The organism is Nocardia crassostreae, from assembly GCF_001613405.1.
Lineage (GTDB): Bacteria > Actinomycetota > Actinomycetes > Mycobacteriales > Mycobacteriaceae > Nocardia > Nocardia crassostreae.
In genome coordinates, this window is record NZ_BDCH01000012.1 from 1 (window position 1) to 226,921 (window position 226,921).

Annotated in this window: 221 protein-coding genes, 1 tRNA gene, 8 pseudogenes and 1 riboswitch (1 of these 231 cut by a window edge); of the genes and pseudogenes, 118 read left to right on the plus strand and 112 right to left on the minus strand. The window is 67.7% G+C overall.

Annotation, left to right across the window (positions count from 1 at the left end; translation table 11 throughout):
• Positions 1–4: 4 nt before the first annotated feature.
• From NC4_RS06730 to NC4_RS06745, 4 genes are all read right to left on the minus strand, one after another.
• Positions 5–400 carry a RidA family protein gene (locus NC4_RS06730; protein ID WP_067533926.1) on the minus strand — a complete coding sequence of 132 codons (396 nt, stop codon included), beginning with the start codon at positions 398–400 and terminating at the stop codon, positions 5–7.
• Between the two features lie 109 nt (positions 401–509).
• A complete protein-coding gene (locus tag NC4_RS06735; protein ID WP_067533929.1) occupies positions 510–1,673 on the minus strand; it encodes an MFS transporter in 1,164 nt (387 codons plus the stop codon).
• Between the two features lie 222 nt (positions 1,674–1,895).
• The gene (locus NC4_RS06740; RefSeq protein WP_245721529.1) at positions 1,896–2,369 is read right to left on the minus strand and encodes a pyridoxamine 5'-phosphate oxidase family protein; all 474 of its coding nucleotides are present in this window, start codon (positions 2,367–2,369) and stop codon (positions 1,896–1,898) included.
• An 84-nt stretch (positions 2,370–2,453) separates the two neighbouring features.
• Positions 2,454–2,957: a MarR family winged helix-turn-helix transcriptional regulator gene (locus NC4_RS06745; RefSeq protein ID WP_245721530.1), complete on the minus strand. Its 504-nt coding sequence runs from the start codon at positions 2,955–2,957 to the stop codon at positions 2,454–2,456.
• 67 nt (positions 2,958–3,024) lie between these two features.
• On the opposite strand from NC4_RS06745, the gene NC4_RS06750 reads away from it, so the two are divergent.
• Together NC4_RS06750 and NC4_RS06755 are read left to right on the plus strand one after the other, a co-directional pair.
• Positions 3,025–3,702 carry a hypothetical protein gene (locus NC4_RS06750; protein WP_245721531.1) on the plus strand — a complete coding sequence of 226 codons (678 nt, stop codon included), beginning with the start codon at positions 3,025–3,027 and terminating at the stop codon, positions 3,700–3,702.
• Positions 3,703–3,727: 25 nt separating this feature from the next.
• On the plus strand, positions 3,728–4,540 hold the full coding sequence (locus NC4_RS06755; protein ID WP_067533931.1) for an SGNH/GDSL hydrolase family protein: 813 nt from the start codon (positions 3,728–3,730) through the stop codon (positions 4,538–4,540).
• On the opposite strand, the gene NC4_RS06760 is transcribed toward NC4_RS06755, so the two are convergent.
• The 3 genes from NC4_RS06760 to NC4_RS06770 form a co-directional block, all read right to left on the minus strand.
• The gene (locus tag NC4_RS06760) at positions 4,498–5,727 is read right to left on the minus strand and encodes a cytochrome P450 family protein (RefSeq protein ID WP_067533934.1); all 1,230 of its coding nucleotides are present in this window, start codon (positions 5,725–5,727) and stop codon (positions 4,498–4,500) included. The genes NC4_RS06755 and NC4_RS06760 overlap by 43 nt on opposite strands.
• Complete coding sequence (locus NC4_RS06765; protein WP_157554346.1) at positions 5,724–6,182, minus strand: SRPBCC family protein; 459 nt, start codon at positions 6,180–6,182, stop codon at positions 5,724–5,726. The genes NC4_RS06760 and NC4_RS06765 overlap by 4 nt, the downstream gene beginning before the upstream one ends.
• 61 nt (positions 6,183–6,243) lie before the next feature.
• Entirely contained in the window at positions 6,244–6,753 is a 510-nt protein-coding gene (locus NC4_RS06770; protein WP_218020927.1) for an FKBP-type peptidyl-prolyl cis-trans isomerase, read from the minus strand.
• Between the two features lie 142 nt (positions 6,754–6,895).
• On the opposite strand from NC4_RS06770, the gene NC4_RS06775 reads away from it, so the two are divergent.
• Positions 6,896–8,500 carry an FAD-binding protein gene (locus NC4_RS06775; protein WP_067533940.1) on the plus strand — a complete coding sequence of 535 codons (1,605 nt, stop codon included), beginning with the start codon at positions 6,896–6,898 and terminating at the stop codon, positions 8,498–8,500.
• Between the two features lie 80 nt (positions 8,501–8,580).
• Here the strand turns inward: NC4_RS06775 and NC4_RS06780 are convergent, their stop codons facing one another.
• On the minus strand, positions 8,581–14,046 hold the full coding sequence (locus tag NC4_RS06780) for an ATP-binding protein (protein WP_067533942.1): 5,466 nt from the start codon (positions 14,044–14,046) through the stop codon (positions 8,581–8,583).
• 197 nt (positions 14,047–14,243) lie between these two features.
• Here NC4_RS06780 and NC4_RS06785 point away from each other — a divergent pair, with 197 nt between their 5' ends.
• Both NC4_RS06785 and NC4_RS06790 read left to right on the plus strand, forming a co-directional pair.
• Entirely contained in the window at positions 14,244–16,340 is a 2,097-nt protein-coding gene (locus NC4_RS06785; RefSeq protein WP_067533945.1) for a phosphocholine-specific phospholipase C, read from the plus strand.
• A 71-nt stretch (positions 16,341–16,411) separates the two neighbouring features.
• The gene (locus tag NC4_RS06790; protein ID WP_174566836.1) at positions 16,412–17,275 is read left to right on the plus strand and encodes a sterol desaturase family protein; all 864 of its coding nucleotides are present in this window, start codon (positions 16,412–16,414) and stop codon (positions 17,273–17,275) included.
• Here NC4_RS06790 and NC4_RS06795 read toward each other — a convergent pair.
• From NC4_RS06795 to NC4_RS06820, 7 genes are all read right to left on the minus strand, one after another.
• Positions 17,253–18,413: an RNA polymerase sigma factor gene (locus tag NC4_RS06795; protein WP_067533949.1), complete on the minus strand. Its 1,161-nt coding sequence runs from the start codon at positions 18,411–18,413 to the stop codon at positions 17,253–17,255. The two genes, NC4_RS06790 and NC4_RS06795, sit on opposite strands and share 23 nt — an antisense overlap.
• Complete coding sequence (locus NC4_RS06800) at positions 18,413–18,820, minus strand: YciI family protein (protein WP_067533952.1); 408 nt, start codon at positions 18,818–18,820, stop codon at positions 18,413–18,415. The genes NC4_RS06795 and NC4_RS06800 overlap by 1 nt, the downstream gene beginning before the upstream one ends.
• Before the next feature lie 101 nt (positions 18,821–18,921).
• On the minus strand, positions 18,922–19,758 hold the full coding sequence (locus NC4_RS06805; protein ID WP_067533955.1) for a hypothetical protein: 837 nt from the start codon (positions 19,756–19,758) through the stop codon (positions 18,922–18,924).
• Complete coding sequence (locus tag NC4_RS06810) at positions 19,758–20,870, minus strand: AAA family ATPase (protein ID WP_218020929.1); 1,113 nt, start codon at positions 20,868–20,870, stop codon at positions 19,758–19,760. Before NC4_RS06810 ends, NC4_RS06805 begins: the two co-directional genes overlap by 1 nt.
• On the minus strand, positions 20,846–21,328 hold the full coding sequence (locus tag NC4_RS41470; RefSeq protein WP_218020931.1) for a hypothetical protein: 483 nt from the start codon (positions 21,326–21,328) through the stop codon (positions 20,846–20,848). Before NC4_RS41470 ends, NC4_RS06810 begins: the two co-directional genes overlap by 25 nt.
• A 103-nt stretch (positions 21,329–21,431) precedes the next feature.
• The gene (locus NC4_RS06815; RefSeq protein ID WP_067533958.1) at positions 21,432–21,869 is read right to left on the minus strand and encodes a hypothetical protein; all 438 of its coding nucleotides are present in this window, start codon (positions 21,867–21,869) and stop codon (positions 21,432–21,434) included.
• A gap of 104 nt (positions 21,870–21,973) precedes the next feature.
• A complete protein-coding gene (locus tag NC4_RS06820; protein ID WP_067533961.1) occupies positions 21,974–22,846 on the minus strand; it encodes an RNA polymerase sigma-70 factor in 873 nt (290 codons plus the stop codon).
• Positions 22,847–22,980: 134 nt separating this feature from the next.
• Between NC4_RS06820 and NC4_RS06825 the strand changes: the two genes are divergently transcribed.
• Both NC4_RS06825 and NC4_RS06830 read left to right on the plus strand, forming a co-directional pair.
• Complete coding sequence (locus NC4_RS06825; RefSeq protein WP_067533964.1) at positions 22,981–23,466, plus strand: carboxymuconolactone decarboxylase family protein; 486 nt, start codon at positions 22,981–22,983, stop codon at positions 23,464–23,466.
• A gap of 202 nt (positions 23,467–23,668) precedes the next feature.
• On the plus strand, positions 23,669–24,691 hold the full coding sequence (locus NC4_RS06830) for an alpha/beta hydrolase (RefSeq protein ID WP_067533967.1): 1,023 nt from the start codon (positions 23,669–23,671) through the stop codon (positions 24,689–24,691).
• A gap of 62 nt (positions 24,692–24,753) precedes the next feature.
• Here NC4_RS06830 and NC4_RS06835 read toward each other — a convergent pair whose 3' ends face one another.
• From NC4_RS06835 to NC4_RS06845, 3 genes are all read right to left on the minus strand, one after another.
• Positions 24,754–25,131 (minus strand): VOC family protein, encoded by a 378-nt coding sequence (locus tag NC4_RS06835; RefSeq protein ID WP_067533971.1) that lies wholly within the window; start codon positions 25,129–25,131, stop codon positions 24,754–24,756.
• A gap of 85 nt (positions 25,132–25,216) precedes the next feature.
• Positions 25,217–25,918: a helix-turn-helix transcriptional regulator gene (locus NC4_RS06840; RefSeq protein WP_067533975.1), complete on the minus strand. Its 702-nt coding sequence runs from the start codon at positions 25,916–25,918 to the stop codon at positions 25,217–25,219.
• Positions 25,919–25,950: 32 nt separating this feature from the next.
• On the minus strand, positions 25,951–26,613 hold the full coding sequence (locus NC4_RS06845; RefSeq protein ID WP_245721532.1) for a GntR family transcriptional regulator: 663 nt from the start codon (positions 26,611–26,613) through the stop codon (positions 25,951–25,953).
• Positions 26,614–26,799: 186 nt separating this feature from the next.
• Here NC4_RS06845 and NC4_RS06850 point away from each other — a divergent pair, with 186 nt between their 5' ends.
• The 7 genes from NC4_RS06850 to NC4_RS06880 all read left to right on the plus strand — a co-directional run bounded on the left by NC4_RS06850 (position 26,800) and on the right by NC4_RS06880 (position 34,748).
• Positions 26,800–27,711, plus strand: a complete 912-nt coding sequence (locus tag NC4_RS06850; protein WP_067533982.1) for a dihydrodipicolinate synthase family protein — start codon at positions 26,800–26,802, stop codon at positions 27,709–27,711.
• Between the two features lie 61 nt (positions 27,712–27,772).
• Positions 27,773–29,248, plus strand: a complete 1,476-nt coding sequence (locus tag NC4_RS06855; protein WP_067535844.1) for an aldehyde dehydrogenase (NADP(+)) — start codon at positions 27,773–27,775, stop codon at positions 29,246–29,248.
• Between the two features lie 35 nt (positions 29,249–29,283).
• Positions 29,284–30,492, plus strand: coding sequence for an NAD(P)/FAD-dependent oxidoreductase (locus tag NC4_RS06860; protein WP_245721533.1), 1,209 nt, complete (start codon positions 29,284–29,286; stop codon positions 30,490–30,492).
• Complete coding sequence (locus NC4_RS06865) at positions 30,489–30,803, plus strand: (2Fe-2S)-binding protein (protein ID WP_067533985.1); 315 nt, start codon at positions 30,489–30,491, stop codon at positions 30,801–30,803. The genes NC4_RS06860 and NC4_RS06865 overlap by 4 nt, the downstream gene beginning before the upstream one ends.
• A complete protein-coding gene (locus NC4_RS06870) occupies positions 30,800–32,236 on the plus strand; it encodes an FAD-dependent oxidoreductase (RefSeq protein WP_067533988.1) in 1,437 nt (478 codons plus the stop codon). The genes NC4_RS06865 and NC4_RS06870 overlap by 4 nt, the downstream gene beginning before the upstream one ends.
• The gene (locus NC4_RS06875; RefSeq protein WP_067533991.1) at positions 32,236–33,237 is read left to right on the plus strand and encodes a proline racemase family protein; all 1,002 of its coding nucleotides are present in this window, start codon (positions 32,236–32,238) and stop codon (positions 33,235–33,237) included. The genes NC4_RS06870 and NC4_RS06875 overlap by 1 nt, the downstream gene beginning before the upstream one ends.
• A gap of 131 nt (positions 33,238–33,368) precedes the next feature.
• Positions 33,369–34,748 carry an amino acid permease gene (locus NC4_RS06880; RefSeq protein WP_245721534.1) on the plus strand — a complete coding sequence of 460 codons (1,380 nt, stop codon included), beginning with the start codon at positions 33,369–33,371 and terminating at the stop codon, positions 34,746–34,748.
• A 57-nt stretch (positions 34,749–34,805) separates the two neighbouring features.
• Here the strand turns inward: NC4_RS06880 and NC4_RS06885 are convergent, their stop codons facing one another.
• The 4 genes from NC4_RS06885 to NC4_RS06900 all read right to left on the minus strand — a co-directional run bounded on the left by NC4_RS06885 (position 34,806) and on the right by NC4_RS06900 (position 38,904).
• A complete protein-coding gene (locus tag NC4_RS06885; RefSeq protein ID WP_067533997.1) occupies positions 34,806–35,621 on the minus strand; it encodes an alpha/beta fold hydrolase in 816 nt (271 codons plus the stop codon).
• Positions 35,621–37,066, minus strand: a complete 1,446-nt coding sequence (locus NC4_RS06890) for an NAD(P)/FAD-dependent oxidoreductase (protein ID WP_067534000.1) — start codon at positions 37,064–37,066, stop codon at positions 35,621–35,623. The genes NC4_RS06885 and NC4_RS06890 overlap by 1 nt, the downstream gene beginning before the upstream one ends.
• A gap of 167 nt (positions 37,067–37,233) precedes the next feature.
• Positions 37,234–38,028 carry an alpha/beta fold hydrolase gene (locus NC4_RS06895; protein WP_067535848.1) on the minus strand — a complete coding sequence of 265 codons (795 nt, stop codon included), beginning with the start codon at positions 38,026–38,028 and terminating at the stop codon, positions 37,234–37,236.
• A 51-nt stretch (positions 38,029–38,079) separates the two neighbouring features.
• On the minus strand, positions 38,080–38,904 hold the full coding sequence (locus NC4_RS06900; RefSeq protein WP_067535851.1) for an alpha/beta fold hydrolase: 825 nt from the start codon (positions 38,902–38,904) through the stop codon (positions 38,080–38,082).
• A gap of 150 nt (positions 38,905–39,054) precedes the next feature.
• Here NC4_RS06900 and NC4_RS06905 point away from each other — a divergent pair, with 150 nt between their 5' ends.
• Positions 39,055–41,844, plus strand: coding sequence for an AAA family ATPase (locus NC4_RS06905; RefSeq protein WP_157554348.1), 2,790 nt, complete (start codon positions 39,055–39,057; stop codon positions 41,842–41,844).
• A 12-nt stretch (positions 41,845–41,856) separates the two neighbouring features.
• Here NC4_RS06905 and NC4_RS06910 read toward each other — a convergent pair whose 3' ends face one another.
• Entirely contained in the window at positions 41,857–42,468 is a 612-nt protein-coding gene (locus NC4_RS06910) for a hypothetical protein (RefSeq protein WP_067535859.1), read from the minus strand.
• A 215-nt stretch (positions 42,469–42,683) separates the two neighbouring features.
• On the opposite strand from NC4_RS06910, the gene NC4_RS06915 reads away from it, so the two are divergent.
• Together NC4_RS06915 and NC4_RS06920 are read left to right on the plus strand one after the other, a co-directional pair.
• Positions 42,684–43,487: an AfsR/SARP family transcriptional regulator gene (locus NC4_RS06915; RefSeq protein ID WP_169814738.1), complete on the plus strand. Its 804-nt coding sequence runs from the start codon at positions 42,684–42,686 to the stop codon at positions 43,485–43,487.
• Positions 43,484–45,511 carry an ATP-binding protein gene (locus tag NC4_RS06920; RefSeq protein ID WP_084528636.1) on the plus strand — a complete coding sequence of 676 codons (2,028 nt, stop codon included), beginning with the start codon at positions 43,484–43,486 and terminating at the stop codon, positions 45,509–45,511. Before NC4_RS06915 ends, NC4_RS06920 begins: the two co-directional genes overlap by 4 nt.
• 44 nt (positions 45,512–45,555) lie before the next feature.
• Here the strand turns inward: NC4_RS06920 and NC4_RS06925 are convergent, their stop codons facing one another.
• The 3 genes from NC4_RS06925 to NC4_RS06935 form a co-directional block, all read right to left on the minus strand.
• Complete coding sequence (locus NC4_RS06925) at positions 45,556–45,753, minus strand: hypothetical protein (protein ID WP_067534006.1); 198 nt, start codon at positions 45,751–45,753, stop codon at positions 45,556–45,558.
• 118 nt (positions 45,754–45,871) lie between these two features.
• Complete coding sequence (locus NC4_RS06930) at positions 45,872–47,113, minus strand: extracellular catalytic domain type 2 short-chain-length polyhydroxyalkanoate depolymerase (protein WP_169814739.1); 1,242 nt, start codon at positions 47,111–47,113, stop codon at positions 45,872–45,874.
• A gap of 285 nt (positions 47,114–47,398) precedes the next feature.
• Entirely contained in the window at positions 47,399–48,523 is a 1,125-nt protein-coding gene (locus NC4_RS06935) for an alpha/beta hydrolase family protein (RefSeq protein WP_218020935.1), read from the minus strand.
• A gap of 257 nt (positions 48,524–48,780) precedes the next feature.
• Here NC4_RS06935 and NC4_RS06940 point away from each other — a divergent pair, with 257 nt between their 5' ends.
• The 7 genes from NC4_RS06940 to NC4_RS06970 all read left to right on the plus strand — a co-directional run bounded on the left by NC4_RS06940 (position 48,781) and on the right by NC4_RS06970 (position 56,498).
• Positions 48,781–50,799, plus strand: coding sequence for a helix-turn-helix domain-containing protein (locus NC4_RS06940; RefSeq protein ID WP_218020942.1), 2,019 nt, complete (start codon positions 48,781–48,783; stop codon positions 50,797–50,799).
• Between the two features lies 1 nt (position 50,800).
• Complete coding sequence (locus NC4_RS06945) at positions 50,801–51,709, plus strand: acyl-CoA desaturase (RefSeq protein ID WP_084528641.1); 909 nt, start codon at positions 50,801–50,803, stop codon at positions 51,707–51,709.
• Positions 51,710–51,741: 32 nt separating this feature from the next.
• Complete coding sequence (locus NC4_RS06950; RefSeq protein ID WP_067534012.1) at positions 51,742–52,002, plus strand: acyl carrier protein; 261 nt, start codon at positions 51,742–51,744, stop codon at positions 52,000–52,002.
• Entirely contained in the window at positions 51,999–52,886 is an 888-nt protein-coding gene (locus NC4_RS06955) for an SAM-dependent methyltransferase (RefSeq protein WP_067534015.1), read from the plus strand. The genes NC4_RS06950 and NC4_RS06955 overlap by 4 nt, the downstream gene beginning before the upstream one ends.
• 2 nt (positions 52,887–52,888) lie before the next feature.
• The gene (locus NC4_RS06960) at positions 52,889–54,118 is read left to right on the plus strand and encodes a cytochrome P450 (RefSeq protein ID WP_067534018.1); all 1,230 of its coding nucleotides are present in this window, start codon (positions 52,889–52,891) and stop codon (positions 54,116–54,118) included.
• Positions 54,115–55,881: a fatty acyl-AMP ligase gene (locus NC4_RS06965; protein WP_245721535.1), complete on the plus strand. Its 1,767-nt coding sequence runs from the start codon at positions 54,115–54,117 to the stop codon at positions 55,879–55,881. The genes NC4_RS06960 and NC4_RS06965 overlap by 4 nt, the downstream gene beginning before the upstream one ends.
• Before the next feature lie 65 nt (positions 55,882–55,946).
• The gene (locus tag NC4_RS06970; protein WP_067534021.1) at positions 55,947–56,498 is read left to right on the plus strand and encodes a GyrI-like domain-containing protein; all 552 of its coding nucleotides are present in this window, start codon (positions 55,947–55,949) and stop codon (positions 56,496–56,498) included.
• A gap of 4 nt (positions 56,499–56,502) precedes the next feature.
• Here NC4_RS06970 and NC4_RS06975 read toward each other — a convergent pair whose 3' ends face one another.
• Complete coding sequence (locus tag NC4_RS06975) at positions 56,503–57,075, minus strand: GlcG/HbpS family heme-binding protein (RefSeq protein WP_067534024.1); 573 nt, start codon at positions 57,073–57,075, stop codon at positions 56,503–56,505.
• 167 nt (positions 57,076–57,242) lie between these two features.
• Between NC4_RS06975 and NC4_RS06980 the strand changes: the two genes are divergently transcribed.
• The 6 genes and pseudogenes from NC4_RS06980 to NC4_RS07005 all read left to right on the plus strand — a co-directional run bounded on the left by NC4_RS06980 (position 57,243) and on the right by NC4_RS07005 (position 61,775).
• Positions 57,243–58,403 (plus strand): sensor histidine kinase, encoded by a 1,161-nt coding sequence (locus tag NC4_RS06980; protein ID WP_067534027.1) that lies wholly within the window; start codon positions 57,243–57,245, stop codon positions 58,401–58,403.
• A pseudogene (locus NC4_RS06985) lies at positions 58,400–59,040 on the plus strand (response regulator). The gene NC4_RS06980 and the pseudogene NC4_RS06985 overlap by 4 nt, the downstream one beginning before the upstream one ends.
• A gap of 40 nt (positions 59,041–59,080) precedes the next feature.
• Positions 59,081–59,818, plus strand: a complete 738-nt coding sequence (gene aat / locus NC4_RS06990) for a leucyl/phenylalanyl-tRNA--protein transferase (protein ID WP_245721536.1) — start codon at positions 59,081–59,083, stop codon at positions 59,816–59,818.
• Positions 59,819–60,050: 232 nt separating this feature from the next.
• On the plus strand, positions 60,051–60,422 hold the full coding sequence (locus NC4_RS06995) for a hypothetical protein (RefSeq protein ID WP_245721537.1): 372 nt from the start codon (positions 60,051–60,053) through the stop codon (positions 60,420–60,422).
• Positions 60,403–60,942 (plus strand): DUF6879 family protein, encoded by a 540-nt coding sequence (locus tag NC4_RS07000; RefSeq protein WP_067535869.1) that lies wholly within the window; start codon positions 60,403–60,405, stop codon positions 60,940–60,942. Before NC4_RS06995 ends, NC4_RS07000 begins: the two co-directional genes overlap by 20 nt.
• Positions 60,939–61,775 (plus strand): helix-turn-helix domain-containing protein, encoded by an 837-nt coding sequence (locus NC4_RS07005; RefSeq protein WP_067534030.1) that lies wholly within the window; start codon positions 60,939–60,941, stop codon positions 61,773–61,775. Before NC4_RS07000 ends, NC4_RS07005 begins: the two co-directional genes overlap by 4 nt.
• A gap of 112 nt (positions 61,776–61,887) precedes the next feature.
• Here NC4_RS07005 and NC4_RS07010 read toward each other — a convergent pair whose 3' ends face one another.
• Positions 61,888–62,406: a TrmH family RNA methyltransferase gene (locus tag NC4_RS07010; protein WP_067534033.1), complete on the minus strand. Its 519-nt coding sequence runs from the start codon at positions 62,404–62,406 to the stop codon at positions 61,888–61,890.
• Between the two features lie 358 nt (positions 62,407–62,764).
• Here NC4_RS07010 and NC4_RS07015 point away from each other — a divergent pair, with 358 nt between their 5' ends.
• Both NC4_RS07015 and NC4_RS40950 read left to right on the plus strand, forming a co-directional pair.
• A complete protein-coding gene (locus NC4_RS07015; protein WP_067535874.1) occupies positions 62,765–63,496 on the plus strand; it encodes a dienelactone hydrolase family protein in 732 nt (243 codons plus the stop codon).
• A gap of 167 nt (positions 63,497–63,663) precedes the next feature.
• Positions 63,664–63,828, plus strand: coding sequence for a hypothetical protein (locus NC4_RS40950; protein ID WP_169814740.1), 165 nt, complete (start codon positions 63,664–63,666; stop codon positions 63,826–63,828).
• Here NC4_RS40950 and NC4_RS07020 read toward each other — a convergent pair.
• Positions 63,825–64,853 carry a DUF6745 domain-containing protein gene (locus NC4_RS07020; RefSeq protein WP_067534036.1) on the minus strand — a complete coding sequence of 343 codons (1,029 nt, stop codon included), beginning with the start codon at positions 64,851–64,853 and terminating at the stop codon, positions 63,825–63,827. The two genes, NC4_RS40950 and NC4_RS07020, sit on opposite strands and share 4 nt — an antisense overlap.
• Before the next feature lie 42 nt (positions 64,854–64,895).
• Complete coding sequence (locus NC4_RS07025) at positions 64,896–65,222, minus strand: DUF8820 family protein (protein WP_067534039.1); 327 nt, start codon at positions 65,220–65,222, stop codon at positions 64,896–64,898.
• Between the two features lie 152 nt (positions 65,223–65,374).
• Between NC4_RS07025 and NC4_RS07030 the strand changes: the two genes are divergently transcribed.
• The 5 genes from NC4_RS07030 (at position 65,375) to NC4_RS40955 (ending at position 70,502) form a co-directional block, all read left to right on the plus strand.
• Positions 65,375–66,337, plus strand: a complete 963-nt coding sequence (locus tag NC4_RS07030; protein ID WP_067534041.1) for an STM4015 family protein — start codon at positions 65,375–65,377, stop codon at positions 66,335–66,337.
• Between the two features lie 6 nt (positions 66,338–66,343).
• Complete coding sequence (locus NC4_RS07035; RefSeq protein ID WP_067534044.1) at positions 66,344–67,483, plus strand: STM4014 family protein; 1,140 nt, start codon at positions 66,344–66,346, stop codon at positions 67,481–67,483.
• On the plus strand, positions 67,470–68,288 hold the full coding sequence (locus tag NC4_RS07040; RefSeq protein WP_245721538.1) for an STM4013/SEN3800 family hydrolase: 819 nt from the start codon (positions 67,470–67,472) through the stop codon (positions 68,286–68,288). The genes NC4_RS07035 and NC4_RS07040 overlap by 14 nt, the downstream gene beginning before the upstream one ends.
• A gap of 495 nt (positions 68,289–68,783) precedes the next feature.
• Positions 68,784–69,626, plus strand: a complete 843-nt coding sequence (locus NC4_RS42235; protein ID WP_245721539.1) for a hypothetical protein — start codon at positions 68,784–68,786, stop codon at positions 69,624–69,626.
• Between the two features lie 3 nt (positions 69,627–69,629).
• Complete coding sequence (locus NC4_RS40955) at positions 69,630–70,502, plus strand: STM4011 family radical SAM protein (RefSeq protein WP_084528647.1); 873 nt, start codon at positions 69,630–69,632, stop codon at positions 70,500–70,502.
• A gap of 698 nt (positions 70,503–71,200) precedes the next feature.
• Here NC4_RS40955 and NC4_RS07055 read toward each other — a convergent pair.
• Positions 71,201–71,983 carry an SDR family NAD(P)-dependent oxidoreductase gene (locus NC4_RS07055; RefSeq protein ID WP_067534055.1) on the minus strand — a complete coding sequence of 261 codons (783 nt, stop codon included), beginning with the start codon at positions 71,981–71,983 and terminating at the stop codon, positions 71,201–71,203.
• 29 nt (positions 71,984–72,012) lie between these two features.
• Entirely contained in the window at positions 72,013–72,624 is a 612-nt protein-coding gene (locus NC4_RS07060; protein WP_067534056.1) for a TetR/AcrR family transcriptional regulator, read from the minus strand.
• 126 nt (positions 72,625–72,750) lie between these two features.
• Here NC4_RS07060 and NC4_RS07065 point away from each other — a divergent pair, with 126 nt between their 5' ends.
• Complete coding sequence (locus NC4_RS07065; RefSeq protein WP_067534058.1) at positions 72,751–73,674, plus strand: esterase/lipase family protein; 924 nt, start codon at positions 72,751–72,753, stop codon at positions 73,672–73,674.
• Between the two features lie 105 nt (positions 73,675–73,779).
• Here the strand turns inward: NC4_RS07065 and NC4_RS07070 are convergent, their stop codons facing one another.
• Both NC4_RS07070 and NC4_RS07075 read right to left on the minus strand, forming a co-directional pair.
• The gene (locus tag NC4_RS07070) at positions 73,780–74,259 is read right to left on the minus strand and encodes a hypothetical protein (RefSeq protein WP_067534068.1); all 480 of its coding nucleotides are present in this window, start codon (positions 74,257–74,259) and stop codon (positions 73,780–73,782) included.
• On the minus strand, positions 74,256–75,428 hold the full coding sequence (locus NC4_RS07075) for an NsdA family TPR-like regulatory protein (protein ID WP_067534070.1): 1,173 nt from the start codon (positions 75,426–75,428) through the stop codon (positions 74,256–74,258). Before NC4_RS07075 ends, NC4_RS07070 begins: the two co-directional genes overlap by 4 nt.
• A gap of 250 nt (positions 75,429–75,678) precedes the next feature.
• Between NC4_RS07075 and NC4_RS07080 the strand changes: the two genes are divergently transcribed.
• Positions 75,679–75,990: a hypothetical protein gene (locus tag NC4_RS07080; RefSeq protein ID WP_067534075.1), complete on the plus strand. Its 312-nt coding sequence runs from the start codon at positions 75,679–75,681 to the stop codon at positions 75,988–75,990.
• A 96-nt stretch (positions 75,991–76,086) separates the two neighbouring features.
• A complete protein-coding gene (locus NC4_RS07085; RefSeq protein WP_067534081.1) occupies positions 76,087–76,902 on the plus strand; it encodes a DUF8832 domain-containing protein in 816 nt (271 codons plus the stop codon).
• 45 nt (positions 76,903–76,947) lie between these two features.
• Here the strand turns inward: NC4_RS07085 and NC4_RS07090 are convergent, their stop codons facing one another.
• The 3 genes from NC4_RS07090 to NC4_RS07095 are packed head-to-tail and all read right to left on the minus strand — an operon-like array spanning position 76,948 to position 79,172.
• Complete coding sequence (locus NC4_RS07090) at positions 76,948–77,784, minus strand: ZIP family metal transporter (protein WP_245721540.1); 837 nt, start codon at positions 77,782–77,784, stop codon at positions 76,948–76,950.
• Between the two features lie 27 nt (positions 77,785–77,811).
• Positions 77,812–78,150, minus strand: a complete 339-nt coding sequence (locus tag NC4_RS42240; RefSeq protein ID WP_245721541.1) for a hypothetical protein — start codon at positions 78,148–78,150, stop codon at positions 77,812–77,814.
• Positions 78,147–79,172: a multicopper oxidase domain-containing protein gene (locus NC4_RS07095; RefSeq protein ID WP_067534091.1), complete on the minus strand. Its 1,026-nt coding sequence runs from the start codon at positions 79,170–79,172 to the stop codon at positions 78,147–78,149. The genes NC4_RS42240 and NC4_RS07095 overlap by 4 nt, the downstream gene beginning before the upstream one ends.
• Before the next feature lie 168 nt (positions 79,173–79,340).
• On the opposite strand from NC4_RS07095, the gene NC4_RS07100 reads away from it, so the two are divergent.
• The 4 genes from NC4_RS07100 (at position 79,341) to NC4_RS07115 (ending at position 82,762) form a co-directional block, all read left to right on the plus strand.
• Complete coding sequence (locus tag NC4_RS07100) at positions 79,341–80,483, plus strand: BTAD domain-containing putative transcriptional regulator (protein ID WP_067534095.1); 1,143 nt, start codon at positions 79,341–79,343, stop codon at positions 80,481–80,483.
• A gap of 79 nt (positions 80,484–80,562) precedes the next feature.
• The gene (locus tag NC4_RS07105) at positions 80,563–81,798 is read left to right on the plus strand and encodes a cytochrome P450 (RefSeq protein WP_067534097.1); all 1,236 of its coding nucleotides are present in this window, start codon (positions 80,563–80,565) and stop codon (positions 81,796–81,798) included.
• 80 nt (positions 81,799–81,878) lie between these two features.
• Entirely contained in the window at positions 81,879–82,448 is a 570-nt protein-coding gene (locus NC4_RS07110) for a TetR/AcrR family transcriptional regulator (protein WP_067534099.1), read from the plus strand.
• Between the two features lie 26 nt (positions 82,449–82,474).
• Entirely contained in the window at positions 82,475–82,762 is a 288-nt protein-coding gene (locus tag NC4_RS07115; protein ID WP_245721542.1) for a chorismate mutase, read from the plus strand.
• Between the two features lie 5 nt (positions 82,763–82,767).
• Here the strand turns inward: NC4_RS07115 and NC4_RS07120 are convergent, their stop codons facing one another.
• Positions 82,768–83,628, minus strand: a complete 861-nt coding sequence (locus tag NC4_RS07120; protein ID WP_084528651.1) for an SDR family NAD(P)-dependent oxidoreductase — start codon at positions 83,626–83,628, stop codon at positions 82,768–82,770.
• Between NC4_RS07120 and NC4_RS07125 the strand changes: the two genes are divergently transcribed.
• A complete protein-coding gene (locus NC4_RS07125; RefSeq protein WP_067534102.1) occupies positions 83,622–84,236 on the plus strand; it encodes a TetR/AcrR family transcriptional regulator in 615 nt (204 codons plus the stop codon). The genes NC4_RS07120 and NC4_RS07125 overlap by 7 nt on opposite strands.
• Here the strand turns inward: NC4_RS07125 and NC4_RS07130 are convergent.
• Positions 84,225–85,148: an alpha/beta hydrolase gene (locus NC4_RS07130; protein WP_169814741.1), complete on the minus strand. Its 924-nt coding sequence runs from the start codon at positions 85,146–85,148 to the stop codon at positions 84,225–84,227. The genes NC4_RS07125 and NC4_RS07130 overlap by 12 nt on opposite strands.
• Before the next feature lie 8 nt (positions 85,149–85,156).
• Positions 85,157–86,632: pseudogene (locus tag NC4_RS07135) on the minus strand (flavin-containing monooxygenase).
• Positions 86,633–86,773: 141 nt separating this feature from the next.
• Between NC4_RS07135 and NC4_RS07140 the strand changes: the two are divergent.
• Positions 86,774–87,814: an NAD(P)-dependent alcohol dehydrogenase gene (locus NC4_RS07140; protein WP_067534110.1), complete on the plus strand. Its 1,041-nt coding sequence runs from the start codon at positions 86,774–86,776 to the stop codon at positions 87,812–87,814.
• Between the two features lie 108 nt (positions 87,815–87,922).
• Here the strand turns inward: NC4_RS07140 and NC4_RS07145 are convergent, their stop codons facing one another.
• Both NC4_RS07145 and NC4_RS07150 read right to left on the minus strand, forming a co-directional pair.
• Positions 87,923–88,765 (minus strand): alpha/beta fold hydrolase, encoded by an 843-nt coding sequence (locus tag NC4_RS07145; RefSeq protein ID WP_218020944.1) that lies wholly within the window; start codon positions 88,763–88,765, stop codon positions 87,923–87,925.
• A gap of 20 nt (positions 88,766–88,785) precedes the next feature.
• Positions 88,786–89,658: a hypothetical protein gene (locus NC4_RS07150; RefSeq protein WP_157554352.1), complete on the minus strand. Its 873-nt coding sequence runs from the start codon at positions 89,656–89,658 to the stop codon at positions 88,786–88,788.
• 305 nt (positions 89,659–89,963) lie between these two features.
• On the opposite strand from NC4_RS07150, the gene NC4_RS07155 reads away from it, so the two are divergent.
• Positions 89,964–91,487 carry an APC family permease gene (locus NC4_RS07155; RefSeq protein WP_067534116.1) on the plus strand — a complete coding sequence of 508 codons (1,524 nt, stop codon included), beginning with the start codon at positions 89,964–89,966 and terminating at the stop codon, positions 91,485–91,487.
• 146 nt (positions 91,488–91,633) lie between these two features.
• Positions 91,634–91,918 (plus strand): hypothetical protein, encoded by a 285-nt coding sequence (locus NC4_RS07160; RefSeq protein ID WP_174566843.1) that lies wholly within the window; start codon positions 91,634–91,636, stop codon positions 91,916–91,918.
• A gap of 66 nt (positions 91,919–91,984) precedes the next feature.
• On the opposite strand, the gene NC4_RS07165 is transcribed toward NC4_RS07160, so the two are convergent.
• Both NC4_RS07165 and NC4_RS07170 read right to left on the minus strand, forming a co-directional pair.
• Positions 91,985–92,617 (minus strand): DUF305 domain-containing protein, encoded by a 633-nt coding sequence (locus NC4_RS07165; RefSeq protein WP_067534118.1) that lies wholly within the window; start codon positions 92,615–92,617, stop codon positions 91,985–91,987.
• Between the two features lie 90 nt (positions 92,618–92,707).
• Positions 92,708–93,205, minus strand: coding sequence for a hypothetical protein (locus NC4_RS07170; protein ID WP_067534121.1), 498 nt, complete (start codon positions 93,203–93,205; stop codon positions 92,708–92,710).
• A gap of 92 nt (positions 93,206–93,297) precedes the next feature.
• Between NC4_RS07170 and NC4_RS07175 the strand changes: the two genes are divergently transcribed.
• From NC4_RS07175 to NC4_RS07200, 6 genes and pseudogenes are all read left to right on the plus strand, one after another.
• Complete coding sequence (locus tag NC4_RS07175; RefSeq protein ID WP_067534126.1) at positions 93,298–94,215, plus strand: ribonuclease Z; 918 nt, start codon at positions 93,298–93,300, stop codon at positions 94,213–94,215.
• Positions 94,216–94,235: 20 nt separating this feature from the next.
• A complete protein-coding gene (locus NC4_RS07180; protein ID WP_245721543.1) occupies positions 94,236–95,912 on the plus strand; it encodes a DUF885 domain-containing protein in 1,677 nt (558 codons plus the stop codon).
• 95 nt (positions 95,913–96,007) lie between these two features.
• Positions 96,008–97,411 (plus strand): annotated as a pseudogene (locus tag NC4_RS07185) (MDR family MFS transporter).
• A gap of 53 nt (positions 97,412–97,464) precedes the next feature.
• A complete protein-coding gene (locus tag NC4_RS07190) occupies positions 97,465–98,610 on the plus strand; it encodes a class I SAM-dependent methyltransferase (protein WP_067534132.1) in 1,146 nt (381 codons plus the stop codon).
• A 75-nt stretch (positions 98,611–98,685) separates the two neighbouring features.
• Positions 98,686–99,612, plus strand: coding sequence for an LLM class F420-dependent oxidoreductase (locus NC4_RS07195; protein WP_067535888.1), 927 nt, complete (start codon positions 98,686–98,688; stop codon positions 99,610–99,612).
• A 191-nt stretch (positions 99,613–99,803) separates the two neighbouring features.
• A complete protein-coding gene (locus NC4_RS07200) occupies positions 99,804–100,670 on the plus strand; it encodes a Bax inhibitor-1/YccA family protein (protein WP_067534133.1) in 867 nt (288 codons plus the stop codon).
• A 77-nt stretch (positions 100,671–100,747) separates the two neighbouring features.
• Here the strand turns inward: NC4_RS07200 and NC4_RS07205 are convergent, their stop codons facing one another.
• From NC4_RS07205 to NC4_RS07230, 6 genes and pseudogenes are all read right to left on the minus strand, one after another.
• On the minus strand, positions 100,748–101,110 hold the full coding sequence (locus NC4_RS07205) for a hypothetical protein (protein WP_439957486.1): 363 nt from the start codon (positions 101,108–101,110) through the stop codon (positions 100,748–100,750).
• A gap of 37 nt (positions 101,111–101,147) precedes the next feature.
• On the minus strand, positions 101,148–101,585 hold the full coding sequence (locus NC4_RS07210) for a roadblock/LC7 domain-containing protein (RefSeq protein WP_084528833.1): 438 nt from the start codon (positions 101,583–101,585) through the stop codon (positions 101,148–101,150).
• Positions 101,586–101,638: 53 nt separating this feature from the next.
• Entirely contained in the window at positions 101,639–102,469 is an 831-nt protein-coding gene (locus tag NC4_RS07215; RefSeq protein WP_067534143.1) for a hypothetical protein, read from the minus strand.
• Complete coding sequence (locus NC4_RS07220) at positions 102,459–102,899, minus strand: hypothetical protein (RefSeq protein ID WP_067534145.1); 441 nt, start codon at positions 102,897–102,899, stop codon at positions 102,459–102,461. The genes NC4_RS07215 and NC4_RS07220 overlap by 11 nt, the downstream gene beginning before the upstream one ends.
• Positions 102,900–103,280: 381 nt before the next feature.
• A pseudogene (locus tag NC4_RS07225) lies at positions 103,281–104,499 on the minus strand (acetyl-CoA C-acetyltransferase).
• Between the two features lie 111 nt (positions 104,500–104,610).
• Complete coding sequence (locus NC4_RS07230) at positions 104,611–105,069, minus strand: hypothetical protein (protein ID WP_067534148.1); 459 nt, start codon at positions 105,067–105,069, stop codon at positions 104,611–104,613.
• A gap of 82 nt (positions 105,070–105,151) precedes the next feature.
• Between NC4_RS07230 and NC4_RS07235 the strand changes: the two genes are divergently transcribed.
• Both NC4_RS07235 and NC4_RS07240 read left to right on the plus strand, forming a co-directional pair.
• Positions 105,152–106,543, plus strand: coding sequence for a cystathionine beta-synthase (locus tag NC4_RS07235; protein WP_067534150.1), 1,392 nt, complete (start codon positions 105,152–105,154; stop codon positions 106,541–106,543).
• A gap of 187 nt (positions 106,544–106,730) precedes the next feature.
• Complete coding sequence (locus NC4_RS07240) at positions 106,731–107,864, plus strand: AbrB family transcriptional regulator (protein WP_084528653.1); 1,134 nt, start codon at positions 106,731–106,733, stop codon at positions 107,862–107,864.
• Between the two features lie 95 nt (positions 107,865–107,959).
• On the opposite strand, the gene NC4_RS07245 is transcribed toward NC4_RS07240, so the two are convergent.
• Together NC4_RS07245 and NC4_RS07250 are read right to left on the minus strand one after the other, a co-directional pair.
• Positions 107,960–108,388, minus strand: a complete 429-nt coding sequence (locus NC4_RS07245) for a nuclear transport factor 2 family protein (protein WP_067534153.1) — start codon at positions 108,386–108,388, stop codon at positions 107,960–107,962.
• A gap of 169 nt (positions 108,389–108,557) precedes the next feature.
• The gene (locus NC4_RS07250; RefSeq protein WP_067534158.1) at positions 108,558–110,090 is read right to left on the minus strand and encodes an HD domain-containing phosphohydrolase; all 1,533 of its coding nucleotides are present in this window, start codon (positions 110,088–110,090) and stop codon (positions 108,558–108,560) included.
• A 575-nt stretch (positions 110,091–110,665) separates the two neighbouring features.
• Here NC4_RS07250 and NC4_RS07255 point away from each other — a divergent pair.
• Together NC4_RS07255 and NC4_RS07260 are read left to right on the plus strand one after the other, a co-directional pair.
• Entirely contained in the window at positions 110,666–111,241 is a 576-nt protein-coding gene (locus NC4_RS07255; protein ID WP_067534163.1) for a transglycosylase SLT domain-containing protein, read from the plus strand.
• A gap of 140 nt (positions 111,242–111,381) precedes the next feature.
• A complete protein-coding gene (locus tag NC4_RS07260; RefSeq protein ID WP_084528657.1) occupies positions 111,382–112,404 on the plus strand; it encodes a mechanosensitive ion channel family protein in 1,023 nt (340 codons plus the stop codon).
• A gap of 105 nt (positions 112,405–112,509) precedes the next feature.
• On the opposite strand, the gene NC4_RS07265 is transcribed toward NC4_RS07260, so the two are convergent.
• Positions 112,510–112,854 carry a DUF6401 family natural product biosynthesis protein gene (locus NC4_RS07265; RefSeq protein WP_067534166.1) on the minus strand — a complete coding sequence of 115 codons (345 nt, stop codon included), beginning with the start codon at positions 112,852–112,854 and terminating at the stop codon, positions 112,510–112,512.
• 81 nt (positions 112,855–112,935) lie between these two features.
• On the minus strand, positions 112,936–114,102 hold the full coding sequence (locus NC4_RS07270) for an acyl-CoA dehydrogenase family protein (RefSeq protein WP_067534170.1): 1,167 nt from the start codon (positions 114,100–114,102) through the stop codon (positions 112,936–112,938).
• 127 nt (positions 114,103–114,229) lie between these two features.
• Here NC4_RS07270 and NC4_RS07275 point away from each other — a divergent pair, with 127 nt between their 5' ends.
• Positions 114,230–115,375: a cystathionine gamma-synthase gene (locus tag NC4_RS07275; RefSeq protein ID WP_067534172.1), complete on the plus strand. Its 1,146-nt coding sequence runs from the start codon at positions 114,230–114,232 to the stop codon at positions 115,373–115,375.
• A 308-nt stretch (positions 115,376–115,683) separates the two neighbouring features.
• Here NC4_RS07275 and greA read toward each other — a convergent pair whose 3' ends face one another.
• Together greA and NC4_RS07285 are read right to left on the minus strand one after the other, a co-directional pair.
• The gene (gene greA / locus NC4_RS07280; RefSeq protein ID WP_067534175.1) at positions 115,684–116,178 is read right to left on the minus strand and encodes a transcription elongation factor GreA; all 495 of its coding nucleotides are present in this window, start codon (positions 116,176–116,178) and stop codon (positions 115,684–115,686) included.
• A gap of 247 nt (positions 116,179–116,425) precedes the next feature.
• Entirely contained in the window at positions 116,426–116,842 is a 417-nt protein-coding gene (locus tag NC4_RS07285; RefSeq protein WP_067534177.1) for a DUF4307 domain-containing protein, read from the minus strand.
• Between the two features lie 176 nt (positions 116,843–117,018).
• Here NC4_RS07285 and mca point away from each other — a divergent pair, with 176 nt between their 5' ends.
• Together mca and NC4_RS07295 are read left to right on the plus strand one after the other, a co-directional pair.
• Positions 117,019–117,900, plus strand: a complete 882-nt coding sequence (gene mca, locus NC4_RS07290; RefSeq protein ID WP_067534178.1) for a mycothiol conjugate amidase Mca — start codon at positions 117,019–117,021, stop codon at positions 117,898–117,900.
• A complete protein-coding gene (locus NC4_RS07295; protein ID WP_067534179.1) occupies positions 117,897–118,175 on the plus strand; it encodes a hypothetical protein in 279 nt (92 codons plus the stop codon). Before mca ends, NC4_RS07295 begins: the two co-directional genes overlap by 4 nt.
• Positions 118,176–118,294: 119 nt before the next feature.
• Here the strand turns inward: NC4_RS07295 and NC4_RS07300 are convergent.
• Positions 118,295–118,363, minus strand: a tRNA-Lys gene (locus NC4_RS07300).
• A gap of 89 nt (positions 118,364–118,452) precedes the next feature.
• Here NC4_RS07300 and NC4_RS07305 point away from each other — a divergent pair.
• A complete protein-coding gene (locus NC4_RS07305; RefSeq protein WP_245721544.1) occupies positions 118,453–119,151 on the plus strand; it encodes a class I SAM-dependent methyltransferase in 699 nt (232 codons plus the stop codon).
• A gap of 116 nt (positions 119,152–119,267) precedes the next feature.
• Here the strand turns inward: NC4_RS07305 and NC4_RS07310 are convergent, their stop codons facing one another.
• Positions 119,268–120,890 carry a TROVE domain-containing protein gene (locus NC4_RS07310; RefSeq protein WP_067534181.1) on the minus strand — a complete coding sequence of 541 codons (1,623 nt, stop codon included), beginning with the start codon at positions 120,888–120,890 and terminating at the stop codon, positions 119,268–119,270.
• 413 nt (positions 120,891–121,303) lie between these two features.
• Between NC4_RS07310 and NC4_RS07315 the strand changes: the two genes are divergently transcribed.
• The 3 genes from NC4_RS07315 to NC4_RS07325 are packed head-to-tail and all read left to right on the plus strand — an operon-like array spanning position 121,304 to position 125,446.
• On the plus strand, positions 121,304–123,628 hold the full coding sequence (locus tag NC4_RS07315) for an SMI1/KNR4 family protein (RefSeq protein WP_067534184.1): 2,325 nt from the start codon (positions 121,304–121,306) through the stop codon (positions 123,626–123,628).
• Between the two features lie 60 nt (positions 123,629–123,688).
• Positions 123,689–124,681, plus strand: a complete 993-nt coding sequence (locus tag NC4_RS07320) for a hypothetical protein (protein ID WP_067534187.1) — start codon at positions 123,689–123,691, stop codon at positions 124,679–124,681.
• Positions 124,682–124,726: 45 nt separating this feature from the next.
• On the plus strand, positions 124,727–125,446 hold the full coding sequence (locus tag NC4_RS07325) for a WGR domain-containing protein (RefSeq protein ID WP_067534190.1): 720 nt from the start codon (positions 124,727–124,729) through the stop codon (positions 125,444–125,446).
• Between the two features lie 6 nt (positions 125,447–125,452).
• Here NC4_RS07325 and NC4_RS07330 read toward each other — a convergent pair whose 3' ends face one another.
• Both NC4_RS07330 and NC4_RS07335 read right to left on the minus strand, forming a co-directional pair.
• Positions 125,453–125,920 (minus strand): VOC family protein, encoded by a 468-nt coding sequence (locus tag NC4_RS07330; RefSeq protein WP_067534193.1) that lies wholly within the window; start codon positions 125,918–125,920, stop codon positions 125,453–125,455.
• A gap of 106 nt (positions 125,921–126,026) precedes the next feature.
• Positions 126,027–127,223 (minus strand): Cmx/CmrA family chloramphenicol efflux MFS transporter, encoded by a 1,197-nt coding sequence (locus NC4_RS07335; protein WP_218020951.1) that lies wholly within the window; start codon positions 127,221–127,223, stop codon positions 126,027–126,029.
• 85 nt (positions 127,224–127,308) lie between these two features.
• Here NC4_RS07335 and NC4_RS07340 point away from each other — a divergent pair, with 85 nt between their 5' ends.
• Genes NC4_RS07340 through NC4_RS07350 form a run of 3 tightly spaced genes read left to right on the plus strand, consistent with a single transcriptional unit; the run spans position 127,309 to position 129,888 of the window.
• The gene (locus tag NC4_RS07340) at positions 127,309–127,668 is read left to right on the plus strand and encodes a RidA family protein (RefSeq protein ID WP_067534195.1); all 360 of its coding nucleotides are present in this window, start codon (positions 127,309–127,311) and stop codon (positions 127,666–127,668) included.
• A 56-nt stretch (positions 127,669–127,724) separates the two neighbouring features.
• Entirely contained in the window at positions 127,725–128,309 is a 585-nt protein-coding gene (locus NC4_RS07345) for a TetR/AcrR family transcriptional regulator (RefSeq protein WP_067534202.1), read from the plus strand.
• Positions 128,310–128,319: 10 nt separating this feature from the next.
• Positions 128,320–129,888, plus strand: a complete 1,569-nt coding sequence (locus NC4_RS07350; RefSeq protein WP_067534205.1) for a PucR family transcriptional regulator — start codon at positions 128,320–128,322, stop codon at positions 129,886–129,888.
• Here the strand turns inward: NC4_RS07350 and NC4_RS07355 are convergent.
• The 3 genes from NC4_RS07355 to NC4_RS07365 are packed head-to-tail and all read right to left on the minus strand — an operon-like array spanning position 129,876 to position 132,423.
• The gene (locus NC4_RS07355; protein WP_245721545.1) at positions 129,876–130,766 is read right to left on the minus strand and encodes a polysaccharide deacetylase family protein; all 891 of its coding nucleotides are present in this window, start codon (positions 130,764–130,766) and stop codon (positions 129,876–129,878) included. The genes NC4_RS07350 and NC4_RS07355 overlap by 13 nt on opposite strands.
• Entirely contained in the window at positions 130,742–131,779 is a 1,038-nt protein-coding gene (locus NC4_RS07360; protein ID WP_245721546.1) for an oxidoreductase, read from the minus strand. The genes NC4_RS07355 and NC4_RS07360 overlap by 25 nt, the downstream gene beginning before the upstream one ends.
• Positions 131,776–132,423, minus strand: coding sequence for a DUF1989 domain-containing protein (locus tag NC4_RS07365; protein ID WP_067534209.1), 648 nt, complete (start codon positions 132,421–132,423; stop codon positions 131,776–131,778). Before NC4_RS07365 ends, NC4_RS07360 begins: the two co-directional genes overlap by 4 nt.
• 119 nt (positions 132,424–132,542) lie before the next feature.
• Here NC4_RS07365 and NC4_RS07370 point away from each other — a divergent pair, with 119 nt between their 5' ends.
• On the plus strand, positions 132,543–133,874 hold the full coding sequence (locus NC4_RS07370) for an amidase family protein (RefSeq protein WP_169814742.1): 1,332 nt from the start codon (positions 132,543–132,545) through the stop codon (positions 133,872–133,874).
• Positions 133,875–135,549: 1,675 nt separating this feature from the next.
• Here the strand turns inward: NC4_RS07370 and NC4_RS41475 are convergent.
• Positions 135,550–136,521 (minus strand): ATP-binding protein, encoded by a 972-nt coding sequence (locus tag NC4_RS41475; RefSeq protein WP_218020953.1) that lies wholly within the window; start codon positions 136,519–136,521, stop codon positions 135,550–135,552.
• 122 nt (positions 136,522–136,643) lie between these two features.
• On the opposite strand from NC4_RS41475, the gene NC4_RS07380 reads away from it, so the two are divergent.
• The 4 genes from NC4_RS07380 to NC4_RS07395 all read left to right on the plus strand — a co-directional run bounded on the left by NC4_RS07380 (position 136,644) and on the right by NC4_RS07395 (position 139,506).
• On the plus strand, positions 136,644–137,012 hold the full coding sequence (locus NC4_RS07380) for a VOC family protein (RefSeq protein ID WP_067534215.1): 369 nt from the start codon (positions 136,644–136,646) through the stop codon (positions 137,010–137,012).
• Between the two features lie 32 nt (positions 137,013–137,044).
• Positions 137,045–137,506 (plus strand): iron chaperone, encoded by a 462-nt coding sequence (locus NC4_RS07385; RefSeq protein ID WP_067534218.1) that lies wholly within the window; start codon positions 137,045–137,047, stop codon positions 137,504–137,506.
• Positions 137,507–137,572: 66 nt separating this feature from the next.
• On the plus strand, positions 137,573–138,418 hold the full coding sequence (locus NC4_RS07390) for an AraC family transcriptional regulator (RefSeq protein ID WP_067534221.1): 846 nt from the start codon (positions 137,573–137,575) through the stop codon (positions 138,416–138,418).
• Between the two features lie 71 nt (positions 138,419–138,489).
• Positions 138,490–139,506, plus strand: a complete 1,017-nt coding sequence (locus NC4_RS07395; RefSeq protein ID WP_084528837.1) for an alpha/beta hydrolase — start codon at positions 138,490–138,492, stop codon at positions 139,504–139,506.
• Here the strand turns inward: NC4_RS07395 and NC4_RS07400 are convergent.
• The 3 genes from NC4_RS07400 to NC4_RS07410 form a co-directional block, all read right to left on the minus strand.
• Positions 139,433–139,849 carry a nuclear transport factor 2 family protein gene (locus tag NC4_RS07400; protein ID WP_067534224.1) on the minus strand — a complete coding sequence of 139 codons (417 nt, stop codon included), beginning with the start codon at positions 139,847–139,849 and terminating at the stop codon, positions 139,433–139,435. The genes NC4_RS07395 and NC4_RS07400 overlap by 74 nt on opposite strands.
• A 112-nt stretch (positions 139,850–139,961) precedes the next feature.
• The gene (locus NC4_RS07405) at positions 139,962–140,837 is read right to left on the minus strand and encodes a LysR family transcriptional regulator (protein WP_067534227.1); all 876 of its coding nucleotides are present in this window, start codon (positions 140,835–140,837) and stop codon (positions 139,962–139,964) included.
• Positions 140,834–142,036: an MFS transporter gene (locus NC4_RS07410; RefSeq protein WP_157554354.1), complete on the minus strand. Its 1,203-nt coding sequence runs from the start codon at positions 142,034–142,036 to the stop codon at positions 140,834–140,836. The genes NC4_RS07405 and NC4_RS07410 overlap by 4 nt, the downstream gene beginning before the upstream one ends.
• A 262-nt stretch (positions 142,037–142,298) precedes the next feature.
• On the opposite strand from NC4_RS07410, the gene NC4_RS07415 reads away from it, so the two are divergent.
• From NC4_RS07415 to NC4_RS07430, 4 genes are all read left to right on the plus strand, one after another.
• Positions 142,299–142,718, plus strand: a complete 420-nt coding sequence (locus NC4_RS07415) for an ester cyclase (protein WP_067534233.1) — start codon at positions 142,299–142,301, stop codon at positions 142,716–142,718.
• Positions 142,715–143,314 (plus strand): TetR/AcrR family transcriptional regulator, encoded by a 600-nt coding sequence (locus NC4_RS07420; protein ID WP_067534236.1) that lies wholly within the window; start codon positions 142,715–142,717, stop codon positions 143,312–143,314. Before NC4_RS07415 ends, NC4_RS07420 begins: the two co-directional genes overlap by 4 nt.
• Positions 143,311–144,255: an oxidoreductase gene (locus NC4_RS07425; protein ID WP_067534239.1), complete on the plus strand. Its 945-nt coding sequence runs from the start codon at positions 143,311–143,313 to the stop codon at positions 144,253–144,255. Before NC4_RS07420 ends, NC4_RS07425 begins: the two co-directional genes overlap by 4 nt.
• A 238-nt stretch (positions 144,256–144,493) precedes the next feature.
• A complete protein-coding gene (locus tag NC4_RS07430) occupies positions 144,494–145,369 on the plus strand; it encodes a LysR family transcriptional regulator (RefSeq protein ID WP_067534241.1) in 876 nt (291 codons plus the stop codon).
• Positions 145,370–145,406: 37 nt separating this feature from the next.
• On the opposite strand, the gene NC4_RS07435 is transcribed toward NC4_RS07430, so the two are convergent.
• The 5 genes from NC4_RS07435 to NC4_RS07450 form a co-directional block, all read right to left on the minus strand.
• Entirely contained in the window at positions 145,407–146,345 is a 939-nt protein-coding gene (locus tag NC4_RS07435) for a sigma-70 family RNA polymerase sigma factor (protein ID WP_067534243.1), read from the minus strand.
• A 10-nt stretch (positions 146,346–146,355) separates the two neighbouring features.
• Entirely contained in the window at positions 146,356–146,631 is a 276-nt protein-coding gene (locus NC4_RS42245; protein ID WP_245721547.1) for a hypothetical protein, read from the minus strand.
• A complete protein-coding gene (locus NC4_RS07440; RefSeq protein WP_245721548.1) occupies positions 146,616–147,542 on the minus strand; it encodes an NAD(P)/FAD-dependent oxidoreductase in 927 nt (308 codons plus the stop codon). The genes NC4_RS42245 and NC4_RS07440 overlap by 16 nt, the downstream gene beginning before the upstream one ends.
• Before the next feature lie 134 nt (positions 147,543–147,676).
• A complete protein-coding gene (locus NC4_RS07445; RefSeq protein WP_084528659.1) occupies positions 147,677–148,201 on the minus strand; it encodes an alpha/beta hydrolase in 525 nt (174 codons plus the stop codon).
• Between the two features lie 6 nt (positions 148,202–148,207).
• Complete coding sequence (locus tag NC4_RS07450; protein WP_157554356.1) at positions 148,208–148,468, minus strand: alpha/beta fold hydrolase; 261 nt, start codon at positions 148,466–148,468, stop codon at positions 148,208–148,210.
• 236 nt (positions 148,469–148,704) lie between these two features.
• On the opposite strand from NC4_RS07450, the gene NC4_RS07455 reads away from it, so the two are divergent.
• Together NC4_RS07455 and NC4_RS07460 are read left to right on the plus strand one after the other, a co-directional pair.
• Entirely contained in the window at positions 148,705–149,406 is a 702-nt protein-coding gene (locus NC4_RS07455; RefSeq protein WP_067534249.1) for a DUF8020 domain-containing protein, read from the plus strand.
• A gap of 102 nt (positions 149,407–149,508) precedes the next feature.
• Complete coding sequence (locus NC4_RS07460; protein ID WP_067535897.1) at positions 149,509–150,426, plus strand: alpha/beta hydrolase; 918 nt, start codon at positions 149,509–149,511, stop codon at positions 150,424–150,426.
• Positions 150,427–150,448: 22 nt separating this feature from the next.
• Here the strand turns inward: NC4_RS07460 and NC4_RS07465 are convergent, their stop codons facing one another.
• From NC4_RS07465 to NC4_RS07480, 4 genes are all read right to left on the minus strand, one after another.
• A complete protein-coding gene (locus NC4_RS07465) occupies positions 150,449–151,342 on the minus strand; it encodes an RNA polymerase sigma-70 factor (protein WP_067534252.1) in 894 nt (297 codons plus the stop codon).
• Positions 151,343–151,395: 53 nt separating this feature from the next.
• Positions 151,396–151,779 carry a DoxX family protein gene (locus tag NC4_RS07470; RefSeq protein ID WP_067534254.1) on the minus strand — a complete coding sequence of 128 codons (384 nt, stop codon included), beginning with the start codon at positions 151,777–151,779 and terminating at the stop codon, positions 151,396–151,398.
• A 72-nt stretch (positions 151,780–151,851) separates the two neighbouring features.
• Positions 151,852–152,151 (minus strand): hypothetical protein, encoded by a 300-nt coding sequence (locus NC4_RS07475; RefSeq protein WP_067534257.1) that lies wholly within the window; start codon positions 152,149–152,151, stop codon positions 151,852–151,854.
• Positions 152,152–152,285: 134 nt separating this feature from the next.
• A complete protein-coding gene (locus tag NC4_RS07480) occupies positions 152,286–154,031 on the minus strand; it encodes a sensor histidine kinase (protein ID WP_067534260.1) in 1,746 nt (581 codons plus the stop codon).
• A gap of 79 nt (positions 154,032–154,110) precedes the next feature.
• Between NC4_RS07480 and NC4_RS07485 the strand changes: the two genes are divergently transcribed.
• From NC4_RS07485 to NC4_RS07515, 8 genes and pseudogenes are all read left to right on the plus strand, one after another.
• Entirely contained in the window at positions 154,111–154,716 is a 606-nt protein-coding gene (locus tag NC4_RS07485) for a response regulator transcription factor (RefSeq protein ID WP_067534263.1), read from the plus strand.
• A gap of 173 nt (positions 154,717–154,889) precedes the next feature.
• Positions 154,890–155,237, plus strand: a complete 348-nt coding sequence (locus NC4_RS07490; RefSeq protein ID WP_067534266.1) for a DoxX family protein — start codon at positions 154,890–154,892, stop codon at positions 155,235–155,237.
• A gap of 73 nt (positions 155,238–155,310) precedes the next feature.
• The gene (locus NC4_RS07495) at positions 155,311–156,369 is read left to right on the plus strand and encodes a hypothetical protein (RefSeq protein ID WP_169814744.1); all 1,059 of its coding nucleotides are present in this window, start codon (positions 155,311–155,313) and stop codon (positions 156,367–156,369) included.
• A 162-nt stretch (positions 156,370–156,531) separates the two neighbouring features.
• A complete protein-coding gene (locus tag NC4_RS07500; protein WP_084528660.1) occupies positions 156,532–157,344 on the plus strand; it encodes an SAM-dependent methyltransferase in 813 nt (270 codons plus the stop codon).
• Positions 157,345–157,453: 109 nt separating this feature from the next.
• Positions 157,454–157,939 (plus strand): MTB12 C-terminal domain-containing protein, encoded by a 486-nt coding sequence (locus NC4_RS07505; RefSeq protein WP_067534270.1) that lies wholly within the window; start codon positions 157,454–157,456, stop codon positions 157,937–157,939.
• Positions 157,940–158,023: 84 nt separating this feature from the next.
• Positions 158,024–158,206, plus strand: a pseudogene (locus NC4_RS42250) (ATP-binding cassette domain-containing protein); the annotation flags it as partial.
• A gap of 25 nt (positions 158,207–158,231) precedes the next feature.
• The gene (locus NC4_RS42255; RefSeq protein WP_245721624.1) at positions 158,232–158,576 is read left to right on the plus strand and encodes an ATP-binding cassette domain-containing protein; all 345 of its coding nucleotides are present in this window, start codon (positions 158,232–158,234) and stop codon (positions 158,574–158,576) included.
• Positions 158,573–159,412 carry a hypothetical protein gene (locus NC4_RS07515; RefSeq protein ID WP_067534273.1) on the plus strand — a complete coding sequence of 280 codons (840 nt, stop codon included), beginning with the start codon at positions 158,573–158,575 and terminating at the stop codon, positions 159,410–159,412. The genes NC4_RS42255 and NC4_RS07515 overlap by 4 nt, the downstream gene beginning before the upstream one ends.
• On the opposite strand, the gene NC4_RS07520 is transcribed toward NC4_RS07515, so the two are convergent.
• Positions 159,398–160,720, minus strand: a complete 1,323-nt coding sequence (locus tag NC4_RS07520) for a cytochrome P450 (RefSeq protein WP_157554359.1) — start codon at positions 160,718–160,720, stop codon at positions 159,398–159,400. The genes NC4_RS07515 and NC4_RS07520 overlap by 15 nt on opposite strands.
• A gap of 142 nt (positions 160,721–160,862) precedes the next feature.
• Positions 160,863–162,074: a DUF2254 domain-containing protein gene (locus NC4_RS07525; RefSeq protein ID WP_157554361.1), complete on the minus strand. Its 1,212-nt coding sequence runs from the start codon at positions 162,072–162,074 to the stop codon at positions 160,863–160,865.
• A 115-nt stretch (positions 162,075–162,189) separates the two neighbouring features.
• Between NC4_RS07525 and NC4_RS07530 the strand changes: the two genes are divergently transcribed.
• Positions 162,190–162,771 (plus strand): TetR/AcrR family transcriptional regulator, encoded by a 582-nt coding sequence (locus tag NC4_RS07530; RefSeq protein ID WP_084528661.1) that lies wholly within the window; start codon positions 162,190–162,192, stop codon positions 162,769–162,771.
• Positions 162,768–163,349 carry a TetR/AcrR family transcriptional regulator gene (locus NC4_RS07535; RefSeq protein ID WP_067534281.1) on the plus strand — a complete coding sequence of 194 codons (582 nt, stop codon included), beginning with the start codon at positions 162,768–162,770 and terminating at the stop codon, positions 163,347–163,349. Before NC4_RS07530 ends, NC4_RS07535 begins: the two co-directional genes overlap by 4 nt.
• Here NC4_RS07535 and NC4_RS07540 read toward each other — a convergent pair.
• Genes NC4_RS07540 through NC4_RS07550 form a run of 3 tightly spaced genes read right to left on the minus strand, consistent with a single transcriptional unit; the run spans position 163,309 to position 166,327 of the window.
• Positions 163,309–163,701, minus strand: coding sequence for a VOC family protein (locus NC4_RS07540; RefSeq protein ID WP_067534282.1), 393 nt, complete (start codon positions 163,699–163,701; stop codon positions 163,309–163,311). The two genes, NC4_RS07535 and NC4_RS07540, sit on opposite strands and share 41 nt — an antisense overlap.
• On the minus strand, positions 163,698–165,968 hold the full coding sequence (locus tag NC4_RS07545; protein WP_067534283.1) for an ATP-binding cassette domain-containing protein: 2,271 nt from the start codon (positions 165,966–165,968) through the stop codon (positions 163,698–163,700). The genes NC4_RS07540 and NC4_RS07545 overlap by 4 nt, the downstream gene beginning before the upstream one ends.
• A gap of 44 nt (positions 165,969–166,012) precedes the next feature.
• A complete protein-coding gene (locus tag NC4_RS07550; protein WP_067534286.1) occupies positions 166,013–166,327 on the minus strand; it encodes a PNPOx family protein in 315 nt (104 codons plus the stop codon).
• 113 nt (positions 166,328–166,440) lie between these two features.
• On the opposite strand from NC4_RS07550, the gene NC4_RS07555 reads away from it, so the two are divergent.
• Positions 166,441–166,824 (plus strand): VOC family protein, encoded by a 384-nt coding sequence (locus NC4_RS07555; protein WP_067534288.1) that lies wholly within the window; start codon positions 166,441–166,443, stop codon positions 166,822–166,824.
• 144 nt (positions 166,825–166,968) lie between these two features.
• Here NC4_RS07555 and NC4_RS07560 read toward each other — a convergent pair whose 3' ends face one another.
• Complete coding sequence (locus tag NC4_RS07560; protein ID WP_067534291.1) at positions 166,969–167,937, minus strand: Gfo/Idh/MocA family protein; 969 nt, start codon at positions 167,935–167,937, stop codon at positions 166,969–166,971.
• A gap of 143 nt (positions 167,938–168,080) precedes the next feature.
• On the opposite strand from NC4_RS07560, the pseudogene NC4_RS38755 reads away from it, so the two are divergent.
• Positions 168,081–168,245, plus strand: a pseudogene (locus NC4_RS38755) (DUF255 domain-containing protein); the annotation flags it as partial.
• Between the two features lie 838 nt (positions 168,246–169,083).
• On the opposite strand, the gene NC4_RS39995 reads toward NC4_RS38755, so the two are convergent.
• Both NC4_RS39995 and NC4_RS40000 read right to left on the minus strand, forming a co-directional pair.
• Positions 169,084–169,869 carry a hypothetical protein gene (locus NC4_RS39995; protein ID WP_157554363.1) on the minus strand — a complete coding sequence of 262 codons (786 nt, stop codon included), beginning with the start codon at positions 169,867–169,869 and terminating at the stop codon, positions 169,084–169,086.
• Positions 169,851–171,848 carry a hypothetical protein gene (locus NC4_RS40000; protein WP_157554365.1) on the minus strand — a complete coding sequence of 666 codons (1,998 nt, stop codon included), beginning with the start codon at positions 171,846–171,848 and terminating at the stop codon, positions 169,851–169,853. Before NC4_RS40000 ends, NC4_RS39995 begins: the two co-directional genes overlap by 19 nt.
• A gap of 1,395 nt (positions 171,849–173,243) precedes the next feature.
• Between NC4_RS40000 and NC4_RS07575 the strand changes: the two genes are divergently transcribed.
• The gene (locus NC4_RS07575) at positions 173,244–175,337 is read left to right on the plus strand and encodes a thioredoxin domain-containing protein (RefSeq protein WP_084528841.1); all 2,094 of its coding nucleotides are present in this window, start codon (positions 173,244–173,246) and stop codon (positions 175,335–175,337) included.
• Between the two features lie 239 nt (positions 175,338–175,576).
• On the opposite strand, the gene NC4_RS07580 is transcribed toward NC4_RS07575, so the two are convergent.
• The 3 genes from NC4_RS07580 to trhA all read right to left on the minus strand — a co-directional run bounded on the left by NC4_RS07580 (position 175,577) and on the right by trhA (position 178,570).
• Entirely contained in the window at positions 175,577–176,041 is a 465-nt protein-coding gene (locus tag NC4_RS07580) for a hypothetical protein (protein ID WP_157554367.1), read from the minus strand.
• 230 nt (positions 176,042–176,271) lie between these two features.
• Entirely contained in the window at positions 176,272–177,837 is a 1,566-nt protein-coding gene (locus tag NC4_RS07585) for an adenylate/guanylate cyclase domain-containing protein (RefSeq protein ID WP_067534306.1), read from the minus strand.
• 55 nt (positions 177,838–177,892) lie between these two features.
• A complete protein-coding gene (trhA, locus tag NC4_RS07590) occupies positions 177,893–178,570 on the minus strand; it encodes a PAQR family membrane homeostasis protein TrhA (protein WP_305781634.1) in 678 nt (225 codons plus the stop codon).
• Positions 178,571–178,745: 175 nt separating this feature from the next.
• Here trhA and NC4_RS07595 point away from each other — a divergent pair, with 175 nt between their 5' ends.
• Both NC4_RS07595 and NC4_RS07600 read left to right on the plus strand, forming a co-directional pair.
• Positions 178,746–179,531: an isoprenyl transferase gene (locus NC4_RS07595; RefSeq protein ID WP_067535907.1), complete on the plus strand. Its 786-nt coding sequence runs from the start codon at positions 178,746–178,748 to the stop codon at positions 179,529–179,531.
• Positions 179,532–179,618: 87 nt separating this feature from the next.
• Entirely contained in the window at positions 179,619–180,221 is a 603-nt protein-coding gene (locus tag NC4_RS07600; protein WP_067534308.1) for a hypothetical protein, read from the plus strand.
• A 13-nt stretch (positions 180,222–180,234) separates the two neighbouring features.
• Here the strand turns inward: NC4_RS07600 and coaA are convergent, their stop codons facing one another.
• The gene (gene coaA / locus NC4_RS07605; protein ID WP_067534310.1) at positions 180,235–181,167 is read right to left on the minus strand and encodes a type I pantothenate kinase; all 933 of its coding nucleotides are present in this window, start codon (positions 181,165–181,167) and stop codon (positions 180,235–180,237) included.
• A gap of 185 nt (positions 181,168–181,352) precedes the next feature.
• Between coaA and NC4_RS07610 the strand changes: the two genes are divergently transcribed.
• Positions 181,353–182,549 carry a DUF885 domain-containing protein gene (locus NC4_RS07610; protein ID WP_067534312.1) on the plus strand — a complete coding sequence of 399 codons (1,197 nt, stop codon included), beginning with the start codon at positions 181,353–181,355 and terminating at the stop codon, positions 182,547–182,549.
• Positions 182,550–182,891: 342 nt separating this feature from the next.
• Positions 182,892–182,976: riboswitch (ZMP/ZTP riboswitch) on the plus strand.
• A 141-nt stretch (positions 182,977–183,117) separates the two neighbouring features.
• Positions 183,118–184,413: a serine hydroxymethyltransferase gene (gene glyA / locus NC4_RS07615; RefSeq protein ID WP_067535909.1), complete on the plus strand. Its 1,296-nt coding sequence runs from the start codon at positions 183,118–183,120 to the stop codon at positions 184,411–184,413.
• A 113-nt stretch (positions 184,414–184,526) separates the two neighbouring features.
• Here glyA and NC4_RS07620 read toward each other — a convergent pair whose 3' ends face one another.
• Positions 184,527–184,844, minus strand: coding sequence for a glutaredoxin domain-containing protein (locus tag NC4_RS07620; protein ID WP_281186268.1), 318 nt, complete (start codon positions 184,842–184,844; stop codon positions 184,527–184,529).
• A complete protein-coding gene (locus NC4_RS40005) occupies positions 184,845–185,054 on the minus strand; it encodes a hypothetical protein (protein ID WP_157554369.1) in 210 nt (69 codons plus the stop codon).
• On the opposite strand from NC4_RS40005, the gene NC4_RS07625 reads away from it, so the two are divergent.
• Entirely contained in the window at positions 185,053–185,364 is a 312-nt protein-coding gene (locus tag NC4_RS07625; RefSeq protein WP_067534317.1) for a hypothetical protein, read from the plus strand. The genes NC4_RS40005 and NC4_RS07625 overlap by 2 nt on opposite strands.
• 22 nt (positions 185,365–185,386) lie before the next feature.
• Here the strand turns inward: NC4_RS07625 and NC4_RS07630 are convergent, their stop codons facing one another.
• A complete protein-coding gene (locus tag NC4_RS07630; protein ID WP_067534320.1) occupies positions 185,387–185,659 on the minus strand; it encodes a hypothetical protein in 273 nt (90 codons plus the stop codon).
• A 21-nt stretch (positions 185,660–185,680) separates the two neighbouring features.
• Between NC4_RS07630 and NC4_RS07635 the strand changes: the two genes are divergently transcribed.
• From NC4_RS07635 to NC4_RS07650, 4 genes are all read left to right on the plus strand, one after another.
• Positions 185,681–186,067, plus strand: a complete 387-nt coding sequence (locus NC4_RS07635) for a DUF488 domain-containing protein (protein ID WP_067534323.1) — start codon at positions 185,681–185,683, stop codon at positions 186,065–186,067.
• Between the two features lie 348 nt (positions 186,068–186,415).
• Positions 186,416–187,720: an RNA 5'-3' helicase PhoH2 gene (gene phoH2, locus NC4_RS07640; protein WP_439957494.1), complete on the plus strand. Its 1,305-nt coding sequence runs from the start codon at positions 186,416–186,418 to the stop codon at positions 187,718–187,720.
• Between the two features lie 255 nt (positions 187,721–187,975).
• Positions 187,976–188,512, plus strand: a complete 537-nt coding sequence (locus tag NC4_RS07645; RefSeq protein WP_067535913.1) for an LGFP repeat-containing protein — start codon at positions 187,976–187,978, stop codon at positions 188,510–188,512.
• Between the two features lie 145 nt (positions 188,513–188,657).
• Positions 188,658–189,503, plus strand: coding sequence for an acyl-ACP desaturase (locus NC4_RS07650; protein ID WP_067535918.1), 846 nt, complete (start codon positions 188,658–188,660; stop codon positions 189,501–189,503).
• A 153-nt stretch (positions 189,504–189,656) separates the two neighbouring features.
• Here the strand turns inward: NC4_RS07650 and NC4_RS07655 are convergent, their stop codons facing one another.
• A complete protein-coding gene (locus tag NC4_RS07655) occupies positions 189,657–190,079 on the minus strand; it encodes a limonene-1,2-epoxide hydrolase family protein (protein ID WP_067534330.1) in 423 nt (140 codons plus the stop codon).
• A 29-nt stretch (positions 190,080–190,108) separates the two neighbouring features.
• Positions 190,109–190,840 (minus strand): TetR/AcrR family transcriptional regulator, encoded by a 732-nt coding sequence (locus NC4_RS07660; RefSeq protein WP_067534333.1) that lies wholly within the window; start codon positions 190,838–190,840, stop codon positions 190,109–190,111.
• Between the two features lie 99 nt (positions 190,841–190,939).
• On the opposite strand from NC4_RS07660, the gene NC4_RS07665 reads away from it, so the two are divergent.
• Positions 190,940–192,121, plus strand: a complete 1,182-nt coding sequence (locus NC4_RS07665; protein WP_067534336.1) for an FAD-dependent monooxygenase — start codon at positions 190,940–190,942, stop codon at positions 192,119–192,121.
• A 261-nt stretch (positions 192,122–192,382) separates the two neighbouring features.
• Here the strand turns inward: NC4_RS07665 and NC4_RS07670 are convergent, their stop codons facing one another.
• The 5 genes from NC4_RS07670 to glpX all read right to left on the minus strand — a co-directional run bounded on the left by NC4_RS07670 (position 192,383) and on the right by glpX (position 196,948).
• A complete protein-coding gene (locus NC4_RS07670; protein WP_067534339.1) occupies positions 192,383–193,036 on the minus strand; it encodes a hypothetical protein in 654 nt (217 codons plus the stop codon).
• Positions 193,037–193,119: 83 nt separating this feature from the next.
• Positions 193,120–194,529, minus strand: a complete 1,410-nt coding sequence (locus NC4_RS07675; RefSeq protein ID WP_067535921.1) for a class II fumarate hydratase — start codon at positions 194,527–194,529, stop codon at positions 193,120–193,122.
• Between the two features lie 114 nt (positions 194,530–194,643).
• Positions 194,644–194,919, minus strand: a complete 276-nt coding sequence (locus NC4_RS07680) for a TFIIB-type zinc ribbon-containing protein (RefSeq protein WP_067534342.1) — start codon at positions 194,917–194,919, stop codon at positions 194,644–194,646.
• Between the two features lie 39 nt (positions 194,920–194,958).
• Positions 194,959–195,897: a phosphotransferase family protein gene (locus NC4_RS07685; protein WP_067534345.1), complete on the minus strand. Its 939-nt coding sequence runs from the start codon at positions 195,895–195,897 to the stop codon at positions 194,959–194,961.
• Between the two features lie 10 nt (positions 195,898–195,907).
• Positions 195,908–196,948, minus strand: a complete 1,041-nt coding sequence (glpX, locus tag NC4_RS07690; RefSeq protein WP_067534347.1) for a class II fructose-bisphosphatase — start codon at positions 196,946–196,948, stop codon at positions 195,908–195,910.
• A gap of 112 nt (positions 196,949–197,060) precedes the next feature.
• On the opposite strand from glpX, the gene NC4_RS07695 reads away from it, so the two are divergent.
• A complete protein-coding gene (locus NC4_RS07695) occupies positions 197,061–197,627 on the plus strand; it encodes a DUF4245 domain-containing protein (RefSeq protein WP_067534350.1) in 567 nt (188 codons plus the stop codon).
• Positions 197,628–197,656: 29 nt separating this feature from the next.
• Here NC4_RS07695 and NC4_RS07700 read toward each other — a convergent pair whose 3' ends face one another.
• From NC4_RS07700 to NC4_RS07710, 3 genes are all read right to left on the minus strand, one after another.
• Positions 197,657–197,881, minus strand: coding sequence for an exodeoxyribonuclease VII small subunit (locus NC4_RS07700; protein ID WP_067534353.1), 225 nt, complete (start codon positions 197,879–197,881; stop codon positions 197,657–197,659).
• Complete coding sequence (xseA, locus tag NC4_RS07705; protein ID WP_067535922.1) at positions 197,868–199,103, minus strand: exodeoxyribonuclease VII large subunit; 1,236 nt, start codon at positions 199,101–199,103, stop codon at positions 197,868–197,870. The genes NC4_RS07700 and xseA overlap by 14 nt, the downstream gene beginning before the upstream one ends.
• Positions 199,104–199,261: 158 nt before the next feature.
• On the minus strand, positions 199,262–199,945 hold the full coding sequence (locus NC4_RS07710; RefSeq protein ID WP_067534356.1) for a lipid droplet-associated protein: 684 nt from the start codon (positions 199,943–199,945) through the stop codon (positions 199,262–199,264).
• A 114-nt stretch (positions 199,946–200,059) separates the two neighbouring features.
• Between NC4_RS07710 and NC4_RS07715 the strand changes: the two genes are divergently transcribed.
• The gene (locus NC4_RS07715) at positions 200,060–201,061 is read left to right on the plus strand and encodes a 4-hydroxy-3-methylbut-2-enyl diphosphate reductase (RefSeq protein ID WP_067534359.1); all 1,002 of its coding nucleotides are present in this window, start codon (positions 200,060–200,062) and stop codon (positions 201,059–201,061) included.
• 141 nt (positions 201,062–201,202) lie between these two features.
• Here the strand turns inward: NC4_RS07715 and NC4_RS07720 are convergent, their stop codons facing one another.
• Both NC4_RS07720 and NC4_RS07725 read right to left on the minus strand, forming a co-directional pair.
• Complete coding sequence (locus NC4_RS07720; protein ID WP_218020955.1) at positions 201,203–202,192, minus strand: DUF6542 domain-containing protein; 990 nt, start codon at positions 202,190–202,192, stop codon at positions 201,203–201,205.
• A 205-nt stretch (positions 202,193–202,397) separates the two neighbouring features.
• Positions 202,398–203,555: a DNA recombination protein RmuC gene (locus NC4_RS07725; RefSeq protein ID WP_067534363.1), complete on the minus strand. Its 1,158-nt coding sequence runs from the start codon at positions 203,553–203,555 to the stop codon at positions 202,398–202,400.
• A 205-nt stretch (positions 203,556–203,760) separates the two neighbouring features.
• Between NC4_RS07725 and NC4_RS07730 the strand changes: the two genes are divergently transcribed.
• Positions 203,761–204,960, plus strand: a complete 1,200-nt coding sequence (locus NC4_RS07730) for an exonuclease SbcCD subunit D (protein ID WP_067534366.1) — start codon at positions 203,761–203,763, stop codon at positions 204,958–204,960.
• A gap of 88 nt (positions 204,961–205,048) precedes the next feature.
• Positions 205,049–208,381, plus strand: coding sequence for an AAA family ATPase (locus NC4_RS07735; protein ID WP_067534368.1), 3,333 nt, complete (start codon positions 205,049–205,051; stop codon positions 208,379–208,381).
• A 4-nt stretch (positions 208,382–208,385) separates the two neighbouring features.
• Here the strand turns inward: NC4_RS07735 and NC4_RS07740 are convergent, their stop codons facing one another.
• Together NC4_RS07740 and NC4_RS07745 are read right to left on the minus strand one after the other, a co-directional pair.
• The gene (locus NC4_RS07740; protein ID WP_067534371.1) at positions 208,386–208,910 is read right to left on the minus strand and encodes a DinB family protein; all 525 of its coding nucleotides are present in this window, start codon (positions 208,908–208,910) and stop codon (positions 208,386–208,388) included.
• A gap of 70 nt (positions 208,911–208,980) precedes the next feature.
• The gene (locus NC4_RS07745; RefSeq protein ID WP_067534374.1) at positions 208,981–209,907 is read right to left on the minus strand and encodes a YobF C-terminal domain-containing protein; all 927 of its coding nucleotides are present in this window, start codon (positions 209,905–209,907) and stop codon (positions 208,981–208,983) included.
• Positions 209,908–210,059: 152 nt separating this feature from the next.
• Here NC4_RS07745 and NC4_RS07750 point away from each other — a divergent pair, with 152 nt between their 5' ends.
• Both NC4_RS07750 and NC4_RS07755 read left to right on the plus strand, forming a co-directional pair.
• On the plus strand, positions 210,060–210,719 hold the full coding sequence (locus NC4_RS07750) for an SRPBCC family protein (protein ID WP_067534380.1): 660 nt from the start codon (positions 210,060–210,062) through the stop codon (positions 210,717–210,719).
• Positions 210,719–211,126: an ArsR/SmtB family transcription factor gene (locus NC4_RS07755; protein WP_067534382.1), complete on the plus strand. Its 408-nt coding sequence runs from the start codon at positions 210,719–210,721 to the stop codon at positions 211,124–211,126. The genes NC4_RS07750 and NC4_RS07755 overlap by 1 nt, the downstream gene beginning before the upstream one ends.
• A gap of 47 nt (positions 211,127–211,173) precedes the next feature.
• Here the strand turns inward: NC4_RS07755 and NC4_RS07760 are convergent, their stop codons facing one another.
• The 4 genes and pseudogenes from NC4_RS07760 to NC4_RS07775 form a co-directional block, all read right to left on the minus strand.
• The gene (locus tag NC4_RS07760; RefSeq protein ID WP_067535924.1) at positions 211,174–211,680 is read right to left on the minus strand and encodes a methylated-DNA--[protein]-cysteine S-methyltransferase; all 507 of its coding nucleotides are present in this window, start codon (positions 211,678–211,680) and stop codon (positions 211,174–211,176) included.
• 83 nt (positions 211,681–211,763) lie between these two features.
• A pseudogene (locus tag NC4_RS07765) lies at positions 211,764–213,336 on the minus strand (DNA-3-methyladenine glycosylase 2 family protein).
• A 68-nt stretch (positions 213,337–213,404) separates the two neighbouring features.
• Entirely contained in the window at positions 213,405–213,644 is a 240-nt protein-coding gene (locus NC4_RS07770; protein WP_067534384.1) for a YbdD/YjiX family protein, read from the minus strand.
• Positions 213,645–213,658: 14 nt separating this feature from the next.
• The gene (locus NC4_RS07775) at positions 213,659–216,034 is read right to left on the minus strand and encodes a carbon starvation CstA family protein (RefSeq protein WP_067534385.1); all 2,376 of its coding nucleotides are present in this window, start codon (positions 216,032–216,034) and stop codon (positions 213,659–213,661) included.
• A gap of 321 nt (positions 216,035–216,355) precedes the next feature.
• Between NC4_RS07775 and NC4_RS07780 the strand changes: the two are divergent.
• The 10 genes and pseudogenes from NC4_RS07780 (at position 216,356) to NC4_RS07820 (ending at position 225,426) form a co-directional block, all read left to right on the plus strand.
• Positions 216,356–217,662: pseudogene (locus tag NC4_RS07780) on the plus strand (ABC transporter substrate-binding protein).
• Between the two features lie 227 nt (positions 217,663–217,889).
• Entirely contained in the window at positions 217,890–218,741 is an 852-nt protein-coding gene (locus NC4_RS07785; RefSeq protein ID WP_067534386.1) for a carbohydrate ABC transporter permease, read from the plus strand.
• Positions 218,738–219,562, plus strand: a complete 825-nt coding sequence (locus tag NC4_RS07790) for a carbohydrate ABC transporter permease (protein WP_067534391.1) — start codon at positions 218,738–218,740, stop codon at positions 219,560–219,562. Before NC4_RS07785 ends, NC4_RS07790 begins: the two co-directional genes overlap by 4 nt.
• A gap of 7 nt (positions 219,563–219,569) precedes the next feature.
• On the plus strand, positions 219,570–220,112 hold the full coding sequence (locus NC4_RS07795) for an HAD domain-containing protein (RefSeq protein WP_067534393.1): 543 nt from the start codon (positions 219,570–219,572) through the stop codon (positions 220,110–220,112).
• Between the two features lie 64 nt (positions 220,113–220,176).
• Positions 220,177–220,803, plus strand: coding sequence for a TIGR03086 family metal-binding protein (locus NC4_RS07800; protein WP_067534395.1), 627 nt, complete (start codon positions 220,177–220,179; stop codon positions 220,801–220,803).
• An 85-nt stretch (positions 220,804–220,888) separates the two neighbouring features.
• Positions 220,889–222,127 carry an SGNH/GDSL hydrolase family protein gene (locus NC4_RS07805; protein WP_067534398.1) on the plus strand — a complete coding sequence of 413 codons (1,239 nt, stop codon included), beginning with the start codon at positions 220,889–220,891 and terminating at the stop codon, positions 222,125–222,127.
• 112 nt (positions 222,128–222,239) lie between these two features.
• Positions 222,240–222,809, plus strand: coding sequence for a serine/threonine-protein kinase (locus NC4_RS44425; RefSeq protein WP_369690694.1), 570 nt, complete (start codon positions 222,240–222,242; stop codon positions 222,807–222,809).
• 90 nt (positions 222,810–222,899) lie between these two features.
• The gene (locus tag NC4_RS44430; RefSeq protein WP_369690695.1) at positions 222,900–223,760 is read left to right on the plus strand and encodes a serine/threonine-protein kinase; all 861 of its coding nucleotides are present in this window, start codon (positions 222,900–222,902) and stop codon (positions 223,758–223,760) included.
• Positions 223,761–223,806: 46 nt separating this feature from the next.
• Positions 223,807–224,886 carry a redox-regulated ATPase YchF gene (gene ychF, locus NC4_RS07815; protein ID WP_067534401.1) on the plus strand — a complete coding sequence of 360 codons (1,080 nt, stop codon included), beginning with the start codon at positions 223,807–223,809 and terminating at the stop codon, positions 224,884–224,886.
• Positions 224,887–225,027: 141 nt separating this feature from the next.
• Entirely contained in the window at positions 225,028–225,426 is a 399-nt protein-coding gene (locus NC4_RS07820) for an Imm1 family immunity protein (RefSeq protein WP_169814745.1), read from the plus strand.
• Between the two features lie 106 nt (positions 225,427–225,532).
• On the opposite strand, the gene NC4_RS41480 is transcribed toward NC4_RS07820, so the two are convergent.
• The 3 genes from NC4_RS41480 to NC4_RS07830 form a co-directional block, all read right to left on the minus strand.
• Positions 225,533–226,039, minus strand: coding sequence for a hypothetical protein (locus tag NC4_RS41480; RefSeq protein ID WP_218020957.1), 507 nt, complete (start codon positions 226,037–226,039; stop codon positions 225,533–225,535).
• 36 nt (positions 226,040–226,075) lie between these two features.
• Positions 226,076–226,483 carry an ankyrin repeat domain-containing protein gene (locus tag NC4_RS41485; RefSeq protein WP_218020958.1) on the minus strand — a complete coding sequence of 136 codons (408 nt, stop codon included), beginning with the start codon at positions 226,481–226,483 and terminating at the stop codon, positions 226,076–226,078.
• A 141-nt stretch (positions 226,484–226,624) separates the two neighbouring features.
• A protein-coding gene (locus NC4_RS07830) for a DUF5984 family protein (protein WP_369690696.1) crosses the window boundary here: on the minus strand, positions 226,625–226,921 show its 3' end. Its footprint extends 504 nt past the window's final position; the window shows 297 of its 801 coding nt (coding positions 505–801); the start codon falls outside the window, past its right edge; it ends in the stop codon at positions 226,625–226,627.

The window sequence follows — 226,921 nt, forward strand, 5'->3', positions numbered from 1 at the left end:
GGCATCAGTCGACGGCGGTTCCCTCGAGCTCCACCATCTGACCCGGAATCGCCAGCCGCGTCACCCCGAGCATCGTCGTCGTCGGCGCCACCCCGGCCGCACCCAACCGCGCAGCCAGCACCCCATAGTGCTGGAAAAGCAGATCCACATCAGTGGTGTACACATTGAGCCGCACCAGATTGGCGAGCGTCATCCCGGCCTCTTTGAGCACGCCCTCCACATTGTCGATGCTCAGCGCCAACTGCGCCGCCATATCCCCGGCATGCAGCGGCTCACCCTCGGCGCTCATCGCCGTCTGCCCGGAGCAGTACAGCGTCCGAGCCTGCCCGGAAACCAACTCTCCCTGGTTGAACCCCATCTCCACCGACCACGACACCGGGTTGACGGCCGATCGTTCCACTGCCACTTCAGCTCCATTCGATTCGTTCCACCACGGACGCCCAACGGCCGGTTGGCCCCTGCTGTGACGCCGTAGTGACAAGTCTGCCAACAAATCACGACACCCTCTGTCATGTATTCACGATCAATTCGGGCATGTATTTGCGATCAATTCGGGCCGGGGCCAGCAGGACGAGGTTCGCCGCGGTGAAGAGCAGGGCGAGCGCGAAATAGCCGCGGTAGCTGTCGGTTACGGCGTGCAGCAGACTCGCCGTGGCCAGCCCGGCGGCGGCCGCCAGTTGGTGAATCACCCAGGCGGGCGCCAGGGTGCGGCCCATGCGCGCCGGATCCAAGCCGCGCGACAGGATGGCCATGGTCAACGGGATCACGGGGAAGGAAGCCACGCCGAACAGCACCGCCACCGCGATGAGCACCCCGGGCCCCGGTGCGAACACCGCGAGGGCGAGAGCCGCCACACGCACGAGATACAGTCCGCGCAACAGATTCTCGGGCTGGTGACTCCGCATCAGGCGCACCATGAGCGCGGAGGTGAGGCCTGCCGAGAGGGCCGCCAGGGCCACCAGGCGACCGGCTCCCGCGACCGACCAATCGTTCTCGGCGGCGTGCCGGGGCAGCATGAGAATGACGACGTAGAGCGTGGCGGCGTGTAATCCGAAGGACACCAGCACTTTCGATCGGCCCGCGAGCGATTCGCCGCGACCGGGCGCGGCCGCCGTGCGGGGGTAGCCGGGCAGCCACCACCCCAGCGCCGCCGTGGCGAGCAGCCCGGCCGCGCCGAGCACCGCGAAAGCGCCTCGTACACCGAGAGGTTCGAACAACGCTGTCGCCGCCCACGGGGTGATGAGCTGGCCGATATTGATGCCGAGCGCCGCGCGCGCCAGCTGCGGCCCGGACTGATCGCCGTGCAAGCGGCCGATGAGGGTGGTGACGGTCAGCGTCGAGGAGGCCGCGAATCCGAGGCCGCCCAGCAGCATGTAGGCCGCCACGAACTCCCAGGTCCGGGTGACCGTCGACAGCGCCAGATAGCTCGACGAGATCAGCACCAGTCCGCCGATGAGCACGACCTTGGGCCCGAACCGATCCAGGGCTCGCCCGACCGCCGTCTGCGCCAGCCCGGTGACCGTGGTGCCCAGGGCCGCCGCGACGGCGAGCGCGGTGGCGCTCACCCCGTACTCGGCGGCGGTGGGCGCGAAGAACACCCCCATGGTGAAGTTCAGCCCGAACGATACGGTCATGGCGGCCAGTCCCGCCCACGCAATGTTTTCTCGGCGCATGACGCCAACTCCCAACCAGATCAATGGATATGCGCCGACCGACCGCGCGGGGCGGTCGTGTCCGGCGGATTACTGCGCGCGGGTGGTCTCCGCCCGCAGGCGCGCGTTCTCGCCTTCCAGTTCCGCAATGCGGTCGCGCAGGGACTGCACGGCCTTGAGCACCTCTTCGCGCGGATACAGCTCCGGAATGTGCTGGCTGCAATTCCAGTCGAAGGCCTCGACCTAGATGAGGACGGCGCGTTCCAGCCGCGCGCGATAGCTCGGATCGGCGAGGGCGGCAATCAGATCCGGATCATCGGCGGCCTCGACCACGCGGGCGCGGCCGAAGATCTTCAGGCGCGCCTTGGCGGCGTAGTCCATGAGGAAGAGCGAGACCCGGTCGTCGTGATCCAGGTTTCCGCGGCTGATGTACTGCTTGTTGCCAGTGAAGTCGGCGAATCCTAGTGTGCGCGAGTCGATGACCTTGAGGAACCCGCGCGGACCGCCCCGATGCTGAATGTAGGGCCAGCCGGTTTCGCCCACGGTCGCGACGTAGAAGCTGTCCCGTTCGCCGATGAACCAGGCTTCCTGTTCACCGATCCGGTCGGCCGTATCCGGCACCGCCGCCATGCGCTCGTAACTGCGCAGGCTGCCGTGGGTGAGCTGGTGGGCGCGAACACCGTCGGTGAAGGCGATTTGTGCGTAATGCCCGGTCATCTGCCTTCCTCCCTGAATTTTCTAACTGCTGTAGATATGATCAACAGTTAGAAGAGTCGGGCAATTCCCGTCCGGGAGAAGTGATTACCCGGGCAGATCGCGGTAACCGGGGTGGACGCCGGGAGTGAGGTCACCCGCGGCGGCGAGGCGGGTCAGCAAGTCGGCGAATTGCAGGTACTCGGCATCGGTGAGCGGCGCGGTCAGGGCCGCTTCGTGCGCCATGGCGACGGTGGCCAGGCGCGCGAGCAGCCGACCGGCCTCGGGGGTGAGGTGCAGTTCGTGGTTGCGGCGGTCCGCGGCGCTGCGGCGACGTTCGATGAGGCCCTTGCGATCCAGGGGATCGATGAGAGCCACCACGCGGCTGGGCACCACGCCGAGCTCGGCCGCCAGGGCGCGCTGACTGAGACCGGGATTGGCGGCGATCAGGCGCAGGATCCCGGCTTCCGGCGGAGTGAGGCCGATTTCGGCAATGCGCTCGGAAAAACGCTGGGCCGCATGGGTGCCCAGCTGGGCCAGCTGGAATGCCACCGCGCGCATCGGCCGCGACGGCTGCGCTTGCTCGAGATCCCCTTGCTCCGAATCGGCCACGGGGCTATCGTACACAGCAGATAATCGTTCACTATACAGAACGATTCACATATGAGAATGGATTGACATGGCCGTATCAGCCACATCCCGCATCGACCGGCCCGCGACGAGCTTCGAGCCGCCCCTGGGAATCCTGGGAGCCGTCGCCGCCGGACTTTTCGTCGCCGGACTCGCCATCAGCACTGTTCGCGCCGGTGGGAGTCCATTTCCGTCCCCGTTCGGAGAGCCGGGGGAGGCGCTGGACTACTTCCGCGATCAGGGCGCGGCCGTGCGAACCGGGGCGGTGCTGCAGTTCGCGAGCGCCATTCCGCTGGCGCTGTACGTGGCCACGGCGGCGGCCCGATTGCGGCGGTTCGGGGAGGGATTCGCGCCCGCGCTCGCCGCGGTCGGCGGCACGCTCGCCGCCGCCTTCCTGATGCTCTCCGGGGTGGTGAGCTGGGTGCTGACGGTGCCGGAGGTGGTCACCGATCCGGCGCTGGTCCGGGCGCTGCACACCCTGGCCTTCCTGTGCGGCGGGCCCGGGAATGTCATGGCGGCGGGCCTGCTCATCGCCGGTATCGCACTGGGGGCACTGCCCGGGCGGCTCGCACGCTGGCTGATCGCCGCGGGCCTGGTGGTCGCGCTCATCGCACTGTGCACGACCGCGGCGCTCACGTTCACCGCCGCCGCCTTCCTGCTGCCCATCGCCCGATTCGGCGGAATGGCCTGGCTGATCGCCGTCGGCTTCCTGCTGCCTCGCTCGTAATCCCTTGAATGCCAGGAGAAATGCCATGACCACCGAGATGACCGCCAAACTGGTCCGGTTCCAGCGACCCGAACTGTCACTGCCCTATCTGAACGGCATCGACGACGCGCACATCGCGGCATTGTTCGGCCTGAATGTCGACGAATATCGGGCTCTGCGAGCGGATTTCGCCATCCAGGCCCGTGCTGCCGCCGCGGATCTGCTGACCGATCCGGAATTCGCGAGCAAGGTCGACCGGCTGCCCTTCGCGCCCGGTGCGCACGTGGTCGCCATGGGGGAGAGCAGCACCGCCGACCGCCTGTCCTGGTTCGAGATCCTGCGCCACCTGCTCGAACTGCGGCGGCCGCACGATGGCATCCGGCTCACCAATCTGGCGGTGGCGGGAGCCACCACCACCCAGACATTGAAAGGCATTGCCGCCCTGGGCTTTCACCGTCCCGACTGTGTACTGTGCCAAATCGGCGCCAATGACGCGCAACGCCTCGGCGCGGACGGCCCGCGCGTGGTCGGCGCCGCGGAGACCATCCGCAATCTGGGGCTGCTGCACGACGAGGGCGTCCGGCTGAGCGGTGCGCGCTGGGTCTGGCTCACCCCCACCGATGCGGACGAGACGCTGACCGCCGCCTTCCCGCCCTTCCAGTGCGCGGGGATCGGCTGGCGCGCAAAGGATCACGAGGAGACCGCGCAAGCGCTCCGGGATCGCGCGGAACCCGTCGTCGACGCCCTCACCCCCACCCGGCCCAGCGCGGGGCACCGTCTCTACGAGCCGGATGGGGTGCACCTCACCCCGGCGGGTCAGGTGGTGGTCGCCCGCGCCGTCGTCGCCGCGCTGTCCTGACCCACGGTCACGGGAAGCTCTCGCAGACCGTGCTCCCGGAACGACGACCGCCACCGCACCTCACCGCGCGGGATCGCCAACTCGATCGACGGGAACCGATCCAGAACGCTCCGAATGGCAATGCGGGCTTCCAATCTCGCCAGGGGCGCGCCCAGGCAGTAATGGACACCGTGCCCCAGGGCCAGGTGCGGATTCTCCGCCCTGCTCAGGTCGAGGCGCTCCGGATCGGTGAACCGATGCGGATCGCGATTAGCGGAGGCGACACCCAGCAGCACGGTCTCACCGGCGGGGATGTCGACGCCCCCGATCGTGATGTCCTCGAGCGGGAATCGCCGAATGCCGAACTGACTCGGATGCGCGTACCGCAACAGCTCCTCGATCGCCTCATTGCTGACCTCGGCCGAAGACCGCAGCGCCGCAAGCTGATCGGGATTGTCGAGCAGGGCGAGAAGGCCGTTGCCGATCAAGTCGACCGAGTTCTGGTAACCGGCCCAGAAGGTGAGAAAGGCCAGGGATACGAGCTCGTCCTCGGTGAGCCGGTCGCTACCGTCGTCGCGCACGGCGATCAGATCGGACAGAAAATCATCCGAGGGCATGGCCCGCTTGTCCTCGATCAGCTCGAGCAGGAACTTCTCCATTGCGACGACGGCGAGCTTGGCCTCCTGCGGCCGATTCGGATCGGGCGCCAGCAGCGCTTCGGTCCACCCCCGAAACCGCCCGCGATCCGCCTCGGGAATCCCGAGCAGATCACCGATCACCGTCATCGGCAGCGGCGCGGCGAACTCGGCAATCAGATCGACCCGCTCACACCCCGCCATTTTGTCGAGCAGCCGATCGGCCTCCTCCTGAATCCGCCTGCCGAGCCCAGCGATTCGCCCGCGCGTGAACGCATGCGACACCAGCCGCCGCAGCCGCGTGTGATCCGGCGGATCGATATTCAGCAGATTGGCGTCCAACGCGGGCGGCAGCGAAAACCCGACATACCCATCCCGCGCCGCCCGCTTGTCGATCGAAAGCCGCGGATCCGCAAGCCCCTGCCGGACATCCGCCTCCCGGGTGACGAACCACGCGGCCGCACCCCCGGGCAACTCGACCCGCCGTACCGCCCCCTCCTCCCGCAACCTGCGATGCACGGCATGCGGACCGGCAAGGTAGGCATTGTCGAACGGAGCGCTGGACGCCGTCACCGCTGCGGTTCTTCCACGACCTTCTTGATGCGGTTGAGGGTTTCGAGCATGTTGTCGCGGTTGGTTTTACCGCGCGTCCAGCCCGCCAGGAGCCAGTAGAGGCGCATGGCGTTGCCGAGTTGGAAGGATTCGGTGACGGCGGTGCCGGTTTCGGTGGGTGTGAGGACGTAGCGCCACGTGTTGACGGCCATGTCGCGCGGACCGAGGACGGCGAAGGCGAACTCGCGGTTCGGTTCGCAGGTGACGATTTTGCAGATGGTGGCGTACTTCAGACCCCAGCCATTGCGATTGACATGGCCGCGGAATTTGACGCCGGCGGCCGGGCCGGTGGCGCTGCCCAGCCATTCGGCGCCGTAGGTTTCGGGGCTGAAGCGGCCCACATTGGTGACATCGGCGATCAGATCCCAGATCTGGTCGGCAGGGGCGGCCATCTGAACGGTGACTGAGTCATGCACGATGCGAGCCTAACTCCGGTTCCGGAGGGATCACCTGTCGAGCGGGCCCTCGCGGCCGTTGTCAGTGGTCGTGTTCGTGGTCGTCGTCGCCGTGGGGGTGGCCGTGGGCGAGTTCGTCGGCGGTGGCGTCGCGGATGTCGACGACGGTGACCTGGAAGTGCAGGCGTTCACCGGCGAGGGGGTGGTTGCCGTCGATGGTGACGTCGTCGCCGTCGACGTCCACGACGGTGACGATCTGATGCTCGCCGTCGGGGGATTCGGCCTCGAATTCCATTCCGGCTTCGAGTTCGTCGATGCCGTCGAACATGGCGCGGTTCACGACGCTGACCAGTTCGGCTTCGTATTCGCCGTAACCGTCTTCCGGTTCGACAACGACGGTGAGTTCGTCGCCGACGGCCTTGCCTTCCAGGGCCTGCTCCAGTCCGGGGACGATATTGTCCGCGCCGTGCAGGTAGACCAGGGGGCCTTCACCGGCGGAGGTGTCCAGCACTTCGCCGGCATCGTCGGTCAGGGCGTAGTCGATGGAAACGGCCTTGTCGGAGGCGATCGACATGGCGAGCTGCCCTTTCATCGGGAATTGCGGACGAGCAAATGTATCCGACATTCGTGACGTCGCCGCGTTCCGTGACCGGCGGTTGCGGCCCGCCGCACAGAACTGAAACACGTTATAGTTCGCTCGCCGGTGATGAATGCTTCGGGAAAGGTCGGCGACGATGCGGACTTGGGACGATGCGGCGGATGTCGTGGTCGTCGGATACGGCGGTGCGGGCGCCGCGGCGGCGCTGGCCGCGCGCGAGGCGGGCGCGGAGGTGCTGGCCGTAGACCGCTTCCTCGGCGGCGGCGCGACGGCGCTGTCCGGCGGCATCTTCTATGCGGGCGGCGGGACCCGGGTGCAGCGAGCCGCGGGCATCGAGGACGATATCGACTCCATGTACGCCTATCTGCGCGCCGAGGTCGGCGACGCGGTGAGCGCGGAGACGCTGCGCCGGTTCTGCGAGGAATCGCCCGCCACGGTGGATTGGCTCACCGCACACGGGGTTCCGTTCCAGGCCTCGCTGTGTCCGTACAAGACGTCGTACCCGAGCGACGACTACTACCTGTACTACTCCGGCAGTGAGAACTCCGGCGGATTCCGCGAGCTCGCCAAGCCCGCGCCGCGCGGCCATCGCGCACACGGGCGGGGCGTCTCGGGTAAGAAGCTGTTCGGGCCGCTGGCCGACTCGGCCGCCGAGCACGGCGTCGAAGTCCGAACCGGCACTCGGGCAACACAACTCGTAGTCGAGGACGGCCGCGTGGTCGGTATCGAGGCCACCACCCTGGCGCACGCGCCCCGCGCCGTGCTCCGGCGCTTCGCGCTGCTGGCCCGTATCTCCGCCAAGCCCGGCGTCTACCACCCCGGCCTGCGCAATCTCGTGCAGCGCGGCATCGACCGCATCGAAAAGCGCTACGGCACAACAGTTCGCATTCGAGCGTGCGCCGGGGTGATCCTGACCACCGGCGGCTTCATCGCCAATGCCGAGATGGTCGGCCGCAGCGCCCCGAACTACCCGTGGTCGGCGGGCCTCCCGCTCGGCACCGCCGGTGACGACGGCAGCGGCATCCGGATGGCGCAGGCCCTGGGCGCGGCCACCGACAAAATGGACGCCATCTCCACCTGGCGTTTCATCGCACCGCCCAGCTCCTTCTTCGGCTCCCTCGCCGTAGATGTGAACGGGCACAGAATGATCGACGAATCCCGCTACGGCGCCGCCCTCGGCGCGGCCATTGTCGATGCCCCGCAGCACCGCGCCTGGCTGCTGCTGGATGCGAACCTGATCGCCGAATCCCGCGCCCTGATCGGCCCCCAGTCGGTCTGGTTCCAGCGCATGCAAACCGAGCGCCTCCTCAATCTCGGCCGCATGACCGGTAATTCGATCGAGGAGGTCGCCGCCAAGGCCGGTATCAACCCGATTGCCCTGCGCCAGACCGTGGAAGCCCACAACCGCGCCATCGCGGCGGGCGAACCCGACCCCCTCGGTAAACCGGACGACCTCCGCCGCCCGATCGACACCGCCCCTTTCTCACTGCTCGACATCTCGATGAAGGCCCGCCTGACCTACCCCACCCCCATGCTCACCCTCGGCGGTCTCACCGTGGACGAGAACACCGGCGCGGTCCGCAATGTGGACGGCGACCCCATCCCGGGCCTCTACGCCGCGGGCCGCACCTCGGTGGGCATCTGCTCCAACTCCTATGTGAGCGGCCTGTCCCTGGCCGACTGCGTCTTCTCCGGCCGCCGCGCGGGCACACACAGCGTCACCGAAGCGGCCAACCGCTAACGGCGGGGCAGCAATACGAATTGAGCCGCCTACCTGGAAATCCAGGTAGGCGGCTCAATTGTCGTGTGACAGAACGAGTCTCAGTTCAGCCGGGACTCGATGGCCTCGATGATCCGCGGCCGCAGCTCGGCGGCGCGGATGATGGCATCCACCGAGCCCACCTCGACGGCGCGCTGAATATTGTGCACGCCATCGAATTCCGAGGCCACCTCGCCGAGCTTCTCCGCCCGGACCGACGACCGGAGATCGTCGAGTTCCGCGGCCAGGGTCGCGCGATCGGTGCCCGTGGCATTGGCGGCGTTGGCCTGCATATCCCGGACGCGCTGGTCGCCCGCGGTGCGGGCATTGACCTCGTTGGAGAAGACCACGGCCGCGGCGGGCGCGCCGCCGAGCACCGAGGCGAAGGAGCCTTCCAGCGCGAGGACGGTCATATTCGGGTTGAGCGCCTTCGAGAACACCACGAACGCACCGCCGTGGTAGCGCGAGATCACGCAGAACACGATGGGGCCCTGGAAGTTCACGATGGCGCGGCCGATCTCGGCGCCGTACTCGAGCTGCAGCTTGCGCATGGACTCCGGAGAGCCGTCGAAGCCGGACAGGTTGGCCAGCACGACGAGCGGGCGATTGCCGCTGGCCGTATTGATGGCCCGCGCCGCCTTCTTCGACGATCGCGGGAACAGGGTGCCCGCGGTGTAGGTGTCCGGACCGTCGGTGGGCGGCAGGCCGCGGCGCGGCACGCCCTGGGATTCGATGCCCAGCAGGCACACCGGAATACCGCCCAGCCGCGCGTCCTGCACCACGGCCGTCTCGGCGTCCGCCATGCCCGCCCAGCGCTCCAGCACCGGATGGTCCTGGTCGGCCAGCGCCCGCATGACGGTGCGAATGTCGAAGGGCTTCTTGCGATCCGGGTTGGCGGTCGCGGAGAAGATCTCGCCGACGGTGGTGAAATCGCTATTGGCCACCACATGCGGGAAGTCGGAGACATCGCGATCGACGGGATCGCTGGTCCGCGCCCGCCGCGGCGACTGCTCACCGGGCGCCACATAGGTGTGGTCGTAGTGCGACATGAGCACGTCCCGCGCGGCGTGCAGATTCGGAACCCAGTACTGGCCTTGACCATTGGGACCCATGACGCGGTCGTAGCCGCCGATGCCGAAGTTGTCCTCGGCCGAGACGCCGCCGGAGAAGTCCAGGGACTGCTTACCGGTGAGCACCATGGTTGAATCCGGCGTCATGATGAGAATGCCCTTGGTGTGCATGAGCATGGTCGCCTCGGCATTCCAGTACGGCTGCGCGCCGACATTGATGCCCGCCACGACGATATTGATCTCGCCGCCGTCCTGGGTGAATTCGACGATCCGCTTGAGCGCGGCCGCCACCCAGTCCATGTTCTCGGTGCCCGAGTCCATGGAGATGCGTGCGCCCGAGGATAGCGCGTACCACTCCAGCGGCACCTGCAGGCGCTCGGCCAGATCCAGCGCCGCGATCACCAGGCGGCACTCCGGTTCCGACAGCGCGCCGAGGGATTTGGTCGGATCGCCGAGCAGCACGACGCGGGTCACGCCCTGCGGATGCTGTTCGGTCGGCGTGGAGACCACACCCGCGACCATGGCCGCCTTATTGCGCCCCTTCGGCCGGTCGACCGGCACGAGCGTGTGCTCGGCATCGAGGTCGTACTCGGCGAAATCGCCCAGCATGGAGGTCAATTCGTACGGGTACACGGTATTGCGGCTGCTGGCGCGCAGCACCTTCTGCCGATACTCGTCGATCGGCTCGACCGGTTCGTCGGTGCGCTCGCCGATGGTCACCTCGGTGCCACCGGTGGCACCGAAGGAGATGCGCACGGCGACCTTGGTCAGCTCACCAGTCTCCGGATCCCGCTGGCGCGCGATGAGCAGAATCTCTTCCAGCCCCGCGCCCGAGGTCATGGGCAGCACATGCCCGCCGAGCACCGTCTCCAGCTCGGACCGCGTCACATCGACCGGCGGCCAGATGTACATGACGATTCGGTTGGTATTGAACCGCTTGTTCGACGGCCGCTGCGACTGCGCCCGGCGAATGGAGTCCAGGCAGGTCGCGATGGTGGACTCGGCCGTGGGCAGGGCCAGCAGGCGGCCGTCGTGCTCGCGCAGCGCCGCCAGATCGCGCACCTGCGCGAAGGCGATGAGCCGCTCGTCGGCCGGGTTCTCCTTGGCGATGGCCCGGAACAGGTACACCTCTTCGTCGTCCGAGGACGGCAGGCGGGTGAGGTCGAACTTGTGCAGCGACTTCATCTGCATGCGCTGCGCGATGTACGGGTGCAGACCGCGGATCAACCGCTCCTCGGTCATCCCGGTGGCCGCGGCCCGGAAGGTGAAGTGGTGGTGCATGACCGCACCGCCGCTGCCCGCCACGGTGGCCGTGATCCGGTGCACCTGATGCGGTAGCGGATGGGCGTTGAACACCTCCTGCAGCGCCGCCGCCATGGACTCGAAGTCCTCGGGCTGCTTCTCCCAGGCGAGGTAGATATCGGCCTCGATGGACGCGCCGCCGCTCGCCAGTTCGGCGAGCCCGCGCAGCGTGGTGCCGAGCGCGTCGAAGCTCACCGCGGCCGAAACCAGGCTCAGCCCACGGCGTTCGGCGACGACGAAGGTGCAGCCACCGGCCTCCTGGGTGCGCACGCTGGTGAGCCCCTTGTTGCCGTAGTAGCGGCGGGTCAGCACCTCGAGCATGACGGTGTTGTCCACGCTGCCGCGCACCAGCCGCTGGCCGAGTAGCCGCACCAGCGGTTCGGTGCTGCGGACCATATCGGCAATGCGCTCGGTGCGCTCGTTCGAGCCCGGGTTGGCGTCCAAGTGGCTCAGGTGCTTGCGCACATTGGTGTAGACGCGGGCGCGATTGCGTTGCAGCAGTGGGTAACCGAACCACGGGTAGACCACGCCGCGGGTGAGGTCGGCGACCACGGGGAAGCGCACCTGCGTGGCCGAGACGAGCCGCTCCAGCGCCAGCCCGACCGGTTCGCGCAGCGCGCGATCCGGCACCGGCTCCTGCAGCCATTCGCGCAGCAACGTGGTGATGACCGTGACGGTGTCGGAGGGCCGCTGCTGGGCCAGGAAGATCCGGAAGACCGCGGCCTCCAGATCGGGGGTGCGATCCAGTTCGGTGACGCCGTAATGGCCCAGCGCCTTGGACAGCTTGTCCTGGTAGCTCTCCGGCAGCCCGGCCCGCTCGACATCGAGGCTCTGCAGGTAGGTGTGGAAGTACTCGCGGGCGCTGTGCACGTGGCCCGGGGCGCTGTCGTCGTCCCACGACCGGTTGTGGCTGAGTTCGGCGAGATCGGCGAAGACCTGGACGAGTTCGAGTTCCTCGGCGAGCGGGCGCCGATTGTCGGCGACGGCCGCGCGGCGGGCGGCGAGGTAGTCGTCGACCACCCGGCCCTCGTCGTGCGGGTCGACGTCGAAGCCGAGCAGCAGGCTGCGCAGATCCTCGAGGCCGCGGGTGATGAGCTCCTCGGGATGCTCGGCCTCGGTCCGGCCGGGCAGATCCAGGTCGGCGGATCCGGCGGCCGCGGTATCGGCCTCCTCGCCGTCCTCGACCAGCGGCTCCAGCCGCAGCAGCGGCGCACCGGTCTCGACCTGGGTGCCGACGGTGACGGCGCATTCCTTGAGCCGCGCCCGGAACGGCGCGCGCAGCACCGTTTCCATCTTCATGCTCTCCAGCACCAGCACGGGCGCGCCCGCCTCGACCTCGGCGCCGACCTCGAGCGGGGTGGCGACGACCAGCGCGGGCGCGGGCGAGCGCACGACGCCGCCCTCGTCGCGGCTGATCCGATGCGTCACGCCGTCGAGCTCGACCAGGTGGATCGGGCCGTGCGTGCCGGTGATCAGGCGATGCCGGGAGCCATTGACGATGATCTGCCCGGTGTGCTGATCGAAACGCTCCAGATCGACGTCGGCGGTACGGGTTTCGCCGCCCGCCTCGATGCCGATGCGGAAGCGGTGCGCGCCGGTGCGGGCCACGCGCACCCGGTAGCCGACGCCGCGCAGCTTGAGATCGCGCGGTCGTCCGCTCTCGTGCTGCACCTGCGGGCGGCCGCCGGAGGCGGTGGACAGCAGCCGCTGCCGCTCGATCCGCTCGTCCTCCTCGTAGGCGTCGATGGCCGCCGCGGCCAGCGCGATGGCGGAATGGCGGTCGGAGACCAGGCGGCCCTGCGCGCGCACCCTGTCGATCCAGCCGGTGTCGGCGCTGGCGTCGATGACCTCGGGCTGGTTGAGCAGGTCGAGCACGAAGCTCTTGTTGGTGGCGCCGCCCTCGATGACGACCCGGGTCTGCGCCATGGCCCGGCGCAACCGGCCCAGCGCCTGATCGCGGTCGCGACCGTAGGCGATGATCTTGGCGATCATGGAGTCGAAGTCGGCGGGAATGGTGTCGCCCTCGCTGACACCGGTGTCCACGCGAATGCCCGGACCGGCGGGCAGGCTCAGCCGCGCGATGCGGCCCGGCGCGGGCGCGAAATCGCGGTCGGGATCCTCGGCATTGAGCCGGGCCTCGATGGCGTGCCCGCGCTCGGCGGGCGGTTCGCCCTCCAGCTTCTGACCGGAGGCCACCTGCAGCTGCGCGCGGACCAGATCGAAACCGGTGGTGATCTCGGTGATCGGGTGCTCGACCTGCAAACGGGTATTGACCTCGAGGAAGGCGAACAGCTCGTCACCCGGGTGGTACAGGAACTCCACGGTGGCGGCGCCGCAGTAGCCGACCGCAATGGCCAGCCGCTCGGCCGAGGCCTTCAGCTCTGCGGTCTGCTCGGGCCGCAGCACCGGCGAGGCCGATTCCTCGATGACCTTCTGATTGCGCCGCTGCACCGAGCAGTCGCGCACGCCCAGCGCCCACGCGGTGCCCTGACCGTCGGCGATGACCTGGACCTCGACGTGCCGGGCCCCGGTCACGAGGCGTTCCAGGAAGACGATGCCGCTGCCGAAGGCGCGCGCGGCCTCCTGGCTGGTGCGCTCGTAGGCGTCGATCAGCTCGGCCTCATTGGTGATGACGCGAATACCGCGCCCGCCGCCACCCGCGGTGGCCTTCAGCATGAGGGGGTAGCCGATCTGGGCGGCGGCCTCGGCGGCGGCCTCCACGGTCTCGACCGCGCCGCGGCTCCACGGCGCGACGGGCACGCCGACCTCTTCGGCAATGAGCTTGGCGCCGATCTTGTCGCCGAGCTTGCGCATGGCCTCCGGGCTGGGCCCGATGAAGGTCACGCCGATCTGCTCGCAGAGTTCCGCGAAGGCGGGATCCTCGGCGACGAAGCCCCAGCCGACCCAGGCCGCATCGGCCTTGGTCTTGCGGAGCGCCCGCTCGAGCACCTTCAGATCCAGGTACGGCCGTGCGGAGGCCGGACCCAGGTCATAGGCGATATCGGCCTCGCGCACGAATGTCGCATTGCGGTCGACATCGGTGTGCAGCGCGACGGTTTCGATCGGTTGCCCGGTCTCCGCGGCCAGATCTCGGACGGCATGGATAAGCCGCATAGCGGCCTCTCCTCGGTTCACGATGGCGATGCGGCTGAACACTCGCCGGCTCCTTCCATTCCGCGGCAGTGGCCCTGTCGGGCGATGGTTGCGATTACCGGTCCAGCGTAGTGTGCACTGCTAGAGCGCGCAGGTACACAGCGCGCGGAGGTTGCTCGCACGTATCGTCGGATATTCCTTATATGCGGTTATGACAGCAGGTGTTATCCCCAGGCACTCGGTCTTGATCTACTGGGTGCATGGCCAGGTTCTCGCGTCGCCAAGTGCTCGGGACAGCCGCCGCCGTTTCCGCGGGTGCGGCGGCGGTGACTCTACTGCCGCTCGCACTGCATCGGGCCATGCGGGAGCCGATGCGACCGGGCGGGCTGGAAGCCGTGGAGCACGTGATCCTGCTCATGCAGGAGAACCGTTCCTTCGACCACTATTACGGAACTTTGCGCGGCGTGCGGGGTTTTGGCGACGAGTCGCCGCTGCGCCTGCGTGGCGGCGGCTCGGTCTTCGGGCAACCGGTGTCCGAATCGGGCGGTGCGACCGTGCTGCCGTTCTCGGTGCGCGAGGCGGCGGCGCGCGCGGGGCGGCCGGATGGGGATATCCAGTATCTGGACAGCCTCGACAACGAGTGGCGGGGCAGCACCGCCGCGTGGGCGCAGGGCTGGTGGGACGGATGGATACCGGCCAAGACGGCGGCGACCATGGCCTACTACGAGCGCCGGGACCTGCCGTTCCAGTACGAGCTGGCCGACACCTTCACCGTCTGCGATGCCTACCACTGCTCGATGCACGGCGGCACCAATCCGAATCGGAACTACTTCTTCACCGGCACAACCGGATTCGAGCCGGGCGGCGACCGGCGGGCGATCGACAACGCCGCCTACGACGGCAGGCATCCGGGCTACGACTGGACCACGTATCCGGAAAGGCTGGAGGCCGCCGGTATTTCGTGGCGGATCTATCAGGAGTGGGACAACTTCACCGACAACCCGGTCGAATATTTCGCACCGTTCAAACGGATCGGCGCGAAACTGCTGGCCGAGGTGGACGGGAGATATCCGACGACGGAGAAGCTCTACGAGGCGCTGCCGGGCACATGGGCGTGGAAGCGGCGGCGGCTGCTCGGGCAGCTGGAGGCGGCGCGGCAGCGGCTGAGCCCCGCGGAGCGCAGTCTGTTCGATCGGGCCATGTATCGCAGCGAGCCGGATACCCTGCTGCGCCGCGTGGCCGCCGATATCGCGGCCGGGACGCTGCCGCGGGTGAGCTGGCTGGTGCCCCCGGCGAAGTACAGCGAGCACCCCTCCGAGTCCACTCCGGCGGGCAGCGCGGACTTCATCTACCAGCTGCTCGATCTCGTCGCCTCCGATCTCGAACTCTGTTCCAAGACAGCGATATTCATCAATTTCGACGAGCACGACGGGTACTTCGACCATGTGCCGTCCCCGGCGCCGCCGCGGCCGGTCGGCGGCGCGGGGGACGACTGGTACGACGGCAAGGCGATCGGTCTCGGCCCCCGGGTGCCGATGATCGTGGTGTCGCCGTGGACCATTGGCGGTTTCGTCGACTCCGAGGTCTTCGACCACACCTCGGTGCTGCGCTTCCTGGAGGAGTGGACCGGTGTCCGCGAACCGAATATCAGCGACTGGCGCCGGACCGTCTGCGGCGACCTGACCTCCGCATTCGACTTCACCGCCGCAGGTGCGCCGCCGATACTGTCCCGGCCCGAACCGGTTCCGCGGCAGGTCCGCCGCTGGCATCCGAATCCGCCCGCCGATCAAGAACTTCCGATTCAGGAACAGGGCCACCGACCCGCCCGACCGCTGCCGTACCAACCGGCGGTCTCCAGTGCGCTCTCCGGTTCGACCCTCACCATCGGGCTGTCCAATACCGGAAAGTCCGCCGCGCATTTCACGATCTATCCGTTCGCCGGTGAGGCGGAATTCCCCGAACATCGCTATGTCCTGGGCGCCATGGACGTGCGTTTCCCCGTCACCGGGCGCTACGACCTGGTCGTGCAGGGCCCGAACGGTTTCTGGCACGAACTGCGGGGCGCCAGCGCCGGTCCCGCGGCCGCCGTCGAAATAGCCTCCGAGGCAACATACTCCGACCCCGACCTGACCGTTTCCCTGATCAATCACGGCAAGGTCACCGTGACCATGACCGTGATCCCGCGCCGCTATTCCGGCACGCACCGCACCGTGGTGCTCACACCCGGCACTGAACGCCGCCTCGAATGGCCGACCGAACAAGGCCGATACGACATCGAGATCACCACACCCGACGATCCGGACTTCCGCCGCCGCCTCACCGGGCGCGTCGAGAACGAGCGGAATCAGCAGGGGTAGCCCTCCGGGATGTTCCACCGCAGCCGATTTGTTCAAGCGCGGGGGTGCCGCACGGCGCGAGGCTGACAGACATGATCACCTTCATCCGACCGGCTGTCAGGTACGGCTACGCACCCCTGATGTTGCTCGGCGCCAACGGTATCGGCATCACCTTGGTCGCCTCCGGTGCGCACAAGCTGTGGCTGCTCGTCGTGCTCGCCGGTGCGATCGCGCTCTCGTTCGCCGCCGAGCGCGTCCTGCCCTACGAATCGGACTGGAACGATTCGCACGGGGATTCGGGGCGCGATGTCGCGCACGCCTTCGTCAACGAGACGCTCATCCTGATGAGCGTCGCGATCATCCCCGTGCTGGCGGCCGTGCTTCCCGGCGACGGGATCTGGCCCACGACAATTCCTTTCGTCGCTCAGGTGTTGATCGCCATCGTGCTCGCGGATATCGGTGTCACGCTCACCCACTACGCCAGCCACAAGATCGGCGTGCTGTGGCGCTTCCACGCGGTGCACCACAGCGTCAAACGCTTCTACGGCTTCAACGGCCTGATGAAGCACCCGCTGCACCAGACCATCGAAATGGCGGCCGGAGTGACGCCGTTGCTGCTGCTCGGCATGCCCATCTCGGTGGCCTCGGCCATGTCGCTGGCGGTGGCGGTGCAGTTGCTGATGCAGCATTCCAATGCCGACTACCGGGTCGGCCCACTGAAATATGTGCTGGCGCTCAATGAAGGTCATCGTTTCCACCACCTCAAGTGGGCGGGCATTGGTGACGTCAACTTCGGATTGTTCACCCTGCTCTGGGATCACCTGCTGCGCACCTACAGCTACGATCCGGCCCGCCGGTTCAGCAGCGACGATCTCGGCATGGCCGCGCACCCGGATTATCCGGTCCGCTATCTCGCCCAGCTCGCCGAACCGTTCACCGCGAAAGTCGCTGATTGAGGGTGGCCGCCCGCAGCGTCAGGTGATTGCGCTCGGCGAGATTGTGCGCCTGCGCGGCGGCTTCGGCGTAGAGCCGGGCCGCCGTGGCGAGATCACCGGCCCGCTCGTGCAGGTAGGCCGAGGAGGCCGTGTACCGGGGCAGCGCCGAATCGAGTTCGCCGAGTGCGGCGAGTCCGGCCCGCGGTCCGTCCGCCTCGCCGACGGCGACCGCACGATTGAGCCGCACCACCGGGCTGTCGGTGAGCCGCACCAGCTCGTCGTACCACTCGACGATCTGCACCCAGTCGGTCTCCTCGGCGGCCTGCGCATCGCAGTGCAGGGCGGCGATCGCGGCCTGCGCCTGATACTCCCCGAGCCGATCCCGGGCCAGCGCGGCCTGCAGCACCGCCACGCCCTCGGCGATCAGATCGCGCCGCCACAGGCTCCGGTCCTGTTCGGCCAGCGGTACGAGACTGCCGTCGGCGCGGGTGCGGGCCGGGCGTCTGGCGTGGTGCAGCAGGAACAGCGCGAGCAGACCCGCGACCTCCACATTGTCGGTGGTCGCGGCCAGCTGCCGGACCAGCCGGATCGCCTCCGCGGCGAGATCGATATCGCCGCTGTAGCCCTCGTTGAACACCAGGTACAGCGTGCGCAGCACGGTGCGCAGTTCCCCGGGGCGATCCAGCCGGACCTCGCTCACCGTGCGTTTGGCTCGTGAGATCCGCTGGGCCATGGTCGTTTCGGGCATGAGGTAGGCCTGTGCGATCTGCCGGGTGGTGAGGCCGCCGACGGCCCGCAGCGTCAGGGCGACGGCCGATGCGGGGGACAGGCTCGGATGCGCGCACAGGAAGTAGAGCCGCAGCGTCTCGTCCTCGGCGGCGGCCGGTCCGGGCGGCGGTTCGTCGGAGACCCGCAGTTCGCGATTGCGCCGCGCGGTATCGGATCGGGTGAGATCGATGAAACACCGCCAGGCCGTGGTGATCAGCCAGCCCTTGGGATCGTCGGGCCGCCGCGTCGCCCAGGTCTCGACGGCCCGGATGAGCGCCTCCTGCACCGCGTCCTCGGCGGTCGCGAAGTCCGCGCCGCGGCGGACGAGCGCCGCCAGCACACCGGGGATCAGATCCCGCAGCCGCGCCTCGTCCACCGCGTCGCCGGTCATCAGTCCAGAACGTTCGGCGCGTGGGTCAGAAACGGCCGCACCTCGAGCCATTCGTGGATGGGTGTGCCGCCCGCCCCGGGGGCCGCGGACAGTTCCCCGGCCAGCTCGACGGCGCGCTCGTAGGAGTCGACATCGATGATCATCCAGCCCGCGATCAGATCCTTGGTTTCCGCGAACGGACCGTCGGTCACCGGCGGCTTGCCCGCGCCGTCGGAGCGGACCCAGGCCCCCTCCGGCGCCAGGGCCTGACCGTCGACGAACTCGCCGCTCTGCTCCAGCTTGGCCGCGAAGTCCTCCATGTACTGCACGTGCGCCTTGATCTCGGCGGGCGTCCACTGATCCATCGGCACGTCGTTGACCGATGCCGGAGCGCCTCGGTAGTGCTTGAGCAGCAGGTACTTGGCCATGACATTCTCCCTTCGGTGCGACCCTAGTTGGTCGCTCACCCCTGGGACGGAGCTATGACGGCGTTCTCGACATCCCCCGCCGAAGTTTTTCGGCTGTGTGCTCAGGTACTCCGGAATCCGCCGTCGCAGTACCAGTCGGAGGACAGCAGGGCGTGGAACAGCGCCGCCTGCCAGGTGTTCCGATGGACGCGGCGGCGGCCGTCGCGATAGTCGGCCAGGACTTCGCGGACGCCGTTCGCGCCGTCGCGACAGTGGGCCCCGGCGCTCACGTAGGCGAGGGCGCGGATTTCGGATCCGGCTTGGGTGGTGTAGAGGTTCGCCAGGCCCAGGGAGGTGAAGTGGTAGCGGACGCGGGCGGCCAGGGTCGGTGTCAAGTGCGGTGGCGGTGCGACGCCGAATATGGCTGCGGTGGGGGAGGATTCGATGATCTCGGCGACCAGCCAGATGTCATCGTCGATATCGTCGAAATAGGGGTGGAGGTAGACCTGGCCCGGATTCCCCGGAATGGCTTCGCTTTTGGTGTGATTGCAGTCCGAACAGCACGGCACCAGGTTGGTGGGCGCCACCGATAGGAGGGGAAAGTGCTTCTTCGGCAGGGCGTGATCCAGGCTGGCCACGGTGCGGTGGCCGCACAGCGGGCAGATCTGGTCGGGCGCGGATTGCCGGATCTCGGTGTAGACCGCCCGGCCGGGTGATCTGCCTCGGACCATGCGGTTGGTGTAGGTGTTCTGGAGTTCCCGGTCGGTGACGTGCGCGGAGGTGAACTCCGCCGGGCGCAGCGTGTGCAATTGGCCCGCGGTGGCGGCGGTTTCGTAGCGTTTGGCGGCCGCGGCGACCTCCTGGGCCGCGCGCAGCAGGCGGGTGCTGTCCCGGCTGCGGCCGACACAGCGGCGGAATACCGCCTCGGCCTCGTGCGGCGGCGGGGGCACGTGCCACATCAGGCGAGCCCGCGATCCCGCGTCGCCACCAGCCCGCGCAGGATGCTGCGGGCCTCACCGCCCAGATGGCCGCGGAAATTCGCCAGTATGTCCTCGTAGCTGCCGCCGGTCGCCACCGCGTCCAGCAGGAGTTGATGGAATCCGCATTTGGTGACCTCCAGCCCGAATACGTCCTGGGTCAGGACGCTGACATTCTCGCCGAAGGTTTCGACGCGGGGGCGGACGAAGGCGGTGGCGCCGCCCGCCTTGTGCAGAATCCACGCGCATTCGTGCGGAACCTCTTGCAGCACAACGGGAGAGTGCGTGGCCACCAGCGCCACGCCATTGCGGTCGACGAGCAGGTCCGACAGCGCGCGCACGAACGCGCTCAGCAGCGGCGGATGCAGATGCGCCTCCGGTTCGTCGATCAGCACCAGGGAGCGTTCGTCGACCTGCTCGACCAGGCGCGTCATGGTCAGCAGCACGATCTTGTGGCCGGAACTGAGCGAGCGGAACATGTCGCGGGCGCGGCTGCGCTGCTTCTCCTCGTCCGCGCTGTCCTCGTCATCGGCCAGTCCGGCGACCTCGTAGTCGGCGAAGACCGGATCGGCCTCCAGCTGGCTCAGGGCGCGCCGCCAGCGCGGCAACCGTTCCCCCCGTAGGCAATTCAGCACGCTGGAACTGAATTCCCGGCTCAGCATGAGCGGGGATTTGGTGGACACCCGCGATTTCGGGCCCGCCGGTTCGGAGCGCTCCGGTGTGGCCTTCAGGCCGATATAGACATAGTTCTCGCCGCGTCGCGGCGTCACCGGATCCACGGAATCGAAGGCGCTGAACGATACCGAGACCACCTTCGAGAATCCGGTCGTATCGTTCACGTCCTCGCTGGTGAACTCGAACGCGCCCAGACCGTCGCCGGGGGAGCGCTGGCCCACCAGCGCACGGGTCATGCGGTCGAGCAGTCTGGTCTTGCCGACCCCGTTGCGGCCGATGAGCACCTGAATATTGGTGGGCGGCTTGGAATCCGGCACCACCAGGAAGCCGATGCCGCCCTCCCGCGCGTTCGAGTCGGCGTCCGCGCCGGGGAAGAAGGTGAACCGATAGCGGGTCAGGCGCGCGCCGCCGTGCGCCATCCGGCGGAACTGTCCCTCGACGGTCGCCGCATGAGCGATTTCTGCGTCACGCGCTCGTCCAGCGCGGGGGCCAGCAGTTCCTCGTTGTAGGCGAGATCGTTCAGGGCGGCCAGGACGGTCTCGCGCAGCAGGCGCCCGCGCCGGTTCAGCGCATCGTAGTAGTCCGCGTCCTGACCGAGCGAGAAGAACCGGCCGTGGTCGAGCTCGCGAAATCGATTGGGCAACTCCGGACTTCGCGCGGCGTCGGCATCGGGCGCGACATCGCGCCCCGCCCCCTCGCCCATGCCGAACCGGGCGATCTTGACCGAGCCGATGGGATGCTCCACCCCGGCGCCGTCGACGTACACCAGCGAGAAGGTGGTCTCGAACCGGAACCAATCGTCCCAATCGTTCGGGCGCAGATAGCAGGTCCGGGGCCGTCGATCGCCCGAATCGTCCGGTCCGACAACGAAGTCCATGCCGTCACCCGCTCACCCGCCGCGCGCGCCTCCGATCGGCCGTGCGCTCCACCCGGTGGAAATCGTACCGAGCCGCAGCCGGATGCGAGGGCGTCCGCGGAGGTCAGGTGACGATATAGACCCCTCTGGCCCCGGTGCTGGCAATGACCGTCGAGCCCTGTTTGAGATCGGCCGTCAGGGTGCCGCCGGAACTGTTGGGCAGCACCCGGCCGGGGGCGACGAGGTTGCCGGACCACTGGTGGGCGGTGCCGTCGCAGTCGACCATGACCGGTCCGTCGAGTTGGACGGCGATCGGGCCGCCGATACCGCCCTCGAACATCTGCTCCAGCGAGCCGTTGACGATAGCGACCCCGGCGACGCCGCCGCCGGAGCAGGTGGCGGTGCCGCTCACGCCCAGGGTGGTGACCCGGTAGGGCATGATGCGGTCCAGGGTGATTGTCGCGGAGGTCTGGGCGCCCGCGGGCGCCGCGAGAAATGTCGCGCAGGCCGCCGCCGTGAGGGCGAACAGCGGGAGTTCGACGGGAATTCGAATGGTGACCATAACGTGCCTCGAGCCTGTATATAGATCGCTCACGATGTGATTCCCACATCATTCCAGTACCGTCGCGATACGGCGTGAATGTTGCTGAATGGTTGCCTCTTGTTTCAGCGGTGCAGGCTGGTCTCGTGCTCGAGCTGGGACAGCTTCTCCGGATTGCGCGCCGCGTACAGGCCGGTGATCAGGCCGTCGTCGATGCGCAGCGCCACCACCGTGTCGATCTCGCCGTCGATTCGGACCAGCAGCGCCGGGCAGCCGTTGATCTGTACCGACTGCAAGGTGGCCGCGCTGATCCTGGCCAGCACGCGGGCCACCAGGTCCGCACCGACGAGCGGTTCCAGGGCGGCCTGCTTGATACCGCCGCCATCGGTCAGCAGCACCACCTCCGGGGCGAGGATGTCGAGCAGGCCCTGGATGTCGCCGGTATTGATCGCCCGCTGGAAGGCTTCGAGGGCATCGCGGGTCTCGGTCGGCGACACCACGCCGCGCGGGCGGCGGGCGGCGACATGCCCGCACGCCCGGTGCGCGATCTGGCGGACCGCGGCCGGGCTCTTGTCGACCGCCGCGGCGATCTCGTCGTAGTCCAGATCGAAGACCTCGCGCAGCACGAATACCGCCCGCTCGGTCGGGGCGAGCGTCTCCAGCACCAAAAGCATTGCCATCGAGACGCTTTCGGCCAGCTCGATATCCTCGGCCACATCGGGCGCGGTGAGCAGGGGCTCGGGCAGCCAGGGCCCGACATAGGACTCCTTGCGGCGGCCCAGGGACCGCAATCGGGCGAGGGCCTGGCGAGTGGTGATCCGGACCAGATAGGCGCGTTGGTCCTGCACCATGGCGAGATCCACGCCCACCCACCGCAGCCACGTCTCCTGGAACACGTCCTCGGCGTCGGCGGCGGAGCCGAGCATTTCGTAGGCGACGGTGAAGAGCAGTCGGCGGTGGGCGACGAACGCCTCGGTGGCTGAATCCGGCATGTCCATGAAGATGCCGCGCGCCGCGATTCTGTGACAGCCGAATCCTGTGGCGCACGTCACTTCGGCTGCGCTGTCACAGGATTCGGGCCACCGGCATCTCTTGGTCGTTCAACCCGAACGCACCGAGTGAGGACGAAGTCATGACACAGCGTTTCAACCTGTTCGACACCGAGACCGGCGCCAAGTTCGCCAAGCGATTCGGCAATGCCAGCCTGGCCATCATGCAGTCGTCGCTGCCGAAGGTCACCCAGGACCTGCTGATGCTGCGCGTCAGCCAGATCAATGGCTGCGGCTACTGCACCGATGCGCACAGCAAGGACCTCGCGCACGCCGGGGAGCCAGCGGTGCGCATCAATCTGGTGGCCGCCTGGCGCGAATCCACCGTGTTCACCGAGGCCGAGCGGGCCGCGCTGGCGCTCGCGGAGGAAGGCACCCGGATCGCCGACGGCCACGGCGGTGTGTCCGATGACACGTGGGCGGCGGTCGGCAAACACTACGACGACGACCAGATCGCCGCGCTGGTGGGCCTGATCGCCCAGATCAATGCCGCGAACCGGCTGGGTGTGATCGTGCGCCAGCAGGGCGGCTCCTACCAGCCCGGAACCTTCGAGAGTTCCGCGAGCTGAGCGGCGCGGGAATCGCGGCCCGGCCCGGCATCTTCCGATCCGGACCGGGCCCTTTCCGCGCGGGCCCCCGGAACCCTGGACTGGCATTACGAGCGCCGATGCACGACGCTGTCGAGTAACGGTTTCGTCGCGACGGAAGATCATCCGTGTCGGGGAGGGTTTCCCGCGGGCCGTCCGAACACAGCATGTAAGGGATTGATTGATGCATTGTCGACTACCGAGACGATCGCTCGCCGCGCTGCGGACCGGCGCCGTGGCGCTCACCGTCGCGTTGTCCGTGGCGGTGGTCGGAGGTACCACCTCGGCGGCGCCTGCCAAGGCGTCGTCTGTCACCTCGGTCAAGAAGGACGGCCGGACCTGGCATCTGAAGGTGTACTCGGCGGCAATGGATCAGGAGATCACCGTCGACGTGCAGCGTCCGGTGGACGAGTCCAAGCCCGCGCCGAACCTGTGGATGCTCAGCGGCCTGGACGGCGGTGAGGGTACCGCGAGCTGGCAGGCCCAGACCGACGCGCTGCAGTTCCTGTCCGAGAAGCAGGTCAATGTGGTGCTGCCCATCGGTGGCCGCGGCACCTACTACGCCGACTGGCAGCAGCCCGATCCCAAGCTCGGCGTGAACAAGTGGAAGACCTTCTTCACCGAGGAACTGCCGCCGCTGCTGGAAGACACCCTGAACTCCACCGGCCTCAGCTCGCTGGTCGGCCTGTCCACCTCCGGCACCTCGGTGCTGCAGCTGGCCGAGGCCAAGCCGGGCCTGTGGAAGAGCGTCGCCGCCTACAGCGGCTGCGCGCAGATCGCCGATCCGGCCGGTAAGCAGTTCGTCAAGTTCGCCACCGAGCTCTGGGCGGGCGGCGATACCAAGAACATGTACGGCCCGGACGACAGCCCGGCGTGGGCGGAGAACGATCCGGTCATCAATGCCGAGAAGCTGCGCGGCACCCAGCTCTACATCTCCAGCGGCAGCGGCATTCCGGTCATGAACGACGTGCAGTACTACCTGAGCAATGCCCCGGGCATCACCGGCGCGATCAACCTCACCCTAGGTGTGGTGATCGAGGCCGCCGTCAACGGCTGCACCGCCAACCTCAAGAACAAGCTGGACTCGCTGGGCATCCCGGCGACCTACCAGTTCAACCCGGTCGGCACCCACTACTGGCCGTACTGGGAAGAGGCCCTGCACAAGTCGTGGCCCATGCTGGCCGCGAGCATGGAGATCGCGCCCTAGCGTCGCACCTCTCGTCCGGCCCGGGGAGCCCATCGGCTCCCCGGGCCGGACTCGTTCAGCGACTACTTCGGCGCCGGGGTGAAGACGCCGAAGCGGTTGCCGGAGGTGTCCAGGATGTGCGCGAACACCAAACCGTCCGGGGAGGTGAACGGCGGCGTCAGGATCTTGCCGCCGTGCTGCTCCGCCGCGGCCACCGTGGCGGCGACATCCTGGACCAGCACGAAGAAGACGGCGTGATTGGCGGTGACGTCGGGCGTGTGCGCGATGCCGCCGTAGGGGATCTCGCTGCCCGGATAGGTGACCAGATCGTACTGTCCGCCGCCGTTCGGATCCGAGGCGAAGTTCCACCCGAACAGCGCGCCGTAGAAGTTCTTGACGCGGTCGGGTTCATTGCTGCCGACCTGGAACCAGGCGACGGTGTTGAAGGCGGGTGCGGTCATGATTCGTCTCCCGAGGAGTCGTGGTGGTTGTGCTTGCGCCACAACGATCTCCGGGCTCGGCGACAACCCGATGTCGGTGTTTCCGTCAGAGCGTGATCATTCGCACCCGGTGCAGGGGCGCGTCCAGATCGCAGGATTCGAGTGAGCGTTCCGCCGCCGTGGAGTCGGTCAATGTCATATTGCTCATCCGATCGAGCCGGAAGCACCGCGCCTCGTCCCGCAGGCGGCACCAGGCCACGAGATACCAGCCGGACGAGCCGAGCAGCAGCGCGATGGGCTCCACCTCGCGGTCGCTGTGCGCGCCGAATCGGTCGAGGTAGCCGATGCGCAGCGCCCGCCGCGCCAGAACTGCCTGTTCGACGACCGGCGGAATCGGTTCCGGCACAGGCGCATCCGGGACATCCAGCAATCGCACCCGGGCGACCAGCTCGCGCGCGGCCGCGGAGTTCTGCTGCGACATGGCCGCCAGAATCTTGTGCAGCGCGCTGTACCCGGCATGGGCGAAGGGGCCGTCGGCGCCGCGCGCCACCGCCACGGCCAGCGCGACCGCCTCGGCCGCGGTGAAATTCAGCGGCGGCAGCGACATGGTCTTCTCCAGGGCGTAGCCGCCGCGCCGCCCGACATCGGCGTAGATCGGCACCCCCGACTGCTGTAGCGCGCTGATATCCCGCTCGATGGTCCGGATGCTGACCCCGTGCCGGGCGGCCAATTCCCTGGCGGTGCGCATGCGCGGCGCGACGGCCCGCAACTGTTCGACGATCGCGTAGAGCCGATCCGTGCGGTTCACGCCCCGACCGTAGCGATGACCACCGACAGCTTTCAGTCCTCGGGCTTGGCCCAGCGGCCGCGGGCCTGCTTGATGTGGTCGCGGAGGAAGGTCTGGACGGCATCCTGATCGCGGGATTCGATCAGGTCGACAATGGTGAAGTGCTCGCGCGCCACGTCGACGAGCTGGCCCTTCTGGGCCAGGGCGGCCAGGCCGAACAGGCGGGTGTGATCGCGCAGGTCGGAGACCAGGGCATTGAGGCGGGGGTTGTCGGCGTAGCCGAGCAGGGTCAGATGGAAGACCTGATCGGCGGCGGTGTACTCGACCAGATCGCTCCGTTCGGCGCCGTCCACGATCGCGGCGGCGAGCTCGCGCAGGCGGGGGAGATCCGCGGCCGGAATCAGCGGCGTGACATCGCGAACGGTGGGCGGCTCGAGCAGCAGCCGAATGTGCGTGATGTCGTCGAGATCCTTCTCGGCCACCTCGGTGACGCGAAATCCCTTGTTGGGCAAGATGGAAATGAGATTCTCACGCGCCAGGTCCTGCATGGCCTCGCGTACCGGCGTGGCGGAGACGCCGAAGCGCGCGCCGAGGGTGGGCGCGGAATACACCACGCCGGGTTCCATTTCACCAGCGATGATGGCCGCCCGGAGCGCTCGGGAAACCTTGTCGCGGAGGCTGATTTTCTCCATCTGGGTGAACTGGTCGAGACTCACGTGATCGTTCCCCTGCTCATGATCAGCTGATTCCGATCGGATGTGGGCAGTCTATGCCATGTCACGTGGCATAGGTCTTGCGTGACCTGGGCCACAACAGCGAGGTTCAGTGCAATGTCACACGGCACTGCGGTGGCAGTGGCGGCCGGGCGCTCTTCCCGGACTCGCGATTCGATGGAGGCCCTCATGTCCGAAACGACCACGTCATCGGCGTACAAACCCTGGCACGGGGTAGTGGTCGCGACGACCCTGCCGTTCACCGCGGACCTGGAGGTCGACTACGACGCCTACGCCGAACACGTGGCGTGGCTGGCGGCCAATGGGTGCCACGGCGTGAGCCCGAACGGGTCGCTCGGCGAGTATCAGACCCTCGACGACGAGGAGCGGGCCATGGTGGTGACCACCGCCATCGAGGCCGCGCCCGAGGGCTTCACGGTCATGCCGGGGATCGCGGCCTACGGCGCGCTCCAGGCGCGGCGGTGGGCCGAGCAGGCGGCCGAGGCCGGGGCGCAGGCGGTGATGTTGCTGCCGCCCAATACCTATCGCGGCGGGCGGGATTCGATTCTGGATCACTACCGCACCGTGGCGCGGGTGGGGCTGCCGATCGTGGCCTACAACAACCCGATCGACACCCGCATCGATCTGACGCCCGACATCCTGGCCGAACTGCACGGCGAGGGGCTCATCGTGGGCGTCAAGGAATTCACCGGCGATGTGCGCCGGTTCTACGAGATCAAGGAGCTGGCACCGGATCTCGATGTGCTCGTCGGGTCCGACGATGTGGTGCTCGAGCTGGGGATCGCCGGTGCGGTCGGCTGGGTCGCGGGCTACCCCAATGCGATTCCACAGGCGACGGTGGAGCTCTACAACGCGTCGGTGAATCGCGATCTGGACAAGGCGCTGCCGCTCTACCGCGATCTGCACAAGCTGCTGCGCTGGGACTCCAAGACCGAATTCGTGCACGCCATCAAGCTGTCCATGGATCTGGCCGGACGCCCCGGCGGGCCGTGCCGTCCGCCGCGCGTGCCGCTGGCGCCGGAACTGGCCGCCAAGATCGCCGCCGATACCCGCGAGGTGCTCGCGAAGGGCTACCGGTAGTCGCACGGCCGGAATGCCGAAAGTCGCACGCGCAATGGTGAATACGGGAAGTGAGTTCGCGATGAGCATCGACGAGTCGACCCTGGCGGGCGAATCCGTCGCCGATTCGACAATGGCCGAGGTCGACAATGCTGTCGAGGCCGCGGCCAGGGCCGCCGGGCCGTGGGCCGCCATGGAACTGGCCGAACGCGCCCGGGTGCTGGACGGAATCGCGGACCGGCTCGACGCCGCGGCCGAGGAGCTGATCCCGCTGGCAGTGCGGGAGACGCACCTGCCGCAGCCGCGCCTGACCGGTGAACTGAAGCGCACCAGCTTCCAGCTGCGGCTGTTCGCGGACCTGGTGCGCGATGGCGGATTCCTCGAGGTCCGCATCGACGAGGCGGACGCGGACTGGCCGATGGGCGCGCCGCGACCGGACCTGCGCCGCATGAACATTCCCCTAGGACCGGTGCTCAACTTCACGGCCAGCAATTTCCCGTTCGCCTTCTCCGTCGCGGGCGGCGATACCGCATCCGCCTTGGCGACCGGGTGCCCGGTCGTCGTCAAGGCCAATCCCGGGCATCCGGCGCTGTCCCGCGCGGTCGGCAGCCTGGTCGCCGAGGCGATCGCCGAATGCGGCGCTCCCCGAGGCGCATTCGGCATGATCTTCGGCCGCGAGGCCGGGGTGCGGGCGCTACTGCATCACGCGACCGCCGCGGTCGCCTTCACCGGATCCACGGCGGGTGGCCGGGCACTGTACGACCTGGCCTGCGGGCGGCCGGTGCCGATCCCGTTCTATGGCGAGCTGGGTTCGATCAACCCGGTATTCGTGACCGCCGAGGCGGCGCGTTCCCGGGCCGCCGAGATCGCCGCCGGACTACTGACGGCCGTGAGTTCCATTGCGGGGCAACTGTGTACGAAGCCGGGCCTGGTAGCGGTGCCTGAGGGGGCTCCGGCGCTGGCCGAGCTGATCGGCGCGGACCCGGCTCCGGCGGGCGCCATGCTCAATGACCAGATCGCGGCCGGTTTCGCGAAGGCCGTCGAGCAGGTGAGCGCGCATCCGGATGTCCGGGTGCTGGCCGGAGGCGATATCGGTGCAGCCTTGCTGCTGACCACCACTGCCCGCGCGGTGCTGGCCGATCGCGATCGCCTGATGCACGAGATATTCGGTCCCGCAACACTCCTGGTGACCTACCGGGATACCGCCGAAATGCTCGAACTGGCCGGGGCGCTGCACGGCGAACTGACCGTCTCGGTCTTCGGCGAGCAGGCCGACGACACCGCCCGCGCCCTGTTCGCCGCCGCGGCCCGCGTGGCCGGGCGGGTGCTCTGGAACTCCTGGCCCACCGGGCTCTCGGTGACCTACGCCCAGCAGCACGGCGGCCCGTATCCGGCGACGACCGCACCGGCGACGACCTCGGTGGGCGCGGCCGCCATGACCCGATTCCTGCGGCCCGTGGTCTACCAGTCGATTCCGGACGACCTGCTGCCGCCGGAGCTGCGTGCGGCGAATCCGCTCGGAGTGCCGCGCTCGGTGAACGGGGCACGCGCACAATGACTCTCAGCGACAGCGCGCGGACAGGCGACCCGGCTGTGCCGAGCCTGGACGGGCTCTCCGTTCTGATCATCGGCGGCGGGATGATCGGTTGTGCGCTCGCCGACCGGCTCACCCTCGCCGGGGCTGGGGTGCGGGTCTGTGAGGCGGGTGGGCTCGCATCCGGGACCACCGCGCACGGCGAGGGCAATGTACTCGTCTCGGACAAAGGGCCGGGGCCGGAACTGGAGCTCGCGCAGCTGTCGCGTCGATTGCGGCCGGAGACTCTCGAGCGCATTGCCTGGCTCCTGCCCGAGGATGTCGCGGCTGTCGAGTGGGAACCCAAGGGCGGCATCGTCGTTGCCACGACCGCGGCGGGAGCCGCCGCGCTCGAGGAGTTCGCGCGCGGTCAGCGAGCTGTCGGTGTGCGGTGCGAGCAGCTCGACGCGGATCGGCTGGCAGCGGCCGAACCGGCGTTGACGCGGGAGGTGACCGCGAGCGTCTACTACCCCGACGACGCTCAGGTGCAACCCGTCGGCGCGGCGGCGGCCCTGATCGGGTCCGCCGCCGCGGCCGGAGCGGTGATCGAAACCCGGTGCGCCGTCACCGGACCCATCCTGCAGGGCGGCCGCCTCGTCGGCGTGCGAACCACGACGGGCGCGCGCTACGCCGATGTGGTGATCAATGCGGCGGGGCCGTGGTCGGGCCGGGTCGCCGAACTGCTCGGCGCACCGATCGCGGTCAAACCGCGCCGGGGTGATGTGCTGATCACCGCCCCCATGCCGCCCACCGTCCTCCACAAGGTCTACGACGCGGATTACGTCGGCGCGGTCGGCAGTTCGGATGCGGCGCTGCAATCCTCGGCGGTGGTCGAATCCACCCGCGGCGGCCCGCTGCTGATCGGCTTGTCCCGCCGCCAGTGCGGTTTCGACGACCGCCTGCGCCCGGACAGCCTGGCCGCCATCGCCCGCAAGGCGCTGCGCCTCTACCCGGTGCTCGCCGATGTGTCGATCATGCGGGCCTACGGCGGTTTCCGCCCCTATGTCGACGACCACCTCCCGGTGATCGGCCCCGACCCGAGACTGCCCGGTCTCTGGCATGCGACCGGCCACGAGGGCGCGGGCATCGGCCTCTCGGTCGGCACCGCGCACCTGCTGACCGCTGCCCTGGCGAGCCGCCCCGCCGAAGTCGATATCGCGGCCTTCGCCGTCGACCGCCCCGCGGTCATCGCCCCATCCGAATCGACGGAGAACTACCTATCACTATGAGTCCCAACATGATTCCGGCCGACCACGATCCAGTCGACCGCGCGGATAGGCCGTTGACGATCTCCATCGACGGCGTCGAACTACACGGCGTCCACGGCCAAACACTCGCCGCGGTACTCCTCGCCGCCGACCGTTCACACTGGCGCACCGCCCCGAACGCCAGCCCTCGCGGCGTGTTCTGCGGCATCGGCATCTGCTTCGACTGCGTCGCCACCGTCAACGGCATCCCCGACATCCGCCTCTGCCGCCGCCCCGCCCGCAACGGCGACACGATCACCACCCAACACCGCGCGTCCGAGGGGGCGCGATGAGCAGGCATGTGGTGGTGATCGGCGGCGGTCCGGCGGGCACGGCCGCAGCGGAATCCGCGCTGCGATATGGCGCGACCGTGACTCTCGTCGATTCCAATGAAGCGCTGGGCGGGCAGTACAACCGGCGAATTCCGGCGGCCTTCGGCGTACGGCGGCCACTCGCCATTGGACATGGTTATCGTGCGGCCGAGGAACGGGCGCGGTACCTGGCGGCCCACCCGCGCTGTGAATACCTACCCTCGGCGGCCGTCTATCAGATCGAGCGGCATGCCGAAGGCGGCTGTCCCGCAGTGCGATTGCTGCAAGGCGTCGAGGGCGACCAACGGACGCACCGGGTGGTCCAGGGTGATGCGCTGATCATCGCGACGGGCGCATACGACCGGGTGTGTCCATTCCCCGGGTGGGACCTGCCGGGCGTCTATACCGCCGGGGCCGCACAGACTCTCGCGAAGACCCAACGCGTTCTGGTCGGGCAGTCCGTTCTGCTGTCGGGCACCGGACCGTTCCTGCTCCCCGTCGCCCAATCGCTGGCCGAGGGCGGGGCGAATGTCCGCGCCGTCCTGGAAGCGAACCCGGGTCGCCGCATAGTCCGGCACTGGGCTGCCCGGCCCTGGGAATTGCGCCACAGCCTCGGCAAAGCCGCCGAACTCGCCGAGTACATCGGTTCCGGTGTGCGACACCGCATTCCGCTGCGCACCTCCACCGCCATCGTCGCGGTGGCGGGCGACGGCCGAGTGGAGGAAGCCACCGTGGCCCGTCTCGACCCGGACTGGACGCCCATCCCCGGCAGCCACAGCACGGTGCCGGTGGATGCGGTCGTGGTCTCACACGGCTTCACCCCCCAACACGAACTCGCGGTCGCCGCCGGGGCACAGCTGACACCGGACGGATTCGTCCGTACCGACGCCTCGCAGCGCAGCACCGCTGAATCGGTCTGGGCCGCAGGAGAAATCACCGGCATCGGCGGATCACAGACGGCCTCGGTCGAAGGAATCGTTGCCGGGATCGCCGCCGCCGGTGCTGATCCACACGCGGACCGGACGTTGCGGGCGCGATACCGAACGGCCGAGCAGTTCGTCGCCCGCCTGACCGCCGCGCATCCGATCCGGCCCGGTGTGCTGACCTGGTCGCGATCCGACACCGTGATATGCCGCTGTGAGGGCACCACCCGGGGCGAACTCACCGCAGCCTGGGATCGCACGGCGGGCGGCGCCTACCGCGCCAGGAAGCTCACCACCCGCGCCGGACTCGGCCCCTGCCAGGGCCGGATCTGCGCCGCGAACATCCGCGCCCTGCGAGCTCACGGCTGCCCGGACGGTTCCGGGGCGGGGGTGCTGCCGGGGCTGGCCGCCGCCACTCCCGCCTGGCGGCCGATCGCCGCACCTGTTCGTCTTCGTGAACTCGCCGATCTCGATACCGAAGGACAGCACTGATGCGTAGCAGCATGATCATTTCCGCTATCGACACCCATATCGAGGGGATGCCCACGCGGGTGGTGACGGGTGGGGTCGGCACGATTCCCGGGGACACCATGGCGCAGCGGCGTCTCCATTTCATCGAGCATCTCGATGGGCTGCGCAAGTTGCTCGTCAACGAGCCGCGCGGGCACGCGTCCATGAGTGGGGCGATTCTGCAACCGGCTACGACCGCGGATGGGCACTACGGGGTGCTGTTCATCGAGGTCAGTAGGCTGTTGCCGATGTGCGGGCACGGGACCATCGGTGTGGCTACCGCATTGGTGGAGGCGGGCATGGTGCCGGTGACCGAGCCGGTGACCGAGATTCGGCTGGACACCCCCGCCGGGCGGGTGGTGGCGTTGGTGAATGTCATTGGCGGGCACGCGGATTCGGTGAGTCTGCGGAATGTGCCCGCTTACTGCGACAGCCTCGACAACGAGGTCGAGGTGCCCGGGCTGGGCGGGGTGCGCTACGACATGGCCTACGGCGGAAACTTCTACGCCATTGTGGATCTCGCCAAGCTCGGGCTGCCGTTCGATCGTGCGGAGCAGGATCGGATCCTGGATGCCGGATTGCGAATCATGCGGACCATCAACGAGGTTCGGCGGCCGGTGCATCTCGAGGACACGGGGATCTCCGGGTGCAAGCATGTGCTGTTCCTGGATCCGGCGTCGGAGCCCGCGCATACCCGCAATGCCATGGCCATTCATCCGGGCTGGTTCGATCGATCGCCCTGTGGGACCGGCACTTCCGCGCTGCTTGCCCGCCAGCACGCGCGCGGGCTGCTCTCCGGTGACGAGGTGCTGCGCAACGACTCGTTCATCGACACCACCTTCTACGCGCGGGCGGTCGAGACGACCGCGGTCGGCGGGCGGCCCGCGATCGTGCCCGAGATCACCGGTCGCGCCTGGGTGACCGCCACGGCCAACTATCTGCTCGACCCGTCGGACCCGTTCCCCGAGGGCTTCGTCTTCTGATCCGCGCGATGACGCGTATTCCCCCGTCCGCCACAACTGTTTCACTGATCACCACCTGAAAGGCCACGACAATGTCTGTCGTAACCCGCCGCCCCCGTCCGCCCGTGACCAGAAGCGGGGTGATGCGGCGAATGCCCGTCACCACTGCCGATACCGGTGATTTCAAGAAAAGCATGGGCCTGTGGCAGCTGGTCGCCCTGAGCCTGGGCGGACTGGTCGGCGCGGGCGTGTTCTCGCTGGCGGGTGTGGTGGCCAATGAGGTGTCCGGCCCGGCCGTGCTGGTCTCGTTCGCCATTGCCATTGTGGCCTCGTGCGCGGCGGGCCTGTGTTACGCCGAATTCGCGGGCATGGTCCCCAAGGCCGGTTCCGCCTACACGTATTCCTATGTGGCACTGGGCGAGATCATCGGCTTCATGATCGGCTGGGATCTGCTGCTGGAGTACACCGCCATCGTCTCGGTGGTCGCGATCGCGGTCTCCGGCTACCTCAACTACATCACCCACTACATCGGATTCGACCTGCCCACCTGGGCGCTCGGCGCGCCGGGCACCGGCGAGGGCCGCAAGGTCGATCTGTTCGCCCTGGTGCTGTGCCTGCTGCTGGCCTACCTGCTCTCCCGCGGCACCCGCGAATCCGCCCGCGTGCAAACCGGACTCGTCGCACTCAAGATGCTCATCGTCGCCATCGTGGTGATCGCGGGCGCCTTCCACATCAAGGCCGGTAACTACACCCCGTTCTTCCCCTTCGGCGTCGGCGGCGCGGTCTCCGGCGCCGCCCTGGCCTTCTTCGCCGTCTACGGCTACGACGCCATGAGCGCCGCCGCCGAGGAATCCAAGGACGGCAAGAAGCTCATGCCCAAGGCCATCCTGATCAGCCTGGGCATCGCCTCGGTGGTCTACCTGCTGGTCTGCCTGGTCATCGTCGGCATGGTCGACTACACCGACATCGATGTGTCCGCCCCCTTCTTCAGCGCCTTCGACACCGTCGGCATGGGCATTCTCGGCCTGGTCATCGCGGTCGGCGCGGTCGTCGGCGTCACCACCTCGGCCTTCGCCAATATGCTGGCCGTCACCCGCGTCGGCTTCGCCATGAGCCGCGACGGCCTGCTCCCCTCCTACTTCGGCAAGAGCAGCGAACGCCGTAAGGTCCCCACCCGCGTCATCTGGCCCGTCGGCATCGTCTCCGCCCTCATCGCCGGTTTCCTCCCCATTCGCGAAGCCGCCGAACTCACCAATGTCGGCATCCTCATGGCCTTCATCGTCGTCGCCCTCGGCGTCATCCGTCGGCGCAAGACCCGCCCCGACGCCGAGCGCGCCTTCCGCACCCCGTGGGTCCCCGTCGTCCCGCTCATCGGAATCGCCTTCTCGCTCTGGCTGATCAGCCACCTCGACGTGATCACCTGGGTGCGCTTCATTGCTTGGCTGCTGCTGGGCCTGGCCTTGTACCTGGGCTTCGGTTACCGCAATTCGAAGCTGAACGACACAGAGGGCTCGGCCGAGCCGGTGAGATGAACCCGGAACGCCGCAACCCGCAGGTCGAGGACCTGCGGGTTGCGGCGTTTCCAGTTGTCAGAGCGTGGACAGGAAGTCGAGCAGCAGCTCGTTGAACCGGTCGGGGGCCTCCAGCTGTAGCCAGTGGCCGATGCCGTCGAGGCGCTCGTAGCGCCACGAACCGCCGACGTATTTCTCCGTGCCGAGCATGTTCCGCTCGGTGAGGCAGAAGTCCTCGCTGCTCCACACGCCCATGACCGGTGCGGGCACCGGCGGGAGCGGGGGCATGTCGATGAGCAACTCGGGTCCCGCACCGGTCCGGTACAGGCCCAGACTGGTGCTGAGCGAGCGCGGATCACGCAGCCGCTCGATGACCTCGTCCAGGTCCGGATGGCTGGCCAGCCACTCCCGGGCATTGGCGAAATCGTTGTCGGCGAGCCAGCGCTCGGCAATGCCGGAGAACTGGAACAACAGGAAGTACCAGGACTTCTCGCGCTGTGGCAGTCCCGCGTCCCGGACCGCCGCCGGGGTCCCCGCCGAGAGGATGGTGAGGCTCTCGACCCGCTCGGGATGCAGGGCGGCGAGCAGCTGGCTCAGGGTCGCGCCCCAATCGTGGCCGACGACGTGCGCACGCCGGATGCCCAGTTCGTCCAGGATGCCGACCAGATCGGCGACGTACTGTTCGAGCTCGTACTGCTTCAGCTCCGAGGGCTTGTCCGAGGCCCCGAAGCCGCGCAGATCGGGTGCGACGGTGCGGTACCCGGCCGCGTTCAGCGCGGGCACCTGATGCCGCCAGACCGCGTGGGTGTCCGGAAAGCCGTGCACCAGAAGTACATCCGGACCCGACCCGCTGACCTCGACGTGCAGGGCCACGCCATTGGTGCCGATACGCATCAGTTCGCTCCCATCGCGGCGAGCAGCTCCGCGCGCGGCGGACCCTGCTCCGGGTAGCGGGCGGCGCCCGCGCCGAGCTGGATGATCCGATCGAGCACACCCGGGCGCGCCAGCGCCTCGTCCGGTCCGGTCAGCAGCGACCCGATATCGGCGAAGGCGCGCAGCACCTCCGGATCCCGCAGTTTGGCGACCTCCACCGCCTGCCGCAGCGCCCAGTCCTGATCGTCGGTCGCATAGGGGATTCCGGCGATCTCGCCGTCGATCTGGGCCAGCCGGTGCGCATCCCATCCGGCGGAGGCCTCGTAAATCGGGCCGAGCGTGGCGCCGGTGACCTCGTCGAAGCGCAGCGCCAGCTTCTCCGCATCGTCGATGCCGACCTCGCGCAACGTCTCTCGCAGCAGCAGGCCGTGCGTCATACCCATGGTGATTCCCATGCCGAAGGTGGGATTGGTTGTCGCCCAGGCATCTCCGATGGACAGCAACCCGGTCGCCACCGGTCGGCCGCCGACGATCAGCCGCCGCCGTCGGGGTTCCATATTGGCCATGGCGAGCACCCCGGTGATCGGTTCGCCGTACGAAGCCCAGTGCGCCGTATCGGGATACAGCGCCATGGCGCGCTGCCAGGCCTCCGGATCGCTCAGCCCCCGCATGGCGCGGTCGGGGCCGGAGACGAATACCGCCAGCGCCCAGGTGCCCGCATCACCGGGAACGGAGGCGATGGACAGGCCGTCGTGGTGATACACCGGCCAGGCGGGCTGGGCGGGCAGCGAGCCGTCGGCGGAGCGGAAATAACGGCTGTAAGCGAGGAATCCGGTCTCGTGCTTGTCGTTGTCAGGGGCGGCCGCACCGGCCTCGGTGAGCATGGCGGCCGCGGTGGAATTGCGGCCGAGGGCATCGACGACCAGATCCGCGGCAATGGTCTCGCCGTACGCGGTCACGACGCCGGTGACGTGCGGAATCCCGTCGACCGGCGTGGCATCGGTCAGGAATCCGGTGACCGGGGTGCCCCGGCGGATGGCGATTCCATTGAGCGCGGCGGCTTTTCCGAGCCCTTCCTCGATGACCGGGCGGCGTGCGGTGAGGGTGCCGTACCGCTCGTCACCGTCCACCCGGCCGCCGATGGCGGGCAGATCGAAGGCGCCGTCGAGCATATTGTGCGGCGCCGCGCCCAGCAGCCGGAGTTCGGCCACGCCATCGGGCAGTTCGCGGGCGAGCAGCCGGTAGGCGCCCGGCAGCATGATGTGCGGATGCCGGAACTGGGCGACTCCGGGCCGTCGCCACTGGTCCCAGGCGCTCTCGGCGTCGCCGCCGGGTCCGCCGGAGTCCTTGTCCAGCAGCGTGACCCGATGGCCGTCGCGGGCGAGCAGCAGGGCCGCCGTCAAACCGGTCGGGCCATCGCCGAGCACCACTGCGTGCAGTGCCCGGCTCGTCTTGGAGGTTGCCATGATGATTCCTTTTCGACTGTTCGGAGGGGGTCTGGGGAGACTGTCGGCTCGAAAGGAGCTCACTTGCCAGACCAGAAACTGCTCACCGACCGCCGCGCGCCCGCCGCACCGCGTGGCGAGTCCACGCGATACGGCGGGCGCGGGGTGTGTGAGCAGGGCGTTGTGAATCAGGCGACGCCGTCGACGGCGTCGGCGATGACCTTCGCCACGGCCTCGGGCTGCGACACCGTCAGCGCGTGTGAGGCGCCCGGGATTTCGACGACGGCGCGCGCGCCCGCCCGCTCGGCCATGAACCGGTGCGCGGCGACCGGGATGTTGTAGTCGGCATCCGGGAAGACGAACCAGGACGGCAGCTTCTTCCAGTTGGGCGCCCCGGACTTGCCATTGAGCGCGGTGTCGTTGAGCGGGCGCTGGGTGCGGGCGTCGAGCGCGGCCTGCGCATCGGGCACATCGGCGGCGAACTGGCGCTGGTACTTGGCGGGCTGGATGTAGAGGTCGGTGGTGCCGTCGGGCAGCGCCACCTTGTTCAGGGTCTCGCCGAGCGTGCTGCCCGGGAACTTGCCGGAGAGCTCGCCGATGGTCTCGCCCTCCTCCGGGGCGAAGGCGGCGACGTAGACCAGGCCCTTCACCTTCGGATCGTCGATCTGCGAAATGACTTGGCCGCCATAGAAATGTCCGACCAGGATGACCGGGCCGTCGATGGCGGAGACCACGCCGCGCACCGAGTCGGCGTCACCCTGGACGCTGCGCAGCGGATTACCGGCGGCAATGCTGGTCAGCCCCTGCTGGTTCAGGCGCTCGATAACGCCGTTCCAGCTGGCGGATTCGGCGAAGGCGCCGTGCACGAGGACGATGGTCGGCGTGGCCGGGGCCGGTTCGGCGGAGGCGCAGCCCGCGGTGCTGACGGCCGCGGTGAGGCCCAGGGCGATGGCTGCGATCTTGGCGGAATTGGTGATGCGCATGACGGATTCCTTTGTGCTGTGCGGGTTGTGCGACATGGGGGACGGCTGGATTCAGTGCTTCAGGAACTCGAGGAGGTCGGCCTCGAAGGCGGTGCGGAACTCGCCGTACAGCCCGTGGGGTGCGCCGGGGTAGACGCGCAGGGTCGAGTTCTTGATCAGCGCGGCGGATTTCACCGCCGAGTCGTGCAGCGGGACGATCTGGTCGTCATCGCCGTGCGCCACCAGGACCGGCACATCGATGCGCCGCAGATCCTCGGTGAAGTCGGTCTCGGAGAACTGGGTGATGCATTCGTAGGCGGCGCGAATCCCGGCCTGCATGCTCAGCCGCCAGAATGCGCGGCGCGCGCCCTCCGAGACCGCCGCACCGGGCCGGTTGAAGCCGTAGAAGGTTTCGCTCAGATCCCAGTAGAACTGCGAGCGGTCGGAGTCGACGCCGGTGCGAATGGCATCGAAGACCTCTCTGGGCGTGCCTTCGGGATTGGCCGCCGACTGCACCATGACCGGCGGTACCGCGCCGAGCAGTACGGCCTTCGAGACCCGGGCGCTGCCGTGGCGGCTCAGATAGCGGGCGACCTCGCCGCCGCCGGTGGAGTGGCCGACCAGCACCGCATCGCGCAGATCGAGATGCTCGAGGAGTTCGGCGAGATCGTCGGCGTAGCGGTCCATATGGTTGCCGTCCCAGGTCTGGGTGGAGCGGCCGTGCCCGCGGCGGTCGTGAGCAATCGCCCGGAAACCGTTCTCGGCGACCAGCCGGGCCTGCTCGTCCCAGGCGTCGGCATTGAGCGGCCAGCCGTGGCTGAAGACGACCGGTTGGCCGGTTCCCCAGTCCTTGAAGAAGATCTCGGCGCCGTCGGTGGTGGTGAATGTCGATGTCATGCCAATGAAATTACGAATCCGAGCACCCTCGCCGAATCCGTCGAACGACTGCATGGATGACTGCATCGACGACCGAACGGCACCCCGCAATGACTGAGTCGGCCCGGTCCTCCCGTTGTGAAACGGCAATACCTCTGCCACTCTTCGGGAGTGAGCAGCGAGATTGCGGTACCGGCATTCGTCTCCAGCGACGTTCTGGCGAATACGCCGTCGGGGTCCGGCGGACTGATCGGGCGCGAGCCCTATCTGGCGGTGTTCACCGACCTGCTCGACCGCGCCGCGGGCGGGAACGGATCGTCCTTGGTGCTGCGCGGCGATGCGGGCATCGGGAAATCGGCGCTGCTGGCCGCGGTGCGCGACGCGGGGATCGCGCGGGGGCTGAGCGTGCTCTCCGCCATCGGCGTCGAGAACGAGACCGGCCTGCCCTTCGCCGCCCTGCATCAGCTGCTGCATCCGCTCCTGTCCGAGGTCGCGAAACTGCCGCTGGCACAACAGCGCACGCTGCGCGCGGCACTGGGATTCGAGGACGGCGCCCCGGATCTGTACTCGGTGGCGCTGGCCGTGCTGCAACTGGTCGGCGAGGCCGCCGCGGTGCGGCCGATCGTGCTGATCGTCGACGACCTGCACTGGCTCGACAGCTGCAGTGCCGACGTGCTGAGCTTCGTGGCCCGCCGGGTGGGGAAGGACGCGGTGCTCGTGGCGACCGCCACCCGGGCCCGGCACGGTGATCCGGCCGAACGGGCCGGACTGCCCGAGCTCGTCGTCGAACCGCTCGGCGAGCATGCCGCCGCCGAACTGCTGGCCGCCCAGGCGCCCGCGCTGACCACCACCGTCCGGCAGCGACTGCTCGCGCAGGAATCCGGAAATCCCTTGGCGCTGACCGAACTTCCGCGTGCGCTGCGGTCCGCGGCGGCCGAGCGGGCGGTCGAGGAATTCCCGCTCACCACCCGGCTGGAGGCGGCCTTCGCCGCCCGCTCCGCCGAGCTCGGCCCGGCGGCGCGCACGCTGCTGGTGGTCCTCGCCGCCGATGTCACCTGCGATCTGCGGCGGCTGCTGCGCGCCGCCACCGAGGTCGCCGGAGCGCCGGTCACCACCGCGCATCTGCAAGAGGCCATCGATATCGGCCTCGTCGAATTATCGGGCGCGGGAATGCGATTCCGGCATCCCATGATGCGCACCGCGATCTATGCCCGCGCGCCGCTGGCTCAGCGGCTGGACGCGCACACCCGCCTGGCCGAGCTGCTGGCCGACTTCCCGGACAAGCAACTCTGGCATCGGGCCGCGGCGACCCTCGGCGCCGACGACGACCTCGCCGCCCAGCTCGAGCAGTACGCGGAACGCTCCCGGGCCCGGGGCGCGGTCATGGCCGCCGTCGCCGCCCTGCACCGCGCCGCCGAGCTCGCCGAGCGGCCCGAGCGCACCACCGCACTGCTGCTGTATGCCGCGGAACTCGCTGCGGAGACCGGCGCCCGCCGGGAGGCGCAGGATCTCGTCGACCGCACCGATCTCGGTGCGCTCGGGCCGACCGAGCGGGCGCGCCTGGCCGGTGTGCAGGAGGTCATCGCCTTCGGGCAGTTCGACCCGGAGAGCCGGATGCACGAACTGGTGGGCATCGCCGCGGACGTGCACCGCGCGGGCGATACCGATCTCGCGGCGGAACTGTTGTGGCGGGCGGCATCTCGCTGCTTCTTCCAGGACGCCTCCGCCACGGCGCGCACCGCCATCGCCACCCAGCTCGACGCGCTCGCACTGCCCGCGCAGGATCCGCGCCGACTGGCCATCGACGCCTATACGGTGCCGTGGGATCGCGGGCCGGAGGTGCTCGATCAGCTCGCACGGCTGACGCCGGACCGCACCGATGCCGACGCCATGCGGTATCTCGGCTATGCCGCCTTGTTCCTCGGCGACTTCCGCCGCGGCTCGGCCTATATCGACGCCGCGGCGGGCATCGGGCGCAATCAGGGACGGCTCGGCCTGCTCGCGGGCATTCTGGGCGCGGGCAATTGGAGCCGCATCTGGCTGGGCGAATGGGATACGGTCCGGGCCGAGACCGAGGAATCGCGAGCCTTCGCCGAGGAGACCGGTGAGGAGTTCTACCTGGTCGCCGGGCGCACCAACCTGGCCATGATCGCCGCGCTGCGCGGCGAGTCCGAGGTCGCCGAGGACCATCTGCGTGAGATCAGCGTCAGTCCGCTGGCCACAGGTATGCGCTGCATACAGGTCGCGGCCCAGCAGACCCGCGGCATGATCCACCTGCTGGCCGGACGCCCCGACGATGCCTTCGCGGCCCTGCGGCGCGTCTACGATCCGGCCGATCCGGTCAGCCACCCCATGCGGCGCTGGTGGATCGCGCCCGAACTCGCGGATGCCGCGGTGGCCTCCGAGAAGACCGATGCGGCAAGGCAATTGCTTGCGGAACTACCGGGCCTGGCGCAGCGGCTGCCCGCCCCGATGCTGAGCGTCGTCGATGCCTACAGCCGTGCGGTGCTCGCCGACGACGACGCCGCGGACGCCGCCTACGCCGAGGCCCTCAACGGTCTCGTCGGCTCCTGGCCGCTGTATCGCGCCCGGCTGCAACTGCACCACGGCTGCCGGTTGCGCCGATTGCGGCGGATGGCCGAGGCGCGGGAACCGCTGCGCGCGGCCCGCGACACCTTCGATGCGCTCGGCGCGGACCCGTGGGCGGAGGCCGCCCGCGGCGAACTGCGCGCCGCGGGCGAGACCAGCACCCGGCGCGCGGCCACTGTGCGCGATCAGCTCACCCCGCAGGAATTGCAGATCGCCACCCTGGCCGCCGAGGGGCTCACCAATCGGCAGATCGCCGAGAAGCTCTATCTCTCACCGCGGACCATCGGCTCACACCTCTACCGCATCTATCCGCGGCTCGGCGTCACCAGCCGGGTCGAGCTCGCCTCGGCAATCAAAGGCGTTGCGGCCTAGCGACTTCCGCGACTATCCGGTCTTGCCGCCGGTGGGGGACACCGCGAACCAGGTGCCGCCGACGCCCTGGCCGAGCAGATCTCCCGCCTTGGTGTCCTTCGAGAAGTAATAGACCGGCCAGCCGCCGACGGTGATCTGGCAGGAGCCGTCGGCGCGCTCGATGAATCCGACGAGTTGCGGATCGACGCCCGAGGCGAAGAGCGATTGATCGCGGGCCACGGTGAGCGGCGGCCAGGTGGCGGCGCACTGCCCGGCGCAGTTGGAGACCGGCGGATTCGCGGTGTCGTTGTCGAACCGGTACAGCGAGCGGCCCGTGCCGTCGGACACGTACTGTCCGATCTTCTGATCGCTGGTGACATTGAGCTGAACGGCATTGGCGCCGTCGGGGGCGACGCCGCTGTAGATCTTCAGCCAGCCCTGGGTCTTGGCGACCTCGGGGTTCTGGCCGGGCGTGGTCGCCGCTGCCGCCGCCGTCGCGACCGCCGCGGTGGTCGGGGCCGCCGGGGCGGCTCCCGCCGGTTCGCCGGATTCGCCGCCGCCACAGGCGCTCAGCAGGCCCGCGAGCATGACGGCGGATGCCGCGAACGGCGCTGCGGCACGCTGGAATCGTCTGGCTGAACTCATCTTTCGGATCTCCATCCCTCATCGACGGGCGCACAACCCATCTCGTCACCCGTACTACGGCGGCAAGGCGGTCCCGGGTTCACTGCGGACGCCGCGCGGTGGTTTCGAGCAGTGCTGAGCAGTCGAATGGTCTGGGAAGTGAGCAGTCGGTGCGGCAACCATCGGTCCGGTCCTGGGACTCGGGACGTCGGGACAAGCGCTGGAGAGGAATGTGGATGTTGCAGCTTTCGGTGCTCGGACCGGTCGAGGTGCGAATCGGCGCGACGACGGTGGCCATCCGGCCGCCGAAACAGCAGGCCCTGCTGGGCATGCTCGCCCTGGGTGAGGGCCGCGCGCTGTCGTTCGACGAACTGATCGAGGGGCTGTGGGGTTGGGACGACAGTCCGGGCACGGCCATCGGGACGATTCGCAACTTCGTGTATTCGATACGGCGGCAGTTCGCCGCCCATACCGGCCGCACCGATATCGTGGGCTCGGTGCACGGCGGCTACCGGCTGGCGGCGCCGATCGGCATCGACGCCCGGATCGCCGAGCGGCATGGCGACGCGGCGCATATCGCGCTCGGCTCCGGCGGGGTGGCGGTGGCGGCCGCGGAAGTGCGCGCGGGCCTGGACCTGTGGCGCGGGGATCCGCTGATCGGCGTGCCCGGACCGTGGGCCGCGATCGAGCGCGCGCGGCTGCGGCGGCTGCACCGGGCCTTGCAGGAGAGTTCGATCGAGGTCGCGGTGGTGGCCGGGGAATACGACCGGGCGCTCGCGGAGATCGAATCCCTGCGGGGCGCGGACCCGCACTGCGAACGGCTGGCCGCGCTCATGATGACGGCCCTGCACGCGGCCGGGCGGCGGGCCGAGGCCCTGACCGTCTACCAGCGCACCAGGCGGCAATTGGTGCGTGAGCTGGGCATCGAGCCCGGATCGGCGCTGGCCGACCTGCACCGGCGGATCCTCGTCGACGGCGCCGCCGGTACCCGGCGCGGCTTCCTCGCCGAGGCGCCGCGCCGGTCGGCATCGGTAGCATGAGCGCGATGGTCGCCGGACAGGAAATGCTTGCCCAGAGCCTGGCCGCGCGCCGGGACCGGGCCTTCGTCGGACGCCGCGGCGAACTGGCGGAGTTCGAGACCGCGCTGACGGGGCGGGACGGCGCGCATCCGGTCCACTTCCTGCACGGTCCGGGCGGCATTGGAAAGTCCTCGCTACTGCGGCGATTCGCGAGCTTGGCGCAGCGGGCGGGCCGGACGGTCGTCGAAATCGACGGGCGCACCGTGACTCCCACCCCCGAGGGGTTCACGGCCGCAGCCGGGGTCGCGATGAGCGAACCGGGCGCGGTGCTGCTGGTCGACACCTTCGAGAAATGTCGGGGCCTGGAAGGCTGGTTGTGGGAGAAGTTCCTGCCGGGATTGCCGGTGGGCGCGGTCGCGGTGATCGCCGGACGGGCGGCGCCGGATCCGCTGCGGACCTCCGATCCCGGGTGGGCCGAACTGCTCCGGGTCACCGCCCTGCGCAACCTCGCGCCCGCCGAGGCCGCGGAATTCCTGGATGCGCGCCGGGTGCCCGCCGGTGCGCGACCGGCGCTGCTCGGATTCACCGGCGGTAACCCGTTCGCCCTTGCCCTCGCTGCCGCGGTGACCGTGAAAGACGATGCGGCGAAGCCGGATTGGAAGCCGAGCCAGGACATTATCGCGACCCTGCTGGGCAGGCTCATCGGTGCCACGCCCAGTCCCGAGCATCGCAAGGCGCTGGAGATCTGCGCGCACGCCTATGTCACCTCCGAATCGCTGCTGCGGTCGCTGCTCGGCGAGCAGGCGGCGGAACTGTTCGGGTGGCTGCGGGTGCAGCCATTCATCGAATCCACCGATGCGGGTTTGTTCCCGCAGGATGTGGTGCGGGAAGCGCTCGAAGCGGATTTGAAGTGGCGGGATCCGGAAGGCTTCGCCGATATGCACAATCGGATGCGGGAACTGCTGCTGGCACAGTTGCGCGCGGTCCCGGAATCGCAGTTGCTGCAAGCGACCGGTGCGCTGATCTTCCTCTTCCGTAGCGATCGGCAGATGTCGGAGTTCAATGTCTGGCGGGAGGTCGGGCTGGTCGCGGACCATCCGTACCGGGAAACGCACCGCGAACGGGTGCTGGAGCTGGTCCGGCGGTTCGAAGGCGAGGAATCCGCGGCCATCGCGGCCTTCTGGCTCGACCGCCATCCCGAGGGGTTCCGGGTCTATCTGTCCACACAGACCGGCGAACCCGTGGCCTTCTCGGCCTGGCTCGAACTCGCCGAACCCGAAGGGCTGGAGATCGATCCGGTCGTCGCGGCGGCCTGGAACCATGCGCGCGCCGCCGAGCCGCTGCGGTCGGGGGACTATCTGGCGCTGGAGCGGTTCACCATCGATTCCGGGACCTATCAGCAGGCCGCGGCCGCCATCACCCTGGCGCAATGGCGGGCGACCGGGGAGATGATCCGCGGTGACCGACTGGCCTGGTTGTACATCGTGATGCGCGACAACGGGTACTGGGACAGCCATCTCGCGGATATCAACTATCACCCGATCGACGCACCGCCCGCGGTCGGCGGTCATCGCTATGCGCTGTTCGCCCACGATTGGCGCGCGGAGCCGCCGGGGCCGTGGCTACAGGCCAAAACCGATGCCATGCTCGCGGGTTCCTCCATGGCCGACGGCCCGATCCGCGGCCACCGGGAGCTGGTCGTACTGTCCCGCCCGGAATTCGACGCGGCCGTCCGCGAGGCGCTGCGCGCGCTACGGCAACCGGCGGCGATGGCGGGCAACCCGCTCAATCGCAGCCGGGTCGTGCTGGAAAGCGTCGCGGGGCTGTCCGAGGTGCTGACCGAGGCGGCGATATCCCTGCTGGGCGAACGCGGCGGGGAGAAGCTGCACCGGGCGGTCAGCATCGCCTATCTCAAAGGCGCTCCCACCCAGGAGGTCGCCGCCGAGCTGCTGGGCCTGCCGTTCAGCACCTATCGGCGGCATCTGACCACGGCCGTGGAGCGGATGAGCGAGCTGCTCTGGCATCGCGAATTGAACGGGCACTGAGTTCGCTGCTGCGGCCACAGCACCGGCTCCGGCTGGCACCAGCCCTAGGTGCGGTCGGTCGCGTTCGGACCGGTGCCCGGGATGAGCTGGGCGCCAACGCAGTAGTCATAGTTCACGGTGTCCGGCTCGGCGGCGGGGGCGGCCTGAGCGGAGGCGGCGACCAGCAGGGTGGCGCCTACCGCCAGGGCGGCGGCGGTGAGGGAAACGGTGAGGCGGCGGGCGGCGGATTCGATCTTCGACATGCGAACGACGTTAGGAATCGGCGATGCACGAGCGCCTCCCGCTGGAGCGCGATCCCGGCCTGATACCCGAGTGCTAGGGGGACTGCCCGGGGCAGCCCCCTGGTGCGGTCGTCGTCGATCAGCATTTCTCCCAGTAGCCGGGGGAGGTTTCTTTGATCGTGCTCTGGGTGAAGGTGTTCCAGAGACCCAGGTTCTGCTTCGAACCATTGGCGTAGGTGTAGCCGCCCGCGGCGTAGGCGCGGCCCGCTGTGGTGTGCGCGTAGTTGCTGGCGGTGACGCAGGCCGGTGCCGGATCCGTGGTGGTCGGCGGGGTGGTGGTCGTGGGTGGGGGTGTGGTGGTCGGTGGGGTGATCGTGGTGGGCGGCGTTGTGCCGCTGGTGAGTTCGGCGACCATCGACATGATCGATTCCATTTGCTTGCCGCCGTGCCAGGCGTAGGCGGCGTCACCGCCGTAGCCCCACCAGTTCCAGCAGCCGTTGGGGTTGGTGGTGCTCGCGGTGCTGAGCGGGATCGCCTGCGGGTAGAGGACGATCATGGCGTTGGTGTCGGCGTATTCGTTCAGATAGGCGTACTTCATGAAGGCGTCGCCGAAACCCTGATAGCTGAAACCCTGTTTGCACCCGTGCAGGGCGACCATGAGCGTGCAGGTGGCGCCGTCGGTGCAGGATTGCGGGACGTACGCGAATGCCTTGGCGTCCATGCTGATCGCATTGGCATTGCCGCCGGGTGCGTAGGCGTTCTGGTCGAACTGGACCAGCTTTCCGCCCAGAGTGGCGGCCGGAGCAGCGACGCCGCCGGTGAGTTTGCCGAGCATGTCGCCGACCGGATCGCTGTCGCAGTCGTTGACGAACGGGCTGGCGGTACTGGCGCACGCGACCGGGCCGATCGGGCTGACCCAGGCATGCCCCGCGGGACCGCTCTTGTCGTAGGTGACGTTCGCGCCGAACTCCGAATAGTAGGTCGCGAGATCATTGTTCACCGGTTCGAGCACGGTCTGATCACTCGTGCCGTGGTAGAGGTACACCGGATCGCCGGACAGGTTCGCCGGGGCATCGACCTTGCCCGAGGTCGCGAGAGTGCGGGTTTCGGCGGCCAGCTCGGCGGGGGTCTTGCGCGCACCGTTCTGCATACAGCCGGTCTGGGCGCGGACGGCGTAGTCGAAATCACCGGCGCAGCGGTACGGACCCGCGCTGAAAATGCCTGCGCCGGAAAAGGTACCGGAATAAGCGACATGAAGCTGATTGGCCATGTAACCGCCGGACGATATGCCCGAGACGTAGACGGAGTCGATGTCGTGGCCGCGTAGCTCACCCGGGGTGGGCGCTGGGACGGCGGCGAACACCCCGGGCGTGGCCGTCACCGATAATCCTGTGGCGACAGCCACCGCAGCCAGTACTTCTCTGAATCTCATAAGGGTTCCTCATCATCGGGGAGAGAGCCTCGCTCAGCCGTGCAGTGCACAGGTACTGGCGAGGTCACCGCCGGTCGGACGCGGCAGCGTCGCGCTCGGCGGAGGCAATTGACCGGTCACGGTCCAGGATTCGAGCGCTTCGAAGGCGCTGCGGAAACACGGCAGCATGGGGCGCAGCAGGTTCGGATGCTGGTCGTACAGGCCATCGACGTGGTTTCCGCCCTCGATGCGGTATTAGCGGTGCGCGGCCTCGCGACCGCCGTCCCGGATCAGCGCGGCGTACACATCGGAGTCGCGGCCGATGGGCAGCAGTGTGTCGAGGGTGCCGTGCAGGGTGATGAGCGGGCGCTCGACCCGGCCGGTGAGCGAGACCCGCCGCATGGCGTCGTGGACGGCGGCGGGGCGTGCGGCGTAGTCGTAATCGGCATCGGATCCGGTGTAGGCCGGATCGAATTCCTGCCGGTACATCCGCTGCGTAAGTTCCCAGTAGGCCGTGTTGTGGTAGTCCCACAGTGGTTCCGATGCGGTATCGAAACCCGCTTCCAGCAGCGTGTTTCGCGCACTCGGAGAGCGGTCGAGGTCGGCGAAGCCGCGCAGTGCGGACGGCAGGAAGCTCAGCAGGTTCGCCCCGTCGGCCTGCCAGAGACTGCCCTCCCAGTCGACGCCGCCGTCGTAGAGCCACGGCGCGTTCTCCAGCTGCCAGCGGACCAGGTAGCCCGCATTGGAGATCCCGGCCATGAGAGTGCGGCCCGCGGGCCGCCCGTAGCGCTGGGTCACGGCGGTCTGCGCGGCAATGGTCAGCTGGGTGACCCGGGTGTTCCACTCCGCCACCGCATCACCGGGTGCGAGGCCGTCACGATGGAACTCGGTCCCGGTATTGCCCTTGTCGGTGGCGGCGTAGGCGTAGCCGTGGGCGAGCACCCAGTCGGAGATGATGAAGTCGTTGGCGTACTGCCGCCGGTTGCCGGGCGTGCCCGCCACGACCAGCCCGCCGTTCCAGTCGTCGGGCAGCCGAATCACGAACTGGCTGTCGTGATTCCAGCCGTGATGGGCATTGGTGGTGGAGGTATCGGGGAAGTATCCGTCGATCTGCGTACCCGGCACCCCGGACGGATTCTCGGTTCCGCTCGGATGCAGGCCCGCCCAATCTGCGGGCACGGTGTGTCCGGAGGCGACGGTTCCGGCGGTGGTGAGATCGGCGAGGCAGGCGGAGACCTGCGTCTGCGCGCCCAGCACCAGCGGCGCCCGGCACTGCGCGAGTCGCACCTGGGCGGGTGCGGGCAGCGTGGCGTATCCGGCGATCACCGCGGTTCCCGTGAGGACGGCGGTCAGGGTGGTCAGGCGGCGAAGCGGGGGCATCGGACTCCTCCTCGAGCGGAAATGCCGGAAATTCTGTTCACCGCGCGCAGCTGGAGCCAGGTGGCGGTGCGCCATATTGCGTGCGGCGGATGTGTTGGGCGTCACCATTGGGTGGATCCGCTCTTACGGCAGGAAGGCGGCACGCAGTATGTGGAGTCGATGGATATTCGAGGTGGTGAATATGTGGCATGGCCACATCGCCGAATGGCGTTGAGCGGCCTAGGGTTCGGCTGTATCGGGTGATTGCGGGAGGCAGTGTGGCGCGTCCGGATACGGCGGCGAGCTGGGAGATATTCTTCGAATTGCTCGAACGCGAGGCATCGGCCGTGGAATTCGAGGCGCCGGTGCTGGAGGCCCGTGCCGCCGGTGTCTCGCCCGCGTGCCTGGCCGAATTGGAATCCGCCAAACTGTCCGCCCTGCGGGTGCGTGCGCTGTTGGAACGGCGTGCACGGCGGGAGGCCGAGTTGGCGGCGCTGTTCGATACCGCCAGTGACCTTGCGGGGCTGCGGGATGTGGATGCGGTGCTGCAGGCCATCGTGCATCGGGCGCGGCGGCTGCTGCATGCGGATGTCGCGTATATGACGCTGCCCGATCGGGATCGGGGCGACACCTATATGCGGGTCACCGATGGTTCGGCCTCACAGCAGTTCTGGATGACCCGGCTGCAATTGGGGGCGGGGCTGGGTGGGCTGGTGGCGCAGACGGGGATGTCCTATTGCAGCGCGGACTATTTCGCCGACGATCGGTTCCAGCACACGCCGGAGATCGATTCCGCGGTGAAAGACGAAGGGCTGGTCGCGATTCTGGGTGTGCCCATGCGGCTGGGCGATCAGGTGATCGGCGTGCTCTTCGCCTCGCATCGCAGCGTGCGGCCCTATGCGCCGGAGGAGATCGCCCTGCTCGGCAGCCTGGCGGCTCATGCCACCATCGCGCTGGACTCCGCGCGCCTGCTCACCGAAACCCGTTCCGCGCTCACCGAACTCAGTACGGCCAATGCGGCCATGCGCGCGCACTACATGACGGTGGAGCGCGCCGCCCAGGCCCACGATCGCTTGACCAATCTGGTGGTGCGCGGGGGCGGGGTGAACGAGGTCGCGGGGGTGGCCGCGGATATTCTCGGCAGCCCGCTGGTGGTGCTCGACGCCGAGGGCCGCCGCCTGGCCGCCATCGACCCGCCCGGTTCCGGTGCGCGCGAGCAACTCGACGATGATCGTCTGCTCGCCGAAATCATCGGCAAGGCAGGAAAACTCGGCCGCACCACGCGCCTACGGGATCTATGGGCCGCACCCGCGGGCGCGGGCAGTGAACCGCTGTGCACCATGGTGCTGCAGCAGACCGAGGAGCTGTCCGGCTCGGATCAGCGCATTCTGGAGCGCGCCACATTGGTCACCGCGCTGCTGCTGCTGTTCCGCCGCAGCATTGCCGAGGCCGAGGGCCGGGTCCGCGGCGAACTGCTCGACGATCTGCTCAGCAGCCGCGTCCCCGATCGCGAAGCCTTGCACAGCCGCGCCGTCCTGCTCGGCATCGACCTCGCCCAGCCGCACGTCCTGGTGGTCGTGGACCACGGCCCGCACCGCCGACCCGCGGCCTGGACCACCGACCACGCGCTGTCCCGCCACGGCCTGGCGGCCACTCGTGGCGAGCACACCGTCGTCCTGCTGCCCGGCGCCGATGCCACCGCCGCCGCGCAGCAGGTATCTCGCGAATTGACCACCGCCCTGGGTATTTCCGCCACCATCGCGGGCTCCGGTCCCGTAGAGCTCCCCGGCGGCGTCGCTCCCGCGTATCAGGAGGCCCGACGCAGCGTCCAGGCGCTCATCGCGCTGGGCAAGGAGGGAACCACGGCCGGGTGCGGACAGCCTGGGCTTCGTGGGCCTGCTGCTCAGCCGCGGGGCCGATGTCGGCGCCTTCCTCGACACCACCCTGGGACCGGTCCTCGACTACGAGTCACGCCGGGGCACACCCCTGATCCACACGCTGGACACGTATTTCGCCACCGGCTGCAACCTCACCGCCAGCGCCAAACGCCTGCACATCCACGTCAATACCGTCACACAGCGGCTGGAGCGCATCACCGCGCTGCTGGGCGCGGACTGGCAGCACCCCGACCGCGCCCTGGAAATCCAGCTCTCGCTGCGCCTGCACCGGTTGCGCGAATCCGCGGTACTGACCGACCGAATCGAACCATTGGGATAGGCAATCGCCTGGCCCGAGCCCCATGCGCCGTCGATAGCCTTGCGGTGCACTCGATTTCGAATCGTGAGGAGCTCGGGTGAGATGACCGCGAAGACCATCAGCAACCCCTACATCCACCGATTGCAGCAGCGCCATTTCCTCCTGTTCGATGTGCTGCCCTTCTTCGGAACCGCCGCGGCATTCGCGTTCCTGCCGGTGCGGCCGTTCGGATGGCTCGAATTCGCGCTGCTGTTCGTCATGTGGGTGGTCACCGGGCTCGGCGTGACGGTCGGCTATCACCGGCTGCTCACCCACCGGACGTTCAAGGCCACGCCGTGGGTCACCGGGGCTTTGGCGGTCTGGGGTTCGATGGCCTGCCAGGGCCCGGCGATCTCCTGGGTCGCGCTGCATCGGCGGCATCACGAATTCAGTGACCGGGAGGGCGATCCGCATTCGCCGAACCTGTCCGGCTCCGGATGGCGCGGGACGGTGCGCGGGCTCGCGCATTCCCATTTCCTGTGGATGCGGCGGCACGAATACCCGAATGTCGTGCACTACGCGCCCGACCTGCTGAAAGACCGCGGCCTGGTGCGAATCTCGCGGCTGTACCACTGGTGGGTAGGACTCGGCCTGCTCGTGCCCGCGATCATAGGCGGGCTGGTGACGCTGAGCTGGACCGGTGCGGTGAGCGGTCTGCTGTGGGGCGGGTTCGTGCGGATCTTCGTGCTCGAGCACATTGTCTGGGCGATCAATTCGTTCCTGCACATGTTCGGAACCCGGCCCTACGAATCCCGCGAGAACAGCCACAATGGCGGCGTTTTCGCGCTGCTGACCTTCGGCGAGGCCTGGCACAACAATCACCACGCCTTCCCGGAATCACCATCCTTCGGATTGCAGTGGTACCGGCTCGATCCCGGCTACTGGCTCATCAAGACGCTCGCCGTATTCGGGCTCGCCCGGGATCTGAAGATGCCGTCCGCCGCCCGGATGGAAGCCAAGCGCATTCGATAACGCACCATGTCCGGCACACAGTGAGGAATCCCGTGGATACCAGTCAAGAAGCCATTGTCCTGTGGTGCCAGGAATACCTGGCCGATCTGCTCGAGCTCCCGGCGCGGGATATCGATCCCGCCGCCGATTTCGACCGGCTGGGCATCGATTCGGCGGTGGCGGTCGCGCTGCTCATGGAGGTCGAGGAGCGCTACGGCGTCGACCTCTCGCCGGAAGAGCTCTACAAGCATCCGACCCTCACCGCCGTCGCGGCATACGTTCAGGCCCACAGCGGGACCGCGGCACGGCCATGACCGCACCGGCCGATGACCGGACGGTCGCGGCGGCGGCCGCCATCCGGCATCACTACGACGTCGACAGCGAGTTCTATCGGTTGTGGCTGGACGACTCGATGACCTACTCCTGTGCGCTGCGCGAGAATCCGGACGACACACTGGAACTCGCACAGGCGCACAAGCTGCGATTCCACTGCGATGCGGTGCGGGCCGAGCATGCGCGGGCCGTGCTGGACATCGGCTGCGGGTGGGGTTCGACGCTGCGGCGGCTGGCGGGGGAGTACGGCGTGGCGCGGTCGGTCGGTCTGACGCTGAGCCCGTCACAGGCCGAATTCATCACGGCCCGCGGCTATCCCGGCGTCGATGTGCGCACCGAGAACTGGCTGCACTACGAGCCGGACACGCGGTTCGACGGCATCATCTCCATCGGTGCGTTCGAGCATTTCGCCCGCCCCGGCGATACGGCCGCCGAGAAGGTCCGGCTGTACTCGGAGTTCTTCGAACGCTGCCGCGGCTGGCTCACCGAGGACGGCGCGCTCTCGCTGCAAACCATCGTCTACGCGAATACGGATCCGCGGCACGCGAATTCGTTCATTCAGCGGGAAGTCTTCCCGGAGGCCGACCTGCCGACCCTCGCGGAGATCATTGCGGCCGCCGAGGGAATCTTCGAAGTACGCACCCTCGTGAACGGTCGGCTCGACTACGCCTGGACCTGCGAGCAATGGGCGCGCCGACTACGGGAGCGGCGTGCGGCGGCAACCGGACTCGTGAGCGGTGCGGTGGTGGAGCGGTACCTGCGCTATCTGACCATGTCGGCGCTCGGTTTCCGGATGGGCAAGATCGGGCTGGTACGCCTCGTCCTGCACCCGTATCGGCGCGGGCACTTCCGGCGGGCGGTGTGAGGGTGCGGGCGACGCGGGATCCGAACCGAATCACCTTCAACCCCTTCAGTTCCGGATTCCGGCAGGATCCGTATCCGCACTACCGGCAGTTGCGCGAGGCGCGGCCGGTGCACAAGACGGTGGGCATGTGGGTGCTCACCCGGCACGCCGATGTGCGTGTGGTGCTGCACGACCGCACCTTCAGCGCGGCCTTGATTCCGCAGCAGATCAGCGCTCAGACCGAACGATTCGGCCAGCGGGAGGTCGGCCGGATCGAGCGGCTCGGCCGCACCTCACTGGTCTTCACCGACAATCCCGAGCACGCGCGCCTGCGGGCGCTGGTCAATGGCGTATTTACCACGCGCGCCGTCACCGGGCTGCGGCCCGCCGTCACCCGGATCGCGGCGGAACTGCTCGGCCGGAGCGGTGAATCCCTCGATCTCATAGCGGATTTCGCCGGACCGCTGCCCATCGCGATCCTGTGCGAATGGATGGCCCTGCCACGCGCGGCCCACGCCGAGGTCGGGCCGTGGACGCACGACATTCGGTTCCTGCTCGAACCCGGGCTGTTGAAGTTCACCGATCTGGCGTACGTCAATGCCGCGATCGACGGGTTCACCGAGACCCTGCGCCCCGTGATCGCCGAACGCCGCTCCGCGCCCGCCGAGGATCTGATCAGCCGTTTGGTGACCGCCCGCACCCAGGGCGGTGACACCTTGACCGACGACGAGGTGACCGCGCTGAGCATCATGTGCTTCGTCGCCGGGACCGAGACAACGAAATCGCTGATCGGCAATGCCGTCCTCGCACTGCTGCGGCATTCCGGCCAGGCGGCCGCGCTGCGCGCGAATCCCGATCTGATCCCGGCCGCAGTCGCCGAAACACTGCGCTACGACTGCCCGCTCCAGCTCACCAAACGCCTTGCCACCCGGGATGTCGAGATCGGCGGCGAGTGGATTCACGCGGGTGATCAGGTGCTGCTCTGCCTGGGCGCGGCCAATCGCGATCCGGAGGTCTTCGAGCGGCCCGACGTCTTCGATCTCGGCCGGTCCGGCGGCGGCCACCTCGCCTTCGGCCACGGTATGCACGGCTGCCTCGGCGGATCGCTCGCCGTCCTACAGGCCGAGATCGCCCTCGAACTCCTGATTGCCGCGGATGTGGAACCGACTGCCACCGAAATCGACTGGCAGGACCACAGTTTCATACTCCGTGGCCCGAGCCGCCTGCCCCTTGCGATCCGAAGGTTCCGATGACGAACACACCGACGACCCGCACCGTCGCACCCGGCTGGGAGGCGCTGCTGCGGCCCGCACTACTGCCGGATGTGCTGCGGGAGCGGGCGGCCGCGGAGCCCGACCGCACGGCCTACATCCTTCTCGACGAGAGCGGTGCGGAGGCGGATGTCCTCACCTATCGCGAGCTGTACCGGCGGGCGCGAACCGTCGCGGGGCTGTTGCGGTCGGCGTGCGTGCCCGGTGACCGTGCGCTGCTGGTCTTTCCGCAGGGGCTGGACTTCATCGTCGCCTATTTCGGCTGCCTGTACGCGCGGGTGCTCGCGGTTCCGGTGCAGCCGCCGCGCCGTGATCGGATGCAGGAGGCGACGCGGTCCATTGTGCGCGACTGTCGGCCGACGGCCGTACTGACGGTTTCCCGCCTGGTCGAAACCTTGCGGCCCGCACTGGATCCCCTTTGTGAGACGCCGAACTGGCTTGCCGTCGACGGCCTGCCAGCGGCCGACGGCGGCTTCGATGCCACGCCGCTCGATGCGGATTCCCTTGCCTTCCTGCAATACACATCCGGTTCCACCTCGAACCCCAAGGGCGTGATGGTCTCGCACGGGAACCTCGCCGCCAATCAAGAGATGATCCGCCAGGCGTTCGGACACGACGAGAATTCCACCTTCGTCGGCTGGACCCCGCTCTTCCACGATCAGGGCCTGATCGGAAATGTGCTGCAACCCTTGTATATCGGGGCCACCTGCGTCCTGATGGCGCCCTCGACGTTCATCCGCAAACCGCTGCTGTGGCTGGCAGCCATCTCCCGCTACCGCGCCCACACCAGCGGCGGCCCCAATTTCGCCTTCGATGCCTGTGTCACCCACGCGGCACTGGCCGGTGTGCCGGATCTCGACCTGAGCAGCTGGCGCGTCGCCTACAACGGCGCCGAGCCGCTGCGTGCCGATACGCTGGGCCGATTCGCGGAAACCTTTGCACCGCACGGTTTCAGCGAGAAGTCGCTGTATCCCTGTTACGGCCTGGCCGAGGCCACGCTGCTCGTCACCGGGAGCGTGCCCGGGGCCGGTGCGCGGACCCTCGAAGCCGATATCGAAGCCCTGCGGCACGGCCGGGTCGTTCCCGCGACGGATCCGCACGCGGAGAACCTGCCCAGCCGTGTGCTCGTGAGTTCGGGCCGCACCCTCCCCAACGAGGACGTCTGCATCGTGGATCCGGAAACCGGCAGGTTGTGCGCCCCGGATCGGGTCGGTGAGGTATGGGTGTCGGGAGATCAAGTCGCACAAGGCTATTGGGAGACTCCCGAAGTCACCGCGCAGACCTTTCAGGCCCGCTGCCCCGACCGGCCCGGCTACCGCTACCTGCGCACCGGCGATCTCGGCATTCGCGTCGACGGTGAACTCTACGTGGTCGGCCGCCTGAAGGATCTGATCATCATCCGCGGCCGCAACCACTACCCGCACGATATCGAGCACACCGTCCAGACGGCCCACCCCGCCTGCGCACCGGCGGCTGCGCCGCCTTCACCATGGCGAGCGTCGATCCCGGAATACCGGTCGCCGAGACCGAGAAGCTGGTCGTCATCCAGGAAATCCACCGCGACCATCTCGAATCGGCCGACCCCGTGGACATCACCGCCGCCATCCGAGCCGCCGTCCTGCGCGAACACGACCTCGCCATCGGCGACCTGGTCCTGGCCATGCCCGATCAACTCCCGAAGACCAGCAGCGGCAAGCTCATGCGCTCCGCCGCCCGCGAGCGCTACCGGTCCGGCGTGGTGTTGACCTTCCCCTGACAGGAGAGTGCAGGCTCGATCTCGTTCCATGCGACAGCGGAAGGACGAGACCCTATGACCAAGATCGATCTGGCGAAGACCGACAAGCACTACTACGACGCACCCCGCGAGCCGGTGCTGCGCACCTATGACAGCTACAACTACGTGACCGCGACCGGCTTCGGCGCACCCCTCGGCGATGCCTACAGCGAGGCGGTCTCCTCGCTCTACCGCGCGGCCTACGGCGCCAAGAAGCTGGCCAAGGCCGCGGGCGACGACTTCGTGGTGCCCAAGCTGGAGGGTCTGTGGTGGGTGGAATCCGATGCGCCGCCGCTGACCGTTCCGCGCGATCAATGGCACTGGAAGATGATGATTCGCATGCCCGAGGTGGTCAGCGCCGACATGGTCGGCGATGTGGTCTTCGAATCCCTCACGGAGGGCGCGGCGATTCAGGTCATGTACCTCGGGCCGTACGCCGACGAACCCGAGACCCTGGCGAGGATGGACGCGTTCATGGCGGCCCGGAATCTCACGATGAACGGGCGGCACCACGAGATCTATCTCTCGGATCCGACCAAGTCCAAGCCCGAGACCATGCGCACCATCCTGCGCCACCCCGTCCGCTGAGCCGCTACTTCTGCAGCGCGGCCACCCCGGCCTGGGAGAACTTCTCGTCCAGATCACCGCTGGGCGCGCCCGCGACGCCGATGTCCGCGATGGGTGCGCCGCCCTTGGCATCGACCGGAGCGCCATCGGCGAGGAAGAGCGTGCCCGGAATGTCGGCGAGGTGGGGCGCGGAGTTCAGGCGCTGGGCCAGCTGCGAGGTGGGTGCGTTCCAGGAGACGGCGGTGAAGGCCTTGCGCTGAGCGGAGTCGTAGGACTGCGGGCCCGCGCCGTCGCCACGCAGGACCACGAGGGTATTGCCATTGCGGTCGACCACGGCGACGGTGACGCGCTGGTTGTCCTTGACCGCGGCGTCGAGCGCGGCCTGCGCGGCCTTGGTGGCGGCCGCGATCGTGAGATGGGTGGACTGGAGGAGATTGGCGTCGGCCGCGTCCACCACCACCGGGGCCTGGGCGGCCGGGTCCGGATTCTCGGCGTTCACGGAGACGACGCCGATGGCGCCCGCCGCGATCACGGCCGCGACCGCGCCGCCGATGACGGCCTTGGTCCGGGTGGGCATCTTCTGCTCTGTGCTGCTCATGCTTCCAGCCTGGTGGCGAGCCGCGAGTTTGCCATCGGCGTACCGGGTGGGGCTGCGGCGCGGTCCGGTTGACGGCGGTGTCATCCGATCGGTTGATCCCGATGCTCGACCCGCACGGCAGAATGGGGATGTTTGACCAGTTCAACGGATCCCGAGGAGGTGAGCGAATGACGGCGACCGCATCCGGGCGCGACGATTCGCGTCTGCTCGGCACCATCGTGCACTGCGCGTTCTACGTGTTGCTGGCCGCCTCGGTCCTGCGCTTCCTCATCGCCCATCACGAAAGTCCGCGCGCGCCATGGGTGATCGCACTGTCCGCGCTCCTCGCCGGACTGTATGTGATCAGCGAATTGCGCGAATCCCGGCGACCGCTGTGGTTCGCGCTCCTGGTGCTCGTCTGGGTGGTGCTGGTGCTCTACGCCCCGAGCTTCGCCTGGTGCGCGGTCCCGCTGCTGTACACGGGATTACGCATCCTGCCCCTGCACATCGCCTTGGGCCTCGTGGTCGTGCTCACCGCACTGGTGGTGGTCACCCAGCTGCGGCTGGCGGGCTGGGCCGACCCGAATCTGCTGCTCGCCCCGCCCGCTGTGGCCGCCATCAGCACCGCCCTGTTCGTCGGCCTGCAACGGCAGACCCGGCGGCAGGCGGCGCTCATCGACGATCTGCGCGCCACCCGCCGGGAACTGGCCGAGACCGAGCGCCGCGAAGGCACCCTCGCCGAACGTCAGCGCCTCGCCATGGAAATCCACGACACCCTGGCCCAGGGCCTGTCCAGCCAGCGGATGTTGTTGCAGGCGGCCGATCGCATCTGGGAGCCCGACCCGTCGCAAGCCCGCGAACATGTCCGCGCCGCCGCCGGTGTGGCGGAGCAGAACCTCACGGAGGCACGGCGTTTCGTGCACGATCTGGCGCACGCGGAACTGGCTGCGGGCGGATCGCTGGCCGCCGCTCTGCGTGCGCTGGCGGCCCGGGAGGGCGGTATCGACATGCGAGTGCACGTCGAGGGCGATCCGGTGACCCTGCCGGGGCGCGTCGAGGCGACCCTCCTGCGAATCGCGCAGGGCGCGTTGGCGAATACCCGTGAGCACGCGCACGCCACCACCGTCGTCCTGACCCTCAGCTACCTGGATGATCAGGTGGTGCTCGACATCTCCGACGACGGACGAGGTTTCGACCCGGCCGCGCCCGGTGACAGTGCGCCCCACCGCGGTCACGGCTTGCCCGCCATGCGCGCGCGACTGAGCCAGCTCGGCGGCGCGCTGACCATCGAATCGGCCCCCGGTGACGGCACCGTGGTGTCCGCCGCAATCCCGCTGGAGGCGCCGTGACCACCCCGAAACCCCCTGTCCGCCTGGTGATCTGTGATGACCACGCGGTGGTTCGCGCCGGGCTGCGCGCCCTGCTCGCCAGCGCGCCCGACATCGAGGTCATCGGCGAAGCGGGCAGCGGCCCCGAGGCGGTCGCCCTGGCCGATCGCCTACGGCCCGACGTCATCCTCATGGACCTGCAACTGGGCGGCGATATGGACGGCATCGAAGCTACCCGCCGCATCACCTCCCGCACCGGCGTCGTCCCCCGCGTCCTGGTCCTCACCACCTACGACACCGACGCCGACATCACCCGCGCCATTGCCGCAGGCGCCACCGGCTACCTCCTCAAAGCCGAACGCCCCGAAGAACTCTTCACCGCCGTCCACTCCGCCGCCCAAGGCCGAACCGCCCTCTCGGCCCCCGTCGCCAACCGCATGCTCACCCACATCCGCAACCCCCAACCCACCCTCACCCCCGAGAACTGGACATTCTCGCCCAGCTCGCCAACGGCCTGGCCAACCGGGAAATCGCCCGCACCCTCCATATCAGCGAAGCCACCGTCAAAACCCACCTGGGCCGCATCTACGACAAACTGGGCGTCGAAACCCGTGCCGCCGCCGTATCGGTCGCCAAGGAACAACGCCTCCTGACCTGACAGCCCAAAGCCGTTCGCTCAGATCGGTAATGTCTGTCCGGTGACCGACGCCGCCGACCTGATGCGAATGTATCTGGCCGATCCAGACCAGCCTTTCCCCTCTGTCGAGCTGGCGGACCCGTCCGGACTGGTCGCCTTCGGCGGAGACCTGTCCCCACAGCGGCTCTTGAGCGCCTACTCCGCAGGCATCTTCCCCCGGTACAACCCCGGCGAAACGATCCAGTGGTACTGCCCCGACCCGCGCAGCATCCTGATTCCCACGGACCTACGGGTAACCAAGTCCCACAACCGATCTGTCACCAAAGCCGACTACGCGGTAACCATGGACCGCGCCTTCGCCGACGTCATGACCAACTGCGCCGCTCCGCGTAACAGCGACGCCGGAACCTGGATCGGCTCCGACATGCAAGCGGCCTACCAGCAACTGCACCACCTCGGCCACGCCCACTCCGTCGAAGTATGGCGCAACGGCACCCTCGTAGGCGGCCTCTACGGTGTCGCCACCGGCCGCTCCTTCGCAGGCGAGTCCATGTTCTCCCGTACCCGAGACACCTCCAAAATCGCCCTCTACTGGCTCTGCGCCCAACTATCCGCCTGGGACTTCCCCCTCATCGACTGCCAAGTCCCCTCCCCCCACCTAACCTCCCTGGGCGCCACCAACCTCCCCCGCGCCGCCTACCTCCACCTACACGCCCAAGCCGCCACCCGCCCCACCCTCCCCGGCCCCTGGCACTTCGAAATCCCAGTCCCCACCTCCCTCAACCACCTACCGGTGTGAACGCTGTGTGTGGGTCTGCGCCGGGGGCAGTGTGATCACGTCGATTTGCTGGAGCAGCGATTTCGGTATCTGTCCAGGTACACCCCTGGAGTGGCGTCGGACTCGTCCCCGTAGGCGTTGGTCTCCAAAATGCCGCCGGAGAACTCGAAGAGCCTTGTCCACCAGGCCATCTCGCCCCCTGCGTCTGTGTCGATGAGTCAGGTCGGGAATGGCTCGACTACATCGGTCCCGCGTGACTGACCTTGACGCTAAGAGTTGGGAAGACGTCGACGCCATGAGCTTGCGGTTTCTCGGAAAGAATGGATCGAAGGTTGGTGACTGCCCGAGCTTGTTCGCCACGAGCCGGGATACCTACCTGATACAGGGATGGCGGACGGAGAATCCCGAAACGGTCGAAATCCCGTATGTACTACTCGGTTACACCGAGCCCGACACGTTCATCGGCTCACCGATGGCCGATACCGGCAGGGGCACATTCACCCTTTCCGGGCGGCCGATCACCGAGCGGGACACACTGGATCAGCTCACGATGGAGAGCTACGAAACCGCTATCGAGGTGCCGAAGAATCGGAGGGCGTTCTACGGTGGAGCTGAGACAGAATAATCCCTGGCCGGACCTGTTCGGCGAAGCCCGGAAGTCGGTGTTCCACCTCGAAGTGCGGGACACGTACGCCGTTCCGAGCGAATCGGAACCGTTTCGTCGATTCCTTGCGGGCGAACCACGTCGACCCGATGAGGGTTGGGAGGCTTGGAGTTCGCTGATCGGAGCCTGCCGGAGCCGGGGAGTTACGGTCAGCCGGGTGCGCGTTGTTACGGTCCCGCACAGTGACTATCAGCGATGGTTACTGACCGAGACCCCGGACAACATCGCGGCCGGTGAGGACATCCGTTATCTCCCTCGGCATCTCGTCGGTCCCGATCAGGCACCCGCCGATGACTTCTGGCTGCTCGATGATGTGAAGGTAGCGTTCAACCTGGTGGACGAGGAGGGCAGACCCGCCGGTGCCGCGGTTACTACGGACCCGGACATCGTCGCCTACTGCCATCGATCGAAGGAACGGCTCTGGTCGATGGCAACACCCTTCGGCCGGTACTACGACACTTCGGTGACCGATCCGCAGTGACCGATTCGGTTCAGCAGCAACGGGAAGCTCTCGGCGAACGGCTCCGGGAGATCCGGCGTACGGCCGGACTTACCGGCCGGGAGCTCGCCCGTCGCGAAGGCTGGCATGAATCCAAGGTCTCCAAGATCGAGTACGGCAAGATCAAGCCCTCGGACACCGATCTCCGGGCCTACTGCCTGCACACCGGCACCGCGGACCAGTTGCCCGATCTGATTGCCACGCTGCGCCACTTGGACTCGGCCTACCTCGAGTGGCGGCGGATACTCGCCACGGGGACCCGGCACCGACAGCATCAGTCGGTACGGCTGGAGGCCGATGCGAAGCAGATTCGGAATTGGCAGCCACAGGTCGTTCCGGGGCTCTTGCAGACCGCTGAGTACGCGGAGGCGATTCTCCGATACGGCGTCGAGTTCTACCGCATTCCCGATGACGTGGATGCAGGAGTATCCAAACGTCTGGAGCGGCAACGGGTCCTGTACCGCAGCGACCATCGGTTCCACTTCCTGATAGCCGAGCAGGCGCTCTATACGACTGTGGGAGATCGGGATGTCATGGTGGGACAACTCGATCGGCTGTACACCATCCTCGGAATGCCACGGATCACGCTCGGCGTCGTCCCATTGACGGCGGAGGCTCGCGCCGCTGTCGAGAATTTCGTCATGTTCGACAATCGCCTGGTGAAAGTCGAGGGCGCGATAGCCGAGCTGACCATCACACAACCACGAGAATTGGCGATCTACGGAAGAGCCTTCGACACCCTGGCTCGCCAATCGGTGACGGGTGATGCGGCGCGGGCGCTGATCCGTAGCGCAATTAGCGCGCGGGCGTCGTGAGCCCTCGTCGGCGGTGTGAAACGGCGACGACCGGGAACTGGTGGTGGGGGCTTCTCGGGGAATGCCGCCACCAGTTCCCGGTGATCGCTGGTCCAGGTGAGGTGGTTCTGGGTCAGCACAATCCGGCTAGTTTGTAGAGGACCAGGGAGCCTGCTACTGCGACGTTGAGGCTGTTGCCGGTGCCCAGCATGGGGATTTCTACTGTGAGGTCGAGGCGGTCCAGGCCTTCGGGTGGGATACCGGTGGACTCGTTGCCGAGGACCATGATGGTGCGGCGGCGGGCGGTGGGGAGGTCTGCCAGGCGGATGGATTCGTCGGTTAGTTCTACGCCGATGAGGGCGGAGCCGCCCTGTTTTTGGCGATCCAGCCAGTGGGCGGGGCGGCCTTGGATCCAGTGCACACAGGAGCGGTGGCGGAGGGTGTTGCCTTTGTCCAAAGCTTCTGGGACCCAAGGTAAACGGGGGACCGCCAGGCAGGCGCCGGTGGCGTCGCAGGTGCGGAGCAGGGTGCCGAGGTTGACGCCGTGTTTGGGCCAGAGGGGGGCGGCGATGAGGTGGTTCCAGCAGCTGTGGGCGCGGGGGCGGCGGTCGCGGCGCAGTTCGGTGCGAGTGCGCAGCCGCGCGGCGGTCATCGGCGGGAGGGAAGGACCTTCCCTTGGGGGAGAAGCAGATTCATGAGAGGCGATGCTTCACGGCGCATCGGGGGCCATCATTGGGAACTGGCGATCTCACTCATGATAGGGCAACGGGGCTAGCGCTGTGCCGCCGAGTAGAGGGCACGACGGTACATGATGGGTATGGCGCGGAGCCGTTTGCAAAAGCCGTTGACGGTCCAAGCGGGGGCTGTTAGAACATCTGGAGGCCGTGCTGGAGGACGAGGAGGTGGTACCCGTGAACGTTGTATTGACGTGGGTGCTCCCCTTCGGGGTCACGGTTGGGCGGTAGGTCGTCCGGGAGTGCCGGTTACGAGCACTTCTGAAGGGCATGACCATGCGATTTGTTTCTGAACGACGGCTTGATGATGGCGTTCTCGAGCGTGGGTTCACGCTCGGGGAGATTCCCGGGACACTGTGGACGGCCGAATCCGCTTCTGCGCCAACACCATTGATTTTGATGGGCCACCCCGGCGGGCTGGAGAAGATGTACCCTCGGCTGCTGGGACGGGCCCGGCACGCTGTAGGGGAAGGGTTTGCTGCGGCCACTATCGAGGGGCCGGGGAGTGGGGAGCGGCCGCGGTTGGCTGGGGCTGAGCAGGCTTATGCCGATCTGCATCGGGCGCTGCGGGCCGGGGAGCCGGTCAGCGATGACATTGTCGATCGGCTTGTGCTGCCTCTGGTCGATCAGGCGGTTCCGGAATGGCGGGCCGTGTTGGATGAGCTTCTCGCGCTGCCGGAGATTGGGGGGCCGGTTGGGTTTTCGGGAGGGGTGATATCGGTGGGCACTCGGTTGGCGGTGGTTGAGCCGCGGATTTCGGCCGCGGTTCTGTTCGCTGGGAGTTTTGTGCCGCGCGCCATTGTGGAGGAGGCGCGGAAGGTGACCATTCCGCTGCATGTGCTGTTGCAGTGGGATGACGAGGGCAATGATCGGCAGATGGCGCTGGAACTGTTCGACGCCTTCGGCTCCGAGGAGAAGACGCTGCACGCCAATATGGGCGGGCACACCGGCGTTCCCCAGTTCGCGGGGGAGGAAGCCAATCGGTTCTTCGCCAGACATCTGCAGTGAGGCCGGGGTGTCAGGATGCCGACCTGATCCGGTTTGACCTCAACAAAGGTTGATGTAGCAGGCTGGGCGCATCGGTCCGATCTACCGGCCCGATGCGCCCCGCCGAGTATCCGTACACCCCTCGGCGGGGCGCGAAACCCCTCACTACGCGAGCTACGGTGGAAGTCGTGGGCATCATGGGCGAGCTGTTCCCGGGTAAGAAATTGACCGATGAGGGCAGCGAGGATTCCAACGGGCAGGATCACCGGCCGCGGCTGGAAGTCAGCCTCGACGACGGCGTTATCCGCATCGCCCGGTCCACCCCGCCCGCAACCGACGAGCCGGAGAGCTAGGTCTGGCGCAGCGGCTCGTAGACGTCGGCGCTGAGGCCGAAGGTCCAGGCGACGCCCTCGCGGGCGGTCTGGGTGGTGGGCGGGACGCGTAGCCAGTAGGTGCGGCTGGTGCCGTCCGACTCGGGGGTCGAGTTGATGACTTCGACCATGACCACGTCCTCGTCGTCCGAGAGTTCGATACGCCACAGCACGCCGGTTTCGTCGCGGTGCAGGGGGCGGGCATTGGATTCGGAGAGGTAGCGGTCGTAGCCGTAGTACTCGAGCATGATGCGGCGCAGCTCGGCGTTCTCTTCGCGCCGGATGCGTTCGGGGGTGAGTGTGCGCAGGCCCGCCAGGAACTGGCCCGAGACGGCCATGCCGCGCCAGGAGTGCAGCGCGAACCCATCGGCATAAGCGAGGGCGGGGCCGTCGGCGCGGTCGAGGCGACCGGCCTCGTCGCGATGGAGTTCGGTGGGGCGATCGGTGAGGATGGCGACCTTCTCGTAGGGCCACCACCAGCCCGCCTCACGGGCCACCGCGGACAGGCCGTCGAGCGGATTGCCGGGTGCGGTGCCGAAGGCGGACAGCCAGGCGGCATCGTGCTGGCCCAGCACCGCGTCCAGGAGTAACAGGCGAACCCTGGTCTCCTGCTTGCGATCTCGGGCCACGGCCGCCACGACACCGGCGGTGATGCGGTCGACGATGGTGCGGGTGAGCTCCCACAGGTCCGCGCCGGTGGCCTGCCAGTGATCACCGAAAGCCTTGGGGCCCAGCGCCGTGTGCAGGCGTTCGCGTTCGGCCGCCCACGGCGCGCTGCGCACCGCTTCGCGCACGCTCGCCCCGGTATTGCGCAGGATGGGGCGGCCCTGCGGTTCGACCGCCCAGAGTTTGCGCACGGCTTCCAGGGGCGACGCGGCCCAGATGATCCGCTCGGGTTCGGCCAGACCGGCCCGCCGGTAGGCCAGGCGCACCCCGGCCTCGGCCGCCGCCCGGTCGCCGCGCCCGGTCCCGGCCGAGACCGCGCGCCACTGCGCCTGTATTGTCACTTGCTCACTCGATTCCCTTGTCGCTGTGTGGATCACCGGGGCTCAGTCGGCGACGATGCGCACCGAACCGGGCACGTACTCGCGCTGGCGGATCACCCGATACCAGCCCTTGGGGAGCCCGATGGCCGCATGCTCCTCGTGCACGACGCGCCCGCCCTCGGGTAGGTGCAGCAGCAGCGGACCGAAGGCTCCGGCCTCGCGGACCAGCCGCCCGGGCCCTTGGACGGCGTGCGCGTGGCCGGTGACCTCGCCGAGAGCGAGTACGAGCCGACCGCGGGCATCACGCGGTTCGGACGGCGCGCGCACGGCCTTCTCGGGTACGGCGGCCTCCGCCAGCGGAACAATCAGGACATCGCCTTGCCGGTACATGGTTCTGCTCCCCTCGTGGCACGAAATCGGTGCCGTGCCAAGGACGGTAGCGCCGGGCACCGACAAATCCGCCCACCCCGCGCGCTTGTCTGTGCGGCTTGGTAGAAAGCTCCCATCGATCACCGGCGCTGGCCAGAAGGGGCGGGACGCACATGACCATCGGGGACCATCTGAAGGAGTTCTACGGCCTGCGCGTCGTCGACTTCCCGGACGCGGCGGACAAGAAGAAGGCACTGCCCGCGGCGGGCTCGGTGGCGTGGCGAATCGGCGTGGAGGCCTGGGACGCCAAGGGTCCATGGGCCGAGAGCTTCGCCCGGTTCCTGGACACGGTGGACGCCACCCGGGTGCGGGCGCTCATCGTCGGCATGTGGAAGGACACCTACGACAACAGCCCCGACGATGTGATCGAGGCGCTGACCGAGGCCCGGGAACAGCTGCCCGCGCTGCGCGCGATCTTCCTCGGCGATATCACCTACGACGAATGCGAAATCTCCTGGATCCAGCAGGGTTTGGTCTCCCCGCTGCTGGAAGCCTTCCCCGCTTTGCAGGAATTCGGGGTGCGCGGCGGCCAGAATCTCGTGTTCACGGCGCTGGAGCACGAGAACCTGCGCAAGCTGGTCGTGCAGACCGGCGGCCTGCCGGGAGAGGTCGCCCGCGAGATCGCGAACAGCGAACTGCCCGCGCTCACCCACCTCGAACTGTGGCTGGGCACCTCGCAATACGGCGGCGATACCGAAATCCCCGAGCTCGCACCGATTTTCGCCGGGACGAACCTGCCCAGCCTGAAATACCTGGGACTGCGCAACAGCGAGATCCAGGACGAGGTCTGCGCCGCACTCGCGACCGCACCGGTGGTGGCCCGGCTCACGGAGCTGGATATCTCGATGGGCGTGCTCACCGATGACGGCGCGGCGGCCCTGCTGTCCGGACAGCCGCTCGGCCATCTGAAAAGTCTTGATATGCACCACAACTACCTGAGCATGGACATGCGCGACCGGCTGCGGCAGACACTCGAACCCTCGGGCGTACTGCTGAATCTGGACGAGGACGGCGCCGAGGAAGACGAGGACGAAGACGAAGACCAGGTGTGGCGGTTCGTCGCGGTCGGCGAGTGAGACGGCGTGGGCGTTGATGGAATTCATACAGCACAACGCTGGGCGGTCGTCGGCAATGGCGAGAACCGGCGGGTGCGGATGTTCCTGGCGGCGGCGGAGGCGGCCGGGCTGGTGACGCCCCGGGTGGTGGAGTGGCGCGAGGTACTGCGCACGGGCGGACACGAGTTCGCCGGTGACGAGATCGTGCGGCTGGACTCCTCCGGTGAGAATGCCGCGGTGGACGCGGTCCTGCGCGGGGTGAAAGAGCCCACGCGCGTGGAGGGTTCGGCCCGCTTCTACAGCGGGTTTCTGACTGCCGCGCGATCGCTGCGGGGTGGGATCCGCCTCGACGATCCGGCGGACCTGGCGGTGCTGTTCGACAAGCGGTTGTGTCATGCGCGGCTGACGGACGCGGGCATTCCGGTACCGCCTTCGCCTACCTCCGGTGCGCGGGAACCGGTGCGCGGCTGGTCCGATGTTCGGGCCTTGATGCGGTCCGCCGATATGCCGCGTGCCTTCGTCAAGATCGCACACGGCTCCTCGGCCTCGGGAGTGCTGGCGATCGAGACGACCCGCGCCGGGCGCGTCCAGGCGACGACCTCGATCGAGGTGGATCCGTCCGGGGCACTGCACAATTCGCTGAAGATCCGCCGATACACCGAGGAACACCGGATCGCGGCCATCGTCGATCGCCTCGCACCCGATGGCCTGCATATCGAGCGGTGGCTGCCCAAGGCGTCGCTGGACGGCGGACCGGCCGATCTGCGAGTGCTCATCATCGCCGGGCGGGCTACGCACGCGGTGGTCCGCACCGGCCGTGCGCCCATGACCAACCTGCATCTGGGCGGGCAGCGGGGCGATCTCGCGGCAGTGCGCGCGCTGGCCGGAGAGTACTGGGCGGAGGCGCTGTCGATCTGCGAACGAGCCGCGGCGTGCTTCCCCGGAACACTGTGTGTGGGAGTCGATCTGCTGCCCGCGACGGGCTGGCGGCGCTTCGCCGTCGGCGAGGTCAATGCCTTCGGTGATCTGCTGCCGCGACTCACCGGTCTGCCGGAGGGTCCGGTGGCCGGGCTGGACACCTACACCGCACAGATTCACGCGGCTCGGCAGCTCTACGGCTTTTCGCCGCACCGACTTTCACCGGAGGAGACGCATGCACCGGCCTGATATGAACGAGGTGATCGGCCGCGACGATCTCCTGTTGCTCACCCTCGACACCCTGCGCTACGACATTGCCATCGAACTCGCGGAGGCGGGGAGACTGCCCAATCTCATGGCGCACCTCCCGGACGGGTGGGAGAAGCGCCATGCGCCGGGCAATTTCACCTATGCCTCACACCAGGCCATCTTCGCCGGATTTCTGCCCACCCCCGCCACACCCGGCCCGCATCCCCGGCTGTTCGCCGCTCGGTTCGCGGGCAGCGAGACCACCGCGGACGGCACCTTCGTCTTCGACGAACCCGATCTGGTGACCGCGCTCGCCCGGCACGGCTATCACACGGTGTGCATAGGCGGCGTCGGATTCTTCAACAAGCAAGGCGCTTTGGGCACTGTGCTGCCCGGATTGTTCGCGGAGAGTCACTGGGAGTCGGAGTTCTCCGTTGCTTCGCCCACCTCGTTCGAGGCACAGGTGACACGAGCCGAGAAGGTGGTCTCCGAGATACCCTACGAGCAGCGAATCTTCCTGTTCCTCAATGCGTCCGCGCTGCATCAACCCAATTGGTTCCACCTGCCGGGCGCGACGCGCGCGGCCGGGGACAGCCGCGCCACGCACGCCGCCGCACTGGAGTACATCGACCGCCACGTGGGCCGCCTGTTCGACGTAATGCGCTTGCGCCGCCGGTGTTTCGCCATTGTCTGCTCCGATCACGGCACCGCCTACGGGGACGACGGCTACACCGGGCACCGCCTGGGCCACGAATCCGTGTGGACCGTTCCGTACGGCCATTTCTTCCTGGAGCCGAACCTATGACCGCCACACTCGTCCCGCCCAGGCCGTACCAGAGTTACGTCTACGCCTATCCGCACAAGACCGCGTATCGCCCGCTGCATCCGCGCCCGCTGCTGAGCGAGCTGTGGAAAGGCGAAGCGCGCCATTCACTGTCGCTGTATCTGCACATCCCGTTCTGCGAGGTGCGCTGCGGATTCTGCAATCTCTTCACCCGCGTCGGCGCACCCGGCGACCTCACCGGCCGCTATCTCGACGCGCTCACCCGCCAGGCGACGGCGGTCCGCCAGGCGCTCGGTGACGACGAGCCCGTGCGCTTCGCCAATGCGGCGTTCGGCGGGGGCACACCGACTTTTCTCGAGGCTGCCGAGTTGGAAAGACTCTGCGATATCGCCGAATCGGTCATGGGCGCGGACCTGCGCGCCATTCCCCTGTCGGTGGAGGCCTCGCCCGCCACGGCGACGGCGGATCGGCTGGCCGTGCTGGCGGAGCGGGGGGGCGACGCGCCTGAGCCTCGGTGTGCAGAGCTTTGTCGAGGCGGAGGCGCGAGCGGCTGTCCGGCCGCAGCATCGGGCCGATGTCGAGGCCGCGCTCGCGCGTATCCGGGACGCCCGGATTCCCGTCCTCAATATCGATCTCATCTACGGCATCGACGGCCAGACCTCATCCAGTCGGCGGCTGTCGCTGGATGCGGCGCTGGCCTGGAAGCCGGAGGAGATCTATCTCTACCCGCTCTACGTGCGCCCGCTCACCGGTCTGGACCGTCACGCCGATCCCACTGTGTCCGAACAAGAGTGGGACGATCAGCGACTGCGGCTGTACGCCGAGGGCCGTGATCATCTGCTCGCGCACGGCTACGAGCAGGTCTCCATGCGCATGTTCCGCCGCCTGGACGCGCCGCCGCAGGGGCCCGACGATTACGCCTGCCAGACCGACGGCATGATCGGCCTCGGCTGCGGGGCCCGCTCCTACACCTCCGCCCTGCACTACTCCTTCGGCTACGCCGTTGCCATGCGCGAAGTCCGGGCGATCATCGACGACTACACCGCCACAACGGATTTCAGTCGCGCCATGGTGGGCCGGGCCATCGGTGCGGACGAGGCCCGGCGCCGATTCCTGCTCCAATCCCTGTTGCAGGCGGCCGGTTTCGCGACCGCGGGCTATCGCGCACGATTCGGCGCGGATCCCCACGACGATTTCCCCGCCGAGCTTCGAACTCTCGCCGAGCGCGGCTGGCTGGCGAACCCGTCCGCCACCCACCTGCGGCTGACCCCCACCGGCTTGGCCTACTCCGACGCCATCGGCCCCGAATTCTTCTCGCGCGCGGTCCGATCCGCCATGTCGGCCTACGAACTGCGGTGACCGGTGGACCTGACCCTGCTCTACCGCGGCCCCTTGTCCTCCTGCGACTACGACTGCCAGTATTGCCCGTTCGCCAAGCGTCGTGACTCCACCGCCCAGCTGCGCGCCGATCGGGCCGCGCTGGACCGGTTCACCGGCTGGGCTCGGGAGCAGACCGGCGATCGGCTCTCGATCCTGTTCACGCCGTGGGGTGAGGGTTTGGTGCGGTCGTGGTATCGCCGCGCCCTCGTCGAGCTATCCCACGAACCGCATATCCGGCGCGTCGCCATCCAGACCAATCTCAGTTGCCGTACCGGCTGGCTCACCGAAGCCGATCCCGAGACCCTCGCCCTCTGGTGCACCTACCATCCGGGGCAGACCCCCTACGACCGCTTCCTCGCCAAGACCCGGGATCTGGCCGCGGCCGGAATCCGTTTCAGCGTCGGCATTGTCGGCCTCCCCGGCCATCTGCCGCACGCCCGGCGGCTGCGCGCCGATCTCCCCGGCCACATCTACCTCTGGGTCAATGCCGCCGAAGGCCACGTCTACACCGATGCCGAGGCCGCCGACTGGACCGCTCTCGATCCGCTCTTCCCCTACAGCCGCCACGCGCACAGCTCCGTCGGCAAGGCCTGCCGCACCGGTTCCTCGGTCCTGTCCGTGGACGGTGACGGCGCCGTCCGCCGCTGCCATTTCGTCCGCGATGTCCTGGGCAACCTCTACGACGGCTCCTACCGCCGAGCCCTCGCCCCGCGGCTCTGTCCCCTCGCCGTGTGCGACTGCCACATCGGCTACGTCCACCTCGAAACCCTGCCCCTGTACGACGTTTTCGCCGGTGGGGTCCTCGAACGCATCCCGGCCGATCTCGTCGGCGGCAACGGGCAGCGCATCGGCTGAGTCGGCTGTGGACGCCACGCCAGTGACGTCGACCGGGTCGAGTTCGGCCCGGAGGTCGGCGATTTCGGCAGCCAGTTCGTCCCGCAGCAGGACGCGTTCGTCCAGGCTGGCGCGCATTCCGGCAATGGTGTCGTCCATGGCCGCCAGGCGGCGGTCCGCACCGAGCAGGTGGTACTCGATGACCGCGCGACGGTCGACGACGGCGCTGGCGGTCCTGACCCGCTCCTGGATGTAGGCCAGCCAGGTGGGCGGTTTGGGCATGGGGTCGGTGTCCCAGCCCTGGCGCAGGGCGGCCTTGGTGGAGAGCACCTTGTCCTTGGATTTGCCCTTGCGCAGATCGGTCAGCTGGGCGAGGGACAGTTTGCCCGCGCTGGTCACGGCGGCGGTGAGCCGGTAGCGGCCCACCAGGTGCAGTTTGAGTTCGGCGGTGTAGCGGGCGTCGGCGTCGAGCATGCCCACCCAGGGTCCCGCGGTCGCTTCGAGGATCGCCTCCAGGATCTCCTGCTGTACGGTGCCGCCGCGCAGGCGGGCGACGCTCACGCGCAGGTGGTCGGGGGTGGCGGTCATCTGGTCCCAGTGCATGTGACCCCGCTTTCTGGCTGACCGATCGGAACGACTACGGGTACGAAGATATCCGGGACCGGCCTTGGGGCGTGGACGACGTGCTTGCGGTTCGGCGGGAAGGACCGTGCTAAGGGTCAGGGGCGGTGCGGGCTGGCGCCGCCGTCGACCACGACGCGCTGGCCGGTGAGATAACCGGCGGCCGGGGACACCAGGAAGTCGATGACATCGGCGACCTCGGCGGGGCGGCAGACATGTCCGAAGGGGGAGGCGGCGTCGAGATCGGCGGCCTGGCGGGCGGCGCCGCCGGTGACCGCGGCGGTCAGGCGGTCGCCCATATCGGTGGCGACCAGGCCCGGGGCGACGATATTGACGTGGATATTGTTGGCGGCTTCCTCTTTGGCGAGGGTGTGGGCGAGGGCTTCCAGGGCCGCCTTGGCCATGTTGTACGGCGCGCCATTGGCCGCCAGGGTGTGGGCGGCGACGCTGCTGATCATGATGATGTCGCCGCGGTCGCATAGCCGCATGGACGGCAGCACCAGGCGGGTGAGATTGTGCGGGCCGAAGGCGTGGACCTGGAGTAGCTTCTCGACCTCGGCGATGGGGGTGTCGGCGACGGTATTGCCGCGGCTGGCGATACCGGCATTGTGGACGAGGATGCCGATCGGCCCCAGTTCGCCGACGACCCGGTCCACCATTGCCTCGACGGCGGCGTAGTCCTGCACCGGCGCGTGCACGGCGAGGGCCGTGCCGCCCGCGGATTCGATCTGGGCGACGGTGTCCTTGGCGGACTGCTCGTCGCGCGCCCAGTTGACCGCGACCGCCGCACCGCTCGAGGCCAGCGCCAGCGCGGTGGCGCGGCCGATGCCGCGGCCGCCGCCGGTGATCAGCGCGACTCGGCTCGTCGATGAGTTATCCATGTGCGCCCCTTCGGTTTCCATGAGCAATCCTAGGACGCCGCGTACGCTTCCAGGTAGCGCGTCATGGCCAGACGCGCCTCGGCGAGAATGGCCGGATCGCCCGCCGGATCGCGGTGATAGGCGAGTTCGAGAATGCGATCGCCCAGCTCGACGGCGATTTCGGTGACCAAGGGAGCGGTGTCCGGGCGTAGCAGGCCGCGGTCGAGCAGCAGGCCGTGCACCATGCCCGCCAACCGGCGGCGATGTTCGCGCGGATCGGGGAACAGCCCGGCTTCCCGGCGCACGTAGTACATGGCGACGACTTCGGGATGCGAGCGGTACAGCGTGTGGTGCAGCGCCACGATCTGATCCACGGCATCGGCGATCGAGCCCACCCGGAGTTCCGCCATTCGGGCGGACATGTCCGCGTCGACGCCGCCGACGCTGCGCAGCGTCAATTCCTGCAGGACCGCTTCGCGATTGGCGAAGTACTGGTAGATCGAGGCGACCGGCACCCCGGCGCGCGCGGCCAGGGCGCGCGTGGTCACGGCCGCCGGGCCGCCCTCCTCCACCAGTTCCCGGGCCGCCTGCAGGATCTGGTCGACGCGGGCGCGGCTGCGCTGCTGGGTGGGCGCGCGCCTGCGAGATCCTTCGGTGGACACGGCTGGTCATCCTTCCACGAGAAATTCTCACTCGAAGAATGTGAACATGATTCATGTTCATGTTAGCGTCTCTGTGTTCATCGGCTCGCTGTTCGTAAGGTTCGGAATGAATTCGTAAGGTTCGGAATGAAGTTGGCAGGTCTGCTGGCCGCGCTCGCGATCGCGGCGACGGTGGGAAGCGGTGCGGCGGCGGCCGAGCTGCCGGTGCCGTACGGCAATGGGGAAATGCTGCGGATCGCGGCTACCGACTGGAACGGTGCGGTGGCCGGGGCCAACGACTTCGGGTGCAAGCCCTCGGCCGCGAATCCGAAACCCGTTGTGCTGGTGGGGTCGACATTCCTGTCCGAGGCGGTCAACTGGACCGCGCTCGCGCCGTACCTGCACAACCGGGGGTTCTGCGTCTTCACCCTCGACTACGGGCAGACGATGTACCCCGTCGCGCCGGGACTCAACGGCATGGACCCGATTCCCTTGTCGGCGAGCGAGGTCGGCGCGCTGGTCGATCGCGTGCTCGCCGCGACGGGAGCCGACAAGGTCGACGTGGTGGCGCATTCGCAAGGCGGTGTGGTCGCCCGCTACTACGCCAACCAGCTGGGCGGCGCGGCCGAGATCGACCGCATGGTGCTGCTGTCCTCGCCCTACACGATGACCGGCCTGCCGATCGATGTCATGGACGTGGCGAGCCGCGTCATTCCGCGCGACCTCTACGACGCGATCCTCTACAACGGCGCGATCCAGCCCTTGGGCCTCAACCTCCTCGACCCCTGGTCGATCACCGAAGCCCAAGTCCTGCAACCGAACATCCGCTACACCCAGATCACCGACATCGCCGACGAAATGGGGCTGCTGGGCGGCATGCACGCGCCCGCCGGTGCACCCAATGCCGAAACCCGGTACATAGACGCGGTCTGCCCCACCGACTTCTCCCAGCATTTCGCCCAGCCCTACTCGCCGACCGCGGTGGCCATGATCGCCAACACCCTGGACCCGGTGCACCCGGTAACCCCACCGTGCACCGTCGTGCCCCTCTACTCGGTGGCACAGCGCTAGCGCCGTGGGTACGGAGTCGCCGGAGGGGAGGACTCCGTACCCACGGCCGGTGCCCCATGGTGATCAAGCTCCACGACGATGACCCGGCAATGGAAGGTAGTGAAGTCAGGGGCGTTCGGCGTCGGGGGGCCAGAGGATGGTGATGGGGATGTTGCGGTGGCGGGCGGCGGCTACTACGTCGGCGGTGCCGCCGTAGCCGCGGGCGGGTTTGCCGTCCCAGACCGCCAGGAGTTCGTCGGCGTCCTCGAGCATGCGGAGGTTGCCTGCTTGGTGGGCTTGGGAATCGGATTCCTCGTGGTCGAGTTCGATTATCTCGGAGGCGGCGGCCAGGAGGCGGTCGTAGACGGGGTGGTGGGCGGTGGGGAGGCTTTGGCGGTATTGGCGGGCGGGGACTATGGCTATGAGGTGGCCGCCGTGTTCGAGGATGGCTTGGGCGAAGAGGGAGTCGGGGCCGTCGGCGAGGCAGCTCACGCCGTAGAGGGGTGGGGTGGCGCGTTTGCCTACCGCGGCGTGCAGGGCGGCGGTGACCAGCTCCAGGGTGACGGGTGGGAGGCCGCGGTGGCCGGTGATGGCGACGCGGGTCATTGGTCACGTCCGTAGAGGGTTGCCAGGGCTTCGTCGAGGGCCCTCGCTTCTACGGTACAGGGCGGGAGGGCCGCGCGGAATGTCCTGGCGGTACGGGTGATTCGTTCGCTGTGGTAGGTGAGGCCGACGGTGAGGGCCTCGGCGGCCAGGGCGCAGCCCGCTTCTATATCGTCGCTGCGGGCCAGAACCTGGGCGTGCTCGACCTGGACCAGGGCGCGGGGTTTCGCGGCGGTCAGGGCCGAACCGGCGGTGAGGAAAGCGCGGTGGGCGGCGCGGTGGTCGCCGAGGCGGGAGAGGGCCGCGGCTTGGTAGCGGGCGGCTTTGGGGACGTCGAAGACGAAGACCCACGGCCATTGCGGTTCGCCGCGTTGGCGATCCGCCAGACGGTCGGCGCGGCGCATGGCGCCGAAGGCATTGGTTCTGTCGCCGGTGGCGGCGTAGGCGACGGCCAGCAGGGAGGCGAGCCAGGCGGTGGCGCTGTCGGGGGCGTCGGGGCCGAGTTGGTTGGCGGCCGTGCGCAGCAGGGTGAGCCCGGCGCGGGCGTCGCCCATCTCCACCGCGTAGTGGCCGAGGCTGGCCGTCATATAGGCGACCAGCAGCGGATGATGGGTGCGCTCGGCATGGCGGATGGCCTCCACGTAGCGCCGCCGCGCCGCCGCGTCGTCACCGCGATCGGCCGCCAGCCACGCTGCCAGACCGGCGATTTCGGACAGCGCCCGGAACCCGCTGGAGGTGCGCAGCCGATCCCGGACTACTCCGGCGACCAGGTTCAGATGCGCATCCACCACCGGCGCCAGCCGATCCGACGGCACCGAGGATTCCATCCGCCGGTAATTGCCGGTCGGCCCGGCCATGGTGTCGATCAACTCGTTCTCGGTGGGCGCGGCATTGGACAGCACCGCCCCCGTGGTGACCACGAGCGCGCTCGACAGGAACTGCTTGCGGTTCACGCTCTCGTCATCCGCTGTCCGGGCCGGTTTGGCGAAGCCGAGCTCGGCATCGGTCGCCACATTCAGCACCGCGCGCAGTGCGGCGCGGTAATGCTTTCGCGGCCACGTCGTTTCACCTCGCTCCCACTTGCCGACGTGCCTCTCGTCGACGGCGCCGCGCTTGCTGGTGATCCGGAAGACGTGGTCGTTGACGGCGTCCGCCAACTCCCGGCGAGTCATGGATTGACCTGGCGCACCGGGTGATTCCATACGTGAGCGAGCGGCGACGAACAGCTCGTTCCGTCCGGTCACGGCATGCGGCCTCTCTGCTGGACCTCTCCCGAGAATAGGTCTTCCACGGATTTGCCGTGCCGTCATGACCCAGGTTTGCCCAGTACTTTCCCCGCCGGAAGCCATCGAGGAAATCCGTTCGAGCAACGAACGTTGAAGTCGGCAAAGACATTGGGCGCGGACACCTCGAAGGTTAGCCATGACAACCGAACTCAGCGCGATCGGATGGTTGCGGAGTGACATATCCGGCATACGGCAGGAAACGGACGAGGCCGAAATCCGCGGCCTGGCCGGTCGGCTCGGCTACGACCTGCGCAAGACGGTCGTCTTCGGGCCGCTCACCGATCAGCCGTTGCGGCGATTGCGCGTGCTGATCTCGCGCCTCGATCTCGATGCCGTCATCGTGCCGAGCGCGGCGCATTTCGACGGGGGAGCGGTGCCCGCGGAACTCGTGGCGGTCGCGGACATCATCACGGTGTCGCCCGAGGTGACCTACGTGCGGTCCCCGTAGTGAGCCGGATCACTCCGATTGATCTTGCTGCATACCCCTATGGGGTATAAATTTCTCTCCATCGGAACACCGAGAACGATAGAGGGAGACGCGGAAATGACTACTCACGCGCACGCCGACCATGCCGCGCACAACGCGCACGCCGGACACGATGCGCCCGCGGGACACGACGCGCATGCCGCGCACGCCGCCGGTCTGCCCGGCGGCCTGCGGATCACCCAGGACGGCTACACCCTCCAGCTCGCCGAAACCATCATCGGCGCAGGCGAAGTCGACTTCCGCTTCCAGATCCTGGGCCCCGACGGCAAGCCCGTCACCGACTACACCCCCATCCACGACCGCGACCTGCACCTCATCATCGTGCAGCGCGAACTGACCGGCTTCTGGCACGTCCACCCCGAACTCGCCGCCGACGGCACCTGGGCGGTCCGGCTGAACCTGCCCGCCGCCGGGGCCTACCGCGCCTTCACCGATATCGCCCCGACCGCCCTCGGCCAGACCATCACGCTCGGAGCGGATTTCGCCATCCCCGGCGACTACGCCCCGCAACCGGCCCCCGAGCCCACCCGGACCGTCGCGGTCGACGGCTACGAGGTGACCCTCGACGGCGATCTCGTCCCCGGCGCCGGCCGCCTGCTCACCCTCACCGTGCACAAGGACGGCGCGCCCGTCACCGATCTGCAGCCCTACCTGGCCGCCTTCGGCCACTTGGTGGTCCTGCGCGCCGGTGATCTCGCCTATGTCCACGTCCACCCGAACGGCGAACCGGGCGACGGCGTGACCGCCCCCGGCCCGGACATCACCTTCCACACCGCCGTCCCGGGCCCCGGCGTCTACCGCCTGTTCCTGGACTTCAAGCATGGCGACACCGTCCGCACCGCCGCCTTCACCCTGCCCACCGCCCACCACTGAAACCGGACCACCACTGAAACCGGAACCGGGCGAGCTGATCCCGCCTCAGGCGGTGACCAGCAGCCCGGTCAGGTACATGATGAGAATCCCGCCGATGATGCCGGTGATCGCGGTGGCGTCGGCCCGCTCGTGCCCCTCGGCCCGCAGCGCGGGCAGGATCTGCACGATCACCTGAACGATCGCGCCCACGCCGACACCCAGTAGCAGCGCCGACATTTCGGCATTGTTGACCGAAGCGCCGACCACCGCGCCCAGCATCGCGGGCGCACCCGCCAGCAGTCCGAGCGCGAGAAGGACCCACAGGCGCGTGCGCTCGCGGACGAGCGGCGCGACAATGGCCACGCCCTCGGTGGTGTTGTGAATGGCGAACCCGAGAATCAGGAACGCCCCCAGCGCCAATTCGCCCACGGCATAGGCGGATCCGATGGCCAGCCCCTCGCCGAGATTGTGCAGGCCGATGCCGAAGGCGATCATGGCGGCCAGCCGCAGCCCGGAGGCCCCCGCGTCCGCGGCCCGCGTGCGCCGGGCGCGCATCCAGCGGCCGAGCGCGGTCAGCGCGAGGAAGGCCAGCCCCGCGCCGAGCAGGACCAGTTCGCCGCCGCCGAACGCCCCGCCGGACTCCCCGCCCAGTTCGAGGCCCTCATTGGCGCCGTCGACCGCCAGGAACACCAGCAGCCCGACGGTGACCGCCAGCAGCATCCGCAGCGCACCGGATCCGGCCCGGCGGGCCAGCGGCAGCACCAGCATGCCCAGCAGCACCGGAATCACGCCGACATAGATGCCGAGCAGCGCCATGGGCCCGAAGAACGACCCGTCCGGCTCCGGGGTCGCCACCGCCAGCGGTATCTCGTGCTCGACGATCAGCCCGGTGGAGGTGAGCATGGACACCAGATAGGGCTGCCCCTCCCGTCACGGATAGTTCAATTCCAGTGTGGCCGAGCCCATCCGGCCGATGGCGTCCTCCCCGCCGCTGACATCGACGAAGGCGTCGTTGACGAACACCTGGCCGATGGTGACCGGATCGGGCCCGGTATTGCGCACCGTGAGTTCGATGACGTCCTCGCGAAACACGGTGCGCTCCAACGCGACTTCCTCCACCGGCGGCCCGAGCCGATCCGGCAGCGCGCGCCCGCCGAGCAATCCCAGCCCGGCCAGGACGGCCGCGATCAACAGCGCCAGCCCGGCCCACCCCACCCAGGCCGGGAATCGCGCCGTGGTCTCCGGTGCGCTCGCCGCGGGTTCGCTCATGACTCGCTCACCTCGAAGAATCCCATCCAGCCCAGTTCCGCGAATTCGGTTTTGTGGGCGTGGAACATGAACTTCCCGGCATGCGGGAACCGCAGTTCGCAGATGCCGCGCTGCCCCTGCGCCTGCACGATGGTGTCGGTGAATTCGGCAGGGGTGAGCCGGGTTCCGGTCGGGTAGTACTCGAAGAAGTTGCCGTGGATGTGGAAGCTGTTGATGGGGTCGTACTCCAGCACATTGACCAGGTAGATCCGCACCAGCTCATCGCGTTTCACCTGCACCGGCTCGTGCATGAAGTGGAACGGAATCCCATTGACCGCGTACAGCTGATTGCCCTCGCCGTCGAATGTGGTGTTGTAGCCGTGCATCACCATGACCAGCTCGTGGGCGGCGGGCCGCGGCTGCTTGGGATCCACGATGAAGGTGCTGTACATGCCGCGCGCGATGTGCTCGGCCAGCGGACTCACATGGCAGTGGTAGAGATGCAAACCGAAAGGCGTGGCATCGAATTCGTAGGTGAACGATTCACCGGGCTCGATGACGCCGCGCCCGATGCCGGGAATGCCGTCCATCTCCGCGGGATGAATGCCGTGGAAATGCATGGTGTGCGGATGTTCCGAGCCGTTGAAGAAGGTCACCCGCAGCAGATCCCCCTCGGTGCAGCGCAGGGTGGGCCCCGGAATGCGGGAGTTGAACGTCCACGCCGGAAAGCTCACTCCCGGAGCCACTTCCAGATCCTGATCGCGCGCCACCACCTGCCATTCCCGTAGCGTGCGCCCATCGGGCAGGGTGGACACCGTGCCGGTGTCGAAGTCGCGCAGAACATCGGTCGGATTGAACCCGTTGGCCGCGTGATCGACCACCGCCCCCAGCCGGAAAGTGGGCCCCTCGATCCCGCCCCCGTGCCCGGAATGCCCTGCCGAGGCCACCGCGGGCGCATCGAACACTCGGGTGGATCCCAGTGCCAGACCCGCCGACCCGGCCATGGCTCCACCGATCAGAAACCCCCGCCGTGACTGCTTCATCGACAACTCCGTCGTACCGTCGGACCTCAAGTTTGGCAGCCCTGAATCTTTGATTCAATAGCCCGAAACAAAGAGCAAGGGCTCCCGATAACTAATCTCGGCGGCGATTCGGGCGAAGAATAGTTAGAGTGACCTTCGAAATCGCGGGCGGTCGTGAGGAGATCGGCCATGGCCGAGGTGCGAGCGCAGGTGGGGGTGCTGGGTCCGGTCCAGCTCACCATCGACGGTGTCGACCAGCAGTTGGGCGGGCCGAAACAACGGGCGGTGCTGGCCTATCTGGCGATCAATGCCAATCGGCCGGTATCGGTCGATGCGCTGGCCGCCGCGGTCTGGGAGGACAATCCGCCGCCGGATGTGCGGGTGAGTCTGCACGCCATCGTGTCCAATCTGCGGAAACCCTTGCGCGACGGCGGCATCGACGCGCGCACCGTGCTCCAGCACATGGGCACCGGCTACCGGATCGTGGTGGACGACCTCGCCTGCGATGTTTCCCGATTCCGGGCGCGCCGCGAGAACTGTCTGCGCGCCTTGGCGGCCGGGCGATTCGGCGCGGCCGCGGACTCGCTGTCGGAGGCGCTGGCGCAATGGCGCGGTCCGGTGCTGTCGGATCTGCGCGGCCTCGGCTTCGCCGACGCCTATGCGGTCGCGCTCGACGACGAGCGGCTCGGCGTGATCGAGGCGCGGGCGGAGGCGGAGATCGCGCAGGGCCGCGGCGAGGGCGTCATTGCCGAACTGGCATTGCTGGTGCGCGACCACGCGCTGCGGGAATCGCTGTGGGAGCAGCTGATCACCGCCCTCTACCTGGTCGGGCGGCAATCCGATGCGCTGGAGGCGGCGCGGCGGCTGCGGGTCACCCTCGCCGATGAGCTCGGCATCGATCCCGGCCATCGGATTCGCGAACTCGAACAGCGCATTCTGCGCCAGGATCCGCTCAGCGTGCGCTCGGTCGCGCACGCCTCGGCCACCCGTGCGACCACGATCATCGATCGCAGCTGGCACGAACCGGAGGCGGTGCTGCGTGATCGCGAGGGCAATGTGTATCCGATCGTCGGCACCGTCACCCGCATCGGCCGCCTGTCCGACAATGACATTCCGCTGCACGACGGCCGGGTCAGCCGTCATCACGCGCTCATCGTCGACAATGGGATGGCCTATGTGCTCAAGGATCTGCACTCCTCCAACGGCGTGTACGTCGACGGCGCGCGGGTCGTGGACAGCGCGGTCCTGGCCGATGGCACGACCATCTGGATCGGCGACACCTCGCTCGTCTTCGTGCTGATCCGCCGCGATGCCGGGGAAACCCGCAGCTAGAGCGGCCGCGCGGCAATGCAGTAGAGCACTTCTGAAACGCGTTCTAGACATATTTGAGTATTTGTCTTACTGTCGGATCATGAGTGCAGCGACGTCTCACCCGGTCCGTTTCCAGCTTCGATCGGGGGAGACCTGGCGCGACCCCTGGCCCATGTATTCCGCACTGCGCGACGCGGATCCGGTGCATCACGTGGTCCCGGAGGCGCATCCGGAGCACGACTTCTACGTGCTGTCCCGGCACGCGGACGTGTATGCGGCGGCACGGGATCCGGAGACCTTCTCCTCGGCCTCCGGGCTGACCGTCGACTATGTCGGGCTGGAGCGGGCGGGTGTGGGCGCGCATCGGCCGTTCGTCTTCATGGACCCGCCCGAGCACACCGACTTCCGGCGTCGGGTATCGCCGGGATTCACGCCTCGGCAGGTGAATTCGGTGGAGCCCGCGGTGCAGGAGTTCGTGGTCGAGCGCATCGAGCGGCTGCGGGCGGCGGGGGCGGGCGATATCGTCGCCGAACTCTTCAAGCCGCTGCCGACCATGGTCGTGGCGCACTATCTCGGGGTGCCGGAATCCGATCACGGCAAGTTCGACACCTGGACCGAGGCCATAGTCGGCGGCGCGGTCGCCGGGGCGGGCATTGCCGCGGGAGGTCAGGACGCGCTCACCGCGGTCGGCGAACTGGTCGGCTACTTCACCGAATTGATCGCCCGCCGCCGCGCCGAACCCGGCGACGACACCATCTCGCATCTGCTCGCCTCCGGCCTGGGCGCCGACGGCGACAATGACGGCCTGGTCGCCATGCTCGGCTTCGCCTTCACCATGATCACCGGCGGCAACGACACCACCACCGGCAATCTCGGCGGCGCGGTCCAACTGCTCACCGCCAATCCCGACCAGCGCCGCCTGCTCGCCGAGAACCCGGCCCTCATCCCGGATGCCGTCGAGGAGTTCCTCCGCATGACCTCCCCGGTCCAGGGCCTGGCCCGCACCGCCACCCGCGACGTGGACCTGCACGACACCACCATCCCCGCGGGCCGCCGTGTCCTGCTCCTCTACGCCTCCGCCAACCGCGACGACCGCGAATTCGGCCCCACCGCCGCCGAACTCGACATCCGCCGCAACCCCAAACGCATCCTCACCTTCAGCCACGGCCACCACCACTGCCTCGGCGCGGCCGCCGCCCGCATGCAGGCCCGCGTAGCCCTCGAAGAACTTCTCACCCGCTGCCCCGACTTCACCGTCGACCTCGACAATGTCCGCTGGTCCCAAGGCAACTACGTCCGCTGGCCGGTCAGCGTCCCCTTCCAGGCCGTCGGATGAGCGCCACGCCGCGTGGGCACCCGCGGCGATCTGCGGCCGTCGGGCGCGGCATGATCGGTGGCGAATGGAGGAGGAATCGCATGAGTCGCGACTGGTTGTCCGAGGATCGGGCGGATCTGGCGGCCGAGCGCATTCTGGATGCGGCCGCCGCCCTGTTCGCCGAGCGTGGCGTGACGGCCGTCGGCATGGGCGATATCGCCAAGGCGGCGGGGTGTTCGCGGGCCACGCTGTACCGGTATTTCGAGAATCGGCAGGCGGTGCGGCTGGCGTTCGTGCATCGCGAAACCCGCCGCATCGCAGCGCGGGTGACGAGCGAAGTCCGTGAGATCGCGGATCCGGGCGAGCGGATCGTCACCGCCATGCTGGCCGCGGTGCGGGAAGTGCGGTCCGAGCCGATGCTCATCGCGTGGTTCCGTCCGGGCGAGGCGGGACCGGCCGGGCGCATCAGCCAGGACTCGGAGGTCATCGAATCCATTGCGGGCGGCCTGTTCACGCCCGCCGGGCTCACCGATCCCGAACGCAGCCGCCTGGCCCGCTGGCTGACGCGCATTATCGTGTCCCTGCTCGCCGCACCCGGCCGGGGCGAGGACGACGAGCGCGCCATGCTCGACGATTTCGTGGCCCCGGTGATCACCCGCGTCTTCGCCTGAGCGCACGCCGGATAGGGTCGACAATCGTGTCCGCTCCACAATCGCTCGCCGAAGTCCGCACCCGCATCGACGCCCTCGACGGCGAACTGATTCGCCTGCTGGCCCAACGGCAGGAACTCGTTCGCGCCGCAGCCGGATTCAAATCCGACGAGCAGGCCGTGCGCGCCCCGGATCGGGTGGAGCGGGTGGTGGCACTGGCCAAGGAGCGCGCCACCGCCGCCGGGTTGGAACCCGCCGTCGCGGAAGCCGTGTGGCGGGCCATGATCGGCGCATTCATCGACCTCGAACTCGGGGAGCACGCCGCCCGGCGCTGACCTGTCTACTGGCCGCCGATGGCGGTGACGCCCCCGTCCACGGTGAGATGGATGCCCGTAATGAACGATGCTTCATCGCCGAGTAGGAATCGCACCGCGCGAGCGACTTCCTCGGGCGCGCCGAGCCTGCGGAAAATCGCACGCGCGGCCTCCTGGTCGATGACTTCCTGCGGCACGTTGTTCCGCATCATCGGCGTATCGATGTAGCCGGGGCAGACGGCGTTCACGCGCACCCCGCTGCTGCCGAGTTGATGCGCGAGGGCGCGGGTCAGGCCGAGCAATCCGGCCTTGGACGCGCAGTAGGCGGGAATGAACGCCTGGCCGAGGAACGCCTCGATGGAGGAGATCCCGACGATCGCCGACCCCGGATTGCCTTGCAGATCACTGAGAATGGCCTGGGTGACGAGGGCTTGCGCGCGCAGGTTCACATCGAGCACGGCATCCCACTTTCCGGCGTCCAGATAGCCGACCGGTTCCGCGCGTACGATGCCCGCCGCGTGCACCAGTCCGCCGATACTGCCCAGGGCCTCGCGGGTGGGTCCGACGGCGGCCTCCACATCGGCGGTATCGGTGACATCGATGCCCACGCCGACGGCCGCCACCGCGTACTTGTCCGCAATGGTCGCGGCGGCCAGGCGCGCGGCCTCGCCCGCCAGATCCCACAGCGCGACCGGCCTGCCCACTTCGGCCAGCGCCACCGCGCAGGCTAGGCCGATACCGGACGCGCCGCCGGTGACTATGACCCCGGTGGCGGGGGTGTATTCGGGAGCGGGAATGGAGTCCTCCAGGGCTGTAACAGGGTTCGACGAGAAATCGGGGTGCGGGCGGCGCTCACCGCGCAGCCGTTCACAATGAGCGCATGCCATCGCGTCCCACCACGTTCACGACCGTGCACCCGCTGTCGGACAGCCAGCGGGAACGGCGGCAACGGCTGCTCGACGCGGCGCGCGAACTCGCGACGGCGGGCGGATACGCCGCGGTGACCATGCACGCCGTCGCCGATCGCGCCCAGTTGGCGCGCGCGACGGTGTATCGCTATTTCGGCAGCAAGGACCAATTGCTCACGGCCGTCGGCGCGGAATGGGCGCGGGAGGTGACCGCCGAGTTCCTGTCCGCCAGCGGTGACGGCCACGGCGCTGACGGTGCGGGACGCCCGGCCGAGCAGGCCGCCGCCATGCTGGCGGCCATCATGGAGCACACGGCCGCCGAACTGCCGCTGTGCACGGCGGTGGTGTCCGCCGTGATCTCCGGCGATCGCACCGCGGAGCTGGAACGCCAAGCGTTGTACGGCCTGTGGATGGATCGGTTCGAGGAGCTGCTGGGCGATTCGGTGCCCGCCGGGGAACGCGCCGAAATCATCTATGTGCTCGGGCAATTGCTGCTGGCGGCCTTCACCAGCATGTGCATGCTCGCGCAACCCCTCGACCGGGTGCGCGACATGCTGACCGGGGCCGCGCACCGCCTACTGCCCTGAGCGATAGCCGGTGCGGTGGCCGTAGATACCCTCGGACAGCGCCGCCGACAGATCCCGGATCGCCTCCCGCGCGGGTGCGATCGGCCAGGCGTGGAACACATGCCACACCCCGCGGAATTCGCGATGCCGCAGCGGGGCACCGGATTTCGCGGCCAATTCGGCGAAACGCCGGGCATCGGCGGCCAGCGGATCGTCACCGGCGGTCTGCAACACCATGGGCGGCAGCGCGGTGATATCGCGGTACACCGGCGACACCGCGCGGCGCTGCTCCTGCGACATGCCGGGCAGATAGGTCTCGGTGAACTGGGCTATGAGCTCCGCCGTGAGCAGCGGCTCCCGGCTCGTATCCGCCCGGTAGGAGCGGGAATCCGAGGTGAAGTCGGTGGCCGGGCAGATGAGCCCGAGGACGGCTGGTGCGGGCAAGCCCTCATCGCGTGCCCGCAGCGCCAGATCCAGTGTGAGCGTACCCCCTGCCGAATCACCCGCAACCGCAATGCGTCCCGCCGGAATTCCGCGATCCAGCAGCGCGCGATACGCGGCCACCGCATCGTCGATGGCCGCCGGATACGGATGCTCCGGAGCCAGCCGGTAATCCAGCGAGTACAGCGCGGTTCCCATGGCGGCGGCAATGGCCCCCGAGTACGGCCGAGCCATCTGCGGTGAGCCGACGGTGAATCCGCCGCCGTGCAGGTAGAGCACCGCCGCATCGGCCGGAGCGTCACGCGGAGTGAGGATTTCCACCGGCCGCCCGCCCAGCTCGTCCGCCGTGATCGCCACCCCGCGCGGTACCCGGGCGAAGCGGGTGCTCGCATCCATGCGCTGCCGCACCCGCGCCCAATCGGGCGCCGCCCCGAAACCGATCCGGCTGGTCAGGCGGGCGCCGAAGCGCATGACAGGAAGTGGAATCAGCACGACCGCCCTCATTTCCCGAGCCGGTAGTCCGCCGGATCCGGTTGGCTGCGAATGAGTTTCTCGTACCGGCCCGGACTCCAGGGCCACAATTCCGGCAATCCGTCCTTGCCCAGATACCAACTGCGGCAACCGGTGGTCCACACCGTGCTCGGCGCGGCGGCGCGCAGTCTCGCGTTGTAGCGCAGGGTGGCCGCCTCGGTGGGCGCGACCGTCACTAATTCCCCTGCCCGCCAACGCTTCAGCCATCCGACAATACGATCCGACTGAGCCTCCGCCACCGCCGTGAGCGGATGATTGGCGAACGGGCTGTGCGGCCCGACGAGCATGAACAGATTGGGGAAGTCCGGCATCATGACGCCCTCGAAGGCGCGCGGCCCCTCCGCCCACGCCTGGTCCAGGGTGCGGCCCCCGGTCCCGGTGATCGCCATCGGCCGCATGAAGGCGTGCGAATCGAATCCCGTTGCCAGCACCAGGATGTCGAGCTCGTGCAGCGCGCCGTCGACGGTGACTACCCCGCCCGGCTTCACCTGGTCGATGCCGCTGGTGACCAACTCGACGTCCGGCCGCTGCACGGCCGCGTAGAAGCGATCCGACACGACCAGCCGCTTGCACATGGCCTGATAGTCCGGGGTCAGCTTGCGTCGCAGCTCCGGATCCTGGACCGAGCGCAGATTCCGCTCGACCACCCACTGGATGAAACTACGGATCCGCCCCGGGTGCACCAGGCCCTGTGAGAAGGCCGCGAAGATCGCCCGATGCACCCGGTAGACAAGCGAACTCAGCACCGGCAGCCGCCGGTACACGGCCTTGGCCAGCGGTGAATACGGTCGGTTGACCGTCGGCAGAATCCATTGCGGGGTGCGTTGGAACAACGTCACCTCCGGCACCGTCCCGGCCAGCGCGCACACCAGTTGCGTTCCGGTCGAACCGGTCCCGATCACGCCGACCCGCCGACCGGTCAGCTCCACCGTGTGATCCCACCGCGCCGAGTGCATGACCGGCCCGTCGAAATCCGCCAGCCCGGGGATATCGGGCGTATTGGGGTGATGCAGGAATCCGGTTGCGCACATGAGGAAGTCGAACCGCTCCACCTCCCCGGTGGACAGCGTGACCCGCCACCCGTCGTCGGTGAACTCCGCCCCGACCACCTCCGCGCCGAAGCGCGTGCGCCGCGGCAGACCGTGTTCGCGCGCCACCCCGACCAGATAGTCCTTGATCTCCGATCCGGTCGAATACAGCTGCGACCATTCGGGATTCATGGCGAATCGGAACTGGTAGTACCGCGACGGCACATCGCAGGTCAGCCCGGGATAGGTGTTGTCGCGCCAGGTGCCGCCGTAATCATCGGCCTTCTCGTAGATCGTGAACTCGGTGAATCAGGCCCGCTGCAGGGCGACGGCCATGGCGATCCCGGAGATTCCGGCCCCGGCAATGGCGATCCGGGGTTGTCCATTGGGCCTGCGGCCCGATCCAGCGGCACTCATGGGACGGCAGCCTAGACTCGAGTCTCATTTTGCGGGAGCGTTTCGGAGAACATCGTTAGACATTCCGTCATTCGCTAGACGCAGTGTATAGCGAGTGTTACGTTGTGCGCCAGATCACAAGCTCGAATCCAAGGAAGCACCATGCGCGCACTCCAGTGGACCGGCCCGGAAACCGTGGCGGTCAACGACATTCCGGTCCCCGAGATCGGACCCAATGACCTGCTGCTGCGGGTCGGCGCGGCGGGCGTCTGCCATTCGGACCTGACCCTGGTCAACTTCCCCATCCGGCTGCGCGAGGATCCGCTCACCCTCGGCCACGAGATCGCCGGGACCATCGAGGCCGTCGGCTCCGATGTGAGCGGGCGCGAGATCGGCGAGCGCGGACTGGTGTACCTGTTCTGGACCTGCGGAGTGTGCCGCGAATGCGTGAGCGGCAATGAGAACGTCTGCCTGGCCGCCGGTCGGGTGGCCATGCCGCCGTGTCCCGGGCTCACCATCGAGGGCGGAATGGCGGAATACGTTCGGATTCCGGCGAATACGTTCGTGCCCATCGGCGATCTGGACTTCCTGCAGGCCGCGCCGGTGGCCGATGCGGCGCTCACCGCGTACCACGCGATTCGCGGCGCGCGGGATGTGCTGCGGCCCGGCGGCACCGCCGTCGCCATCGGCATCGGCGGTCTCGGGCATGTGGCGGTGCAGATTCTGCGGGCCGTTACCGGGGTGCGCGTCATTGCGGTGGACGTGGCGAAGGAGAAGCTGGAGTTGGCCGCCGATTGCGGTGCGGACCTGGGCATTCTCTCCGACGAGAGCACCGTCGCGCAGATTCTCGAGCTGACCGGCGGGCGCGGCGCGGAGGCCGTTTTCGACTTCGTCGGGGTCGATGCCACCGCCAAACTGGCCGTGGAGACCGTGGCCCCGAACGGCGCCTATCGCATGGTCGGAATCGGCGGCGGCGCACCGGAGATCACCGCCGGACCCGCAGGCGGGCCCGGCTGGCCGTGGGGCGCCACCGTGCGGAAGTCCCTGGGCGGCACCAGAAGCGACCTGCACGCCTGCGTGGCCCTGGCGCAGGCGGGCAAACTGCACATGGAGGTCGAGCGCTTCGATCTCGCCGACGGCCCGGAAGCCTTCCAGCGCTTGGACAAAGGCCAGATTCGCGGTCGCGCGGTACTCGTGCCTTGATCGGCGCCGGTGCCCTGATCAGCCGGGTTCGACCTCGCCGAGGAACTTGCGCATCCGATCCGCGATCTCCTGCGGGAACTCGCCATTGATGGCGTGCGAGGCCTCCGGTCACACCTCGATCTGCGCGGCGGGCAGCAGTGTGCGCGCTCGCGCGGCGATCCGGCGCGAGTTGTGCACGATGCTGCGCCCCGCGTAGATCCCGAGCACCGGTGCGGTGACAGCCGAAAGCTGTTGTTTGGCAGGCTGTTTCGCCATCGGCAAGAAGGCCGCGAAATCGCGCATGCCGGAGGCGATGAGCCTGCCCTCCGGCATGTCCTGGGGCGCCTGCACCCCGCCGGAGATCCAGCTCAGCAGTTTGTTGCGCCAGCGCTCCGGCATCCCCGGCAGCACCGAGCCCAGCGAGATGACGACCACCTTCCAGCTGAACCCGCCGAACACCACCGGCGCGTCCAGCAGGGCCAGCGAGGCCACCTGATCCGGGTGGTGGACGGCCAGGTTCATCGCCGACCAGCCGCCGATCGACACGCCCAGCACGTGTACCGGACCCGGTTCCAGCGCGCGCAGCGCCTCGGCCAGCCAGGCGGCCTGATCGACGCCGTCGGCGAGCGGCTCGGACTGCACGCTCAGTCCGGGCTCGCCCAGCAGGTCGAGGGTGATGATCGGCCGCAGTTCCAGCAGGCTCGGCAGATTCGTGGCCCACATGGGCGTGGCCGCCGTCCGGCCCGGCAGCAGCACCAGCGGCGTGCCCGGGCCGTCGCCGAAGCGATAGGCCCGCACCGTGCCGAAACGGGTCGGTACGTCCACCGATTCGCGCGCGGGCGGCAGCAGGTCGAATCCCGCCTGGTAAGCGCTCTTGTATCGCCCGTATCCGGCGGTCTCGCGGAAGTACCCGATCCGCTCACCCTTGAATTTCGGACCCACATTGTGTTCGGGGAACTCGACCGTCGTCATGAGGCCAGCATCCTCCGTTCTCATTTCAATCGCGCGATGCGGTGGGCCAGCCAGCGGCGGTCCTCGTCGTCATGGGCATGTTCGATGATCTTGCGGCGGGTGGCGGGGGACAGCGCCGACAGCAGCCGGTCGACGCGATTGCGGGTGTCCCAGCGCCGGAGGTAGCGCGCCGCCCCGGCGGCGGCGCGCCCGTGGGACTGCTCGGCGGCGCGCACGAAATCCGCCTCGGCCTCGCCGTCCACCAGCACGGCCGGAACATCTTCGTGCGCAGGGTAACCCGAGTATTTTCCGGAACCGCTGGCGAACCAGGCCAGCAGCAGGGTGAGGCGCTCGACCGGATCCGGATAGGCCGCCAGCAGGCGCCGCCGCACGGCGGCCATGGTGGCGTCCTCGGGCAGTCTGCCGATCGCCGACACCGCGAGGAAGTCGTGCCGGAAATCGATGAGCACCGGCGGAATCCGGGCCGCCCACAGCCGGGTCTGCTGTTCGGACTGCTCGCGGCGGCGCTCGGCGGCCCGGTATTCGGCCAGCGGTCCGGTCACCCCGCGCACGGCCAGCCATTCCAGGGACCGCACCCCGTCGGCGAGCACCGCGTCCTCGGCCCAACCCTCCCAGCGCACCGAATACCCGTGGTGCAGCGTCACGGTGGTGAGCCGTCGGCCCGCGGCATCGTAGAAGTCCAGCGCCACATCACCCCAGCACATACAGATGAATCCGGGAAGATCGGCAATGCGCAGCGCCTCGCGCAGCGCTCGGACGGCAACCGGGTCGCGTTCGGAGAGCACGGGCGTCGAATCACCGCCCAGTTCGCGCACGCCGACCGCGCGGGCGCCCGCCAGCACCCGGTCGAGGGCATCGGGATCCCCCATGGCGGACTCTCCCCCGAACGGCATACCCAAACAGTATCGGGACGGGCCGCCCGTGCGCCGGGCCTCTGACCGGGTGCAATAGGGTGAATGTTGTCCGACAGGTTGCTGAACTGGTTCGTACCAGTGAGTGATAACGTTCGGTGTGACGCCGACAACTCAGGTCCCACCCCGGCACTGAGAGCTTGATACGGGGCAGGACCAGCTGATCTGTCTGTCGGCCGCATGCGAAGGCGAAAAACCTGACACCGGTCTGTCTGCCGTCCACAAGACATTGCGACCGCCCGGTGCTGAACTGCATTGTTGCCGAGAAGCCAGACATAGGAGAGACAGTGGCGATTTCGGACCCCACGCCCAGTGCGGCCGGACCGAAGCCGGGCCGCAGCAGCGGACTGTTCCGCACCAAATCCGTCGAGCAATCCATTCGCGATACCGACGAACCCGATGCCAAACTCCGCAAGGACCTGACCTCCTGGGACCTCACCGTCTTCGGTGTCGCGGTCGTGGTCGGCGCGGGTATCTTCACCCTCACCGCGCGCACCGCGGGCAACCTCGCGGGACCCTCGGTCTCGCTGGCCTTCGTCTTCGCCGCCGTCGCCTGTGGCCTGGCCGCGCTCTGCTACGCCGAATTCGCCTCCACCGTGCCGGTCGCGGGCAGCGCCTACACCTTCTCCTACGCCACCTTCGGTGAGATCGCGGCGTGGATCATCGGCTGGGACCTCTTCCTGGAGTTCGCCCTCGCCGTCTCCGTGGTCGCCAAGGGCTGGTCGCAGTACCTGGGCGTGGTGCTCGGCGGCAAAGCCACCACCATCGAGATCGGCTCGCTCACCTTCGACTGGGGCGCGGTGCTCATCATCGCGGTGCTCGGCGTGCTGCTGGCGCGCGGCACCAAGCTGTCCTCGCGGGTGTCGGCGGTCGCGGTCGCCATCAAGCTGGCGGTCATCGCGCTGGTGATCGTGGTGGGGCTCGAGTACTTCGACAAGGACAACCTGTCGCCGTACGTGCCGGAGTCCAAGCCGTCCGAGGGCGGCGCGAGCGGTCTGCACCAGACCCTGTTCTCCGCGGTCACCGGCGGCGGCCACAGCACCTTCGGCTGGTATGGCCTGCTGGCCGCGGCCTCCATCGTGTTCTTCGCCTTCATCGGTTTCGACGTGGTGGCCACCGCGGCCGAGGAGACCAAGAACCCGCAGCGCAATGTGCCGCGCGGCATTCTGGGCTCGCTGGCCATCGTGACCGTGCTGTATGTGGCGGTGTCGCTGGTGCTGACCGGCATGGTGCCCTACACCGAGCTGGACGGTAATTCGACGCTGGCCACCGCCTTCGCGGCGCACGGCGTGGACTGGGCCAAGAACCTCATCTCCATCGGCGCCCTGGCCGGTCTGACCACCGTGGTCATGGTCATGTACCTGGGCCAGACCCGCGTGCTGTTCGCCATGTCCCGCGACGGCCTGCTGCCGCGCAAGCTCGCGCACACCGGGCACAATGGAACGCCGGTGCGGCTAACCGTCATCGTCGGCGTGGTCTGCGCGCTGCTGGCCGGGTTCGTGGACTTCGGCACCCTCGAAGAGATGGTCAATATCGGCACGCTGTTCGCGTTCGTCATGGTGTCGATCGGCGTCATCGTGCTGCGCAAGACCCGCCCGGATCTGAATCGCGGCTTCCGGGTTCCGCTGGTGCCGCTCATTCCGATCCTGTCGGTGCTGGCCTGCCTGTGGCTCATGTTCAACCTGTCGGTGGAGACCTGGTTGCGGTTCATCATCTGGATGGTGATCGGCATGGCCGTGTACTTCGCCTACGGCCGGCGGCATTCGTTGCTGGGCAAGGCCGGGGCCGCGCTGGGGAAATCCGGTAGCTGATCGGCTGCTCTTGTTGGCCGCGGATGGTGTGTCGTCGCGTACCGACCTGGCGGGATGATGTGTAATTGCTCTTACTAGTAAGAGTTGTGAACAGAGTCCCGCCACGTCAGCACCATCTCAGCAGCCGAGAGGAACCGATCGTGAGCATGCTTCTCGCCGTGCACGAGACGTGCACCCACGTCGTCGCGCAGATCGGCAATCCGACACCGGAGACGCCTCCGGTCGCGGACAAGCTGATGAAACTGGTCCGGTATTTCACCTGGTTCGTCATGTTGTCGGGCGTCACCGCCATTACCTACGGCGGCGGCAAGTTCGCCTGGGAGAAGTGGAGTGGCGGCGCGCTGGATTCGCCGAAGATGGTGGCGGGGGCCATGATCGGCGGCGCCACCGCCACCAGTGCCGGCACCATTATGAATACGGTCATCGGCTGACGGTTACAGCCGGGCAACGGGTACGCCGGAACGGCGTACCCGTTCTCATTTCACTGATGCGGTCGGTTAGCCCTGTCGCAGCATGGTCTTCATCTGATCGATCTCGGTCTGCTGGCCGGTAATGATGGCCTTGGCCATAGCCTGCGCGTCCGGGTTGACGCCGTCGGTGAGTTCGGCATTGGCCATATCGACCGCGCCGGTGTGGTGCTCGATCATCATCTGTAGCCACTGCTTGTCGAATTCGGCGCCCGACAGCGTTTCCAGCGTCTTCATCTGGTCGTCGGTCATCATGCCGGTCATACCGCCGTGGCCGCCGCCGTGCCCGCTGGTGGTGGCGCTCGGCGCGCCCTCGCCGAAAGCCGTGAGCAGCGTGGTGATCTGCGCCATCTCCGGGCCCTGGGCCTTCTCGATGTTCTGCGCGAGGGTGAGCAGTTCCTGATTCTGCGTGCGGCTCGGAGCCAGCTTGGCCATATCGATGGCCTGCGCGTGATGCGGGTACATCATCTGCAGGAACATGACGTCGTCCTCGTCGAAATCGGTGCGCGTGGCGGCCTGCGCCGAGGTGCTCGCGGTGGTCGACGAGCTGCCGTGATCCATACCGGGCATGGACGAATCGTCCGAGCTACAGCCCGCCGCGATGAGGGCGACGGCGGCGGTGCCGGTAATGACGGCGAGCTTGATCCGGGTGGGGGTGAACATGGTTGTACTCCTTGGCAATTGCTGATGAACCTGACTGAGGGCATGCGAAAGCTCGCGTCCGCGTGCGTGATACGCGGCAGCGGCGGCCCATCAGACCCGCAGAATCGCCAATTCGGCCAAGGTGAGCACCGTCCACGGCGGTGGCCGGGCCCGGTGTGTGCGCAGTCGTCGCGCCTGCGCGGCGGCGGTCTCGCGGTCGCGCAGGCCCCCCCAGCCCAGCAGCGCCAGGCCGAGTGCGAGCAATAGTGCGGCCAGGACGAAGACGCAGCCGTGGGCTCCGGCATGCCCGTCCCCGCATTCGCAGCCGGGGGTGAGCACCGCTCGGATCGGCGCCGCGGCGAGGGCGTGGACGCCGGTGGTGGACGCCGGAGCGGCGGTGGCGTGCGAGCCGTGGTCGGCGGTGTGCGCCGCGGCAGCTGTCGCGGGGGCGTCGTGGACGGCCGCCGTCGTGGCCATGGAGTTCATGGCGTGGCCGGAGCCGTGACTCATGCCGAAGACGGCGATGTGCATGGCAATGATTCCGGCGAGCAGGACGAACAGCGCGAACGCCCGGATGTACCGGGTGAGGCGCACGGATTGTTCGACCACGGCGGCTATCTTATACCCCTGCCTGGTATCGCTCCGGACGCGCCCGGCTCGGCGGCGGGGCACTCAGCAGACCGAGCGGTACCCTGAGCGCCGTGTCACAGCGCGAATTGGTCATCCTCGGAACGGCCAGCCAAGTACCGACCAAACAGCGCAATCACAATGGCTACCTGCTGCGCTGGGATGGCGAAGGGGTGCTTTTCGACCCCGGGGAGGGCACGCAGCGGCAGATGATCTACGCCGGGGTGTCGGCCACCGATCTCACCCGCATCGGCATCACCCACTTCCACGGCGACCACAGCCTCGGGCTGGCCGGGGTGGTGCAGCGCATCAGCCTGGACAAGGTGCCGCATCCGGTCGATGTGTACTACCCGGCCTCCGGGGAGCGCTACTACGAGCGGCTGTGCCACTCCACCTCCTACTACCAGAACGCCGAACTGCGGCCGCGTCCCATTGCGGAGGCCGGTGAACTGCCCGCGCCCGCAGCGCCTTTCGCCCTGCGCGCGGTGCGGCTCTCGCATCCGGTGGAGGCGTTCGGCTACCGGATCACCGAACCCGACGGCCGCCGCATCCTGCCCGAACGACTCACCGAGCTCGGCATCTCCGGTCCGGCCGTCGGCCGTTTGCAGCGCGACGGCGCAGTGGAACTCGACGGGCGCACCATCGCCCTCGATGAGGTCAGCGAGCCGCGCCCCGGCCAGAGCTTCGCCTTCGTCATGGACACCCGCCTCTGCGACGGCGTCCACGAACTCGCCGCGGGCGTCGACATGCTCGTCATCGAGGCCACCTTCCTCGACGCCGACGCCCATCTCGCCGCCGAATTCGGCCACCTCACCGCGGGCGAGGCCGCCGCCGTCGCCGCCCGCGCCGGTGTCCGCACCCTGGTCCTCACGCACTTCTCCCAGCGCTACCGCACCCTCGACCAGCACCTCGCCGAAGCGCGTGCGCAGTTCGCGGGCGAGATCGTGGTGGCCGAAGACCTCATGCGAATTCCGCTTCCGCCACGCCGCTGAATCAGAGCATGATGGGATGTATGGATGCGCACCAGGAACTGATCGCTCTTGCCGACCGCTACTGGGATGCCGTGCTCGAATCCGCTCCCAGTGAAGTAACCCTGTTGGGAGACAGGCGATTCGATGACCGGATCGAGGATCTCTCCGAGGCCGCCGAACAGCGGCTGCTGGAAACCTGGCGGGGTCTGCTGACCGAGGTCGACGCACTCGACCCGGAACGGCTCACCGACGAGGATCGGACCACCCGCAGCCTGTTGCGGGCCGAATTGGCCTCGGGCGTCTCGAATCTGGAGTGGCGGCCCGCCGAACTGGCCTCCGACCAGATGACGGGCATACACGCGGCCATGCTCACCCTGGCGCCGCAGCTCAATGCGCCGGAGACGGAGAACGCCGCGAAGCTGGTGGTGCGCTTCCGTCAGTTCGGCACAATGCTGTCCCAGGCCACGGATCGTTTCCGGGCCGGGCTCGCGGCCGGTCGCCGCCCAGCGCGCATTGCCATCGAGCGCTCGCTCAACCAGCTCGACGGCTACCTCGCTTCCGATCTCGCCACCGATCCGTTCACCACCTTCCCCGGCCCGGCCGATTGGGAGGGCGAAAAGGCTTGGCGCACAGAGCTCACCGAGGTGGCTCGGGATGTCATCCGCCCCGCCTTCCGCGCCTATCGCGACGTGCTGGCCAATGAGCTGCTGCCGCAGGCGCGTTCCGACGAACAGCCGGGCCTGAGCTGGCTCGGCGAGGACGGCGCGAATATCTACACCCGCCTGCTGCGCCAGCACACCACCCTGCCGGATCTGGGCGCGGACGAGATCCACCAGCTCGGCCTGGACGATTTGGACAAGCTGCGCGCCGAATACGCCGAACTCGGCTCCCGCCTGTTCGGCCTGACCGATCAGGCCGAGATCTTCGCCCGCCTGCGCGAGGATCCGTCGCTGCGGTACAGCGAGGGCGAGGAGATCATGGCCGATGCCCGCCGCTGTCTGGCCGCGGCGAATGCCGAGATGGGCAATTGGTTCGGGCGGCTGCCCCGGCAGTCCTGCGATATCCTCCCCGTCCTGGATTTCCTGGCCGCCGACGCGCCCGCCGCCTACTACTTCCCGCCCACCGCCGACGGCTCCCGCCCCGGCGCGTACTACGTGAACCTGCACGATGCCAAGGGCCGCAACCGCTTCGAAACCGCCTCCGTCGCGTACCACGAGGCCATTCCGGGCCACCACCTCCAGCTCACCATCGCCGACGAGCTGACCCACCTGCCGCGCTTCCAGCGAATGTCGTTCTCCAACAAGGCCTTCGTCGAGGGCTGGGCCCTGTACACCGAGCGGCTCGCCGACGAAATGGGCCTGTACCCCGACGATCTCAACCGCATCGGCATGCTCGCCGCCGATTCCTGGCGCTCCTGCCGCCTGGTCGTCGACACCGGCCTGCACGCCAAGGGCTGGTCCCGCCAGCAGGCCGTCGACTTCATGGTGGCCAATGCCCCCGTCGGCCTCGAGGAAATCCGCATCGAGGTGGACCGCTACATCGCCATGCCCGGCCAGGCCGTCGCCTACAAGGTCGGCCAGCTCGAAATCCGCCGCCAGCGCGCCGCCGTCGAACAGCGCCTCGGAACCGCCTTCGATATCAAGGCCTTCCACGACAAGGTCCTCGGCTCCGGCTCGGTCAGCCTGCCCGTCCTGCGGGAGCTCGCCGCCGCCCTCTGAACACATTCCGACCTGCGGAATTCCGGAGAAGGAATAGCCGAGGGGGTGGAGTGTTCCCCTAGGTTATTGAGGTTGGCTAACGAAAGGGGTTGCCGGTGACGGCCACCGATGCGGGAACGTCCGTCGGCTTACGGTCCGAACGCGGGCCGGTGCTGGTCGCGATCATGCTGGCCACGAGTCTGGTGGCGCTGGACTCGACCATTATCGCGACGGCCGTTCTCAGCATCACCGACCAGCTCGGCGGGTTCGCCCAATTCCCTTGGCTGTTCTCGATCTATCTGCTGGCGCAGGCGGTAACGGTGCCCATCTACGGCAAGCTGGCCGACACCGTCGGGCGCAAGCCGATCATGCTGTTCGGCATCGCGGTATTCGCGTTCGGTTCGCTGCTGTGTGGGCTGGCGACGAGCATGATCGCGCTCATCGTCTTCCGGGCCGTGCAGGGGATCGGGGCGGGTGCGGTGGCGCCCATGTCGATCACCATCGCGGGCGATATCTACACCGTGGCCGAGCGCGCCAAGGTGCAGGCGTATCTGGCGGGTGTGTGGGCAGCGTCCTCGGTGCTGGGGCCGCTGCTGGGAGGTTTGTTCTCCGAATACGTCAGCTGGCGGTGGATCTTCCTGATCAATCTGCCGCTGTCGGCCGTGGCGGGCTGGATGGTGTGGCGGAAGTTCACCGAAAGCGCGCCGCGGCAACGGCATCGGATCGACTACCTCGGGGCGGTGCTGCTCACTCTCGGCGCGGGGGCGCTCATTCTGGGTCTGCTGGAAGGCGGGCACGCGTGGGCGTGGAACGCACCGGAGAGCCTCGCGCTGTTCGGTGGCGGCTTGGTCCTGCTGGTGGCCTTCGGATTCGTGGAGCGGCGGGCGGAGAACCCCATGCTGCCGCTGTGGGTGCTGACGCGGCGGGTGCTGGTGGCGAGCAGTCTGGTGTCCCTGCTGGTGGGCGCGATCCTGCTCGGATTGACCTCGTATGTGCCGACTTTCGCGCAGGGCGTGCTCGGGACCAGCGCGCTCGTCGCCGGACTGACCGTCGGCGCGCTCACCCTCGGCTGGCCGCTGTCGGCCTCACAGGCCGGAAATGTGTACCTGCGCATCGGTTTCCGGGCGACCTCGGTCATCGGCAGTGTGCTCGGCGCCGTCGGTGCGCTGTCCCTGCTGTTCGTGAACGAGAATTCCACGTTGCTGTAGGTCGCGATCGGCTGCTTCATCGTGGGCGCGGGCATGGGCCTGGTCGCCAGCCCGACCCTCATTGCCGCCCAGTCCAGCGTCGACTGGTCCGAACGCGGCGTGGTCACTTCTACCAATATGTTCGCCCGGTCCATCGGCAGCGCGGTCGGCGTCGCGATCTTCGGCGCGCTGGTGAACTCGCGGGTGGGCGGGGTGGATCATCCCGCGCCCGAGGATCTGGCGCCCGCCGTGCACCTGGTCTTCATCGGCGTGGCCGCCGCCGCGGTGGTCATGGTGGTGGCCGCGGCCATGATGCCGCGCGGAAAATCCTGACCAGCGGCTTCCCCGAATGGAAGTACTCGGCAACGATCTAGCACACTAGGGGCGTGGTCGAGGTCGAAGACGTGCTGAGCCGGTTGCGGCGGTATCCGGATGTGGAGGCGGTGAACCTCTACGCGGTGGACGCTGCCGATCGTTTGCTGCTCGATGAGGCGGCCGAGGCCCTGGCTGCGGCGGGGGACGGGCGGGTCGCCGTCATCGACGATGGATACGGCGCGCTGACCCTGGGCGCGATAGCCGCGCACGAGCTGCACGGTGTGCGGGTCCATCAGGATCTGCTCACCGGAGAGCTGGCGCTGGCGGGCAATGCGCGCACGGTCGGGCTCGCGGATCGGTACACCGCTCACGAACTCGGCCCCGGACTGCTCTCGGATGTGACGGTGGTGCTGTGGCGGCTGCCGCGCGCGCTGTCGGGTCTCGCCGAAACCGCCGACGCCATAGCCCGATTCGCCGATCCCGAGGTGCGGGTGTTCGCCGGTGGCCGCGACAAGTACCTGACCCCGGCCATGAACGAGATACTGGCCGAATCCTTCTCCGATGTGCGCGCCAGCCGCGGGCGGCAGAAGTCGCGCGTGCTGCTCGCCACCGGGCCCAAAGCCGTTGGCGAACCGGTGTTCCCGGTGCGCAATCGGCTAGACGACCGGGATCTCGAGGTGGTCGCGCACGGCGCGGCCTTCTCCGGCCCCAAGCTCGATATCGGCACTCGGTTCCTGCTCGACCATCTGCGGCGCATGAAACCGGATGCCCGCGATGCCATCGATCTTGGCTGCGGCACCGGCATTCTCGCGGTCGCGCTGGCCAAGGCCCGGCCCGAGATCCGGGTCACCGCGACCGACCAGTCGGCCGCCGCCGTCGCCTCCACCCGCGCCACCGCCGAACTCAACGAGGTCGCCGATCGGATTCAGGTGCTGCGCGACGACGCCATGTCCACCGCACCGGACAACAGCGCCGATCTGGTGCTGTGCAATCCGCCCTTCAATGTCGGCGCGGCCGTGCACACCGGGTCGGCCATCAAGATGTTCCAGCAGGCCGGGCGCGTACTGCGGCCCGGCGGTGAGCTGTGGACCGTCTACAACACCCACCTCAACTATCGCGGGGTCATGGAGCGCCTGGTCGGCAAGACCGAGGTGATGGGCCGCAATCGCAAATTCACCGTCACCCGGTCGGTGCGCGGTCTGCACGATGCGCGCTGAGAGATCCCGGCCACTCCCGGGGGACCGGATCGTGAGCCGAGCGAACGACCGGCACACAATGGATGCATGGCCCGAATCGATCTTCGTATCTTCACCGAACCACAGCAGGGCGCGAGCTACGACACCCTCCTGACCGTGGCGAAGGCCACCGAGGACCTTGGCTACGACGCCTTCTTCCGCTCCGACCATTACCTCGCCATGGGCGATGCGGACGGTCTGCCCGGCCCCACCGACGCCTGGATCACCCTGGCCGGGCTGGCCCGCGAGACCGAGCGAATCCGCCTCGGCACCCTGGTCACCGCCGCCACCTTCCGCCATCCCGGCGTCACCGCGATCCAGGTGGCCCAGGTCGACGCCATGTCCGGCGGCCGCGTCGAATTCGGCTTCGGCGCGGGCTGGTTCGAGGCCGAGCACGCGGCGTACGGCATTCCGTTCCCGGCCGACAAGTTCGCCCGCTTCGAGGAGCAACTGGCCGTCATCACCGGCCTCTGGTCAACCCCGCTGGGCGAGAAGTTCTCGTACTCCGGCGAGCACTTCACCCTCACCGACTCCCCGGCGCTGCCCAAGCCCGCCCAGCCCAAGATCCCCGTGCTCATCGGCGGCACCGGCGCCAAGCGCACCCCGCGCCTGGCGGCCCGCTACGCCGACGAGTTCAATGCTCCGTTCCAGTCGCCCGAGGACAGCGCCGCCCTGTTCGACCGAGTCCGCAAGGCCGCCAAGGAAGCCGGGCGCGATCCGCACGGGCTCACCTACTCCAATGTCCTGGTCGCCTGTGTCGGCAGCTCCGATGCCGAGGTGGCGCGCCGGGCCGCCGCCATCGGCCGTGAGGTCGACGAGCTGAAGGCCAACGGCCTGGCCGGATCGCCCGACGAGGTCGCCGAGAAGATCGGCCGCTATGCCGATATCGCGGGAACCAGCCGTATCTACCTGCAGATCCTCGACCTGCAGGGTCTCGAACACCTGGAACTCATCGCGGAACGGGTGATGACTCAGCTGCGCTGATCGAGGGGGTGTGGGGGCTTTGCCCCACGCCAACCCCCGCTTCAGGTGAGCGGCGCTGCCGGTAAAGGTCGGGTAAAGTCCGACAGGTCTGATCCGTGCCGATCTGGGAACTTCCCGATGGCACGGATCGTTGGCACGGTAGTAACGAGGCCACGATCGACGTGCGCCACGACTCCAGAAAGGGACGCGCCTTGCGCACCACAAGCAACCCGGTCTTCAAGAACCTGACGCCTCAGCAGGGCGGCGGCTACGCGGGGTTCGGCTCGGCGGCCGCTGGAGCCGGACAGTTCACGAACCAGTACGGGCAGCAGCCCCCGCAGGGCCCGCACGGGTACCAGCAGGGCTATCAGCCCGCGGTGCCGACCACCCGGCCCATCACCATCGACGATGTGGTCACCAAGACCGGCATCACGCTCGGCGTGGTGACGCTGACGGCGATCATCTCCTATGCGCTCACCGCCGCCAACAACTCGCTGGCGCCGCTGTTCGTGATCGTCGGCGGTCTGGTCGGTTTCGTTCTCGTCATGATCGCGACCTTCGGTCGTAAGCAGGACAATCCGGCCATCGTGCTGAGCTACGCCGCCTTCGAGGGCCTGTTCCTCGGTGCGCTGTCGTTCATGTTCACCAATATCTCCTTCGGTGGCGCGGGCGGTTCCGGGCTCATCGCGCAGGCGGTGCTGGGTACCTTCGGCGTGTTCTTCGGCATGCTGGTCGTCTACAAGACCGGCGCCATCCGCGTCACGCCGCGCTTCACCCGCATGCTGGTGGGCGCCATGATCGGCATCCTGGTGCTGATGCTCGGCAACCTCATCGCCTCCTTCTTCATGGACGGCGGCTTCGGCCTGCGCGACGGCGGCCCCATCGCGATCGTCTTCAGCCTGGTCTGGATTGCCATCGCGGCCTTCAGCTTCCTGATGGACTTCGACGCCGCCGACCAGCTCATCCGCGCCCAGGCGCCGGAGAAGGCCGCGTGGGGCGTGGCTCTCGGCCTGACCGTGACCCTGGTCTGGCTGTACGTCGAGATCCTGCGACTGCTGAGCTACTTCAACAACGACTAGTAGCGCTGACGCACAACTGAATTGAAATGGGCGGGCATCGTTCTCGATGCCCGCCCATTTCTTGTTTCAGGCCGCCCTCAAACTTCGAGGTCCTCCTCGATGCCCTTGAGGCGGTGGCGGGCCAGGGCGAGGTTGGCGCGGCCCCGGTCCAGGGCGAGGTAGAGGAACAGGCCCTTGGATTTGCGGCCTGTCATGGGGCGGATGATGTGGTACTGGCCCGCGAGGGTGATGAGGATGTCCTCGATCTCCTCCTTGAGCCCCAACTGGTCGATGGTGCGCATCTTGGCGCGCACCACTTCGGTATTGCCCGCGGCCGCGACCTGTAGATCGAGCGACTTGGAGCTGCCGAGCATGCCTAGCGCCATACCGCTGTTGTAGTCGACGACGGCCGCGCCGATCGCGCCGTCGATCACCATCATGTCTTTCAGCGTAATGTCCATGTTGGGAATGGCATTCCTTTCAATCAGGGTTGGGAATTCAATCGGTGTCGGGGGTGGCGCGATGCTGGTCGGCCGATCTCCGGCCCGAACCGTTCGCCTCGGCCGCCAAGAGATCGGCGATCGCCCGAGCCACGGGCCGTGACTCGAGGTGCAGGCGGCCGACATTCGCCTCCGCGTCGGCCAGGACGGTCAATGAGGTCCACCCGGCCGCGTAGATCACCACGTGCCCGCCGCTGCCGCGCACCACGACCTCGTGGAATCCGCCGTCGAACGCGGCGGAGACCAGCCGGTGCGACAACGCCAGATGGGCGGCGGCCATGGCGGCCATGGTGCTCGGCTCGATCCCCGACGGCAGATCGTGCGCCACCAGCAGCCCGTCATTGGACGCCACCAGCGTGCCGGTCAGCTGCGGTACCCGCGTGCGCAGCGCCTGCAGCTCCGCCAGCACCGCCGCATTCGGTTCGGGTCCGGACATCCCCACCTTGGTCAACCTTCCCATCAGTTCTGCGAGTTTCGTTCTCCGCGCGGTCACGCCAGCTGCTCCAGCGCTGCCCGCAAGCGGATGAGGACATCCCGATCGGCCGGTTCCCACTGTTCGGGTGCGGGCTGCTGCACGGTCTGCCGCACCCGGCGGCGAGCCAGCGGCCGGGGCCCGGTGACCGCGGTATCGGCCGAAACCGGTTCGGTCACCATGGATTCGGCCATGACGACCGGAATGCGCACGGCGCCCGGCGGTTCGATCAGTCCGGCCGCGGTCAGATCGCGCACCGCCACCAGGCAGCCGTAGGTGGTGCGACCCAGATCGTGGGCAATGGCGGCGACGCTGCGCCGGGCATCGGCGGCGGTCAGGACCTCGGCCTGCCCGCCGGCCAGCAGGACGCGCCGCCGCCGGGCGCGGCGCACCGGAACCACCGGCGCGCGGTCCGCGAGTTCCGCGGGCCAGGGCCCGGTCGCCGGATCGCCGCGCCGGGCGCATTCGTGCACCAGCGCGCGCGGCGTGACCTGACAGGCCGGTGCGAGCCAATGCGCGGGCGCCGGTTCGAATTCGGGACCGGCGGCCGCGGCGGCGGGTGCGCCGAGCAGGAAGTAGGCGGCATCGAAAACGGCCAGCAGCGCAAAGGTTTCCAGCCGGGGCCGGGCCAGCACGCGGTCGGGTTCACCGGCCTCGGCCCGCTGCCAGTCGACGGGCGTCGCCACCCCCGCCTCCACCACCAGCCGGTCGAGCCCGGTGGTGCGGCGGCACTCCGCGGCGGCGATGGCGCCGTGGGCGAGATGGAAAGCGCCGTCCCCGGCCCGCAGTACGCCGGTGCGCCGCTCGTCCTGCAATCGCTGCAATTCGGAGGCGATTTCAGCGCGCATTGCCATCTCCGATGCCGTGCGCGGTGCCATCTCCGGTGCTGTGCGCGGGGTCGTCGCCGACAAATTCCGACAAAACGGAACGCAGCTGGAATCGCGCCAATCCGAGATTGCCGGTGTCGTCATCGAATCGGACATGAACGAACAATCGCCCGTCGAAATCGCCGTTCACCAGAGTCAGTAGGTGATAACCCCGCGTACCGCCGACAATGATCTCGGTGATGTCGTCCCCGGCGGGGCCGGATGCCAGTGCCGGGCAACCGAGTACGGCGCGCACCGCCTCGGTCGTCGCCGCCGCGTCTTCGTGCTGTTCGGCGAGGGCGTGCTGCCCGGCCGCGGCGATCGCCAGCCCGCTCGCACCGTCCACCAGGGTCACGCACCGCGCACCGGGAATACCCATGATGCGCTGCAAGCAGCCGTCTATTCCGATCACGCTACACCGTCTGTAATGCAATGGATTTCGATGAGCCAGACGCTACACAGCGATAGCCGACGATGTGCGGATAATGTCGAAAATCTTTCCTGCATAAGTATTTAAGCAGGAACCGAAAAACAAAAACACCCCTCGGTTTTCGAAGAATGTGACTTTATACCCTTGTTTGCCCTTGGGCTGCTGCGCTTTTCGGCGCAACCGTCGAGCCCGAGTGGAGGGTGAAGGATTGCCCGAGACGCGAATTAGGGCAGATGCCCGATACCCGGGCCGAGCCCGGGCGCGGTGTAATCGACGCAGGGGGGCTCCGGCCCCCTTAACCCCCCGAAAAGCAAGGGCCGCCCGACCGGAAGGTCGGGCGGCCCGAGCACTCGGGGCCGAGCGTCAGCTGAGGCGCTCGATGATCATGGCCATACCCTGGCCGCCGCCCACACACATGGTCTCGAGACCGAACTGCTTGTCGTGGGTCTGCAGGTTGTTGATGAGGGTCGCGGTGATGCGGGCGCCGGTCATACCGAACGGGTGGCCCAGCGCGATGGCGCCACCGGAGACGTTCAGCTTGTCGGTGTCCATGTTCAACGCGCGGGCCGAACCCAGCACCTGCACGGCGAAGGCCTCGTTGATCTCGTACAGATCGAGATCGCCGATGCCCATCTTGGCATTGCCGAGCGCCTTCTTGACCGCCTCGATCGGGCCCAGGCCCATGATCTCCGGCGACAGGCCGGAGACGCCGGTGGACACGATGCGTGCCAGCGGGGTCAGGCCCAGCTCCTTGGCCTTGGTGTCGCTCATGACGACCAGCGCGGCGGCGCCGTCGTTGAGCGGACAGGCATTACCGGCGGTAATGGTGCCGTCGGGACGGAAGACCGGCTTCAGCTGCGAGATCTTCTCGTAGGTGGTGCCCGCGCGCGGGCCGTCGTCGGTGGACACGACGGTGCCGTCGGGCAGGGTCACCGGGGTGATCTCCCGCTCGAAGAAACCGGCCTTGATGGCCTCCTCGGCGCGGTTCTGCGAGCGCACGCCACCAGTGGTCCTGATCCTCGCGCGAGATGCCGGTGTAGGTGGCGACGTTCTCGGCGGTCTGGCCCATGGCGATGTAGACATCCGGCAGGATGCCCGCCTCGCGCGGATCGGTCCAGGTGGCATTGGATTCCGCGGTCTGCTTGGTGCGGGCCTCGGCCTCGGCGAACAGCTCGTTGTGGGTGTCGGGCCAGCCGTCGGAGGTGCCCTTCGGGAAGTGGGACACGGTCTCCACACCGGCGGAGATGAAGACATCGCCCTCACCGGCCTTGATGGCGTGGAAGGCCATCCGGGTGGTCTGCAGCGAGGAGGAGCAGTAGCGGTTGAGGGTGACGCCCGGCAGGGTGTCGTAGCCGAGCTGCACGGCCACCGAGCGGGCCATATTGAAGCCGCCCTCACCGGCGGCCTGGCCGCAGCCCAGGATGAGGTCGTCGATCTGGGCGGGGTCGAGGGAGGGCACCTTGTCCAGCGCGGCGCGCACCATCTGGGCGGTCAGATCGTCCGGTCGCATGCTCACCAGAGATCCCTTGCCAGCGCGGCCGATCGGCGAGCGGGCGTAGGAAACGATGACGGCCTCAGCCATGAGGACTCCTTACTAAGCAGGGGTGAACCAGCTTCGAATGTACGACTGCTGTGGTGCGAGCCAAGCATCCGGTAGGTCGCTATCTCAATGACTGAACTGTGGAATATCCCACTACGGCACGTCGAACCAACCGCGCTGCGTCACATTGGCCATGTCCGTATAGATGGTGACCACGATGTGTCCCGGTCCGGTGTCCTGGAATTCGGCGTACTGCATGCTGCCGTAGATCCCGGCCTCCACGTACACCCGGTATTCGCCGACCAGGCCGGTATTCATATTGCGCCAGGCGACCGTGACCATCGAGTCGCACACCGGGGCGAAGCTGTGCGGTTCCGGACCGTAACCGGTCACCGGCAGGGCCTGCACGCTCATGATGGCCCGGCCCGGCCACTGCGGGCTGGTGTCGGCCCAGCTACGGATGGCGCTGCCACAGATTCCGGGGCGGAAGAAGGTTGGCACCTGGGTAAATTCGACGGATCGGGCCGTCGCCGGGGCGGCCGAGACGATCATGGTCGCGACGGTGAGGGATCCGAGCAACAGGGCGGCGCGCACACGGGTCGGCGTCCTCATGCGGGGGATGCTAGTAATCCGCGACGGTGATATCTCCGACGTGCGCGAAAGCTCCGATCACCTTTTCGCAACGATGAGGGGTATGCGCATCGCTAACCATGTCGTCGATCTGATCGGAAACACCCCGCTCGTTCGGTTGAACTCCGTGGTGGGCCCGAACTCGGGACTGGTGGCGGCGAAGGTCGAGTACCTGAATCCGGGCGGCAGCTCGAAGGACCGCATCGCCGTCAAGATGATCGACGCCGCAGAAGAGGCCGGGCTGCTGAAGCCCGGCGGCACGATTGTCGAACCGACCTCCGGTAATACCGGTGTTGGCCTGGCGCTGGTTGCTCAGCAGCGCGGCTACAAATGCGTCTTCGTCTGCCCGGACAAGGTCAGCGAAGACAAGCGAAACGTGCTGCGCGCCTACGGCGCCGACGTGGTGGTCTGCCCGACTGCCGTGGCGCCGGAGGATCCGCAGAGCTACTACAACGTCTCCGATCGCCTGGTGCGCGAGATTCCGGGCGCGTGGAAGCCGGACCAGTACTCCAATCCGGGCGGCCCGGCCTCGCACTACGAGACCACCGGTCCCGAGATCTGGCGCGATACCGACGGCAAGATCACGCATTTCGTGGCGGGCGTCGGCACCGGCGGCACCATTACCGGAACGGGCCGGTACCTCAAGGAGATCTCCGGCGGCAAGGTCAAGATCGTCGGTGCGGATCCGGAGGGTTCGGTGTACTCCGGCGGCACCGGCCGCCCGTACCTGGTCGAGGGTGTGGGCGAGGACTTCTGGCCCACCGCCTACGACCCGGCCATCCCGGACGAGATCATCGCCGTCTCTGATGCCGACTCCTTCGAGATGACCCACCGCCTGGCCCGCGAGGAGGGCCTGCTGGTCGGCGGCTCCTGCGGTATGGCGGTCGTGGCGGCGCTCAAGGTCGCCGAGCGCGATCCCGATGCCGTGGTGGTCGTGCTGCTGCCCGACGGCGGCCGCGGCTACCTGTCCAAGATCTTCAACGATCAGCGGATGAGCTCCTACGGCTTCCTGCGCTCGCGGCTGGACGGCAAGACCCAGGCCGAACCGCATGTGGGCGAGGTGCTGCGCGGCAAGTCCGGCGAGCTGCCGGATCTGGTGCACACCCATCCGCAGGAGACGCTGCGCGATGCCATCGAGATCCTGCGCGAATACGGCGTCTCGCAGATGCCGGTCGTGGGCGCGGAACCGCCGGTCATGGCCGGTGAGGTCGCGGGCAGCGTGACCGAGCGTGATCTGCTCTCGGCGGTGTTCGAGGGCCGCGCCAAGCTCACCGATTCGGTGAAACAGCATATGAGCCCGGCCTTCCCGCTCATCGGCTCCGGCGAGCCGGTGTCCTCGGCGACCAAGCTGCTGGAGTCCACCGACGCGCTCATGGTGGTCGAGGACGGTAAGCCGGTCGGCGTCATCACCCGCCACGATCTGCTGGGCTTCCTGAGCACCGGCGCGCTGGTGTAATCCCGCTCCGCGCATTTGCCGCCCGTCGAATCCGATCTCGGATTCGGCGGGCGGTCATGTTTCACCGATGTGATTTATGGCCCGTGACAATGCAATACGGTTCTGCATCGGAGATCACAAATGCCGGAAACCTGGGATAACTACCGCGTTACAGTCCGTTCACGCTCGGCGAGCAGGATCGTCGTGCATGGACCGGAGACACGTGGTGGCATGGGTGGCGCTGTCGGCATTCGTGCTGGCGTGTGCGGCCCTGCTCGATCGCGTGGGCTTCCCGGCGCCGCAGATGATCCTGGCCATTCTGGTCGGCGCGGGCTTGGCCATGGCCGGGCGATTGCCGAATCCGCTACCGCGCCAGGTCAATACCGGTGTGCAGGCGATGCTGGGCGTGGTGATGGGCAGCTATCTGCAGGTGTCGCTGCTGGCCTCGATCGGCATGGATCTGCTGCCGGTGCTGGCGGTCACCGCCGCCACCGTGCTGGTGAGCGTGGCGGTGGCGCTGGTGTTCGCGCGGACAGCCAAGGTGGACGTGCCCACCGCGACACTGGGCATGCTGGCCGGTGGTTCGGCCGCGGTGGTGTCGGCCGCCGATGAACTCGACGCCGATCCGCGGCGGGTGGCGTTCATGCAATATCTACGGGTGGCGGTGGTCGCGCTGAGCGCGCCCGCGGTGGCGGCCTTCCTCGACGAGGAGGCCGGGACCGGGCATGGTCCCGCCACGCTCGGCGGCGCGGTCACCAATCCGGATCTGCCGTACTGGATGATCGTCGGCCGCGGTGATCAGGTCGCCGGACTGTCCACGGCAATCATGTTGTGCGTCATCGGAATCTGGGGCGGGCGGCGGATCGGCCTGCCGAATCCGGCGCTGCTGGGACCCATGCTGATCACCGGCGCGCTGACCGCGGCGGGCATCAGCCACGGCTACGCGCCGACGCATCTGTTCAAGGATCTGCTGTTCGTGCTCATCGGATTCGAGGTCGGCACCCGGTTCACCCGGGAGGTGGTGCGGGAGATGGCCCGCATGATTCCGGGCATGACGGTGGCGGTGGTGGTGCTGGCCGGTACGGTGGCCGCGCTGGCGTACGGGCTGGCCGCCGTCACCGATCTGCACCTGTCGGATCTGTATCTGGCCACCACGCCCGGCGGTATCAATGCCGTGCTCGCGACCGCGGACAAGATGAGCGCGGATCTGGCGCTCATCACCAGCGTGCAGACCATCCGGCTGCTGCTCATGATGCTGCTGCTCCCGCTGCTCATGCGCGCGCTGCGCAGATTCGAAGCGCCGCGGCCGATTCCGATCCCGGCGCCGTCGGCGACCGGCTGAATCCGCCTCGATCCGGGCAGCCGGACCGGCCCGGCTGAGAACAGCAACCGGGCCGGCATTCGAGGCTCGAGTCTAGAGCTTTCGATCGAATCGCATCACCTCCCGGAGTCCGCGTCGATGTGCTTGGCGGTATCGCCGTAATGGCGGAACCGGGTCACCTTGCCCGCGGCGTCGAAGCTCCACAGGTGCAGTTCCTGATCGACGATGCGGCCGCCATTGGGCAGCACCGCATCGACCTGTACCTCGGCCACCACCTGTCCGTCGGAGCCGACGATGTCCACGATGGTGAATTCTTGGAACTTCCAATCCGCCAGCAGTGCAAAGAATTCGGCCACTTCGGCCGGTCCGCGCCGCGCCCGCATATGCGCCACTCCCGCGAGCTGTGCGGTATTGGCCGCCCAATCCGCATCCCAGGACACGTCATCGGTGAGCTGATCGAGAATGAAGGCGATATCCCCGCCTCCGAAAGCGGTGTAGAGGGAGCCGACCAGGTCGGCATGGGACGGCTTGGGCGCGGCAGGCATGGTGAGTCCTTCGACGTGCGGAATCCGGGACCGCCTGGCGGAGAACGACTTCGGTCTCCGCGGGGAGAACCACGGCGTTCTCCGGCGGATGCCCCAATCCTCTGCGGCGCACGGCCGCGCCCACATCGGTCGATCGGCCTATCTGCGCGAAATCGCGCCGGGTGAGCGTTCAGCCGGGCAGCAGACCGTGCTCCATGGCGAAGACGGCCGCGCCCGCGCGGGTGCGGCGGCCGGTCTTGTCGTAGATATGGGCGAGGTGGTGGCCGACGGTGCGCTCGGAGAGCACGAGTTCGGCGGCTATCTGGCGATTGGACAGGCCGCGGGCCGCCAGCCGGAGCACGTCCACCTCGCGTTCGGTGAGGCCGCAGGGGTATTCGGCGCGGGGCGACCGCAGACCTGCGGCTTCCACGACGGCCGCGCAGGCGTCGCGGTCCAGGCGGCCCGCGGCGGCTTCGGCGGAGAGATGGGCGGCGGCCTCGCTGGGTTTGTGCGCGTCGCGATGCGGGCGGGGTTCGGTCATGGCCGCGAAGACGTCGGCGGCGGCCAGCAAACGGGCGCCCGGGGAGAGGTCGTGCACGTGCACGCCCCGGTGGTAGCCGGAGCCGTCCAGGCGTTCGTGATGGCCGGAGGCGATCTCGGCGAGATCGGCGAGGCTGGGACAGCGGCGCAGCACGCGATCGGTCCAATACGAGTGCAGCCGTACGCGTTCCCAGTCCCCGGCGCCGAGCGGGCCGGGGCGATCCCAGACCGCGCTGGAGACCGCGGCGCGGCCGATGTCGTGCAACAGGGCGGCGGAGCGCAGGGCGGCGCGGTCGGTGCGGTTCATCCCCGCCAATTCGGCGGTGGCGTCCGCGAGCTGGGCCACGTGGCCGGAATGGCCGAGCAGATAGCGGCCCTTGAGGTCGACCACGACCGCCATGGCCATGCACAGGTGGTCGCGATCCTCGGGCCGGATGACGGTCGGCAGGCCGGGTTCGGCGGCCACCACGGCGGCCAGCAGATCGGGGCGATTCAGGACGTCCCACACCACCTCCGGATCGGCGGCGAAGACGCCGACCAGATCCGGATCCAGATGCCCGCCCGCGCGGCGGTTCAGTTCCTCGAGGGCGGCGCCGCGGTCGCGGGTGCGGAAGGCCAGCACGGCCTGTTCGGCCAGGTGCAGGATGCGCCCGGGCAGCGAGACGTCGTCGCCGCGCAGGCGCTCGGGTGCGCCCAGCCCGTCCCAGCGCTCCTTGACCTCGGTGAGCGCGAGGACGGCCGCCTCGGGCAGGCCCAGGCGCGGTCCCAGCGCCCGGCTCACCTCGCAGACCGAGCGGACCGCGATCGGTGCTCCCCGGGGCGCATGGGTGATGAAGCGGTCGCGCATGGCGGCCTGTGCCTCGGGCGCCCACTGCCCGAAGTGGCTCATCTGATCGCGGAAGACATTCGGATCGCCCGGATCGAGGGTGTGATACGCCTGCTGGAAGGCGATGTCGTCGACATAGGCCTCGGCGTTCTCGGAGGCCCGGCTGGTACAGCCGACCGCGCCCAGCAGGGCGGCGTGGAAGACGATACGCCGATCGGATTCGTCGAGGCCGAGTTGTTCGGCGACGGCATTGGCCACGAGGCACACTGCCAGGCCTTTTTCGAAGGGCATCCCGGTGGCCAGGTCGGTGGTGAGGGAGAGCGCTGCGAGCACCTCGGTGACCCGAATCGATGCCATATGTCGACAGTAATGCCCCCGGAGCGGGGGCGCAGTGCGATCGGCGCTGTTGCTGAACGATCGCTCTAGCGCAGCGACACGCCGATAATTCAGGCAAATCTGCTATATCGCTCGCGGGCGTCTAAATTGTTCTGTGATCTGAAACACTTTGTGTTTCGAATTGAATTTGCAGGTCAGTGCTTATATTAATGCATGTATTCGCGTCGCTTGGAGTGCCGGTTCACCTTCTGTTCACTTTTGGTTCAGGCTGTGTTAACTAAGCGCAATCAAGCTGTGACCTTGTCGGAAACAGACCCCAGGTCTGGATGATGCAAGGAGATGTCGACTCACATGTGGAACGTGATCACGACAGCGGTGAGATGAGGCGCCACGGCCCGTTGCGGCCGGCACTGTCACCCATGACCTCCTCGAGCGTCTGATTCCCTAGGCCCACAACGGGTCTCACAACAGCAACGCACAACAGCCCTCAGCGCACAGTGAGCGCCGCCCGGCGCCGCGTCCTTCAGCGCTGCCTTTTTCAGGCCCGCGAGCCCGAAACCGAACAGGAATCCACATTCGCCATGCCCACGAAAACTATGACTGCACTGCGTGACCCTGCCAGACGTAGCAAGGTGGTTGCCGCCGCCCGTACGGCCGGCACCGCCGCCCTCGCCCTCGGCGTCTTCGGCTCCATCATCACCGCCGCCGGCAATGCCACCGACGATGTGCAGCCCGCCGCGCTGGAGGAGACCCTCGCCGCGGCCGCCCCCGCCGTCCCGGCCGCGGAGCAGGCCCCCGCGGCTGCCCCGGCCCCCGCGCCCATGCCGCAGCCCGAGCCCGCCCCGGTCTACCCGAACAACCTCGACGGCTGGATCCGCCAGGCCCTCGACATCATGCAGTCGAAGGGCATCCCGGGTAGCTACGACGGCATCTACCGGAACATCATCCGCGAATCCAGCGGCAACCCGCAGGCGATCAACCTGTACGACTCCAATGCCGCCATGGGCATCCCGTCCAAGGGCCTGCTCCAGGTCATCGACCCGACCTTCGCCGCCTACCATGTCGAGGGCACCCCGTTCGACGTCTGGGATCCGGTCGCGAACATCGTGGCGGCCTGCAACTACGCCGCGCACCGCTACGGCTCGATGGACAACGTCTTCAGCGCGTACTGAGGAACTGCGAGCTAATCGCAGGCACCCGATTCGGCAACGATTCCGCAAACCGCCGGATCGGGTGTTCGTATAGGGGTATAACTCCCCCTTGGAGCAGTTCCGGCAATTTGCCGGAGCGATAGCGAAAGGGACGGGGTTTCATGCACACCTCGAGTTTGGCTATCGATATCCAGCAGGGCCTGTCGGCCGCGTGGTCGTCCATCGCCACGTTCGTCCCGAAATTCGCCGGTTTCCTGGCGATCCTGCTCATCGGCTGGTTCGTGGCCAAACTGGTGGCCAAGCTGGTGACCCGCATCCTGCACCAGGTCGGCTTCGATCGGCTCGTCGAGCGCGGCGGCATCAAGGACATGCTGGCCCGCAGCCGCTACGACGCCACCGGCATCATCGCCAAGCTCGCCTACTACGCGGTGCTGCTGCTCACCCTGCAGCTCGGCTTCGGCGTCTTCGGGCCGAATCCGATCAGCACCATGTTGAACGGCATCGTGGCCTGGCTGCCGCGGTTGGCGGTCGCCATGGTCATCGTCTGCATCGCGGGCGCCATCGCGCGCGTGGTCATGGACATGATCTCGAATATGCTCAGCGGCCTGTCCTACGGCCGCATGATGGGCCGCATCGCGGCCGTATTCATTTGGGGCGTAGGCATTATCGCCGCCCTCAACCAGATCGGCGTCGGCACGTCGGTCACCATGCCCATCCTCATCACGGTGCTGGCCACCATTGCCGGTGTGCTCATCGTCGGCGTCGGCGGCGGCCTCATCCAGCCCATGCGGCAGCGCTGGGAAGGCTGGCTGGAGACCATCGAGAGCGAGATGCCGGAAGTGAAGGGCCATGCCGAGGCCTACCAGCGCGGCCGCGAGGACGCCGCCCGCCAGCGGGAAGCGGCCCAGCACCAGGCCATGATGGCGCAACAGCAGGCCATGATGGCCCAACAGGGAATGGTCCAGCGTCCCTTGGGAACTCAGATGCCCCCGGGCAAATGGGGCGACCCGCCCGCCGGATCGTCGATGGACTACGGCCACCGCGATTACGAGCAGCGCGATTACGAGCAGCGCGACTACGAACGCCGTGACTACGGGCAGCGTCGTGATTACGGTCAGCAGCCCGGGTACGACGACCCAGGCGGACCGATGTCCGGTTACGGCTACGGCGAACCCCCGCGCTAGGCGCTGCTCGCTCACTCCGTGCCCGGGGGTGGTTGATGCTCGCCCTCGCGTGTTGCTCCTGGCCTGGGGTTTCAGGGGCTTGCCCCTGAGAGTTACGAGAGTTGTCTAATTCTCGCGGGCGAGCAGGCACAGCGAGGCGAGGCGCAGGTGCGTCCAGTCGGCCTCCTGCCACTCCTCGAGGGATTCCGGTGCCGGAGTCTCGGTTTCGCAGGCGTCCTCGAGCAGGCCGCGGGCATAACCGGCCAGCAGCACGCTCAGCGGCAGCGTGGCCGAATTCTCCACGCCCATATCGAGGATGTCGCGGACGGCCGCGGCGTGCTGATCGAGTTCGGCGGATACCGCCGGGAACAGTCGAGCGGCGGCCTGTGCCGGGACTCCGTGCGTCAGCTGGAGGCGATTCAGGGTCTTGCGCGCCGAGACGATGAGCAACGCGGAGCCGGACGAAAACACGCGGTCATGCTAGCAATCCTCCGGCATTCGCAACCCTGGCTGTGAGATATCGCCCAATTGCCGAAATCGCTGGAAATGGTGTCAGCGGAAGGCTTTGCTACCCGTCAGCGCCTCGCCCAGCACCAGCTGGTGCACCTCGGCGGTGCCCTCGTAGGTGAGCACCGATTCCAGGTTGTTGGCGTGCCGCAGCACCGGGTAGTCCAGGGTGATGCCGTTCGCGCCGAGAATCGTGCGGCATTCCCGCGCGATGGCGATGGCCTCGCGGGTGGAATTGAGCTTGCCCGCGCTGATCTGCTCCGGGCGGATCTCGCCGCGATCCTTGAGGCGGCCCAGATGCAGCGCCAGCAACTGCCCCTTGCCGAGCTCCACCGCCATATCGGCCAGTTTGGCCTGGGTCAGCTGGTAGGCCGCGAGGGGTTTGTCGAAGACCTCCCGGGTGCGGGCGTAATCGATTGCGGCGGAAAGGCAGTCACGCGCCGCGCCGAGCTCGCCGAAGATGATGCCGAAGCGCGCCTCGGACAGACAGCCCAGCGGCGCGGCCAGGCCGCGAGCCTCCGGCAGCAGGGCGTCGGCGGGCAGGCGCACGCCGTCCAGGGACAGCTCCGCGGTGACCGAAGCGCGCAGCGACAGCTTGCGGTGCATTTCGCGGGCGCTGAAACCCGGTGTGTCCGTGGGGACCACGAAGCGTCGAATGGTGTCGCGCTCACCCTCGCGCGACTGCGCCCAGACAATGGCCACATCGGCGACCGAGCCATTGGTGATCCACATCTTGGACCCGTCCAGGATCCAGTCGTCCCCGTCGCGGCGCGCCCGCGTGCGCATACCGCCCGGGTTCGACCCGAAATCCGGTTCGGTGAGCCCGAAGCAGCCGAGCAGCTGTCCGGCCGCCATACCCGGCAGCCACCGCTGCTTCTGCTCCTCCGAGCCGTACTTGTGGATGGCGGTCATGGCGAGCGAGCCCTGTACCGAAACCATGCTGCGCACACCGGAATCCACGGCCTCCAGCTCCAGGCAGGCCAGCCCGTAGGCGGTCGCCGAGGTGCCCGCGCAGCCGTAGCCCTCCAGATGCATGCCCAGCAGGCCCAGTTCCGGCGCGATCTCGCGGGCGGGGAAGGTGCCCGCCTCGAACCAGTCCGCGATATTGGGCCGCAGTCGCTCCGCCGCGAAAGCGCGCACGGTGTCGCGAATCTCGCGCTCCTCGTCGGAGAGCAGGGAGTCGATGGCGAACAGCTCGTCTACGGTGACCATGCCGCCCACCCTAGGTCGGCGCCGGGTCCGCCCACAACGGCCGCGCCGGGGTCATTGGCCCGATTGTTGCGCCGCCTGGCCCAGGGCTGGATATCGCGGCGAATTCCGCCGACCTAGGCTGGTTGTCATGAGTGATCAGCTTGGTTTCTCCACACGGGCAGTGCATGCCGGGTTCGATCCCGATCCGCAGACCGGCGCGGTGAACGTGCCGATCTACGCGAGTTCGACCTTCGCCCAGGACGGTGTGGGCGGCATGCGGGGCGGTTACGAGTACGCCCGCACCGGCAATCCGACCCGTACCGCGCTGGAAGCCAATCTGGCGGCGCTCGAGTCCGGGACCTACGGCCGCGCCTTCGCCTCCGGTATGGCGGCCACCGACTGCGCCATTCGCGCCACGCTGCGCCCCGGTGACCACATGGTGATCCCGAACGACGCCTACGGCGGCACCTTCCGGCTGATCGACAAGGTCTTCACCCAGTGGGGCATCGAGTACTCGGTCGCGGCCGTCTCGGATCCCGATGCGGTCGCGGCGGCCATGCGCCCCAATACCAAGCTGATCTGGATCGAGACGCCCACCAACCCGCTGCTGAACATCGGCGATATCTCCGCCCTCGCCGAGATCGCGCACGCCAATGGCGCCAAGCTGGTCGTGGACAACACCTTCGCCTCGCCCTACCTGCAGCAGCCGCTGCTGCTGGGCGCGGACATCGCCATCCACTCCACCACCAAGTACCTGGGTGGCCACTCCGACGTGGTCGGCGGCGCCCTCATCACCAACGATCAGGACCTCGACGCCAAGTTCGCGTTCCTCCAGAACGGCGCGGGCGCCGTCCCCGGCCCCATGGACGCCTTCCTGACCATGCGCGGCATCAAGACTCTCGCCCTGCGCATGGACAAGCACTGCGACAATGCCGAGACCATCGCCGAATACCTCTCCAACCACCCCAAGATCGCCCAGGTCATCTACCCGGGCCTTCCCGAGCACCCCGGCCACACCGTCGCTCAGAAGCAGATGCGCCGCTTCGGCGGCATGATCTCCGTCCGCGTCCACGGCGGCAAAGAGGCGGCCTTGGACTTCTGCGCCCGCACCAAACTCTTCACCCTCGCCGAATCCCTCGGCGGCGTGGAATCCCTCATCGAGCACCCCGGCGCCATGACCCACGCCTCCACCGCGGGCTCCGCCCTCGAGGTCCCCGCCGACCTCGTCCGCCTCTCGGTCGGCATCGAAGACATCAGCGACCTCCTCGCCGACATCGAACAAGCCCTCAGCTGAGAACAAGCAAATTGCGGCCCCGGTCCTGGCGGACCGGGGCCGCAATTGACCAAGGGAGGACGCAAGGCTCGGAGACTCCCGGTCGGGGGTTTGGGGGCTTGCCCCCAAAAGGGGGTCTGGGGGCTTTGCCCCCAATTTTCTTCCTTCTTCTCTGGGGGTCTGGGGGCTTGCCCCCAGGAACAGTGAAACGCCGCACCGGGATCAGGTGCGGCGCTTCGGTGTTTGGTGCTATCGCGGCCGAATGTCGCGAAAACAACTGCGGCCCCTGGTCCGTTGGAACCGGGGCCGCGAAATCCGGGGTTCTCGGACTAGCTGTGGTACGGCTCCGCGCTGACCAGCGTCACCTTCATGGTGTTGCCGTTCGGCAAGGTGTATTCGCGGGTCTCGCCGACCTTGGCGTTGATGAGCGCGCCACCCAACGGCGAGTTGGGGGAGTAGGTCTCCAGGTTGGCATCGCCCAGGCCCTCTTCGCGGGTCGCGATGAGGAAGGTCTCGGTATCGCTCTCATCGCCGTCGTAGTAGACCTTGACGACGGAACCCGGCAGCGCGACACCCGACTTGGTCGGCGCCACACCCACCTTGGCGTTGTTGAGTAGTTCCTGCAGCTGGCGAATGCGCGCCTCCTGCTGGCCCTGCTCCTCACGCGCCGCGTGGTAGCCGCCGTTCTCCTTGAGATCGCCTTCTTCGCGACGCTCGTTGATCTCGGCCGCGATGACCGGACGGTTGGCAATGAGCGCGTCGAGTTCGCCCTTGAGCCTCTCGTGCGACTCCGGTGTCAGCCAGGTCACGTTCGTCTCAGTCATCTCGATCACTCCCTAGTAGTTGTCCCCGGCGAGGCCGGGATTCCCTGATTTCCATCGCCGCAACCATCCGAAAACGGGCACAGCGACAGTGGACGGCTAGAGCGATCCCTGGGGGAGATTCCCGACAGCGCCGACCGCCAATGCAAGCAAACACGGCTCCGAACCCCGGAACCGTGTGTCGCGTCATTTTAGCACGATTCGCAAAGATGCAGGTAGAAGCATCAAAGCGGGTTGCGTACCGGACTTTTCACCCAGCACGCAAATAGGCGGGCACCTTCTCGCTACAGCCGTAGATATTGCCCGCACCGGCCCGCTCGATGGTCTTGACGACCGTGGTGAGGCGAACCGTGCCATCCGGGGACGCCGGGACGAGAACCTCGCGGCGGCCGACTTCCACGCCGTCGGCGTCCAGGGCCCGAACGTAGCAGACCACCGGTATCTCAGGATTCTTGCGGGTCAGCTTGAAGTCGACCTCGACGGTGGAGTCGTCCACGACCGTGTAGCCGATGCGGTCGGGCTCGATATCCTTCGGCCCGTACTGCTGATATCCCAGGTAGGCGACGATTACCCCGGCGATCAGCACCCCGGCGCCCAGCAGGATCGCGACCCAGCGGCGGTTCCGCCGCGGCGCGTCTCCATACCGATCGGCCGGTCTTTCGCTCATGGCTGGACGCTCCCGGGGGTAGGTCGGAACAAATCATCGTCGGATGGAACTATAGGGAACAGAGATCGGACACCACCGCGGCGTGCCGCGTATTCGATACGGCTGACTCCGGCGGAGAGCGATGAGGTGAACACTGTGATCGGTGAGGTGAACGATAAGTGAGTGGTCTTCGCCTCATGGCGGTACACGCGCACCCCGACGACGAATCCAGCAAGGGTGCGGCAACGACCGCGCGCTATGCCGCCGAAGGCAATGACGTGCTGGTCGTCACCCTGACCGGCGGTGAGCGCGGCGACATTCTGAACCCCGCCATGGATACCCCCGGCGTCCTGGAGCGCATTACCGAAGTGCGCCGCGAGGAGATGGCCGCGGCCGCCGAGGCGCTGGGCGTCCGGCAGACCTGGCTGGGCTTCGTGGATTCGGGCCTGCCCGAAGGTGATCCGCTGCCGCCGCTACCCGAGGGCTGCTTCGCCCTGGTGCCCCTGGACGAGGCCGCCGAGGCGCTGGTGCGGGTCGTGCGCGAGTTCAAGCCGCACGTCATCACCACCTATGACGAGATGGGCGGCTATCCGCACCCGGATCACATCATGTGCCACAAGGTTTCGATGGCGGCCTTCGAGGCGGCGGGCGATCCGGAGAAGTTCCCGGATGCCGGGGAGCCCTGGACGCCGCTGAAGCTGTACTACAACCACGGTTTCAGCCTGACGCGCCTCGAGGTCTTCGCCGACGAGTACGAGCGCATCGGCGAGCCGTTCCCCATGCAGGACTGGATGGACCGCATGCGCAAGTTCGCCACCGAGCGCGGCGACATCATGGCCCTGGTCACCACCCAGGTGGAATGCGCCAAGTACTTCCCGCAGCGCGATGACGCCCTGCGCGCGCACGCCACCCAGATCGACCCCAATGGCGCCTTCTTCGCCATTCCCACCGAGTTGCAGCAGCGGCTGTGGCCCACCGAGGAATTCGAGCTGGCCAAGACCCGGGTGCGCACGGCCATTCCGGAAACCGACCTGTTCGCCGGCATCGACGACGCCGACACCGAGGACCCCGACCGATGATCCTGACCCTGCTCGCCCAGTCCCCGACCCAGCCCACCGGACCGGAGTTCGGCAAGGCGTCACCGCTGGGGCTGGTCATCGTCCTGGTTCTGCTGGCAGGCACCGTGCTGCTCGTGCGCAGCATGAACAAGCACATCAAGAACCTACCCGCCACCTTCTCCCCGGAGCATCCGGAACCGGACCAGGAGGCCGACGAGGGCACCGAGCACGGCATCACCACGCGCGAGGCCGAGGAACCGAAGGCTCCGAAACAGGAGTCTGCCAACGGGGCTTGACGGTCGAACTCGACGCGCCCCCGGTCCGCACGGACCGGGGGCGTTCGCGTGTCGGGTGTCCGAGATCGAGTCGGCGACGGTACGTGCTGCTCTGCCGATTGAGCTACCGGGCCCATGGATGGACCCGAGCGGGACTCGAACCCGCAACCAGCCGATTAAGAGTCGGAAGTAACCGCTGCCTGCGCACCGGACGCAGTGGCGACTGTATCGGCGCACCGGCTGCGGCGCATTCCAATTTCCGTGGTGGCGAAGCCCTCTCGCGTGTGAGGGTGGAGTGGTGACGGATCGACTGGAGAACGAGATCGACGGGGAGTACCTGCTCACCGCGCGGTCGCTGGCCGAGTATCGGGAGATGTGCGCGCTCACCGATGCGGAACTGGGCGGGCATATTCTCGACTGCCCGGGCGGTGCGGCGAGCTTCACCTGTGAGGCAATGGAATTCGGGGCGCGGGTGGTGGCCGTGGATCCGGTGTACGCCCAGTCGGCGGGGGAGTTGCGCGAGACGGCGCTCGCCGACACCGATCGCGGGAATGCGTGGTCGGCGGCGCACACCGGGGATTACCTGTGGGACTTCTACGGTGGCGATCCGGCCGTGCACCGGCGGATGCGGCATCAGGCGGTGCGGCGGTTCGTGGCGGACCTGATGGCCTGCCCGCAGCGCTACGTCGAGGCCGGGCTGCCGTCACTTCCCTTCGCGGACAACGAATTCGATCTCGTCCTGAGCTCGCATCTGCTGTTCACCTACGCCGACCGCCTGAAGCCGGACTTCCACCTCGCCGCCTTGCTCGAGCTCGCACGGGTGAGCGCGGGGGAGGTGCGGGTGTACCCGCTGGTGGAGCATTCCGGGGCGGCGCTGACCGACCTGGTGGAATGGTTGCGGGTGGAATTGGACGGCAAGGGAATCGGCACCGAACTGAGGCCGACGGCCAGCTACGAGTTCCAGCGCGGCGCACGGGAGATGCTGGTGCTGAGCTGAAGCCGGGTCAACGGCGAACGGCCCGGGCCGGAGCCCGACCGAATCCACATGTGAGCGCACCCGCTCCGCGGTAGCGGAGCGGGCGCGGTCTTCACTTCCGCGAGCGTATTCGGTTCTCAGAACGGCCAATCGGCGTTCTCGCCCGTCTCGATGAGGGGAATCATCGAGAAGGCGGAATCATTGAGCCCGCCGAAGGCGTGCCGGTTGTGCGATCCGCTCGGCGCGTGGCCGTACTGGTAGCCCGCCAGGTTCCAGGTGTAGAGCGGAACCGTCTTCGGCAGGGCCGCACTGACATCGCCGCCGGTGGCCTGCTCGTCGGTGAGGATCACCACCCGGTCGTGACCGTCGAAGTGCTTGCGCACCGCGCGCCGGGTGGCCGTGCCCGCACCGATGAAGTAGCCGTCGGACTTCCACCGCTCGACCGCCCGCAGCACCGGCTCGGCCGTGCGCAGCGGGAAGACCAGGCTGTCCGGGTAGTCCTGGTTACCCCAGCGCCCCGCCTGCGAGTACGACACGATATCGGCCCGCTCGCACCGGCTCGCCAGCGCGATGCCGAAGACCACCGCGGCATCCCAGCGGCGCAGGGTGCCGTCCCGGGAGAAGGTCGTCTCCATGGAACCGGAGGTGTCCACCAGCACCAGCGTCCGGCCCGGCAGCACCGGGACATTGGCCAGCGAATGGCTCAGCGCCTGCTCCAGGGCGTGACCCCAGCGCAGCGACGGCGCGGCCCGGTACGCCGACAGGAACCGCATGGGCAACTGCCGCGACCGCGCCACCTGCTCCGGATCCGCCAGCCGCGCAGCCACTTCCGCGGCGACCTTGTCCGAAACGCCTGCCTCGTCGAGATTCCTGAGGTTCCTGAGCCGGGCCATGTAGCCCATGGACGGGATCAGGGCCTCCCACACCTTCGCGTCGAGCGGACCCTGCAGCCAGCCCGCCACGGACTCCCAGGTCATACCGGCGGCCCGCAGGGTCTCGCGGGCGCGGTCGGCATTCTCGAAGAGCGCGCGGCGATCCGCCACGGGCGTCGCGAGCAGCTCCTCGCGGGCGCGCAGCGTCGGCAACGCGTCCGGAATCGCGTTCTCGCGGTTGTGGCGGCGGTCCAGCGCATGCGCGAAAAGCTCACCCTGCCATGCCTTGTCGGGCGCGGGCGTCGGGTGGGTCAGGTCGATCACATCGCCGAAGCGGAAGGCGCGGCCCGCGCTGTCCCACTTGGCCAGCGCCCGCTCGTCGTACAGGCGGCGCACGGCATCGCCGATACCGCGCTTGACCGGCTTGGGCAGGTTGCGGCCGTAGGTGCCGTGCCAGTACGCGATGAGCTCACCCGGCTCGTCGGCGCGCCGCAGCACGGAATCGATGACCTGGCGCGACATTCCGGGCTCCCCGGCATCCAGGCGGGCCTTGATGAACTCGGCGGCGCCGACCAGCGCGGCCGAGCGCATGTTCGCACCGGAGCGCAGCCAGCCCAGGAAGCGCGCGGTCCACTCCGGATCGGCGAGGGTGGCCTCCCGCACCAGCATGGCGAAGCGATTGTCGCGCTGATCGGCCGACTCGTAGAAGGTGTTCTCGCCGACCATGTTCGACACCGCCAGCAGGAACAGCTCACCCTGTACCGTGCGCGCGTAGCCGGGCGCACCTTCGTGGGTGCGGCCGGAGGGCAGCCGCTCGCTCGTGACGGGCGAGGTCGCTGAGCTCGACGCGGGCGCACCGCGCAGCCGGGCAATATTGAACTTGGCCATAGGTATTCCCCCATAGTGCCGAGGGAGCGCGCGTGTGGCGGCCCGAGTTCGAGGCGACGACGGAACTGCACCCACCGCCGTGTGATACGACGGCCTGGAGTCGAACCAGCACGGGGTGCGAACCAGGAAGTATCCGTATGTCTGCGCACCGGGCCGGTACACGTGTGCTCCCGAGATCGAAATCGGCGACGGTACAAGCCGCTCTACCAGGCTGAGCTACCGGATCCGAGGATCCGGGCGGGAGTCGAACCCGCGACATGCTCCATCTGAAGGAAGTAACCGTTGCCTGCGCACCGGGCGCAGCGCCGACTCTACGGAATCGGATCTGGATGGCGCATCCCATTATTTTCCGAGGGTGTCGCCGCCGTGCAGTAGCGTGCGCGCACAACGTTTTTCGCTATCAGGAAGAGCCCATGGCCCTGCATTCCGCCGCTAGTCGATACTTCGGCTCCGACGTCCCCGCCCGCGTCACCGATGCGCTCGACGAGCGTCTGCTCGACTACTGGGTGGGCGATCGCGGGCATCTCGTCGATGCCCATCTGGCGGTCAACTACCCGTACTTCGGCGCGATCGACAAATCGCTGAGCGGATTCGTCGTGATCGACGATGAAGACGACAACTACACACTGCTGGATCTGCGTGGGAACGGGCAGGTGTGGTGGCAGGACCACGAAACCCGGGAACTGGAACTGTCCTTCGCCTCCTTCGACGACTGGCTCGCCTGCCTGCGCGAGCTCGCCCGCGCGGAGGCGGACGACACGGACGACCGGTCGGCGCGCGATATCCGCGACTCCTTCCGGCCCACCGAACCCGCGGCGGCCGCGGGACCGGCGCCCAGCAGCGCCGAACTGGCGGATCGGTACCAATGGCTGGTGTGGCTGCTGGCCCGGCCGCTGCTGCACAACGGGCAGCCCATGCAGAGTGCCGAGGATCTGGCGGCTCATGCCGCCGGGAACTTCACCGGACTGTGGGGCGACGACGATATCGCCAAGGAGTTCGAGGCGGAATTGCCCCTGCTGCATCGGGATCCGCATCTGGCAGTCTACTGGCTGCTGCACACCGCGCTGCTGGCCCGAGACGCCGACCGCGCTCGCGTTCTCGAACAGATCGGCCGCGCCGAATCGCGGCCCGAGCTCCTGGACGCCTTCGTCGAGGTCTTCGGCGAACTGGCCATCGACGGCGACCTGAACGCCGTCAGCGACTTTCGCGTCCGCCGCTCACTACTGCTGCAATTCCTGGCTTCCGGTGACGACGCCCGCGCGCGGGCCGCGCTCACCGCCATTGAGATGGCTCCGGAGCACCGGCCCCTGGGCCGCGCGACCTGGATTCTGCACGGGCTCGGGAGCGGAACCTTCGGCGCCGAACCGCTGCTGTCAGCGTTGGACCGCATGCCCGAGACGGCGGGCACGGCGGTGTTGCGGGCGGCGGTGGACCGGCGCGCCGGGTGCGAGCACAGCCCCGCCGCCGATGTGCTCATGCGGCTGCTCCCCACCGCCACCTGTGATTGGCCGACCCGCGTCTGGGCGCTGTCGGTGACCTTGCCGCTGGTGCGTGACGGTGCCGCGCTGGCCGCGGCGGCAGGGGATCTGCTCGCCAAGGATCCCTACAGTCGGCCGTGTCTGACCGCTCTGCGGCGGGCGCACGAACTGTGCGGGTCCGAACCGGTGCTCTCCCGCGCGGAACTCGACCGTCGGATCGAGGCCGCCGAATTCTCGTCCGGGTATCTGGAACGACTGGGCGACGACGATGGCGATCCGGCCGCGCTGCTGGCCGAGATCGACGAGCCCGAGCTGGCCGATGTTGTCGCACAACGCCTTTTGCTGCGCGCCGATATCGAGGAGGTTCGGTCCGCAGCGATCGGCTGGGCGCTGCGCACCATTGTCGGCGGCACCCGGGCCGATCGCGCCGAACTGGCCGCCGCGGGTTTGCGTCTGCTGCCCGCCGCCGACCGCATCGGCCTCATCGAGGAACTGGAGGTGGATTCCGCCGACAGTCCCCTCGTCCCCGTCTTGATCGAACTCCTGGAGCACACGCCGGAGCCCGGCGCCTCCGACATTCTCGGCGGAATGCACATCGACGATCTGAAAGAGGCCGTCTGCCAGGCGCTGGCGCCGATTGCCCACGAGGCGCCGGTCTTCGACGAGCTGATGCGGCTGGCGGCCTTGCCCGCCTCCGGCAGCACCGTCGAGGCGATGTGGAACGAGCTGTTCGACTCCTCCGACAACGACAGCGCGGTTCCGCGGCTCTCGTCCGAACAGGCCGAGCGCGTCGTCGCCGCCATGATCGATTCGATCCTGACGCATCCGGCCATCGCCGCGCGCAATGCGGCTGGCCATCAGCTGTACCGCTTCGAACACCCTGGCGCACAGGACTTTCTGATCGGGGCCCTCGACGACTACGGGCAGCGCTACGCCGACTCGCAACGGGCCGGAAGTCCGGTGCTCAGCCACGGCCAGACCCTGGACAGCCAGCTCGAGGATGTCGTCGCCAATCTGTACAACGCCGTTGGCGCCCTGAAAACCGCGACTTCGCGGGCGGTTCTGATCGAGCGTCTGTTCACCGAGCGCCGCAGTATCTGGCGCATGGGAAACGCCATCGGCGCGATCTTCTCGGCCGAGGTGCACCAGGAGGTGATGCGCCTGCTGCGCGACCGGCGTGATGCCCGCGCCGCCGCGCACTACGCGAACGCGCTCGCCGATCATGTCAAGCAGCGGTCACCCAAGGTCGAACTGCTGTAGGAGATCATCCACTGGCCGACGCCCCCGGACGAGACCGAGTCACGGATCTTCGCCTATGCGTTGATCACCGGTTTGGTGGCGGCGCTGGAGGCCGAATCCTTCGATCTGGTGCGTGCCGCGCACGCCCGCCTGGCGTCCATCCCGGCGGCGCCCGCCGAACCCGACAATCTGGCTCGCGGCCGGGAGTGGGTCAACCCGCTCGACTCCGACGAGGTGCGTGCCCGCCTGGCCGCGGTGTTGTCGGGGGAGTCCGATGCCCGGCGCACGGCATTGCTCGAGCGGGGTGAGCGGGCCCGTGCGGCCGGAAAGCCCACCGCCAAGATCAGCGACGCCGATCTGTCCGTACTGGCGGGGACGAAGGTGCGACGCCGCCTGCTCGCCGATTCCGGCACCGGGCGGGTGTGGTTCCTCGATGGGGAGGGCGACGTGTTCGCCTTCTACGGTTTCGGCATGTGCGCCAACCCGTTTCGGTCGACCCGGATCGGCCACGGCGATATGCGGGAGTTTCTGAGGGATGCGGCCGAGCAGTCCGAGCGGGCTCTGCTGTGGACGGCATCGCAGGCGGATTTCGTCGAACTGATTCGCTATCGGGACCGGATCGTCTACCGATGGGGCGTCAACAATGGCCGTCTCGACACCATCGGCCTGACTTTCCCCGATCCGTCCGCGGCCGAAACCGCTTATGCCGCACTGAAAGCCACCTGTGTGGCGGCGAAGTACACCGAATCCGATCCGTGGTATCTGCCGGGCCGGGCGGCGATCCTGCGCGTCTTCTACCCCGCCGACGGCGAATCGCAGCATGTGACGGCCTTCGACCGGCTCGCGTTCGCGGTGGACCCGGCCATTGCGGCGGCGCACGAGCGCTGGGAACTCGAGCTGTACCGCGACGGCGGGCGATTGGCGAGCCTGGAATGGGTGACCTGGGACGGTTACGCGACGCGCGACGACCTCACCGTCGCGCAGTGGGTTCGCGCCCGTATTCGCAATGACTCCCAGGACCCGGAGTGGCATGTCACCGCGCTGCCCGAAATCGCGGAATACTTGGCGGCATAAGGCTTCACGACACACTCACCCGGGCTCGCGGGCTTCCGGGCGGAGGTGGGCCCACCCGCCGACACGGCGGAGATCGAGGCGCTGGAGGCGGCGCTCGAGGCTCCGCTAACCGATATCCTGCGCACGCTGTGGCAGCGCGTCGGTCATGCCGAATGGCGGCTCGGCGAGAGCGGCCTGCGCCTGCTCGGCCCCGCCGAGGTAGTGCGGGAGCTGCCGCGCACCCGGGCCGCCGGACAGGAGTACGCGGCCGCATTGCGGGGCGAACGCAGACAACAGTGGGAGCCGGTTCTCGTGACCCTGGCCCCGCTGGTGGTGGGATTCGACGGCGCTCTCGACACGGTGTTCGCCGAGTTCTGCCCGGATCCCGCCGATGATCGGGTGTTCGCTCGGCTGGTCGAGGGTCGCCACCCGGCCGACGCGTGGTGGGAGCGTTCGCTGTCCTGGATTTTCGCGGTCTCGTTCCTGCGCCGCTTGGCCGACCAGCTGGAACTGGCCGTGCCCGAGACCATGATGCTGTCCGGGGGCCAGCGTCGCGGACCCGACCTCACCCGCCGCTACTTCGAGAACACCGGCTCGACCGGCGCCAAGTTCTGGGAGATCACCACCGATCCGGGTCTGGATATGGTGGCCACCCGGTACGGCAAACTCGGTACGGTGGGCTCGGTCGCGGTCAAGCGCTGCGGCACTCCGGACAAGGCCGCCGCACAGGCCGCGAAAGCCATTGCCGCCAAGGAGAAGAGCGGATACCGGGAGATCTCCGGCTAGCGCGGATCAGCCCAGACTGGGCCGGTCGTACACCGTGAAGGTCCCATCCGCCCCGGAGTCGACGCCGACGAAGCGGCCGTGGTGGATGGGATTGTTGGCGAGGAACCGGATGACCGTGTCGTCCGGATCGACGATATCGAGGAATGCCCCGTACTCGCCCCGATCGATCACCTCGGAGTGGGTGTAGCCCAGCTCCTTCGCCCGTCCCGCGAGCCGGTGCAGCTCCTCGACGGCGTCCACCTCCAGGGCGAATACGTCGAAATCGGCGAGAACAGGCTTGCTCGCGCAGTATTCGCGCTCCCGCAGCGCGATCCCGAATCCGGAGGGGTGCATGAGCTGCGCCCCGCGCAGGACGCCCTGCTCCTTGAACTCGGCGGCGAGCTCCAGGTCCAGGAGCCCGCGATACCAGTCGACGCTGCGTACGAGATCGCTCACGGGAATCTTCACGTGGCGGATGCGGGAGAGCGCGGCCATGCGTGGAGGATCCCACGCACCGGCCGCTCCCGCAGGCCGGTCCGAAACATGCGCCGATGCTGGTTTTCCGGTGACCCGCTTGCCGCGAATCAGGCCGCGGACGAGGTCAATTCGGGTCGCGGCTTCGCATCCGCCGCGACCCGCGGGCCGGTGCTCCGGTATTGGAGGCGGCCCGCCCACAACGCGGCCGCCAGACCGGCCGCGCCGAGGGCCGCGCCGACCCAGGCGACCGAGGTGAAGCCGAACCCGGCGGTAATGGTGAGGCCGCCCAGCATCGGGGCGAGGGTATTGCCGATATTGAAGGCGGCGGTGTTGGTGGCCCCGACGAGGGCGGGGGGCGCCGGGGGGCGAGGGTGAAAACCCGGGACTGCAGAACGGGATTGGTGACGTATCCGGCAATGCCGAGGATGAAGACCAGGGCGATGGTGACGGCGGTGTGGTGCGCCAGCAGGGCGAGCGCCAGGGAGGCCGTCACCAGCACGCCGATTCCGGCGGTGAGGGTGCGGATCGGGTAGGTCTGGGCGAACTTGCCGCCGACGGCCATTCCGATGAGGCCGCCGACACCGAACAGCGCCAGCACGGCGGGGACCCAGCCCTCGGGGAGTCCGCTCACCTCGGTCAGCAGTGCGGCGAGGTAGCTGAAGGTGACGATGACCGCGCCGAAGGCGAAGGCCGTGATGGCATAGGACAGCCACAGCTGCGGTCTGGCCATGGCGCGCAATTCCGCACCGACCGTGTGGGTTTCGTCCTGCGTCCCGGTCGCGGCCGGAATGGCGAGGAGCGCGCCGAGCAGGCTGATCAGGGTCAGCGCGGCGACGCCCCAGAATGCCGCGCGCCATCCGGCGAATTGGCTCAGCACGGTGCCCGCCGGGACGCCGACAATGGTGGCGAGGGTCAGCCCGCTCGCGACCACGGCAACGGCTTTGCCCTTGGCCTGCGCCGGGACCAGGGCGACGGCGGTCGCCACCGCTACGCCCCAGAACCCGGCGTAGGCCAGCGCGCTCACAATGCGCGTCGCGAACAGCACGCCGTAGTTCGGCGCGACCGCACCGGCCACGTGCGCGGCAATGAAGACCGCCTGCAGGGCGACCAGGGCGGTGCGGCGCGGCCAGCTCAGGGTGGCGACGGCGAGCAGCGGTGCGCCGACCGCCATTCCGATGGCGAAGGCCGAAATGATCAGTCCCGCATCGGGAATGGAGACATCGAGGTCGGCGGCCATTCCGGGGAGCAGTCCGGAGAGCATGAACTCCGAGGTGCCTTGGGTGAAGATTCCCAAGCCGAGGATGTAGACGGCTAGGGGCATGGGTGGTCCTCCTGTGTGTGGGGAAGTCGGAAGGACGCTAACATTGTTTTGTATCAAATGCTACATAACTCTGAGAGAGGCCACCATGACTGCTTCCGAGCGCGTCCGCGTCACCGCCGACCCCGACTGGTACGACTCCGCCGGGATCGCGCTGGGCATTCGGGTGGGTGACTTCGTCTTCACCTCCGGTCAAGCCCCGATCGACGAGCACGGCGTCACCGTCGGCCGCGGTGACTTCGAGGCGCAGGCCCGGCGCGCCCTCGCCAACCTCGCCACGGTGCTGGAGAACGGGGGCTCCGGGCTCGACCGCGTGGTCAAGGCCACGGTGTTCGTCACCGATATCGCCCGGCAGGACACCTTCGCCAAGGTCCGCGCCGAGCATTTCGCGCCGCCCTATTTCGCCGAATCCTTCGTGCAGGTCGCCGCGCTCGCCGATCCGGAATAGATGATCGAGATCGAGGCGATCGGAGTGGTCCGGTGACCGGACCTAGAGTGTGAGTCATGGCGAGGCCGCGGAAGTTCGACGAGACGCGCGCCGTCAGCGCGGCAATGGACGCGTTCTGGCGGCGCGGATACGAGGCCATCTCCACCCGGGACCTGGCCGAATACACCGGTCTCGGGACATCGAGCCTGTACAACACCTTCGGTGACAAACGGCAGCTGTATCTGCGGGCGCTGCGCCGGTACTACGAGACCGCCACCGCCGCGCAGATCGAGCTACTGAGCCGACCGGGCTCGGTCAAGGAACGGCTTCGTGACCTCATGGTGCATGCGATCGACGCCGATACCGCCGAGCCCGGGGCGGATGCGGCGGGCTGTTTCGCCATCAATGCGTCGATCGACCGGGCGGCCGCCGACCCCGAGGTCGCGGACGAAGTCCGGCGGCATTTCACGGCTGTGGAACACGCGCTGCGCGAAGCTGTTTCGGGTGGTCAGCGCACCGGCGAGATAGCCTCGACCCCCGACGCCGCAACCCTGGCCCGCCAGATCCAGAGCACGTACTACGGCCTGCGGGTGCTGGCGCCGATCCAGCAAGACCGGCAGGCGCTGCTCGGCGTGGTGGAAACCACGCTGGCGGCGCTGTAGGGGACGGGTGATGCTCACCATCAATCGGCTCGTCGCCGATCCCGCGCTCGGCCTGCGGATCACGACCCCGGAGCTCACCGATCGCCTCACCGCGGAGATCGGCTGGCTGCACACCACCGAACTGCCCGACCCGTCGCCGTATGTCCGTTCCGGCGAGCTCGTCTTGAGCAACGGTCTGTGGCTGGCGCATGTCCCGGCGGAGCGCTTCGTCGACGCCGTCACCCGCGCGGGCGCGGCCGGATTGGTGTTCGGGCTCACCGCGCAGACGCCGGAACTGCCGGAAGGGCTTGCGGCGCTGTGCGTCTCGCGTGGACTGCCGCTGGTCGAGCTGTGTATCGGGGTGCCGTTCGCCGCGGTGACCCGGGCCGCGGCGCGCATCCAGAACGAGGTGTTGCAGGCCGAGCTGACCGCGACCGTGCATCGCGGCGACGCCCTGGCGACCGCCTTGTCGCGCGGCAGCGGTGCGGCGGGCGTGCTCGAAATCCTGCGCGGGGAAACGGAATTGCCCTTGCTGGTCGTCGATCGCAAGGGGCGCTGCCTGGCCAGTATCAGCTGTGAGCCGACCGATGAGCAGATTCGGCTGGCCGCGGCGGCGCTCAATCGCATGCCGCCGCCGATCGAGGTGGAGCTGGGGGCCGGGCCCGCGGCGCTGTATCTCGTGGAGGGGGCGATGGGGGAGATCGATGCCGGGCTGTACTGCCTGGAACCGGTCGCACGGCTGGGCGCCGCGGATCGGGAGGCGCTGGCCCAGGCGGCGCGGTTCCTGAGCCTGGAGGTGACCAAACAGCAAGCGGTGCAGGCCATCGAGGCGCGGTTCGCGGCGGAACTGCTGGAGATGATCCTGTCGGGGCCGCGCCGCAGTGGCGAGGTGGGGCAGCGGCTGCGCGCCTACGGGGTGCCGTCGGACCGGCCGCTGGGCGTCTTCGCGCTGGCCGTCAGGGCCGCGCCCGGCGGCGACCACCCGGCCGACGAGATCGCCGATGCGGCGGGGGCCTTCTTCGCCGCGCGCGGCATTCCGGTGTTCACCGCGGCGGGTAGCCGGGACCTGGTGGCGGTGTGCCCGTGGGAGCGGACGCCGGAGGAGCTGATGCGGTTCGCCGCCGAGATGTCGGCCGAGGTCGGGCGGCGCACGGCCACCCGGGTCGTCATCGGGCTGGGCGAGATCGCGGCGGGGGCCGGTGCGCTGCGGGAACCGCTGGTGCGGGCCCGGGAGGTGTGCCAGGTGCTACGTGCGCAGGGCGGCCCGGACACCGCCGCCTTCGCCGATATCGCGACCTTCCGCATGCTGCTCGGATTGCTCGATGACCAGGTGCTGCACCGGTTTTCCGATCAGGTGCTGGGCATCATCCGGGAGCACGACGCCCGCGCGCACACCGAGCTCGAGCACACCCTGCGCACCTTCCTGGCCCATGACGGCCAGTGGGGCGTGACGGTCGCCGCGCTGCACGTGCACGTCAATACCCTGCGCAATCGCATGGCGCGGATCACGGAATTGACCGGGCGCAATGTGAACCGGCTCGAGGACACCGTCGATCTGTTCCTGGCCCTGGCGGCCGAGACCGCCGGTCAGCGCGGGTAGGTTTCCGGATCCACGTCGTAGCTCGGGACCGCGCGCTGCGGCGTCGCGGCGTCCGCACGCGCCCACTCGGCCGCCTCGCGGCAGCGCGCGAAGGTGACGTCACCGCATTCGAGGGCGTATTCGATGAGGTTGCGCAGCGCCAGCATCCGGCCCGGCCGCCCGGTCAGGAACGGGTGCATGCACACATTGAAAAGACAGCCGTAGTGCCGCATACCGTCGAGTTCGGCGCGCCACATCTCCTCGACCTTGACCGGTGATTCGATGACCGCCCCGATGCGCGGTTCGGGCAGGTACGCGTACTGCTCCCAGTCGTCGAGCGACCAGTGCACCGGCAGTTCCACCACCGGCGCGTGCGGACCGTCGATGAGATACGGCCGGTCGTCGCCCATCAGCGAGGAGTCGTAGGTCAGACCGTATTCGGCCACCAGACCGGTGGTTTCGCGGCTGGCGCTCCACATGGCCGCCCGATGTCCGGTGATCTCGATGCCCTGCGCCGTGAAAACATCCAGTGCCCGAGCGAAATCCACGCGCTCGGCCCCGGGCGGCAGTGAGGTGGGCGCACGGTGACTGTAGGAATGGTGCGCCACCTCGTGCCCGCGGTCCACGATCGAACGGGCCAGTCCCGGCCGCTGCTCGGCCACCCAGCCCGGTACGAAGAAGGTTGCGGGAACCGCCATCTCGTCGAGCAGGTCGAGAATCCGCGGCACGCCCACATCCGGTCCGTAGGACTGGTGCGACATGACCATGGGGTGATCGGCGAAGTGCCGCCCCTCCGCGAGGATGGGCGTCTCGGCGTCCACATCGAAGGTCAGTGTCGCCACGGCGGCCGCGCCGCGGGTCCAGGTGCGTTCGATCATGCGGTGGTGCGGGCGCGCCACGCCGCGGTGCTGTCCAGATTGGCCATGGGATGGAGCATCTCATGATCGAACTTGGCCAGTTCCGCGCCGGTCTCGACCTTGCGCGGCAGATCCGGATTGGCCAGCGCGCCCGTGCCGAGGGACAGCAGGTCGGCGTGCCCGCCGTTCAGTACGTCCGCGGCCTGGGTCAGGGCGTGCATACCGCCATTGGCGATGACCGGGCGGCCGGACACCTCGCGGGCCAGTTCGGTGATGGTGGTGCCGTCGGGGAAGCGCGCGGTCTCCAGGAAATTGCGGCCCTCACTGGCAATGTGCAGATAGGTGGCGTCCTCGGCCAGCGCGGCGAAGACGATCCGTGCATCGGTGTCGGCGCCGGGCCAGCGGTAGGTGAAGTCGTTGACCTTGGTCTGCGACAGCCGCACGCCGATGGGGAAATCGCCGAGCGCCGTGCGCAGCGCCCGCAGCACGCGCTGGGTCAGCCGGATGCGGTTGCGCACCGGGCCGCCGTATTCGTCGGTGCGCTGATTGGTGTAGTCGGTGAGGAACTGATCGAGCAGATAGCCGTTGGCGGCGTGGATCTCGACGCCGTCGAAACCGGCCGCGCGGGCATTCTCGGCGGCGGCGACGTAGCCGCCGATGACATCCTCGATATCGTCGGCGGTCATTTCCCGCGGCGCGCTCCACGGTCCGCCGACGCCGCCGTAGTCGACCATCATCTTGCCGCGCGGCGGTACGGCCGAGGGGCCGATGGTCTCGTAGCCGTAGGCATTGCCCTGCGAGATCGCGCCCGCGTGCATCAACTGCGCGATGATCGGCGCCCCGGCCTCGTGCACGGCGTCCACCACGGCGCGCCAGCCGGAGACGTGCGCCTCGGTGACCAGGCCGGGCTGATTGAAGTAGCCCTGGCTGTGCTCGGCATCGGGGTAGATGCCCTCGGTGATGATCAATCCGAAGCCGCCCGCCGCGTATTCGCGGTAGTACTCGGCCATCTGGGCGGTGGGGACGCCGTCGGACGTGGCGGAGATGCGGGTCATGGGCGCGACGGCGAAACGGTTGCGCAGCGCCAGGCGGCCGAGGCCGAACGGGGCGAGCGCGGGGTGGGGCCCGCGCCATTGATGACGTTGTGGTCCTGCGGGCAGGACGAGACCACGACGAGGCAGTCCACCTCCGCGCGCAGGGTGATGGAATCGCCCGGGGCGGTGGGCGCTTCGAGCCAGGACAGCGCGCCGTCGGCGGCGACGGGGATGCGCATGAAGACATTGATCGGCTGCGGAATGTGCGCCAGCGCGTGATGGCCGTGTGCGGCCATGGCCCGCCGCAGATTGTCCGCACAGCTGGCGTGATCCGGATCCCCGTATGCCGCATAGCGTTCCGGATCGCAGGCGGCGATCAGCATGTCGTGGACGCCGGGGGAGGTGTCGGCCAGATAGGTGAGGATCGGGCGACGGCGATTGGTCACGAAGGCTTCGCCCGGCGCGGGGAACAACCGACTGGTGTGGGTGCGGGTGTGGGCGGCACTGTGGTACTCGGTGATGTCGTCGACGTTGTAGGCGAACACATCGCCGACCTGGCCGCCGTGCGCATCGGTGATCCGCAGTCGCTCACCGGTGCGCAGGGTCACCGATCTGGCCTGCCGGGCCGGGACGGTCACCGGCTCGGGGTAGCTCAACGCTGTCATGCCGTTCAGTCAACAGGCCGGAGGCAGCCGTCCGAAATGGAGATACTCACAGTGCTGACGATATTCGGTGGATGTTTGCACATGTTGGCGCGGGAATGCGGCGCGATAGCGTGCCTGTCATGACCACCGCTACCGCATTGGCGCGGGCCCTCGCGGACGGCGAGACCACTTCGGCGCAGCTGGTCGCCACCGCCATCGACCGCGCCCGGCAACCCGATTCGGCCGCGGTGCTGATCACCGTCACCGCGGATCGCGCACGCTACCAAGCCGAGGCCAGCGATTCCCGCACCGCGCGCGGCGCTCGCCGCGGCGGGCTCGACGGCGTGCCCATCGCATGGAAGGACGTCTTCGACGTTCAGGGCGCCGTCACGACCTGCGGCTCGGCCGCCCATCTGCACGATGAACCCGCCGCCGTGGACAGTCACCTGGTGCGGCGGGCGCACAATGGCGGGCTGGTCACCATCGGCAAGACCAATCTGAGCGAGTTCGCCTTCTCGGGCCTGGGTATCAACGGCTACTTCGGCACCCCCGCCAATCCGCTCGACCCGCAGTCGATCCCGGGCGGGTCCTCCTCCGGCTCCGCCGTCGCGGTCGCGCGCGGCATCGTCCCGCTGGCCTTCGGCACCGACACCTCCGGCTCGGTGCGCGTGCCCGCCGCCCTGTGCGGCATTGTCGGATACCGGGCCAGCCCGGGCAGATACGGCCCGCACGACTTCGCCGCGCTGTCCGCCACGCTCGATAGCGTGGGCGTCTTCGCCACCGCCGTCGAGGATCTCGTGGCCTTGGACCGGATACTGCTGCCCGCGCCGATCGGCTCGCGATCGACGCCACCGGAATTCGTTGTGCCCGTGGGTGAATGGTCGGAGGACCTGTCGCCCGAGCTGGCCGCCGACTTCGCGGCCGTCGTCACCGGGCTGCGCGCGGCCGGTGCGGGCATTCGATTTCGCGATCTGTCGTCGCTGCGAGCCGCCACGAAGCTGATGGATGACGGTGGAACGATCGTCGGCGCCGAGGCGTACCGGCTGCACGGCCACCGCCTCGCCTCGACCCTGCCGATCGAGCCCGCCACCCGCCGTAGGCTCGAAAGCAACACGCGCACAGCGGAGTCCATCGCACCCGTCTATGCCGCAATGGCTGGCCTGCGCGCCGACTTCGCCGCTGAACTCGGCGACGCCACGCTGTTGTGCCCCACGGTTCGGCGGGCCCCGGCCCCGATCGCCGAGCTGCAATCCGATCCGATCTGCTACGACCGCGCCAATGCCGAAATCCTGTGCACCACAATGATGCTCAGCTATCTCGGCAGTTGCGGTATCACCCTGCCCGCCGCCCGGCGTATTCCCGGCTCCGGCATCTTGCTGTCCCGGCCTTCCGGCGACGATGCCGCCCTGCTGGACCATGCGGCCTGGGCCCGGCGCAGCACCGATCACCTGGCCCGTGCCATCGCCCGCTAGGTGTCGAGCAGGGCGGCGGCCCGATCCAGGATCGCGTCGGCGACCGGGTTGCCCGCGACTTCGGTGCGAGCGCGGGCGAGGTAGCCGGGGGCGTCGGGATGACCGGTGCGGGCGGCGGCTTCGGCACGGAGGGCGAGGTACCAGTGCCGCCAGATCCAGATGACCTGTTCGTCGAGCTTGTCCGGGTCGGCGGCCAATGTGGCCATCGCCTGGTCGGGCCGTTCGTGGTGGAGGTGGACGAGGGCGTCGAAAACGGCTGTGTAGGCGGCCTTCTGGTCGGGGGTCACGCCGAGGTCGTCGACGATGGACAGCCACGTGGAGCGGGACTCGTCGTCGCCGCGCAGACCGTGCACCAGCGCCACCGCGGCGGCGGCGGTGGCGAGGTTGGGCGCGTGCGGGCGGCCGGAGAGCTCCCAGGCGTCGAGGAAACGCCCGCTGGCGGTGAGGACTTCGTTGGTATTGCCCGCCAGCGCGTCCGCGACCAGCAGCCGGGAAGTGGCGAAGTCGCCCTTTTCGGCCAGCAGCGGCAGGTCGCGCAGCCGCTTGCCCCATTGGCGGGCGCGCTCCAGATCGCCCACGCCGATGGAGATGTCGGCGGCCTCGGTGAGCGCGTTGACCTGTTCCAGCGCCGCGGCCGGTGTGGCCGGGGCCGCGGCGAGCAATTCGACTCGGCGGCGGGTTGTTTCGGCGGTGGCGAAGATGTCCCCGGCCCAGCATTGGGACGCGGCGAGCGCATCGGGGGCAGCGCTGACAGCCAGTGGATCGCCGGTCGCGCGGGCCAGCTCCACCGCTCGTTCGGCGAGGGAGATCGCCTCGGCCGCAGCGGAGTTCGGATCATCCGGCGCCGAGTCGGCGGTGGGTGCGTGCACACCGCACTCGGCGAGAGCGATGGCGGCTGCCGCCGCCGGATCCGCGTCGGCGAGGCCGCGAGCCTCGGTCAGTAGGTCAGCGGCCTCGCCCGGCGGCAAAGGTGCGGTGAAGGCTTGGGACAACCGGAAGACGGTAATCGCGGCGGTGGCCAGATCGCGCGCCGCGGCGGCCGAATCCCCGGCCACCCGAGCGGTTTCCGCGACGGCGCGGTACAGCCGGTACATGTCCTCGCCGCGCATGCGGCAACCCGCCACCTCCGCGGCATGCCGCAGCGCGGCGGCCGCGGCGGCCGGGTCGGGGGCCAGATCGGCCGCCTGCTCGTAGCGCAGCTGGGACTCGCCGAGCAGATTCCGATCGAAGGCCATCCCTGCCAGGGTCCGCGCCAGCGTGTACGCGTCGGCGCGATGGGCGTCCTGTTCGGCCGCCCAGGCCAGCGCCGCCCGGATATCGTCGGCCGCCGCGTCGAATCGAGTGCGCCAGCCGCCGTCGGTGCGCGGCTGCCGCGCGGCCAGTTCGGCGGCGGTCGACAGGCACCAACGCAGGTGGCGGGCAAGGGTTTCCGGGAGCTCACCGGTCTCGACGAGTTGCTCGGACTCGAATTGGCGGATGGTTTCCAGGGCCCGGTAGCGGGTGCCGCTGGCGGACGGCACCGCGGTGAGCAGGCTCTGCTCGGTCAGCCGCGCCAGGCCCTCGGTGATCGTATTCGGTTTCAGCGGTGCGAATCCGGCCACCGCGGCGGCATCGGCGGCGGTGAACGGCGCCACGAAGACCGCGATGCGGCGCAGCAGGCAGCGATCCCACGCCGTCAGCAGGGCGTGACTCCAGTCCAGCATGGCCCGCACCGAGCGGTGCCGGTCGTCGGCGCGGCGGCCGCCGACGAGCAGGCGCAGTGGATCGGCGAGGCTCGCGGCCAGGCCGTCCAGGCCGAGGGTGGGCAGTCGGGCGGCGGCGAGTTCGATGGGCAGGGCGAGCCCGTCGAGCCGATGGCAGATCTCCGAAACCTGGTCGTGCTGTTCCGGATCCACCGGCCAGCCCAGGGCGGCGGCCCGGTCCAGGAACAGTGCGATGGCATCGGCGGCGGAATCGTCCAGGGAGAGCGGCGGTACCGCGTAGGCACCATGAGCCGCGCCCGGCTGGTGGCCAGGACGGTCACGCGCGGGCAGTCGGTGAGCAGCCGCTCGATGAACGGCCCGATGCCTTCGCGCAGGTGATCGCAATTGTCCAGGACCAGCAGGGTGTGCCGACCGGCGAGGACGGTCAGCACCGAATCGTCGATGCCGCGCCCGGGCTGCTCACCGACCCCGAGCGCCCGCGCCACCGCGGCTCCGGCCATATCCGGATCGGTCACCGGCACCAGATCGACGAACCAGGCGCCATCGGCGAATTCGCCCGCCAGATCCGCGGCGACGGCCAGGGCCAGCCGTGTCTTGCCGACGCCGCCGGGGCCCAGCGCGGTCACATGCCGCTGCGCGGCGACCGCCTCCCGCAAGGCGGCGCGTTCGGTGGCCCGTCCGACGAACGAGGTCAGCGGGGAGGGCAGGACCGCGACCGTCTCGCTGTCCGGTTCGGCCCGGGTGAGCTCGGCCGCGCGCCCGGCGAGCGCCCGGCGGTCCGGCACGCCGACCTTGCGCAGGAGCGAGGACACATGGGTTTCGACCGTGCGCACCGAGATATAGAGCTCGGCGGCGATCTCGGCATTACTGCGATGCTGCCCGACTAGAGTCAGGACCTCGGCCTCCCGGTCCGAGATCCCGGCGGAGACCTTCTGCTTCGACACGTCCCCATTCTCACGCATCCGGCACCCGCCGTCGCCCGAGACGGACCACGGGTTCTTTTCCGTGGTGCGCTCCGTGGTCGGCACGGATGTCGCGGTTTCCGGCTCTCCCTACCGTTGTATGCATGACGAAAGACGAACGGACCGAGAGCGAAACGGCAATCAAAACCGTTCTCCATCCCGTCTCCGACCTGGGGAAAGCCAAGCTGATGTACACCGCGCTGCTGGGTGTGCCGCCGCAGATCGACGGCACGTTCTATGTCGGCTTCGAGGTCGGCGGCCAGCACATCGGCCTGGTGCCCGGCGGCGGCCCGCAGGGCTTGACCTCCCCCGTGGCGTACTGGCACGTGACCGATCTCGACGCGAAGCTCGCCGAGCTCACCGCCGCGGGCGCCACCGTCCGGGAGCCGGTGCGCGATGTCGGCGAGGGCCGCCGCGTCGCCACCGTCACCGACCCGGACGGCAATGTCCTTGGCCTTCTGCAAGACCGATAACACGAAAAACACGGATAACAAAGGAAATCGAAATGACCACCCAGACCGCCACCCGCACCAATGGCAAGCCCAAGACCACCGTCGGCTTCTCCGCCGAAGAGCGCGCCGCCATGAAGGACCACGCCGCCGAACTCAAGACGGCCGCCCGCCGCGGCGCCAAGGCCGACCTGGAGCCCGACGTCCTCGCCAAGATCGCCGAAATGCAGGATTCGGATCGCGTGCTCGCCGAACGCATCCACGCCATCGTCAAGTCCAGCGCCCCCGCCTTGACCCCCAAGCTCTGGTACGGCATGCCCTCCTACGCCCGCGACGGCAAGGTCGTCGTCTTCTTCCAGTCCGCCGAGAAGTTCAAGGCCCGCTACGCCACCCTCGGCTTCAACGACTCCGCCACCCTCGACGACGGCGCCGTCTGGCCCACCGCCTTCGCCCTCACCACCCTGACCCCCGCCGCCGAAGCCCAGATCGCGGAACTCGTCGAGCGCGCCGCCGCCTGACGCCCGCCCCGAAGTCCGGCCTGTCACCGTCCCCCGGTGACAGGCCGGACTTCGTAGCAAGGCGGTATGTCCGTCGAGCCGGTTCGCCTCGCCGGGGCCGTGCTGGATATCGCGGTCCCGGCGCGGGCCGGGCGCGTGGCGGGGTTCGATATGGCCGGGTTCTCCGGCCGGGCCGACGGGGTCTTCGATATTCGGATGGTGCCGTTTCCGGCTCTGACGGTGTTCATCGATTTCGGGGATGTGGCGCTGGTCGACGAGGCCGGAGGGGAACGGCAGCGCGGTAGCGCTGTCGTCGGTCTCGCGCCCGAGGACGTGCGCGGGTACGGGCGGTATGCCGATCTGCTTCAGGTGCGGCTGTCGCCGGTGGTCGCGCACGCGGTGCTGGGTGCGCCGGGGGAGTCGAGCGGGACGGTGGTGGCGCTCGACGAGTTCTGGGGGCGTGATGGCGCGCGGATTCGGGAGCGGCTGCATGCGGGCGGGTCGTGGGCCGCGCGGTTCGCGATCGTGACCGAGATGCTCGGGCGGCGGTACGAGGCGGGGCGGGCGGTCGATCCGGAGATCGCCTTCGCGTGGGGGCGAATCGTGGTGAGCCGGGGGCGGATTCGGGTCGAGCGGTTGGCGGCCGAGGTCGGGTGGAGCCGGAAACGGCTGTGGTCACTATTCCGGGGGCAGATCGGGCTGACGCCGAAACGTGCTGCGCAGCTGGTTCGTTTCGATCATGCGGCGCATCGGCTCGCCGCGGGACACGGGGCCGCGCTGGTGTCGGCGGAGGGCGGGTTCGTCGATCAGTCGCATCTGTGCCGGGAGGTCATGGCGTTCGCCGGGCTGACGCCCGCGGGCCTCGCCGCCGCGCCGTGGCTCGCGGTCGATCCCGTGGCGTGGGCCGATCCGGCGTACGCACCCCGGATGTGACGGCGGGGCACTGTGCCCGGCGGGAACATTTCTCCAATACATCGGTCGGTGCGCCCCTGATGCTGGACGTCATGAACGACACAAGCGGCATCGACCGGCCGCCGCGGGGCATCCGGCTACTGGCTCCCCTGCAACGGGATCCGGACTGGGGATCGATGTCACCCGAGGATCTGGCCGCCTACAGCAGTACCGCCAATCGCAAGGCGAGTTCCCGTCTCCTCCGCGTGATCACCGGATTCCCCGATCGCGGCGCCACGATCGGCTGGCAGGAGGTGACGCTGGCCGATCGCACGCTCCGCGTCCGGGTGTATCGGCCGCGGCGGGACGGCGGTGCGGCGCTGCCGCTCGTGGTGCACGTGCACGGTGGCGGATTCGCGGGCACGGCGCCGCAATCCGATTGGGCGAACAGTCATTTCGCTGCGCGCCTGCCCGCGGTCGTCGTCTCTGTCGAGCACCGTCTCCTCGCGCCGGGGATATCGCTGCGGGCGGTCGCTGACGACTGCTGGGACGTCCTGCGAAATGTGGTGGAGCACGCGACCGAATGGGGAATCGACCCGGCGCGGGTGGCGGTCGCGGGGGAGAGCACCGGCGCACTGGTGTCCGCACTGGCCGCCATCCGGGCCGGGTCGAGCGGTCTCGAATTGCGGGCGCAGGTCCTGGTCAATCCCGTCACCGATCTGACCGAAGCCATGTTCGACTACCCGTCGATGACCCATTACGCCGACAGCGCCATGCTTTCCATCCCGAAACTGCGCTTGTTCCAGCGGCTCGCCGTCCCGCCGGGCACGGATCCGCGCCCGCTCTCACCCCTGCATGCCGCCACCCTGAGCGATCTCGCCCCCGCCCTCGTCGTGGTGCCGACCGTCGACCCGGTGGCGGACCACGGCCGCCGCTACGCCGAGCGGTTACGTGAATCCGGAACGCCAGCAGTACTTTCCGAGCATCGAGGCGCGACGCACGCATTCCTGGCCACACCCGGCGTGGTACCGCAGGCCGCGGTTGCCCGCGCGCGGATCACCGAGTTCCTCCGTGCCCGCCTCGCGGCGAGCCGGTCGGTCGATGCGGGGGGAACGGCTCGCCGAGGGTGAGGCGTAGGGCTTCGACGATCTTGCCCGCGCGGACGCGCATGAGGTTGACGCCCTCGACCCATTCGGCCGGGCCCGGGCCGAAACGGTAGTACCAGCGGATGGTGGCGCGGTCGCCCGCGACAATGACCTCCTGCGGGGTGAACTGGGTGCTGAGGTCCTCTACCAGGGGCTGCCGGAACGCCAGGCAGGCCGCGCGGCCGATGACGCGCTCGCCCCGGGGCGCGGGCTGGACCGATTCCATGACGCAGTCCTCGTCGACGAGATCGTCGAGGAGGGCGGGGGCGCGGTCCACGAAGGCGCGGTTGAACAGGTCCATGACCTCGGCGGTGCTGCGGATCGACACAGAGGCATCCTCGGAGTGGGCGAACAGGTGCCCAGCGATTCTGTGACGGCCGGAAAGACTTGGGAAACAAGTGTTTCCGGTGGCGGGTACAAATGGAATTTGTGACGGCCGGTCAGTGCACGGCGGCGTGCACGGCCTCGCGCAGCGCGGCCATCGGGCGTTGTGGAGCCTGATCGGTCCAGACCGTGACCACGTCGATGGGCTTGGCATCGGAGACCGGGAGCAGGTGGACGCCGTCATTGGCGTAGCCCCGGCCCATCGACCGGGGCGCGAGCCAGATCGCCTGACGGCGGGCCGCCAGAATCGGGCCGTCCTCGCTGTCCCGGACCGTGGGTTCGGCGGTTCCGGCGGGGCGGAGTTCGGCGATCCAATCCCTTTCGGCCGCATCGGAAACGAAGATCGCGGGCAGGACGACGGGGTCGGCGGCCAGATCCGCCAGCGCCACCGTGGCGCGGGCGGCGAGGCGATGCCCCGTCGCGACCGCTGCCACCCAGGGGTCCGCACCGATAACGTTGTGGTGCAGGCCGGTTTCGGCGACCGGAGCCCACATCAGACCGGCGTCCCCGCGCCCGGAATCCAGGATTCGCACACCCTCCCGCACCGTGCGCACGCTGATCAGCTCCACGCGCACACCCGGGGTGGCCGCTTCCACGGCATCGGCGATCCGAATCATGAGCGGCGCCGTCGTGCGCGGACAGCCCACGATCCGCAGGGTGTCGGATGCCGCGTCGGCGGCGGCCCGCACCTGCTCGGCCAGCACCCGCAGATCGGTCACCACCCGCCGGGCGCCCTCGGCGAGGACCAGCCCGGCGGCGGTGAGCTGCACCCCGCGCGAATCCCGCACCAGCAGCACCGCACTCAGATCCCGCTCCAAATGCCGGATCTGCGCGGACAGCGTCTGCTGGGTGATGTGCAGCCGCGCCGCGGCGCGGGTGATGTTCCGCTCCTCGGCGACCGCCAGAAACGACTCGAGCAGTCGGGTATTCACTGCGCGCCCAGCGTATTTCGCGTGGTCCACACCGCCAGGCAGGCCAGCCCGCTGAGCGCGGCCCCGAACCACAGCACCGCCGTGAGGGCGAGATTGTCGGAGATGAGGCCGCCGAACAGCGCGCCGAGGGCAATGGCCAGATTGAACATGGCGGCATTCAACGCGGAGGCGGCCTCCGCGGATTCCGGTGCGGCACGCAGGATCCAGGTCTGTACGCCGACCGGGATACCGCCGAAGGTCAAGCCCCACACGACGAGCAGCGTCAGACCGGTGCCCGGGGTGCCGCCGACGAGGGCGACGAGCACCAGGATCGCCGCGAGCACCGCGCTGATCGTAATGAGCGTCATGTGAATATCGCGTCCGGCCGCCGCACCGGTGAGGAAATTACCGGCGATACCCGCGATGCCGAAGGCCAGCAGCGCCGGTCCGACCATGGTCTTGTCGACCCCGGCCATGGTCTGCAGGATCGGGCTGATGAAGGTGAAGGCCGCGAAATGGCCGCTCACCAGCAGGAATGTCACGAGCACCGCGGCGCGCACCACCGGATTGCGGAACTGTTCGGCGAGGGTGCGCAGGTGCACCGGCTCGGTGGCGGGCAGCTGCGGCAACAGCAGGAGCAGCGCGACGACGACCACCAGCCCCAGCCCGACGAGGACACCGAAAGCGATTCGCCAGTCGGTCAATTCGCCGATCAGCGTGCCCGCCGGAATGCCCAGCACATTCGCCGCGGTGGCGCCGCCGAAGGCAATGGCCGTGGCGCGCGGCACGAACCGCTCGGGCACCATGCGCACCGCGATACTCGCGGCCAGCGCCCAGAATCCGCCGATGGCAATGCCGATCAGAAAGCGAGAAGCCAGCAGCAGCGCGAAATTCGGCGCGAAGGCCGAGAGCAGGTTCGCGCCGACCATCAGGGTGATGAGCCCGAGCAGCACGATGCGGCGATCCACGCGGCCGATCGCCACGGGCAGCAGCGGCGCGGTCGCCGAGGCCACCAATCCGGGTACGGTCACCATGAGCCCGGCCGTCCCCTCGGAGACGCCGAGCGCACCGCTCACCGAGGTCAGCAGCCCGACCGGCAACTGCTCGGACGTCACCACCGAGAACGTCCCCAACGCCACGGCCGCGACCCCGAACCAGCGGCGCAGCGACACCCGGTCGGATCCGGATTCGAGTGCCGGATCACCGACAGCGGACACCATTCGAAACTCCTCACCGGGATCGCATCCACCGGCCACCCTGGCCCCGCGATCCGGATCCTACAGTGCGCGAACCGATCCGGCCGAACAACGACGAAAACGGGAATGCGGCATTAACTCCGGAGTTAACGAGACGGGGACTTCGTGGAGCGACGGCCGCTGTGTCCGGGATCACCCGACGCGGGCGGAACATTCTTAGCGACGCTCTAGTTTGTTACGATGTACACACCGTGTACGGTGTAACCAAATCGATCGGAGGCGCATCATGTCGCACCACACCGTCGCCCACGCTTTCGCCGCCCTGATGAACGGTCACGACCCCAACGCGGTGGACGGATTCGTGGCGGAGAACTACATCAACCGCAACCCGTACGTCGAGGACGGTCGTGAGGCCAACCGCGAATTCTGGGGCCGCTGGTTCGCGGCCTTCCCCGACACGCGGGTGACGCTGGAAGATGTTGTGGTTTCCGGTGATCGGGTCGTGGGCCGGTTCACTTATCGGGGCACCCATGTCGGATCGCTGCTGGGCGAGGCCCCCACGGGCCGGGAGGTGGAGATGCGTTCGCTGGATATCTGGCGGGTGGAGGACGGAATGGCCGTGGAGCACTGGGACGAGCTCAATGGCATCGAGTTCTTCACGCAGTTGGGGCTGCTGCCCCCGATGCCGGGCAGTGCGCCCGCGTGACGGCGCAATCCGATGAGCCAACCCCCTCGCGGGCGCGGCAGCGCCGCGAGCGGGAACGGGAGCAGGCCAGGGCGGCGATCATGGACGCCGCCCGCGACCTCGCCCGCCGCGAGGGCTGGGATGCGGTGAGCATGCGCAAGCTGGCAGAACGGGTCGGTTACTCGGCCAACTACGCCTACCGCTATTTCACCGGCCGGGACGACATCCTGCTCGCCGTCGTGCGCGACGGCTTCGCGCGCCTGGCCGCCGCCATGCGCGCGGCGGGCCCGTCGGCGCACGACGCGGTGGCGGCGTATCTGGACTTCGCCCTCGACCACCCGGACCTCTATCAAGTCATGTACGGCCTGGGCGGAGTCCAGGTCCCGGCCGGAGCCACCGTCGCCGAAGGCGATGCCGTGGGCGCGGTGATCGCCGACCGCCTGGGTCTGAACGACCCCAACGACGACCGCATCCTGCGCCTATGGTCCACCGCCCACGGCCTGATCGCCCTGCACGCCATAGGGAAAGTCCCCCTCGCCCGCGCCCACCTGCACCGTCTACTCGCCGACGCGGTCGATGACCTTGCCCGCCAAGACATTTCAGGGAGCTCGCAATGACCACTCTCACCACCCCCGTGCGTCGTCACTGGACGGCCGCCGATATCCCCGACCAGACCGGCCGCACCGTCATCGTGACCGGCGCCAACAGCGGTCTCGGACACATCACCGCCCGTGAACTGGCCCGCCGCGGCGCGCGCGTCATCCTGACCGCCCGCGATCCGGGCAGAGGACGCGATGCGCTCGATCGGATCCGCCACGACCATCCCGGGGCTGCGGTGGAACTGCGCGCACTCGACCTGGCCGACCTCGCGTCGGTGCGCGCCTTCGCCGCCGGTATCGATACCCCGGTGGATGTTCTGGTCAACAATGCCGGAATCATGATGCCGCCCCGCAGACTCACCGCCGACGGCTTCGAATCCCAATTCGGCACAAACCATCTCGGCCATTTCGCACTCACCGGGCTGCTGCTGGAACAGCTGCGCGCCGCCCCTGCCGCCCGCGTGGTGACGGTGACCTCCACCCTGCACAAGAATGGGACCATTCGCTTCGACGACCTGCACGGCGAGCGCTCCTACAACCCGCGGGTCTTCTACGCGCAGTCGAAGTTCGCCAATGTGCTCTTCGCGCTCGAACTCGACCGGCGGACGCGGGCCGCCGCCACCCCGGTGACCAGCCTGCTGGCCCACCCCGGCTATTCGGCCACCAACCTGCAGTCGGCGGGACCGACGGGGATGATGAACCTGATCCTGAAGATCACCAACCGGTTCGTCGCCCAGGACGCCGAGATGGGTGCGCTCAACCAGCTCTACGCCGCCACCGCACCCGATGCGGAGGGCGGGCAGTTCATCGGCCCCGACGGCCGCGGCGAGTCCAAAGGCTACCCCGCTATCGTGCGACCGGCCTCGACGGCAATGAAACCCGAACTCGCGCAACGACTGTGGGCGATCTCGGAGCGACTGACCGGCGTGCGCTACGACCTGCCCGGCACTCGATCCTGAACGGGCGTGCCCCTCGTCGGCCCTCAGCCGTCCGAATCGGTCGGCAAGGGGGCCTTCGCGGGCGTTCGCGCCGTAGCGGGACGCTCGGTCTCCTCAGGTATCGGCTCCTTGTCCGGGAAATGTCCACTGGTCACCGCGGTGTTCGATGCCCGTCCTAGAATGGGCGGCCTGCTTCGGCTGAACAACGACGAAAAAGGCAATGCCGCATCAACCGCGGAGTTGACGAGACAGGGACTTCGTGGAGTTACGCGATATCGAGATCTTTCTGACGCTGGCGGAGGAGCTGCACTTCGGGCGGACGGCCGAACGGTTGAACGTCACTCCCGCACGCATAACCCAGGCGATCAAGAAGCAGGAGCGGCAGATCGGGGCGCTGCTGTTCGAGCGCACCAATCGCAGTGTGCGGCTCACTCCGCTCGGTGAGCAGTTGCGGCGGGATCTGCGACCCGTGTACGCGGGGCTCGCGGCCAGTATGCAGCGCGCCAAGCTGGCGGCTCGCGGCAAGTCGGCCTTGCTGCGGCTGGGCCTCATGCCCTTCAACACCACCGAGCTGCGCCGCTACTGGGACGAGTTCCGCCTCCGGCAACCCGATTGCGAATTGCGTATTCGCCGTTGCCCGTACGTCGATCCCTTCGGCACACTCCGCAGTGGCGAGTTCGACGCCCTGGTCGTCTGGTTGCCGGTGGCGGAACCCGATCTCACCGTCGGTCCGGTCCTGTTCACCGACGACCGTATTCTGGCCGTCAGCGAGGATCACGAACTGGCGGGGCTGGAATCGGTCTCGGTGGAGATGCTCGCCGACTTCCGTCACGTTACGGCCCCGCGCATGCCGGACTACTGGGAGGGCGCGTACCTCCCCTTCCACACGCCCGCCGGTCGCCCCATCCTGCGCGACCAGATCGCCACCAACAGCGATGAATTGATCGAAATGGTCGGCACCGGCGATATCGTGCACGCCTTCCCCGCCCATGTCATCCGCTATTGGGCGGTCCCACATCTGCGCTGGATTCCGGTCCCCGATATGCCGCCGCTGCCCTACGCCCTGGTCTGGCGCACCGCAGCCGAAACCGAGCCGATTCGTCGGCTCGCGGCCGTGATCCGGGACCTGCAATGAGCGCGTCCCGCGACCGGCGCGTCCCGCGACCGGCTGGCTACCACGATTCGAGCAGCGGGACATCGTGGTCGCGCCGCAGCCAGGCTGCGGTGAGGCGATCGAGCCGACGCGGGGCGGCGATGCCGTGCATGCTCGCGATCTTGTCATCGCGGATCTCCAGGACGGTGATGCCCACGATGCGGTCGTCGACGATGAACAGCATGGCGGGGCAGCCATTGACCGCGGCGGCGTGAATGGCGGGTGAGCCGCCCGCGAGCTTGCGTTTGGCCGGTGTCGGTGTGAAGCCGGAGCGCACGGCGTCGGCGATCCGCTGCGGCGTCGAGTAGCGGATGAGCGTCTCGGCCAGCCCCAGCGCGCCGTCGGAGGCGCCGGTCGCGTCATCGGTCAGCAGCGCGATCAGGCGTTCGGTGCGGCCGGAGGAGGCGGCGGCGACGAATGCCTCGACAATGCGGCGCGCGGCGGCCTGGTCGGTCTCGGTTCCCTTGCCCGCAGCGGTGATTCGGCGCTTGGCCCGGTGCGCGTGCTGCTGGCTCGCGGACTCGGTGATGCCGAGGATCTCGGCTGTTTCGGCATGGCTGTACGAGAAGGCTTCGCGCAGTACGTAAACGGCCCGTTCGACCGGTGCCAGCCGCTCCATGAGCATGAGTACTGCGAGGGTGACCGATTCGCGCTGCTCGGCAGTATCGGCCGGGCCGAGCATGGGGTCGCTGTCCAAGAGCGGTTCGGGCATCCAGGCGCCGATCGCGCGCTCGCGGCGTACCTTCGCCGAGCGCAGCCGGTCGATCGCCAGATTGGTGACGACCTTGGTCAGCCACGCCTCGGGCACCTCGACGTAGTGCCGGTCGGCGGCCTGCCACTGCAGGTAGGCGTCCTGCACCGTGTCCTCGGCGTCGGCGGCCGAGCCCAGTAGGCGATACGCAAGCGAGGCCAGCCGATTCCGGCTGGCCTCGAAATGCTCCACGGTGGCAATGCTCATGAGCCAGACCCTATGCGGGAACCACCTCGGGCGAGACATCACGGGCGGCCAAGCGGTACTTGTGATCCAGCTTCCCGAATGTCGGCCGACTGATCGCCCAGGCGCTGGTCGCCACGATCGCCGCCTTGACCCGCGCCGCCGAGCGGCCGCACAGGGCGCCGGACTTGGAGTGCGCCGCATCGTCGACCAGCTGGAAGATCCCGTCCTTGCGGCCGAGGCTGATGTGGTTGCCGAAATACGTCAGCGCGGTCGCCTTGATCTTCCGCCCGGTCAGATCCCCCACCATGGCGGATGTCGCCTGTGCGCTGGTGAAACCCGCTGAGGCGCAGGACATCGGCAGGGCAGGTCGTTCTCGCCGATGACGAAGACGCTGTCACCGGCCACGTAGACATCGGGGTGCGAGATCGACCGCAACTGCCGGTCGACGGTGATCTGGCCATTGGGTTCCACGGCGAGGCCGCTGGCGGCGGCGATCGGGTGCACGGCGAATCCCGCCGTCCACACGGTCGCGTCCGAGGCGAAGAAGGCGCCGTCGGCGGCGAAAGCGCCCGCCTCCCCGACGCGTTCGATCTCGGTGTGCTCGTGGACCGTGATACCGAACCGTTCGATGGCGCGCTGCAGGTGACGGCGCGCCTTCGGTCCCAGCCAGCCGCCCAGCTCACCCCGGGTGGCGAGGCTGACCCGCAGGCCCGGCCGGGCCTCGGCGATCTCGGTGGCGGCCTCGATGGCGGTCAGATTGCCGCCGACCACCAGCACCCGCCCGTTCTCGCCCAGCTCGTCCAAGCGGGCGCGCAGGCGCAGCGCGGACGGCCGCGCCGCCCCATGGAAGGCGTGCTCGGCGACGCCCGGAACGCCTTGATCGGCGACGGTGCTGCCCAGCGCGTAGAGCAGGGTGTCGTACTCGAGCCGGTCGACGCCCTCGTCATCGGCGATGGTGACCGTCCGGCGGTCGGCGTCGACGCCGGTCACCCGGGCCAGCCGCAGTCGAATATCGGTGCCCGCGAACACCTCCGCCAGCGGCCGGTGCGGGAGCTCGTGCCCCGCGGCCAGCTGGTGCAGCCGCAGCCGCTCGACGAAATCGGCTTCGGCATTGACAACGGTGATCTCGAAGTCGTCGGCATGCAGCTGGCGGGCCAGATATCCGGCGGAGTAGGCCCCGGCGTATCCGGCTCCGAGGACGACGATGCGGTGCTTCATGATTCGCTCCTGTCTGGTTCGCGTGCTACCTGAACGAGACAGCCGCCGCATCCCTGACAGCCTCGAGCGTGATGTGGGTCACCCGGCTGCGCGGGCCACGAGCTCCACGACATCGGGCAGGTTGTTCTCGGTGGTCAGATGGCCCATGCCGGGGATGACCCGTAGCTCGGCGCCCACGGTCCGTCGCACCGCGGGCGCCATCGACCGGGGCGGCAGGAAGCGATCGAATTCCCCACGGTGACCAGGCATTCCCGATCGGCGCGCCGGGACAACAGCGCGCCCGGCAAGGGTGGCGGCGCCAAGGTCGTGCGGCAATGGGTGGCGAGGAGGGTCATCCATTCGACCTCGGCCGCAGGCGGTTCCCGGCCGGGCCCGACGAACAGCCGCAACATCCGGCGAGTGTGCTCCTGCCTGGGCCGGAGCAGCCACACAGCCGAAGCCAGCGCCGCTTCGGGATCCACCCGGAGCCGGATGAAGCCCGCGGGCGACACCAGTACACGCGCCGATATCCGGTCCGACCCGGCGGCCGGCGCCACCGCGCCGCCCAGCGAATTGCCCACCAGCACAATCCCGGTCGCTCCCAGTGACTCCAGCACCTCGTCCACTACCCGTCCGTACCAGGCTGTCCGGGATCGGTGCGGCCGATACGGCGCGCTCAGCCCCGGTTAGCCGGGCAGATCCACCACCGTGGTCGGCCAGCGCGCCGACAAGGCTCGCAGCCACGGTAGGGCGGCGGCGGAGTTGAATCCGGTTCCGGGCACCAGCACGACCCGGGGCTCCCCGGTTCCCGCCGAGGCGAGGTGAACTCGCCCGGCCCTGGTGTCCACGATGGCGGTGGTGACCGGAAAGTCCGCGTGCGCCAAGATCTCCGAGCACCACCGCTGCACAGCGGCCTTGCCATGGGAGCTCTTGTACACGGTCGGCACCACCTCAGTGTGCGCGACGGCCGGGCAATCCGTCGCCGCATCACTAAACGATCATCGGGCGCTCCAGCGGGAATCATTGCCGGTCACGCCGGGCCGCGACCCGTCCTACGCTGATCGGGATTGCCTTCGCCAGCACCGCCATTGCATTGACAGTGATGTAATTCCGTTGGGGGACAGTATGTCTCGTGTGGCAGCGGCGGTGGTGCGGGCAACCCTACGACGGATTGGGACATCGAATGAAATTCCGCAGTACCACGGCGGCGGCCGCGCTGGTCGTCGGCGCGTTGACCGCCGGGCTGGGGACGGCGCATGCCGAGCCCGCCGCCCCGGCCGAACCGGGGATCAAGTACTCGCTCAAGGTGGTCGACAAGACCGTGGTCGCCGCGCTGCGCGGCGCGAAGTTCACGCTGACCGAGCAGGACGGGGCGACGCCCGACGCCCCGAAGACCCAGGTGGCCAACATCATGGACGAGAGAGGTGCGACGGTGGTGTCGATGCCGCTGGACTACCGGATCGGGGACGTACCGGTTCCGGTCACGGCGGTCATGAAGAACGACGACACCGTTCTCGAGATCACGCCGGTGAAGCCGGAAGGGGTGCAGATCCCCGATCAGCCGGTCGCGGTGAAACCGATCGCCTCCCCCGCCGAGGACCAGAAGGCGTTGAACGAGTTCAGCGGCAAGCTGTCGGTCGCCGCGCAGGTCGGCGGCCTGGTCGGCAGCATTATCGGTTTCGTCGTCGGCTGCGTCGCCAGCATCGTGATCGGCTGCATCCCCGGCGGTGTCGCCGGTGTCCCCGCGGGCGGAATCCTCGGCGGCCTGCTCGCGGGCGGCCCCACCCTGGTCGCCGCGGGTATCGACCTGATGAACACCTGGCAGGCCGCGCCGGGCACCTCCAAGTGGGCCGACCCCCAGCCGCAGCCCGCGCCGCAGAACTAGGGCGCGGCGCCGAGGGCGACGCCGAGCGGGATCAGCCCGGCTGTCGCTCGGCGTCGCCACCGACTGGCTGCTGCGCGGTGGTCCGAGCGTAGGGTGGATTTCGTGCAACTCGGGCTAACGAATCTGATCGACCCGCATCTCCGCCAGTTCGTCGACGAGTCGCGGACCTTCTACGAAAACCGTTCGGCTGGAAGAGGTCCCAACGGTTTCGCTGAACTTCGCACCTTCCGGGCCGAGGCCGCCGCGCCCGCCCCGGCGAGCCCACCGGCGGTCGAAGAGCTCGTCACGGTCGATGGCCGCAGCGTCCCGGTACGGATCCACACGCCCGTGGGCAGGGCGGCCGACGGCGTATTGCTGGAAATGCACGGGGGCGGCTTCTATATGGGGTCGGCCGCGGCGAGCGATGTCGCCAACCGCAGGCTCGCCGATGCGCTCGGCATCGCGGTCGTGAGCGTGGACTATCGGCTCGCGCCCGAACATCCCTGGCCAGCCGCCCCGGACGATTGCGAAACCGCCGCGCTCTGGCTCGCCGAGCACGCCGGGCAGCGCTTCGGAACGACGCGGCTGGCCGTCGGCGGTTTCTCGGCCGGATCGACGCTGGCGATGACGACGCTGCTGCGGCTACGCGATCGAGACGTTTCCGCATTCGACTGTGCCGTACTGCAATTCGGCACGTACGACCTGAGCGCGCGGACACCGGCCGGACGTCTGATCGCCGACGAGTACTTCCTCGCGGCCTACGCCGGTACCGCGCCCGACCGCACGCACCCCGACCTGTCCCCGGCCTACGCCGACCTCGGCGGTCTTCCGCCGATCCTCATGGTCGTCGGTGAGGCCGACATCCTGCTGCAGGACAACCTCGCCATGGCCGCCCGCCTGTCGGCCTCCGGCTCGCCCGTTGACCTCCGCGTCTACCCCGGTGCGCCGCACGGCTTCACGGGCCATCCGACCCCCATGGCGCGAGCCGCACTCGACGACATCGACACCTGGCTGGGCGGGCACCTCGGCTCGGCGCTGTAACCAGGCTTATGGTTATCGCAGGTCACCGCACGCTGAGCGCCGTCACCTCATCGAGGTGGGTCAGCTTCTCCGGGTTGCGGACGAAGTAGAGGCCGGTGATGCGGTCGTTGTCCATGCGGAAGGACATGAGGCCGATTTCGTTGTCCCAGCGCAGGACCAGGGCCGGGTGGCCATTGACCACGGTCGGTTCCGTGCTGAGGGTCGCGCCGATCTTGCCGAAGCCGATGAGGAGGTTGCGCAGTACGCGCTCGATGCCGATGATCGGGCGCGTGGCCGCCGTCTTGATGCCGCCGCCGTCGGTGAGCAGGACGACATCGGGGGCCAGCACATTGAGAAGACCCTGCGGGTCACCGGTTTCCAGGGCTTGCTGGAACGATTCGAGGGCCGCTCGCGCTTGGCTCGGGGAGACCACCGAGCGGGGGCGGCGGGATTCGACATGTCCGCGCGCCCGGTGGGCGATCTGCCGGACGGTCGCGGGCGTTTTGTCCACTGCGGCGGCGATTTCCTCGTAGCTGACGTCGAAGACCTCGCGCAGGACGAAGACGGCGCGTTCGGTGGGTGACAGTGTCTCGAGGACGAGCATCAGCGCCATCGACATGCTTTCCGCGAGTTCGACGTCCTCGGCCACGTCCGGTGCGGTGAGCAGCGGTTCCGGCAGCCAGGGGCCGACATAGGATTCCTTGCGGCGCTTCAGCGTTCGCAGCCGGTTGAGCGCCTGGCGGGTGGTGATCCGGACCAGATAGGCACGATTGTCCTGCACCGTGTCCAGGTCGACCTCCACCCACCGCAGCCAGGTTTCCTGCAGCACGTCTTCGGCGTCGGCCGCCGAGCCGAGCATCTCGTAGGCAACGGTGAACAGCAGATTGCGATAAGCGACGAAAGCCTCGGTCGCCGCGTTTCCGGTCGTGCCGCCCATACCCGAGCCCTACTCCTCAAACCTGGTCGCAAATGCCCGGCAAGGCTACCGGATCAGGCCCCGAACGGTTCGAGCACGAACCGCCCCCACACCACGAAGCCCGCCATACTCAGGTAAACCACATTCGCCGTGATCACCTTGTACTCGCCGTCGCGGATGTGCACCGCGATCGCGCCGACCATCAGCAACGCCCAGCACACCGCGGTCACCGGCACCAGCGCGGGGGCGATCCCCAGTACCGCGGGCAGAATCAACCCGGCCGCCGCCAGAACCTCCACCCCGCCGAGGGTTTTGACCACCCCGCCGCTCACCTTCTCGGTCCACAGCGCTCCCGGCGCCTGCGCCAGCTTCGCCTGCGGCGTGAAGGCCTTGATATTGCCGCTGACCAGCGCGACAGCAGCCAGCAGTCCGGTGACGATCCACAGTGCGATGTTCATGAGGTGCTCCTTTTCCGATGTTCGGCCTGGAGACACCAAGCGGCCGATCCTCGTGACATCGCGTGACGTAGGTCACGTGCACCGGGTTTCGTCGATGATTTCGCCGGTGAGCGTGGATGTCTCCAGCATCAATGCCCCGGTGGCGTCCACCAGCGGGATGCCCTGTGCGGCAGCGATGGCGCACAGCATGTTCTCGGCGCGGTCCCAGCGCCAGGTGTCGAGGTAGGTGCCGTCCTCGAGCCTGGTGAGCCGGGTTTCGGTCAAGCCCGGATTGGCCAGGCGCATTCCGTCGATGAGGGTTCTGCGTTGCGCCAGGAGATTGTCGAGATCGGCACGGGCGACTCGAAATCTGTGCATTCTGACCACGGCCATACCGGCGTCCTCGCTCCTTCGGGTCTTGTCGTGTGGACGAGTACGAGCCTGACATCGCAAGAGGCCGGGGAGTAGTGTGCCGGGCACCGATCGCGCATGCATCCGGCAGCGTGCAACCGTGCAGAATGCACTGGTCAGCAAGGCGCCGCGGCCTCGAGGCGGAACTCGCCCTCGCCGGTCGACGTCGTGAACGACCCGCCCGCATCGAGTACGCGGGCGCGCATGTTCCGCAAGCCCTGTCCCGACCCGTCCGCGGCCGCCGTCGCGCCCACGCCGTCGTTGTGAATGTTCATCTGCACGTTCTGATTTCGGCTTCGACAGTGGATCTCGACGCGCGTCGCGGTGCTGTGGCGCAGCACATTGGTCACCGCCTCCCGCACGACCAGAGCCAGCACGGTGTCGGCCCGCTCCGGCAGGTCGTCGTCGCAGTCGATGCTGACGGTCGCAATGGCGGCGGCGAGTATCGTTCGGGCCGAATCGAATTCGTTCCGCAGCGACAGGGCGGCCCGGTCGTCGGTGAGGGCGAGCGCCTCGAACTGGGCGTCGGCCGCGATGCGCAGGGCCTGGTCGATCTCGGATGCCGCCCGGCGCGGATCTCGGGAGATCAGTTCGCTGATGAGATCACATTTCAGCGCCAGTACGGACAGCGTCAGTCCGAGCAGATCGTGGATGTCGCGAGCCAGCCGCAGGCGTTCGAGATGCGCTGTCCGAGTGGCCAGTTCGGCTCGTGACCGATTCAGTTGCGTCGACAGCTGGTGGAATCGTGAAAGACCGAAGAGGACCAGGATCGTCTGCAGGGCGAGCAGCACCCAGCTGGTTCGATCGGCCAGCGCGCCGGTCGGTTCGGTGAAGACCGCACGCAGCGCGAAGAAGCCGATCGCCGCGACCACCCAGGGTGCGCGCTGGCGCAGCAGCGCGGCCACGGCGAGCAGGCTCAGCCACGAACACCAGGACGGACCGAGCCACAGCAGCGAAATCACGGTGAGAGCCAGCTGAACCCGCAGCAGTGGCACCGCGAACCGCGCCCGGAGAACCTGTGCCAGTAGCAGTGCGGAGAAGGCGAGCCCACCCGCCGCGTTCAACACCTGATACTGCGGGACCTCCATGACCTGATTGGCGCTGATCGCCAGCAGGCTCGCCACCAGTGCGGCCAGTGTCAGCCGAGGAGCCAACCGCGCCACCGGCGCCCGGTCCGTGGCGGGCCTGTCGAAATCACGCTGGGTCGCCGTGGTGCGGCGCATCATGGCGACGATCGTGCGCGTACGGTCGGCCACATCATCGGCCGTGCGACATGCGCGGTCCGGCGATTCCGCCATTTCGCGTCGCACCAGACGCAGGCGGTCCATCACCACGAGGAGTTGTTCGCCGAGCCCGGCGCGGAGCTCCCGCGCGACCCGGAATCGCTCCTCGGCGCGTATGACCCGTGTCAGTTCCTCCTGTGTCGAGTCCAGTTGATCGACCAGGTCCGGCAATCTCAGCAGGCTGCTGAGCACCAGGCCGACGGCCGCTGTCCCGATAGCGGCGTGCAGGTATGCGGTGGCGCTCGCATGCAATCCGTGGTCGAGGGGACCGGCCGCCACGACCACGGCGCCGAAGGCGAGCCACCGTGAGCGCCGTCCGGGCCCCAATGCGACGGTGGCGGCCAGCAGGCCGTCGAGATCGACTGCGGCGGTATGGAAGAAGGCGATCGGCAGATAGGTCGCCACGACTTGCGCGACCAGGACGGGCCGGGTCGGGCCCGGCCACCGATGCGCCATGACCAGCAGGACGGCCTGCGCGACGGCGCAGCAGGCGGTAGCAATGCCGTTCCCGCCGAATACGACCGGGAGGATGCACGGGACCAAGAACAGGTACCCGATCGACCGGGAGAGCAACGACACGCGATGATTGCATACCGTTCGGCCGGTTCTTAGCAACTTGAACACCGCTGAGGTGGGCCGCAGTGAGGAGAGGGATCAGATGATCAGAATACTGATCGCCGAGGATATGCGTCTGCTGCGCGAAACCCTGGTGGCATCACTGGAGTTGGAGGACGACCTCGTGGTGGCCGCGGTGCTGGAGGAGGGTGGATCCATCGTGGCGACGGTGGCCACGGAGGACATCGATCTCGCCATCCTCGATATCGATCTCCCGGGTAAGGACGGACTCACCGCCGCCGCCGAGATTCGCCGCGACCATCCGCACTGCCGGGTGCTGATGCTGACCTCGCTGGCGAGTCCCGGTCATGTCAAGCGCGCCATCGATATCGGCGTCTCCGGATTCGTACTCAAGGACAGCTCACGCCGAGATCTCTTGCACGCCGTCCGTACCGTCGCGGCGGGTGGCAGCGTCCTCGATCCCGGACTGGCATTCACGGCACTGCGCGGCCCGGCCAACCCGTTGACCGACCGCGAGGTCGACGTCCTGCGCTGCCTCGCCAGCGGAGCCGACCCGAAACAGATCGCCGCGCAACTGCATCTGTCCTACGGCACGGTCCGCAACTATCTCGCTGCCGCGGCGGCCAAACTGCAGGCACGCACCCGAGTCGACGCCGTGCGTATCGCTCAGCAAGCAGGCTGGCTCTGACCCACACGCACTGTGCACCGACGAGCCGTGCGTTTTGCACGGTTCGTCACTTTCGAATGCATGTCGAGGTCATGACGCGGCGCACTACTGCGCACCGTCCCGCGATGTGACGCTTTCCTTGCTCGAAACGGACATCGAGGCGCCTGCCTCGACCAGCAAAGGAATGGTCTCTCATGAACATCGCGTACCACATCGTCGGAGTCGTCGCGGCCCTGTGGATCGGCTTCTCCGGTTTCTCCCTGTTCACCAAGAAGCAGTTCGTCGTCGAACCGCTCCAGCAGTACAACGTCCCCGAATCCTGGTGGAACTGGCTGGCGTTGGCGAAGTCCGCCGGAGCCCTCGGGCTGGTCGTCGGCTTCGTCATCCCCCCGATCGGCGTCGCGGCCGCGGTCTGCCTCATCGCCTACTTCCTCCTCGCCTCGGCCACGTCCATCCGGGCCGGTCACGCGGGATCGGCTGTCTTTCCGGTCCTCTACCTCGTCCCCGCCGCCGCGACGGTCGTTCTCCAGTTCGCCAAGTGACCGGAAGCCCACGTCTCGGCGGCAGCCGATATGCGAGACTGGCGCTGTGCAGTCCGAGCGCAAGGTTCACTTCGTGGGCAGCCTGCCCGCACAGTTGGACAGTCCAGAGAAGGCAATGGGGTTCGCGGTCGAAACGGCCGGTGAATTCCTGGATGGCATGGTGCCGGGCTGTGAAGCGGATCCATACCGCGCCCAGTGGTATGTCAGACCCATTATCGACCGGCTCGGCGGGATCCCGGCGCTGGCGCCGGTGCGCAGCGGTGATTGGTCGACGCTGCGTTCCCGCGACACCTTTCGGCTGCGGGCGGGCCGATCGCTAGCTGAAGCCGATCTCGACGCGGCGCTCGGTTATGCGGAGGAGGCCCGGCGTGCCGGGGACGCGTTGGCCGACCTGCGCCGAACCGATCCCGGACTGCGCTTACAGGTAGGAATACCGACACCCTTTGTCGTAGGTTTCATCGCCTTCGAGGCGCGCATGCTCAGGTGGCGTCGGGGCTTCCCCTATTACCGCCCGATTGTCGACGCCACTGTCAGGGAGATCGTCCGTATCCATGAGGCGTTGCAGGACAACGTCGTATTCCAACTCGAACTGGCAGCCGAGACGCTCCTCTGCGCAGGGACACCCCCGGTGCTGCGGCAGGGCCCGGCCACCGCGGCGGGTCGAGCGATCGCACGCCTCGTCGCACGGGCCCCCCACGATTCCCGTTTCGGTGTGCACCTGTGCTACGGGAGCCTCGACGACAAGCCGGTCGTGGCGCCGCGGTCGACGGCCGCGGTTGTAGCGCTGGCCAACGCGATCGCGCGATTCTGGCCTGCGGGAAGGCATCTCGATTTCGTCCACCTGCCCATCGGCGACGGCAAGCAGGCGCCGGTTCGGCCGCGGTACTACGCGCCGCTGGCGCGCCTCGAATTGCCTGTCACCACGCGTCTTATCGCCGGGCTCGCGCATCCGACGCAACCGCTTGCGCAGGCACGACAGGCGCTGGCGGCGGCGGAATCGGCCTACGGCGGCCGGTTGGACGTCGCGGCTCCCTGCGGTCTGGGCCGCTATGCGACCGTCGACCGGGCGCGGTCCGCGGTAGCGCACGCGGTCGCCTTGGCTGAAACGGATCTGAGCCCGCGGCGTGTTTGATTGTGTTGTGTCGGAGCATGTTTCGCTGATGGCTCGATCGGGAGAACGCGGTCGGGCGGAGCGGCGCCTCGTTCGGGCAACGCATGCTTCCACCACATCCGGGCGACGGCAGATCTCCGGAGTGGCATATACCCGGGGTGGCCGTCGGCTACGGTTACACGTGTGGTCGAAGGAGCAGAGGGGCCTGCCTCAGAACCTGGACGGATACCGCACCCGCACGACCCGGGTGAGCTGAGTTCTGCCCGGGTGTACGACTACCTGTTGGGCGGAAAGGACAATTACGAGACCGACCGAGAGATGGCCGGTCGAATGCTCAATCGCGTCCCCGAACTCAAGAGCTTGGTCTGGTTCACCCGCGGTTTCTTGCTCAAAGCGGTCGAGATGGCCGCTGATGCCGGTATCCGTCAGTTCCTCGATCTCGGCTCGGGTATCCCGGTCTCGCCGTCCGTGCACGAGGTGGCGCAAAAGATCGATCCGTCGGCGCAGGTGGTGTATGTGGATTACGACCCGGTCGTAGTCGCCCATGCCAATGCGCTGTTGGCCGGACCGCCCGGTGTCACAGCGCTGCTCGGCGATATTCGTCGTCCTCACGAGATCCTCGATCAGCTGACCGACGGCGGCCTGATCGACTTCACCGAGCCGGTGGCTCTCACGTTCTCCGGTGTACTGCACTACGTGCTGGACCACGAACACCCCGCCGAGATCGTCGCCACCTTCCGCGATCACATGGCATCGGGTAGTTACCTGGCCATCAGCCATGGCTCCCTCGATTCCGATCCGGAGATACTCCGGGTGCTCACCGCCACCGAGGGCACTCCGGCCCAGGTCGCTTTTCGGACCACAGCACAGACGGAGGCCCTCCTAGCCGGCTTCGAGTTGTTGGAGCCCGGTGTGGTGCCGGTACAGCAGTGGCTCCGCTCCGACTTGCCGGACACTCGGATGGTCATGCTCGGTGCCATCGGCCGCAAACCCTGAGAAAGCCGATATGAGCAGGCGTATTCTCGAATGCGCCAATTTATTGTTGGCCGCCTGCACATTTCGAGCGTGCATCAGGCGCTGTCCCAGTCGATCAGAGGATGAAGAGATGAAGTCCTTCAATATTGTCGCTGGTGTCGTGTCGTCGGTCATGACGGTCGCTGTGGTCTCGACCGGCGCCTCGGTTGTCAATGCCCCTGCCTCCTTCGCCCTTCCCGCTAATTTCCTCATTACCAAAGACGTTCCCACACTGGAGGATCTAGACGACCAAGTCGTATTCCTGATCGAGACACCCGGCGTCTCCACCGAGGCCAAGGCGGCCAATATGGAAGGCGGTATGGGGGCGGCGGCGGTTGCCGACACCCTCTACAACAGCGGCATGTTCCGAGCTCCGTTGGGGTCGAGCGAGATCACCGGTCCCGAAACTCACGACGGCGACGTGCACACCGCAATGCTGCGCAGCAAGACGGCGGGACGACCGGACCTGACCGCGCGTGTGGTCTGGAAGCGTATCGATGGCGTGTGGAAGCTCTCCAACAGCTCTGTGTGCGAGGGCATCCGGGCGATTGGTCTGTCGATGTCCTGTGACTTCTGACCGGTTCCGAGCACCGTGATCGATATTCGTGACCTTACTCTGAGCTACCCAGGCGTAACCGTCCTCGAAGTCCCCGAACTGACCGTGGCAGACGGGGCGCTCACCTACCTGATCGGTCTCAACGGCACCGGCAAGACCACGCTGCTGCGCTGTATCTGCGGCCTCATCGCGCCTGCCGTCGGGACCGTTCGGGTCGACGACACCCTGGTCCGAGCCCATCACACCACACCGGCAACCCTCGGAATGCACCTGGACTACCGAGCTTTCGACCCACGCCATACCGCACGTCGGCATGCTCCAACGCGTCGGCATCGCCGCCGCATTGCTCTGCGAGCCACGGACATTGCTGCTCGACGAACCGCTCAACGGCCTCGACATCGCGGGTATCCGCTGGATCCGCGAATTGCTGCGCGACCTCGCCGATGCCGGGACCTGTGTCCTGGTCGCCACGCACCTGCTCGATGAGGTCGAACGCAATGCCGACCACATTGTCATCATCGGAAACCGGCGCATTCTGGCCGACCAGCCTTTCGCCCACCTCATGAACACGCTGGGTCCCGGCGAGGCCAGCCTCGAGGACGCCTACGTGCGAATCGCCGGGCTGCCTACCCAACTCGCGTCCGGCGCGGCCCCATGAACCGTCCCGGCCCGGCCACCCTCATCCGCCGCGGCGTCGCCGCCGAATGGACCCGCACCACCGGACGCAGTTTCGTGTGGACCGTCGCCGTTCCGCTCACTTTCGTCCTGCCGCTGGTCGTCACCTTCGTAATCGCCGCCGTCGCAGAACGACTCGCCACCCTCCCCGGACAGCGTTTCGTGGCTCCGGTCTCCACCACCAACTCCGTGTACTGGGTGATGACCTTTTCAGTATCGGTCATGATGGTCACCGCCGCCTACGCCCACGGCACCCAACGGCGCGGTCGGACAAGCGATCTCAATACCTTCCTGTTGCCCCGGTCCTGGACGGTCGCATTGGCCCGGTGGATCTACTACGGCGCCATCGCGGCGATATCGACGGTTGTGCTGCTCATCGTCGTCATGGTCACGTTGCCCCGCCAGTTCCCCGAACTCTATGGGGCCGTGAACATTACCGACTCCGCCGGTATCCGGTTCCTCTGGACCGTCCCGGTCTACGCGTTCGCGGCATGCGGAGTGGGGATCGCGGTCGGGTCACTGATTCGCGCTCCGTCCGCCGCCGTCGCCGTCCTCCTGTTCTGGGTATATGTAGGCGAGAGCGCCATGAGTCTGCTCCCGCACGGATTCACCCTGCAGGCCTACGCCCCGTTCCTCAATGCCGTCGCCGCAACAGGCCAGCAAGTCGCCTTCCTCCCGCGCTTCGGCCGCAACGGATCGCTGCTCTACTTCATCCTCGTCGCCGCCATCCTCTTCATCGCCACCGCGGTGCTGCCCATCCTCATTCGCCGGATGTCCAGACATCGCAGGACGACGCTCACCAAATCAGGCAGAAACTGAGCCGACCGGATGAACCTCGAGCGGAAGCCTTCTCATTCCAGGGATCGGGCCCATGGCCCGCGGGAGCTTCCTGGTTGCGACCGGCTGGAACTCCCACTTCGACAGCAGACTGTAGAGAGTCGTTTGCAGTGCTACCCATGCGAAATTTCTACCGATACACATCTGACTGCCCATGCTGAACGGAACGAAGCTCCGCAATTTCGACCCGGTGCTCGACGGCGACCACCGATCGGGGTCGAAGGTGTTCGGCTCGGGGAAAATACGCGGGTTGCGGTGAATCGTGGCAATGCTGTAGCCGATATCGGTCCCAGCGGGAAATGTGAATCCATCGAGTTCGACCGTGGTGACATTGCGTCTGGTCTGCAGTAGCGGCGAATGGAAGCGCGTGACCTCGTTCAGGAAACAGTTCAGGTAGTCGAGTTGGTCGAGGCTGCGGGGGTCGAGTCCTTCCGCGCCCATGATCTCGTGCCGCAGTTTCGAAGCCACCTCCGGGCGCTGGGACAACTCGTACAGGGCCCAGGTCAGCGTGGCGGTCAAGGCGTCGATCCCGCCGAAGATAATCGTCACGGCCTGCTCTGCCAGGAACTTGTCACTACGGTCTTCATCGCCTGCCGCATCCAGCAGGAGGTCGATCAGGTCGTTCCGGCGTTCACCGCTGACCCGGCGCGCGACCAGCAGCTCCAGGCAGTAGTCCCGCAGTTTCGTTCCGGCCGACAGGAATCTGCGGTTCACCGGCAATGGCAGGGTCGCCAGTCGCTTCGGCAGCACACTGCCCACGATGGCGCCCCCGCCTATGTCCTCGATCAGACTCGAGATGAGCCGCAACTCCCCGCTGTCGGGTTCGTGCGAGAACATGGACCCGAGCAGATCGGTGATCGCCAACTCCACCATCTCGGAACGGGTCTCGATAATCTGGCCCGGCCGCCACGACCTCGCCAACGCATCCGCATGACGCTTGACGATCGGCGTGTAATTGTCCAACTCTGTTCGATGGAAAGCCGGTTGCAGCAGCCGACGAATATCCCTGTGCTGCTGACCATCCGCGACAATCAGCGATTCCTCGAATATGAGGCGGATGCGTTCGAAGAGGAGCCCCCGCTCGTAGGCGTCGGAGTTCTCCACCAACACCCTGTGGAGTAGTTCGAAATCGGTAATGACATAGACAACGCGATTGCCGATATCAACACGTGCTATCTTCCCGACACTGGCCAGATCCACCATGAACTGGACCGGATCACGCCACATTCTCCAACCGTGTCCGAGCACCGGCAAACGTCCAGGTCCGCACGGGACGTCACGAAGATCCACTGCATGCTGCCGTTCCTTCGGCAGGCTCGATGCCCGAGACCTCGAGCGTGTTCTTCACGAGCCTTACGTTAGTCCGGATCATGGACCGACCACCACTTTTTGACGAAACGCCAACGACCCGAGCGTCATCCACGGATCCGTATCACCGCGTGTGGTGCCAGCCGATTCCCTGCCGGTCCGGCTGTAGGTAGAACCGCCGCAGGTCGGCTTGGTGGGGTACCACCTCGGCGATGCTGTGCTGGTACGCGGTCAGCATGGCGGTGCGTTGCGGTGCTACGACAGCGATGAGGTCGTCGACCGCGGCGATCATGCGGCGGACGACCTGCGGTTGGTTGCGGCCGTTGATCAGGATCTCGGCGAAGGCGAGTTCGACCAGCGCGTCCCAGTCGGGACTGGGTTCGACGACTCGCACGGCGCCGGACTTGTCTCGATGCGTGATCTCCCCCAGGGGCCGCGGTGCGGCGGCGGCCAGTATGGCCTCGATCCGGTCGAGGACCTGCACCGCGGTCGTGGGATCGTTGATGGCGGGCGACAGTGCGCGGATCGCGATGTCCACCAGTTGCCGCAGGCCGAAGGCCACATCCGTGCGCATGCTTCGTTCCGGGCCGATCGCGAGGCAGCGCAGCACTTTTCGAGGATCGATGCCGTCGCCGGTCCGGCACACCGCGGTTCCGGCGGCGAGGAAGTCGCCGAGCCCTACGTCAAGGTGAACGGTGGTCCGCGCGTGCGCCGCCAACGCGGTCAGACGTCGCGTGTCGATTCGCCGCAGCACTCCGGGCGATCCGATGTATCGAATGCTGTCGTACGCCAGGGTGATCGGCGGCGCAGCCGATTGCGGAGGTGATGATTTCAGGGTTGTCATGGCGGCGAGGGTCTCGTGGGTGATGCGATCGAGCAGGCGGGTCAGCCGCATCAGACCGATGACCTCGTTGATATAGACGACGAACATGACCATGCTGACGGTGGCGAGCGTCATGGTGATGAGTCCGGCCAGCCAGCTCGGCCGGTGTTCGAGGTATTGAACCTCGACGGTATAGACGAAGGTGGCGAGAAAGATCGCCAATGTGGCTTTCGTGACGTGGCTTCGAACGAACAACCGCACGATCCGGGGCGACAGGTTCCCGGACGCCATCTGCAAGGCCACCAGCGTTATGGAGAACACGACACCGAGGAAGGTGAGCATGGCGGGTCCAACGGTCGCGATGACGCGCAGGCTCTGTTCGGCCGACTCCGGGTACCGGTCGTGAGTAGGCTCGATCGCCGCGGTGATCGCGCCGAGGAGTCCGCCACCCACGATGCCGATGGCCGGGATGATCAGAAATGACTGCGCCAACTTCTCGCCGCGAACCGTCATGCCGACCTCCTTGTCGTGCGGATGTGGCGGAGCCGCCGTCCGCGTGGCGCGCAAGTGCCCGGAGTTCGAACCTGTACGATCATAGTGTACGAAAAACTAGTTCCTATAGTGCGAGGTGAGGGGCATCAAATACGACCAACCGCCGGTCCGCCGCCGCAAGGCGTCCGAGCGCAGGGACCAGCTGGCCGCCGCGGGGGAGCGCGTCATTGCCGAACGGGGGATCGAAGGCATCACGCATCGGGCGATCGCCGAAGAGGCGGGTGTTCCGCTGGGGTCGACGACCTATTACTTCGTCGACCGGGACGACATCATCGAGGCTGTGCTGCGCCGTAGCGTGGAGGGGTTCACCGAGTACATGGGCCAGTGGGCGGCCGAGCACGAGGACTCCACGCTGGAAGAGCTCGTCGAGGCCATGATCGACGCGACCATGGGATGCCTCGGACCCGAGCGCAATCAGAGCATCGTCGAATACGAGGTGAGCGTGGCCGCGTTCCGGCGGCCGGAATGGCACGCGCTGACACAGCGGTTCCTCGATCTGCCGATCGAGATCCTCGCGCCGCGCCACACCGACCGCATTACCGCCATGATGGCTAATGTGATGATGACGGGCTTGATCTTTCACGGGCTCAGCTCCGAAACGCCGCTCGAACGCGACGAGGTCGCCACCATCATGCGCCGGATCTTCGGCTTGTCTTGACAGATCGACCGCCGGTGCGGCGCCGCAAGGCGTCCGCGCGCAGGGAGCAACTGGCCGCCGCGGGGGAGCGGGTGATCGCCGATCGCGGTCTCGAGGGCCTGACCCACCGCGCGGTCGCGGAGGAAGCGGGCATTCCGATCGGCTCGACGACCTACTACTTCGCCGATCGGGGCGATCTGATCGATGCCGTGCTGCACCGTGCGGTCGACGGATACGCCGAGTACACCGAGAAGTTCGTTCTCGAGCACGCCGACGACACGGCCGACCAGTTGGTCGGCTATCTCGTCGACGTGGTCATGAATTGTGTTGGCTCCGAAAGCGGTCAGAGCATTGTCGAATTCGAACTGTCCCTGACGGCCCACCGCAGGCCCGAACTACGGGGGCCGGTGCGGCGGTTCCTGGAACTGGATATCGCCGCGCTGGCGTCGCGCTTCACCGACCCACTCACCGCCAAGGCCGTCTCACTGGCGATGACGGGCTTGATCTTTCACGGGCTCAGCTCCGAAACGGCGCTCGAACGCGACGATATCGCCGCCATCATCCGCCGGATGATCGCAGCGCGGGCGGCGTCGGGCTGATGCAGAACGGCTGACCCGAGGGATCGAGCAGGACTATGAGCGTGTCCGGCGGGCTCGGTTGGAACTCCGGTTTGGTGGCGCCCAACGAGATCAGTTCCATCTCGGCCTGGGCCAGGTCGTCGACGTAGAGGTCGATGTGGAACGGCAGCTCGTCCTGCGGCCAGTCCGGTCGCCGATAGTCGCGGGACCTGCCGAACACGAGCCCCACACCGGTCTCGTCGGCCGCGATCCAGGCGTAATCATCCTCGGCCGCGACGATCTGCCAGCCGAGCGCTCGGCCGTAGAACTCCGCCAGGGCTGGCGGGTCGTCGCACATGATCGCCGCGGTGGCGAGTCTGCCGATTCCGGTCATTTCGTAGCCTTTCGATTTCGTGCCCGGCCATTGGCCAGGGCTTGGCCGGTTTTGGAGTCGGGGGTGGCGATCAGGTCTTCGGGTGTGCCTTGGCAGAGGATCCGCCCGCCATTGCGGCCCGCGCCGGGGCCGAGGTCGACGACCCAGTCGGCGCGTCGGATGACGTCGAGGTTGTGTTCGATGACCACGACCGTGTTGCCCTGTGCGACAAGGCAGTTCAGCACCGCCATCAGGGTGTCGATATCGGACAGGTGCAGCCCGGTGGTGGGTTCGTCGAGGACATAGATCGCATGCTCATCCCGGTCGGTGAGCTCCCTGGCGATCTTGAGTCGCTGGCATTCACCGCCGGACAGCGTGGTCAGGGATTGCCCGAGGCGCAGGTAGCCGAGTCCGACATCGGAGATGGCGCGCAGTGAGCGGGCGATGCGCGGTTCGCCCAGCCGCTCGACGGCCTCGTCGATGGTGAGGTCGTGCACATCGGCGATGGTGAGTCCGTCCACGGTGTAGGCGAGGACCTCCTCGGTGAACCGCCTGCCATCGCAGCCCGAGCAGATCACCTCCTGGTCCTCCAGGAACGCCAGATCGGTCGAAATGAAGCCGAGCCCTTTGCATTCCGGGCAGGCGCCGTCGGAATTGGCGCTGAACAGCGCGGTGGAGATGTCATTGTGGTCGGCGAAGAGCTTGCGGATGGCCGGGGCGATGCCGGTGTAGGTGATGGGCGAGGAACGCCGGTTGGTGCTGACGGGACGCTGATCGACGATGGTCGCCGGATGCTGTTCGACGAGTTCGGCGATCAGGCTCGACTTGCCCGACCCGGCGACACCGGTGATCGCGGTCAGCACACCGGTCGGGATGTCCACGGTGACGTTCTGCAGATTGTTGCGCTTGGCCTTCGAGATACGAAGGCGGCCGGTGGGTTCGCGTCGCTCGGCGGTGGCATTGCGGCGCTGGCGCAGGGCGCGGCCGGTCGGAGTGTCGGCCGCGGCGAGATCGGCGAAGGCTCCTTGGAAGACCAGTCTTCCGCCATGACTGCCCGCGGCCGGGCCGATTTCCACGATCTGGTCGGCGTGGCGCATGACATCCGGGTCGTGTTCGACGACCAGCACGGAATTGCCGTTGTCCCGCAGGCGTTTCAACAGATCGGTCATGGACTGCACATCGTGTGGATGCAGCCCGACGGTGGGCTCGTCGAAGACGTAGAGCATTTCGGTGAGGCTGCTGTTGAGATGCCGCACGGTCTTGATGCGCTGCGATTCGCCACCGGACAGCGATGCCGTCGACCTCGACAATGACAGGTAGCCGAGCCCGATCTCCGTCAGCGCCTCCAGCCGGTCCCGCAGCGCGGCGACAACGGGTGCGACGCTCGGTGTCTTGACCTTCCGCAGCACATCGGCCAGATCGCCGACCTCCATGCGGCTCATCTCGACGATGGTGGTTCCCGCGACGCGCGCGCTGCGCGCCGCCTCGTTCAGGCGGTCGCCATGACAGTCCGGGCAGGGCTGCGAGCTCGCGAACTGTTCGACGGTGGCCTGTCGGCGGTCGGACTGTTTGTCGGTATTCAGGTAGACGCGGCCGAACCTCGGGACCAAGCCCTCCCAGGATTCCTTGGACTTCGAGCCCGATCGACTCGCGGGCGCGCCGTAGAACAGCACCTTACGTTGCGCCGCAGTCCATTTCCCCACCGGAGTCGACATATCGAACCCGGCGTCGGCGCAGGTGCCGAGGAGATATTTGCCATTGAACCCGGGCATCAGGATCGCGCCGCGCTGCAGCGACTTGTTCAGGTCCACGAGCTTGTCGGGATCACCGGCGAGTTGTTCACCGAGACCCGCGCAGGTCGTGCACATGCCCGCGGGGTCGTTGAACGAAAAGTGGTTCGACGCACCGACATGCGGCTTGCTCGCTCGCGAGAACAGCAGCCGCAGATAGGTGTAGGCATCGGTGATCGTGCCGACCGTGGAGCGCGCATTGCCGCCCAGCCGCCTCTGATCGATCACGATCACGGTGGACAGACCGTCGATCAGGTCCACCTCCGGCCGGTTCCACTTCGGCAGCCGGGTGCGGATATAGGGTGGGTAGGTCTCGTTCAACTGGTAACCGGCCTCCGCCGCAATGGTTTCGAACACCAGTGACGATTTGCCCGACCCGGACACCCCGACGAATACGACCAGCGACCCGCGTGGCACCTCGAGATCCACATCCCGCAGGTTGTTCGTCCGCGCCGCGCGAATCCGAATACTGCGCTCATTCTGCTTCGTTGCAGCCATGGTCCAGACCTCCTGATTCGATTGGCGTACGAATGATTCGATGACTAGTGGCCGGGTGTGATGGCAATGCCGACGGAACCGTCTCTGCCCCTGGTGATTCGGCTGGCATAGATCGCGAACCGTCCGGTGAACCCGTACTTCCCCGCGATCAGCGCGCGTACGCGATCGCTGCCAGCGGCGTCCAGCACCTCGGCCGTGCCGGGCAGCGCCCGCCCTTGTTTCCTGCCACGCAGATCGCACGCCGCGACGGTCACCCGCGGATTGCGACGCATCCGCTCGACCTTCCAGGTGCCGTCCTTGCGGTAGTGCGTGAGGTAGATGTACCTGCCGACCGCCAGGTCAGCGAACGTTTTCGTCATCGTGGTTCTCCCCTCTGGCAGCTCTTCGGAAGGGCCCGAGTCACTACAATATGTTTGTACACGTTATATGTACAATAGGTGGGTACAGGTTCGCCTTCGACGAAGGAGCTGACATGGAGATGCGCCGCGTATGCCCGCTGATGATCGTGGAAGACACCGCGAAAACCCTGGACTGGTACGCCGAACGCGGATTCGATGTGGTGCGCGATCTCGCCCCTGACGACCTGCACCTGCTGGTCAAGGATGGCGAGGGCTTCGCGCAGGTCATGGGCGCCGCAGAGGCGTACGCCGTGCATCCGCAGAAGGCCGAGGTGCCGATCGGAGCCGTATCGGGTTGGTTCTACTTGAACCTCGACGATGCGGCCACGTTCATCGATTCGATCATCGACCGGGTCGAGGTGGTCAAGGATGCCCGTTTCGACTTCGGCCGAGTCCTCTACTTCAAGGACCTCAATGGCTACACCATCGGTGTCAACCAGATCTTCGAACTCGGCTGATCGCTTCTGTACGGTGCTGGAGTTGCGTGGGAATCAGGTTGCCGCGCAAACCGATTACGTCGGCGGCCCGTAACGCGTCGCCCGACATCATCGCCTCGAACGAGTGCGGGCCCACCCTCTTCGGGTGGGCCCGCACTCGTTCGGTCATCGGCGCAGTTCGATGCGGTGTACGCCGTGCGGTTCGTTGGTGACCGCGTCCTGGATATCGAGGGTCAGGCGCAGGCTGTCGAGCAGGCTCGCGGGGGATATTTGATTGGCCGCCTCGCCGCGCAGGCAGGCCAGAACGTGCTCGATGGTCAGCGCGTACGGGTCCGGCTGGTCGGCCGGTGACTCGGTGTGTGCGGCGGCGGTAAATTCGGCGAGTGTCGCCCGGGGCATCTGCCCGGGCGGGACGGTCACGCTGTATTCGATGACGCCTTCGGTGAAGGTGGCGAGATAGCCGGTCCGGATCCCATATGTGCTGGGCATCAATGTGGTTCCGCTGATGCGAACCACGGTGTCGGGGTAGGTGAGCACGATGTGGATGGCGGACCCGTGCACGGGGCCGTCCGCACCCGCGACGGTGCACGATTCGGGCATCCCGAGGGTGTGCAGGATGGCGTCGATTTCGGTGTGCAGCGTATCGAGCGTGATGTTGTTCAGCCTGCCGTCGTAACCGGGCCACTCACCGGCGCGAACCTCCAGGTCCAGGGCGAGTAATTTCCCGTGTTCGCCCGCCGTGACCGCCTCACGCAATCGCCGGTGCGCCGAACCGAAACGCAGGTGCAGGTCGACGAATACCTCTCGATCGCTGACGGCGGCCGCGTCCGCGACCCGCTGCGCATCGGAAAAATTCAGCGCCACAGGAACTTCGGAGAACACGTGCTTACCCGCGGCCAGCCCGCGCAAGATCAGCTCGGCATGCAGTTTGCTGGGTAGGCAGATGTCGATCAGGTCGATGCTCGGATCGTCGAAGATGCCGTCGAGGTCGGTGGTGGTCTCGAACCCGTAGCGCTGATGCAGCTCGTCCAAGGCCGAGGGCGTGCGGCCGAACACGACGACCTCAACCGGATGCTGCGCGTAGATGGCGGCATGGAGCTGCCCGAAACTGGTTCCCAACAGTGCGATCTTCACGGTGATGCTCCTTCCATTTCGTGCCTTGACGTGCACATTCGCCCGCCGCAGCCATACTCTATGAAAGTACAAGACTATCGTACAAGTTAAGTGTCCGAAAAATAGCCGCCGGGTTCGAGCGGCGGCGCACTAGGCTTCCTGTTGTGAACCAATTGGCTGGTGCGACCTCGCCTTATCTCCGTCAGCACGCCGACAATCCCGTGCACTGGCGGGAGTGGGATGCCGAGGCCCTGGCGGAGGCGGCGGCGCGGGATGTCCCGATCCTGCTGTCCATCGGGTACGCGAGCTGCCACTGGTGCCACGTGATGGTTTAAGGTTACAAGCTGCATTTGCCCAGGTAAATCGCGCAATTTGCCATGAATCGGCCGGCGTGTGATGTTGATCCGGGCGGTTCAGGGCAGCGTTAGGTGCACTCGGTGTGGGCGTATGTCCGCGCCGTGGTCAGCCATAGCTAGGAAACTCAGTCGCCGAAGACTATTCGCCAGAGTCGGGCCGCTGAGCTGCCGAGGGACCTGTGTCTTCCCAACGGCTCCGCGTGCCCAGGGCCCGGAACATATTGTTCGATTCAGCTACAGCAGAACCATGCCCGCCCTCTCGGTTGAAGTTCTGGCGGACTTGACGACTCAGGTACATGTACTGGGGGTTGCGTGCTTCAGCCTTTGATTCGAGAGTCCGACCAGTACGCGAATCTCGGATGATGTTGGGTGCGCTTTCAGTGTGCTTCTGAGCGCCGACATTCTGTGGGTGACGTGAGTGTCCGACCTCGGCAGAGCGCTGGACTGTCGATCATCTCGGCTGTGCTGTCGGCGAGCCGAGCTCGTTCCAGAGGCTCTTGCCGCAGATCGCGCCGTTCGGCCAAGCTAGGTTAGAGGTCCTCGTCTCCGGCTGGAGACCAGTCTCCTCTGCGCAAGTAGGGAAGCACGACTGGAAGCAACCCAACCTCGACAGCAAGCCTGTGGATCACCGAACGAGCATATGGGTGAATCATAAAGATCGTGTTGTTTCTGAACAGATCATCGATTTCGCCGGAATTGGGAGCTTCGCCGAGAAGGTTGAGATCAGCAACGTGGGCTACTTTGATAGTCGCTAGTTTGCGCGCATCGTCCCTCCTAGTTTGGAATCTGGATCAAATCCTGGCCCGTTCTTCTATTCTCGCACCCACCCACGGCGTTCCAAGGCCGCGATTCCCTTGAGGATGTCCGCATAACCTGACGAATCTGACGAATCTGGCGAATCGGGAGACCAGGCATAATTGTAGACATTTACATCCATGACCACCTCGCCGAAATCGCGATACATTCGGATCTCCACGGGAGCATTGAGCTGGCCTGGTATGAGACCCGGCAACCAAGCGGATCCCGCTATCCATTCTATCGGATGCGGGAAAGGGGTGCCGCGGTGATCGAGTGCCCGGATATGATCGTACGTGCTGACGAACTGATCGGATATTTCCGGAAGCCTCAAATATGCCGTACGGATTTGGATTTCGTTCCAGCTGATATCTGTGGGTGAATCCAGCGGTGCATCCATATCAACAGTTTCCCGGTAGAAGCTGCGCGCGAGATCGCGATCGATGACGTCTGCGGCTACGTCACTGACCTCCTGGCCTCTCCATAATTTCCTGAGATCACGGGCATATCGCGATCTTGTACGCAGGAGTCGGCCCAGCGGTTCCGGCCTGTCAGATACCTCCTCGGATTTCTTGGGCATATCAATTTCGTCATCCCAATAGCAGGTCGATAGGTCAATTGACAGTGGGATGGCGAAATCTTCCATGAATTCGTACAGCGAGTCCAGGGTGTCTTCCGCCAACTCGATTCCGCCTTCTCCTATTTCAGTGTCGCGGGAAAATCTGAGTTGCCATGGATTCTCCACGGCCTGTAGGCGGTAGGGAATTCCTCCTGGATAACAGTTCATTTCGTCTTCCTCCATCCGGAGTCTTGCCGTGTGTATACGGCCAGTATCTCGCCGGGATTCGCATCGTTCACGATGGTAATCTTGTCAATTTTATCACTATACTCGGGCGATCTCTTGCTCGGTTCCAGTTTACGATTCAGCAAGTCCTCGTATTCGCCGAATATATTCGTCTTTCCTACTTCGATTCCGTTCAACCTGGTTCGAGTTATCGAACCGTCCAGAGTCCTGACTGTGATTATTCCCTTCTTCGTAGATGAGCCTTCTTTTACGGTCGCGTAGATGTTCAACTCCTTTGATGTGGCAATTGGCGTACCGGCCTTCTCTCGCGTTATGACCTTGTCAATCGTTGCCTTAACAGGGTCATTAAGTTGGATTGAGCTTTCCAGAGGGTTTGTCACCGTCTTCACTTCGACCCGGTGGGAGATTTCACTGTGTCCGGGCTGCATGATGCCGATGTCGAATTCGCTGAGTTGCTCGCCGGTGGCCGGATGTTTTGGGGCTATCGACGCGTGGTCCAGCGCGGGGGTGCCTGTCGACGCGGGTGACTGATCGAGTTGGCGGCGAAGTTCGCGTACCTCGTTGAGTGATTCGCGGATCTGGTACGGGTTCGCCAGGGTGGAGTGCCTTGTCGCCCACTCGTTGATGCCGACAACGCGATCTGCGATGGGTCCGAGGATCTGGGCGGCTTCGTTTTCTGCCGCGACAACGTCATCTGACCTGGCCTTGTTTTCCGCCGCACCGACGTCATCGGACTGGGGTTCGCTTGTGGTTCGATCGCCTAGGACCTCTCGCTCAGATGCTGAACTGTCGACCGCCGTAGCGCGGGGCGGGGGCCCGGGGTGCGGGTCGGTGGAGTCTGAGGGTGTGCCCGCCCGGTCAGGTCGGTCTGCGTCGCTGGGATCTGCCCCGCCCGATGCTGGCGGGTCGTCGTGGGTCGGCGCCTCGGGTCTGTCCGACTTGACCACCAGCGTGGGGTTATCGACGGACTGTTGACCGGCGTCCTTGCCGGCCTGCAGTGCGGCTGCGTCGTCGGCGGCGGTGCGCGCGAGGGTGTTCTTCCCCGCCTGGGCAGCGGCGTTTTCTGCGGCGTCCGCGGCGGCGGTGGCACCACGGCTGAATACGCTGGCGGCGCCGTCGAGAGGGACACCGGCACCGAAGTCGAGTTTGAGCTTGGTTTGCCAGAACTCGGGTCCGTGTTCTTTCAGATCGTCCAAGCGGATCACGGCGCTACCGAGATCGGCCAGTGAGTCGGCGCGGGGCTGCGGGTTCGAACCCGACCAGGTGCGGCCGAACTCCGTCACGCCACGCCCGAGCGTGCTCCAACTGTCGGTGAATCCCTGCCAGCCGCCACCACCGGTGAGATTCGTCTGGAACCGGGTCGCGCTCACACCGAGCTGCCACATCTCGTTCAGCCAATCGCGGGTGGCTTGCGCTTTGGGATCGGTCGGCTTTTGTGCCTGCGGCGACGAAGGCGGTGCAGAGGCTGGACGTTGAGCGATCCCGATCCAGGTGTGCCCGTAGGGTCCGGTGACAGCGGTGGTTGTGGTGGTACTCTCACCTGTAGTGGTGGTGCGTTGTTGGATCTGAGTGTCGGTTAACGCGCCCAGTATCGCCGCGTTCGAGTCGGGGGCGGTTTGCGCTGCCTGTTGTAATGCTTGGTTCCCGGCTTGTACGTCTACAGGGGCCGGGCCGGTTCCGGTGAGAGCGTTGAGCAACGCCGAGGAAGTCGGTCCGCCACCGGTCTCGGAGCCCGCAGAGGTGGGGGGTGTATTGCCTTGCCCCGCACCAGGGCTGGTGACCGTGATTGTGGCGTCGCCATTGAGGGTGTGTTGCTGGATCTGAGTATTGGTCAACGCACCCAGCACTGCGGCGTTCGAGTCGGGGGCGGTTTGCGCTGCCTGTTGTAATGCTTGGTTCCCGGCTTGTACGTCCGCAGGGGCCGGGCCGGTTCCGGTGAGAGTATTGAGCAACGCCGAGGAGGTCGGTCCGCTCACGGCCTTGGCACCTTGCGGACGTGACGCGAGAGTTTCTTCCGGCAGGGGAACCGCCGCTGAGGGTGCAATGGATTGGGCGGGCGGTGTAGTCGGCTCGGGTCCAGGAGGAGCGACAGGTATCGCGCCGTCGGCCTCTGGATCGGCGATTGGCTTCGCTCGCGGCACACCCAACTCGGAGCCGGACGGCTGCCATGGCACCGACACTGCCACCGGACCCGCTATTTGAGATGGTCGCCCGGCCGAGTCGGAGTATGCCGCCCCGACCATGTCCTGGGATGTGAGGATGCGGGCGAATATACGAGCCGCCTCGGCCTCGGACTTCACGTTGTACGTGTGAACCCTGGGACTCTCGCGACCGGACGTCACGGGCAAGACGGGGTCGGCCGCAGAAGCAGGGGTCAAACTTGCCAACCACTCCGCCTGCCAACCCGAATCATAGAGAGTGCCCATTACGGCCGAACCTTATTGGGGAAGGTAATGCATTGTCCTGCTACATATTTCGTAGTCTCTCGCTGAAGTTGACCGCCCACGAGGTGGATAGGCTTGTTTTTTGTGTTGTCGGACAAGATGTTCGACCGTCCCTTCGGACATGTGGATGAATAATCCCGGGCCCTGCAAAGGGTTTGGGATGGCAAGTGATCAGAAGCGTGCCGCAGGGCAGGGTATGTAACGGGCACGGCCGCAGCGGTCCGTACTCAGAAATCGGCCACACGAAATCCGCGCCACAAACACTGTGCGGAGTGCTCGGACCCGTGTGCGGACTCCAGGAGAGGGTCGTAGCAATCCGAACGGCGAGAGCCACCAGATCTTTTGCTCAGGAAGGAGGGAGGGGCAAGACCGCACCCCTTCAACGACAGAGCCCTCGATCCTGGCGTGGATCGAGGGCTCGTGTCGAAAGGAAGGGGAAGGAAACGTTCGCGCTTTGGTGCCGCAGAGGAGATTCCCGAGGAATTCGCGAATGAAGACGCAACTGTGCCGCTGCAAAAGTCTCACTTAGGAGACGCTCGGTGTCAAGACGGAGGACGTACTGTCACTCGAAATTGCAGGTAGATCGCTAATTTCAAGGTCGGCGCAACCCGATCTGGCACCGGATCGGAGGCGATCGAGCGACGGCGGTGCAACCACTGCGCCCAGCCTGAGAAACGCATCTCCGATGCCGCATGCCGAATGCTGTGCGGAGCGGGGTGCCCAGCGCGGGGTGCCTGAGAGCGCTCGCTCTGGCTCCTCGGGTCTACTGCACTGGATGTGGGCGGAACCCGTGCTGCGGTGTAGTAGAACGTGTGTACTGATCGAAGCGCCTGGTTGTGCCAGTCTGTCATGGTCTGTGCCTAATGCATGGAGCGTGGGCTGGGCTGACCGTGCTGCGGGCCGACTCGACATAGGAAGTTGGTGGGTGTGAACCAATTGGGTAATGCCACATCGCTTTATCTGCGTCAGCATGCTGACAATCCGGTGGATTGGCGGCAGTGGAACGCTGAAGCCTTGGCGGAAGCGGCGGCGCGGGATGTGCCGATTCTGCTGTCGGTGGGATATTCGTCTTGTCACTGGTGTCATGTGATGGCGCACGAGTCGTTCGAGGATGCGGCTACGGCGGCGTTGATGAACGAGCATTTCGTGTGCGTCAAGGTGGATCGGGAGGAGCGGCCCGATCTGGATGCGGTGTATATGAATGCGACGGTGGCCATGACGGGGCAGGGCGGGTGGCCCATGACCTGTTTCTTGACGCCTGCGGGGGAGCCGTTCTATTGCGGGACGTACTACCCGAAGACGCCTCGGCATGGGATGCCGTCGTTCACGCAGGTGCTCACGGCTGTCACTGAGACGTGGCGGAACCGGCGGGACGAGGTGGAGCAGGCGGCGGCGCAGGTGGGGGCGGCGTTGCGGGAGCAGGCGGGTGGGTTGCCGGACAGTGCCGTGGGGGTGAGTGCGGAGCTGCTGGATCATGCGGTGGCCACGGTGTTGCGGGATGTGGACGAGCGGCATGGCGGGTTCGGGGGTGCGCCCAAGTTTCCGCCGTCGGAGCTGTTGGAGGGGCTGTTGCGGGATTACGAGCGCACCGGGAACAAGGATGTGCTGCAAGTGGTTTCGTTCACGGCCGAGGCGATGGCGCGGGGTGGGATCTACGACCAGTTGCGGGGCGGGTTCGCGCGGTATTCGGTGGATGCCGCGTGGGTGGTGCCGCATTTCGAGAAGATGCTCTACGACAATGCGCAGCTGCTGCGGGTGTATGCGCACCTGGCGCGGCGGGAGCGGGACGGTGAGCGGGCCGCGTGGCGCGATCCGGTGCGGGATGGCTCGGAACCGCTGGCATTGCGGATCACCCGCGAGACGGTGGGTTTCCTCATCGAGGATCTCGGGACCGAGCACGGTGGGTTCGCCTCGGCGCTGGATGCCGATACGCACCTCGAGCCCGGCGGGCCGGGCGTGGAGGGCGCGACGTACGTGTGGACCCCGGCCGAACTGAACGGGGTGCTCGGTGCACTCGACGGTGCCTGGGCCGCAGAGCTTTTCGGTGTGACCACGGCCGGAACCTTCGAGCACGGCACCTCGGTCCTCACCCGCTACACCGATCCGGCGGTCGCCGATTCCGAACGGTTCGAACGCATTCGCGCCGCGTTGAGCGCGGCCCGCGCTCGCCGCCCACAGCCCGAACGCGACGACAAGGTGGCGACCGCCTGGAACGGGATGGCCATTACGGCTCTCGCCGAAGCCGGTGCGGCTCATGATAATTCGGACTGGTTGGCCGCCGCGGAACGGTGTGCCCGGTTCCTGCTCGACGTGCATGTGGCCGACGGCCGCGTATGCCGCGCCTCCCTCGGCGGCGTCGCCGGATCCGCGACCGGCGTACTGGAGGACTACGCCTGGCTCGCAACAGGTTTGCTCGCCTTGCATCAGACCTCCGGCGGCGACTGGCTGCCCGCCGCCCAGCGGATTCTGGACGCGGCCGTCACCCATTTCGCCGATCCGGCGAACCCGGGCAGCTGGTTCGACACCGCCGACGACGCCGAAACCCTCATTGCCCGCCCCCGCGACCCCCTCGACGGCGCCACCCCGGCAGGCACCTCCGTCCTGGCCGAAGCCCTGCTCACCGCCTCCGCACTCACCGAACCGGACCGCGCCCTGCGCTACCGCGAACTCGCGGACCAGACCCTCGAGCGCGGCGCAATCGTCCTGGCCCGCGCCCCACGCTCGGCCGGGCAGTGGCTGGCGGTCGCCGAAGCCGCCCTGCGCGGCCCGATCCAGGTCGCGGTCGCCTACAGTAGCGAGGGCGACGAGTCCGCGGCCGGTCTGCTCCACGCCGCCCGAGTGGCAGCCCCCGGTGGCTCCGTCATCGTCCTCGGAGCCCCGGACTCACAACCCCTGCTGACGGATCGTCATGCCGTACAGGGCAAGTCGGCGGCCTACGTATGCCGCGGCGCGGTCTGCGACCTCCCTGTCACCACCATCGAGGAAGTGCGCTCCTCCCTGCTGCGACCGCCAACGGCGTAAAGGCGCTCCGTCCGTCCCGCATCGCGCGATGGATCGGGGCAGACGCAGACCGCATCAGCGCACCCGCCCGGTCCGGGCCGTGTCATCGGCCAGGCCGGGCGCGGACCGCCCGAAGCACTCCCTGTGGATCGCGGATCGGCCGGGCGGGCAAAGTGCGCATAACGCGTTGACGCAGTTCGGCATTCGGCCCGCGCCGCCCTCGAGGCGCGCGGAACGGCGAGACTCGGCTGGGTCTGCGATCAGTTGCGGCCGCTCCGCAGGCCCGCGCGGAGCATGGCGGGCACGGCGACCAGGACGGCGAGAACGTGGACGGTGCGGAACAGGGCCGGTATCAACGACTCCCATGTCACGTCGGTCAGCAGCTCGAGCGGCTCGTCGGCGGCGAGCAATTCGGTCACCGGCTCGATCAGGAGGGAGAGCAATCCGAATACGCCCAGGCCGATGATGAGAACCCAACGGGCCCAGGTGGTCCCGACCAGCATGCGGCGGGAGACGGTGTACACCGCGAGGTAGAGCGCCACCCGTGTGAGCAAGCCGATCGTCAGGTCGCCGACCTCGGCCTCGGATTGCTCCAGTGCGATCGCGGCGCGCAGCAGCATTTCGCAGATTCCGGTCATCAGCGCCACGATGATGGCGCGATGTGCGAGCAGTAGCAGGCCCGTGCGGGCCGCGTCCGGGCGGCGGCCGGTCTGGATCTCGGTCATGAGGTGAATCTGCCGCCGCGCACCCGTGCGGCGGATCACACTCGAGTATCGAATTCGCCTGATTCCGCAGTATGGGGCGTTCGCCAGGATTATTCCGTTGCCGCAGGCTACGGCCGGTTCTACAGTCCCGGAGTTGTGTCTACCTTGATTGTGTTGCCGTGTCTTTCCGAGTGCTCGCCACTTCTGCGGGCGGTGGAAGCCGTGTCGGTGCATGACCAGCGATAAGCGTCCTAGCGGTCCGCGGCGGGGCCGGGGTCCGGGACTGCGGCCCGGGGGGTCGCGACCGGCCGGTCGCTGCCGTTGCGGTGGGCTCGCTCGGGAGCGGGAATGTCGGTCCAGCCTGGCGTGGGTTCCTTCCGTCCCCGCAGATGGATGGTGTCGTGCAGCATCCACTTGCTGCGTTCGGAATCGCAGGCCGCGTCGATGACGGCCTGACTCGCCAGAATGCGCCGCGGCGCCTGTTTGGCCTCGGTGGTGAGGCGGGCGGCCTCGTTGACGGCATCGCCGATGACCGTGAATTCCAGGCGGGTGCCCGAACCGACGTCACCGGCGAAGACCAGCCCGCGCGCCAGCCCGATGCCGATATCGAGTTCTCCGGCCGCCTTGACCTCGTCGCGAATGCGGCGCGCGGCGCGCAGTGCGGGAGTGGCGTTGTCGTCCAAGGCGATCGGCGCACCGAAGATGCACAGCGCCGCATCGCCCTCGAACTTGTTGACCAGCCCGTGATTGTCCTCGGTGGCCGCGACCACCGTGGACAGCAGCCGATTGAGCTTGACCACGAAATCGCGCGGCGCGAGTTCGGTGGCCATGGCGACCGACCCGGTGACATCCACGAAAAGCGCTGTCACCACCCGCATATCGCCGGTCAGCTGCGCACTGCCCGACAGCGCCCGCTCGGCCACCTCCGCACCCACATGGCGGCCGAAGACGGTCCGCATGCGTTCGCGCTCACGCAGATTCGTGGCCAGCTCGTTGACCGAATGCTCCAGCCGCCCGATCTCGCTGGTGCTGCCGATCGGCACGCTCACATCCAGTTCGCCGTCGGCAATGCGGTCCAGCGCATCCCGCAGCGAATGCATGGGCGTCGCAATGGCGCGCGCCAGCGTGGCCGTCGCGACCGCCCCCGCCGACAACCCGACGATCGCCAGATACACCCCGGTCCGGATCCGGTCGTCGTAGTCGGAGGACGGATCGGCCAGCACCGTGATGACCATGAAGAACGGCACCGCGCCGGTGACCGCGAAGGTGACCAGCACCCGCACCAGCACCGTGGAACTCCAGTGCCCCGTCCCGTCGAGCACCTCCGCCACCACCGGAATGGTCGGCCGGATCAGCCGATCCACGATCAAATAGGTGAGCGCCGCCGACTCCAGCCCACCGAGGGTGAACATGGCCATGACGACCGCGAAATCATTGTGCGGTGTGGAATGGGCGAAGATCGCCGCCGCGATGATCACGCCGGGGAGCCAGATGGCCACCGCCCGTATCGCGATCCCGATGGGCAGATGCAATAGTCGCCGCGCCTCGGCCTCCGCGGGAGCCCGCCGCTCGTCGAGCCAGCCGAAGTATCGCCCGCGATCACGCACGGCCAGCACGATGCCGAGCAATGCGCCGATGGTCGGATAAATCGACACCCATGCGAAGGTCATCAGCCAGTCCGGCCCCAGCCGGGCAAAGAACCCGCTCAGCCACAACTCGGTCGTGATCACCGCGAGCCCGCCCAGATTGCACGCCAGGACGACGGCCGACAGCCCCCACTTGGCGCGCAGCGCCCAGAGGATCAGCCCGGTAATCACGTTTGGACTTTAGAGACCTTTGGCCCGCCGGTGCGCGATTGTGAGTAATTCCGCTTCAGTTGAGGACGACCAGCCAGACCGCCACGTAGTGGCAGAGGGCGGCCAGCACGGTTGCGGCGTGGAAGAACTCGTGGTGGCCGAAGACGTCCGGCCAAGGGTCGGGCCAGCGGGAGGCGTAGAGGATGCCGCCGACGCTGTAGGCGATGCCGCCCGCGAGCAGTAGGAGGACCGGGGTCCAGCCGACATTGTGGATGAGGGTGCCCGCGACGGGGACGATGGCCCAGCCCAGGAGCAGGTACAGGGGTGTGCCGACCCAGCGAGGGGCGGTGGGCCACAGCATCTTCAGGGCGACTCCGGCCAGTGCGCCCGCCCAGACCACGGCGAGCAGGATGGTTCCGGACCGACCGCGCACGCCGAGCAGGGCGAACGGGGTGTAGCTGCCCGCGATGAACAGGAAGATCATGCTGTGGTCGGCGCGCTTCATCCAGGTGTAGGCGCGTTCGGTGCGCCAGTTCACCCGGTGGTAGGTGGCGCTGACGCCGAAGACGCCGCAGACCGTCAGGCCGTAGACGAGAGTGGACCAGGCGGCGGTCGCCGAGACCGTTGCGGCGGTGCTCACCAAGGCGATGACGGCGATGGCCGCGATGCCGACGGCCCAGGTGTGGATCCAGCCGCGCAGGCGCGGGCGGATGATGGTGAATTCTCGGCGAGCCGATTCGAGGACGTCCGCCACCGGGGCGGGGGGCTGCACAGTGTCGGACACGGGTTACCTCCTGAGTAACCTACGGTACCGTAGGTTGTTGCGGTCACGCCTCTCAGGTGTGCTGTCGGAAATTCATACCGGCGCTGTTTCACTCGACTGTCCCGGTAGCTCCCGCATTCCTTGCGGGGGCGTAGGGTTGGGCGTCGTGGTCGTTGAGCTTGCGAAGCAGGTGCGTGGATCCCCGTATCGCATCTACGAAGCCCGGCTGTCGAAGCAGCTGGCCGGGAAGCAGCATCCGCGGCATGTGGCCGTCATGTGTGACGGCAATCGCCGATGGGCGCGGGAGAACGGGTTCACCGATGTCAGCCATGGGCATCGGGTGGGCGCGCTGAAGATCGCCGAACTGGTTGGCTGGTGCGGTGAAGCGGGCATCGAGATGGTCACCGTGTACCTGCTCTCGACCGAGAACCTGCGCCGCGATCGCGAGGAACTCGACACGCTGTTCGACGTCATCACCGACGTCGTCGAGGAACTCTCCGCGCCGGAACAGAATTGGAGCGTCCGCATTGTCGGCGCACTCGATCAGCTGCCCGAGGATATGGCGCGCCGCCTGAGCGAAGCCGCCAAGAGCACCGAGGGTCGCGACGGCGTACACGTGAACGTGGCCATCGGCTACGGCGGCCGCCAGGAGATCACCGATGCGGTGCGCTCGCTCGTTCGCCAGGAGATCGACGCCGGGGAGACCGGCGAGGATCTGGTGCAGTCCATTACCGTCGACGCCATCGGCCAGCATCTCTACACCTCCGGCCAGCCCGATCCGGACCTGGTCATCCGCACCTCCGGCGAACAGCGGCTCTCGGGATTCCTGTTGTGGCAGAGCGCCTATTCGGAGATCTGGTTCACCGAGGCCTATTGGCCGGAGTTCCGGCGCGTAGATTTCCTGCGGGCGCTGCGTGATTATGCCGCCCGGCACCGTCGTTTCGGGACGTAACGTTCGAATACGGGGTGTGCACGATCGTATTGCAGTGCAATGGCTTCCGTAGTTCGCGGGGCCTTCGCTGCCGTACCGTCGGAATGCATGAGTGAGCTGCGCGAAGGGCTGGGCAGCCCCGTGGATTCCGCTGTCGCCGTGCCGTACATCAGCTATGCGGAGTTCGGCCGCCGATTTCTGCGATACGCGGCCTCACCGGAGCGGATAGCGGGGGCCTTCGAGAAACTCACCGGGGAGGCATTCCAATTCGGGCCCATCGGACTCGGCCCGGGACGTATCGCGAAACTCTCCGCCGGGGTGCGGTTGGGGCAGCCCCGGGTGAACCGGGAAGTCGAGGAGATCATTTCCTTCGACCTGGTGATCCCGCTGGATGTGGACCTGCTCATCGACCTCTCGGTGGACCGCTATCCGTTCCACGTCGACGGCACCATCCATCTGCGCCTGACCGTGCGCACCGCCGAACCGCTGCGCGTGCTCATCGATATCGCCGAACCGCAGCCGAGCAATGTGCGTATCAATGTCGCGAGCGCATCGCGGCGCGGTGAACTATTGCGCATTCTGGCCAGCGTGGATCACGAGATCCGCCGTTTCGTCGCACGCTACATCGCGGAGGAGATACGCAAACCGCATATCAAAGCCGCGACCGATATCGATGTGGCCGCACGCCTCGACGCTGCGTGGAAGCTGTAGCGCCGCCGGAAAACTAGAGTTTGCGCAGCCGCAGCCGGTTGATGGCGTGATCGGCGTCCTTGCGCAGCACCAGCGTGGCGCGGGGGCGGGCGGGCAGGATGTTGTCCACCAGATTCGGCCGGTTGGTGTTGTGCCAGATCTCCTTGGCCGCGCTGGTGGCCTCTTGATCGTTGAACTTGGCGTAGTGGTGGAAGTGCGAATTGGGATCCGCGAACGCCGTCTTGCGCAATGCCAGGAAGCGCTGCACGTACCAGTTCTCGATATCCTCGATCCGGGCGTCGACATAGATGGAGAAGTCGAACAGGTCCGAGACCATGAGCCGCGGCCCGGTCTGCAGCACGTTCAAACCCTCGACAATGAGAATGTCGGGCTGGCGCACGCAGTGGAACTGCCCCGGCACGATGTCGTACGCGATATGCGAGTACACGGGCGCGCAGACCTCCGGCGCACCGGATTTCACCTCGGTGACGAAGCGCAGCAGTTTGCGCCGGTCGTAGGACTCCGGGAAGCCCTTGCGGTGCATGATGCCGCGCCGGGTGAGTTCGGCTGTGGGGTAGAGGAATCCGTCGGTGGTCACCAGATCCACCCGCGGATGGTGGTCCCAGCGCGCCAGCAGCGCCTGCAGCACGCGCGCGGTGGTGGACTTGCCGACCGCCACCGAACCCGCCACGCCGATCACATACGGCACCTGACGGTCGGGATGGGTCTCGCCGAGGAAGGTCGCGGTGGCGGCGAACAGGCGCTGCTTGGCGGCCACCTGCAGATGGATCAGGCGGGCGAGCGGCAGATAGACCTCGGCCACTTCCTCGAGGTCGATCTGTTCACCCAGACCGCGCAGGCCGATCAGTTCTTCCTCGGTGAGCACCAGGGGAGTCGACTTGCGCAGCGTGCGCCACTGCTTCCGGTCGAACTCCACATAGGGACTCGGCTCACTCATTCGTGCCACGCGGCTCGACCTCCACCCGTATTGGCATAGCCGAATTGTGCTCGGGTCCAACATGTCGGTGAACACCAGGTATTGCTACTCGCCGGTAACCCGAGTGATATGTGCGACACCGGGCCCAGGTTTGCGGGCGCCCGGAGACGGGAACGGCGGCACGTCCGCCGGTCCGATCACCTACAGTCGGCTGCATGTCAGCGCATCCTCTCGTGACCGAATACCTGCGGCTGGGCCTGTCCTTCGACCGGCTGGAAGAAGGTTTCGTCGACGCCTTCACCGGTGATCCCGCCCTGCGGCGCGAGATCGAGAACGCCCCCGCGCCCGAACCCCGCGATCTCGCGAACAAGGCTGCCGCACTGCGCAAGGAACTCCCCGAGGCGGGGCTGTCGGCCGAGCGCACCGAATTCCTGGATGTGCACCTGCGCGCGCTGGAATGCTCCGGCCGGAAATTCGAGGGCGACGATATCGGCTTCGTGGACGAGGTGCGCGCCTACTTCGACGTCGATATCGCACCCGGCGACGAGGCGGACTATCACGAGGCGCACCGGCAACTCGGCGAGGTGCTGCCCGGCGAGGGCGCGCTGCCCGATCGCATCGCCGCGCACCGGCGGGCCGACGAGATTCCGCCGGAACGGCTGCGCGAATGCGTGGACGCGTTCTCCGGGGCGCTGCGGGAACTGGTGCGGCAGCGCTATCCGCTGCCCGATCACGAACGCGTGGAATACGAAGTGGTGGGCGACAAGCCGTGGTCGGGCTTCAACTACTACCTGGGCAATTTTCAGTCGCGGGTGGCCATCAATTCGGATCTGAAGCAGCACATGGCGCATCTGCCCGCGCTCATTGCGCACGAGTCATACCCCGGGCATCACACCGAGCATTGCCGCAAGGAAGCCGGATTGGTCGCGGCCGGTCAGGACGAGCAGACGCTGTTCGTGGTGAACACACCGCAATGCCTGATGGCGGAGGGTCTCGCGGATCTGGCCCTGAAATCCATCGTGGGGCCGGACTGGGGAAAATGGGCGCAGGAAATCTACGCCGATCTCGGATTGCGTTTCGACGGTGAACGCGCCGAAAGCATTTCGGCCGCCTCGGCGAACCTGCTGAATGTGCGCCAGGACGCGGCCCTGCTCTTGCACGACCGGCGGCGCGATGCCGACGAGGTGGCGGCCTTCCTGCAGCGCTGGAGCCTGATCACACCGGAGCGGGCGCGGCAGCAGCTGCGCTTTCTGTCCTCTCCGCTGTGGCGGGCCTATATCAGTACTTATGTGGAGGGGTACCGGCTGCTCGGCGGATGGTTGAATGCATCCCCCGACGCCGAGCAGCGGTCCGATCGATTCCGTCGACTGCTGGACGAACCCCTCACTCCCGGAGCCATTCGCCGGATGTGAGGGAGCCGCGTTCAGCGGTTGGCGCGGAGGGCTACCAGTTACTGCAGCCCGCGCCGCCGCTGGACATGGTGCACATGGTCTTGAGCAGCGTCTTGATCAGGTCCTCGATGCCGCCGGCGATGAAATGCATTCTCAACCTCGAAAGTTATGGTGGGCCAATGCCACTGGCGGGTCATAATGCCAGTGCGCCGCCACTATACCGAGAATTGTTGCCCTCTCATAGTCAGTATCCGGGCCACTGTCCACCGGAGGTGCCGAGGCGGTCGGTCAGTGCACCGCCGACGTGCGTGGTGCCCCTACTTTTCGGGGCACGCGAGCGTGGCGTGATTCACGCCGATAGGATGGCGGAACCGCGACTGGCGCACTCGAGGTGGAAGCAACCACCGGGAAGCACCGACGTCCTGCACCGCGCGCCTGGGTGCAGGGTGAGCCCTTGGAGTACTTCGGTACCCGGGGGCAGCACCGGAGCACGGAGGTTGCGATGACCCAGTTGGAAGCTGCGATGGATCAGCACGACACACACGGCCCTCTGATCGGCACTGTCGCCACGGCCAATACATTCGGCGGCGTGACCCAGACGAGCACTTCTGTCAACAGCCAGTCCCTCGCCGAACTCGATCCGGAGGTCGCCGCCGCGATGGGCGGAGAGCTCGCCCGCCAGCGTGACACCCTCGAGATGATCGCCTCGGAGAACTTCGTTCCCCGCGCGGTCCTCCAGGCGCAGGGCAGCGTGCTCACTAACAAGTACGCCGAGGGCTACCCGGGCCGCCGCTACTACGGCGGCTGCGAGAACGTCGATATCGTCGAGGATCTCGCCCGCGCTCGCGTCAAGGAACTCTTCGGCGCGGATTTCGCCAATGTGCAGCCGCATTCGGGTGCGCAGGCCAATGCCGCCGTCCTGATGGCGCTCATGAACCCGGGCGACAAGCTGCTCGGCCTGGATCTCGCGCACGGCGGCCACCTCACCCACGGCATGCGCCTGAACTTCTCGGGCAAGCTGTACGAGGTGCACGCCTACGGCGTGTCCAAGGAGGACCACCGCGTCGATATGGACGAGGTGCGCAAGATCGCCCGCGAGACCCGTCCGAAGGTGATCGTGGCCGGTTGGTCCGCCTACCCGCGCCACCTCGACTTCGCGGCCTTCCGTGAGATCGCCGACGAGGTGGGCACCTACCTCTGGGTCGATATGGCGCACTTCGCCGGTCTGGTCGCGGCCGGACTGCACCCGTCCCCGGTGCCGCACGCCGATGTCGTGTCCTCCACCGTGCACAAGACCCTCGGCGGTCCGCGCTCCGGTCTGATCCTGGCCAAGCAGGACTTCGCCAAGAAGCTCAACAGCGCGGTGTTCCCGGGCCAGCAGGGCGGTCCGCTCATGCACGCCATCGCCGCCAAGGCCGTGGCGTTCAAGATCGCCGCGGGCGCCGAGTTCAAGGAGCGCCAGGAGCGCACCATCGCGGGCGCCAAGATTCTGGCCGACCGCCTCATGGGCGCCGATGTGCAGAGCAAGGGCATCTCGGTGCTCACCGGCGGCACCGATGTGCACCTGGTCCTGGTCGATCTGCGCAACTCCGCACTGGACGGCCAGCAGGGCGAGGATCTGCTGCACGAGGTCGGAATCACCGTGAACCGCAATGTCGTTCCGTTCGATCCGCGCCCGCCGATGGTCACCTCCGGCCTGCGCATCGGCACCGCCGCCCTGGCCACCCGTGGCTTCGGCGATGCCGAGTGGACCGAGGTCGCCGAGATCATCGCCGCCGCGCTGACCGGATCCGCCGATCTGGATTCGCTGCGTCAGCGGGTTTCCAAGCTGGCCCAGGACTTCCCGCTCTACGAGGGCCTGGAGGACTGGCGCCTGCTGGGCTGACCGCCCGCCCATGGCGACGAGCCCGCCGCGATCACGAGATCGCGGCGGGCTCAGCCATTTTCGGAGTCGGCGTACGCCTGCTCGCTCTCGGCGCGGGTGCTCACTACGCCGGGTCAGAAGGCGAAGAAGCGGCGCGGTCCGCCGGTGAGCTCCGGTGCGTCGGCCGCCACGGTCGCGATCAGCTTCCTGGGATGCGGGTTCACCCAGCTGCGCTCGGACGAGCCGTCGCGCAGCACCACCGTCGGCACGGTCTCGTTGCCGTTCGCGATCGAGCGCACAATGGTCGCGGCATCCGGGTTCTCCCAGATGTCGACTTCGGTGTGCACGATCCCGTGGCGGTTGAGCACCCGCCGCATGCGGGAGCAGTACGGGCAGCCCGGGCGGCGGTAGCGATGAGCTCCGGAGTGGCGTCGGCGGTCATAGTCCCCAATCTACGTCCGGCCCAGCCAGTCGAGCAGGGCGTCGGACGGGCCGTCCGCCGGGTCTTCGGCAATGGTGTAGGGGCACGGGATATCTCGATCGCCCCGGACGACGGCGACTGTCGCGCAGCGGGCGCGGCGCACATCGTCGTTCGGGAGGATTCCGATATGCGACCGCGGTAGGTCTGTTCGCCTATGCTGCAACCAGATCGGAGGCATCATGGCGATCAAGGTAATGCTGCTCGGCTTGAAGATGGCCGTCGTCGACGAGGTCCGCGATCAGCTGGCGGTACCGGATGTCGAGCTGTTCACCGGATCCAGCGTCGAGGAGCTGCGGGCGGTGCTCGCCGGGACGAGTCTCGATCACGTCGTCATGGGCGCCGGGCTGGAGCTGGAGCAACGTCTCGGCATCGTGCGCGAGATCTTCGAATCCAGTGACAGCACCACCGTGCATCTCAAGGATTGGGCATCCGGACCGGAGGGTTTCCTGCCGTTCGCCCGGGCGGTGCTCAGCGGGCTGCATCCCGCCTGAACGTCGCCGCCCGGCGCGCGGCTCAGGAGTGCTTGCCGAGGTACGCCACGTACATCGGCCGCAGCACCTCGCCGATCTCGCCCTCACCGGCGTGGAAGTAGTCGTCGATCATGGGCAGCACGTACTTGATGTCGACCTCGCTTTCGCCCAGATCACCGGCGGCTGCCTCGGCGGCCGGGATGGACTTCAGCAGCTCCCACAGAAATTTCACGTCGCCCCGGCGAACGGCCAGCTTCACGGCCCGGTCGTGCAACTCCTTGGTGGACAGCGTCTCGAGATCCTGAATTTCGGCCATGGCATCGACTGTAATGGACCGATGGCGCAGCAACCGACGTACCGGGTGAAGCGGGTCTACGACGAGCCGGAGGCCGCCGACGGCCGCCGCGTACTGGTGGACCGGCTCTGGCCGCGCGGCATCAGCAAACAGCAAGCAGCCATTGACGAGTGGGCCAAGGATGTGACCCCTTCCACAGAGCTGCGCAAGTGGTATCACGCCGACCCGGACACCCGGCGGGCCGAGTTCGAGCGGCGGTACCGCGCAGAGCTCGAATCCGACGCCGCGCGGCAGGGGCTGGCACAGTTGCGCCGGGAGGCCGCCGCGGGGCCGTTGACGCTGGTGACAGCGGTGAAGGAACCCGCGCACAGCCATGTCCCGGTACTGGTGGGTGAATTGGGCGAAACACCCAGAGCGGACAGGCGTTAACGGGATCTTCACCAACACGCCTGTCAGTCGGGGAGCCGGAAATCGAATTCGGCGGTAGCGTCGGGGGTGCGGGCCGCGTAGGTGTGGTCCGTACGGGAGGTCCTGATCGTGACTGAGCAACTCAGTGCGAGGGGGTCGGCACCTGGCCCTCGGGTCGTTTGACCCTACGGCCGACCGGCCCAGCGAGAACGCTCGCGCGGTGTCGCGCGAGTGGCAAAGGAGCCCACCGTGACTGATGCACGCTCCGTTACCGCTCCTAGCGGGGACGCCAGCTCCACCCGGAGCCCGCGGACCACGGCCAAGGGAGTTCGCGCCTCGCAGTCGTCGGCGACTCTTCGCCCGAACGACATCGATTCCGGACTGAAGACCTTCGTGGTGGATACGTCGGTGCTGCTTTCGGATCCTTGGGCATTGACCCGCTTCGGCGAGCACCACGTGGTGCTGCCGCTGGTGGTGATCAGTGAACTAGAGGCCAAACGCCACCATCACGAACTGGGCTGGTTCGCCCGCGAGGCCCTGCGCATGCTGGACGATCTGCGTCTGGCGCACGGTCGGCTCGATCAGGAGGTGCCGGTCGGCGCCCAGGGTGGCACGCTCCAGGTGGAGCTCAACCACACCGATCCGAACGTCCTGCCCGTCGGATTCCGTACGGACAGCAACGATTCCAGGATTCTCGCCTGTGCGCTGAACATGGCGGCCGAGGGCCGGACCGTGGTGCTGGTGTCCAAGGACATCCCGCTGCGCGTCAAGGCGAGCGCGGTCGGACTCCAGGCCGACGAGTATCACGCGCAGGATGTCGTCACCTCCGGGTGGACGGGCATGGTGGAGCTCGATGTGAGCGCCGAAACCGTGGACAAGCTCTACGCGGAAAGCGTGATCGATCTCGACGAAGCCCGGGATCTGCCCTGCCACACCGGAATTCGCATCCTCAGCGGGCGCAGCAGCGCACTCGGCCGGGTCACTCCGGACAAGCGGGTGCAGCTGGTGCGCGGGGATCGCGAAGCCTTCGGGCTGCACGGGCGCTCCGCCGAGCAGCGCATCGCCCTGGATCTGCTGCTGGACGAGAGCGTGGGCATCGTCTCGCTGGGCGGCCGGGCGGGTACCGGCAAATCGGTGCTCGCGCTGACCGCGGGCCTCGAAGCCGTGCTGGAACGGCGCAGCCATCGCAAGGTGGTGGTCTTCCGCCCGCTGTACGCGGTCGGCGGACAGGAACTCGGCTATCTGCCGGGCAGCGAGAGCGAGAAAATGGGGCCGTGGGCGCAGGCCGTCTTCGACACCCTCGAAGGGCTGGCCAGCCCGGAGGTGATGGAGGAGGTGCAGGCGCGCGGCATGCTGGAAGTCCTGCCGCTCACCCACATTCGCGGCCGCTCGCTCCACGATTCCTTCGTGATCGTGGACGAGGCGCAGTCCCTCGAACGCAATGTGCTGCTCACGGTCCTCAGCCGATTGGGCAGCGGATCGCGGGTCGTGCTCACCCACGATGTCGCCCAGCGCGACAACCTCCGAGTGGGCAGGCACGACGGTGTGGCCGCGGTGATCGAAAAACTCAAGGGTCACCCGCTGTTCGCGCACGTCACGCTGACCCGCAGCGAGCGCTCGCCGATCGCGGCCCTGGTCACGGAGATGCTCGAGGAGTACGGGCCGAACGCGTAAGGCGGGATGGGGAATAGGGACGGGCCGGGATATCCCCGGCCCGTTCCGTGCGGGGTCCGGGGGCGAAGCCCCTGGGAGCCCCGAGAGTTGGATCTATCCACGCGGTCCGATCGGGCAAATCCCTGGCGTGTATTTTACTTCACATTGCTCAGGGTATATTCCAGGTAAATTCCTGCTCGGCTGACAATTCGGTGATCTCTGTGTATTTCGCCGAATTGTTGCCGAGTGTCGGCCTGAATATCCGAGAGGATGGAAATGCACCACTTCGCTCGACGCACGGCTGGCATCATCGCGGCGGTCGCGGTCGCGACCACGTTCGCCGCGGGTTGCGACAAGGACAGTGACAAGGACTCCAAGTCCGACGCGAGCATGACCACCACCGAAATGGCCCCGGCCTCCGAGCCGATGGGCGAGACCGGCGGCGCGAGCGAAACCAAGATCGCCACCCGGGACGGCAGCGAAATCGCCGTCACCGGAGACTTTCTCGCCAAGTACAACGAACTCGGCGGCGAATCCGGTCCGCTGGGCGCGCCCACCGGACCGGAGCAGGACGCGCCGGGCGGCGGCAAGGTGCAGGAGTTCACCGGCGGCGCGGTCTACGCCACCTCGGCCACCGGCACCCACGTGGTCTGGGGCGAGATCCGCAAGGCCTGGAACGAGAACGGCGGTCCGGGCGGCAAGCTCGGCTACCCGACCACCGACGAGACGGATATCCCGGGCGGCAAGCAGAGCGATTTCACCGGCGGCACCATCACCTGGGTGGACCAGCAGATCACCGTCACCGAGAAGTAGCGGCGGTCCGGGACGCGGTGATCGCGTCCCGGAAACCACCGTGACTGTGTGAATGCCCCGCATGAGCCCCATAGCCGCTGTGAATGTGGGAGCGAAGTGCCCGGGTTTGTTCCGGAGCCTCTACCTTGTGCAGGTGCAGAATGTGATGGCCGACCGCGAACTTCTGGAGTCGCTGGCGGCGGAGGTGGAATCGAACCTGGTACGTCACACCGCCGCCGCGGCGGAGTGGCAGCCGCACGACCACGTGCCGTGGGACGACGGGCGCAACTTCGCCTTCCTCGGCGGAACCGATTGGGAGCCGGGGCAATCCGCGCTGAGCGAGGTCTCCAAGACCGCCCTCACCGTGAGCGTCCTGATTGCCGACAATCTGCCGTCCTACCACCGTGAGGTCGGCAAGTACCTGCGCATCGGACCCTGGTGGCGCTGGGTCGGCCGCTGGACCGCCGAAGAGAACCGCCACGAAATCCTCATCCGCAACTACCTCATGGTCACCCGCGCCGTCGACCCCATCGAACTCGAGCGCATGCGCATGGCCCACATGACCGCGGGCTTCCGCCGCCCGGCCATGCACCTGCTCGACGTGCTGGCCACTTGCGCCTTCGAAGAGGCCGCCGCCGCGGTCCGACACCGCAACACCGAATCCAAGTCCGATGACCCGATCGTGGCCCTCATCGCGTCCCGCATCGCCGCCGACGACGAACTGCAGGCGGTCTTCTTCGCCAACCTGATCTCCGCCGCGCTCGACCTGGCGCCCGATCAGACCATCCGCGCGATCGCCGACCGCATCGCCGACTTTCATGTTCCGGTGGTCCAGCTGGCCGATGGTCGCACCAGCGATGAAGTTCTCGCCGCCGCGGGAATCTACGACCCGGCTCGGGAGCCCGAGCTCGTCTTCAAGCCTCTCCTCGAGCAGTGGGAAGTCTTCACCCGCACGGACTTCGGCGAGGAAGGCGAGAAGGCTCGGGCCGAGCTCGCGCACCTGCGTTCCTGACCCTCGCTTCGCTCGGATTACTGCCCTGTGTTCTATCCGCGGACGGTCGGTGCCCCGGTCCTTGTCCGTCCGCGGTCGGCCTTCACCCTCCGTACGTGGGGCCTGGCCCTGGTTACGTTCAAAGACATCTTGTGTCCCGGTGGCGATTACGGTTCAGCGTGGGAGGAGTGCTCGCGCTACCCCGACGACGCTGCCTCGCAGGAAGTTCTCCCAGGAGAAGTGGTCGTGCCAGAGGACGATTCGGCCGCCGCGTAGTTCGAAGGTGCCGCAGACCCAGAAGGCGATTTCTATCGGGCCGACGCGGAGGTAGTCGGTGCGTTCGGTGAGGACGATGTTGTCGCTGGTGGCGGCGATGTGGTGCATGTCGGCGCGGAAGCCGAAGCGGGGGTTGTTGAACTGTTTGAGGACCCAGCGGACGCGGTCCAGGCCGCGGACGTCGGGGAGTGAGGTGTTCTTCCAGATGATGCTGGGGTCGGCGAGTTCGAGGGCTTCGTCGATGATCTTCATTTCCAGGGCGGCGAAGAATTCCCGCACCGTGGTGATCGCGTCCTGCTGCAGCTCCGGTAAGTCGGACATGCTCCGACTTTAAGCCGGAAACGGGCTGCCTACGGCTGTTTTCGGTTGTTGATGAGGGCGCCTACGCCGTCGAGGATGCGGTCTATGCCGTAGTGGAGGGCGTTGTTGCGGCCTTCGCCGCGGACGGTGGCCTGGTCGGTGAAGGCGGAGACGACATGGGGGTAGCGGTCGCGGTGGGCGGACAGGATGGCGCCGATCTCCTTGACCAGGCGGCCCTCGGCGTCGCCGTCGGGGGTGGCGCCCGCCTGTTGGACCAGGCCGCGGGCGTGGCCGATGAGGAGGACGACGGTGTCGAGGCGTTCGGCGGCGGTGAGGCCGCTGTCGGCCAGGGCGGCCAGAGCCGATTCCAGCCAGCTCATCTCATTGGGGCCCATGGGGCGGGCGCCGGTCGATAGTTCCAGGGTCCAGGGGTGGGCCCAGGCGCGGTCGAAGAAGGTCTGGGCCCAGCTGCGCAGGTAGGCGCGCCACGGGAGTTCCGGGGAATCGGGTTGGTCGGCAGCGGGTTCGGGGGCGGCGCCGAGGGCGGACTCGAGCATGAGGGCATTGAGTTCGGATTTGCCGGGCACGTAGCGGTAGAGGGCCATCTTCGCGCAGCCGAGGCGTTCGGCCAGGCGCTGCATGGACAGGTTGGCCAGGCCTTCGGCGTCGGCCAGGGCGACGGCTTCGGTGACTATGCGGTCCAGGGTGAGGGAGGGTTTGGGGCCGCGCTTGGGGCGCGACGGGGCGCCCCACAGCAGTTCGAGCGTGGTCGGTGCCGGCATGGGCGTCATCCTTCCGGAAAAAGACTTGCGGTGGAACTGCGTCCAACATACGTTATTGATAAGCGTCCGGTGGACGCAGTTAATGGAGGAGTCTCAGCTATGCGCAACACGACCGTTCTCATCTCCGGCGCCAGCGTCGCCGGACCGGCGTTGGCCTACTGGCTGCAGCGGTACGGGTTCGCGGTGACCGTGGTGGAGAAGGCGGCGTCGCTGCGGCCCGGCGGGCAGGTCGTCGACTTCACGGGGGCGACGCATATGACGGTGCTCGAGCGCATGGGCATGCGCGAGGACATCGAGGCGCGGCAGACCGGTAAGACGGATATGAGCCTCATCGATGCGAACGAGCGTGAACTGGCGCTCATCTCAGGGGATTTCACGGGCGGGGATATCGAGATCCTGCGCGGGGATCTGGCCGAGGTGATGTACAAGCACACCGTGCACGCCTGTGAATATGTTTTCGGGGACAGCATTTCCGCGCTCACCGAAACGGCGGACGGCGTGCACGTCGAATTCGAGAACATGCCGGGCCGTACATTCGACCTCGTCTTCGGGTGCGATGGAATCCACTCCCGGGTGCGGAAACTGGCTTTCGGGCCCGAACGGGATTTCGTGCAGCACCGCGGTTACTACTACTGCATTGCCGGGGCATCGCATTGGGAGGCGCAGGACGGGCCGCGCGAGCGGGCGCATTCCTATGGTTACAACGAGCCGGGGCGGCTGGTGGTTTCGGGCGGATCGAAGGCGGGGCAGATGTATCTGTTCGCCTCGCCCGAGCTCGAATTCTCGCGTGACGATGTGGCCGAGCAGCAGCGCATCGTGGCCGAGAACTACGCCGGAATGGGGTGGCGGGTGCCGGAAATGCTGGCCGAGTTGCCGGAGCTGGACGGTTTCTATCTGGATTCCATCAGCAAGGTGACCATGAAGAGCTTCGTCAAGGGGCGGATCGCGCTGCTCGGCGATGCGGGGTACGGGAACACCCTGGCCGGATTCGGGACCGGGTTGGCGGTCGTGGGAGCGTATGTGCTGGCGGGAGAGCTGGCGATCGCCGATGGTGACCATGCGACGGCCTTCGCTCGCTACGAGGAGATCATGAAGCGCTATCTGCGGATGGCCGATGCCGCCAATGCCGGGCCGTTCCTGGCGCCGAAGACCAAACTCGGTATCCGGGCGCGGAACTGGTTCCTCGGGTCGCGGCTGTGGAATCTGATGCTGAAGTACACCGATAACGCCAAGAATGACATCGATCTGCGGAACTACCCGGAAATCATTGCGGCGCGATGAATTACGCACAGCAGCGTGCGAGGCATGGCCGCTATTGCCGCCACGCCTCGCGTCCGCTGTTCAAACAATGATCCCGATCGCTGCCAGGAAGGCCTTCGCGCCTACACCGAATAGGGCGACCATACCGTTGACGAATGCAGTCAGCATTGTTCTTTCCTTTCGTGGAGATACCGCGGATGCGGATACTCAGCTAATCGGAGGCAATGCGTGACGCGTTTCACGCGAGTCGGAAAATTCGAGAAATCGGTTGCCGACCTCGGGCTACCGCGTCGTGGTCGGCGGAATGCCGCGCGGCGCGACCCCGGCCGAATTCACCACGCGGCTGCTCTCCTTCGAAACGAAGAACGAATCACCGGACTCCACATGGCCGCAACTGATACCCACCTCGCGGGAAACGCACTTGTAGCCGCCGATCTGCAGCGAGGAGCCGTAGGGCAGGGCGGGGGAGTCCGCGCGGCCGTAGAACAGCGGGCTGACCTCACAGCTGAACCCGGCGCCGCTCTGGCCGATGCTGAAGGCGGGCATGGGAGCCTGGGAATGCTCGGGTTTCACGCACGCCTGCTCACCCGCCGGAATCGCCGCGAGCTTGCCCTGGCAGCCGATATCGATGGTGCCGACGCCATTGGACACCGGCTTGTCGAAGATCGCGCAGTGGATATTGCCGCTCGGAGTCTGGAAGAAGTAGCCCTTCGCCCCGGCGATGCTCTCGTCCTGTCGGTACTCCGTCGGATCCGCCGCCTCCCCGCCGTCGATGCTGACGGTGGTGCTGGTCGGCGGCGCGGTGGTCGTGGTGGCGGTGCTGGTCGTGGTGGCCGGAGTGGTCTCCGGATGATTCTGATGCTCGCTGCCCGAGGAGCAGCCGGTGAGCAGCGCCACCAGAGTCGTCACCGCTGCGGCGGCAACCCGTGCGTTCACGTAATCCCCTTCGGAGACCGGTAGATCCGGCGAAGAACCGTTGTCGGGGAGGACGTTAGCCGACGGACTGCCGCCGCGCCGTATCACGCCTTCTTGGCGTCCACGTTGGCCATGGACAGCACGTCCAGACGCTTGTCGAGTTCGGCCTCGGAGAGCTTGTCGCCGATCAGGCCGCGGTCGATGACGGTCTGCCGAATCGTCTTGTGCTCCTTGAGGGCTTCCTTGGCGACCGCGGCGGCCTCCTCGTAGCCGATGGCGGAGTTCAGCGGGGTCACGATGGAGGGGGAGGACTCGGCCAGGCGGCGCAGGCGCTCCTCGTTGGCGACCAGGCCGACCACGCACTTGTCGGCGAACAGGCGAGAGACGTTGGCCAGCAGGCGAATCGACTCGAGGACATTGCGGGCCATCATGGGGATGTAGACGTTCAGCTCGAAATGGCCGTTGCCGCCGCCCCAGGCGATGGCCGCGTCATTGCCGATGATCTGTGCGGCGACCTGGGTAACCGCTTCGGGCAGAACGGGATTCACCTTGCCCGGCATGATGGAGGAGCCCGGCTGCAGATCCGGCAGCTGGAGCTCGCCCAGGCCGGTGAGCGGGCCGGAGCCCATCCAGCGAATATCGTTGGCGATCTTGGTGAGGCTGATGGCGACCGTGCGCAGCGCGCCGGAGACCTCCACCAGGCCGTCGCGGGCGGCCTGCGCCTCGAAGTGGTCGCGGGCCTCCGACAGCGCGTCGATACCGGTCGACCGCACCAGTTCCGCAACGACTCCGGCGCCGAAGCCGTCCGGGGCATTGAGCCCGGTGCCGACCGCGGTGCCGCCGATGGCCAGCTCGCCCAGTCGCGGCAGGGTGGTCAGCAGGCGTTCCATGCCCGCGCTCACCTGGCGGGTGTAGCCGCCGAACTCCTGGCCCAGGGTGACCGGGACGGCGTCCATCAGATGGGTGCGGCCGGACTTGACGACATTGCGCCACTGCTCGGACTTGTCCAGCAAGGCCAGGCGCAGATGCTCGAGCGCGGGCACCAGGTCCTTGACCACGGCCTCGGTGGCGGCGAGATGGGTTGCGGTGGGGAAGGTGTCATTGGACGACTGCGACATGTTCACGTCGTCGTTGGGGTGCACGGTGACGCCGTTACGGGCGGCGATGCTCGCGATCACCTCGTTGGCGTTCATATTGGAGCTGGTGCCCGAGCCGGTCTGGAAGACGTCGATCGGGAACTGGTCGTCGTGCGCGCCGTCGGCGATCTCGGTGGCGGCGGCGATAATGGCGTCGGCCTTGGTCTCGTCCAACAGGCCCAGGTCCCGGTTCACGCTCGCGCACGCGGCCTTCAGCAGGCCCAGCGCCCGGATCTGCGCGCGTTCCAGGCCGCGGCCGCTGATCGGGAAGTTCTCCACCGCTCGCTGGGTCTGCGCCCGCCACAACGCCTGTGCGGGTACGCGGACTTCGCCCATCGTGTCGTGCTCGATGCGAAACTGCTGCGTCTCCTCGGTCATGGATTCGACCATATGCCCGCAATGCGGCGAATGGGCCCGCACCCCCTGAGGGAATCCGCACATGCCGCGCCGGGAATACCGGCGGCGGCAGTGCGGTGGTCGCGCGTGCTCGAGCTAGGACGAGAAGAACGGGCGCCCGACGCCGTGCTGCTTGTGGCGGCCGTGCCCGTAGCCGTATTGCGGCTGGTGGTGCGGGGCCTGGTGCGGCGCGCCCCAGGCCGGTGCGCTGGGCGGTGGCGGGGGAGCCTGCTGATATCCGGCCTCCAGGCGGTTGATCGCCTCGAGCTCACCGTAATCCAAGAAAATCCCCCGGCAACCGCTGCACTGCTCGATGCGCACCCCCGCGCGGTTGTACGTATGCATAGGCGCATGACATTTCGGGCACTGCATTGAAATTCATCTCCTCGCTGTAAGGAACGTATGCGCAATTCACGATACGGCAGCGCGCATCCGCCGACACGAATCCACCAGCGCCACATCCCATTCGTCCAGTTCACGCCCCTCCAGCCCCGCCTTGGCAACCGCCAGCGCGGCAGCCCGAACGACGAGCGCCCGTGCGGGCACATCCAACACCGCCCACGGATCCCCCTCCGGCACCGCGGGCCCGCCCGCCCGCCGATAGGCATTCAGAAACCGCTCCCACACAACGGGATCCAAGATCGCCGCCGCGAAGTAAGCGGCGAACCTGGCCAGATCCCATACGGGATCGCCCAGACCTAGATCGTCGACATCGATCAATCGCCAGGATGTGCCGCCGCCTTCGCAACCGACCACCTGTCCTAGGTGAAAATCGCCGTGCACCAAGGTCATCCGCCCTGCCCTCGCCCCACCTCCGAGATCCGGCAAGGTCTCGGCCGCACGCCACACCACCCCCGCCATGTTCGGATCGGCGACATCCGCGGCCGCGCCCAGCCGATCCAATGCCCGCCCCACGCGTGCCATCGCTCCTGTCTCCGGGAGCGTCGCACCGACACTCGGCCCCTGCCCGGAGGGCGTGACCTGATGTAGGCGAGCCAGCAGGGTCGCGGTCTGTTCCCAGGGGATGGCGGCCGGATCGTCGGGGTCGATCGGGGTGCGCGCGGGCCACAGTGAGAGTAGGCGGTCTGCTCGTGCGGTCAGCAGGTTGCCGTCGAAAGCGATTGGGGGCACAAGGATTTCGTGCAGGGCCGGGTGGGTTGCCAGCCGCAGGCGGGTGGTGAGGGCGGCCGGGTCGGTGTCGGGCGGGTGGGATTTGACCACCAGGTGGCCGACGCGGATCACCAGGCCGTCGGGGCGGCCGGAGAGGACTTCGGGGTCTCCGGCCGCGCCTGCCTGCCGGGCCAGGTCGGCCAGCAGGGTTATCGACTCATCGGGCGGGTGCCCGGACATGCGCTGTCGCTCAGGGCAGCGGCGGGGTGGCGTCCTCGTCGCCGACGAAGTCGACCGAGGAGTACTCGCGCAGCTTGGTGAGGCGGTGGTAGGCGTCGATCATGCGGACGGTGCCGGACTTGGCGCGCATGACGATGGACTGGGTGTAGGCGCCGCCGCCGTAGTAGCGCACACCGCGCAGCAGATCGCCGTCGGTGACGCCGGTGGCGGAGAAGAAGACGTCCTCACCGGAGACCAGATCCTCGGTGGACAGGATGCGGTCCAGATCGTGCCCGGCGTCGATGGCCTTCTGACGCTCGGCCTCGTCCTTCGGGGCCAGCTTGCCCTGCAGCGCACCGCCGAGGCAGCGCATGGCGGCCGCGGCAATGATGCCCTCGGGGGTGCCGCCGATGCCGATCAGCATGTCCACACCGGACTCGGGGCGGGCGCAGGCGATGGCGCCCGCGACGTCACCGTCGGAGATGAGGCGGATGCGGGCGCCCGCATCGCGGACCTCCTGCATGTGCTGGGCGTGGCGGGGGCGATCCAGGATGCAGACCGTGAGGTCGGAGACCGCGGAGTTCTTGGCCTTGGCGACGCGGCGCAGGTTCTCCGCGATCGGGGCGGCGAGGTCGATGACATCGGCGGCGTCCGGGCCGACGGAGATCTTCTCCATATAGAACACGGCCGACGGATCGAACATGGCGCCGCGCTCGGCGACCGCCAGCACGGAGATGGCGCCCGGCGAACCCTTCGACATGAGGGTGGTGCCGTCGATCGGGTCGACCGCGAAGTCGAGTTCCGCGCCGGTGCCGTCGCCGACCAGCTCACCGTTGTAGAGCATGGGCGCTTCGTCCTTCTCGCCCTCGCCGATCACCACGATGCCGCGCATCGACACGGTCGCCACCAGCTGGCGCATCGCTTCCACGGCCGCACCGTCGCCGCCCTCCTTGTCGCCGCGGCCGACCCAGCGGCCCGCGGCCATGGCGCCTGCCTCGGTGACCCGGACCAATTCCAGCGCGAGGTTGCGGTCCGGAGCCTCGCGGCGGCTGGATGCGGGCGTGGGCGTCATTACGGTGCCTCCTTGGTTGTCTACTGCTGCGTAAATTGTCGCATTAGGTTTTCTTTACGGCTGCGGAGCCCTGAGTGCCCGGTCACGTATGGCCCCCGTGGATACTGGGTGCGTGTCGTACCAAAAGCCGCGGATCCTGAACGACTGGAAGGACCTGCTCTGGTCCCTTCTGCCCCTGGTGCTGATCTGCTTGGTCATCGCCGGTGTGGCGAGTCAGTGCACGTTCACCGCGAATGGTCCGACACAGGGCCAGATTCCGCATCTCGATGTCGACAAGGCGCTGGCCGACGATGCGAAGCTCATGTCCTTCCCCATCCGCAAGCCCGCGCTGGCGGCGGACTGGAAGCCCAACTCCGGTAAGCGCGACACCATTGTCGGTGCGGGCGGCGGGGATGTGAGCACCGTCGGCTACATCACACCGCAGGGCAGCTATATGCAGCTCACCCAGACCAATGCCACCGAAGAAGCACTGGCCAAGCAGGTTACGGGCACCCGCTACGCCACCGGCGCCGAGCAGATCGGCGACCGCAAATGGGTGGTCTACGCCGAGCCCGGCACCGAGCCCGCCTGGATCACCGACTTCGGCGACGTGCGCGTGCTGATCAAGGGCGCGGGCAACCCCAATGCCTTCAAGACCCTGGCCACGGCCTTGGGCAGCGCGCAGCCGCTGCCCCACTGACGTCGAACCGACAAGGCCGGGAGTAGCGCTCAGTCCTCTTGCGTGCGATGGGCGAGGGCGTCCTCGACGCGTTTGCGCGCACCCGCGAGATGCTCCTCACAGCGGTTGGCGAGGGCCTCGCCGCGCTCCCACAGGGTGAGTGAATCGTCGAGGTCGAGGCCGCCCTGTTCGAGCATCTTGACCACATTGACGAGTTCGTCGCGGGCGCGTTCGTAGCCGAAGGTGGTGATTTCGGCGAGGTCACCGTTGGTCATCGCGGGCGGGTTCCTTTCGGGGGCCGAGGGATTGGGCGCCGAGGGCGGCGGCGGTGACCGCGCCGTCGGCTACGTGAATGCGGAGCTGGGTGCCGGGCGGGGAGTCCTCGATGGAACGGACCACTTCGCGGTCGGCGCCATTGACCCGTTGCACCACGGCGTAACCGCGCGCGAGGGTGGCGGCGGGGCCGAGGGCGGAGAGCTTCTCGCGCAGATGGCGGGTGGCGGTGGACTCCCGGGTGAGTTCGTGGTCGATGGCGCGGCGGGCGCCGGTGCGCAGGCGCTCGACCTCGTCGTGGCGCTGCTCCAGCAGGCGCAGCGGATCGGCGAGGACCGGGCGGGAGCGCAGTTGCTGCAGGCCGCGTGCCTCACGATCGACCCAGCCGCGCAGAGCCGCGGCGGCCCGCGCGCGTAGTTCCTGCAGCAGCGCGGTTTCGGCGGCGGCATCGGGGACGATCCGCTTGGCGGCATCGGTGGGGGTGGCGGCGCGCAGGTCCGCCACATAGTCCGACAGTGGATTGTCCGGTTCGTGGCCGATGGCGCTGACGATCGGGGTCTTGGCGGAAACGATTGCCCGGCACAGGGTCTCATCGGAGAACGGGAGCAGGTCCTCGACGCTGCCGCCGCCGCGGGCCAGCACGATCACACCCACGTCCGGATCGGCGTCCAGGGCGGCGATGGCCTCCAGGATCTGCGGCACCGCCGTCGGGCCCTGCACCGCGGTATTGCGGATCTCGAAGCGCACGGCGGGCCAGCGCTGGGTCGCCACCGTCACCACATCGTGCTCGGCGGCGCTGGCGCGGCCGGTAATGAGGCCGATCTTGTTGGGTAGGAATGGGATCGGGCGCTTCAGGCGCGGATCGAAGAGTCCCTCCGCGGCCAGCAGTGCCTTCAACCGCTCGATGCGGGCCAGCAGCTCACCGATGCCGACGGGCCGAATCTCGGTGATCCGCAAGGACACCGTGCCCCGGCCGGTGAAGAACTGAAGCTTGCCGTAGACCACCACCCGGCTGCCCTCTTGCAAGGGCACGGCCGAACTGCGCAGCAAGTCCGGATCGCAGGTGACGGACAGCGACATGTCGGCCGCCGTATCGCGCAGCACCAGGAATGCCGTCCGCGTACCCGGTCGCAGATTGATCTGTGTGATCTGGCCCTCGACCCACACCGCGCCGAGCCGATCGATCCACTGCGCCACCTTCACGGCGATGGTGCGCACCGGCATCGGGTTCTCGGCAGTGCTCGGCTGCCTCTCGGTCTTCTCGGTGCTCACCGAACCGATTCTGTCAGTGCCCACCGACTTACCGTGCGAGGTGGGCTCGAAACGACGAACGCCGACCTGCGGGGAGTACATCCCTGGAGGTCGGCGTCAACACCGCGCGGTCACTTGGACTGGACGGTCGCGATGAGGTTGGTCAGCATGGTGACGAAGGGGGCGCAGGCGCGGGTGTTCTGCTCGTAGTCGAGCAGGGAGGCCAGATCGTCGACGGTGAGCTGGCGCAGGCGGGCGCGCAGCTGGGCCAGGGTCATATTGGTGTAGTCGAAGCGGGTCGCGACTTCGGGTTCCACCGGGGCGCTGCCATTGTGGCCGTTGGTGGCGGCGAGGGAAGCCGTTGCGGGGGCCGGGGTTTCGGCGGGCGCGGGCTCGGCGGCGGGTGCTTCGGCGACCGGCTCGGGTGTCGCGGCGGCGGGTTCGGTCACGACCGGAGCCGGTTCGGTCACGGCGGGAGCCGGTTCCGGGACGGCGGATTCGGCCGGGGCGTAGAGATCGAAACTGCTCTTGCGTACCGATTCGAAACCGGCGCTCGGAGTTTGCTCGTCCTCGTCCTCATCGAAGGTCGCCCAGGCCGGCTGCTCTTCCGGCTGATTGAGCAGACGGTCGAAAACGGCATCGCCTTTGAGTGCGAGGCTGGTCACGAACTGCTGGACGTGCATGGTTGTCTGCAGCATCTGGCTGATCGCGGTGATCGGGAAATTGATTGCGGTGGTCGGTAGCCGGCGAGTTTCCTCGAGGGCGTAGACGGCAGCCCCGGCGGCGACCCGGGCCAGGAACGGAGGTCGGAACATGGTCCTAGCCTGCCCGAAACGCCGTGTGATGCAAAGGTGAGAACTCGGTAAATGTGATTCTGCTGCCAACCTCCGGGCGAATGCGCGTCACCCGGCACACGTATTCTGTGGGCTATGTCCTCGGCTATCCCATTGAACGTTGGAATCGTCCGGTCCGCGTCGGGTGCCGCCGACGCGCCGAAACGAGTACTGCTCGCCGAACCGCGCGGCTATTGCGCCGGCGTGGATCGCGCGGTGGAAACGGTGGAGAAGGCGCTCGAAAAGCACGGCGCGCCGCTCTATGTGCGCAAGGAAATCGTGCACAACCGGCACGTGGTGGAAACGCTGCGCGAGCGCGGCGTGATCTTCGTCGACGAAACCGACGAGGTGCCGCACGGCGCCGTCGTGGTGTTCTCCGCGCACGGCGTCTCGCCCATGGTGCATCAGACCGCCGCCGAGCGGGAGCTGCACACCATCGACGCCACCTGCCCGCTGGTCACCAAGGTGCACCAGGAGGCCAAGCGGTTCGCCCGCGACGATTTCGACATTCTGCTCATCGGCCACGAAGGCCATGAGGAGGTGGAGGGCACCGCGGGTGAGGCGCCCGATCATGTGCAGCTGGTCGACGGGCCCGATGCGGTCGACAATGTCACCGTGCGGGACGAGAACAAGGTGATCTGGCTCTCGCAGACCACGCTGTCGGTGGACGAGACCATGGAGACCGTGCAGCGGCTGCGGCAGAAGTTCCCGAAGCTGCAGGATCCGCCGAGCGACGACATCTGCTACGCCACCTCCAACCGCCAGACCGCGGTCAAGGCCATGGCGCCCGAATGCGATCTGGTGATCGTGGTCGGCTCGCGCAACTCGTCCAACTCGGTGCGGCTGGTCGAGGTCGCCCTGAGCGCGGGCGCCCGCGCCGCCCACCTCATCGACTACGCCCGCGAACTGGATCTGTCCTGGCTGGAAGGCGTGCGCACCATCGGCGTCACCTCCGGTGCGTCGGTTCCGGAAATCCTGGTGGAAGGTGTGCTGGAGCTGCTGGCCGAACACGGCTTCGGCGAGGTGCAGCCTGTCACCACGGCCAACGAGACCCTGGTGTTCTCGCTTCCCCGCGAATTGCGCGCCGCCAGAAGTTGATTCACCGCTACACGCGCAAACGCCCGGTGTGATTCCACACCGGGCGTTTTGCGCTGTGGGATGGGGCGCAGGCCGCCTCGAATCTCTTGTGGGGGTTCGGGGGCGAAGCCCCCGAGAGTCCCCCGAGAGGTGGGGTTTTCCTCAGCGCTCGATGCGGCCGGAATCGCGGTCGCGGTAGCGGACATTCGGGCGCGGGTGCGGGGGCACGTCGGCATTGGGGTTGCGGCGGCGGCGCGCGTCGGGTGCGGGCGCGGCCGGGTTGCCGGTGGCGGCACGGCGGTCGGCCGGGGGCTTGCGATCGGCCGGGGGCTTGCGGTCGGTGGGTGCGGGCTGGCGGGCGGCGGTGGGCTTGCGATCCGTGACGGCGCGGCGGTCGGCGGGGTTGCGTTTGCGCTCGGCGGCCTGGCGGGCGGGCTGTCCGGCCGCGGGCTTGCGGGCCTGGCGGTCGGCGGGCTTGCCGACGCGCGGCGGGCGGTCGGCGGTACGAGCGGCAGGACGGCGCGTGGCGGGCGCGGCCGCTTCGGAATCGGCGCTGTCGTCGGGCTCCGCGGCGGACCGGAAGCGTCGTCTGGCGGGGTCCTTGGAATCGGCCGGGCGGGTGCGCTGGGCGCGCGCGGCACGGGCGGGGCGCGCGGTACGGGCGGGGCGCGCGGTACGGGCGCGGGGCGTGCGTAGCTCGCCCGAGCCGTCCTGCTCGCGCCGGTGCAGGAAGACCCGGACCGCGCCGATGATGAGCACCAGCACGGTGGCCAGCGCCATGGTGGGGAAGCGATTCACCAGCGGGATGGCCAGGTTCAGCAGGATGTCCTTCAGCTTGAGGCTGCCGGAGTTGCCGAGCATCTGCTGATAGGCCAGTGGCACCGAGACGAACAGCAGCAGCGGGGGCAGCACCAGGGTGGTGAAAAGGCCCCTGTACCGAACGGCCAGTACGGCCAGGACACAGCCGAGCACGTACAGCGACGCGAACGTACCGGTCAGCTCGCTGCCGCCGCGAGCATCGATAAAGAATCCGATAAAGGTGCAGGTCACCGCAATCAGCACCGCCGCACCGGCGGGGATGCCCGCGATGGACGGCACGATCGAACGGTGCGACGGGGGCACCTCGGCTCGCTCGCTTGGGGTTACTGCCACGTCAAGCACACTAAGGCATGAAGGTATTTCTCGAGGGAGGCGACATCATGCGGGTATCCGCGGACCCGTCATTCGCGGGTATCCGACTCTCACATCCGCCGCGCCCCTCCTCGTCTGTCCGCGGGACCCGCCCGGCGTATCCGCGGAGGACCTGCCTGGCCCGGCCGCGGGGATTTGCCTGGCCTTTCGCGGGGATTTGCCCGGCCTATCCGCGAGGATCAGCCTCGGCGAAGCCGACCGCTCGCGGCCAGGAGTCCACGCGGTGGATCTCGGGCACCGGGGCGTCCGCTATCTCCAGGTCGTGGAGTTTGCGGGCGGTCACCATGACCCGGGATTCGACCGAGGCCACGGTGTGATTGAAGGCGTCCACGGCCTTGCCGAGCTGGGCGCCTAGGCGGTCGAGATGGCGGCCGGTGGTGCCGAGGCGGGTGTAGAGCTCGCGGCCCAGTTGCTGGATGGCGGCCATATCGGCGGTGAGGGCCTCCTGCCGCCAGCCCAGGGCGACGGTGCGCAGCAGCGCCATGAGGGTGGTGGGCGTCGCCAGCACCACATTCTTGGCGAAGGCGTATTCGAGGAGCCCGGCATCGGTGCCGAGGGCGGCATCGAGGAAGGGGTCGCCGGGGACGAACAGCACCACGAATTCGGGGGAGGGGTCGAAGGAGGCCCAATACTCCTTGGCGGCCAGCTGATCGACGTGATTGCGGAGGTGTTTGGCGTGCCGGGCCAGATGGCCGTCGCGTTCGCGGGGCTCCTCGGTGGCGGCGGCATCGAGGTAGGCGGTGCACGGGACCTTGGCGTCGACCACGATCTGCCGCCCGCCCGCCAGCCGCACCACCAGATCGGGGCGGACCACGCCATCGGGTGCGCCGGGTGCGGCGCCGCGGCGGGTGACCTGGGTGCCGAAATCGCAGTGCCGTGTCATTCCGGCGAGCTCGACCACCCGCTCCAGCTGGATCTCGCCCCAGCGGCCGCGCACCTGCGGGGCGCGCAGGGCGGCCACCAATTGCCCGGTCTGCGTGGACAGTTGGTGCGACATGCGCTGCATGCCCGCAACCTGTTCGCGCAGGCCGGAATACGCGTTGATGCGATTGTGCTCGACCTCTTGGATGTGCCGGTTGAGGGTGCCGACGGCTTCGCGCAGCGGTTCCATCATCGCGCCGAGGGCATGCGATTGCCGCCGCGCCGCATCCTCGCTGGCCGCGCCAAGGGACTGCCGGAGCAACCGCTCGTTGTCGTGCATGGCGGCCAGCCGCGCCTCGGCCACCGCCGCGCGCTGCCCCGCCCGCGCGGCATGACCCAGCCAGCCGAGGGCCAGCCCCGAGATGAACACCAACAGCAGCGCAAACAGCATCGGTGCGGTCATGGGTGCAGATAGTGCCCCATGACACCGACAAGTGGGGTAACCCGGGCAACCGTTCGGCTCCTCCGACTCTCCGAGTTCTTGGCATTCGGCCGCAGCCGCACTCCGCTCGATCTTCGGCAATTGGTGTGCAATACACCGGCGGATTTCGGGCGGCTCGCATGGGTAGCGGTGAGTTTGTCGGCGGCATCGCCTACCGTTCTGCGACATGCGCATCCTGCACACCTCCGACTGGCATATCGGGCGCACCTTCCACGGCGTCGATCTGCTGGCCGACCAGGAGTGTTCGCTGCGGGCCATTGCCGAGCTGGTGGCCGCCGAGGGTGTGGACGTGGTCGTGCTGCCGGGGGATGTGTACGACCGGTCCATTCCGAGTGCGGATGCGATAGCGATCTGCAATCGGGGATTCGAGGCGATTCGCGCGGCCGGGGCAACCATCGTCGCAACCTCGGGCAACCATGATTCGCCGACGCGGCTGGGGGCGCTGGGGAGTTTCGCGGCGGCGGGCGGATTGCATTTGCGGTGCACGATCGCGGATGTGGCGAAGCCGGTGGTGCTGGCCGACGGGCACGGCGAGGTGGCGTTCTACGGCATTCCGTATCTGGAGCCGGATATCACGCGGGCGGAACTGGGCGTGCCGCAGGCGCGTTCGCATGCCGAGATCCTGGATGCGGCCATGGGGTTGATTCGCGCCGATCTCGCCGGGCGGGACCTGCGGTCGGTGGTGCTGGCGCACGCCTTCGTGGTGGGCGGGGAGGCCACCGGATCGGAGCGGTCGATTTCGGTGGGCGGGGTCGAGACGGTGCCGATGTCGGCCTTCGACGGCATGGACTATGTCGCGCTCGGGCATCTGCATTCGCCGCAGACGCTGTCGGAGTCGGTGCGGTACTCTGGGTCGCCGCTGCCGTATTCGTTCGGGGAGCGGTCGCATCGCAAGGCGGTGTGGATCGTGGATCTGGACGGGTCGGGGCTCGCCGCGGTGGAGCGGCGGGAGCTACCGGTGGTGCGGGGGCTCAGTCAGCTCAGCGGGACCCTCGACGAATTGCTGGAGGCGGCCGAGTTCGCCGGGGCCGAGGATCATTACGTCGCGGCCACGCTCACCGATCACGCGCGGCCGGTCGACGCGCTGCGCCGGTTGCGGGCGCGGTTCCCGCACGCCGTGCACGTGGAATGGGTTCGGCCCGAGGGCAATCCGAAACTGCGCTATCGGGAACGCGTGCACGGGCGGCGCGATACCGAGATCGCGCAGAGTTTTCTCACCGATGTGCGGGGTGCGCCGACGGCGGGGGAGATGACCTGGCTGGAACGCGCCCTCGCGGCGACCGTCCGCGAGGGGGACGGGGCCGGGCGGGTATCCGCCGGTGCCGCAGTGGATTCGGGCGAATCCGCCACCGAGCTCTCCGCATGATCGGTATTCACCGCAGCGCTTCGGCGTGTCCTACGGGCGTGCGCGGGGCAGGAGTTGTTGGATTGGGCATGGCGGAAGGGGGCGCGGCGTGCGGCTGCATCGACTGGAACTGACCGCCTTCGGCCCGTTCGCCGAGACCACGGTGGTCGATTTCGACGAGCTCGGGGCCGACGGCCTGTTCCTGCTGCACGGGCAGACCGGGGCGGGCAAGACCACCATTCTCGACGCGATCGCCTTCGCGCTCTACGGCAGCGTGCCCGGCGCGCGCGGGGAGAGCAAGCGGCTGCACTCCGATCACGCCGATGAGCAGACGCCGCCGCGGGTATCCCTGGAAGCCACCATCGGCGGCCGTCGCCTGCGCCTGATCCGCACCCCCGAATTCCAGCGCCCGAGCAAGCGCGCCAAAACCGGCTGGGTCAAGGAGAACGCGTCCGCGACCCTGGAATGGCTGGACGGCCGCGGCCAGAACCTCTCCCGCATCCCGGATATCGGCGACGAGGTCATCCGCCTGCTCGGCATGAGCGCCGACCAGTTCTTCCAGGTCGTCCTGCTGCCGCAGGGCGACTTCGCCCGCTTCCTGCGCGCCGATAACGAGGAACGCGAGAAACTCCTCGAAAAGCTCTTCGACACCGAGCGTTTCGGCACCGCCGAACAGTGGCTGATCGACAAGCGCCGCGCCTCGCACGCCGACCTCGAATCCCGCAAGAAGAGCATCGACCGCCTCATCGCGGGCGTCGCCCAGGAGGCAGGCCTCGCCGTCACCGAAACCGTCGGCCTCTCCGAAGCCGTCGACTGGTCGCAAACCCTCCTCGCCACCGCCCGCACCGAACTCGCCACCGCCACAACCGAACTCGAAACCCGCCACACCGCATCCGCCGCGGCGCTCGCGGCCGCCGAAGAGCAACGCCGCCTGCACGACCTGCACCGCCGATCGACGGCCGCGCGCGACCAGCTCGCCGAGCACGCCGCGAAGTCCGCCCACCGCACCGCGGTCCAAACCGAACTCGACCGCGCCCGCCGCGCCGAACCGGTAGCCTCCGCCCTCGCCGAAGCCCGTGCCGCCGCCGCAGCCCTGCGCCGCCGCGACGAAGCCGCCTCCCGCACCGCCGAACAACTGGCCACCCGCCTACTCGAACCCGCCAGCGCCGAACTGCCCGGAACGTATTGGGCCGCAATCGACCTGGTCTCCGGCGAGCTCGCGGGCACCGAGTTCGGCGACGACCTCGAAGCGCTCGAACTGCCCCTCGCAGCGGCGGCGCGCTTCCCGATCGGCGACCGCGAAGGTGTGCCCGGCGCTGGAGAGCCGCCGCGCCCATACGGCGGTGGCGAGGTGTCCGACGGCGATCGGTCGCTCGGCGTGGCGGACAGTCGCGCGGGCGATGCCTTGTTCAGCGGTCGCGAAGGGCAGACCGCCGGTGAGGGTGTGTCGGGTCAGGCATCGGCGGACCCGGAACCCGCCGCCGGACTGCACACCGCGATCGAGCGGTGGACCGTGCAGCTGGGGGCGCTCGACGAGGTGCGGGCCGATGCGGAGTCGGCCGCGGTGTTGTCGGGGGAGCTGGTCCGATTGCGGCAGGAGCGGTCCGAATTGGGCGCGCGGGCCGAGAAATTGGCGCGGACGCGGGAGGAGTTGCCGGGCTCGATTGCCGGGGTGGAGGCGCGGCTGCGGGAGGCGGCCGATGCGGCGGCCGGGTTGCCGGTGCTCGCGGCCGAGTGCGATCGGCTGCGGACGGCCGCGCGTGCCGCGGTCGAACTCGATACGCGCCGTGCTGAATTGGAGCAAGCTCGGGCGGGTTTCGAGGCGGCGCGGAATGCGCATATGGATGCCCGGGAGCACACGCTCGAATTGCGGGAGCGGCGGCTCGCGGGAATGGCTGCCGAACTCGCGGGCGCGCTCGTGGCCGGTGAGCCGTGCGCCGTGTGCGGGTCCGCCGAGCATCCGGCGCCCGCGGAAGCCTCCGGCGCGACGGTGTCCAAGGCCGCCGAAGAGAAGGCGGCCGCTGCCGAACGTGCGGCGGAGGCCGCCAGGGAGAAGGCCGGAACCCGGGTCGCCGATCTGGAGCGCGATATCGAGTTGCTGGTCGAGCGCGGCGGCGAAACCGACCGCGCGCAGCTGGCAGCCGACCTGCAGGCCGCTGCCGAGCGCCATGAGCGGTCGCGCCGGTCGGCGGCCACGGTCGACGCGTTGACCGCCGATCTCGCCCGGCTGCGCGCCGACGAGACCCGTCTGCACAACGACCTCCGCGACTGTGAAAGCCGCAGCAGCGCAACGACGGAACGCATTATCGCGGCCGACCGCCGCCTCGCGGACCTCACCGAGCGACTGCAGGCCGCCGCGGGCGCCGACGGCACCGTCGACCGCCGCCATGCCCGCCTGCGCGCTCTGATCGACGAGGCCACTGGTCTCCGTGCGGCGCGCACCGATGCCACCGCTGCGCGGGACCACGTCGCCACCGCCGCTTTGCGCGTCGAAAACCTCTCCAGGGAAGCGGGATTGGTGGATTCCGCGCCTCCGGTCATGCGCCCCGACGGAACCGGGCCCGACTACACGGTTCTCGCCGATTACGCACGCATAGTCGATGCCGCCTCCCGCACCCCGCAGCAGCAGGCGGACCTGGACGACGAACTCGTCGGCGCTGACCGCGCCCGCGCCCACGCCGAAGCCGTCCTCGCCGAACCCGAAGTCCGTGCTGCGGCGGACCGGGCTTTGGAAGACCTCGGGCAGCTGGAAACTGTTGTAGTGCAAGCACAGTCACTCCTCAATGCGGCCGTGGCGGCCCATGCCGGTGCGACCCGCCGGGGCGAGCAGTTGGAGAACCTCTCCGGTCAGCTATGGGCCGCGCTGGACCGCATCACCCCCTTGCTGCGCGCCCATGAGGAACTGGCCCGCCTGGCCGATGTGGTGTCGGGTCGCGGCGAGAACAATCGCAAGATGTCCCTGCGCTCCTACGTCCTGGCGGCTCGCCTGGAAGAGGTTGCCCTGGCGGGCTCGGCCCGTCTCCGCCGCATGTCCGGCGGCCGCTACGAACTCGTCCACTCCGATGCGGCGGGCCGCTACGGCCGCCGCGGCGGCCTCGGCCTCGACATCCGCGACGATTACACCGGCGCCGTCCGCCCCGCCAAAACCCTCTCCGGCGGCGAAACCTTCATGGCCTCACTGTCTTTGGCCCTGGGCCTGGCGGACGTGGTCGCAGCCGAGTCCGGCGGCCTGGTCCTCGATACCCTCTTCATCGACGAGGGCTTCGGCTCCCTCGACGCCGACACCCTCGACGCCGTCATGGGCATCCTCGACGAACTCCGCTCCGGCGGCCGCGTAGTCGGCGTCGTCAGCCACGTGGACGAAATGCGCCAACGCATCCCCAGCCGCCTCCACGTAATCCGCACCCGAACCGGCTCCCACCTGGAGTCGACCGTCGCCTGACCGTTCAGGCCACCCGAGCCGCCCGCAACAGCCGCAGCTGACCGATCTCAGTGGCGTTCTTCATCAGTTCGGCGTTCACCCAGGTGATCGTGTGGGCGACGGTCATTTCCGGATCGTCCTGCCAGGGGAATGGGGCCGGGGCATCGAGGTCGGGCTCCCGGAGCCGGTCCAGCAGCTCACACCAGTCCTTGTGCAGGCCGCGTAGCCAGTCCACCGTGGAATCGGCGCCAGGCCAGTGGATCTCGGTCCGCTCCCGCGGGTCTCGCCCGTGCAGATGATCGATGGTCACGCCCCACCACCAGCCGATGTGCCAAGTGATCCAGCCGATGGTCGGTACCGGAATCGGATCCGGCTCGGTGTCCGCCCAGTCCGGTATCCACGCGCCGCGTTCGTCCTGATGCATGGTCCAGTGCAGGTTCGCGGGTTCCCACAGGTAGTCCTCGGAGTCGAGCCGTTCGAGGTGGTAGTCGAACAATGACCAGACGAGATCGAACTGCCAGCGCAGCAATGCGGTACGGGAGGCAACCATAGGCGCATCCTGGTTGGCGATCCGGACGCGAACAAGCGAATTTGTCGTTCGACACGCCGCGGGTGCCGGGCTAGTGATTCTCGAGCGCCGTTCGCAAGCGGTCGTAGGTTGGGGCCAGGGTGCGGAGGAGGTCGGCGGCTCCCGGATCGTCCTCGGTGACCAGCGCGTATTGCAGTGCGCCGACGAGGCGGGCCTGCTCGGTCGCGATGGCGGCGGCAGCGGTGTGGCCGATGCCGTGCAGACAGGTCGCCGCATCCGCGAGTCGGTGTGCGCCGACCCGGATCGCGAAGTGGACGAGCTGTGCGCGAATCGGCTCCGGGCAGCCGCTCTCCAGCTGAGCGGCGAGGGCGTGCGCCGCATCGCCATTGCCGAGGCTGCCCGGCGGCGTATCGGCCCCGTTCTTGCCGCTGAGCCATTCGATGGCGCGCGGAATGATCGCGCGGACAGCGTCGTGCGGATCGACCGCTGTGCGGCGAACGAAGTTGGTGCGCATGGTGAACGGCTGCCCGTAGTCCACGCTCTCACCCTGCCACGCGGTAATGAACTCGCCGACCGGCATCCGTGCGTACGGAAAGCCCTCAGGATCGTGCACGGTCACATGCGTGTCGTCCACGGCGAGCACGACAAGAAAATGATCGGCCCCAACCGCCCCCGTCATCCCCGGCTGATACCGCAGATGCCCCATCTCGACCGGCCCCACCATGACCGGACCGTCCCGCAGCCCAGCCATGAGCCGCCCGAGCGCCTCCCCAACACTCCCCCCACTACTGACATCCGCACCCCACCCGAGCACCCGCAGCGCATCGTCGATCCCGATCCCCGGATCCCACCCGAACGGATCGAGGAACGGCAACTCCCCACCCACCAACTGCATCCCGAACGCACTGCCGGTCACCGTCTCGATGACCCCGACATCCGGCGCCCCGGCCCCCATCATCATCGCCAGGCAATTGCTGTAGCAGTACGGTCCGGACCCTCGGTATGGAATATCGCTCATGTCACCACACTGGCAGTTTTCGCGGGAAAATGCACAAATCAATTGCGCGGCAATTAATTTCGCTTGCCGTGTGCCGTCTTGGCCGGGTGATGGTTGTCCGCCGGGGAATGCCGTGCTCTAATATAAGTAGAAACTTATCAAAGGAGGATGGGATGGCGATTGTTATCGACCCCGTTGCAGCCGCGGGGATGGTGGTGCGTGAGGTTCGGACCGGGAGTCGGGAGGGGGCGCCGACGCGGATCGCCATCGCGCGGCGGGTCTACCCGACCGGTCAGGCGGATCTGTGGGATGCGCTGACCGATATCGAGCGGATTCCGCGGTGGTTTCTGCCGGTGAGCGGGGACCTGCGGGTGGGCGGGCGGTATCAGTTGCAGGGAAATGCGAATGGGGTGGTCGAGGAGTGTGATGAGCCCAAGCGGTTCGCGCTGACGTGGGAGATGGGGGAGCAGGTCTCCTGGGTGGAGGTGAGCCTCAGTCCGGAGGGGGCGGGTACTCGGTTGGAGTTGCGGCACGAGGCGCGGGTGGACCCGGCGTTCTGGGAGGAGTTCGGGCCGGGGGCGGTCGGGGTCGGGTGGGATCTGGCGCTGGCGGTGGGGCTGGGCGTGCATATCGATACCGGGGAGGCGGTGGATCCGGTCGAGGGTATGGCGTTCGGGACGACGGCGACGGGTGTGGAGTTCGTGCGGATCGCGGCCATGGATTGGGCCGAGGCCGCCATTCGGGACGGGGACGATCCGGCTGCGGCGCGGGCAGCCGCGGAGCGGACGATCACGTTCTACACCGTTGAACCCGAGGGTGACTCGGCTTCCTGATGGGTTCGGCTCCGGAGAAGATCTTCGAGGCGCTGGGCGATTCGGTTCGCCGGTACGTGCTCGAACTGCTGGCCGGTGGTGAACAACCGGCCAGCGCGATTGTCGCTGCGGTGCAGGGGCATACGCGGATCTCCCAGCCCGGCGTCTCCCAGCATCTGAAGGTGCTGGGAGACGCCGGGCTGGTGAGCGTGCGCGCAGCGGGGACGCGCCGGTTCTATGCGCTCGACGCCGCGGGCCTGGAGGCGGCGCAGCGGTGGCTGGCCGGGCTGGCCGATCCCTTGCACCAGTTCGCCCAGCCGCTGGACGCCCTCGCCACCGAGGTCGCCCGCGGCAAGCGCACCATGCGCACCGGCGATACCGGCCGCGCGGCCGGACAGCCGCCGGATCGGGATATCCGGCACGCGTGAATGACGCCGAGCCCCACCGAATACGGTGGGGCTCGACCGGTGCCGGATTACTTGCCCACGGTGCTCTCGTGGTCGAGCAGCCAGCGCTTGATCGGGAGACCCCAGCGGAATCCGCCGAGCGATCCGTCGGTGCGGATGACGCGATGGCACGGGACGAACAGGGCCGCCGCATTGCGGGCGCAGGCATCGGCCGCGGCGCGGGTGGCGGCGGGACGGCCCGAGACGGTCGCGAAATCGGTGTAGGTGACGGGTTCACCCGCCGGGATCTTGCGCAGCACTTCCCAGGCATGAACCAGGAAGGGGCCGGAAACCTGGCGCACCGCAATGGAATCGATGATCAGGATGTCACCGGCGTGGTACGCCTCGATGCCCTTCGAGACCTGGCCCAGCTCCGCGCGCTCGCGCAGCTCGGCGGGGCGCAGGGTGGGATGGATGAGGCCGCGCAGGTTCTCGGCGTCGGCCGTCCAGCCCGAGGCGAGGACGGCCCCGTCGCGGTCGACGAGTGCGGTGAACGGGCCCGCGGGAGTGGTGAGGGTGGCGAATTCGGCGGTCATGGTCGCCTTTCCGGTGGTAGCGGTCGGGTGGTCGATGGCGGCGACGCTGCCTGCCGGGACGAGTTCGGTTGGCGCGGTGGTGATCACGGCGATGTTCTCGCTTTCCGGGTGGTGGTGACGCCGACCGGGGGACTCGGATTGGCCAGGGCGTGCTTCCACAGGTGCATGGTCAGATAGGACCGCCAGGGCGCGAAGCGGGCGGTTTCGGTCAGGTCGAGGCCGAGCAGGGCCGCGCCGCGGCGGACCACCAGATCGGTGTGCAGCAGGGTGTCGGGATCGGCCAGCAGGCGCATGGTCACGTAGTCGGCCGTCCAGGGGCCGACGCCGTCCAAAGCCAGCAGGTCGCGGCGCAGATCCGTGGCGGTGCGTCCGGCGTGCAGGACCAGCTCGCCATTGGCGATGGCCCGCGCCGCGCCGACGATGGCCTCGGTGCGGCGCACCGGTCCGGTGAGCACCTCGGCGCCGCGGTCGGCAATGGCTTCGGGGGTGGGGAACAGATGCGGAACCGGTCCCGGAATGGCCTCGCCGAGCGTCTGCACCGGGCGGGCGGTGTGCGTATTGGCGGCCGCCACCGAGATCTGCTGGCCGATCATGGTGCGCAGCAACAACTCCGGGCCGTCCAGGCATCCGGGCACCCGGATGCCCGCGGGCAGTACCGTGCCCGCGCCCGCAGGTCCCAGCGCCGCACCGTCGCGAGCGGGGCCGGAGCCATTGCCCGGCGGATTCAGCGCCGCGCCCGCCATGCCCGCGGCCAGCGCCTCGTCGATGCCGATGGGATCGGCGTCGAGATCGAGGAAATGGCGCAGCCGCGCGACGGTCGGTGCGAGATCACGCATATCGTGCAGCGATAGCGAGGCGCGCACATGGCCCGGTTGAATGGATAGGCGGATGGTGGTGTGGCCGTGCGGAGTTCGCAGACTCCGTGTGAAGATCCCGTCCTCCCACAGCTCCAGCCCGGGGGCCGTGTGCGAGGCGAGGAACCATTCCAGCCACGACTTGTCCAGCGGCTCGCGGTACGGAAGCCGCAGTGTCAGCAGACCATTGGTGGACGGCAGCGTATCGCCGTTGCGGCGGCGCGATTCGTCGCGCAGCGTGGTCGGGCTGATCGCGAAGACCTCGCGCACCGTGTCGTTGAACTGCCGGATGCTGGCGAAGCCGGCGGCGAACGCGATATCCGACATGGACAGCCGCGTGGTCTGGATGAGCAGCCGCGCGGTATGGGCGCGGTGGGCGCGGGCCAGGGCCAGCGGCCCGGCTCCCACGCTCACCGGTCAGGACCCGGGTCAATTGACGTTGGGAGTAGCCGAGGGTGTCGGCCAGCGCGGGTACCCCGCCGCGCTCGATGACGCCGTCGGCGATCAAGCGCATGGCCCGGGCGGCCAGGTCGGCGCGGGTGTTCCAGAGGGGTGAACCGGGCGCCGCATCGGGCAGGCAGCGCCGACAGGCGCGGAAGCCGGATTGCTGGGCGGCCGCGGCGGTCGGGAGGAAGGTTACATTGGCACGTTTCGGCGTAATGGCCGGACACGAAGGGCGGCAATAGATTCCGGTTGTGCGCACGGCGGTGAAGAATTGCCCGTCGAACCGGTCATCGCGGGTTGCCACAGCGCGGTAGCAACTCTCGAAATCCAGATAGTTCGCACTCACATAGACCACCATCGCAGTCGGCGGCCCGCCGTGCTAGCGGAAATCGGTCATCACGAGCAGCGGAAAACGGACAACCCCGCTCAACAGCAGCGATTGGTCGGATTGCGGTCGGCGGCATCGTGCCGCTGCCGCCAATATTCGCCTTCGCTGGGAATCTCCCGCTCCGGATGATGCAGCCGCTGATGCTGCACATAACGCCGGTAGTCGTTACCGCCCAGGATCGAGTTGAACCACCAGATGAGGGCGCGCACGGCCCGGACAAGGGCGCGCCCCGCCGACCGCAGGGGTGTCGCGGTCGGCGGGGCGGTCTGTTCGGTCATCACTGACTATTGAACTACTTCTTCGTCAGGACCACATCGGCATCCGGGTCATGCCCGCCGCCGTGCCCGCCCGCGGCGCCGGGTGCGCGGACCTTGCCGGAGGCGATGAGCTCGTCCCATTCCTTCTGGATGTCCTTCTCCGCCTTGGTGGCGAGGAAGGAGCTCGGCCCGAAGATCTTCGACGGCTCCTCCGGCGATTCGGTGGTCTCGCTGCCGCCCTTGCAGAAGGCCCGCACGCACACTGTCACGCCGACAATGGCCACGACCAGCGCCAGCAGCGCGAAGATGATCGACAGCGTGCCCTGGATGAAGGTATTGCGGACGATCTTCTCCAGATCCGCGATCTGCTTGTCCAGCGCGGCCAGATCCTTCACGCCCTTGGGCAGTTCCCCGGAGGTGCGGGCGGCCTCGTGGGCGTCCAGCTTCTTGACCGCATTGTCGTGCGACTTCCAGTAGCCGATCTTCGGATCGCCGGAGAAGATCTTCTGGAACGACGCCGTCATGGTCACCGTGAGATCCCAGAACAGCGGGATCGCCGGAATCCAGGCCCACTTGTACAGGCCCTTCTTCACCACGATCACCAGCACCACGGTCAGTGCGACGGCGGCCAGCAGCTGGTTGGAGATGCCGAACAGCGGATACAGCGTGTAGATGCCGCCCAGCGGATCGGTGACGCCCATGAGCAGCACCGAACCCCAGGCCGCGACCACGATGCCCGAGCACAGCCAGGCGCCCGGCTGCCACGAGGCGTCCTTGAACTTGGCGAACGGGCCGCCCAGATTGCCCAGCGAATCCGAGACCATGAACCGCGCGACACGGGTGCCCGCATCGATGGTGGTGAGGATGAACAGCGCCTCGAACATGATCGCGAAGTGGTACCAGAACGCCTTCATGCTGGCGCCGCCGAGGAATTCGCTCAGCACCTGTGACATACCGACCGCGAGGGTGGGCGCGCCGCCGGTCAGCGAGACGATCTTCTTCTCGCCGATCTCGGACGCGGCCTGGTTCAGCTGGTCGGCCGTGATCGGCTCACCCTTCAGGCCGAGGCTGTTCACGTAGGTGACAGCGCCATCCAAGGTATTGCCGGTCAGCGCGCCACTGGCATTCATGGAGAAGTACAGGTGCTGGTCGATGATGCTCGCGGTGACCATGGCCATGACGGCCACGAACGATTCCATGAGCATGCCGCCGTAGCCGATCATGCGCGCCTGCGACTGCTTCTCCAGCAGCTTCGGGGTGGTGCCCGAGGACACCAGCGAGTGGAAGCCCGACAGCGCGCCACACGCGATGGTGATGAACAGGAACGGGAACAGGCTGCCCGCGAAGGCCGGGCCATTGCTGTTGGACGCGAACTGCGAGACCGCGGGGGCCTGCAGCACCGGCATGGTGATGAGAATGCCCACCGCCAGCAGCACGATGGTGCCGATCTTCATGAAGGTCGACAGATAGTCGCGCGGGGCGAGCAGCAGCCACACCGGCAGCACCGAGGCGATGAAGCCGTAACCGATGAGCAGCCAGGCGATGGTGGTTCCGGACAGCGTGAACCAGTCCTGGCCCCAACCGGATTCGGCCACCCAGTTACCGGAGATGATGGCCAGCAGCAGCAGCGCGAAACCGATGACCGACACCTCGCCGACCTTGCCAGGCCGGATGAAGCGCAGGTAGACGCCCATGAACAGGGCGATCGGAATGGTCATGGCAATGGAGAACACGCCCCACGGGCTGCCGCCCTCGAGCAGGCCGGTGGCCGGATTCTTGGTGGCCGCCAGGGCATTCACCACGACGATGCCGAGCACCGCCAGCAGAATCATCATGATCACGAGGACGGCCACGATGGCGGCGATGCCGCCGACCACGCCCAGCTCATCGCGCGCCATCTGGCCGAGCGAGCGGCCGCGGCGCTTGGAGGAGGCCCACAGCACCAGGTAGTCCTGCACCGCACCGGCGAACACGACGCCGAGGATGATCCAGATGGTGCCGGGCAGATAACCCATTTGCGCGGCCAGGACGGGGCCGACCAGCGGGCCCGCGCCGGCGATGGCGGCGAAGTGGTGCCCGAACAGCACCCGCCGGTCCATCGGCATGTAGTCCTTGCCGTTCTCCATGGCCTCGGCCGGAGTGGCGACGTCGTCGCGCGGCTTGGTGATCTTCCATTGAATGAGTCGCGCGTAGAACTGATAGGCCAGCACATAGGTGGCGACGGCCGCGACCACGATCCACACCGCGTTGACTTCCTCGCCGCGGACGAAGGCGAGGATTGACCACGCGATCGCGCCGACAATGGCGATGACGAGGAAGATGCCCTTCTTCGCGGGCGTCATGGGCGTCCGGTCCACGACGCCCACCGGAGGTAGGTTCGGGTCCGTCCGGAGATACTCGATGGTCGCCATGCGACAACTCTCCCTGCGGTACAGCGGTTCTGACTGGAATGAAACTAGCGGAACCGAATCGGGCTCGAGCCGGCTTTGGCCCAGTCCCATCCAAGGTTCCGTACCGCTGGGTATGGGTGACCCGGCGTTCTCACAGCCGGGCGGCGGGGGTGGTGCGGCCCGGGGCGTGTCCCGGCGAGTCCGCGTGTTTTCCGCATGTCGCAGGTTGCCATGCGTATGCTGCCATGCTGGTTCGAGACCTGCGTCACAGGGGTCCCGCATATCGAGTCATGCAGTCCACATGCTGAAACTCAGAGGAGACCGCTATGAACCGCCCACCGCATGGCCGATAGGGGGAGATTCGACCGGCGCACGGCGCTGCGGGCGGCCGCGGTGCTGCCGCTGGCGGCCGCCGCGGCCTGCGCCGGAGCCGATGACGACGCGGTCACCTTCTTCTTCCAGGCGTGGCCGGAGGAGGCCAAGGCGCGGCAGCTCATCATCGACGAATTCCACCGGCGGCGGCCCGATATCCGGATCCGCACCATTCTGTCCGGGCCGGATCCCTTGCAGCAGATGCTCACCTACTGTGCGGGCGGGAAGTGCCCGGACGTGCTGATGGCGTGGGAATTGCTGTACGCCGGGCTCGCCGAGCGCGGGGTGTACGTCGATCTGAACGAATTCCTCGACCGGGATCCGGCCTACGCGTCCGAATTGCGCGCTGACGGATATGCGCCATTGCGCGACACCTTCGTCTGGCGGGGTGGACAGTACGTGCTGCCCGAGCAGTGGTCCGGGGTGTTCCTCTACTACAACCGGAAGCTGTTCGACGAGGCCGGGATCCAGCCGCCCGCCCGCTGGTCGCAGGCGTGGACCTTCGCCGAATTCCTGGCCGCCGCCCAGGCGCTCACCCGCCGCGACGCCGACGGCCGCACCCGGCAATACGGTTTCGTGGACGCGTGGGTGCCCTACTTCTCCGCCGTCTGCTTCGGGATGAACAACGGCGCGGAATGGTTCAGCCCCCGGTGCGCCCGTCCCGCACCAATATCGGCGACCCCCGCTTCGCCGCCGGACTCCAGTTCTACGCCGACCTCGCCGTCCGGCACCGAGTCGCCCCCAGCGTCGGTGACCGCCAATCGGTTTCAGCCCAAGACCTGTTCCGCACCGGCCGCGCCGCCATGCTCATGGGCGGGCACTGGCTGTACTCGGAATTCACCGACCTCGACGTCGACGTCACCGTCTTCCCGGTCGGCCCGCACGGCGGCCCCGGCGCCATCACCGATGTCGGCAGCACCGGCCTGGCCATAGCCGCCGCCAGCCCCCGCCGCGAACAAGCCTGGGAATTCGTGAAATTCGCGACCGGCCCCGAAGGCCAGGCCATCATCGCCGAATCCGGCCTGTTCGTACCTGTCCTGAAATCGGCCATGCACTCACCCGGATTCGCCGAGGTGCACACGGGAATTCGAAACCTGGAGGTTTTCACCGAAGGCCCCGCCCACTCCCGCCAACTGGCCGTCACCCCCCTGTGGGGCAAGGTCGAATCCCTCCTCGAACGCGGCTGCAACCGAGTCCTGCGCGGCGCGGCCACCGCCGATTCCCTGGCAGGCGGAACCGCCTCGGACATCGACGAACTGCTGCGGGCGGGCGTATGAGCGGCGATCGGTTGTGGGTCGAGACCGCAGCGGCGGAGCGATCGCAGCCGCCGGGAGCGGGTGTGAGCGGGGCGTGGGGTGATGGGGTGATCGGCCGGAACGGCGGCCGAGCGCGGGTGCGGCTCGGCGTTGGTACGGCGGCGTGGCGTGGGGTCCGCGGCGGCGCGAACCACCAGGGGCGGCGAAGAGGCGGATCCGCGCTCGGCCGTCGTCGGGCACGCGCCGGGGTGGGGTTCGTTGCGCCGAATCTCGGTGCCGTGGTGGTGTTTCTGCTCTTCCCGCTGGGCTTCTCGCTGTATCTCAGCTTTCATTCGTGGGATCTGTTCAGTCCGCCGCGGTTCGTTGGGATCGAGAACTATCGGCGGTTGGTGGCCGAGGATCCGCTGTTCTATATCGCGTTGCGGAATACGGCGGTGTTCACCGTGCCCACGTTGGTGCCGACGGTGGTGATCAGTCTGGGGGTGGCTGGGCTGTTGAATCGGAAGTTGGCTGGGATCGGGGTGTTTCGCACGATCGTGTTCTTGCCGTTGGTGGCTTCGACGGTGGCGATGGCGGTGGTGTTCCGGTTCATTTTCGCCAGTGATGACGGGCTGGCGAATCTGGTGCTCGGGTGGGTGGGGGTTGGGCCGGTGCCGTGGTTGACGGATCCGGATTGGGCGCTGGTGTCGTTGAGCATCGTGACGGTGTGGAAGAGCGTGCCTTTTGCGACCGTGATTCTGCTGGCGGCCATGCAGGGGGTGCCGGAGAACCTGTATGAAGCCGCCGAGATCGACGGAGCGGGGGCGGTGCGGCGGTTCTGGTCGATTACGGTGCCGTTGATTCGGGGGGCGCTGTCGTTCGTCTTCGTCATCACCGTCATCAATACGGTGCAGGCGTTCGATCAGGCGTTCGCGCTGACCGGAGGGAATGGCGGGCCGGAGACGGGTACCTATGTGCTGGGAATCATGCTGTTCCAGAACGCTTTCCGGTTCTACGAGGTCGGGTACGCCTCGGCGCTGGCCTGGGTGATCTTCGCGATTCTCTTGGTGCTGACGCTGGTTCAGCTGCGGTTCTCGCGGCGGGCGGAGGCGGAACTGTGAATCGTCGGTTGGTGCGGGGACTGCTGATCTATGTGGCGCTGATCGCCGTCGCTTGGTGTGCGCTCGCGCCAATACTCTGGTCGCTGTCCGCCTCACTGAAATCCGAAGGGAAGCTGACCGATCCGGCACCGGTTCCGATCCCGCCGCAGTGGTCCAATTACGGCGAGGTGTTCGAGCTCATGCCCATCGGCCGCATGCTGCTCAACACCACCGTCTACGCCGCCTGCGTCACCGCCGGCCAGGTCTTCTTCTGCTCCCTGGCCGGATACGCCTTCGCCCGCCTGCGTTTTCCGGGTCGTGAGGCGCTCTTCGTCGGCTACCTGGCGACCCTCATGGTCCCGCTCACCGTCACCGTGATCCCGCAATTCCTGCTCATGCGCGCCCTCGGCTGGATGGACACGCCGTGGGCCATGATCGTGCCCGGCCTGTTCGGGAGCGCCTTCGGCACCTACCTCATGCGCCAGTTCTTCCGCACGCTCCCAGTCGAACTGGAGGAGGCCGCCACCCTCGACGGCTGCACCCCCTGGCAGATCTATTGGCGCGTCCTGCTCCCGCACACCCGCCCCGCCGTCATGGTCCTCGCCGTCCTCACCTGGATCACCGTCTGGAACGACTTCCTCTGGCCACTGATCATGATCCAGCGCAACGAATACGCCACCGTCACCCTCGGATTGGTCCGCCTGCAAGGCCAATACACCACCAACTGGCCCATCCTCATGGCCGCCGCCACCCTCATCCTGCTGCCCCTGCTGCTCATCTACGCCATTGCCCAGCGAGCTTTCGTCCGCGGTATCGCCATGTCCGGCCTCGGCGGCCGATAGTGGGTACATGGGAACCGCAGGGCGAGCGGCGATTCTGCTGGATGTCGACGGGACGCTGAATCCGCATCGAGAAGGCGAGCGGGCTCGGCCGCCCGAATACGCGCGGCACCGCCTGCGCGCCAAATTCACTCCCGGTGTGAAAACCAAGGGCCTGACGGTCTGGCTGCACCCCGACCACGGCCGCTGGCTGCGCGACCTGGCCGACTCGGGAAACGCCGACCTGGTGTGGGCAACCCTCTGGGAACACGAAGCCAACCGCCTGCTCTGCCCCATCTACGACTGGCCCCAACTCGAGGTGATCACGTTCGGCGGCACCGTATTCCGCCACCGCGACGGCCACCACGGCAAGCTCCCCGCCATTGTCGAATGGGCGGACCGCCGCCCGATCTGCTGGTTCGACGACGAATTCCAGCCGGGCGACAAGGACTGGGCCGACGCCCGCACCGCCACCGTCGCACCCACCCACATCATCCCGGTCGACCCTTTCACCGGCATCCAGGAAGAACATCTGGAACAAGCCCGCGACTTCTTGACCCGCGTTCACCACTGATCACAAGCCCCGACGTCATAGGTTTGCCGCAGCGGTTCGACACGATTTCGAAGAGGTATGACCCATGACCATCAATCCGCAGGCTGCCGACCCCGCCGCCGCCCTCGCCCCGGTCTGGCGCGATGTCCTCGCCGAATCCCATCGGGCACTCACCGACACGGTCGCGGGTGTGGGCGGCGATCAGTGGGAACTGGCCACCCCGTGCTCGGAATGGAATGTCACGCAGGTGGTTCAGCACGCCGCCGGTGATCAGCTGGCCTATGCCAAGACCCTCGGGGTCGGGGAGGGTCCGGCCTATGACCCGTTCTCGCCGTCCGGATCCCTCGAGGGCACCGGGGCGGAATTGGTGCGCGCCGCGGTCGAGGAGACCGCGGCGGCGTGGGCGGCCGTCAGTGACGGGGCGGAGACGGTGCCGACACCGCTGCCGCACGGTGAGCTGCCGACGCCGGTCGCGGCGGTCATGTGCGCGCTCGATGCGGCGGTGCACGCGTGGGATATCGCGGTCGCCACGGGGCAGCCGTCGCCGCTGAACGATGAGCTCGCGGGGCATCTGCTCACCGCTTCGCGTGGTCTGGTGGAGCCGCTGCGGCAGTGGGGCGCTTATGCGGCGGTGGTGGAAAACGGTGTGACCAGCGCGAATCCGGTCGTCGACGAGCTGCTGACCTATTTGGGGCGCGACCCTCGGAAGTAGCCGGGAATTGAATGCGCATGCATAGAGTTGCTGACCTTCGGGCCGTGCCGGAGCGGACGGTCCGAAGGATGAAGGGAACTGTTTCATGCGCATCGTCACCGCGCTCACCGCGATCGTCGCGGCATTGATAGTCGCCGCATGGGGAGCCGGTGCCGTGCCCGCGGCCGGGCCCGGCTGGGAGGCCGTATGGGCCACCGCGATTCACCGGCCGAGTGTGAGTTTCGCGCCCAACTGGTCCGAGGAGGGCTTCTCGAATCAGACTGTGCGGCAGACGATCCGGGTGAGCGACGGCGGGCCGGTGCTGCGGGTGCGGCTGTCGAACGGGTACGGTACGCAGCCCGTCGAGGTCACCGGGGCCACCATCGCGCGGTCCGCGGGCGGTGCGGCGATCCGGCCGGAGTCGGTGCAGCACTTGACCGTCGGGCTGAACTCGACGTTCCGGCTAGCGCCGGGCGCGGAGGTCGCCACCGATCCCGTGGTCCTGGCGGTCGCGCCGCTGGAGGAGCTGACCGTCACCCTGTTTTTCGCGCAGCCGACCGGGCCCGCGACCTATCACGCGCAGGCGCAGGGGACCACCTACCGCGCCGGTGGTGATCATCGGGCCGCGGCCAGCGGCGCCGCCTTCACCGAGACCTCGACCTCCTGGTATTTCCTGTCGGCCGTGGAGACCGCCGACCTGGCGGGTCGGCCGGGCGTGGCGCTGTTCGGTGATTCCATTACCGACGGCTACGGCTCCACCCCGGACGCGCGCAATACCTACCCGGACGAATTCGCCGAAATCCTTGCCGGGCAAGGGCAGTCACGGCCCGTGCTGAACCTGGGCATCGGCGGCAATCGGGTGACCGTCGACTCGCGGTTCCTGGGCGACAGCGCGGTCTCCCGCTTCCGCCGCGATGTCATCGCCCAGCCGGGCGTGGACACCGTGGTGATCCTGGAGGGCATCAACGACATCGGCCTCAGCGGCGGCAGCATTCCGATCGGCGCGCCCTTCCCGGTGGTGACGGCCGCGGATCTCATCGCGGGTCACCGGCAGCTCATTGCCGAAGCGCGCGCCGCCGGGCTGCGCGTCGTCGGAACCACGCTGCTGCCCTTCGGCGGCTCGGACTACTACACGGCCGCCCGTGAGGAGGTCCGCGAGGCCGTCGACGCGTGGATCCGCGCCTCGGGTGAATACGACGCCATTGTGGATCTCGATGCCGCCCTGACCGATCCGTCCGATTCCGATCGCCTCGATCCCCGCTTCGACGTGGGCGATCACCTGCATCCCAGCGATGCCGGATACGCCGCCATGGCCGCCGCCCTCGCCGCCGGTATCACCCGCTAGCCGACGCGCGACCGATCGCGACCCGCCGGAACCGGTTATGTTGTCCGGGGCGGGTCGCGATTCATCTGTGCCGGGCCCAGGAAGCAATCGGTGTTGATGCGGGAGTAAGACAGTGCTGCGTAGCGGGGAGACATTTGCCGACTATGTGATCGAACGAGAGTTGGGTCGCGGCGGAATGGGGTCGGTGTTCCCCGCGCGCCATCCGCGGCTGCCGCGGCTGACCGCGCTCAAGGTGCTCAACCGGGAACTGTTCTCCGATCCGGAGAGCCGGGCGCGATTCGACCGGGAAGCCGATCTCATTGCGCGGCTCGACCATCCGAATATCGTGTCGATCTACGACCGGGGCGCGGTGGGTGAGCAGCTGTGGATCTCCATGCAATACGTGGAGGGCCGCGATGCCGCCGCGGTGCCCAGTTCGGATATGTCGGCCGAGCGGGCGATCCGGATCATTGCCGAGGTGGCCGAGGCTCTCGACTACGCGCACGCCAAGGGCGTCATGCACCGCGATATCAAACCCGCCAACATCATGCTGGAGGAATCCGCCAATGGGCGGCCCGAGCGGGTGCTGCTCACCGACTTCGGCATTGCCCGGCTGCGTGATGACGCCGGGCATCTGACCCGCACCGGAACCTTCACCGCCACACTGGCTTACGCCTCGCCGGAGCAGCTCTCGGGGGAGTAGCTGGATCCGCGGGCGGATCAGTATTCGCTGGCGTGCTCGCTGTTCCGGCTGCTCACCGGGGCCGGACCGTTCGAATCCGATCATCCGGGCGTGGTCATGCAGCGGCATCTGTACGACAGCCCGCCCTCGTTGAGCGCCGTGCGGCCGGATCTGTCGCCCGCCCTGGATCGGGTGCTGGCGCGGGCCATGGCCAAGCGGCCGCAGGATCGGTTCGGCACGTGTGCGGAGTTCGCGGCGGCGGCGCGGCGGGCGCTGAGCGATCCGAGCCGCCCGCAGACCGCGGCGACGGTGCCGCTGAACGGGGCCGCCACGCCGACCGTGCACATGACGGCCGCCGTGCCCCCGGCCGGTGCTCCGACCATTGTCGCGGCGACGCCGAAACGGTCCCGGACCAGGCTGTTCGCCGGAATCGGCGCGGCCGCCCTGGTCGTGGTGGTCGCGGTCGCCGGGGCGCTGTATCTGACTCGGCCCGAACCCACGCAGACCTCGGCGGGGACCCATGAATCGATCTGGGAGGCGTTTCCGCGCATGGTGCCGGTCGATACCGACCGCAAGGAAGGCTTCCGCTCGGCGTCCTGCAAGAACTACGACCCGGCCGACCGGCCCTCCGATACCGCTGACGACGGGCTGGACTTCGGTCGCTGGACGGCGCAGTGGGAATGCGAGAGCGGCGGCGACTACAAGGACCCGACCTTCCGCTTCTACGCCTACAAATCCGCCGCCGATGTGGCGGCCGTTGTCGCGCTGCTGGATTCGAGCAAGAAGTTCACCGCGACCAATAACGGGCGGACCTACACCAACTACCGGGTCAAGTCGTATTGGGGCGAGGCGATCGTGACGACCTTCCTGGATACCGATGATCGCGCGCCGTATCTCATGTATTCGCGGCCCAAGTCCTCCAGTACGCCGCAGGACATCATGGAGTGGTGGCGCAACGTCCGGCTGGAGTGACTCCGGCGGTAGACCTGCGCCGAGGTCCGCGTAGAATCTCCTCTTCGTGAGTCTCACCCTCGGAATCGTCGGCCTGCCCAACGTCGGAAAGTCCACGCTGTTCAATGCGCTGACCCGCAACGACGTGCTGGCGGCGAATTACCCCTTCGCCACCATCGAGCCGAATGTCGGCGTGGTGCCGCTGCCAGACCCGAGGCTGGACAAGCTCGCCGAGATCTTCGGCTCCGAGCGCACCGTCCCCGCCGTCGTCTCCTTCGTCGATATCGCGGGCATTGTGAAGGGCGCCTCCGAGGGCGCGGGCCTGGGCAACAAGTTCCTCGCCAATATCCGTGAGGCCGACGCCATCTGCCAGGTCGTGCGCGTCTTCGCCGACGACGACGTCATCCACGTCGACGGCAAGGTCGACCCCACCTCCGATATCGAGGTCATCGAAACCGAGCTCATCCTCGCCGACCTGCAAACCCTGGAGAAGGCGGTCGTCCGCCTCGACAAGGAAGCCAAGGTCAAGAAGGACCGCAAGCCCGTAGCCGACGCCGCCAAGCAGGCCCAGGAAATCCTCAATGAGGGCAAAACCCTCTTCGCCATGCGCGACAAGATCGACACCGACCTCCTCAAGGAACTGTCGCTCCTGACGATCAAGCCCTTCCTCTACGTCTTCAACGCCGACGAAACCGTCCTCACCGACGAGGCCAAGAAGGCCGAACTGAAGGCCGCCGTAGCCCCCGCCGACGCGGTCTTCCTCGACGCCAAGGTCGAAGCGGAGCTGCTGGAGCTCGACGCCGAATCAGCCCTGGAACTCCTGGAGTCCATCGGCCAAACCGAACCCGGCCTCCACGCCCTGGCCCGCGCCGGTTTCCACACCCTAGGCCTCCAGACCTACCTCACCGCAGGCCCGAAGGAAGCCCGAGCCTGGACCATCCACCAGGGCGACACCGCCCCCAAGGCAGCAGGCGTAATCCACACCGACTTCGAACGCGGCTTCATCAAAGCCGAAACCGTAGCCTTCACAGACCTGGTCGAAGCCGGTTCCATGTCCGCCGCCAAAGCCGCAGGCAAGGTTCGCATGGAAGGCAAGGACTACATTATGGCGGATGGCGACGTCGTCGAATTCCGCTTCAACGTCTAGCCGATCGATCGCAGGTTCTACTGAGCCCCCGCCCGGAAACCCGGCGGGGGCTCAGTCGTCTCGCTGGTGCCGGAGCGCTGGCCGGTTCGAACAGTGCAGGGACCGAGAAAGAACATGATTCTCCGAGTCAGATACACAGGCGTGCGGACATTTCCGACCACCCACGAGGAAATTGGCCGAGCTGTCACCGATGCCATCGAGCACAGTAGCGCTACCCGCTCGTCGGTTTCCTTCGCGCTGACCCCAGCATCGGCCGAGTTCCCCGCTGCCTGTCTGACCGTCGCGATCAGCGCGGACCGCACCTGCGGGGCGCTGGTGTGGATGCCGAGCGGGCATCTGCTGGCCAAGGGCGGGGTCTATGGCAATATCTGGATCTCCGACAACCCGGAGCCGCCGAGCGTCGATCCCGAACTGTTCGGTGACGCGCACACCGGCAGGATGCATGATCCCGCCAGCGCCGTTCCGATAGATCGCGTCAGGGCCGACACGACAGGCCAATCGTCGAAGTCTGACAGACCGATCGCACTTTGGGGCTGGTGAGAGGCCCGAGAGCTGATTGAGCCCCGTCCGGCTGCCGGACGGGGCTCAGTCGTTGTGCGGGTTGCTTGGTGTGCCTGGGGGCGAGCGGGTTGGCCGTTCCGAGTGGTCAGGGTCGGTACCGATAGTCACCGTCGGGCACACGTAGCCACATGTCCGGTGGTCCAGCGAAGGCGCGCGCGTCGCGCGGGCGCAACCCGGCCCACGCGCAGCAGTAGGCGAGGACGTCGTGTTGATAAAGGTACGAGGTGAGGATGTCCTCGGCGGAATCATCGTCGGACGGGTCGAGAGCGGGACTGATGTCCGAGCCGGTGAGCGCGCCGTCGAGACTGGTGCTGCCCTGGCAGCCGCTCTTCGGGTTGAAGTACATCCCATAGCATTTCGTGCCAGCGGACAGGCGGGTGGAGATGCCGGGCATCGAGGCGATGTAGGACCAGGGTTGGGCGATCGCGCAGCCGCCGGGCACGTCGGTCGCCCACATCGTCAACTCGGTGTCAGCGGACAGGGGCCAGCTAGCCGTGTCGTCCGGAGTCACCGATCCCGCCGGCACGACTTCGGCGTCCAACCGGCGGACAGCCTCGGCCGCGTCGATGCCCGCGACACAGACCAGGCTCATCCCGTCGATCCATGGTGTGCCCAGTGCCGTGGTCAGCTACAGCCTTTCCTCGACCGAGGCCTGTTCGGAGGCCGACAACGCGCCGGTGACCAGCGGATGCTGCCCAGCCAGGCTCAGCCTTGCCGGGGACCAGCCCGCCATCATCGGTCGCGCCGGATCAGCGCCCGCGGCCAGCAACGCGCGGGCGTTGTCGTGACGGTTGGCATACACCGCACGCCACAATGCGGTACGGCCCCACGCCATCGCGTCGACATCACCCACCCGCGACGCCACCTCCGCCACCACCTCCGCAGACCCGTGCTTGGCGGCCATGTCCAACGGTCTCTGCTGGCCACGCAGCAGGACATCGGGGTCGGCGCCCGCTTCCAGACGTGCGCGTATCTGCCCTGGATCGGTCCATGCCGCCCAGCCGAGGCCAGCCCAGCCACCCTGCTCATCATGCATAACTACAGTGTGTATTCTCGAACATGTGTTCGGCAAACTGCTGCGTCGGTCACGGCCACACTACTGCTTGGAATCGGACCATCCAGGAGCCGAGGACCTTTGGCGCCAGCCGAATGCGCGCACATCGGCAATAGCGTGCGGTCACACCAGGTGCGGAGCCAGGATCGTCGCGCCCGCACGCACGGCGGCCCAGTCGGTGTCGTGGTGTCGCGCCAGTGCCCGCGGCAACCATGTCCGGCGCTGCGCCTGTTCCCGAAGCAGTGCAGAGATATCGAGCTCGATACCCGGAAGGGCGCCGGTCACCGCCAGGTGGTCCACCCGCTCCTGTATGGCTTGCAGCAGTCGGTGGTCGAAATCGGTTACAGCGGCTACGAATTCCGGGGTGCTGATGGTTCTGCGGCCCGACTGTGGTGCGGAGAATGTGATCTCACCGTCGGG

Bases quoted from the DNA above. Each gene is read 5' to 3' on its own strand.
- NC4_RS07685 (WP_067534345.1), bottom strand. From the start codon at position 195,897: ATGTCCGGGCACCCGCCCGATGAGTCGATAACCCTGCTGGCCGACCTG.
- NC4_RS06965 (WP_245721535.1), top strand. From the start codon at position 54,115: ATGACGAACACACCGACGACCCGCACCGTCGCACCCGGCTGGGAGGCG.
- NC4_RS07730 (WP_067534366.1), top strand. From the start codon at position 203,761: ATGCGCATCCTGCACACCTCCGACTGGCATATCGGGCGCACCTTCCAC.
- NC4_RS07635 (WP_067534323.1), top strand. From the start codon at position 185,681: ATGGCGCAGCAACCGACGTACCGGGTGAAGCGGGTCTACGACGAGCCG.
- NC4_RS07465 (WP_067534252.1), bottom strand. From the start codon at position 151,342: ATGGGCGGCACGACCGGAAACGCGGCGACCGAGGCTTTCGTCGCTTAT.
- NC4_RS07665 (WP_067534336.1), top strand. From the start codon at position 190,940: ATGCGCAACACGACCGTTCTCATCTCCGGCGCCAGCGTCGCCGGACCG.
- NC4_RS06825 (WP_067533964.1), top strand. From the start codon at position 22,981: ATGACACAGCGTTTCAACCTGTTCGACACCGAGACCGGCGCCAAGTTC.
- NC4_RS07475 (WP_067534257.1), bottom strand. From the start codon at position 152,151: ATGGCCGTGGTCAGAATGCACAGATTTCGAGTCGCCCGTGCCGATCTC.
- NC4_RS07700 (WP_067534353.1), bottom strand. From the start codon at position 197,881: ATGACCAACGGTGACCTCGCCGAAATCACCACCTTCGGCTACGAACGC.
- NC4_RS07015 (WP_067535874.1), top strand. From the start codon at position 62,765: ATGCGATTTGTTTCTGAACGACGGCTTGATGATGGCGTTCTCGAGCGT.
- mca (WP_067534178.1), top strand. From the start codon at position 117,019: ATGGCGGTACACGCGCACCCCGACGACGAATCCAGCAAGGGTGCGGCA.
- NC4_RS07390 (WP_067534221.1), top strand. From the start codon at position 137,573: ATGTCCGTCGAGCCGGTTCGCCTCGCCGGGGCCGTGCTGGATATCGCG.
- NC4_RS06775 (WP_067533940.1), top strand. From the start codon at position 6,896: ATGCGGACTTGGGACGATGCGGCGGATGTCGTGGTCGTCGGATACGGC.
- NC4_RS06970 (WP_067534021.1), top strand. From the start codon at position 55,947: ATGACCAAGATCGATCTGGCGAAGACCGACAAGCACTACTACGACGCA.
- NC4_RS07470 (WP_067534254.1), bottom strand. From the start codon at position 151,779: ATGAACATCGCACTGTGGATCGTCACCGGACTGCTGGCTGCTGTCGCG.
- NC4_RS07600 (WP_067534308.1), top strand. From the start codon at position 179,619: ATGAGTGAGCTGCGCGAAGGGCTGGGCAGCCCCGTGGATTCCGCTGTC.
- NC4_RS06955 (WP_067534015.1), top strand. From the start codon at position 51,999: ATGACCGCACCGGCCGATGACCGGACGGTCGCGGCGGCGGCCGCCATC.
- NC4_RS07610 (WP_067534312.1), top strand. From the start codon at position 181,353: ATGTCAGCGCATCCTCTCGTGACCGAATACCTGCGGCTGGGCCTGTCC.
- NC4_RS07680 (WP_067534342.1), bottom strand. From the start codon at position 194,919: ATGCAGTGCCCGAAATGTCATGCGCCTATGCATACGTACAACCGCGCG.
- NC4_RS06910 (WP_067535859.1), bottom strand. From the start codon at position 42,468: ATGAGTTCAGCCAGACGATTCCAGCGTGCCGCAGCGCCGTTCGCGGCA.
- NC4_RS07315 (WP_067534184.1), top strand. From the start codon at position 121,304: ATGGCCCTGCATTCCGCCGCTAGTCGATACTTCGGCTCCGACGTCCCC.
- NC4_RS07440 (WP_245721548.1), bottom strand. From the start codon at position 147,542: ATGAAGCACCGCATCGTCGTCCTCGGAGCCGGATACGCCGGGGCCTAC.
- NC4_RS07065 (WP_067534058.1), top strand. From the start codon at position 72,751: ATGAAGTTGGCAGGTCTGCTGGCCGCGCTCGCGATCGCGGCGACGGTG.
- NC4_RS07660 (WP_067534333.1), bottom strand. From the start codon at position 190,840: ATGCCGGCACCGACCACGCTCGAACTGCTGTGGGGCGCCCCGTCGCGC.
- NC4_RS07210 (WP_084528833.1), bottom strand. From the start codon at position 101,585: ATGTCCGGACCCGAACCGAATGCGGCGGTGCTGGCGGAGCTGCAGGCG.
- NC4_RS07385 (WP_067534218.1), top strand. From the start codon at position 137,045: ATGACCACCCAGACCGCCACCCGCACCAATGGCAAGCCCAAGACCACC.
- NC4_RS07100 (WP_067534095.1), top strand. From the start codon at position 79,341: ATGGCCGAGGTGCGAGCGCAGGTGGGGGTGCTGGGTCCGGTCCAGCTC.
- NC4_RS07805 (WP_067534398.1), top strand. From the start codon at position 220,889: ATGCGCATCGTCACCGCGCTCACCGCGATCGTCGCGGCATTGATAGTC.
- NC4_RS07715 (WP_067534359.1), top strand. From the start codon at position 200,060: ATGTCCTCGGCTATCCCATTGAACGTTGGAATCGTCCGGTCCGCGTCG.
- NC4_RS07335 (WP_218020951.1), bottom strand. From the start codon at position 127,223: ATGCCCCTAGCCGTCTACATCCTCGGCTTGGGAATCTTCACCCAAGGC.
- NC4_RS06810 (WP_218020929.1), bottom strand. From the start codon at position 20,870: ATGGCGCACGGCGGCGCGCGCCTGACCCGCTATCGGTTCACCTTCTTC.
- NC4_RS07545 (WP_067534283.1), bottom strand. From the start codon at position 165,968: ATGGCTGCAACGAAGCAGAATGAGCGCAGTATTCGGATTCGCGCGGCG.
- NC4_RS42245 (WP_245721547.1), bottom strand. From the start codon at position 146,631: ATGGTGGGGGATCTGACCGGGCGGAAGATCAAGGCGACCGCGCTGACG.
- NC4_RS07140 (WP_067534110.1), top strand. From the start codon at position 86,774: ATGCGCGCACTCCAGTGGACCGGCCCGGAAACCGTGGCGGTCAACGAC.
- NC4_RS07675 (WP_067535921.1), bottom strand. From the start codon at position 194,529: ATGACCGAGGAGACGCAGCAGTTTCGCATCGAGCACGACACGATGGGC.
- NC4_RS07040 (WP_245721538.1), top strand. From the start codon at position 67,470: ATGCACCGGCCTGATATGAACGAGGTGATCGGCCGCGACGATCTCCTG.
- NC4_RS07230 (WP_067534148.1), bottom strand. From the start codon at position 105,069: ATGAGGACGCCGACCCGTGTGCGCGCCGCCCTGTTGCTCGGATCCCTC.
- NC4_RS07485 (WP_067534263.1), top strand. From the start codon at position 154,111: ATGATCAGAATACTGATCGCCGAGGATATGCGTCTGCTGCGCGAAACC.
- NC4_RS07525 (WP_157554361.1), bottom strand. From the start codon at position 162,074: ATGACGGTTCGCGGCGAGAAGTTGGCGCAGTCATTTCTGATCATCCCG.
- NC4_RS07250 (WP_067534158.1), bottom strand. From the start codon at position 110,090: ATGGCATCGATTCGGGTCACCGAGGTGCTCGCAGCGCTCTCCCTCACC.
- NC4_RS07270 (WP_067534170.1), bottom strand. From the start codon at position 114,102: ATGGTCACCGTAGACGAGCTGTTCGCCATCGACTCCCTGCTCTCCGAC.
- NC4_RS07755 (WP_067534382.1), top strand. From the start codon at position 210,719: ATGGGTTCGGCTCCGGAGAAGATCTTCGAGGCGCTGGGCGATTCGGTT.
- greA (WP_067534175.1), bottom strand. From the start codon at position 116,178: ATGACTGAGACGAACGTGACCTGGCTGACACCGGAGTCGCACGAGAGG.
- NC4_RS06735 (WP_067533929.1), bottom strand. From the start codon at position 1,673: ATGCGCCGAGAAAACATTGCGTGGGCGGGACTGGCCGCCATGACCGTA.
- NC4_RS07205 (WP_439957486.1), bottom strand. From the start codon at position 101,110: ATGGACATTACGCTGAAAGACATGATGGTGATCGACGGCGCGATCGGC.
- NC4_RS07070 (WP_067534068.1), bottom strand. From the start codon at position 74,259: ATGACCCGCGTCGCCATCACCGGCCACCGCGGCCTCCCACCCGTCACC.
- NC4_RS07165 (WP_067534118.1), bottom strand. From the start codon at position 92,617: ATGTTCACCCCCACCCGGATCAAGCTCGCCGTCATTACCGGCACCGCC.
- NC4_RS07090 (WP_245721540.1), bottom strand. From the start codon at position 77,784: ATGCTCACCTCCACCGGGCTGATCGTCGAGCACGAGATACCGCTGGCG.
- NC4_RS07245 (WP_067534153.1), bottom strand. From the start codon at position 108,388: ATGCCTGCCGCGCCCAAGCCGTCCCATGCCGACCTGGTCGGCTCCCTC.
- NC4_RS07180 (WP_245721543.1), top strand. From the start codon at position 94,236: ATGGATGCGCACCAGGAACTGATCGCTCTTGCCGACCGCTACTGGGAT.
- NC4_RS07025 (WP_067534039.1), bottom strand. From the start codon at position 65,222: ATGTACCGGCAAGGCGATGTCCTGATTGTTCCGCTGGCGGAGGCCGCC.
- NC4_RS07800 (WP_067534395.1), top strand. From the start codon at position 220,177: ATGACCATCAATCCGCAGGCTGCCGACCCCGCCGCCGCCCTCGCCCCG.
- NC4_RS07725 (WP_067534363.1), bottom strand. From the start codon at position 203,555: ATGACCGCACCGATGCTGTTTGCGCTGCTGTTGGTGTTCATCTCGGGG.
- xseA (WP_067535922.1), bottom strand. From the start codon at position 199,103: ATGCCGGTGCGCACCATCGCCGTGAAGGTGGCGCAGTGGATCGATCGG.
- NC4_RS07240 (WP_084528653.1), top strand. From the start codon at position 106,731: ATGGACCGGAGACACGTGGTGGCATGGGTGGCGCTGTCGGCATTCGTG.
- NC4_RS06890 (WP_067534000.1), bottom strand. From the start codon at position 37,066: ATGGCAACCTCCAAGACGAGCCGGGCACTGCACGCAGTGGTGCTCGGC.
- NC4_RS07285 (WP_067534177.1), bottom strand. From the start codon at position 116,842: ATGAGCGAAAGACCGGCCGATCGGTATGGAGACGCGCCGCGGCGGAAC.
- NC4_RS06850 (WP_067533982.1), top strand. From the start codon at position 26,800: ATGTCCGAAACGACCACGTCATCGGCGTACAAACCCTGGCACGGGGTA.
- NC4_RS06975 (WP_067534024.1), bottom strand. From the start codon at position 57,075: ATGAGCAGCACAGAGCAGAAGATGCCCACCCGGACCAAGGCCGTCATC.
- NC4_RS06795 (WP_067533949.1), bottom strand. From the start codon at position 18,413: ATGACCGGCGACGCGGTGGACGAGGCGCGGCTGCGGGATCTGATCCCC.
- NC4_RS06875 (WP_067533991.1), top strand. From the start codon at position 32,236: ATGCGTAGCAGCATGATCATTTCCGCTATCGACACCCATATCGAGGGG.
- NC4_RS07160 (WP_174566843.1), top strand. From the start codon at position 91,634: ATGCTTCTCGCCGTGCACGAGACGTGCACCCACGTCGTCGCGCAGATC.
- NC4_RS06880 (WP_245721534.1), top strand. From the start codon at position 33,369: ATGCCCGTCACCACTGCCGATACCGGTGATTTCAAGAAAAGCATGGGC.
- NC4_RS06830 (WP_067533967.1), top strand. From the start codon at position 23,669: ATGCATTGTCGACTACCGAGACGATCGCTCGCCGCGCTGCGGACCGGC.
- NC4_RS06915 (WP_169814738.1), top strand. From the start codon at position 42,684: ATGTTGCAGCTTTCGGTGCTCGGACCGGTCGAGGTGCGAATCGGCGCG.
- NC4_RS07095 (WP_067534091.1), bottom strand. From the start codon at position 79,172: ATGAAGCAGTCACGGCGGGGGTTTCTGATCGGTGGAGCCATGGCCGGG.
- NC4_RS07080 (WP_067534075.1), top strand. From the start codon at position 75,679: ATGACAACCGAACTCAGCGCGATCGGATGGTTGCGGAGTGACATATCC.
- NC4_RS06945 (WP_084528641.1), top strand. From the start codon at position 50,801: ATGACCGCGAAGACCATCAGCAACCCCTACATCCACCGATTGCAGCAG.
- NC4_RS07085 (WP_067534081.1), top strand. From the start codon at position 76,087: ATGACTACTCACGCGCACGCCGACCATGCCGCGCACAACGCGCACGCC.
- NC4_RS07030 (WP_067534041.1), top strand. From the start codon at position 65,375: ATGACCATCGGGGACCATCTGAAGGAGTTCTACGGCCTGCGCGTCGTC.
- NC4_RS07275 (WP_067534172.1), top strand. From the start codon at position 114,230: ATGAGTGATCAGCTTGGTTTCTCCACACGGGCAGTGCATGCCGGGTTC.
- NC4_RS07710 (WP_067534356.1), bottom strand. From the start codon at position 199,945: ATGTTCCGACCTCCGTTCCTGGCCCGGGTCGCCGCCGGGGCTGCCGTC.
- NC4_RS06900 (WP_067535851.1), bottom strand. From the start codon at position 38,904: ATGACATCGACATTCACCACCACCGACGGCGCCGAGATCTTCTTCAAG.
- NC4_RS07340 (WP_067534195.1), top strand. From the start codon at position 127,309: ATGACTGCTTCCGAGCGCGTCCGCGTCACCGCCGACCCCGACTGGTAC.
- NC4_RS07150 (WP_157554352.1), bottom strand. From the start codon at position 89,658: ATGCCGTTCGGGGGAGAGTCCGCCATGGGGGATCCCGATGCCCTCGAC.
- NC4_RS07625 (WP_067534317.1), top strand. From the start codon at position 185,053: ATGGCGATCAAGGTAATGCTGCTCGGCTTGAAGATGGCCGTCGTCGAC.
- NC4_RS07345 (WP_067534202.1), top strand. From the start codon at position 127,725: ATGGCGAGGCCGCGGAAGTTCGACGAGACGCGCGCCGTCAGCGCGGCA.
- NC4_RS07105 (WP_067534097.1), top strand. From the start codon at position 80,563: ATGAGTGCAGCGACGTCTCACCCGGTCCGTTTCCAGCTTCGATCGGGG.
- NC4_RS07350 (WP_067534205.1), top strand. From the start codon at position 128,320: ATGCTCACCATCAATCGGCTCGTCGCCGATCCCGCGCTCGGCCTGCGG.
- NC4_RS06870 (WP_067533988.1), top strand. From the start codon at position 30,800: ATGAGCAGGCATGTGGTGGTGATCGGCGGCGGTCCGGCGGGCACGGCC.
- NC4_RS06885 (WP_067533997.1), bottom strand. From the start codon at position 35,621: ATGCGTATCGGCACCAATGGCGTGGCCCTGCACGTCGAGGTCAGCGGG.
- NC4_RS07770 (WP_067534384.1), bottom strand. From the start codon at position 213,644: ATGACCGAACAGACCGCCCCGCCGACCGCGACACCCCTGCGGTCGGCG.
- NC4_RS07360 (WP_245721546.1), bottom strand. From the start codon at position 131,779: ATGACCCGCATCTCCGCCACGTCCGACGGCGTCCCCACCGCCCAGATG.
- NC4_RS41470 (WP_218020931.1), bottom strand. From the start codon at position 21,328: ATGGACTTCGTTGTCGGACCGGACGATTCGGGCGATCGACGGCCCCGG.
- NC4_RS07750 (WP_067534380.1), top strand. From the start codon at position 210,060: ATGGCGATTGTTATCGACCCCGTTGCAGCCGCGGGGATGGTGGTGCGT.
- NC4_RS07645 (WP_067535913.1), top strand. From the start codon at position 187,976: ATGCACCACTTCGCTCGACGCACGGCTGGCATCATCGCGGCGGTCGCG.
- NC4_RS07775 (WP_067534385.1), bottom strand. From the start codon at position 216,034: ATGGCGACCATCGAGTATCTCCGGACGGACCCGAACCTACCTCCGGTG.
- NC4_RS07540 (WP_067534282.1), bottom strand. From the start codon at position 163,701: ATGACCGGAATCGGCAGACTCGCCACCGCGGCGATCATGTGCGACGAC.
- NC4_RS07425 (WP_067534239.1), top strand. From the start codon at position 143,311: ATGACCACTCTCACCACCCCCGTGCGTCGTCACTGGACGGCCGCCGAT.
- NC4_RS06895 (WP_067535848.1), bottom strand. From the start codon at position 38,028: ATGCGCATCACCAATTCCGCCAAGATCGCAGCCATCGCCCTGGGCCTC.
- NC4_RS07580 (WP_157554367.1), bottom strand. From the start codon at position 176,041: ATGACCGAGATCCAGACCGGCCGCCGCCCGGACGCGGCCCGCACGGGC.
- NC4_RS06855 (WP_067535844.1), top strand. From the start codon at position 27,773: ATGAGCATCGACGAGTCGACCCTGGCGGGCGAATCCGTCGCCGATTCG.
- NC4_RS06740 (WP_245721529.1), bottom strand. From the start codon at position 2,369: ATGACCGGGCATTACGCACAAATCGCCTTCACCGACGGTGTTCGCGCC.
- NC4_RS07655 (WP_067534330.1), bottom strand. From the start codon at position 190,079: ATGTCCGACTTACCGGAGCTGCAGCAGGACGCGATCACCACGGTGCGG.
- NC4_RS07760 (WP_067535924.1), bottom strand. From the start codon at position 211,680: ATGACCGCCGAATTCGCCACCCTCACCACTCCCGCGGGCCCGTTCACC.
- NC4_RS41480 (WP_218020957.1), bottom strand. From the start codon at position 226,039: ATGAGCCTGGTCTGTGTCGCGGGCATCGACGCGGCCGAGGCTGTCCGC.
- NC4_RS06935 (WP_218020935.1), bottom strand. From the start codon at position 48,523: ATGCCCCCGCTTCGCCGCCTGACCACCCTGACCGCCGTCCTCACGGGA.
- NC4_RS06790 (WP_174566836.1), top strand. From the start codon at position 16,412: ATGATCACCTTCATCCGACCGGCTGTCAGGTACGGCTACGCACCCCTG.
- NC4_RS06805 (WP_067533955.1), bottom strand. From the start codon at position 19,758: ATGTGGCACGTGCCCCCGCCGCCGCACGAGGCCGAGGCGGTATTCCGC.
- NC4_RS06750 (WP_245721531.1), top strand. From the start codon at position 3,025: ATGGCCGTATCAGCCACATCCCGCATCGACCGGCCCGCGACGAGCTTC.
- NC4_RS06835 (WP_067533971.1), bottom strand. From the start codon at position 25,131: ATGACCGCACCCGCCTTCAACACCGTCGCCTGGTTCCAGGTCGGCAGC.
- NC4_RS07145 (WP_218020944.1), bottom strand. From the start codon at position 88,765: ATGACGACGGTCGAGTTCCCCGAACACAATGTGGGTCCGAAATTCAAG.
- NC4_RS07055 (WP_067534055.1), bottom strand. From the start codon at position 71,983: ATGGATAACTCATCGACGAGCCGAGTCGCGCTGATCACCGGCGGCGGC.
- NC4_RS07555 (WP_067534288.1), top strand. From the start codon at position 166,441: ATGGAGATGCGCCGCGTATGCCCGCTGATGATCGTGGAAGACACCGCG.
- NC4_RS07515 (WP_067534273.1), top strand. From the start codon at position 158,573: ATGAACCGTCCCGGCCCGGCCACCCTCATCCGCCGCGGCGTCGCCGCC.
- NC4_RS07260 (WP_084528657.1), top strand. From the start codon at position 111,382: ATGCACACCTCGAGTTTGGCTATCGATATCCAGCAGGGCCTGTCGGCC.
- NC4_RS07650 (WP_067535918.1), top strand. From the start codon at position 188,658: ATGGCCGACCGCGAACTTCTGGAGTCGCTGGCGGCGGAGGTGGAATCG.
- NC4_RS07125 (WP_067534102.1), top strand. From the start codon at position 83,622: ATGCCATCGCGTCCCACCACGTTCACGACCGTGCACCCGCTGTCGGAC.
- NC4_RS06770 (WP_218020927.1), bottom strand. From the start codon at position 6,753: ATGAAAGGGCAGCTCGCCATGTCGATCGCCTCCGACAAGGCCGTTTCC.
- NC4_RS06755 (WP_067533931.1), top strand. From the start codon at position 3,728: ATGACCACCGAGATGACCGCCAAACTGGTCCGGTTCCAGCGACCCGAA.
- NC4_RS06815 (WP_067533958.1), bottom strand. From the start codon at position 21,869: ATGGTCACCATTCGAATTCCCGTCGAACTCCCGCTGTTCGCCCTCACG.
- NC4_RS06820 (WP_067533961.1), bottom strand. From the start codon at position 22,846: ATGGACATGCCGGATTCAGCCACCGAGGCGTTCGTCGCCCACCGCCGA.
- NC4_RS06785 (WP_067533945.1), top strand. From the start codon at position 14,244: ATGGCCAGGTTCTCGCGTCGCCAAGTGCTCGGGACAGCCGCCGCCGTT.
- NC4_RS07550 (WP_067534286.1), bottom strand. From the start codon at position 166,327: ATGACGAAAACGTTCGCTGACCTGGCGGTCGGCAGGTACATCTACCTC.
- NC4_RS07630 (WP_067534320.1), bottom strand. From the start codon at position 185,659: ATGGCCGAAATTCAGGATCTCGAGACGCTGTCCACCAAGGAGTTGCAC.
- NC4_RS40005 (WP_157554369.1), bottom strand. From the start codon at position 185,054: ATGATGCCTCCGATCTGGTTGCAGCATAGGCGAACAGACCTACCGCGG.
- NC4_RS07795 (WP_067534393.1), top strand. From the start codon at position 219,570: ATGGGAACCGCAGGGCGAGCGGCGATTCTGCTGGATGTCGACGGGACG.
- NC4_RS07740 (WP_067534371.1), bottom strand. From the start codon at position 208,910: ATGGTTGCCTCCCGTACCGCATTGCTGCGCTGGCAGTTCGATCTCGTC.
- NC4_RS07415 (WP_067534233.1), top strand. From the start codon at position 142,299: ATGTCGCACCACACCGTCGCCCACGCTTTCGCCGCCCTGATGAACGGT.
- NC4_RS07295 (WP_067534179.1), top strand. From the start codon at position 117,897: ATGATCCTGACCCTGCTCGCCCAGTCCCCGACCCAGCCCACCGGACCG.
- NC4_RS07455 (WP_067534249.1), top strand. From the start codon at position 148,705: ATGAAATTCCGCAGTACCACGGCGGCGGCCGCGCTGGTCGTCGGCGCG.
- NC4_RS07490 (WP_067534266.1), top strand. From the start codon at position 154,890: ATGAACATCGCGTACCACATCGTCGGAGTCGTCGCGGCCCTGTGGATC.
- NC4_RS07395 (WP_084528837.1), top strand. From the start codon at position 138,490: ATGAACGACACAAGCGGCATCGACCGGCCGCCGCGGGGCATCCGGCTA.
- NC4_RS06800 (WP_067533952.1), bottom strand. From the start codon at position 18,820: ATGGCCAAGTACCTGCTGCTCAAGCACTACCGAGGCGCTCCGGCATCG.
- NC4_RS07365 (WP_067534209.1), bottom strand. From the start codon at position 132,423: ATGACAGCGTTGAGCTACCCCGAGCCGGTGACCGTCCCGGCCCGGCAG.
- NC4_RS42255 (WP_245721624.1), top strand. From the start codon at position 158,232: ATGCTCCAACGCGTCGGCATCGCCGCCGCATTGCTCTGCGAGCCACGG.
- NC4_RS06865 (WP_067533985.1), top strand. From the start codon at position 30,489: ATGAGTCCCAACATGATTCCGGCCGACCACGATCCAGTCGACCGCGCG.
- NC4_RS07255 (WP_067534163.1), top strand. From the start codon at position 110,666: ATGACTGCACTGCGTGACCCTGCCAGACGTAGCAAGGTGGTTGCCGCC.
- NC4_RS07380 (WP_067534215.1), top strand. From the start codon at position 136,644: ATGACGAAAGACGAACGGACCGAGAGCGAAACGGCAATCAAAACCGTT.
- NC4_RS07010 (WP_067534033.1), bottom strand. From the start codon at position 62,406: ATGACCGCCGCGCGGCTGCGCACTCGCACCGAACTGCGCCGCGACCGC.
- NC4_RS39995 (WP_157554363.1), bottom strand. From the start codon at position 169,869: ATGGAGGAAGACGAAATGAACTGTTATCCAGGAGGAATTCCCTACCGC.
- NC4_RS07075 (WP_067534070.1), bottom strand. From the start codon at position 75,428: ATGACTCGCCGGGAGTTGGCGGACGCCGTCAACGACCACGTCTTCCGG.
- NC4_RS07120 (WP_084528651.1), bottom strand. From the start codon at position 83,628: ATGGCATGCGCTCATTGTGAACGGCTGCGCGGTGAGCGCCGCCCGCAC.
- NC4_RS06980 (WP_067534027.1), top strand. From the start codon at position 57,243: ATGACGGCGACCGCATCCGGGCGCGACGATTCGCGTCTGCTCGGCACC.
- NC4_RS07410 (WP_157554354.1), bottom strand. From the start codon at position 142,036: ATGGTGTCCGCTGTCGGTGATCCGGCACTCGAATCCGGATCCGACCGG.
- NC4_RS41485 (WP_218020958.1), bottom strand. From the start codon at position 226,483: ATGCATGATGAGCAGGGTGGCTGGGCTGGCCTCGGCTGGGCGGCATGG.
- NC4_RS06925 (WP_067534006.1), bottom strand. From the start codon at position 45,753: ATGTCGAAGATCGAATCCGCCGCCCGCCGCCTCACCGTTTCCCTCACC.
- NC4_RS07215 (WP_067534143.1), bottom strand. From the start codon at position 102,469: ATGCGCGCTGAAATCGCCTCCGAATTGCAGCGATTGCAGGACGAGCGG.
- NC4_RS42240 (WP_245721541.1), bottom strand. From the start codon at position 78,150: ATGAGCGAACCCGCGGCGAGCGCACCGGAGACCACGGCGCGATTCCCG.
- NC4_RS07435 (WP_067534243.1), bottom strand. From the start codon at position 146,345: ATGAGCATTGCCACCGTGGAGCATTTCGAGGCCAGCCGGAATCGGCTG.
- NC4_RS07745 (WP_067534374.1), bottom strand. From the start codon at position 209,907: ATGAGCGATATTCCATACCGAGGGTCCGGACCGTACTGCTACAGCAAT.
- NC4_RS07505 (WP_067534270.1), top strand. From the start codon at position 157,454: ATGAAGTCCTTCAATATTGTCGCTGGTGTCGTGTCGTCGGTCATGACG.
- NC4_RS06920 (WP_084528636.1), top strand. From the start codon at position 43,484: ATGAGCGCGATGGTCGCCGGACAGGAAATGCTTGCCCAGAGCCTGGCC.
- NC4_RS07330 (WP_067534193.1), bottom strand. From the start codon at position 125,920: ATGGCCGCGCTCTCCCGCATCCGCCACGTGAAGATTCCCGTGAGCGAT.
- glpX (WP_067534347.1), bottom strand. From the start codon at position 196,948: ATGACGCCCACGCCCGCATCCAGCCGCCGCGAGGCTCCGGACCGCAAC.
- NC4_RS07370 (WP_169814742.1), top strand. From the start codon at position 132,543: ATGACCACCGCTACCGCATTGGCGCGGGCCCTCGCGGACGGCGAGACC.
- NC4_RS07310 (WP_067534181.1), bottom strand. From the start codon at position 120,890: ATGGCCAAGTTCAATATTGCCCGGCTGCGCGGTGCGCCCGCGTCGAGC.
- NC4_RS07235 (WP_067534150.1), top strand. From the start codon at position 105,152: ATGCGCATCGCTAACCATGTCGTCGATCTGATCGGAAACACCCCGCTC.
- NC4_RS07110 (WP_067534099.1), top strand. From the start codon at position 81,879: ATGAGTCGCGACTGGTTGTCCGAGGATCGGGCGGATCTGGCGGCCGAG.